Annotated in this window: 225 protein-coding genes, 4 tRNA genes and 1 pseudogene (2 of these 230 cut by a window edge); 72 read left to right on the forward strand and 158 right to left on the reverse strand. The window is 67.0% G+C overall.

Features of this window, described 5'->3' with window-relative positions; all coding sequences use genetic code 11:
* Window positions 1-708: the 5' portion of an o-succinylbenzoate synthase gene (locus GH2_RS06060; RefSeq protein WP_084247342.1), read on the reverse strand. It extends 354 nt beyond the left edge of the window; 708 of the gene's 1062 nt are visible here — the first part of the coding sequence; the start codon lies at window positions 706-708; its stop codon lies beyond the left edge, outside the window.
* A gap of 94 nt (window positions 709-802) precedes the next feature.
* On the opposite strand from GH2_RS06060, the gene GH2_RS06065 reads away from it, so the two are divergent.
* On the forward strand, window positions 803-1732 hold the full coding sequence (locus tag GH2_RS06065; RefSeq protein WP_066164504.1) for an oxygenase MpaB family protein: 930 nt from the start codon (window positions 803-805) through the stop codon (window positions 1730-1732).
* Complete coding sequence (locus GH2_RS06070; protein ID WP_066164510.1) at window positions 1729-2256, forward strand: DUF4334 domain-containing protein; 528 nt, start codon at window positions 1729-1731, stop codon at window positions 2254-2256. The genes GH2_RS06065 and GH2_RS06070 overlap by 4 nt, the downstream gene beginning before the upstream one ends.
* Window positions 2257-2344: 88 nt before the next feature.
* Here GH2_RS06070 and GH2_RS06075 read toward each other — a convergent pair whose 3' ends face one another.
* On the reverse strand, window positions 2345-3121 hold the full coding sequence (locus GH2_RS06075; RefSeq protein WP_066164518.1) for an alpha/beta fold hydrolase: 777 nt from the start codon (window positions 3119-3121) through the stop codon (window positions 2345-2347).
* Between the two features lie 249 nt (window positions 3122-3370).
* Here GH2_RS06075 and GH2_RS22120 point away from each other — a divergent pair, with 249 nt between their 5' ends.
* From GH2_RS22120 to GH2_RS06085, 3 genes are all read left to right on the forward strand, one after another.
* A complete protein-coding gene (locus GH2_RS22120; RefSeq protein WP_275583788.1) occupies window positions 3371-3493 on the forward strand; it encodes a hypothetical protein in 123 nt (40 codons plus the stop codon).
* 107 nt (window positions 3494-3600) lie between these two features.
* On the forward strand, window positions 3601-4551 hold the full coding sequence (locus tag GH2_RS06080; protein ID WP_066164520.1) for an EamA family transporter: 951 nt from the start codon (window positions 3601-3603) through the stop codon (window positions 4549-4551).
* 117 nt (window positions 4552-4668) lie between these two features.
* Complete coding sequence (locus GH2_RS06085) at window positions 4669-5151, forward strand: heme-binding beta-barrel domain-containing protein (RefSeq protein WP_066164521.1); 483 nt, start codon at window positions 4669-4671, stop codon at window positions 5149-5151.
* A 69-nt stretch (window positions 5152-5220) separates the two neighbouring features.
* Here GH2_RS06085 and GH2_RS06090 read toward each other — a convergent pair whose 3' ends face one another.
* From GH2_RS06090 to GH2_RS06115, 6 genes are all read right to left on the reverse strand, one after another.
* The gene (locus GH2_RS06090) at window positions 5221-6156 is read right to left on the reverse strand and encodes a type IV toxin-antitoxin system AbiEi family antitoxin (RefSeq protein WP_066164523.1); all 936 of its coding nucleotides are present in this window, start codon (window positions 6154-6156) and stop codon (window positions 5221-5223) included.
* Between the two features lie 232 nt (window positions 6157-6388).
* On the reverse strand, window positions 6389-7579 hold the full coding sequence (gene tuf / locus GH2_RS06095; protein WP_066164529.1) for an elongation factor Tu: 1191 nt from the start codon (window positions 7577-7579) through the stop codon (window positions 6389-6391).
* A gap of 248 nt (window positions 7580-7827) precedes the next feature.
* Window positions 7828-9933 carry an elongation factor G gene (gene fusA / locus GH2_RS06100; protein ID WP_066164530.1) on the reverse strand — a complete coding sequence of 702 codons (2106 nt, stop codon included), beginning with the start codon at window positions 9931-9933 and terminating at the stop codon, window positions 7828-7830.
* Between the two features lie 172 nt (window positions 9934-10105).
* On the reverse strand, window positions 10106-10576 hold the full coding sequence (gene rpsG, locus GH2_RS06105) for a 30S ribosomal protein S7 (protein WP_062393823.1): 471 nt from the start codon (window positions 10574-10576) through the stop codon (window positions 10106-10108).
* A gap of 5 nt (window positions 10577-10581) precedes the next feature.
* Window positions 10582-10953 (reverse strand): 30S ribosomal protein S12, encoded by a 372-nt coding sequence (rpsL, locus tag GH2_RS06110; protein WP_066164533.1) that lies wholly within the window; start codon window positions 10951-10953, stop codon window positions 10582-10584.
* Between the two features lie 356 nt (window positions 10954-11309).
* Window positions 11310-11978 carry a FadR/GntR family transcriptional regulator gene (locus tag GH2_RS06115; RefSeq protein ID WP_066164537.1) on the reverse strand — a complete coding sequence of 223 codons (669 nt, stop codon included), beginning with the start codon at window positions 11976-11978 and terminating at the stop codon, window positions 11310-11312.
* A gap of 64 nt (window positions 11979-12042) precedes the next feature.
* Between GH2_RS06115 and GH2_RS06120 the strand changes: the two genes are divergently transcribed.
* Entirely contained in the window at window positions 12043-13344 is a 1302-nt protein-coding gene (locus GH2_RS06120; RefSeq protein ID WP_066164540.1) for a CynX/NimT family MFS transporter, read from the forward strand.
* On the opposite strand, the gene GH2_RS06125 is transcribed toward GH2_RS06120, so the two are convergent.
* The 14 genes from GH2_RS06125 to GH2_RS06190 form a co-directional block, all read right to left on the reverse strand.
* On the reverse strand, window positions 13314-13829 hold the full coding sequence (locus tag GH2_RS06125; RefSeq protein WP_066164543.1) for a hypothetical protein: 516 nt from the start codon (window positions 13827-13829) through the stop codon (window positions 13314-13316). The two genes, GH2_RS06120 and GH2_RS06125, sit on opposite strands and share 31 nt — an antisense overlap.
* Window positions 13830-13891: 62 nt before the next feature.
* Window positions 13892-14776, reverse strand: a complete 885-nt coding sequence (locus GH2_RS06130; RefSeq protein ID WP_066164548.1) for an exodeoxyribonuclease III — start codon at window positions 14774-14776, stop codon at window positions 13892-13894.
* 66 nt (window positions 14777-14842) lie between these two features.
* The gene (locus GH2_RS06135; RefSeq protein ID WP_239588410.1) at window positions 14843-15646 is read right to left on the reverse strand and encodes an enoyl-CoA hydratase/isomerase family protein; all 804 of its coding nucleotides are present in this window, start codon (window positions 15644-15646) and stop codon (window positions 14843-14845) included.
* On the reverse strand, window positions 15643-16890 hold the full coding sequence (locus GH2_RS06140; RefSeq protein ID WP_244885319.1) for an acyl-CoA dehydrogenase family protein: 1248 nt from the start codon (window positions 16888-16890) through the stop codon (window positions 15643-15645). Before GH2_RS06140 ends, GH2_RS06135 begins: the two co-directional genes overlap by 4 nt.
* Window positions 16887-17852, reverse strand: a complete 966-nt coding sequence (locus tag GH2_RS06145; protein ID WP_066164553.1) for a crotonase/enoyl-CoA hydratase family protein — start codon at window positions 17850-17852, stop codon at window positions 16887-16889. The genes GH2_RS06140 and GH2_RS06145 overlap by 4 nt, the downstream gene beginning before the upstream one ends.
* On the reverse strand, window positions 17842-19371 hold the full coding sequence (locus GH2_RS06150) for an AMP-binding protein (protein ID WP_244885320.1): 1530 nt from the start codon (window positions 19369-19371) through the stop codon (window positions 17842-17844). The genes GH2_RS06145 and GH2_RS06150 overlap by 11 nt, the downstream gene beginning before the upstream one ends.
* Window positions 19368-20195 carry an SDR family oxidoreductase gene (locus GH2_RS06155; RefSeq protein WP_066164559.1) on the reverse strand — a complete coding sequence of 276 codons (828 nt, stop codon included), beginning with the start codon at window positions 20193-20195 and terminating at the stop codon, window positions 19368-19370. The genes GH2_RS06150 and GH2_RS06155 overlap by 4 nt, the downstream gene beginning before the upstream one ends.
* A gap of 50 nt (window positions 20196-20245) precedes the next feature.
* Window positions 20246-21475 carry an ABC transporter substrate-binding protein gene (locus GH2_RS06160; RefSeq protein ID WP_084247343.1) on the reverse strand — a complete coding sequence of 410 codons (1230 nt, stop codon included), beginning with the start codon at window positions 21473-21475 and terminating at the stop codon, window positions 20246-20248.
* A 53-nt stretch (window positions 21476-21528) separates the two neighbouring features.
* On the reverse strand, window positions 21529-23451 hold the full coding sequence (locus GH2_RS06165; RefSeq protein WP_066164565.1) for an ABC transporter permease: 1923 nt from the start codon (window positions 23449-23451) through the stop codon (window positions 21529-21531).
* On the reverse strand, window positions 23448-24170 hold the full coding sequence (locus GH2_RS06170) for an ABC transporter ATP-binding protein (RefSeq protein ID WP_066164567.1): 723 nt from the start codon (window positions 24168-24170) through the stop codon (window positions 23448-23450). The genes GH2_RS06165 and GH2_RS06170 overlap by 4 nt, the downstream gene beginning before the upstream one ends.
* Window positions 24167-24943 carry an ABC transporter ATP-binding protein gene (locus GH2_RS06175; RefSeq protein ID WP_066164570.1) on the reverse strand — a complete coding sequence of 259 codons (777 nt, stop codon included), beginning with the start codon at window positions 24941-24943 and terminating at the stop codon, window positions 24167-24169. The genes GH2_RS06170 and GH2_RS06175 overlap by 4 nt, the downstream gene beginning before the upstream one ends.
* 133 nt (window positions 24944-25076) lie before the next feature.
* Window positions 25077-25793, reverse strand: coding sequence for an SDR family NAD(P)-dependent oxidoreductase (locus GH2_RS06180; protein WP_066164572.1), 717 nt, complete (start codon window positions 25791-25793; stop codon window positions 25077-25079).
* A gap of 24 nt (window positions 25794-25817) precedes the next feature.
* Window positions 25818-26351 (reverse strand): 2,4'-dihydroxyacetophenone dioxygenase family protein, encoded by a 534-nt coding sequence (locus tag GH2_RS06185; protein WP_066164577.1) that lies wholly within the window; start codon window positions 26349-26351, stop codon window positions 25818-25820.
* 41 nt (window positions 26352-26392) lie between these two features.
* A complete protein-coding gene (locus tag GH2_RS06190) occupies window positions 26393-27442 on the reverse strand; it encodes an alcohol dehydrogenase catalytic domain-containing protein (RefSeq protein ID WP_066164580.1) in 1050 nt (349 codons plus the stop codon).
* 223 nt (window positions 27443-27665) lie between these two features.
* On the opposite strand from GH2_RS06190, the gene GH2_RS06195 reads away from it, so the two are divergent.
* The 4 genes from GH2_RS06195 (at window position 27666) to GH2_RS06210 (ending at window position 32790) form a co-directional block, all read left to right on the forward strand.
* Entirely contained in the window at window positions 27666-28277 is a 612-nt protein-coding gene (locus GH2_RS06195; protein WP_066164583.1) for a TetR/AcrR family transcriptional regulator, read from the forward strand.
* A gap of 89 nt (window positions 28278-28366) precedes the next feature.
* The gene (locus tag GH2_RS06200; RefSeq protein WP_066164586.1) at window positions 28367-29974 is read left to right on the forward strand and encodes a helix-turn-helix domain-containing protein; all 1608 of its coding nucleotides are present in this window, start codon (window positions 28367-28369) and stop codon (window positions 29972-29974) included.
* 178 nt (window positions 29975-30152) lie between these two features.
* Window positions 30153-31652: an aldehyde dehydrogenase family protein gene (locus GH2_RS06205; RefSeq protein ID WP_066164589.1), complete on the forward strand. Its 1500-nt coding sequence runs from the start codon at window positions 30153-30155 to the stop codon at window positions 31650-31652.
* A 28-nt stretch (window positions 31653-31680) separates the two neighbouring features.
* A complete protein-coding gene (locus tag GH2_RS06210) occupies window positions 31681-32790 on the forward strand; it encodes an NDMA-dependent alcohol dehydrogenase (protein WP_066164591.1) in 1110 nt (369 codons plus the stop codon).
* A gap of 139 nt (window positions 32791-32929) precedes the next feature.
* On the opposite strand, the gene GH2_RS06215 is transcribed toward GH2_RS06210, so the two are convergent.
* From GH2_RS06215 to GH2_RS06240, 6 genes are all read right to left on the reverse strand, one after another.
* Window positions 32930-33433: a flavin reductase family protein gene (locus tag GH2_RS06215; protein ID WP_244885321.1), complete on the reverse strand. Its 504-nt coding sequence runs from the start codon at window positions 33431-33433 to the stop codon at window positions 32930-32932.
* A gap of 32 nt (window positions 33434-33465) precedes the next feature.
* Window positions 33466-34293 carry a mycofactocin-coupled SDR family oxidoreductase gene (locus GH2_RS06220; protein ID WP_066164594.1) on the reverse strand — a complete coding sequence of 276 codons (828 nt, stop codon included), beginning with the start codon at window positions 34291-34293 and terminating at the stop codon, window positions 33466-33468.
* A gap of 136 nt (window positions 34294-34429) precedes the next feature.
* The gene (locus tag GH2_RS06225; RefSeq protein WP_066164596.1) at window positions 34430-36088 is read right to left on the reverse strand and encodes an FAD-dependent oxidoreductase; all 1659 of its coding nucleotides are present in this window, start codon (window positions 36086-36088) and stop codon (window positions 34430-34432) included.
* 4 nt (window positions 36089-36092) lie between these two features.
* Entirely contained in the window at window positions 36093-36851 is a 759-nt protein-coding gene (locus GH2_RS06230) for a crotonase/enoyl-CoA hydratase family protein (protein WP_066164599.1), read from the reverse strand.
* Window positions 36848-37612: an SDR family NAD(P)-dependent oxidoreductase gene (locus GH2_RS06235; RefSeq protein WP_066164602.1), complete on the reverse strand. Its 765-nt coding sequence runs from the start codon at window positions 37610-37612 to the stop codon at window positions 36848-36850. The genes GH2_RS06230 and GH2_RS06235 overlap by 4 nt, the downstream gene beginning before the upstream one ends.
* A 46-nt stretch (window positions 37613-37658) precedes the next feature.
* Window positions 37659-38837 carry a thiolase family protein gene (locus GH2_RS06240; protein WP_066164604.1) on the reverse strand — a complete coding sequence of 393 codons (1179 nt, stop codon included), beginning with the start codon at window positions 38835-38837 and terminating at the stop codon, window positions 37659-37661.
* A 194-nt stretch (window positions 38838-39031) separates the two neighbouring features.
* On the opposite strand from GH2_RS06240, the gene GH2_RS06245 reads away from it, so the two are divergent.
* The 12 genes from GH2_RS06245 to GH2_RS06300 all read left to right on the forward strand — a co-directional run bounded on the left by GH2_RS06245 (window position 39032) and on the right by GH2_RS06300 (window position 50035).
* A complete protein-coding gene (locus tag GH2_RS06245; protein WP_066164607.1) occupies window positions 39032-39529 on the forward strand; it encodes an SDR family oxidoreductase in 498 nt (165 codons plus the stop codon).
* A 104-nt stretch (window positions 39530-39633) separates the two neighbouring features.
* On the forward strand, window positions 39634-39840 hold the full coding sequence (locus GH2_RS06250; protein ID WP_066164609.1) for a hypothetical protein: 207 nt from the start codon (window positions 39634-39636) through the stop codon (window positions 39838-39840).
* A gap of 14 nt (window positions 39841-39854) precedes the next feature.
* Window positions 39855-41504 carry an AMP-binding protein gene (locus GH2_RS06255; protein ID WP_066165452.1) on the forward strand — a complete coding sequence of 550 codons (1650 nt, stop codon included), beginning with the start codon at window positions 39855-39857 and terminating at the stop codon, window positions 41502-41504.
* A 29-nt stretch (window positions 41505-41533) separates the two neighbouring features.
* Window positions 41534-42700: an acyl-CoA dehydrogenase family protein gene (locus tag GH2_RS06260; RefSeq protein WP_066164613.1), complete on the forward strand. Its 1167-nt coding sequence runs from the start codon at window positions 41534-41536 to the stop codon at window positions 42698-42700.
* A gap of 37 nt (window positions 42701-42737) precedes the next feature.
* Window positions 42738-43625, forward strand: coding sequence for an HpcH/HpaI aldolase/citrate lyase family protein (locus tag GH2_RS06265; RefSeq protein ID WP_066164614.1), 888 nt, complete (start codon window positions 42738-42740; stop codon window positions 43623-43625).
* 1 nt (window position 43626) lies between these two features.
* Window positions 43627-45102 carry an aldehyde dehydrogenase family protein gene (locus GH2_RS06270; protein ID WP_066164617.1) on the forward strand — a complete coding sequence of 492 codons (1476 nt, stop codon included), beginning with the start codon at window positions 43627-43629 and terminating at the stop codon, window positions 45100-45102.
* Window positions 45102-46337: a CaiB/BaiF CoA transferase family protein gene (locus GH2_RS06275; RefSeq protein WP_066165455.1), complete on the forward strand. Its 1236-nt coding sequence runs from the start codon at window positions 45102-45104 to the stop codon at window positions 46335-46337. Before GH2_RS06270 ends, GH2_RS06275 begins: the two co-directional genes overlap by 1 nt.
* Entirely contained in the window at window positions 46334-47482 is a 1149-nt protein-coding gene (locus GH2_RS06280; protein WP_084247346.1) for an acyl-CoA dehydrogenase family protein, read from the forward strand. Before GH2_RS06275 ends, GH2_RS06280 begins: the two co-directional genes overlap by 4 nt.
* 24 nt (window positions 47483-47506) lie before the next feature.
* The gene (locus GH2_RS06285; protein ID WP_066164620.1) at window positions 47507-48367 is read left to right on the forward strand and encodes a mycofactocin-coupled SDR family oxidoreductase; all 861 of its coding nucleotides are present in this window, start codon (window positions 47507-47509) and stop codon (window positions 48365-48367) included.
* Window positions 48368-48497: 130 nt separating this feature from the next.
* Window positions 48498-49268 carry a hypothetical protein gene (locus GH2_RS06290; protein WP_066164624.1) on the forward strand — a complete coding sequence of 257 codons (771 nt, stop codon included), beginning with the start codon at window positions 48498-48500 and terminating at the stop codon, window positions 49266-49268.
* Window positions 49269-49346: 78 nt separating this feature from the next.
* Window positions 49347-49628 carry a type II toxin-antitoxin system Phd/YefM family antitoxin gene (locus GH2_RS06295; RefSeq protein WP_066164627.1) on the forward strand — a complete coding sequence of 94 codons (282 nt, stop codon included), beginning with the start codon at window positions 49347-49349 and terminating at the stop codon, window positions 49626-49628.
* Window positions 49625-50035 (forward strand): type II toxin-antitoxin system VapC family toxin, encoded by a 411-nt coding sequence (locus GH2_RS06300; RefSeq protein ID WP_066164630.1) that lies wholly within the window; start codon window positions 49625-49627, stop codon window positions 50033-50035. The genes GH2_RS06295 and GH2_RS06300 overlap by 4 nt, the downstream gene beginning before the upstream one ends.
* A gap of 47 nt (window positions 50036-50082) precedes the next feature.
* Here the strand turns inward: GH2_RS06300 and GH2_RS06305 are convergent, their stop codons facing one another.
* The 9 genes from GH2_RS06305 to GH2_RS06345 form a co-directional block, all read right to left on the reverse strand.
* A complete protein-coding gene (locus GH2_RS06305; protein ID WP_066164633.1) occupies window positions 50083-50922 on the reverse strand; it encodes a mycofactocin-coupled SDR family oxidoreductase in 840 nt (279 codons plus the stop codon).
* Window positions 50923-50979: 57 nt separating this feature from the next.
* Entirely contained in the window at window positions 50980-51507 is a 528-nt protein-coding gene (locus GH2_RS06310) for a nuclear transport factor 2 family protein (protein WP_066164636.1), read from the reverse strand.
* Window positions 51504-51962, reverse strand: coding sequence for an acyl-CoA thioesterase (locus tag GH2_RS06315; RefSeq protein ID WP_244885322.1), 459 nt, complete (start codon window positions 51960-51962; stop codon window positions 51504-51506). Before GH2_RS06315 ends, GH2_RS06310 begins: the two co-directional genes overlap by 4 nt.
* Window positions 51963-51973: 11 nt before the next feature.
* Complete coding sequence (locus tag GH2_RS06320; protein WP_066164639.1) at window positions 51974-52390, reverse strand: MaoC family dehydratase; 417 nt, start codon at window positions 52388-52390, stop codon at window positions 51974-51976.
* A complete protein-coding gene (locus GH2_RS06325; protein WP_066164643.1) occupies window positions 52387-52824 on the reverse strand; it encodes a hypothetical protein in 438 nt (145 codons plus the stop codon). Before GH2_RS06325 ends, GH2_RS06320 begins: the two co-directional genes overlap by 4 nt.
* Window positions 52817-54367 carry a class I adenylate-forming enzyme family protein gene (locus GH2_RS06330; RefSeq protein ID WP_066164646.1) on the reverse strand — a complete coding sequence of 517 codons (1551 nt, stop codon included), beginning with the start codon at window positions 54365-54367 and terminating at the stop codon, window positions 52817-52819. The genes GH2_RS06325 and GH2_RS06330 overlap by 8 nt, the downstream gene beginning before the upstream one ends.
* A gap of 14 nt (window positions 54368-54381) precedes the next feature.
* Window positions 54382-54786 (reverse strand): nuclear transport factor 2 family protein, encoded by a 405-nt coding sequence (locus GH2_RS06335; protein WP_066164649.1) that lies wholly within the window; start codon window positions 54784-54786, stop codon window positions 54382-54384.
* A gap of 85 nt (window positions 54787-54871) precedes the next feature.
* Window positions 54872-55444 carry a nuclear transport factor 2 family protein gene (locus tag GH2_RS06340; RefSeq protein WP_066164651.1) on the reverse strand — a complete coding sequence of 191 codons (573 nt, stop codon included), beginning with the start codon at window positions 55442-55444 and terminating at the stop codon, window positions 54872-54874.
* The gene (locus tag GH2_RS06345) at window positions 55441-55920 is read right to left on the reverse strand and encodes a nuclear transport factor 2 family protein (protein ID WP_066164654.1); all 480 of its coding nucleotides are present in this window, start codon (window positions 55918-55920) and stop codon (window positions 55441-55443) included. Before GH2_RS06345 ends, GH2_RS06340 begins: the two co-directional genes overlap by 4 nt.
* Window positions 55921-56150: 230 nt before the next feature.
* On the opposite strand from GH2_RS06345, the gene GH2_RS06350 reads away from it, so the two are divergent.
* Together GH2_RS06350 and GH2_RS06355 are read left to right on the forward strand one after the other, a co-directional pair.
* The gene (locus tag GH2_RS06350) at window positions 56151-57767 is read left to right on the forward strand and encodes a flavin-containing monooxygenase (RefSeq protein WP_066164656.1); all 1617 of its coding nucleotides are present in this window, start codon (window positions 56151-56153) and stop codon (window positions 57765-57767) included.
* 52 nt (window positions 57768-57819) lie between these two features.
* Window positions 57820-59256: an aldehyde dehydrogenase gene (locus GH2_RS06355; protein WP_066164659.1), complete on the forward strand. Its 1437-nt coding sequence runs from the start codon at window positions 57820-57822 to the stop codon at window positions 59254-59256.
* A gap of 182 nt (window positions 59257-59438) precedes the next feature.
* Here GH2_RS06355 and GH2_RS06360 read toward each other — a convergent pair whose 3' ends face one another.
* Window positions 59439-59636 (reverse strand): ferredoxin, encoded by a 198-nt coding sequence (locus GH2_RS06360; protein WP_066164661.1) that lies wholly within the window; start codon window positions 59634-59636, stop codon window positions 59439-59441.
* Between the two features lie 139 nt (window positions 59637-59775).
* Between GH2_RS06360 and GH2_RS06365 the strand changes: the two genes are divergently transcribed.
* The 5 genes from GH2_RS06365 to GH2_RS06385 are packed head-to-tail and all read left to right on the forward strand — an operon-like array spanning window position 59776 to window position 64307.
* Window positions 59776-61047: a cytochrome P450 gene (locus GH2_RS06365; protein WP_066164663.1), complete on the forward strand. Its 1272-nt coding sequence runs from the start codon at window positions 59776-59778 to the stop codon at window positions 61045-61047.
* Entirely contained in the window at window positions 61044-62207 is a 1164-nt protein-coding gene (locus tag GH2_RS06370) for an FAD-dependent oxidoreductase (protein ID WP_066164666.1), read from the forward strand. Before GH2_RS06365 ends, GH2_RS06370 begins: the two co-directional genes overlap by 4 nt.
* Before the next feature lie 23 nt (window positions 62208-62230).
* The gene (locus tag GH2_RS06375; RefSeq protein WP_066164669.1) at window positions 62231-63013 is read left to right on the forward strand and encodes an enoyl-CoA hydratase/isomerase family protein; all 783 of its coding nucleotides are present in this window, start codon (window positions 62231-62233) and stop codon (window positions 63011-63013) included.
* A 38-nt stretch (window positions 63014-63051) separates the two neighbouring features.
* Window positions 63052-63807, forward strand: a complete 756-nt coding sequence (locus GH2_RS06380; protein WP_066164672.1) for an SDR family NAD(P)-dependent oxidoreductase — start codon at window positions 63052-63054, stop codon at window positions 63805-63807.
* A gap of 29 nt (window positions 63808-63836) precedes the next feature.
* Complete coding sequence (locus GH2_RS06385; RefSeq protein ID WP_066164677.1) at window positions 63837-64307, forward strand: MaoC family dehydratase; 471 nt, start codon at window positions 63837-63839, stop codon at window positions 64305-64307.
* A gap of 97 nt (window positions 64308-64404) precedes the next feature.
* Here the strand turns inward: GH2_RS06385 and GH2_RS06390 are convergent, their stop codons facing one another.
* The gene (locus tag GH2_RS06390) at window positions 64405-65436 is read right to left on the reverse strand and encodes an LLM class flavin-dependent oxidoreductase (protein WP_066164680.1); all 1032 of its coding nucleotides are present in this window, start codon (window positions 65434-65436) and stop codon (window positions 64405-64407) included.
* Between the two features lie 270 nt (window positions 65437-65706).
* Between GH2_RS06390 and GH2_RS06395 the strand changes: the two genes are divergently transcribed.
* The gene (locus tag GH2_RS06395; RefSeq protein ID WP_066164683.1) at window positions 65707-67344 is read left to right on the forward strand and encodes a flavin-containing monooxygenase; all 1638 of its coding nucleotides are present in this window, start codon (window positions 65707-65709) and stop codon (window positions 67342-67344) included.
* A 145-nt stretch (window positions 67345-67489) separates the two neighbouring features.
* On the opposite strand, the gene GH2_RS06400 is transcribed toward GH2_RS06395, so the two are convergent.
* The 12 genes from GH2_RS06400 to GH2_RS06455 form a co-directional block, all read right to left on the reverse strand.
* The gene (locus GH2_RS06400; RefSeq protein ID WP_066164686.1) at window positions 67490-68257 is read right to left on the reverse strand and encodes a FadR/GntR family transcriptional regulator; all 768 of its coding nucleotides are present in this window, start codon (window positions 68255-68257) and stop codon (window positions 67490-67492) included.
* A 124-nt stretch (window positions 68258-68381) separates the two neighbouring features.
* Window positions 68382-69137 (reverse strand): enoyl-CoA hydratase/isomerase family protein, encoded by a 756-nt coding sequence (locus GH2_RS06405; protein ID WP_066164689.1) that lies wholly within the window; start codon window positions 69135-69137, stop codon window positions 68382-68384.
* Window positions 69134-70708 (reverse strand): AMP-binding protein, encoded by a 1575-nt coding sequence (locus GH2_RS06410; protein ID WP_066164691.1) that lies wholly within the window; start codon window positions 70706-70708, stop codon window positions 69134-69136. Before GH2_RS06410 ends, GH2_RS06405 begins: the two co-directional genes overlap by 4 nt.
* Window positions 70705-71262, reverse strand: coding sequence for a pyridoxamine 5'-phosphate oxidase family protein (locus GH2_RS06415; protein ID WP_084247347.1), 558 nt, complete (start codon window positions 71260-71262; stop codon window positions 70705-70707). Before GH2_RS06415 ends, GH2_RS06410 begins: the two co-directional genes overlap by 4 nt.
* Complete coding sequence (locus GH2_RS06420; RefSeq protein WP_084247348.1) at window positions 71259-72074, reverse strand: ABC transporter ATP-binding protein; 816 nt, start codon at window positions 72072-72074, stop codon at window positions 71259-71261. The genes GH2_RS06415 and GH2_RS06420 overlap by 4 nt, the downstream gene beginning before the upstream one ends.
* On the reverse strand, window positions 72067-72816 hold the full coding sequence (locus tag GH2_RS06425; protein ID WP_066164694.1) for an ABC transporter ATP-binding protein: 750 nt from the start codon (window positions 72814-72816) through the stop codon (window positions 72067-72069). The genes GH2_RS06420 and GH2_RS06425 overlap by 8 nt, the downstream gene beginning before the upstream one ends.
* The gene (locus GH2_RS06430; RefSeq protein WP_066164696.1) at window positions 72813-73712 is read right to left on the reverse strand and encodes a branched-chain amino acid ABC transporter permease; all 900 of its coding nucleotides are present in this window, start codon (window positions 73710-73712) and stop codon (window positions 72813-72815) included. The genes GH2_RS06425 and GH2_RS06430 overlap by 4 nt, the downstream gene beginning before the upstream one ends.
* Window positions 73709-74593 carry a branched-chain amino acid ABC transporter permease gene (locus GH2_RS06435; RefSeq protein WP_066164698.1) on the reverse strand — a complete coding sequence of 295 codons (885 nt, stop codon included), beginning with the start codon at window positions 74591-74593 and terminating at the stop codon, window positions 73709-73711. The genes GH2_RS06430 and GH2_RS06435 overlap by 4 nt, the downstream gene beginning before the upstream one ends.
* 40 nt (window positions 74594-74633) lie before the next feature.
* Window positions 74634-75788 carry an ABC transporter substrate-binding protein gene (locus tag GH2_RS06440; RefSeq protein ID WP_066164700.1) on the reverse strand — a complete coding sequence of 385 codons (1155 nt, stop codon included), beginning with the start codon at window positions 75786-75788 and terminating at the stop codon, window positions 74634-74636.
* Between the two features lie 32 nt (window positions 75789-75820).
* Complete coding sequence (locus tag GH2_RS06445; protein WP_239588411.1) at window positions 75821-76975, reverse strand: ABC transporter substrate-binding protein; 1155 nt, start codon at window positions 76973-76975, stop codon at window positions 75821-75823.
* Window positions 76976-77293: 318 nt separating this feature from the next.
* Window positions 77294-77716 carry a nuclear transport factor 2 family protein gene (locus GH2_RS06450; RefSeq protein ID WP_066164706.1) on the reverse strand — a complete coding sequence of 141 codons (423 nt, stop codon included), beginning with the start codon at window positions 77714-77716 and terminating at the stop codon, window positions 77294-77296.
* A gap of 31 nt (window positions 77717-77747) precedes the next feature.
* Entirely contained in the window at window positions 77748-78869 is a 1122-nt protein-coding gene (locus GH2_RS06455; protein WP_066164709.1) for an NDMA-dependent alcohol dehydrogenase, read from the reverse strand.
* Window positions 78870-79079: 210 nt separating this feature from the next.
* Between GH2_RS06455 and GH2_RS06460 the strand changes: the two genes are divergently transcribed.
* A complete protein-coding gene (locus tag GH2_RS06460; RefSeq protein ID WP_066164712.1) occupies window positions 79080-80279 on the forward strand; it encodes an MFS transporter in 1200 nt (399 codons plus the stop codon).
* A gap of 22 nt (window positions 80280-80301) precedes the next feature.
* Here GH2_RS06460 and GH2_RS06465 read toward each other — a convergent pair whose 3' ends face one another.
* On the reverse strand, window positions 80302-81198 hold the full coding sequence (locus GH2_RS06465) for an SMP-30/gluconolactonase/LRE family protein (protein WP_066164715.1): 897 nt from the start codon (window positions 81196-81198) through the stop codon (window positions 80302-80304).
* A 167-nt stretch (window positions 81199-81365) separates the two neighbouring features.
* Here GH2_RS06465 and GH2_RS06470 point away from each other — a divergent pair, with 167 nt between their 5' ends.
* The 3 genes from GH2_RS06470 (at window position 81366) to GH2_RS06480 (ending at window position 83661) form a co-directional block, all read left to right on the forward strand.
* Complete coding sequence (locus tag GH2_RS06470) at window positions 81366-82283, forward strand: alpha/beta hydrolase (protein ID WP_066164718.1); 918 nt, start codon at window positions 81366-81368, stop codon at window positions 82281-82283.
* Between the two features lie 9 nt (window positions 82284-82292).
* A complete protein-coding gene (locus GH2_RS06475; RefSeq protein ID WP_066164722.1) occupies window positions 82293-82598 on the forward strand; it encodes an EthD family reductase in 306 nt (101 codons plus the stop codon).
* A gap of 322 nt (window positions 82599-82920) precedes the next feature.
* Window positions 82921-83661 (forward strand): FadR/GntR family transcriptional regulator, encoded by a 741-nt coding sequence (locus GH2_RS06480; RefSeq protein ID WP_066164725.1) that lies wholly within the window; start codon window positions 82921-82923, stop codon window positions 83659-83661.
* 92 nt (window positions 83662-83753) lie between these two features.
* On the opposite strand, the gene GH2_RS21580 is transcribed toward GH2_RS06480, so the two are convergent.
* The 9 genes from GH2_RS21580 to GH2_RS06525 all read right to left on the reverse strand — a co-directional run bounded on the left by GH2_RS21580 (window position 83754) and on the right by GH2_RS06525 (window position 95433).
* Window positions 83754-84704, reverse strand: a complete 951-nt coding sequence (locus GH2_RS21580) for a hypothetical protein (RefSeq protein ID WP_066164728.1) — start codon at window positions 84702-84704, stop codon at window positions 83754-83756.
* Window positions 84705-85064: 360 nt separating this feature from the next.
* Window positions 85065-85664 carry a TetR/AcrR family transcriptional regulator gene (locus tag GH2_RS06490; protein ID WP_066164731.1) on the reverse strand — a complete coding sequence of 200 codons (600 nt, stop codon included), beginning with the start codon at window positions 85662-85664 and terminating at the stop codon, window positions 85065-85067.
* A complete protein-coding gene (locus GH2_RS06495; RefSeq protein ID WP_066164734.1) occupies window positions 85661-86455 on the reverse strand; it encodes an enoyl-CoA hydratase family protein in 795 nt (264 codons plus the stop codon). Before GH2_RS06495 ends, GH2_RS06490 begins: the two co-directional genes overlap by 4 nt.
* A 280-nt stretch (window positions 86456-86735) precedes the next feature.
* Window positions 86736-87893 carry an acyl-CoA dehydrogenase family protein gene (locus tag GH2_RS06500; RefSeq protein ID WP_066164737.1) on the reverse strand — a complete coding sequence of 386 codons (1158 nt, stop codon included), beginning with the start codon at window positions 87891-87893 and terminating at the stop codon, window positions 86736-86738.
* 49 nt (window positions 87894-87942) lie between these two features.
* The gene (locus tag GH2_RS06505; RefSeq protein WP_066164740.1) at window positions 87943-90006 is read right to left on the reverse strand and encodes an ATP-binding protein; all 2064 of its coding nucleotides are present in this window, start codon (window positions 90004-90006) and stop codon (window positions 87943-87945) included.
* A gap of 11 nt (window positions 90007-90017) precedes the next feature.
* Window positions 90018-91634: an acyl-CoA carboxylase subunit beta gene (locus tag GH2_RS06510; RefSeq protein ID WP_066164743.1), complete on the reverse strand. Its 1617-nt coding sequence runs from the start codon at window positions 91632-91634 to the stop codon at window positions 90018-90020.
* Window positions 91631-92797: an acyl-CoA dehydrogenase family protein gene (locus GH2_RS06515; RefSeq protein ID WP_066164746.1), complete on the reverse strand. Its 1167-nt coding sequence runs from the start codon at window positions 92795-92797 to the stop codon at window positions 91631-91633. The genes GH2_RS06510 and GH2_RS06515 overlap by 4 nt, the downstream gene beginning before the upstream one ends.
* A 3-nt stretch (window positions 92798-92800) precedes the next feature.
* Complete coding sequence (locus tag GH2_RS06520) at window positions 92801-94516, reverse strand: acyclic terpene utilization AtuA family protein (RefSeq protein WP_066164749.1); 1716 nt, start codon at window positions 94514-94516, stop codon at window positions 92801-92803.
* Window positions 94517-94641: 125 nt separating this feature from the next.
* A complete protein-coding gene (locus tag GH2_RS06525; protein WP_066164753.1) occupies window positions 94642-95433 on the reverse strand; it encodes a TIGR03084 family metal-binding protein in 792 nt (263 codons plus the stop codon).
* Window positions 95434-95648: 215 nt separating this feature from the next.
* Between GH2_RS06525 and GH2_RS06530 the strand changes: the two genes are divergently transcribed.
* On the forward strand, window positions 95649-96536 hold the full coding sequence (locus GH2_RS06530; RefSeq protein ID WP_066164756.1) for a PaaI family thioesterase: 888 nt from the start codon (window positions 95649-95651) through the stop codon (window positions 96534-96536).
* A gap of 28 nt (window positions 96537-96564) precedes the next feature.
* On the opposite strand, the gene GH2_RS06535 is transcribed toward GH2_RS06530, so the two are convergent.
* Genes GH2_RS06535 through GH2_RS06565 form a run of 7 tightly spaced genes read right to left on the reverse strand, consistent with a single transcriptional unit; the run spans window position 96565 to window position 102625 of the window.
* On the reverse strand, window positions 96565-97809 hold the full coding sequence (locus tag GH2_RS06535; RefSeq protein WP_244885324.1) for a hypothetical protein: 1245 nt from the start codon (window positions 97807-97809) through the stop codon (window positions 96565-96567).
* Complete coding sequence (locus tag GH2_RS06540; protein WP_066164763.1) at window positions 97806-98360, reverse strand: nuclear transport factor 2 family protein; 555 nt, start codon at window positions 98358-98360, stop codon at window positions 97806-97808. The genes GH2_RS06535 and GH2_RS06540 overlap by 4 nt, the downstream gene beginning before the upstream one ends.
* Before the next feature lie 3 nt (window positions 98361-98363).
* Window positions 98364-98555: a ferredoxin gene (locus GH2_RS06545; protein WP_066165466.1), complete on the reverse strand. Its 192-nt coding sequence runs from the start codon at window positions 98553-98555 to the stop codon at window positions 98364-98366.
* On the reverse strand, window positions 98555-99973 hold the full coding sequence (locus GH2_RS06550) for a cytochrome P450 (RefSeq protein WP_066164766.1): 1419 nt from the start codon (window positions 99971-99973) through the stop codon (window positions 98555-98557). The genes GH2_RS06545 and GH2_RS06550 overlap by 1 nt, the downstream gene beginning before the upstream one ends.
* Window positions 99970-100779, reverse strand: coding sequence for an SDR family oxidoreductase (locus GH2_RS06555; protein WP_066165469.1), 810 nt, complete (start codon window positions 100777-100779; stop codon window positions 99970-99972). Before GH2_RS06555 ends, GH2_RS06550 begins: the two co-directional genes overlap by 4 nt.
* Window positions 100779-102032, reverse strand: coding sequence for a cytochrome P450 (locus GH2_RS06560; RefSeq protein ID WP_066164769.1), 1254 nt, complete (start codon window positions 102030-102032; stop codon window positions 100779-100781). The genes GH2_RS06555 and GH2_RS06560 overlap by 1 nt, the downstream gene beginning before the upstream one ends.
* Window positions 102029-102625 carry a TetR/AcrR family transcriptional regulator gene (locus tag GH2_RS06565; RefSeq protein ID WP_066164772.1) on the reverse strand — a complete coding sequence of 199 codons (597 nt, stop codon included), beginning with the start codon at window positions 102623-102625 and terminating at the stop codon, window positions 102029-102031. Before GH2_RS06565 ends, GH2_RS06560 begins: the two co-directional genes overlap by 4 nt.
* A 63-nt stretch (window positions 102626-102688) precedes the next feature.
* Here GH2_RS06565 and GH2_RS06570 point away from each other — a divergent pair, with 63 nt between their 5' ends.
* From GH2_RS06570 to GH2_RS06595, 6 genes are all read left to right on the forward strand, one after another.
* Window positions 102689-104170, forward strand: a complete 1482-nt coding sequence (locus tag GH2_RS06570) for an aldehyde dehydrogenase (RefSeq protein ID WP_066164775.1) — start codon at window positions 102689-102691, stop codon at window positions 104168-104170.
* 217 nt (window positions 104171-104387) lie between these two features.
* Entirely contained in the window at window positions 104388-105119 is a 732-nt protein-coding gene (locus tag GH2_RS06575) for an SDR family oxidoreductase (RefSeq protein WP_066164778.1), read from the forward strand.
* Window positions 105116-105967 carry an NAD(P)-dependent oxidoreductase gene (locus tag GH2_RS06580; RefSeq protein WP_066164780.1) on the forward strand — a complete coding sequence of 284 codons (852 nt, stop codon included), beginning with the start codon at window positions 105116-105118 and terminating at the stop codon, window positions 105965-105967. The genes GH2_RS06575 and GH2_RS06580 overlap by 4 nt, the downstream gene beginning before the upstream one ends.
* A complete protein-coding gene (locus GH2_RS06585; RefSeq protein ID WP_066164782.1) occupies window positions 105964-106353 on the forward strand; it encodes a carboxymuconolactone decarboxylase family protein in 390 nt (129 codons plus the stop codon). The genes GH2_RS06580 and GH2_RS06585 overlap by 4 nt, the downstream gene beginning before the upstream one ends.
* Before the next feature lie 38 nt (window positions 106354-106391).
* Window positions 106392-107063 carry a PaaI family thioesterase gene (locus GH2_RS06590; RefSeq protein ID WP_066164785.1) on the forward strand — a complete coding sequence of 224 codons (672 nt, stop codon included), beginning with the start codon at window positions 106392-106394 and terminating at the stop codon, window positions 107061-107063.
* Between the two features lie 87 nt (window positions 107064-107150).
* Window positions 107151-108059 carry an amidohydrolase family protein gene (locus GH2_RS06595; protein ID WP_066164788.1) on the forward strand — a complete coding sequence of 303 codons (909 nt, stop codon included), beginning with the start codon at window positions 107151-107153 and terminating at the stop codon, window positions 108057-108059.
* 17 nt (window positions 108060-108076) lie between these two features.
* Here the strand turns inward: GH2_RS06595 and GH2_RS06600 are convergent, their stop codons facing one another.
* A complete protein-coding gene (locus tag GH2_RS06600) occupies window positions 108077-109051 on the reverse strand; it encodes an NADPH:quinone oxidoreductase family protein (protein WP_066164791.1) in 975 nt (324 codons plus the stop codon).
* Window positions 109052-109089: 38 nt separating this feature from the next.
* Here GH2_RS06600 and GH2_RS06605 point away from each other — a divergent pair, with 38 nt between their 5' ends.
* Entirely contained in the window at window positions 109090-109749 is a 660-nt protein-coding gene (locus GH2_RS06605; RefSeq protein WP_066164795.1) for a class I SAM-dependent methyltransferase, read from the forward strand.
* 382 nt (window positions 109750-110131) lie between these two features.
* Here GH2_RS06605 and GH2_RS06610 read toward each other — a convergent pair whose 3' ends face one another.
* From GH2_RS06610 to GH2_RS06630, 5 genes and pseudogenes are all read right to left on the reverse strand, one after another.
* The gene (locus GH2_RS06610) at window positions 110132-110977 is read right to left on the reverse strand and encodes an LLM class F420-dependent oxidoreductase (protein ID WP_066164798.1); all 846 of its coding nucleotides are present in this window, start codon (window positions 110975-110977) and stop codon (window positions 110132-110134) included.
* Window positions 110978-111031: 54 nt separating this feature from the next.
* Entirely contained in the window at window positions 111032-112072 is a 1041-nt protein-coding gene (locus GH2_RS06615; RefSeq protein WP_066164801.1) for a glucosidase family protein, read from the reverse strand.
* Window positions 112073-112148: 76 nt separating this feature from the next.
* Window positions 112149-112874, reverse strand: a pseudogene (locus GH2_RS06620) (class I SAM-dependent methyltransferase); the annotation flags it as partial.
* Window positions 112868-114112, reverse strand: a complete 1245-nt coding sequence (locus tag GH2_RS06625; protein ID WP_066164803.1) for a glycosyltransferase family 4 protein — start codon at window positions 114110-114112, stop codon at window positions 112868-112870. The gene GH2_RS06625 and the pseudogene GH2_RS06620, both read right to left, overlap by 7 nt.
* A complete protein-coding gene (locus GH2_RS06630; protein WP_066164806.1) occupies window positions 114112-115791 on the reverse strand; it encodes an FAD-dependent oxidoreductase in 1680 nt (559 codons plus the stop codon). The genes GH2_RS06625 and GH2_RS06630 overlap by 1 nt, the downstream gene beginning before the upstream one ends.
* 124 nt (window positions 115792-115915) lie before the next feature.
* Between GH2_RS06630 and GH2_RS06635 the strand changes: the two genes are divergently transcribed.
* The gene (locus tag GH2_RS06635) at window positions 115916-116746 is read left to right on the forward strand and encodes an acyl-[acyl-carrier-protein] thioesterase (protein ID WP_066164809.1); all 831 of its coding nucleotides are present in this window, start codon (window positions 115916-115918) and stop codon (window positions 116744-116746) included.
* Window positions 116747-116761: 15 nt separating this feature from the next.
* Here the strand turns inward: GH2_RS06635 and GH2_RS06640 are convergent, their stop codons facing one another.
* Together GH2_RS06640 and GH2_RS06645 are read right to left on the reverse strand one after the other, a co-directional pair.
* Window positions 116762-117298, reverse strand: a complete 537-nt coding sequence (locus GH2_RS06640; protein WP_066164812.1) for a DUF3558 domain-containing protein — start codon at window positions 117296-117298, stop codon at window positions 116762-116764.
* A 5-nt stretch (window positions 117299-117303) separates the two neighbouring features.
* Window positions 117304-118185 carry a DUF3558 family protein gene (locus tag GH2_RS06645; protein ID WP_174545328.1) on the reverse strand — a complete coding sequence of 294 codons (882 nt, stop codon included), beginning with the start codon at window positions 118183-118185 and terminating at the stop codon, window positions 117304-117306.
* Between the two features lie 148 nt (window positions 118186-118333).
* Here GH2_RS06645 and GH2_RS06650 point away from each other — a divergent pair, with 148 nt between their 5' ends.
* A complete protein-coding gene (locus GH2_RS06650) occupies window positions 118334-118849 on the forward strand; it encodes a DUF4333 domain-containing protein (protein WP_157086026.1) in 516 nt (171 codons plus the stop codon).
* 98 nt (window positions 118850-118947) lie between these two features.
* Window positions 118948-119400: a flavodoxin domain-containing protein gene (locus GH2_RS06655; protein WP_066164822.1), complete on the forward strand. Its 453-nt coding sequence runs from the start codon at window positions 118948-118950 to the stop codon at window positions 119398-119400.
* Window positions 119401-119475: 75 nt separating this feature from the next.
* Here GH2_RS06655 and GH2_RS06660 read toward each other — a convergent pair whose 3' ends face one another.
* A complete protein-coding gene (locus tag GH2_RS06660) occupies window positions 119476-120342 on the reverse strand; it encodes a DMT family transporter (protein ID WP_169802425.1) in 867 nt (288 codons plus the stop codon).
* 56 nt (window positions 120343-120398) lie between these two features.
* On the reverse strand, window positions 120399-120914 hold the full coding sequence (locus GH2_RS06665) for an OsmC family protein (RefSeq protein WP_169802428.1): 516 nt from the start codon (window positions 120912-120914) through the stop codon (window positions 120399-120401).
* Window positions 120915-121062: 148 nt separating this feature from the next.
* Between GH2_RS06665 and GH2_RS06670 the strand changes: the two genes are divergently transcribed.
* Genes GH2_RS06670 through GH2_RS06680 form a run of 3 tightly spaced genes read left to right on the forward strand, consistent with a single transcriptional unit; the run spans window position 121063 to window position 122372 of the window.
* Window positions 121063-121344, forward strand: a complete 282-nt coding sequence (locus GH2_RS06670) for a hypothetical protein (protein WP_239588412.1) — start codon at window positions 121063-121065, stop codon at window positions 121342-121344.
* Window positions 121341-121838 (forward strand): SixA phosphatase family protein, encoded by a 498-nt coding sequence (locus GH2_RS06675; protein WP_066164832.1) that lies wholly within the window; start codon window positions 121341-121343, stop codon window positions 121836-121838. Before GH2_RS06670 ends, GH2_RS06675 begins: the two co-directional genes overlap by 4 nt.
* Before the next feature lie 30 nt (window positions 121839-121868).
* Window positions 121869-122372, forward strand: a complete 504-nt coding sequence (locus tag GH2_RS06680; RefSeq protein WP_066164835.1) for a nucleoside deaminase — start codon at window positions 121869-121871, stop codon at window positions 122370-122372.
* Window positions 122373-122385: 13 nt separating this feature from the next.
* Here GH2_RS06680 and GH2_RS06685 read toward each other — a convergent pair whose 3' ends face one another.
* The gene (locus GH2_RS06685; protein ID WP_066165472.1) at window positions 122386-123486 is read right to left on the reverse strand and encodes a DNA polymerase IV; all 1101 of its coding nucleotides are present in this window, start codon (window positions 123484-123486) and stop codon (window positions 122386-122388) included.
* 77 nt (window positions 123487-123563) lie between these two features.
* Window positions 123564-125963 carry a hypothetical protein gene (locus GH2_RS06690; RefSeq protein WP_066164838.1) on the reverse strand — a complete coding sequence of 800 codons (2400 nt, stop codon included), beginning with the start codon at window positions 125961-125963 and terminating at the stop codon, window positions 123564-123566.
* Window positions 125964-126187: 224 nt separating this feature from the next.
* On the opposite strand from GH2_RS06690, the gene GH2_RS06695 reads away from it, so the two are divergent.
* The gene (locus tag GH2_RS06695) at window positions 126188-127177 is read left to right on the forward strand and encodes an alpha/beta hydrolase (protein WP_066164841.1); all 990 of its coding nucleotides are present in this window, start codon (window positions 126188-126190) and stop codon (window positions 127175-127177) included.
* 993 nt (window positions 127178-128170) lie between these two features.
* Here the strand turns inward: GH2_RS06695 and GH2_RS06705 are convergent.
* The 15 genes from GH2_RS06705 to rplJ all read right to left on the reverse strand — a co-directional run bounded on the left by GH2_RS06705 (window position 128171) and on the right by rplJ (window position 149576).
* Window positions 128171-132127, reverse strand: coding sequence for a DNA-directed RNA polymerase subunit beta' (locus GH2_RS06705; protein WP_066164847.1), 3957 nt, complete (start codon window positions 132125-132127; stop codon window positions 128171-128173).
* A 153-nt stretch (window positions 132128-132280) separates the two neighbouring features.
* Window positions 132281-135781, reverse strand: coding sequence for a DNA-directed RNA polymerase subunit beta (rpoB, locus tag GH2_RS06710; RefSeq protein ID WP_066165475.1), 3501 nt, complete (start codon window positions 135779-135781; stop codon window positions 132281-132283).
* Between the two features lie 318 nt (window positions 135782-136099).
* Complete coding sequence (locus GH2_RS06715) at window positions 136100-136891, reverse strand: hypothetical protein (RefSeq protein ID WP_066164849.1); 792 nt, start codon at window positions 136889-136891, stop codon at window positions 136100-136102.
* Entirely contained in the window at window positions 136891-137742 is an 852-nt protein-coding gene (locus GH2_RS06720; protein WP_066164852.1) for a hypothetical protein, read from the reverse strand. The genes GH2_RS06715 and GH2_RS06720 overlap by 1 nt, the downstream gene beginning before the upstream one ends.
* Window positions 137743-137822: 80 nt before the next feature.
* Entirely contained in the window at window positions 137823-139067 is a 1245-nt protein-coding gene (locus GH2_RS06725) for an MlaD family protein (RefSeq protein ID WP_066164856.1), read from the reverse strand.
* Window positions 139064-140443 carry an MCE family protein gene (locus GH2_RS06730; protein WP_066164859.1) on the reverse strand — a complete coding sequence of 460 codons (1380 nt, stop codon included), beginning with the start codon at window positions 140441-140443 and terminating at the stop codon, window positions 139064-139066. Before GH2_RS06730 ends, GH2_RS06725 begins: the two co-directional genes overlap by 4 nt.
* Entirely contained in the window at window positions 140440-141687 is a 1248-nt protein-coding gene (locus tag GH2_RS06735) for an MCE family protein (RefSeq protein WP_066164862.1), read from the reverse strand. The genes GH2_RS06730 and GH2_RS06735 overlap by 4 nt, the downstream gene beginning before the upstream one ends.
* Window positions 141687-142769 carry an MCE family protein gene (locus GH2_RS06740; RefSeq protein ID WP_066164865.1) on the reverse strand — a complete coding sequence of 361 codons (1083 nt, stop codon included), beginning with the start codon at window positions 142767-142769 and terminating at the stop codon, window positions 141687-141689. Before GH2_RS06740 ends, GH2_RS06735 begins: the two co-directional genes overlap by 1 nt.
* 5 nt (window positions 142770-142774) lie before the next feature.
* On the reverse strand, window positions 142775-143863 hold the full coding sequence (locus tag GH2_RS06745) for an MCE family protein (protein WP_066164867.1): 1089 nt from the start codon (window positions 143861-143863) through the stop codon (window positions 142775-142777).
* Window positions 143860-145176 (reverse strand): MCE family protein, encoded by a 1317-nt coding sequence (locus GH2_RS06750; RefSeq protein ID WP_066164870.1) that lies wholly within the window; start codon window positions 145174-145176, stop codon window positions 143860-143862. Before GH2_RS06750 ends, GH2_RS06745 begins: the two co-directional genes overlap by 4 nt.
* Window positions 145177-145182: 6 nt before the next feature.
* A complete protein-coding gene (locus tag GH2_RS06755; RefSeq protein WP_066164873.1) occupies window positions 145183-146055 on the reverse strand; it encodes an MlaE family ABC transporter permease in 873 nt (290 codons plus the stop codon).
* Window positions 146056-146057: 2 nt separating this feature from the next.
* A complete protein-coding gene (locus tag GH2_RS06760) occupies window positions 146058-146864 on the reverse strand; it encodes an MlaE family ABC transporter permease (protein ID WP_066164876.1) in 807 nt (268 codons plus the stop codon).
* A gap of 6 nt (window positions 146865-146870) precedes the next feature.
* A complete protein-coding gene (locus GH2_RS06765) occupies window positions 146871-148100 on the reverse strand; it encodes an ABC transporter ATP-binding protein (RefSeq protein ID WP_066164879.1) in 1230 nt (409 codons plus the stop codon).
* A 450-nt stretch (window positions 148101-148550) separates the two neighbouring features.
* Entirely contained in the window at window positions 148551-148940 is a 390-nt protein-coding gene (gene rplL, locus GH2_RS06770) for a 50S ribosomal protein L7/L12 (protein ID WP_066164881.1), read from the reverse strand.
* A gap of 105 nt (window positions 148941-149045) precedes the next feature.
* On the reverse strand, window positions 149046-149576 hold the full coding sequence (gene rplJ / locus GH2_RS06775) for a 50S ribosomal protein L10 (RefSeq protein WP_066164884.1): 531 nt from the start codon (window positions 149574-149576) through the stop codon (window positions 149046-149048).
* Between the two features lie 308 nt (window positions 149577-149884).
* Here rplJ and GH2_RS06780 point away from each other — a divergent pair, with 308 nt between their 5' ends.
* A complete protein-coding gene (locus tag GH2_RS06780; protein WP_066164887.1) occupies window positions 149885-151051 on the forward strand; it encodes a glycoside hydrolase family 76 protein in 1167 nt (388 codons plus the stop codon).
* Between the two features lie 114 nt (window positions 151052-151165).
* Window positions 151166-153214: a CocE/NonD family hydrolase gene (locus GH2_RS06785; protein WP_066164890.1), complete on the forward strand. Its 2049-nt coding sequence runs from the start codon at window positions 151166-151168 to the stop codon at window positions 153212-153214.
* Between the two features lie 11 nt (window positions 153215-153225).
* On the opposite strand, the gene GH2_RS06790 is transcribed toward GH2_RS06785, so the two are convergent.
* The 12 genes from GH2_RS06790 to GH2_RS06845 all read right to left on the reverse strand — a co-directional run bounded on the left by GH2_RS06790 (window position 153226) and on the right by GH2_RS06845 (window position 159458).
* The gene (locus tag GH2_RS06790; protein WP_084247350.1) at window positions 153226-153708 is read right to left on the reverse strand and encodes a TIGR04338 family metallohydrolase; all 483 of its coding nucleotides are present in this window, start codon (window positions 153706-153708) and stop codon (window positions 153226-153228) included.
* Window positions 153705-154544, reverse strand: coding sequence for a DUF2786 domain-containing protein (locus tag GH2_RS06795; protein ID WP_066164893.1), 840 nt, complete (start codon window positions 154542-154544; stop codon window positions 153705-153707). Before GH2_RS06795 ends, GH2_RS06790 begins: the two co-directional genes overlap by 4 nt.
* Window positions 154545-154739: 195 nt before the next feature.
* Window positions 154740-155450 carry a 50S ribosomal protein L1 gene (gene rplA, locus GH2_RS06800; protein ID WP_066164895.1) on the reverse strand — a complete coding sequence of 237 codons (711 nt, stop codon included), beginning with the start codon at window positions 155448-155450 and terminating at the stop codon, window positions 154740-154742.
* Window positions 155451-155554: 104 nt separating this feature from the next.
* Window positions 155555-155989 carry a 50S ribosomal protein L11 gene (rplK, locus tag GH2_RS06805; protein ID WP_066164897.1) on the reverse strand — a complete coding sequence of 145 codons (435 nt, stop codon included), beginning with the start codon at window positions 155987-155989 and terminating at the stop codon, window positions 155555-155557.
* Between the two features lie 92 nt (window positions 155990-156081).
* Window positions 156082-156834 (reverse strand): transcription termination/antitermination protein NusG, encoded by a 753-nt coding sequence (gene nusG, locus GH2_RS06810; RefSeq protein ID WP_066164900.1) that lies wholly within the window; start codon window positions 156832-156834, stop codon window positions 156082-156084.
* A gap of 55 nt (window positions 156835-156889) precedes the next feature.
* The gene (gene secE / locus GH2_RS06815; protein WP_066164903.1) at window positions 156890-157282 is read right to left on the reverse strand and encodes a preprotein translocase subunit SecE; all 393 of its coding nucleotides are present in this window, start codon (window positions 157280-157282) and stop codon (window positions 156890-156892) included.
* A 39-nt stretch (window positions 157283-157321) separates the two neighbouring features.
* A tRNA-Trp gene (locus GH2_RS06820) sits at window positions 157322-157394 on the reverse strand.
* Between the two features lie 144 nt (window positions 157395-157538).
* Window positions 157539-158597 (reverse strand): fused (3R)-hydroxyacyl-ACP dehydratase subunits HadA/HadB, encoded by a 1059-nt coding sequence (locus GH2_RS06825; protein WP_066165481.1) that lies wholly within the window; start codon window positions 158595-158597, stop codon window positions 157539-157541.
* Between the two features lie 228 nt (window positions 158598-158825).
* A complete protein-coding gene (gene rpmG, locus GH2_RS06830; RefSeq protein WP_066164906.1) occupies window positions 158826-158993 on the reverse strand; it encodes a 50S ribosomal protein L33 in 168 nt (55 codons plus the stop codon).
* An 81-nt stretch (window positions 158994-159074) separates the two neighbouring features.
* A tRNA-Met gene (locus GH2_RS06835) sits at window positions 159075-159148 on the reverse strand.
* A 35-nt stretch (window positions 159149-159183) separates the two neighbouring features.
* Window positions 159184-159256 (reverse strand) — tRNA-Thr (locus GH2_RS06840).
* Window positions 159257-159377: 121 nt separating this feature from the next.
* Window positions 159378-159458: transfer RNA gene (locus GH2_RS06845), tRNA-Tyr, on the reverse strand.
* A 124-nt stretch (window positions 159459-159582) separates the two neighbouring features.
* Between GH2_RS06845 and GH2_RS06850 the strand changes: the two genes are divergently transcribed.
* Window positions 159583-160074 (forward strand): YajQ family cyclic di-GMP-binding protein, encoded by a 492-nt coding sequence (locus GH2_RS06850; RefSeq protein ID WP_066164909.1) that lies wholly within the window; start codon window positions 159583-159585, stop codon window positions 160072-160074.
* 194 nt (window positions 160075-160268) lie between these two features.
* Here GH2_RS06850 and htpX read toward each other — a convergent pair whose 3' ends face one another.
* Together htpX and GH2_RS06860 are read right to left on the reverse strand one after the other, a co-directional pair.
* Window positions 160269-161138 (reverse strand): zinc metalloprotease HtpX, encoded by an 870-nt coding sequence (gene htpX, locus GH2_RS06855; protein ID WP_066164912.1) that lies wholly within the window; start codon window positions 161136-161138, stop codon window positions 160269-160271.
* Window positions 161139-161263: 125 nt separating this feature from the next.
* Window positions 161264-162283: a polyprenyl synthetase family protein gene (locus tag GH2_RS06860; RefSeq protein WP_066164915.1), complete on the reverse strand. Its 1020-nt coding sequence runs from the start codon at window positions 162281-162283 to the stop codon at window positions 161264-161266.
* A 98-nt stretch (window positions 162284-162381) separates the two neighbouring features.
* Between GH2_RS06860 and GH2_RS06865 the strand changes: the two genes are divergently transcribed.
* Complete coding sequence (locus GH2_RS06865) at window positions 162382-163641, forward strand: geranylgeranyl reductase family protein (protein ID WP_066164918.1); 1260 nt, start codon at window positions 162382-162384, stop codon at window positions 163639-163641.
* A 4-nt stretch (window positions 163642-163645) separates the two neighbouring features.
* Here the strand turns inward: GH2_RS06865 and GH2_RS06870 are convergent, their stop codons facing one another.
* Genes GH2_RS06870 through menD form a run of 3 tightly spaced genes read right to left on the reverse strand, consistent with a single transcriptional unit; the run spans window position 163646 to window position 166486 of the window.
* Complete coding sequence (locus GH2_RS06870; protein WP_066164920.1) at window positions 163646-164356, reverse strand: demethylmenaquinone methyltransferase; 711 nt, start codon at window positions 164354-164356, stop codon at window positions 163646-163648.
* 10 nt (window positions 164357-164366) lie between these two features.
* Window positions 164367-164801 carry a DUF3592 domain-containing protein gene (locus GH2_RS06875; RefSeq protein ID WP_066164923.1) on the reverse strand — a complete coding sequence of 145 codons (435 nt, stop codon included), beginning with the start codon at window positions 164799-164801 and terminating at the stop codon, window positions 164367-164369.
* Window positions 164798-166486 (reverse strand): 2-succinyl-5-enolpyruvyl-6-hydroxy-3-cyclohexene-1-carboxylic-acid synthase, encoded by a 1689-nt coding sequence (menD, locus tag GH2_RS06880; RefSeq protein WP_066164927.1) that lies wholly within the window; start codon window positions 166484-166486, stop codon window positions 164798-164800. The genes GH2_RS06875 and menD overlap by 4 nt, the downstream gene beginning before the upstream one ends.
* Window positions 166487-166551: 65 nt before the next feature.
* Between menD and GH2_RS06885 the strand changes: the two genes are divergently transcribed.
* Window positions 166552-167166, forward strand: coding sequence for a class I SAM-dependent methyltransferase (locus tag GH2_RS06885; RefSeq protein WP_066164931.1), 615 nt, complete (start codon window positions 166552-166554; stop codon window positions 167164-167166).
* Window positions 167167-167213: 47 nt separating this feature from the next.
* Entirely contained in the window at window positions 167214-168461 is a 1248-nt protein-coding gene (locus GH2_RS06890) for a saccharopine dehydrogenase family protein (protein ID WP_066164934.1), read from the forward strand.
* Window positions 168462-168522: 61 nt separating this feature from the next.
* Here GH2_RS06890 and GH2_RS06895 read toward each other — a convergent pair whose 3' ends face one another.
* The 5 genes from GH2_RS06895 to GH2_RS06915 form a co-directional block, all read right to left on the reverse strand.
* The gene (locus GH2_RS06895; protein ID WP_066164937.1) at window positions 168523-169392 is read right to left on the reverse strand and encodes a DUF559 domain-containing protein; all 870 of its coding nucleotides are present in this window, start codon (window positions 169390-169392) and stop codon (window positions 168523-168525) included.
* A gap of 550 nt (window positions 169393-169942) precedes the next feature.
* On the reverse strand, window positions 169943-170599 hold the full coding sequence (locus tag GH2_RS06900; protein WP_066164940.1) for a PaaI family thioesterase: 657 nt from the start codon (window positions 170597-170599) through the stop codon (window positions 169943-169945).
* The gene (locus GH2_RS06905) at window positions 170596-171318 is read right to left on the reverse strand and encodes a TetR/AcrR family transcriptional regulator (RefSeq protein WP_066164944.1); all 723 of its coding nucleotides are present in this window, start codon (window positions 171316-171318) and stop codon (window positions 170596-170598) included. The genes GH2_RS06900 and GH2_RS06905 overlap by 4 nt, the downstream gene beginning before the upstream one ends.
* A 4-nt stretch (window positions 171319-171322) precedes the next feature.
* Window positions 171323-172099, reverse strand: coding sequence for an enoyl-CoA hydratase (locus GH2_RS06910; RefSeq protein ID WP_066164948.1), 777 nt, complete (start codon window positions 172097-172099; stop codon window positions 171323-171325).
* A 16-nt stretch (window positions 172100-172115) separates the two neighbouring features.
* Window positions 172116-173204 carry an enoyl-CoA hydratase/isomerase family protein gene (locus GH2_RS06915; protein WP_066164951.1) on the reverse strand — a complete coding sequence of 363 codons (1089 nt, stop codon included), beginning with the start codon at window positions 173202-173204 and terminating at the stop codon, window positions 172116-172118.
* Between the two features lie 210 nt (window positions 173205-173414).
* On the opposite strand from GH2_RS06915, the gene GH2_RS06920 reads away from it, so the two are divergent.
* Window positions 173415-174368, forward strand: coding sequence for a 1,4-dihydroxy-2-naphthoyl-CoA synthase (locus tag GH2_RS06920; protein ID WP_066164954.1), 954 nt, complete (start codon window positions 173415-173417; stop codon window positions 174366-174368).
* A gap of 9 nt (window positions 174369-174377) precedes the next feature.
* Here GH2_RS06920 and GH2_RS06925 read toward each other — a convergent pair whose 3' ends face one another.
* A complete protein-coding gene (locus tag GH2_RS06925) occupies window positions 174378-175442 on the reverse strand; it encodes an LLM class F420-dependent oxidoreductase (RefSeq protein ID WP_066164957.1) in 1065 nt (354 codons plus the stop codon).
* A gap of 269 nt (window positions 175443-175711) precedes the next feature.
* Here GH2_RS06925 and GH2_RS06930 point away from each other — a divergent pair, with 269 nt between their 5' ends.
* The 5 genes from GH2_RS06930 to menE are packed head-to-tail and all read left to right on the forward strand — an operon-like array spanning window position 175712 to window position 179082.
* Entirely contained in the window at window positions 175712-176926 is a 1215-nt protein-coding gene (locus GH2_RS06930; protein WP_066164962.1) for an inorganic phosphate transporter, read from the forward strand.
* Between the two features lie 27 nt (window positions 176927-176953).
* The gene (locus tag GH2_RS06935) at window positions 176954-177223 is read left to right on the forward strand and encodes a hypothetical protein (RefSeq protein WP_066164965.1); all 270 of its coding nucleotides are present in this window, start codon (window positions 176954-176956) and stop codon (window positions 177221-177223) included.
* 45 nt (window positions 177224-177268) lie between these two features.
* On the forward strand, window positions 177269-177580 hold the full coding sequence (locus GH2_RS06940) for a DUF3349 domain-containing protein (RefSeq protein WP_066164968.1): 312 nt from the start codon (window positions 177269-177271) through the stop codon (window positions 177578-177580).
* Window positions 177581-177589: 9 nt separating this feature from the next.
* Window positions 177590-177919, forward strand: coding sequence for a DUF3349 domain-containing protein (locus GH2_RS06945; RefSeq protein WP_066164971.1), 330 nt, complete (start codon window positions 177590-177592; stop codon window positions 177917-177919).
* Between the two features lie 2 nt (window positions 177920-177921).
* Window positions 177922-179082 (forward strand): o-succinylbenzoate--CoA ligase, encoded by a 1161-nt coding sequence (gene menE, locus GH2_RS06950; RefSeq protein WP_066165484.1) that lies wholly within the window; start codon window positions 177922-177924, stop codon window positions 179080-179082.
* Window positions 179083-179086: 4 nt separating this feature from the next.
* On the opposite strand, the gene GH2_RS06955 is transcribed toward menE, so the two are convergent.
* Window positions 179087-180436, reverse strand: a complete 1350-nt coding sequence (locus GH2_RS06955; protein ID WP_157086027.1) for a PE-PPE domain-containing protein — start codon at window positions 180434-180436, stop codon at window positions 179087-179089.
* A gap of 273 nt (window positions 180437-180709) precedes the next feature.
* On the opposite strand from GH2_RS06955, the gene GH2_RS06960 reads away from it, so the two are divergent.
* A complete protein-coding gene (locus GH2_RS06960) occupies window positions 180710-181579 on the forward strand; it encodes a 1,4-dihydroxy-2-naphthoate polyprenyltransferase (protein ID WP_066164974.1) in 870 nt (289 codons plus the stop codon).
* A 60-nt stretch (window positions 181580-181639) separates the two neighbouring features.
* Here GH2_RS06960 and GH2_RS06965 read toward each other — a convergent pair whose 3' ends face one another.
* The 6 genes from GH2_RS06965 to GH2_RS06990 all read right to left on the reverse strand — a co-directional run bounded on the left by GH2_RS06965 (window position 181640) and on the right by GH2_RS06990 (window position 187399).
* On the reverse strand, window positions 181640-182350 hold the full coding sequence (locus tag GH2_RS06965; protein ID WP_066164976.1) for a Clp protease N-terminal domain-containing protein: 711 nt from the start codon (window positions 182348-182350) through the stop codon (window positions 181640-181642).
* Complete coding sequence (locus GH2_RS06970; RefSeq protein ID WP_066164979.1) at window positions 182343-182612, reverse strand: helix-turn-helix domain-containing protein; 270 nt, start codon at window positions 182610-182612, stop codon at window positions 182343-182345. The genes GH2_RS06965 and GH2_RS06970 overlap by 8 nt, the downstream gene beginning before the upstream one ends.
* Before the next feature lie 102 nt (window positions 182613-182714).
* Window positions 182715-185252, reverse strand: coding sequence for an FtsX-like permease family protein (locus GH2_RS06975; protein WP_066164981.1), 2538 nt, complete (start codon window positions 185250-185252; stop codon window positions 182715-182717).
* A gap of 1 nt (window position 185253) precedes the next feature.
* Complete coding sequence (locus GH2_RS06980) at window positions 185254-185937, reverse strand: ABC transporter ATP-binding protein (RefSeq protein WP_066164983.1); 684 nt, start codon at window positions 185935-185937, stop codon at window positions 185254-185256.
* A 26-nt stretch (window positions 185938-185963) separates the two neighbouring features.
* Window positions 185964-187067: an L-cysteine desulfhydrase Cds1 gene (gene cds1, locus GH2_RS06985; RefSeq protein ID WP_066164986.1), complete on the reverse strand. Its 1104-nt coding sequence runs from the start codon at window positions 187065-187067 to the stop codon at window positions 185964-185966.
* 2 nt (window positions 187068-187069) lie between these two features.
* A complete protein-coding gene (locus GH2_RS06990) occupies window positions 187070-187399 on the reverse strand; it encodes a DUF4229 domain-containing protein (RefSeq protein ID WP_066164987.1) in 330 nt (109 codons plus the stop codon).
* Window positions 187400-187616: 217 nt separating this feature from the next.
* Here GH2_RS06990 and GH2_RS06995 point away from each other — a divergent pair, with 217 nt between their 5' ends.
* Both GH2_RS06995 and GH2_RS21735 read left to right on the forward strand, forming a co-directional pair.
* A complete protein-coding gene (locus GH2_RS06995; protein ID WP_066164989.1) occupies window positions 187617-187838 on the forward strand; it encodes a BldC family transcriptional regulator in 222 nt (73 codons plus the stop codon).
* Between the two features lie 214 nt (window positions 187839-188052).
* Entirely contained in the window at window positions 188053-188223 is a 171-nt protein-coding gene (locus GH2_RS21735; RefSeq protein ID WP_169802426.1) for a hypothetical protein, read from the forward strand.
* Window positions 188224-188660: 437 nt separating this feature from the next.
* Here the strand turns inward: GH2_RS21735 and ccsB are convergent, their stop codons facing one another.
* The 15 genes from ccsB to GH2_RS07070 form a co-directional block, all read right to left on the reverse strand.
* Complete coding sequence (ccsB, locus tag GH2_RS07000; RefSeq protein ID WP_066164991.1) at window positions 188661-189680, reverse strand: c-type cytochrome biogenesis protein CcsB; 1020 nt, start codon at window positions 189678-189680, stop codon at window positions 188661-188663.
* A gap of 36 nt (window positions 189681-189716) precedes the next feature.
* Window positions 189717-191345: a cytochrome c biogenesis protein ResB gene (gene resB, locus GH2_RS07005; protein ID WP_066164994.1), complete on the reverse strand. Its 1629-nt coding sequence runs from the start codon at window positions 191343-191345 to the stop codon at window positions 189717-189719.
* Complete coding sequence (locus GH2_RS07010) at window positions 191342-192151, reverse strand: cytochrome c biogenesis CcdA family protein (RefSeq protein WP_066164997.1); 810 nt, start codon at window positions 192149-192151, stop codon at window positions 191342-191344. The genes resB and GH2_RS07010 overlap by 4 nt, the downstream gene beginning before the upstream one ends.
* Window positions 192144-192752 carry a TlpA disulfide reductase family protein gene (locus tag GH2_RS07015; protein WP_066165487.1) on the reverse strand — a complete coding sequence of 203 codons (609 nt, stop codon included), beginning with the start codon at window positions 192750-192752 and terminating at the stop codon, window positions 192144-192146. Before GH2_RS07015 ends, GH2_RS07010 begins: the two co-directional genes overlap by 8 nt.
* Window positions 192753-192757: 5 nt before the next feature.
* Window positions 192758-193384 (reverse strand): histidine phosphatase family protein, encoded by a 627-nt coding sequence (locus GH2_RS07020; protein WP_066165000.1) that lies wholly within the window; start codon window positions 193382-193384, stop codon window positions 192758-192760.
* Complete coding sequence (gene hemL, locus GH2_RS07025) at window positions 193384-194727, reverse strand: glutamate-1-semialdehyde 2,1-aminomutase (RefSeq protein ID WP_066165004.1); 1344 nt, start codon at window positions 194725-194727, stop codon at window positions 193384-193386. Before hemL ends, GH2_RS07020 begins: the two co-directional genes overlap by 1 nt.
* 130 nt (window positions 194728-194857) lie before the next feature.
* Window positions 194858-195748, reverse strand: coding sequence for an SGNH/GDSL hydrolase family protein (locus GH2_RS07030; RefSeq protein WP_244885326.1), 891 nt, complete (start codon window positions 195746-195748; stop codon window positions 194858-194860).
* Window positions 195749-195778: 30 nt separating this feature from the next.
* Entirely contained in the window at window positions 195779-196360 is a 582-nt protein-coding gene (gene mce1N / locus GH2_RS07035; RefSeq protein WP_372434390.1) for a transport-regulating membrane protein Mce1N, read from the reverse strand.
* The gene (locus GH2_RS07040; RefSeq protein WP_066165010.1) at window positions 196357-196827 is read right to left on the reverse strand and encodes a hypothetical protein; all 471 of its coding nucleotides are present in this window, start codon (window positions 196825-196827) and stop codon (window positions 196357-196359) included. Before GH2_RS07040 ends, mce1N begins: the two co-directional genes overlap by 4 nt.
* Window positions 196824-197381 carry a hypothetical protein gene (locus tag GH2_RS07045; protein ID WP_066165013.1) on the reverse strand — a complete coding sequence of 186 codons (558 nt, stop codon included), beginning with the start codon at window positions 197379-197381 and terminating at the stop codon, window positions 196824-196826. Before GH2_RS07045 ends, GH2_RS07040 begins: the two co-directional genes overlap by 4 nt.
* A gap of 13 nt (window positions 197382-197394) precedes the next feature.
* Window positions 197395-198381, reverse strand: a complete 987-nt coding sequence (hemB, locus tag GH2_RS07050) for a porphobilinogen synthase (protein WP_066165016.1) — start codon at window positions 198379-198381, stop codon at window positions 197395-197397.
* A gap of 10 nt (window positions 198382-198391) precedes the next feature.
* Complete coding sequence (locus GH2_RS07055; protein ID WP_066165019.1) at window positions 198392-199999, reverse strand: bifunctional uroporphyrinogen-III C-methyltransferase/uroporphyrinogen-III synthase; 1608 nt, start codon at window positions 199997-199999, stop codon at window positions 198392-198394.
* 102 nt (window positions 200000-200101) lie between these two features.
* Complete coding sequence (hemC, locus tag GH2_RS07060; RefSeq protein ID WP_239588414.1) at window positions 200102-201103, reverse strand: hydroxymethylbilane synthase; 1002 nt, start codon at window positions 201101-201103, stop codon at window positions 200102-200104.
* Window positions 201104-201145: 42 nt separating this feature from the next.
* On the reverse strand, window positions 201146-202483 hold the full coding sequence (locus tag GH2_RS07065; RefSeq protein WP_066165022.1) for a glutamyl-tRNA reductase: 1338 nt from the start codon (window positions 202481-202483) through the stop codon (window positions 201146-201148).
* 175 nt (window positions 202484-202658) lie between these two features.
* The gene (locus GH2_RS07070; RefSeq protein WP_066165025.1) at window positions 202659-202919 is read right to left on the reverse strand and encodes a glutaredoxin family protein; all 261 of its coding nucleotides are present in this window, start codon (window positions 202917-202919) and stop codon (window positions 202659-202661) included.
* Between the two features lie 113 nt (window positions 202920-203032).
* Here GH2_RS07070 and GH2_RS07075 point away from each other — a divergent pair, with 113 nt between their 5' ends.
* Window positions 203033-204181, forward strand: coding sequence for an HAD family hydrolase (locus GH2_RS07075; RefSeq protein ID WP_066165028.1), 1149 nt, complete (start codon window positions 203033-203035; stop codon window positions 204179-204181).
* A 146-nt stretch (window positions 204182-204327) separates the two neighbouring features.
* A complete protein-coding gene (locus GH2_RS07080) occupies window positions 204328-205269 on the forward strand; it encodes a type IV toxin-antitoxin system AbiEi family antitoxin (protein ID WP_066165031.1) in 942 nt (313 codons plus the stop codon).
* Window positions 205270-205343: 74 nt separating this feature from the next.
* On the opposite strand, the gene GH2_RS07085 is transcribed toward GH2_RS07080, so the two are convergent.
* The 9 genes from GH2_RS07085 to GH2_RS07120 all read right to left on the reverse strand — a co-directional run bounded on the left by GH2_RS07085 (window position 205344) and on the right by GH2_RS07120 (window position 213119).
* Window positions 205344-206420 carry a lysophospholipid acyltransferase family protein gene (locus GH2_RS07085; protein WP_066165033.1) on the reverse strand — a complete coding sequence of 359 codons (1077 nt, stop codon included), beginning with the start codon at window positions 206418-206420 and terminating at the stop codon, window positions 205344-205346.
* Window positions 206421-206544: 124 nt separating this feature from the next.
* Window positions 206545-207603: an NAD-dependent epimerase/dehydratase family protein gene (locus GH2_RS07090; RefSeq protein WP_066165036.1), complete on the reverse strand. Its 1059-nt coding sequence runs from the start codon at window positions 207601-207603 to the stop codon at window positions 206545-206547.
* Window positions 207604-207709: 106 nt separating this feature from the next.
* Window positions 207710-207811: a 30S ribosomal protein bS22 gene (locus GH2_RS21245; RefSeq protein ID WP_003402602.1), complete on the reverse strand. Its 102-nt coding sequence runs from the start codon at window positions 207809-207811 to the stop codon at window positions 207710-207712.
* 255 nt (window positions 207812-208066) lie between these two features.
* Window positions 208067-208309 (reverse strand): helix-turn-helix domain-containing protein, encoded by a 243-nt coding sequence (locus tag GH2_RS07095; RefSeq protein WP_066165038.1) that lies wholly within the window; start codon window positions 208307-208309, stop codon window positions 208067-208069.
* A gap of 183 nt (window positions 208310-208492) precedes the next feature.
* Complete coding sequence (gene proC / locus GH2_RS07100) at window positions 208493-209371, reverse strand: pyrroline-5-carboxylate reductase (protein WP_066165040.1); 879 nt, start codon at window positions 209369-209371, stop codon at window positions 208493-208495.
* Between the two features lie 86 nt (window positions 209372-209457).
* A complete protein-coding gene (locus tag GH2_RS07105; RefSeq protein ID WP_066165043.1) occupies window positions 209458-210309 on the reverse strand; it encodes a thioesterase family protein in 852 nt (283 codons plus the stop codon).
* Window positions 210306-211172 carry a sugar phosphate isomerase/epimerase family protein gene (locus tag GH2_RS07110; RefSeq protein ID WP_066165497.1) on the reverse strand — a complete coding sequence of 289 codons (867 nt, stop codon included), beginning with the start codon at window positions 211170-211172 and terminating at the stop codon, window positions 210306-210308. The genes GH2_RS07105 and GH2_RS07110 overlap by 4 nt, the downstream gene beginning before the upstream one ends.
* Before the next feature lie 19 nt (window positions 211173-211191).
* Entirely contained in the window at window positions 211192-212064 is an 873-nt protein-coding gene (locus GH2_RS07115) for an Rv0497 family membrane protein (RefSeq protein WP_066165501.1), read from the reverse strand.
* Between the two features lie 104 nt (window positions 212065-212168).
* Window positions 212169-213119, reverse strand: coding sequence for a Ppx/GppA family phosphatase (locus GH2_RS07120; RefSeq protein WP_066165045.1), 951 nt, complete (start codon window positions 213117-213119; stop codon window positions 212169-212171).
* Between the two features lie 81 nt (window positions 213120-213200).
* Between GH2_RS07120 and GH2_RS07125 the strand changes: the two genes are divergently transcribed.
* Window positions 213201-214094: a DUF3109 family protein gene (locus GH2_RS07125; protein WP_066165048.1), complete on the forward strand. Its 894-nt coding sequence runs from the start codon at window positions 213201-213203 to the stop codon at window positions 214092-214094.
* On the opposite strand, the gene GH2_RS07130 is transcribed toward GH2_RS07125, so the two are convergent.
* The 6 genes from GH2_RS07130 to mshA all read right to left on the reverse strand — a co-directional run bounded on the left by GH2_RS07130 (window position 214057) and on the right by mshA (window position 219247).
* Window positions 214057-214746 carry a winged helix-turn-helix domain-containing protein gene (locus GH2_RS07130; protein WP_066165050.1) on the reverse strand — a complete coding sequence of 230 codons (690 nt, stop codon included), beginning with the start codon at window positions 214744-214746 and terminating at the stop codon, window positions 214057-214059. The genes GH2_RS07125 and GH2_RS07130 overlap by 38 nt on opposite strands.
* Window positions 214743-215876, reverse strand: a complete 1134-nt coding sequence (locus GH2_RS07135; protein WP_066165053.1) for a sensor histidine kinase — start codon at window positions 215874-215876, stop codon at window positions 214743-214745. Before GH2_RS07135 ends, GH2_RS07130 begins: the two co-directional genes overlap by 4 nt.
* Before the next feature lie 238 nt (window positions 215877-216114).
* Window positions 216115-216420, reverse strand: a complete 306-nt coding sequence (locus GH2_RS07140; protein WP_066165055.1) for a GNAT family N-acetyltransferase — start codon at window positions 216418-216420, stop codon at window positions 216115-216117.
* Between the two features lie 92 nt (window positions 216421-216512).
* Window positions 216513-217256, reverse strand: a complete 744-nt coding sequence (locus tag GH2_RS07145; RefSeq protein ID WP_066165058.1) for a phosphoglyceromutase — start codon at window positions 217254-217256, stop codon at window positions 216513-216515.
* An 84-nt stretch (window positions 217257-217340) separates the two neighbouring features.
* The gene (locus GH2_RS07150) at window positions 217341-217931 is read right to left on the reverse strand and encodes a type III secretion system chaperone family protein (protein ID WP_066165061.1); all 591 of its coding nucleotides are present in this window, start codon (window positions 217929-217931) and stop codon (window positions 217341-217343) included.
* The gene (gene mshA, locus GH2_RS07155) at window positions 217928-219247 is read right to left on the reverse strand and encodes a D-inositol-3-phosphate glycosyltransferase (protein WP_066165063.1); all 1320 of its coding nucleotides are present in this window, start codon (window positions 219245-219247) and stop codon (window positions 217928-217930) included. Before mshA ends, GH2_RS07150 begins: the two co-directional genes overlap by 4 nt.
* 175 nt (window positions 219248-219422) lie before the next feature.
* Between mshA and GH2_RS07160 the strand changes: the two genes are divergently transcribed.
* The 3 genes from GH2_RS07160 to GH2_RS07170 are packed head-to-tail and all read left to right on the forward strand — an operon-like array spanning window position 219423 to window position 222009.
* Window positions 219423-220322 (forward strand): metal ABC transporter solute-binding protein, Zn/Mn family, encoded by a 900-nt coding sequence (locus tag GH2_RS07160; protein ID WP_066165066.1) that lies wholly within the window; start codon window positions 219423-219425, stop codon window positions 220320-220322.
* Complete coding sequence (locus tag GH2_RS07165) at window positions 220319-221149, forward strand: metal ABC transporter ATP-binding protein (RefSeq protein WP_066165069.1); 831 nt, start codon at window positions 220319-220321, stop codon at window positions 221147-221149. The genes GH2_RS07160 and GH2_RS07165 overlap by 4 nt, the downstream gene beginning before the upstream one ends.
* Window positions 221146-222009: a metal ABC transporter permease gene (locus tag GH2_RS07170; RefSeq protein ID WP_066165072.1), complete on the forward strand. Its 864-nt coding sequence runs from the start codon at window positions 221146-221148 to the stop codon at window positions 222007-222009. Before GH2_RS07165 ends, GH2_RS07170 begins: the two co-directional genes overlap by 4 nt.
* Before the next feature lie 101 nt (window positions 222010-222110).
* On the opposite strand, the gene GH2_RS07175 is transcribed toward GH2_RS07170, so the two are convergent.
* The gene (locus GH2_RS07175) at window positions 222111-222734 is read right to left on the reverse strand and encodes a TetR/AcrR family transcriptional regulator (protein WP_066165075.1); all 624 of its coding nucleotides are present in this window, start codon (window positions 222732-222734) and stop codon (window positions 222111-222113) included.
* Window positions 222735-222799: 65 nt separating this feature from the next.
* Between GH2_RS07175 and GH2_RS07180 the strand changes: the two genes are divergently transcribed.
* Window positions 222800-223786, forward strand: a complete 987-nt coding sequence (locus GH2_RS07180; RefSeq protein WP_066165078.1) for an NAD(P)H-dependent flavin oxidoreductase — start codon at window positions 222800-222802, stop codon at window positions 223784-223786.
* A gap of 52 nt (window positions 223787-223838) precedes the next feature.
* Here GH2_RS07180 and GH2_RS07185 read toward each other — a convergent pair whose 3' ends face one another.
* Window positions 223839-224336 carry a DUF2599 domain-containing protein gene (locus GH2_RS07185; protein WP_066165083.1) on the reverse strand — a complete coding sequence of 166 codons (498 nt, stop codon included), beginning with the start codon at window positions 224334-224336 and terminating at the stop codon, window positions 223839-223841.
* An 11-nt stretch (window positions 224337-224347) separates the two neighbouring features.
* Window positions 224348-225901: a carboxylesterase/lipase family protein gene (locus GH2_RS07190; protein WP_066165086.1), complete on the reverse strand. Its 1554-nt coding sequence runs from the start codon at window positions 225899-225901 to the stop codon at window positions 224348-224350.
* Between the two features lie 32 nt (window positions 225902-225933).
* Between GH2_RS07190 and GH2_RS07195 the strand changes: the two genes are divergently transcribed.
* A protein-coding gene (locus GH2_RS07195) for a 5-oxoprolinase subunit PxpA (RefSeq protein WP_066165089.1) crosses the window boundary here: on the forward strand, window positions 225934-226526 show its 5' portion. 163 nt of this gene lie beyond the right edge of the window; 593 of the gene's 756 nt are visible here — the first part of the coding sequence; the start codon lies at window positions 225934-225936; its stop codon lies off the right edge, out of view.

Raw genomic sequence — 226526 nt, forward strand, 5'->3', positions numbered from 1 at the left:
GCCCAACTGCGCCACCCGCATCGGATCGCCGGAGCGCCTGATCGACTCGTCGGCCGCGATCGGGACCGACACCGCCTTGCGAACCTCGGCCAACTCCTCGGCGGTGCGGCACGGTTGTTCGACGTACTCCACCTCGCCGATGGCAGCGATCGCCTCGATCGCCTCCGGCACCGTCCATCCGCCGTTCGCGTCGATGCGCACGTTCTCGACCAACTCGCGAGCCGCGGCGACACGAGCGACGTCGTCGTCCAGACTCTGCCCCGGCTCGGCGACCTTCACCTTCACCGTGTCGACGCCCGGGTAGCGAGCGATGAGCGCGGCGACGTCGGCGGCCGGGACGGCGGGCACGGTCGCGTTGACGCGAACCGAATCGCGGGTCGGCTCGGGCGCGCCGAGGTACGCAGCCTCGATGCCTGCGGCGAGCCAGAGCTTGGCCTCGGCGTCGTCGTACTCGACGAAGGGGGCGAACTCACCCCACCCGGCGGGCCCCTGAAACACCAGGGCTTCGCGGACCCGGACGCCGCGGAAGCGGGTGTGCATTCCGAGCGCGACCACTTTCGCAGTGTCGAGGAGCTCGTCGGCGGTCGGCATGGAGGGCGGCGGCGGACTCTTCGGCTGCAGACGGAAGGTCGGCATCGGCTTCTTCCGGTCATCGGAGGTGCCGAAGAGTGACTGCTTGTTCCGTCCGGAGGGCTGCGAGAAGACCATGCGGCCAGGGTATCCCGGCGGCCCTGTGCGCTCACCGAACCAGCCTTGGAACAGATCTTTACATTTGTGTCATATTCGGTTTACAGTCACTGTCATGACCACAGCGAACGACTTCGAAACCGGCATCCGTGAGGCCGAACCCTCGTACGTCGACATCGACTCCATCGACCTACGCCTCGGAGCGGACTCCCTGGTGTGGAAGTTCTACGGCGACGTCCGCGGCGTCCTCGGGTTCCAGCGACTCGCCGGAACGGAGAACTGCATCGAACAGCTCGCGCAGGGCGTCGAAGACCACTCGGTGATCTTCTCCGACTTCCTCGGTCGCGCGCGCCGCTCCGGGCCGCCGATCATGCGGACGGTGTACTCCGATCAGCCGCACGAGTGGGGCCGCCGGGTGCGCGACTTCCACCGCGACATCAAGGGCACCATCAGCGACGGCTCGCGCTACCACGCGCTGAACCCCGAGCTGTACTACTGGGCGCACGCGACCTTCGTCGATCAGGTCCTCTACATCACCGACACGTTCATCCGACGACTGTCGTACGAGGAGAAGGTGCAGATCTTCGAAGAGAGCAAGACCTGGTATCAGCTGTACGGCGTCTCGGCGCGCAGCCAGCCGCAGACCTACGAGGAGTTCTGCGCGTACTGGGAGTCGATGTGCGACAAGTTCGTCCCCACCCGGACGATCCTGTACGCCACCGGCTACCTGAGGAAGGGCATACCGGGACCGAAGTGGATGCCGAAGCCGGTCTGGCGCGTCGTCGGCGCGCCGCTCGACGGCTTCGTCCGGACGGTCGTCGTCGGTACGCTACCGCCCCAGATGCGCGCGGTGTGCGAGCTGGAGTGGGACGAGGGGAAGCAGCGTCGGTTCGACCGGTTCGCAGCATTCATGCGTCGGATCAACCCGCTGATCAATCGCCTGCCGGTCCGCATGCTGTATCTTCCGTGGGCGGTCGAGGGGTGGCAGCGCAGCGGCGTCGATCCCAGACCATTGCACAACACTCCGACCGGGAGCCGCGCATGACCGTTCCGACCACCGACGACCTCCGCAGCGGGCTGGCCCGTACCGACGCCGAAACCCTCTTCGACTCCCTGCCGACCGTCGCCGTCGACGAGGTCCTGGGCCGCTGGCGCGGCAGCGAGGTCCCGACCGGGCATCCGATGGACGGGCTGCTGGAGATCTCCGGCTGGTACGGAAAGCAGTTCGACGACGCCGACCACGTGCATCCCCTGCTGTTCGGCGAGCCGGGCGCGTTCTACGCCGTGAATCCGAAGCGGATCCCGATGTCGGTGCTGAATTCGGTGGGCCCCAGGCTGCCGAAGCGCCGACTCCCCGGTGTCGACGTCGCCTTACGTCGGCTCCGGACTCGGAAGCATCGTGCCCGGACGCGGGCCGTCGAGTATCGCGGCGCAGTGAGTGCGGCGATGGTCTACGACGACCTCCCGATCATCGACCACTTCCGGAAGCTTAATTCCGACGCTCTGCTCGGCGCGATGGATCTGCGCGACTCCCCCGCGCCGTACTTCTTCCTCCTGGAACGCGACTGACCGACCTCCGGTTGTAGAAAAGTGTCGTGGCATCGGTCCCCAGGACCGATGCCACGACACTTTTCTGGGATTGGTTCACCCCGCGCCGTCAGTCGGACACCGTAGCCGTCACCGATTCGTCGACCAGATGCTCGAGGAGAGCCGAGAGGAACGCCGGCCCGCCGTCGCGATGCACGCTGTGCCCGGCGTCGATCGTCAGGAAGTCGGCGTTCGGGAGCGCTTCGGCGACCGACCGAAGATGCCTCGACGGCAGGAAGCTGCGGTCGCCGCCCGACACCACGAGCGTCGGGGCATCGACCCGAGCCAGACCTGCCCACCACTGCGGATCCGGTGTCTGGAACTGGGCGGTCACCGCGCCGGCGAGAGCGCGGTCGAAACGGAGGAACGGCACCGGATTGGCGACCAGTGCACCCAGACCGCGGATCCGTTCGCCGAGCGACGCCGACGGCGCGATCTGTTCGGCGGCGTCCGCGTCGTCGCGCGGCATCGGCGGCACCTCTTCCAGAACCAGGCGCCGCACGCGCTTCGGACTGGCCATGGCGAACCGCAGGGCGGCGTGTGCGCCGAGCGAGTGGCCGACGAGGTCGAAGCGCTCCAGGCCCAGCTCGTCAGCGACGCGCGCGACGTCGGCAGCGAAGTCGTCGAGCCGGTAACTGTCGGCACGACCACTGCGGCCGTGCCCGCGGAGGTCGACGGCCACCGTCGGTCGGCACGTCGCTCGCAACGTACGGATCGCCGGCCCCCACGTCGTGTGGTCGCCGCCCATACCGTGGACCAGCATCACCGGCGTCTCGCGGGTGAGACACCCGGACACGTCGACGGCGAGGTCGGGACTGGCGGCATCGACGCTGTGCAGAACACGCATTCGGGTGAGGGTAGACCTGGATGGCCGTCGACGTAAACCGGGACGGAACAGCCGAGCGTCGTCGCGCCGGATCACGGTCGGCGGCACGGTGTTTCCCGAGACCCGATCGGCGATCCGTCCCGAATCCGTCCTCTGATCGAGTCAATTGAGGCTTCTCGGCGAGCTTTGCTGGATAACACCACTTACGCTGCTGGAGGTGCCGGTTCTCCGACCGGCATTCCTCCCAAAACAGTCCTGAAAGGACTTCCCATGGATCTTCTTGGCAAACTCCTCGGCGCGCTCGCCGGCGGCGACTCAGTTCTCGGCGAACTCCTCGGCGGACTGCTCGGTAGCGACTCCGGCAGCTCGGGCAGCTCGGATTCGGCTACCTAAACCGACTCAAACCACGTCAGGACCCGCAGCACGGCGGGTCCTGACGTATATCCGGCCCACTGAGGGCGGTATCCCCCACCCGACTACCTCCCGATAGGGTCGTCGGCATGCAGGTCACCCAGGTCCGGAGCCTGAGTTCCGGTCTGATCTTCGCCGTTCTCTCGGCGGTCTCGTTCGGCATGTCGGGCCCGTTCGCCCGAGCGCTTCAGGACACCGGATGGTCGTCTGGTGCAGCGGTGACCGTCCGCATCGCGCTCGGCGCCGCGGCTTTGCTCGGACCGGCCGTGTGGGCACTGCGCGGCCGTTGGCGAACCCTCATCTCCGGCCGCACGCAAGCTGCGCTGGTGGCGTACGGCTTCATCGCCGTCGCGGTTCCCCAACTCTGTTACTTCTATGCGGTGTCGACGCTCGACGTCGGCGTCGCCCTGCTCATCGAGTACACCTCGCCGGTCGCCGTCGTCGCCTGGATGTGGTTCCGCCACGGACAGGCGCCGACGCGCCTCACGTTCCTCGGCGCGCTGATCGCGGCAGCCGGACTGATGCTGGTCCTGCAACTGTTCGGCACCGTCTCCCTCGACGCCGCCGGCGTCGCCTGGGCCGTTGGCGCGATGATCGGCGCCGCAGGCTATTTCGTGATGTCCGGTCACGCGACCACCGAACTCCCCGCGATCGCGATGGCAGCGCTCGGTCTGACGTATGCGGCCGTGATCCTCGGCGCCGCGGGCCTGGTCGGGGTACTGCCGATGACCGCGTCGACGGCCGACGTGGCCCTCAGCGGACACCGACTGGGCTGGTGGGTGCCGGTGGTCGCTCTCGGACTGCTGACCGCTGCCGTGGCGTATGCCACCGGCATCGCGGCCATCCGTCGTCTCGGGCCGCGACTGGCGTCGTTCGTCGCCCTCACCGAGGTCCTCGCGGCGATCGTCGCCGCGTGGGTGATGCTCGACCAGGTACCGGAGCGCCTCCAGTTGGTGGGCGGCGCACTCGTGCTGGCGGGCGTCATTGTCGTGAAGCTCGGCGAACGACCCGCCGTCGAAGACACCGTCGCACTGGGTTGACGGCGGCGTGTCCGCAGGGCTACCTGCCGCGTCGAAACAGCCCGATGCTTTGCTTACGGAGCAACGCGCAGTGTAGTGACCCTGTCGCCGACAGACCGCGCGGACTAGCGTTAGGTCATGTCCGATTCTGCGCGCAATTCCCTCGGTCCCCTCGCTCCGTTCGCCGGACTGTGGCGCGGTGAGGGCGCCGGTCACTACGCCACCATCGACAGTTTCACCTACGTCGAGGAGATCGAGCTGACGCCGAGCGGCAGACCCTTCCTGTTCTATCGGTCCAAGACGCAGGCACCGGGTGGCGGTCGTGCGATGCACACCGAGACCGGCTATCTGCGCTTGGCGGGCCCGAACCACATCGAGTTGCTCGTCGCGCAGCCCACCGGGTTCGTCGAACTGCAGCGCGCCGAGGTGAACGGGGCGTCATTGCTGTTCACGCAGCACACCCTGGGCGTCTCCCCCGACGCGAAGCAGGTCCATTCGGTTCGACGGCGCTTCGAGCTCAGCGGCGACACCCTGGTCTACGACCTCTGGATGTCGTACGCCGATGTCCCCGTCTCCCACCACCTGCGGGCGGAGCTGCACCGGGTATCGCTTCCCGCGTGACGCGTCAATTCCCGCCTATTGTCGGACAATGCGCGAGAGTCGACGCCTCACGCGGGAAGCGAATCGGCGTCAGATGAGTCGCTCGTCCGACAGTGCTTCCCGCACCTTCATGACGACTGTTTTCGAGTACAGATCGTCGGTGATCCATCGGGTGACGCCGAGTTCGAGGCGGCGGAGCGCGTCCTCACGCTTCTTCTCCCGGTAGACGATGTCGCCTGGGTCGTCGCCTGGGCGCAGATCGCGCCAGTACTTCCGCTTGCCGTCGTACTCCGCGACCACCTTCCCCGCCCACGAATAGTCGCAGTACGCGTTCGAGCCGTCCGACAGGACGAAATGCGTCTGCAGATCGGGGACAGGCAGTCCCGCCTGGATGATCTGCGCCCGTCCCCACGACTCATACGGATTGGCCGAACGCCCATCCGCGTGCTTGATCGCGGAGAGGGCCGTCGATGCCCCACTGAGTCGACGCTTGCCCAACTCCGCGTACAGCTCGTCGACAGGCACGCCCATCCGCAGGGCGCTGTCGCAAGCGGCGAGACCCGCTGCGAAGCCGCGGGTCGCCGCGATGTCGACCGCGGTCCGCGCCGGATTCGTGACTTCGACGCCCTCGGCCTCCATCGTCGAGTTCGCGGGCAGCCCGGTGTGCAGATGCCGGGTGCGGAGCTTGCGCCCACCCGAGGAACTCGGTGTACTGAAGTGGACCACGCCCAGATCTGGGAGCAGCGTCGCGAGTCCGAGGACGGCCGCCGCCGACTCGTGACTGAGCGGGAAGCGAGACTCGTCCCGCGCCGCGCCAAGACACTTCAGTCGGTACAGTTCCGCGTCGAGCCGACCTCGACCGTGGACGTCGACGGCAGGCAGGACGTCGGTGATCGCGTAGCGACCGCGGTCGACGGCGGTCAGCTCACCGCGTCGCACAGCCTGTTTCACCTGGAGGTCGGTGATGCCGACGTCGAGTGCACGGTCACGATGGATGAGTCCGATGGAGTCCTGGGGCCACTGCATGACCCAAGTCAAGACCGAAATCGGACGTTTGTCTCCTGCGCTATCCACAGATCTGCGATTCGACGACGCGCCGCCGCTTCCCGCATCACGCGTCGACTCCCGCTCATTGTCCGCCAATGCGCGGGAGTCGACGCCTCAGGCGGGAAGCGTTACCCGGCGCGGGAACCGACGCCAGACAGCAGAACGCCCGCCCCGCCGAAGCGGGACGGGCGTTCTCAGCCGTCAGATCAGATCACTTGATGATCTTGGTGACGCGGCCGGCACCAACGGTGCGGCCACCCTCGCGGATAGCGAAGCGCAGGCCCTCGTCCATGGCGACCGGCTGGATGAGCACGACGCTCATCTCGGTGTTGTCGCCCGGCATGACCATCTCGGTGCCCTCGGGGAGGGTCACGACGCCGGTCACGTCCGTGGTGCGGAAGTAGAACTGCGGACGGTAGTTGTTGAAGAACGGGGTGTGGCGGCCGCCCTCGTCCTTCGACAGGATGTACGCCTGGCCCTCGAACTCGGTGTGCGGGGTCGTGGTGCCCGGGGCAACGATGACCTGGCCGCGCTCGACGTCCTCGCGCTTCAGACCACGGAGCAGCAGACCGGCGTTGTCGCCTGCCTGTGCCGAGTCGAGAAGCTTGTGGAACATCTCGATGCCGGTGACCGTGGTCTTGGTGCTCTTCTCGCGGATGCCGACGATCTCGACCTCAGCGTTGACGTTGATCTCGCCACGCTCCACGCGACCGGTGACGACGGTGCCACGACCGGTGATCGTGAAGACGTCCTCAACGGGCATCAGGAACGGCTTGTCGGTCTCGCGGACCGGGTCCGGGATCGACTCGTCGACGGCAGCCATCAGGTCCTGAACCGACTTGACCCACTTCTCGTCGCCCTCGAGCGCCTTCAGCGCCGAGATCGGAACGACCGGTGCGTCCTCGTCGAACTCCTGGGCGGCCAGCAGTTCGCGGACCTCCATCTCGACGAGCTCCATGATCTCTTCGTCGTCGACCATGTCGGCCTTGTTCAGTGCGACGAGGATGTACGGAACGCCGACCTGGCGGGCCAGGAGGACGTGCTCGCGGGTCTGCGGCATCGGGCCGTCGGTGGCGGCCACGACCAGGATCGCACCGTCCATCTGAGCGGCGCCGGTGATCATGTTCTTGATGTAGTCGGCGTGACCCGGAGCGTCGACGTGAGCGTAGTGACGCTTCTCCGTCTGGTACTCGACGTGGGAGATGTTGATCGTGATACCACGAGCCTTCTCCTCAGGCGCCTTGTCGATCTGATCGAAAGCGAAGCTCTCGTTCAGCTCCGGGTACTGGTCGGCCAGCACCTTGGTGATGGCAGCCGTCGTGGTGGTCTTGCCGTGGTCGACGTGACCGATGGTGCCGATGTTCACGTGCGGCTTGGTCCGCTCGAACTTCGCCTTCGCCACTGTGTGTCCTCCTGGACTGTCGTCGCTGCCGGGTGGTTCCCGACAGTGGGTTTCATACTTCCTGCCGTCGGCAGGAGCAGCTTTTCTGTCCCTCCGGTTCCCGGAGCGCCGGGCGCTCAAGGAACCTTTGGTTCGGTGTCAGGCCGAAGCCGACGTTGTCGTCAGGCCTAGCCGTCCACCTTATTCGTTTGTGCGCGCGGGTTCGATACCCGGCCCCGGCGCGAGGTCCGCCAACGCGGCGAGCGAGACTACTCGCCCGTCGCCTTCGCGATGATCTCCTTCGAGACGTTCGCCGGAACTTCGGCGTACGAGTCGAAAACCATGGAGTAGTTTGCTCGGCCCTGAGTCTTCGACCGCAGGTCTCCGATGTAGCCGAACATCTCCGACAGCGGCACCTGAGCCTTGACGACTCGTGCACCACTGCGCTCCTCCATGGCCTGGATCTGGCCACGGCGGGAGTTCAGGTCGCCGATCACATCGCCCATGTAGTCCTCCGGAGTCGTGACCTCAACGGCCATGATCGGCTCCAGGATGACCGGCGACGCCATCTTCGCAGCTTCCTTGAGAGCCTGCGAACCAGCGATCTTGAAGGCCATTTCCGAGGAGTCGACGTCGTGGTACTGACCGTCGAGCAGGGTGACCTTCAGATTGACCAGCGGGTAGCCGGCCATGACGCCGTACTGCATCGCGTCCTGCGCACCGGCATCCACCGACGGGATGTACTCGCGCGGCACGCGACCACCGGTGACGGCGTTCGCGAACTCGTAGGTCGCGCCGTCCTCGGCGTCGACCAACGGCTCCAGCTTGATGATGACCTTCGCGAACTGGCCCGAGCCACCCGTCTGCTTCTTGTGGGTGAACTCGTGCTTCTCGACGGTCTTGCGGATGGTCTCGCGGTAGGCGACCTGCGGCTTGCCGACGTTGGCCTCGACCTTGAACTCGCGCTTCATGCGGTCGACGAGGATGTCGAGGTGGAGCTCGCCCATGCCGCCGATGACGGTCTGGCCGGTCTCGTCGTCGAGCTTGACCGAGAACGTCGGGTCCTCTTCAGCGAGCTTCTGGATCGCGGTGCCCAGCTTCTCCTGGTCGGACTTGGTCTTCGGCTCGATCGAGACCTCGATGACCGGGTCCGGGAAGCTCATCGACTCGAGAACGATCGGAGCGTCCTGCGCACACAGGGTGTCGCCGGTCGTCGTGTCCTTGAGGCCGATCATCGCGTAGATGTGGCCGGCCACGGCGTTGTCGACCGGGTTCTCCTTGTTGGCGTGCATCTGGAAGAGCTTGCCGACGCGCTCCTTCTTGCCCTTGGTGGCATTCAGGACCTGCGTGCCCGGATCGACCTTGCCCGAGTACACGCGAACGAAGGTCAGCTTGCCGAAGAACGGGTGAGCGGCGATCTTGAACGCCAGCGCCGAGAACGGCTCATCCTTACTCGGGTGACGAGTGATGATCTCGTCCTCCTTGCCGACGACGTGGCCCTCGATCTCGCCGATGTCCATCGGGTTCGGCAGGTAGTCGACGACGGCGTCGAGAACCGGCTGGATGCCCTTGTTCTTGAAGGCCGTGCCGCACAGCACCGGGTAGACCTCGGAGCTGATCGTCAGCTTGCGGATCGCAGCCTTGATCTCCTCCGTGCTCAGCTCCTCGCCGGCGAAGTACTTCTCCATCAGCGCCTCGTCGGACTCGGCGACGGTCTCGAGCAGCTTCTCGCGGTACTCGGCGGCCTTGTCGGCGAGGTCCGCGGGGATCTCCTCGATGGTGGCTTCGGTGCCGATCTCGGTGGTGCCACGCCAGGTGAGCGCCTTCATCTCGATCAGGTCGACGACGCCGTCGAAGGCATCCTCGGCACCGATCGGGATCTGCATGACGAGCGGCTTCGCGCCCAGGCGATCGATGATCGTCTGCACGGTGAAGAAGAAGTCCGCCCCCATCTTGTCCATCTTGTTGACGAAGCAGATGCGGGGGACGTCGTACTTGGTCGCCTGGCGCCAGACCTGCTCGGACTGGGGCTCGACGCCCTCCTTGCCGTCGAAGACGGCAACGGCGCCGTCGAGCACGCGGAGTGCGCGCTCCACCTCGACGGTGAAGTCGACGTGGCCGGGCGTGTCGATCACGTTGATCTGGTTGTTCTCCCAGAAGCAGGTGACAGCAGCGGAAGTGATCGTGATGCCACGCTCCTTCTCCTGCTCCATCCAGTCCGTGGTCGACGCACCGTCGTGGGTCTCACCGATCTTGTAGTTCACACCGGTGTAGTAGAGGATGCGCTCGGTCGTGGTGGTCTTACCGGCGTCGATGTGCGCCATGATGCCGATGTTGCGGACCTTGGTGAGGTCGGTGAGCACTTCCTGTGCCATCTAATCCCTCCGGGATTCTGTTCGCGCTTAAGTCTTGTTCTTGTGGGGCTACCGCCGAAACAGTAGTCCGAGTCGGCCGACCGGGCTGGGTTCGCTGTCCGCTCCCCCAGCCCGACGTGACGACCAGGCGCTCAGCCGCCCCATACGGAACAGCCCTGCGCAGCTGTGGTGGTTACCAGCGGTAGTGAGCGAAGGCGCGGTTGGCTTCTGCCATCTTGTGCGTGTCTTCGCGACGCTTCACCGAGGCGCCGAGACCGTTCGACGCATCGAGGAGCTCGTTGGCCAGGCGCTCGACCATGGTCTTCTCACGACGCTGCCGGCTGAAGGTGACCAGCCAGCGGAGGGCCAGGGTGTTCGCACGACCGGGCTTGACCTCGATCGGCACCTGGTAGGTGGCACCGCCGACGCGGCGGCTCTTGACCTCGAGGGTGGGCTTGACGTTGTCCAGCGCACGCTTGAGGGTGACGACCGGGTCGGTGCCGGTCTTCTCGCGAGCCTGCTCGAGGGCTTCGTACACGATGCGCTCGGCGGTCGACTTCTTGCCGTCCAGCAGGATCTTGTTGACGAGCTGGGTGACCAGCGGCGAACCGTAGACGGGGTCGCTGATCAGCGGGCGCTTGGGAGCGGGTCCTTTACGTGGCATTGAGATCAGTTCCCCTTCTTGGCGCCGTAACGGCTGCGAGCCTGCTTGCGGTCCTTGACACCCTGGGTGTCGAGCGAGCCGCGGATGATGCGGTAGCGGACACCCGGGAGGTCCTTCACACGACCACCGCGGACGAGCACCATCGAGTGCTCCTGGAGGTTGTGGCCCTCACCCGGGATGTAGGCGGTGACCTCGACGCCACTGGTCAGGCGCACGCGGGCGACCTTACGCAGAGCGGAGTTCGGCTTCTTGGGGGTGGTGGTGTACACGCGGGTGCACACGCCACGACGCTGCGGGCTGCCCTTCAGGGCTGCCGTCTTCTTGGCGGACGACTTGTCCTTGCGGCCCTTGCGGACCAGCTGGTTAATAGTTGGCACTGAGTTCTTTCTCGTTACGGACCGGCTCTCGCCGGGCCTTGTTTTCAGTCGTTGCGGTTTGTGCTCCGGGCAAGTCGACTCACGTGCAGGTGCACGAAATTCGACTTCCGCAACTCGCCCCACCCGCACCTCAGTGCAGGTCAGGATTGAATCGTGCACCCGCTGTCGGGCGTGTCACCCGAGGTATGCTTGCGCACGGTCCCACCACCGCTCGTCTCCCTGCGGGATCCGTGCCGGTGAGCGGCGCCAAGCATGGCAAGGCGCCGACGAAATACTTTACCGCCCCGATTTATCTCGGTCAAAATCATTGACAGAGGTGAACAGCAGGTGACGAAACACCGTCCCACCGGCGCCGATCACGCCAGCTCGCCGACACTGACGAGCAGGGCGCGCGCGGCCCGTCGCGCAGCCTCCGGATCACCGTCGACGACGGCCTCCACCACCGCCGAATGCAGCCGCTCGTACGACCGCTCGGGGCCCACGTCCAGCTGTCCGATCGAGGTCCGCAGCGCAGGCAGCAGCGAGTCGTAGAACTCCAGGTAAACGGCATTGTGACTGGCGGCGACGACCGCCCGATGCAAGTCGGCGTCGGCCTCGATCGCCGCGATCCGCTCGTCGTCGTCGACATCGCTCGACGCCCAGAACCGATTCCGCTGGTCGAGCAACTCGGTCAGCGCGGCGATGTCGTCGTGGTCGCGGCGCTGCGCAGCGAGCCCCGCTGCTGTCACTTCCAGCGCTTCGCGCAGTTCCAGCAGATCCTGGCGTCGGGCCGCGGCGAAGAAGTCGCCGAAGGCCACCTCCTGCTCGTCCGTGGCGATGACGTACGTGCCCGACCCCTGCCGACGTTCCAGCAAGCCGGCGTGCACCAGCGAATGCACGGCCTCGCGCACCGTGTTCCTCGCCGTCCCGGTCATCTCGCAGAGCTCGGGCTCGGTCGGGATCCGCTGCCCGAGCACCCAGCGACCCGCCGCGATCTCGTCGCGCAGCTGCTGAGTCACCTGCATGATCAGGCTCTGTCGTTTCACCGCTCGCACGACTGCAGTCTAAATCACTTTGCAGAGATACAACCATTCATCCTACGATTTGACGATGACGGCTGACACTGCGCGCCACGACCTCACTCCCCCGCGATCGGCACGCGGCGGCGGGTGGCGCGGGCGGCTCGTCGTCCTGATCGCGATCGTCGTCTTCGCACTCAGCCTGCGGACCGCGGTCACGTCGATCGCACCGCTGTTGACTCGCATCTCCGAGGAGGTCGGGTTCGGCAGTTCGATCATCGGCGTCATCGGCATGCTGCCGACGCTGATGTTCGGCGCCGCGGGCGTCCTCGCTCCCGCGCTCGGTCGCCGTTTCGGAATCGAGCAGGTGACTCTCGTGGCGGTGATCTTGACCGGCGTCGGAATCGCGTCCCGGTCGCTGGTGCACGACGTCTGGCCGTTCCTGGCGCTCTCCTGCCTCGCACTGTTCGGCATGGGTATCGGCAACATCCTGATCCCACCCCTGGTCAAACGCTATTTCAGCGACCGGATCGCACTCCTCAGCACCGTGTACATCACGTTCGTGCAACTCGGAACCGCGATCCCCGCGGCGGTCGCAGTCCCGGTCGCCGACGCCGCAGGCTGGCGTGCGTCCTTGGCGATGTGGGCCCTGGTCCCGCTGGCCGCCCTCCTGCCGTGGGTGTGGGTGGTCCGCGAACGCCTGCGTACCGTCCGCACCGAGGCCACGCTGCCCGACGACGCTCGGCCGGCGTCGGAGACTGCGGTCCGACTGCCCCTGTGGCGGGTGCCGATGGCGTGGGGACTGACGCTCATGTTCGGCATGACGTCACTGATGACGTACTCGATCTTCACCTGGCTGCCGTCGATCCTCAGCGACGCGGGCGGTTCGGAATCGCTCGGCGGCGCAATGGTCGCGCTGTTCTCCGCCGTCGGCTTCGCAGGCACGCTCGTCGCCCCGGTGCTCTGCACCAAGTTCGCCAACCCGTTCCCGTTCGCCCTGCTGTTCGCGGCGTCGTGGTTGATCGGGTTCGCCGGCCTGCTCTGGGTCCCGCTGTCGGTGACCTGGTTGTGGGTGATCTTGATCGGCGTCGGACCCACCACCTTCCCGATGGCGTTGACTCTGATCAACCTGCGGACCCGGACCAGCGCGGGTTCGGCAGCGCTCTCCGGTTTCGGGCAGGGCATCGGCTACCTGCTGGCGTGCGCCGGACCGATTCTGTTCGGCGTCCTGCACGACACCACCGACTCGTGGGCACTGCCGTTCGCCTTCCTCACCGCAACCGTCGGCGTGATGCTCGCCGGGGCATGGGTCATCTGCCGCCCGCGGTTCCTCGAGGACCAGTTGTCCTCACCGGCCGTGCGTCAGAGTTTGCCGAACGCGACGCCCCGATAGGTCCAGCCGGCACCGGTCACGGCATCCTGGATCGGATGTTTGATCTCCGACGTCCGGAACTTGTAGTCGTACACCTCGCCGTACTGCCCGCGCTCGGTGAAGGCGATCGCCGAGCCGAACGAGACCTCCGCCTTCTGCCCGCGGAACGCCTCGGCGCTCATCGACAGGGACGGCACACCCGCCCGCCATTCGACCGTCCACTCGCGGTCGACGGCACGGACCTCGGCCGCTCCCGGGTCGAGCTTCAACAGGATCTGGAACACCGAGGTCAGTGAGGCCTTGGCGAAGATCTCGTACCACCGGGCGTCGACGATGCGCCATTCGGCGACGAAGTCGCAGCCCTCGTCGGGGCGGGCCGGGCGGACCTGAAAGGGCGCCGTCGGACGGTTCACCGCCAGCAGCGCGTTCGCCACGTCCTGTGGGCCGAGAGCAGGTGTTCCGGATGCCGGTTTCTTCCGGCCGGTCAGCTTGTCGAAGAGTCCCATGCACCGACGGTAGCCAGGCCGACGGCCGCCGACCAGGCCTGTCGGCCGTTCGAGCGACTCAGTCAGTCGGCGACCGTGTGCGGCAGCTTCACCGAACCGGCGGCCACCTTCGCCGGGCGCGACGGCGGCGGAACCACCGGGCCCACATCGCCGTCGGGAGCGGTGTCCAGATCGAGGAAGACCGGGGCGTGATCGCTCGGCTTGGTACCCTTGCGTGCTTGGCGATCCACCCACGACGCCGTCGCCCGGTCTGCCACCGAACCGCCGGCGAGCAGGAAGTCGATGCGCATGCCGAGGTCCTTGTGGAACATGCCCGCCCGGTAGTCCCAGTAGGTGTAGATCCGCTCGTCCGGCCAGCGCTCGCGCATCACGTCGCGCAGGCCCAGCGCCGTGAGTCCCTCGAAGGCGGCCCGCTCGCGCTCGGTGACGTGGGTGTGCCCGACGAACGCCGACGGATCGAAGCAGTCGGCGTCGGTCGGGATGATGTTGTAGTCGCCGCAGATGATCGTCGAATCCGCCTCGGGTTCGACGGCCACGCGCAGCTTCTCGAGCCACGCCAACTTGTACGCGTAGTGGTCGGAGTCCACCTCCCGACCGTTGGGGACGTAGACCGAGTAGACGCGAACGCCGTCGCACACGGCCGAGATCGCGCGACCCTCGGGCTCGCTCGCCGGATCGGGGAATCCCGGCGCCTCGGGAAAGGCGACGCGCACGTCGTCCAGGCCCACCCTGCTGACCAGCGCGACGCCGTTCCACTGGCCCTGCCCGGCGTGCGCGAACGCGTAGCCGCGTGCCGCCAGTTCGTCCCCGAGTTCCGCGGCGAACGCCTCATCGGACACCTTGGTCTCCTGCAGGCACACGACGTCGGGCTGCCGATCGTCGAGCCACGGCAACAGCCGGGGTACCCGCTGTTTGACAGAGTTCACGTTCCACGTCGCCACTCGCATACCGGTCACCGTAGCCGTCAGCGCGATCGCGACCGCCGCCCGGCCCAGGCCCGCGCCGCGCCGGACTCATCGACGCCGATACCGAGGCGGCCTCTTCTGGAGAAACGCTGCGGTCGCCTCGTGCCGGTCCTCGGTCATCGCTGTCACCATCTGCTGGCGATTCTCGAACTCGACGGTCGCGGTGAACGACGGCGATTCCAACCCCGCCCACATCCCGACCTTGGTCAACTCCACGGACACCGGCGGGCTCGCGAGTATTTCGGTCGCGATCGTCATCGCCGCGGGCAGCAACTCCGCTGGTTCGACGACGTCGACGAGCAGTCCGTAGTCGAGTGCCTGCGCGGCACTGACCTTGCGACCGGTGAGCATCAGTTCATGTGCTCGCCCAGGACCCAGTAGACGGGGCAGGAACCACGACAGCCCGATGTCGCAGGCAGAGAAGCCCGCGCGGAGAAAGCCGACGGCGAACACGCTCGACGACGATCCGATCCGGATGTCACTCGCGCACACCAGCGCCAGTCCACCGCCGGCTGCCGCGCCGTTCACTGCGGCGATCACCGGCTGCCGGAGCCCGTGCAGTCGCTGCGCTAGCGCGGCGATGTCTTGCTGTCGATCAAAGGTCGACACCATCAACCCTTTGCGATCCACGACGTCGTCGTCTCCGTAGCCACGGAGGTCGAGCCCGGCGCAGAATGCGCGTCCGGCTCCGGTCAGAATCACCACCCGACAGTCGCCATCCTCGGCGATCGAATCGAGCACCGCGTGCAAGTCTGCGACGAGATCGACGTTCAAGGTGTTCGATGCCTCCGGGCGGTCGAGCTCGACGACGGTGATCTCACCGTCTCGGCGGAGGTTGACCGTTCTCATCATCGGTCTCCGGATCGTCCGGGCAGGCTCAGCAGCGGAGTCCTCGCTCGTTCGGCGCGGGCGAGCGCACGCTGGTGAACCTCGTCGGGACCGTCGAAGATCCGCATGGCGCGGTGCCACCCCCACATGGCGGCGAGCGGGACGTCGTCGCTCACACCCGCCCCGCCGAACACTTGCACGGCACGGTCGATCACCTCACCCGCCACCCGTGGCACGGAGACTTTGGCGGCCGCGACCAAGGGTGCCGCGGCCTTGTTGCCGCACGCGTCGATCGTCGCCGCGGCATGCTTGCACAGCAATCGTGCCTGGTCAATCGCTATCCTCGACTCCGCGATGCCCTGCTGGACGGTCCCCTGATCGATCAGCGGACCGCCGAACGCAATTCGGGTCTCAGCGCGATCGATGGTCATCGCGAGGGCCCGTTCGGCCGCGCCCAGGGCGCGCATGCAGTGATGGATGCGGCCAGGACCGAGTCGAGCCTGCGCTGCGGCGAAACCACCGCCCTCCTCACCGAGGAGGTTCTCGACCGGCACGCGCACGTTGTCGAAGTCCACCTCGCAGTGCCCGTGTTGGTCGTAGTGCCCGAAAACGGGAACGTCCCGCACTACGCGCACACCGGGGGTGTCCATCGGGACAAGGACCATCGATTGCTGGCGATGGGTGGCCGCGGACGGATCCGTCTTACCCATCACCACCAATACGCGGCATCGGGGGTCTGCCGCTCCGCTCGTCCACCACTTGCGGCCGGTGATCACATACTCGTCGCCGTCACGGATGATCCGGGTCTCGACATTGGTCGCGTCGCTACTCGCCACCGCGGGCTCGGTCATCGCGAATGCCGACCGGATCGATCCGTCCAAGAGCGGCGACAACCAGCGATCCCGTTGATCGGCAGTCCCGAACAGATGCAGGAGCTCCATGTTGCCGGAGTCCGGAGCCTTGCCGTTGATCGCCTCGGGCGCCAATTCGATGCTCCATCCGGTGGTCTCAGCGAGTGTCGCGTAATCGAGCTGCGTGATCCCTGACTCGGCCGGAAGGAACAGGTTCCACAGGCCGCGGACGCGGGCCTGCTCTTTCAACCGGTCGACGACGGGTGGCACCGAGTGATCGGCAGGTCCCGCCGCGTGCCGATACGCTTCGTACTCGGTTTCAGCAGGAAGCACAGCCGTGTTCATGAAGTCGATGAGACTCGCCTGAAGCTCCGCGGCCTTCGGAGAGATCCGCAGATCAAGGGACTGGTCGGTCACGAGAGGTCCTTCGGTACAGGGAATGGTGGATCGGGCCAACGGCGAAACACATCGGGGGTGTCCGTCGACACCCGGTCGGTGAAGTGCGGCGAACGCTTGGCCAAGAACGCTTCGATGCCCTCGCGGGCATCGTCGCTCACACCGCGGAGATTGAGTGCGGTCGTCTCGAGAGCGTGCGCATCCATCGGATGAGCGGCGGTCATCATGTGCCAGAGCATGCGTCGACTCATGCTCGTCGACACCGGAGAGGTGTTATCGACGATCTCCCTGACCAGCGCGGTCGCTACGTCGAGGACGTCGGAGGCCGGATGAACGCTGCGGACCAGTCCGCCGGCCAGAGCTTCGGCGGCGTCGAAGGTACGTCCGGTCAGCATCCATTCGAGCGCCTGCTGCGGTCCGACGAGCCGCGGCAGGAACCACGACGAGCAGGACTCCGGAACGAACGCGCGCCGACTGAACGGGAACGCGAACTTGACGGAGTCTGCGGCGATCCGAATGTCCGTCGGCAACGTCATTGTCGCGCCGACTCCGACGGCATGCCCGTTGATGGCGGAGACGATCGGCTTGATCGACGCGAAGATCCGCAACACCACCCGACCTCCCCCGTCCCGGCGGAGTGGCAGATCCTCGTCGGCGAGGCGATACTGTGTCCCCGGCGGTGCGGTGTGACTCGAGCGCCACTCGGCGAACGCATTGCCCGGATCATCGCCCGCTGTGAGGTCCATCCCCGCGCAGAAGGCGCGGCCCGCGCCGGTCAACAGTACTGCCTGCACATCGTCGTCCGCGTCCGACCGGTCGAAGGCCTCGATGAGCTCGCGCTCCATGCGATCGGTGAACGCATTCAGACGATCGGCACGGTTCAGCAGGATCGTGGCGACGCCGTCCGCCACGGTGTAGCAGACGTGCGGCGCCTGCGGATCGTCGTCTGGGGGTAGGTAGGCGTGAGGTTCGTCAGTGTCCAACGGAGTACCGATCCTGAAGTAGTCGCTTGTAAAGCTTGCCGGTGGCGTGCCGCGGAAGTTCCGTAGCGAAGTCGATCCGGCGCGGGCACTTGTGCCGCGCCAGCTCAGCTCGGCAGTGTTCCAAGAGCAGTCCCTCGAGGGCGTCCTGGTCTGCGTCGGCATCCATCGGCTGCACCACAGCGTGCACCACTTGACCTAACTCGTCGTCGGGAATGCCGAAGACCGCCGCATCCGCCACCGCCGGGTGGACCGCCAAGACGTCTTCGGCTTCACGCGGATAGATGTTGACGCCGCCGGACAGGATCAGGTCGGTCCGGCGATCAGACAGAGTGAGGTACCCGTCGGCGTCGACCCGACCGATGTCGCCGACTGTGGTCCACCCGCGATCGTTGCGGGACGACGCCGTCTTCGCTGGATCGCCGAGGTACTCGAACCGATGACCGCCCTCCGCCCAGATCTGCCCGTCTTCGCCCGCGGGGACTTCGGCCCCGCTGTCGTCGAGCACGTGCACCATCCCGAGCAGTGGACGGCCGACGGATCCGGGGTGGGCCAACCATTCCTCGGAGTCGAGTGCGGTGAACAGGTAATTCTCCGTGCACGAGTAGAACTCGTGCACGATCGGTCCGAGCCAGTCGATCATCCGCCGTTTCACCTCGATCGGACAGGGTGCTGCCGCGTGGATCACCGCGCTCAAGGAAGAGACGTCGGAGCCGAGCCGTTGTTGCTCCGGCAGACCGAGCATGCGGATGAACATGGTCGGCACCATCTGGGTGTGCGTCACGCGGTGATGCTCGACGAGATGCAATGCGACCGCGGCGTCGAACCGCTCCATCACCACGACCGTTCCCCCGCACCGCTGCACGGTCATCACGAACCGCAGCGGCGCCGCGTGATACAGCGGTGCAGGAGACAGGTACACCGTGTCCCGGTCGAAACCCCACCGGCCTTTCAACAGATCAGCCACGCCCGGCGCGGTGCCGAGCGGTTCCAGCGAGATCTCGGAGACCACCCCCTTCGGCCGACCTGTGGTCCCGGACGAATACAAGAGGTCGACGCCTTCGCACTCGGGCACGTCGACCGGCGGCGTGGCCGCTGCCACGTCGAACAGACCGTCGAGTCCGCGCACACTTGAGTCGACAGTGAACAGATCCGGATTGGTCACCATCGCGTCGACGGCCCCGAGCACGAGGACCTCGTACATCCGGCTGGTGAGGACCACCCGTGCGGCGCAGTCGGCGAGGATATACGCGACCTCGCCGACGGTGAGCCGGGTGGACAGCGCAACGTATCGGAATCCCGAGCGCTGAGCCGCCCATGCGACCTTCAGGAACTCAGCATTGTTCTCCATCACGATCGCGACACAGTCGCCGTGACGACATCCGCGCGACCACAGGAGCGACGACACCGCACGCGAATCGGCAACGAGTTCTGCGTAGGTGACCTGCCTGCCCGAATCGGCCATCGTATAAGCGACTCGCTCGGGGTCACCGGCGTACGAGTCGGGGAACTCTGTTGTCACGCGCGAGTTCCGCCCGTAGCCGCCAGCCGCCCCGACGACGCCGTGATGTGCCCACCGCCCGACAGGTTGAGGCCGCCGTCGACGAGCAATTGTGTCCCGGTCATGTACGACGCGATGTCAGACAACAGGACGGCCGCCATCGCGCCGATCTCTGCGCCCTCGGCGAATCGCCCGAGCGGAACCGAGTCGACCCAGACCTGGCCCATCGCTCCCTCGGTGAGACGGCGCATGCCTTCGGTGCCCTCCACGGGACCTGGAATGATGGAGTTGACGCGGATCCCGTGGGGTGCCCATTCCAATGCCATGGACCGCATGAGCTGGTCCACTCCGGCTTTCGCGGCAGCGACGTGCGCCTGGTCCGCCAGTGGCGTCACCGATTGACCGCCGGACACGAACACGACCGAGCCCTTGGTCCGGCGGAGGTGGTCGAACGCCTCCCGAGCGACATGAAACGAACCGAGGAGATCGATGTCGACGACCGCTTTGAAGCCGTTGGTCGAGATCCGCTCGGCCGGTGCCACGAAGTTTCCAGCTGCGCCGCAGACGACGCCGTCGACCGGGCCGAGCTCGGCTTCGGTGCGGGCGAACGCCTCCGCGACAGCCTGGCCGTCGCGCACGTCCGCGACCGTGGTCACGACCCGGGCGCCGCGGGACCGAAGGTGCTCAGCGGCCTGCTCCAGGCGGCCGCCGGTCCGACCGCAGATGGACACGTCACCTCCTAAGTCAGCGACCGCGCGCGCGATGGCGAGATTGACGCCGCTGCCTCCACCGGAGACGAATACAGTGCGACCTTCCATCAGGTCGGGAGCAAACGAGTCGATCATGAGAATCCTTGTCTATTCGAGTGGTACTTCCGCGGTGGGTCTGCCGCCGGTCAGTCGCGACGCATCTCGTCGTACGGGTTGAACCACGGTTGGACCGTGGTGAGTTTCTGGTCGTCGAACTGCAGCACCTGGATCTGCGGCCGGATCATCGCCGGCGCAGCCGTCGTCGCATAGCGTCTGCTCATCGGCTGGCCGAGGAACATCGGAAAGTCGTCGACAGTGCTGAGGAAGTCTTTGAGCGACGCCGCATCGAAGCGGTCCACACCGATCCGCTTCGCGATGTCGGCGAGCGTCATCACATTGGCGAAGCCCCACTCGTAAAACTCCGACCGACCTTCCACCCCCGCGTACTTCTCCATCGCCGCCCGGTACGTCACCACCTGGGGGTCGGACATGTCATCGGGATTGGCGAAGGCGTAACTGAAGAGCGCTCCATTCGCGACCTTGGGGTCGACGCGGTCGAAGAAGCTCGAATAGTCCGCAGCACCACCTTGATTCAAGATGCGTGAGACGGGGAATCCCTGCTGGTAGAAGGCCGTGTACGCCTGCGCAGCCTGCGCTCCGGACTGGTTGGTCAAGATGACATCGGGGGCGGCTCGGACCGCCTTCGCGACGAACGGCGTGGGATCTGCGGTCCCGGCGGGAAGCAGCACCGGTGTCAACTCGATGTCGAATCCATAGTTCTCGATCGCCGCCTTCACGCGGGTGATGTGGTCCTGTCCGCTCGGGTTGTCATCGGTGAACACGACCATCGAGTGCGCCTTCAGGACAGAGCCCGCGTAGTACACCTGCGCCTCGTACTCCGTCGACCCGGCCGTGACGAAACTGCCTTCGCCGTCGCGAAGATCCTGTGGATTGACCGGCGGATTCAAGCTGGGGATACCCGCACGTTTGAGAACCGGGAATCCGTTCTCGCCCCAGGCGACGGACAGACCCAGCTTGGCGACGGCGCCCGCCGCGATCGCCCCATGGGCGCACGCCGTCGTCGCGGCCGGGTCGCCCTTACTGTCGCAGGTCTTCACCTGGATCGGACGTCCGTCGACCCCGCCCTGCGCGTTCAGGTAATCCTGCGCCGCGAGTTCGCCGGTGGTGAACTGCGAGATCGCGGCACTCGTCCCACCAAGGCCGGTGGCGTCGGTGATGTCGAAGAACACGATGGGTTTTCCCGTAGGCAGTGGTACTGAGCCGGGAGTCACCGCGCCGTCCGATCCGCCGCATGCGCTGAGGGCCACTGCCAGTGCCGCCATGGTCGCGGCCCAGCGCACTGTTCGTCGTCTCATGTCATTCCTTGTGCTGCTCGAGCGCGCCCGGACGCGCGCGGTGAATAGGGGCCTCACGCGTCGACCGCCGTCGGTGCGGGTGTAGCCGCGGGCGTGGAAGTGATTGCTGCGGGAGGCGGCGTTCGGAACCGTCTGACGGCCCAGCCGACTTGTTGCCTGACTGCCAGCGCGATGCCGTCTGGTTGGACGACCGCATTGATGATCAACATTGCGCCGGAGATGATGATCCACCACTCGGAGATGGCATCGACCGAGGTCAACGCCACATAGAGCACGCCGCCGTTAGCGATGACACCAGCGGTCAGCGCACCGTAGACCGTGGCGATGCCGCCGATGTAGGCCAGCGCCAGCAACATGATCGACGCGATCGGTGCGAAGCGGGTGAACGCCACTGCCCCGAGTTGATAAGCGAGCATGCCGCCGCCGACGCCCGCCACGAAGGTCGAGAGGCCGAACGCCTGCAGTTTGGTCATCTGGACATTGATGCCCGACGCTGCCGCCGCACGCTCGTTGCTTCGAACAGCGAGCATCCGTCTCCCCAGCGAACTCATCCGGATGTTGAGGACACCCGCCATCAACGCCAGGGTCACCACGAGCGTCACGATCCCGAATCTGACCGGATGCGCCACCGAATCGAGCGACCAGCCGAACAACGACGGGCTCGGTACGTGACTGCCATCGGCGCCACCGGTCCACGACGCATTCCCGAATAGGAAGCTCGAGACGGCGACAGCGGCGCCGAGCGTGACGACGGCGAGGCTGATGCCGCGGACCCGCAGGGAAGCGAATCCGATGGCGACGCCGATCGGCACGACGATGACCGCGGACAAGATGATCGGTACCGGGAACGGCAGCCCAAGATCCTGACCGAGCTTGGACACCGCGAAGGCTGCCAACCCGGCGAACGCCATCTGCATCAGTGAGATCTGCCCGGTGAACCCGGTGACGACCACCAGTGACAGCGCCAGCATCACCATGATCAAGCTGGTCACGATGCCGTCGCGATACGTGTTGCCGAGCAGTACCAAACCCAGCACCGTGATCGCTGCAACGGCGGCAAGTGGTGCCGCTCGGCGTCGTACCGCGGGCGCGAGCGGCAGTCGAGATGTCTCCCGTGCACCGCGTCCCGGAATCAGCTGTCCGGTCACGACCATCACCACGACGATCAGCACGAACGGCAGCGCGTCGTTGATCCCCGGTTGGGTCCAGAACCGAGTGAGCAGCGACTGGGCGGCACCGATGGCGAGGGCCACGGCCACGGTGATGCCGAAGGAGTCGAATCTGCCAACGAGCGCTGCGGCCAAGGCCGGCACCACCAGCAAAGTCAGGGTAGAGATGTTGAGCGCGGCGATCGGAGCGAACAGGACACCGGCGAGTGCTGCGAGCATGCATCCGAGAGCCCAGTTGGCGGCACCGATCGCGTCCGGAGAGTAACCGAGGAGCGCGACGCCTCGCTCGTTGCCGGACGCTGCTCGCGTGACGATGCCGAAACGGGTGTACCGGTACGCAGCCCACAGCACGACAGCCAGAACGATCGCAGTCCCAGTCAGGTACACGCGGTCGATGCCGAAGTTCATCCCGAGAATTCGGATGCTGTCGACAGGAAAGATCGGTCGCGCGACGACGGTCGGCACCTTCCACACCTGCGTCGCGACCCCCTGCAGAAGCAGCATCAGGCCGAGTGTGGCGACGATGCGGGCCAGAGCCGGCGCTTGCCTCAGCTGCCTCATGACCACCGCGTAGAACAGCGCCCCGCCGATACCCGCGGTGATGATGCAGGTCAGCGCCGCCGTCAGCAGGGGCGTTCCATTGCTCGTTGCGATGCCGAAGTAGATGGCCGAGCATCCGGCGATCGCGCCTTGCGCGAAGTTCACGGTGCCGGTGCCCTTATGGATCAACACGATGCCGAGCGACAGAAGCGCATACACGGCGCCGGCACCGAGACCGAGAATCGGGAAGAGAATGAGGTCGTTCATCGAACCGGCTCCTCGACTAGGTAGCTGGCTCGCAGCGTGGTCTTGTCTGCGAGGAGGTCTGCCGAGTCGCCGGACAGGGCGATTCGACCGTGATTGAGGACGTAGGCGCGGTCGGAGTGCTCGAGCACCAGGTCGACGTGTTGTTCGACGAGAAGGATCGCCGTGTCGAGTTCCGCCGCAATGGTGCGGATGGTCGGCAGCATCTCCTGCACCACGAGCGGGGCCAATCCGAGGCTCAGTTCGTCGATCATCAGGACCCGCGGGCGCGACGCCAACGCGCGGCCGACCGCGAGCATCTGTTGCTCGCCGCCGGACAGTTGCCCGGCCGGCACCGTCAACTTGGGTCGCAGCGCCGGAAAGTACTGCAGCACGAGGTCTTCGGTCTCCGAGCGCAGATTCCGCGACACCCGTGCGAGCTTCAAATTCTCACGACACGTCAGGTTCGCGAACACCGAGCGGTCATCAGGCACCAGGACCACGCCGTTGCGCGCCTGCCGATAGGGCCTGCCCGCCTTCACCGGCTCGCCGAGTGCACGCACGACGCCGTGGATCGACTTGAGAACCCCGGCGAGAGTGAGCAGCGCGGTCGTCTTGCCCGCGCCGTTGCCGCCGAGCAACGCGACCACCTCACCCGGATCGACGTGCAGGTCGACGCCTCGAAGAACGGGAACTCCGGCGTAGCCCGATGTCGCGGCGGACAGTTCTATTGCATGGGTCATCGGACCGCCTCCGCCGTGTCGATGTCTTCGCCGAGGTAGGCCGCCACCACGGCGGGATCGTTGCGCACCTCATCAGCGGTCCCCGAGGCGATCAATCGACCGAAGTCGAGAACGTTGATCCGTTCGCACACGTCGAGGATCAGGCTCAGATCGTGGTCGACCAACAGGATGGACACACCACGTTCAGCGATGCTCTGCAACTGTCGCCCGAGGACCAGGCTGGCGTCGGAATCGAGTCCGGCTGCAGGCTCGTCCAGCAGCAGGAGCGCAGGCTCGGTCGCGAGCGCCCGTGCGACGCTGACAAGCTTGCGCTCGCCGAGCGACAGATCCGGCGGGTAAGCGTCCAGGTGAGCAGTCAATCCGACCAGGTCAAGGACCTCTTCGACGGCGCTCGACAGCATCGTCGAGGTGCGTGGACGTACAAATTCCACGATCGGCGACCACCACCGTGCATTCTCGGTCGAGACGAGGACGTTCTCAGCGACGGTGAGATCCTCGAACAGTTCCAGACTTTGAAAGGTGCGGCTGACTCCAGCCGCGACCCGGGCATGGGCGGCCAGCGGAAGGACGTCGATGCCTCCGAGCTCGACCTTCCCGGAGGCTTTCGCGTATCCGGTCACCGAGTCGATGAACGTCGTCTTACCCGCTCCGTTGGGGCCGATCAGGCCGGCGAACTCGCCGGGTTCGACAGTGATCGATACCGAGTCGAGTGCGAGCACACCGCCGTATCGGACGGTGAGATCTTCGGTGCGAAAGGCACCAGGTCTTGTCATCGGGGCCCCTTTCAAGGGCAGCCGCCATCGCGACATGGGAGAGATACGTCGAGGCCGACGGCCGCGACACGAGAAGAAGCAACCTGGGCCCTGCACAGTCAGCTGACTGTGCAGGCCAGGTTTCAGCGACCGGTCAGACGGTCAGATAGCCACCGTCGACAGGGAGCACGGCTCCGGTGATGAACGCGGCGTCAGGACCGGCGAGAAAGGCGATCGCCCTGCCGATGTCATCGACCTGGCCGATCCGGTTGAGAGGAGTCCGATCGAGCAGGCCCGCGTACACCTCCGGTGCCACGTCGCGAGTCTTCTCCAGCAACGGGGTCTCGATCCACCCGGGCGCGACCGCATTGACTCGCACGCCGTGAGGTGCATAGGTCTGGCAGAGCGATTTGGTGAGTTGGACGATGCCGCCCTTGCTGGCGGCGTACGCCGGACTCACCGACGAACCGAATACGCTGTACATCGACGCGATCAGGACGATCGAGCCACCGTCTTGGAACAGCAGTTCACGGGCAGCATGGCAGCAGCGGTGCGCCGCCAGCAGGTTCACATCGATCACTGCGGCGAACCCGACCGGATCCTGCTCGTCCTCGCCGAGCGAGATCCCGGCCGCGGGCACCAGGATGTCCAGCGAGTCGAGGCCGGCAAAGAACGCGGTGACGGCGTCACCGTCGGTCACATCGAGTTCGCTGACGGTGACTCCCGGGATCGCCTCCACACTGGCTGCGCCTAAACCGACCGCGTGCACAGTGGCACCCCGCTCGGCGAGAAGCCTCGCCGTACCGAGCCCGATGCCGGAAGTGCCTCCGGTCACGACCGCGACGCGGCCGACGAGTGAGTTATCAGTCATCTGGATCTCCAGGGATCGTCGGCGTCAGCGACGGAACAGCTCATCGTTGATCTTGAGCCCGTGGTCGCGGCAGTACTCCTCATAACGGTGGATGTTGTAGAAGGTGTCCTCGGTGAGTACGACATTGTCGTCCTCGTCGTACCAGTCGATGGACCCGTTGAGGACGAAGAACGTCTCGAAGCCGTCGGGATTGACCGAGCGGAGGGTATGGATTACCCCGGGGCTCTCGACGACCACGTCGCCCGCCGAGGCTTCCCAGTCGTACTCCTCGTACCCCCAGCTCCCACGGACGGTATAACCGAGGACTCCCGACCGGTGCTTGTGGCGACCGAGCACACCCGGACCGTCCGAACGGACCATGGCGCCCCATTGCCCGAGGCGGACGTCGAACCACAGGTAGCGGGCCCACATGCCTTCGGAGCCTTCGACGAACATCCACGGTGAGTACGCTTCGTCGGCCGGGGCATAGATGTCGTTGAGCTGGTAGCGGAGCGCGACGTCGTTGAGGGCGTCCTTCTCGTTGAGGGTGATGGCGTCGGCGTCGATGTGAAGAGACATGTGCGGAGTTCCTTTCGGGATTCTTCTGGGGTGACTGGTGGTCAGAGTGGTTTCGGAGTGATCAGGATCTTGGTGGGTCCACCTGCGCGGAGTTCGTCGAAGGCCTCGCAGACGGAGTCGAGCGGGCGTGTCTGCACCCAGCCGTCGGGGTCGTACCCGCCGGCGGCCATCTCGGCGATCACCGCTCGGAAGTCGTCGTCGGTGTACGTCGACGAACCGTGAACACTCACCTCGCGGTAGAGCAGGCTCGTTGGATCGAAAGCTGTCGGACCTTCGTGAATTCCGAGCACCACCACCTGGCCTCGCGGCCCGAGCGCGGAGATCGCCTCCGTCAGGACAGCGCCGACGCCCGCCGCCTCAACGGCCACGTCGAGGTTTCGGCCATCGAGGACATCGACGACGGCCCGCTCTCGCGGATCGAACACCTCGGCGCCGTGGCGGGCGGCGACCTCCCTGCGATCCGACGAGAGGTCGCAGACGAGAATGTCGGAGACGCCCGCAGCGCGCAGAGCGAAGAGCGCGCCGAGTCCGATCGGTCCGGCTCCGCCGACGAAGGCGACCTTTGTTGAGGAATCCACTACGCGGCCGACACCGTGCCGGGCGACCGCCATCGGCTCGACCAAGGCGCCGCTGAGCAAGCTCACTTCGGCTGGCAGCCGAAAGGCCATCGACGCCTTCACGACGGTCGACGTCGACAATCCGCCGCCGGGGCCGCTCAAGCCATGGAACGCTAGGGACGCACAGACATTCGGCAATCCGTGCGTACAGCCGACGCAAACTCCGCAACTGTAGGTGGGTCGGACCGCGACGCGGTCACCGACAGCCAGGTCCGTGACTGCAGAGCCCATCGCCACGACCGTCCCGGAGAATTCGTGACCGAGGACGACGGGCAGGCTCTGCCCGGTCAGTGGATGCGCGCCCACGGGCGTCACCGTCTGGTGTGCGAAGTACTCGTGAAGATCCGATCCACAGACGCCGCAGTAGGCGACGTCGATTCTGATCTCGTCGACGCCCAGGTCCGGAAGCACGATCTCCTCGATCCGGAGGTCGCCGACTCCGTAGTACACCGCTCCGCGGTCCGCACTCGCCATCACTGTCCGTTCTTTCGTTAACCAAGTGATCGTTCGCTTTGTCGATCGGAACGCTACTGTGACGCACGCCTCGTGTCAACAGTCACATCTCAAGGGGAGACTCCAACTATTGCCAGCGCAGGACGACTAGAAAGCGCTCAACGACTGCAGAATCTCGGAACCGGCAGACAAGGAGAGTATGCTTAACCAAACAAACGTACGGATAAATTACGAGAGAAGAACCATGCAACGCACGCGGACACGAGACGGCAGCGGGCGGATAGTCGTCGTCGACGCAGCCATCTCCTGCTTCACGGAACGCGGATACCACGCCACGACGATGCGTGACATCGCGTCGGGCGCCGGGATCACTGTGGCGTCGATCTATCACTACTACGCGTCCAAGCAGGAGATTCTGCAGGACATCATGACGACGACGATGAAGGCCACGATCGAGTTGACGCGCGATGCAGTGCTCGATGCTGGGAGCTCCCCGGCCGACCAACTGTCCGCCGCGATGTACGCGTGGGTCATCTTCCACACCACCCGTCAGCCGGAAGCCCTGATCGGCGCATCCGAGCTCCGGAGCCTTGAGGACGACGGATTCCAGACGGTGACATCGCTGCGTCACGAGCAGGAGATCATCTTCAGGTCAGTGATCGAACGCGGCGTCCGCGTCGGCGACTTCCACACCGCCCATCCCGGCGAAGCCGCCCGCGCCGCGCTCGCCATGGGCGCGAACATTTCGTCGTGGTACCGAGCCGACACCAAACTCAGTCCCGAAGAACTCGCCGACCGCTACTGCGCACTCATCCTCGGAACAGTCCGGGCCTCCGACGCGATCGGTTCCGCCTGAACTCACTGCCCATCGGAGCGAGGGTCCAGGCACCGCCGCATCGCGCCCGACTCATCGACGCTCACCGTAATCCATGTCACAGTAGTGGCGTGACCACCCAGCTTCCGCACCGCGATGTCATCGCCGCATCGTGGCGGCGCGTGCGCTCCACCGGCCTCGCCCCCGACGCACGCCCGACCCCGATCCTCACCGACGTCGCCGCCGCAGATCCGCTTCTCGACGCCGCGCGACCGGTCCTGGCTCGGGCCGCAGAGGTTCTCGGTGGGACCAAGACCGCGCTGCTGCTGGTCGACGATCAGAGCCGGATGGTCGCGCGCGTCTCGGCCGATGCGACGCTCGAACGACGACTCGCCGACGCCGGTGCGGTGGACGGTGCAGCCTTCGACGAGGAGGCGATGGGCACCACCGCGCTCGGCACCACGGCCGAGGTGCGCGGCGACGTCACGATCAACAGCGAAGAGCACTATCTGGAGCAGTTCCGGTCGCTGAGCTGCTTCGGGCGGCCGATCGTGCATCCGGCGACTCGACGGGTCGCGGGCGTGATCTGCATGACCGAGGTCGCACCGCGCATCAATCCGCTCTCGGTGCCGTTGATCCGCGGACTGGTGGACGACATCGCCGAGCGCCTGCTGAATCGCTCGCACGCCGACCATCGCGCCGTGATCGCCGCGTTCGAACGCGCCGCCCGGCGACGCGACATCGGGGTCGCCGCAGTCGGCGACGACCTCCAGCTCACGAACGCCCTCGCGGCGGGCCTGCTCGGTCCGGGCGACTTCGGCACCCTGCGGATGATGGTGCACGCGCCGTCGAACCACGACCGCGTCATCACGCTCGTCTCCGGCATCAGCGCCGACGTCGCGATCGACCGAATCCCCGGCGTGCGCAGCGCCGCCGTGTTCCGCCTTCGACCGCGCATCGAGGACGACGACACCACTCCGCTGCCCGCGCCGACGGCTCCGGCCGCATCGATCGCGATCTGCGGCGAGCACGGGACCGGTCGCACCACGCGCGCAGCGTCGCTGGTGCCCGAGAAGCACCTGCGCCTCGACGTCGCCGCCACCCTGCTCGACGGCTGCGCACCGGATGTCGCGGGCGCGATCGCACAGTCCCGCGCCGACGGTTCCGGCCTCGTCGTCGACGGCGCCGATCTGCTCGACGACCGCTCGTTGCGGCTACTGCAGGCCGCGGTCAGCGCGCACGATCCCGCCCGGCCGCCGATCGTCGTGATCTCCGAACCTGCCACGGGCGCGTCGTCGTCCCTGGCTGCGCTCCTCGCCTGCTGCCGCCATCGGGTCACGCTGCCGCCGCTGCGGCAGCGCACCGGCGAGCTCGCCGCCCTCGGCCAGCAGATCGTCGAACGGATCGATCCGCAGTTGGAGCTGGGCTCGGCCGCCGCCGATGCCCTGGTCTGCCAGGAATGGCCCGGTAACCTCACCGAGCTGTCGATCGTGCTCGAGGAGGCCGCCGCCACCACGCTCGCGCGAGGCTCACGTCAGATCACCGCCGCCGATCTCCCCGCCGAGTATCGAGGGTCGAGCCGTGCCGCCCGACTGATGGGGATGGAGCAGGCCGAACGTCAGGCGATCATCGACGCCCTCGATGCCGCCGCGGGCAACAAGTCGAGCGCCGCCAAAGCGTTGGGCGTCTCTCGCACCACGCTGTACGCCCGGATTCGGGCCCTCGGCATCGGCGGTTGAGCGGCACTCTGCCCGACCGTCCAGCACAACTGTCCACATTCTGCACACGCACACCCTCTGGAAACCAGGGATAAATGATGCACGCCGCCAGTGGCGCGCATCACACCCACCGGCGCGTACCGCATAGGCCGTTTGCCGCGGGTGCCATTCCCGCAGGTTTCCGACACAGGAGGGTCACATGACCGCCACACTCAACTCGGCACTACTTCCCGAAGTCGCTGACTTCGTCTCTCGCGACCGTCAGATGCTGATCGGCGGCCAGTGGGTCGACGCCGCGTCCGGCCGCACATTCGCCACGCACGATCCCGCGACCGGACAGATCATCACCAACGTTCCGCACGGCGACGCCACCGACATCGACCGCGCCGTCGCCGCCGCTCGCGCCGCCTACGAGGGCCCGTGGAGCCGGATGAAGCCGAACGAGCGCGAGCGTCTCATCTGGCGCGTCGGCGACATCATGTCCGAACGCGCCGAGATCTTCGGTCAGCTCGAAGCGCTCGACAACGGTAAATCCGTCGCCATCGCGACCGCCGTCGACGTGAGCTGGTCCGCCGACGTGTGGCGCTACAACGCAGGCTTGGCGACCAAGATCAAGGGCTCGGCCATCACACCGTCGATGCCGTTCGCCGGCCCCGACGCCGAGTTCCACGCGTACACCCGAAAAGAGTCCCTCGGTGTGTGCGGACAGATCATTCCGTGGAACTTCCCGATCCTGATGGCGACGTGGAAGCTGGCGCCCGCCCTCGCCGCGGGCAACACCGTCGTCCTCAAGCCCGCCGAGCAGACGCCGCTGAGCGCGCTGCTGCTGGCGCAGGTCTTCGAAGAAGCGGGCTTCCCGCCCGGCGTGGTCAACGTCGTCACCGGTTTCGGCGACGCAGGCGCCGCACTGTCGGCGCACATGGATGTCGACAAGGTCGCGTTCACCGGCTCCACCGAGGTCGGCAAGAAGATCGTCCAGGCCGCGACCGGCAACCTCAAGAAGGTCTCCCTCGAACTCGGCGGCAAGAGCCCGAACATCGTCTTCGCCGACGCCGACATCGAGTCGGCCGTCGCCGGATCGGTCGCCGCATGGATGTTCAACCACGGCCAGTGCTGTGTGGCAGGCACCCGCTTGTTCGTCCAGCGGAGCATCTTCGATGAGTTCACCCAGGCCGTCGCCGACGCTGCCGCGCAGGCCAAGATCGGTCCCGGACTCGATCCGACCACCGAGCTGGGCCCGCTGGTCTCGCAGGAGCAGTTCGACCGCGTCAGCCGCTACATCAACGAGGGCCTCGCCGACGGCGCTCGCGCCCTCACCGGCGGCAAGCGCTGGGGCGACCAGGGCTACTTCATCGAGCCGACCGTCTTCGTCGATGTGAAGCCCGAGTACTCGATCGTTGAGGAGGAGATCTTCGGACCCGTCGTCGCTGCACTGCCGTTCGACGACGAAGAGGATGTCGCACGCGCCGCGAACAACTCGATCTACGGTCTCGCCGCAGGGATCTGGACCAAGGACCTCTCGAAGGCTCACCGCACGGCCGCGAAGGTGCAGGCCGGCTCGGTCTGGGTGAATCAGTACAACGGCTTCGACACCGCGCTCCCCTTCGGCGGGTTCAAGCAGTCCGGCTGGGGACGCGAGCTCGGCGACTCCGCCATCGATCTCTACACGCAGAACAAGTCCGTCAACATCGCTCTCTGACCCGCCACTCACCACGTAAGGACCCCACATGAAGACCAAAGCAGCAGTCCTCCTCGAGGCTGGCAAACCCTTCGAGATCATGGAGCTCGACCTCGACGGCCCCGGTCCGGGCGAGGTGCTGATCAAGTACACCGCTGCCGGCCTGTGCCACTCCGACCTGCACCTCACCGACGGCGACCTGCCCCCGCGCTACCCCATCGTCGGCGGTCACGAGGGCTCCGGAATCATCGAGGAGGTGGGCCCCGGCGTCACCAAGGTGAAGCCCGGCGACCACGTGGTGTGCAGCTTCATCCCGAACTGCGGCACCTGCCGTTACTGCTCCACCGGCCGTCAGAACCTGTGCGATATGGGCGCCACCATCCTGGAGGGCTCCATGCCCGACGGCTCGTTCCGCTTCCACGGCAACGGCCAGGACTTCGGCGCCATGTGCATGCTCGGCACCTTCGCCGAACGCGCCACCATCTCCCAGCACTCGGTGGTCAAGGTCGACGACTGGCTGCCGCTGGAGACCGCCGTCCTCGTCGGCTGCGGCGTCCCGTCCGGGTGGGGCACCGCCGTCAACGCGGGCAACCTGCGCGCCGGCGACACCGCCGTCATCTACGGCATCGGCGGCCTCGGCATCAACGCCGTCCAGGGCGCCGTGTCTGCCGGATGCAAGTACGTGGTGGTCGTGGATCCGGTGGAGATGAAGCGGGATCAGGCACTCAAGTTCGGGGCGACGCACGCCTTCGCAACGGCGGAAGAGGCACAGGAGAAAGTCACCGAGCTGACCTGGGGACAGGGTGCCGACGCGGCGCTGATCCTCGTCGGCACCGTGGACGAGGCAGTGGTGTCCGCGGCGACCGCGGTGATCGGCAAGGGCGGAAAGGTCGTCATCACCGGGCTCGCCGATCCCACCAAGTTGACCGTGCACGTCTCCGGAACCGACCTGACGCTGAATCAGAAGACGATCATGGGGACCCTCTTCGGCTCCATGAACCCGCAGTACGACATCGTCAAACTGCTCCGCCTTTACGACGCCGGCGAACTCAAGCTCGATGAGCTCGTCACCCAGCGCTATTCGCTCGAAGACGTCAACAAGGGCTACCAGGATCTCCGCGACGGCAAGAACGTCCGCGGCGTGATCATGCACGCCTGACCCACCAGACCCCGCGGGTCCGTCGACGCACATGAGGTCGGCGGGCCCGCGGTTCCCATTTGAGCAGTGCCGAAACCTCGGCGCCCGAACCGACGTGAGGGGCCGATTCAGGCGCCGAGATTCGCAGACTGTCAATCAGTCACGACGGATGCCCCGGTTCCACGTCACCGGCATCGGCCGCGCGAGCCCAGTTTCCACGCGGGACGTGCGCATCGAGTACCCGACCGGCGACGGGTTCGAGCACGTAGCACGTGTGGTCGCCGCCGACGTCGACGCGGTCGAGGATCCGACCGGCGAACCAGATGCCTGCGCCGGAGAGAATCGGGAGTCCGTACGGCCCGTCGGTCCAGTCGCAGTGCTCGAATTTGTCGATCTCATCACCGGTCTCACCGGCGAACAACCGGATTAGATCCCGGTGCGCGCGGTCGACGACGTGCACGGCGAGGCAGTCGGCGTCAGCAGCCACCCGGTGTGTGTGATTGACCTGCGAGATGCCGACGAGGAAGCGCAGCGGGTCGATGCTCATCTGCGTCGCGAATCCCACGAGACACCCCGAGCGTTCCCCGCGTGCCGCTGTCGTGACCACGTACACCGCCGGGTCGACGGCCTCCATCATCGCGTCGAACGCGTCGTGCTCGGTCACGGTGGATCCCTTCGGTGGATGGTCATCACCGATTACAGCAGCATCGTCCCCATGTCGACGGCGAGCGACTGCCCGGTGACGAATCGAGACTCGTCGGAGCAGAGCCAGGTCACTGCGTTGGTGATCTCCTCGGGTTCCACCGGGCCATGTCCCATCACATTGGCCATCCAGCCGCCTGGCGCATCTCCAGCGAGGTCCGCCTCGAAGAATTCGTTCTTGATCATCGTCGTCGCCACGCCGGCCGGAATCACGGTGTTCACCCGCACCCCGTGCTGTCCGAGCACCATGGCGAAGTTGCGCATCAGCGAGAGCACGCCGCTCTTGGCCGCGCCGTAGCCCATCTGGCCTGGGTTGAGCATCTCTTCCTTGTACGCGACGCCGATGAAGCTCGACGTGGACCCGGTGATGACGATGGCGCCACCGCGATTGCGCTCGATCAATCCGGGAGTGACGGCCCGCAGCGTGTAATAGACACCGTTGAGCATGATCGCCACCGAGTCGTCCCAGGCCGCCATCTCGTGCTTCTTGGCGCCGTAACTCGCCATGACGCCTGCGTTGGCGAGGACGATGTCGATGCCGCCGAACTCCTGCTCCACGCCGGCGACGGCCGACTCCACCGCGGCCTGGTCGCGCACGTCGCATTGGATCGCCTGCACTCTGCCACCGAACTCCCGGAGTTCACGTTCGGTGGACTTCAGATCGTCGAGGGTGGAGGTCGGGTAGGCGACGGAGTCCACCTGCGCCGCGATGTCGAGGATGGCGACATCGGCACCCTCGCGCGCGAGGCGCAGTGCATGGGATCGTCCCTGGCCTCGGGCACCGCCAGTGATGAGTGCTGTCTTGCCGTCGAACCGTTTCATGATGACCTCCGCTGTCGGATGGGTGTGAGTTGAGGTGAGCTGGATGAGTCGAGGCGGCCCCGCCTCCGAGCATCATCGCTGCGACGATGCCCCTGACGATATCCGCGGGTGACGCCGTGGGGAGGCGCACTCGCCGTCACTGCTGCGCCGCTTCGAGCAGCCCTGCGAGAGTGACGATCTTTCGGCGAGGAGTGGACGTCGCCCTGCCCTTGGCGCGTTCGGCGCGGTCGATGGCCGCCCACCCGTCGGCGTCGACGACCTGCACACCCCGGGACGTCAGCAGTTCCTCGACGTCGTCCGGCGTACCGGTCGGCGTCGGTAGAACTCCGGCGCCGACGTCCTCGAGCACCGCCCGGGCAGTCTCCTGCCCGCAGAACCGATTGATTCCGATGCCGCCGGTGGCCCCCCGCTTCAGCCAGCCGGCCACGTAGTGACCCGGGATCGGAGTTCCGTCCTCGCCGAGGACCCGCCCCGTCTCGTTCGGCACCGTTCCGGTGTCGGGGTCGAAGGGCAGGCCGTCGACCTCGGTGCCGCGGTACCCGATCGACCGGATCACCAGTCCGGCGGCGATGTCGGATTCCGCGCCGGTCGATCTCACGCGGTCGGAGTCGGCCTCGAACTCGTTGCGGACCACCCGCACGCCGGTCACCGCGTCGTCACCGACCATCCGGATCGGGCTGGTCAGGTACCGGAGCACTACGCGCCTGGCACGACCGCCGGTGTCGCGCTCGCCGTACTCGCGGGCGAGACGGACCTTGGATCCGACGGTGCTGTCGACAGTCCCGTTCGCGATCTGATCCGCGACCGGCGTCGACACGGTCAGATCATCTGCGTCGATGACGACGTCCACGCCATCGACCAGACTCATCGCCAGGAACTCGGAATTGGTGTAGGCGCCGTCGGCGATGCTGCGTCGTCCAAGGACGACGACCTCGCGAATCGCCGAGGACCGGAGGGCGTCGAGCGCATGCTGTGCGATGTCGGTCGATGCCAGCTCGTCGGGATCGGTGAGGAGAATGCGCGCGACGTCCAGCGCCACATTGCCGTTGCCGATGACGACGGCTCGCTCGGAAGAAAGATCGTAGACGTCGTCGGCGTGATCGGGGTGTCCGTTGTACCAGGCGACGAAGTCGGTGGCGGCCACCGAGCCCGGCAGGGACTCACCGGCGATGCCCAGGCGCTTGTCGGTCGACGCGCCGCTGGCGTAGAGCACCGCGTGATACCGCTCGACGAGCTCGTCGTGCGAGATGTCGGTGCCGACCTCCACACCGAGGCGATAGCGGAAATTCTTCTTCCGCGCCGTCGACGCGAAGGTGCGTTCGACACCTTTGGTCGCCGCGTGATCCGGTGCCACCCCGCCTCGAACCAGACCATGCGGAGTCGGAAGCCGGTCGAAGACGTCCACCTGGATCTGCGTGTGTCGAGCCAGTTCCTCAGCGGCGTAGAGTGCTGCGGGCCCCGCTCCCACCACGGCGACGCGCACCTGCCCGTCGGGCAGTCGTGGAGTCCGCTCCGGCTTCGGAGCACCCGCGGCCACATCGTGGTCGAGATAGTAGTCGGCGTTCAATCGCAGGTACGGCTCGTCCTCCTCGGCGAGTTCGTCGTCGGGGAAGATGGCGCCGACCGGGCAGGCGTCCACGCAGGCCCCGCAGTCGATGCACGTCTGGGGATCGATGTAGAGCATCTCAGCCGTCCGGAACTCCGGCTCCTCGGGTGTCGGGTGGATGCAGTTGACCGGGCAGACGCTGACGCAGCTCGCGTCGTTGCAGCACGGCCGGGTGATCACGAAGGCCATCTGCTCAGCGTCCCTTCCACACCGGAGCTCGCTTCTCGCGGAAGGCCGTCGCACCTTCCCGTGCGTCATCGGACGACCGGATCGGCTCGTAGATCTCCCACATCTTGGCGAAGCGCTCGTCATTGCCCCAGTCACGGGCGGCGGTCCAGATCGACTTGGTGCCGCGGACCGCCAACGGCCCGTTCGCCGCTATGCGTTCAGCGAGCTCGATCGCTGCGTCGAGAGCGCCGCCCTTCGGGGTCAGTCGGTTGATCAGCCCGGCGTCGCCGGCCTGCTCGGCACTGACGAAGTCTCCGGTCAACGCCCATTCGAGGCCGAGTGCGTAGGGCACCCGTTCGGGAAGGCGAAGCAGACCGCCACCGCCGGCGAGGAGACCCCGCTTGACCTCGGGCAGACCGAACACGGCGGTCTCGGACGCGACGACCAGGTCGCAGGCGAGCACGATTTCAAACCCGCCGGCGATCGCGTGCCCCTCCACGGCGGCGATGACCGGTTTGGCGGGCGGAGTCTGCGCGATTCCGGCGAATCCTCGGCCCTCGATGGACGGTCGCTCTCCGGCAAGGAAGGCCTTGAGGTCCATCCCGGTGCAGAAGGTCTCACCGGCGCCGGTGAGGACACCCGCGGTGAGGTCGTCGGTGGTGTCGAGAAGATCCATCGCGTCGGCGATCGCCTGGGCGGTCGCGGTGTCGATCGCGTTCTTGACTTCGGGGCGGTCGATCGTGACGACCAGGACACCGCCGCGGATCTGGGTGTGAACTGTCATTTCGGGGCCATTCTGATCGCGCCGTCGAGTCGGATGACTTCACCGTTGAGCATGCCGTTGTCGATGATCGCCATCGCCAGTCGCGCATACTCGTCGGGATCTCCCAGCCGCGCCGGGTTCGGGATCTGTGCGGCCAAGCCGTCGCGGATCTCTTGCGAGAAGCGCGACAGGATCGGGGTGTCGAACACGCCGGGCGCGATCGAGTTGACACGGATCAGCTTGCGCGCCAAGTCACGTGCCGCGACCAGCGTCATGCCGACGACGCCTGCCTTCGCGGAAGCGTAGGGGATCTGACCGATCTGCCCTTCCCACGCGGCAACCGACGCCGTCATGATGACGACGCCGCGCTCACCGTCGACGGGTTCGTTGTCGACCATCCGTGCCGCCGCCAGGCGCAGCACGTTGAAACTGCCGATCAGGTTCGTGGTGATCAACGACGTGTACGTCTCCAGCGAGCCCGGTGTGCCGTCGCGTTCGACGACCCGCACGGTGCCGCCGCGACCCGCGCAGTGGACCACGGTCCGCAGCGGGGCCCGCTGCACCGCGAGGTCGAGCGCAGCGTCGACGGCCGTCGGGTCGGCGACGTCGGCGGGTCCGAACTGGACCAGTTCACCCAGGTCGGCAGCGACGTCGGCGCCCGCCGACGTCGGCAGGTCCACGATCACCACGTGGACCCCCTGTTCGACGAGTCGTTTGACGGTGGCCAGCCCGAGGCCGGAGGCGCCGCCGGTGACGATGGCCGACGAGTTCGTCAGTTGCATGTCTGTATTTCCCTTTCTTCTTCAGGCATCGGGGGCTCGGTCGCGGTCACACCAGCGACTCGATGACAGTGGCGTTGGCCATCCCGCCCGCCTCGCACATGGTCTGCAATCCGTAGCGGCCGCCGGTGGCCGCGAGGTGATTGATCAGTGTCGTCATGATGCGGGCACCAGACGCTCCGAGCGGATGCCCGAGCGCGATGGCGCCGCCGACCGGGTTCAGTCGGGCGTCGGGCACCTCGAGTTCTTGCTGGAAGGCCAGTGGCACCGATGCGAACGCCTCGTTGACCTCGAACGCCGCGATATCGCCGACGCTCAGACCCGCACGCGCCAACGCCTTGCGCGACGCCGGTATCGGTGCCGTGAGCATGAGCATCGGATCGTCACCGGTCACCGCTGAGGCGACGACCCGAGCTCGTGGGGTCAGCGACAGTGATGCCGCCTTCTCCTCGCTCATCACCAGCAGCGCAGACGCGCCGTCGGTGATCTGCGAGGCGTTCCCCGCCGTCACCTTCCAGTCGATCTCGGGAAACCGGTCGCGGTTCGCGTCGGTGCCGAACACCGCCCGCAGACCGCCCAGTGCGTCGGCAGCGGTTCCGCGCCTGATCGTCTCGTCGGTGTCCACGACGCCGCGTGGAGTCGCAACGCTGACGATCTCGTCGTCGAACGCCCCGCAGTCCGCGGCGGACGCGGCCCGTTGGTGCGAACGGGCGGAGTAGTCGTCCAACGCCTGTCGCGAGATATTCCACTTGTCGGCGACCAACTCTGCGGCGACGCCCTGACTCACCAGCGCGCCGTGTCGGTCGAGCACTCCGGCGCCGAACGGATCGGCATCTCCGCGGGCGCTGCCCATCGGGACGCGACTCATGGATTCGACACCGCCCGCAATGACCATGTCGTACACACCCGCCATGACGCCTTGAACCGCGAAGTCGACCGCCTGCTGACCGGATCCACACTTGCGTTCCACGGTCACCGAGGGAACGTGGACCGGAAAACCCGCGGCCAAGACCGCCATCCGGCCGGGCGTCGCCGACTGTTCGAGATTCTGTCCGACGCATCCGATGATCACGTCCTCGACCTCGCCCGGGTCGATGCCGGTGCGTCGGACCAACGACTTCAGCACCGTGGCGAGCAGATCGACCGGATGGACGTCGGCCAGAGCCCCGCCCGTTCGCCCCTTCCCCATCGGGGAACGGACCGCGTCGACGATGACGGCGTGCGGCATCAGGAGACCTCCTTGTCGTCGTGGCGATTCAGACCACACTCAATTCATGATTATCTTTACCAGATATAATTCGCAGCCGGGAGTGTTGGTTGCGAATTCGAATCAGCGAGCACCCGATGAGACCTAGATCATATCTATGATAATCCTTGTACTGGATGCATCAACGTTGCTCACCCGACACCACACCGCGGACCATGACGCTCGCGACAGGCACGCCGACCGACACCACAGACGGGACCGATCATGACCTTCAACAGAAGCCGCCGACCCACCCCGACCGGCACAATCCGATGAGCGCCGCCCCGACAGTCGTGATCACCGGAGCGGCGCGTGGCATTGGAGCCGCTATCGGAGGTCGATTCGCCTCCGCCGAACATCGAGTCATCGGCGTCGATCTCGACATCGACCGATTGACCCAGACCGTCGCCTGCTGGACCGGCGACGGTCACCGGTGCGTCGAGGGCGATGCGGCCTCTCACCGCGATGTCGCCGCAGCCTGCGACCTGGCCGATGGCCGACTGTCGACGTTCGTCGCGAACGCGGGATTCGCCAAGGCGGGCGACTCCGTCGATTACGCGCCCGAGGACTGGGACGCGATGCTCCGCGTCCATCTGACCGCAGCGATGGTCGGCGCACAGGAGTCTGCGGCCCGGAGTTTTTCGATGAAAGCTTGCGCATTCAGACTTAATTGATGATTATAGTTATTACAGTTGATTCGTTGGTTAGCGCCGACGGGACACAGCCGCTGACCGCTAGGCGCCCAGCGCCTTTGACACGACATGAGGAAGGGGTCGCCATGCCGCCGACCACAACCGCCTACGACGTTGACGACCTCGGTGCCATCACCGACCTCGCCGCAGCGGTCGGACGCGAGCGCTTCGCTCCCCGAGCCGCCCAGTGGGACGCCGACCGCACCCCCACTCCGTTGCAGGACCGTCAGTTCCGCGGCTCGCCCGGATTCCTGGGCATAGCGTTGCCCGGCAGCTTCGACAAGCGCAAGTGACGGAAGGATCCGACATGGACTTCTACACGGAACTGACCGCGACGTTCGCCGATCCGGACGACTGGACCCTCGCGACGGTGCTTCGCACCCACGCAGCGAACACTCCGGACGCCCCCTGCCTGCTGGTCCCCGACGAGGACCTTGAGCTCACGTATGCGGAAGCGCTCGCTCGGGCCGACGCCGTCGCCGGATCGTTCGCCGCGGCCGGCGTGTCCCGCGGCGACCGAATCGCCATCATGGCGCAGAACTCGTCCCGCTTCGTGCTCAGCTGGTGGGCGACCGCGCTCGGTGGCACTGTCGAGGTCCCCATCAACACCAATTATGAAGGCGACTTCCTCACCCACCAGTTCACCGTCGCCCAGGCACAGTGGGCGGTCATCGATGACGAGTACGCCGAGCGCTTCGCGGCCGTCGCGAACGGTGATCCGGCCAACGGGGTGACCGCGGTCCAGAAGTTCTGGGTCATCGACACCGGCCGTCTCGACGAAGCGATCGCAACCCTCACCCGAGCCGGGCTGGACGCCGCCCCCTGGGACGAACTGCCCACCGGTGACGCCTTGAACGCACCCGCACCCGCACCATCGGATCTGGGCGCGATCTTCTTCACCTCGGGCACCACCGGCCCATCGAAGGGCGTCGCCATGCCCAACGCCCAGCTGTACTTCTTTGCGCAGGAGGTGGTCTGCCTCACCCGACTCACCGCCGCCGACCGGTATCTGACGACCACCCCCCTGTTCCACGGCAACGCGACGTTCATGGCCGTGTATCCGGCCCTGGTCGCCGGCGCCAGCGCGGTGATCCGCCGCAAGTTCAGCGCGAGTCGCTGGATCGACCACGTCCGCGATTCCGGTGTCACCGTCACCAACTTCGTCGGTGTCATGATGGACTTCGCGTGGAAGCAGCCACCCCGCGAGGACGACCGCGACAACCGACTCCGCTGCATCTACGCGGCGCCGATCGCCACCACGATCGAAGCGGACTTCAAACAGCGCTACGGGATCGAGACCTTCGTCAACGCCTTCGGCCTCACCGAGACGTCCGCACCGATCCTGTCCCCGTACAACGTCGAGATCCCACCCGGCGCCGCAGGCCTGCAGGCACGCGACTGGTTCGACATCCGGCTCGTCGACCCGGACACCGATCGAGAGGTCCCGGTCGGCGAAGTCGGCGAACTCGTCGTGCGCCCCAAGGTCCCGTTCATCTGCAGCATGGGCTACTACGGCATGCCCGACAAGACCGTGGAGGCATGGCGAAACCTGTGGTTCCACACCGGCGATGCTCTGCGTCGAGACGAAAACGGCTGGTACTACTTCGTCGACCGGTACAAAGACGCGCTGCGGCGACGTGGCGAGAACATCTCTTCGTACGAGGTCGAGCAAGTCGTGCTCGGACACCCTGCGGTGCACGAGTGCGCCGTCGTGGGCGTCCCTGCCGACGTGGAGGCGGGTGAGGACGAAGTACTGGCAGCGATCGTGCTGACCGAACACGTCGACCCGGCCGCCCTCCTCGAATTCTGCGACGGCAGGATCCCTGCCTTCGCCCGTCCCCGGTTCATCCGCACCGTCGACGCGCTGCCGAAGACTCCGTCGGAGAAGGTCCGCAAGTCCGTCCTGCGCGAGCAGGGCGTCACCCCGGACACTTTCGACGCTGCAGCCCCCGTCTGACACCCGAGCACATCGAACAGGAGAGTCCGGTGGACTACACCCCCGACCCCACGCATGAAGACATCCGCAAGGCCGTCGAGCAGCTCTGTCGCCGGTTCCCGGACGAGTACTGGATGAAACACGATGACTCGCATGAGTTTCCGTGGGAGTTCTACAACGCCGTCGCCGAAGGTGGGTGGCTCGGTCTGACCGTCCCGGAGGAGTACGGCGGTGGCGGGCTCGGCGTCACCGAGGCTGCGGTCGTCGAACGCGCCATATCCGCGTCCGGGGCAGGCATGGGCGGCTGCAGCGCCGTGCACATCGGCATCTTCGGCTTCGAACCGATCATCGGTCACGGCAGCGAGGAGATGAAGCGCAAGTACCTGCCGCGCGTGGTCACCGGCGATCTGCACACCTCGTTCGCGGTCACCGAGCCGGACGCCGGCACGGACACCACCAACATCTCCACCTTCGCGACCAAGGTCGACGGCGGGTGGCGCGTGAGCGGTAAAAAGGTGTGGATCACCAAGGCGCAGGAGGCGGAGAAGATGCTGTTGCTGTGCCGTACCTCGCCGCGTGAGGAGGGCGCCAAGCGGACCGCGGGCATGACGCTGCTGTTCGCCGACGTCGATCGAGACCACGTCCAGATCCGCGAGATCCCGAAGATGGGCCGCAACGCCGTCGACACCAATGAACTGTTCATCGACGACCTGTTCGTCGCCGACGACGACGTCGTCGGCGAGGTCGGCCACGGGTTCCGCACCATCCTCGGCGGACTGAACGCCGAACGAGTGATCTCGGCGAACGCGGCTCTCGGCATCGGCGAGGCGGCACTGCGTCGTGGCGTGCGCTATGCGAACGAACGCGAGGTCTTCGGACGTCCGATCGGCCAGAACCAGGGCATCGCCTTCCAACTCGCCGAGGCCAGGATCAAGCTCGACGCCGCCCAGGCCGTCCTGGACAAGGCCGCGTGGATGGTCGATCAGGGACTGCCGTGCGGTCGCGAGGCGAATGCTGCCAAGTACCTGTGCGCTGAGGCCGGCTTCTTCGCCGCCGATGCCGCACTCCAGGTCCACGGCGGCTTCGGATTCGGTAAGGAGTTCCATGTGGAGCGCTACTTCCGGGAGGCCCGACTGATGCGCATCGCGCCGATCAGCCAGGAGATGGTGCTCAACTACACCGCCGAGCACGTACTCGGCCTGCCCCGCAACTACTGACGTCTTCGGCAGCGAGACGACGCACGAGAGGCCAAGCATGCACCCCTACCGTTCCATCCTCTTCGTCCCCGGGCACCGCCCCGCGTGGGCGGAGAAGGCCGTAGCCGCAGGCGCCGACTGCATCGTCCTCGACCTCGAGGACTCGGTCCCTGCCGCAGAGAAGGCCGCCGCCCGCGAGACGGTTGCCGATCTCATCGGGACCGTTCGCGCCGCGCACCCGGACATCGGCGTGTTCGTGCGGGTCAATCCCCTTGCTACCAGACTCACCGGCAGCGACTTGGAAGCCGTCGTCGTGCCCGGGCTCACCGGTGTCTTCGCCCCGAAGATCGAGACGGCGACCGACGTGATCCGCTATGACGCCCTCCTCGACCACTTCGAGATGCGTAACGGCGTCGAAGATCTGGAGTACATCGTTCCGGTCGAGACTGTGAAAGCCATCTGGAACTGTCGTGAGATCGCCGCAGCCTCACCCCGCGTCGGCGCCATGATCGGGCCCACGGCCGAACACGCCGACATCGCCCGGGAGGTCGGCTTCGAATGGACCCCCGAGGGCCACGAGTCGCTGTATCTACGCAGCCGGATTCTGCTCGCCTGCCGCGAGTCCGGACTGCACGCGCTCACCGCGCTGTGGGAGGACTTGGACAACATCGACGGTCTGCGCGACTTCGCGACCAACGGCCGCGGGCTGGGCTTCCGCGGCATGATCGCGATCCACCCCTCGCATGTGGCCACGATCAACGAGGTGTTCAGCCCATCAGCCAAGGACATCGAGTTCTACCGGGGCATGGTCGACGCCTACGAGAACGCAGCGACGGATGGCATCGGCGCGCTGCGCTATCGGGGCCTGCACATCGACAAGGCCCACTACGACAAGGCGGTCGGCTGGTTGCAGCGTGCCGCGATCATCACCAACAAAGGAGTCTGACGTGCCTGACGCAGACCAGAACGTCGATCAGTCCTGGGTTCCGCCGAACCGGACACTGCTGATCGGCGGAGCCGATGTCGAGCCCGAGGGACAGACCTGGGACGTCGTGAACCCGGCCACCGAAGAGGTCATCGCCACCGTCGGCGGCGCGTCCGCGCCGCAGGTCGACGCGGCAGTCGCCGCGGCCCGCACGGCGTTCCCGACGTGGGCGGCGCTCTCCGGAGAGGAGCGCAGCGTCCACATCCACCGCTTCGCCGACGCCCTCGAACGCGCTTCCGACAAGCTACTGCCGTCAATCGTCAACGAGGTCGGCACACCGGTCGCCCTCGCCGAATACCTGCAGGTCAAGATGGCCGTCGACGAGCACTTGCGATGGGCCGCCGAGGCCGCGAAGACCGACCGCACCCTTCATCTCGGCGAGTACGACAAGCCGGTTCCGACAATGAGCGACGTGGTCCACGACCCGGTCGGCGTGGTCGCCGCGATCACCGGCTACAACTACCCGCTCAACCTGGCGGTCTTCAAGTTCGGCGCCGCGTTGGCCGCCGGCTGCACGGTGGTGCTGTTCCCCTCCCCACGAACCCCGCTCACCACACTGTTCCTCGCCGAACTCGTCAAGGAGTCGGGTCTTCCCGACGGCGTGATGAACATCGTCGTCGGCGGCGTGGACGTCGGTAAGCGACTGTCCTCGCATCCCGGCGTCGACCGGGTGTCGTTCACGGGCTCGGACGGCGTCGGCGCGCAGATCATGGCGCAGGCCGCCGCGAATCTGACCGGCGTGACCTTGGAGTTGGGCGGCAAATCGCCGAACATCGTGCTGCCCGGCGTCGACGTGCAGAAGATCGCCGTCGAGATGCATCTGCGCTGGTCGCGCAATGGCGGACAGGGCTGCGCCGCGCTCGCCCGGCTGCTCGTCCACGACAGCGTCTACGACGAGTTCCTCGAAGCCGGTGCCAGTGCCTTCGATCAAATGATCGTCGGCGACCCGTGGGACCGCGCGACCAACATCGGTCCCATGATCCGTCCCGACCACCTGGCGAGTGTGCAGAGTTTCATCGACGACTCCCTCGCGGTCGGCGGCTCCAAGCTGCTCGAAGTGACGAAACCGCTGCCGGAGAAGGGCTACTTCATCAACCCGGTCCTACTCGGCGGACTGGATCCGGACGCTCGGGCCGTGCAGGAGGAGATCTTCGGTCCGGTCGCGGTCATCCTTCCGTTCAAGGACACCGAGGAAGCCATCGCGCTGGCGAACGACACCCCGTTCGGTCTGGCCGCGAACGTCTGGTGCGACGACCCGGTCGAGGCACGCAGGGTCGCCGAGCGGATCCGCGCGGGAACGGTGTGGATCAACGGCGGCGGCGCAATGCGGCCCGACGCTCCGTTCGGCGGCTTCGGCCGCTCCGGAGTCGGCCGCGAGCTCGGCGAATGGGGCATGCGCGAATACCTCGAACCCAAGCACATCCAGTGGAGGATCTGATGTCAGACAGTGCAGGCGCTGCCGCAAGCGGCGCACCCCTCGCCGGCCTCAAAGTCGTCGAACTCGGCACCATGTACGCCGCGCCGACCGCGGGCCGCATGCTGCGCGACTTCGGTGCCGACGTCGTCAAGGTCGAGGATCCGGTCGTCGGCGATTACGCCCGCCAGTGGATTCCTCAGAAGGAGGGTCTGTCCCTCGGCTTCGCCAGGTTGAACGCGGGCAAGCGGTCGGTCGGCGTCGATCTGCGCACCGACGACGGCCGGGACCTGGTCCGCCGCCTGGTGGCCGATGCGGACGTCGTGGTCGAATCGTTTCGCCCCGGTCGCCTGGAGGCCTGGGGGCTGGGGCCCGACGCGCTGCACGAGATCAACCCTGGGCTGGTGATCGCCCGTGTCTCGGGCTTCGGACAGACGGGGCCGAATCGGCTGCTGCCCGGATTCGGCACCGTGGCCGAGACCGCCAGCGGATTCGCGAACGTCAACGGTCAGCCGGACAGTCCGCCGACCTCCCCGCCGTTCGGCTTCGCCGATTCGATCGCGGGGCTGTCGGCGGCGATGGGCGTGTCGATGGCGCTGTTCAACCGGTCCCGCACCGGACGCGGCGAGGTCGTCGACGTCGCGCTCTACGAGCCGCTGATGTTCATCATCGGCGACATGTTCCTCAAATACACCGCCCTCGGCGAGATCCAGCAGCGCATCGGCAACAGCACCGGCGCCGCGTCGCCGCGCGGAATCTACGAGGCGGGCGACGGGAAGTACCTGTCGATTGCCGCGTCCAATCAGGCGATCGCCACCCGACTGTTCGCCGCGATGGGCGTGCCCGAGGTGATCGACGATCCGCGCTACGCGACCAACGCGGCCCGACTCGAGAACAACGACGAGGTTCAGGCGATGGTGATCGAGTGGTGCAAACGCGCGCCGCGCGACCAGGTGCTCGAGATCTTGGAGAAGTTCGAGGTGGTGTCGGCGCCGGTCAACGACGCCTCGGATGTCGTCGCAGATCCCCACTTCCAGGAGCGGACTCTCGTCGAGATCACCGGCAGTGAGATCCTGCGGAACACGCTGATGCCCGGACCGGTGCTGCATCTGGCCGGGTACGACGGCCCCGAGTACGACGGCGTCCCGAGGGTGGGGGAACAGACCCGACAGATCCTGACCGAACGGCTCGGCCTCGATGCCGCCGAGCTGGACCGACTCGCCGCCGCCGGCGTCATCAACGATGGAGAAGGACAGTGAACAGTGCTGCCACGGGACTCTTCGAGCTTCCCGAGAAGTACACCGACCTGCAGAACGAGGCCCGTGAGTTGGCGGTCTCGATGCGCGACATCGCCGCTCGAGCGGACGAGTCGAGCAGTACCGATCCGGATGTCCGCGCGCGCCTGGCCGCCTCCGGGCTGACCCGACTGGCGGTCCCCGCCCGCTGGGGCGGCCGATTCGAGGCGGTCGACTCGTTAGCCATGACCGTCGTGCGCGAGCAGCTCGCCGCCGAAAGCGGCCATTTGGACTCCATGTTCGCGATGCAGGGCATCGGCAGCTATGGTCTCGCCGTCGCGGGATCGGATCGAGTTCGCGACACGTGGCTTCCGCGCGTGGCCTCGCTCGACGCGATCGCGGCCCTGGGTCTCACCGAACCGCAGGTCGGCTCAGATCTGAAGGCACTGTCGACGACCGCCGTCGTGGAGGGCGACGAAATCATCGTCAACGGGCACAAGTCGTTCATCACCAACGGTGGCGACGCCGCGATCTACAGTGTTCTGGCCCGCGAGGGCGACGGCTACTCCCTGATCTTGATCCCCGCGGACACACCCGGCGTCCGCACCGAGCGACCGCACCAGATCATCGCACCGCATGTCCTGTCCGATGTGATTCTCGACGACGTCCGAGTGCCGCTCGACCACCGGATCGGCGAGCCGGGCAAGGGCTTCTCGCTGGTGTTGGCGACACTGGCCACCTTCCGTGTCTCGGTCGCCGGCGCCGCCGTCGGGATGGCCCAGGCGGCCCTGCGACTGGCGCTCGATCATGCGAACGGCCGCGAGCAGTTCGGCGGCCCACTCGCTCGTTTGGGTTCGGTTCCTGAACATCTCGCGTCGTGCTGGACCGATATCGAGGCGGCGCGGTCGCTCACCTATCGCGCGGCCGCCGCCGCGGCCCGCGATCCGCTCGCTGGACTGCACCTGTCCTCGATGGCCAAGGTCACCGCGACCGAGACCTGCGGCCGCGTCGTGGACCGCGCGGTCCAGATCATGGGTCGTTTCGGCATCACCCGCGGCACCGACATCGAGCGCCTGTACCGGGAGGCCCGCCCCACCCGGATCTATGAGGGCTCCACGGAGGTCATCTTCGACTCCCTCGCCAAGCAGTTGATCAAGCGCGGGCTCTGAAGACACCGAGGGAAAAAGGTCACGATGGGACTCCTTGACGGCAAAGTCGCGTTCATCACCGGTGCCGGCCACGGCCAGGGTCGGGCGCACGCGGTCACGATGGCGCGTGAGGGCGCAGACGTGATCGCGATCGACATCGACCAGCCGATCGCGAACGTGCTGTATCAACACGCGTCGGCCGACGATCTGGCCGAGACGGCGCGGCAGGTGAGCGAGACCGGACGCCGAGTCCTCTCGCGCATCGCCGACGTGCGATCCTCGGAGGCACTCGACGCGGTCGTGGCCGAGGGCATCGAGACCTTCGGCAAGATCGACGTGGTGGTCGCCAACGCAGGCATCTTCACCCAGGCACCGTTCTGGGAGATGGACGAGAAGACCTGGGACGACGTTCAGGACGTGAACCTGAAGGGGGTGTGGCGCACGATGAAAGCGGTCACCCCGCACTTGATCGAACGTCGAGCGGGATCGATGATCCTGACGTCGTCGGTGAACTCGGTCGAGGGAAATCCGGCGGCGGCCCACTACACCGCGGCCAAACACGGTGTCGTCGGACTGATGCGAAGCGCGGCCCAGACGCTGGGCGCCTACGGCATCCGGGTCAACTCGGTCGCGCCCGGACTCATCGACACACCGATGACGAACTACCAGGCCATGTACGATCAGATGGCAGGCCGAGAGAACGCCGATCGCGCCGATTACGACCGCGCTGCGTTGAACTTCGGAGCGATCGCCGGCCAGGGCGCGCTGCCGCCGGAGTCCATCGCCAACGCCGCGGCCTGGCTCGCCTCCGACGGTGCGTTCGCGATGACCGGGCAGAACATCGTCGTCGACGCAGGCCACACCATCCTCGCCGGATTCAACCCGAATCCGGTCCTGCCGGGCTGACGCGTCGGTCGACGACGTCGACATCGGCGCTGTGAACAGGCGATCCGCCGTATCGCAGACCTGTGGACAACACAATTGCTCAATTCTCCCGGACATCCGAATCTGGTTCGACACCGATCGGGAGGAAACCATGAGCAGCTTCGACAAGTTCAACGTCGCACGCGCCGAGACCGTCGTCGTCGGGATGATGATCGGCGACCGCATCCGGATCTGGCGCGACGCGGAGCCATCGACATGGGCGGTGAAATCCCACAAGGAGCAGCGGGAACTGCGCGACGCGTTGAATCACGGCCAAATCAGCAGCGAAGCGTTCCGCGACGGCTACTACCGGACCACCGCAGATCTCGACCCCGAGTCCATGGTGGCGTGCTTCCGGACGCACGAGTCATTCGGACGATACGGCGGTAGGAGTTCGCGCGGTCAGTTCGTCCAACTGTCGGCGCCATCGAGCCGACGACGCACCACATCCGGATCGGACGACCCTCGCCATCCGTTCGAGCGAGCGGTCACTGCGGCATCGGAGTTCTCCTCCCGTCGCGGTGACCTCCTCATCGTCAGCGGCTTCAACGTCGACGGGCCCGCCGTCACTGCGGGCACCGCGTTCCGAGACGGCCGGACACTGTCACTACTGTCCGCGGCACCGAGCCCCGGTACACCCCGCTGGCTGGACGAGAACGGCGAGCGCACCATGCTCATCGCCACCCTCGATCCCTATGTTCGCGAGGAGGTCGGCGAGCTCGTTTTCGACGCCATCACTGCATGGGAGATCGACCCGTGGGACGTCGTGTTCACGTTCGTCTCCCCTATTGAGCAGGTGTCCGGCTCACTGATCCCCATGGGCTGGAATGAGAGCAGCGACTCGTCCGGCGCCGAGACCGACGACGCCGTCGCCGCCTCGTGACGCGGCTTTCGCCGATGCTGCGACGAAGCGCATTTCGGGACCACACCCATGCGTAGCACGGGTGCTACGCTGAACCCCATGAGCGCCGACCACTCCGACAGCGAGACCTTGTCGCAGCGCGAGTTGCGCAATGAGTCCAGCCGCGTCTTCCGCGCCGTGAGCGAGGGACATTCGTTCCTCCTCACCAACAGCGGGGTTCCGGTCGGTCAGATCGTGCCAGTCGACGCCCCTCCCACTGCGCTCACCATCGTTCGGTCGGCGCACCGCACCGGCGGGTGGACCACTCTGAACATCGTCCGGAAACGGTCCTCTCGGAGCATCGAAGAATCTGTCGACGAGCTTCGTGAGGACCGCGTGTGACAGAACCCGCGGTCGTCTACGTCGACACCTCTGCGCTCGGCGCAGTGCTCATCGACCAGCCGGAAAGCACCCCGCTCCTCGCCTGGCTCGACGAATGCCAGGCAGCACTCGTCTCCAGCGATCTGCTCGAGACCGAACTGCGACGTCTCGCCATCCGCGAAGGCCTCGACCACGCCGACGTCAGCCGCGTGCTCGACGGCGTTGCGATCGCCGCACTCGACCGCGCCGCCTACCGCAATGCAGGACTCCTGCCGATGCCCTACCTGCGCACACTCGACGCACTGCACCTCGAGGCCGCGATCAGACTGAATGCGGACGGCATCCTGTCCTACGACCATCGGCTGGGCGACGCCGCACGGGCGGTCGGCATCGGCGTCATCACTCCAGGACGTCCGCGGACCGCCTGATCGAGGTCATCGGCCCGCGCCCACATCTCGCCTCGCCGGCGGCGATGTCATTTGACGCAGTACCCCGCGTCGACCTTGAGTTCGTTTCCGGTGATGAAACGGGCCTCGTCGGAGGCGAGGAACAGCAGGGCGTTGCTGATGTCGATGGACTCGACCCACGGGACCGGGAGCGCGTTCGTGGTGGCGAAGACCGGTGCGGCCTGCTCCTTGGTCGGGTGCTCCTCGTCCGGCAGGAAGAGCCTGAACGTCGCCTCGTTGAGGATCATGTCGGTCGCCACCCCGGTCGGGTGAATCGAGTTGACCCGAATCGAGTGCGGCGCGAGTTCGAGCGCCAGCGTCTTCATCAGACCAACGACAGCGTGCTTGCTCGCCGTGTAGGGCGCCACGTTGGGCGTCCCCTTGATCCCGGCGGTCGAGCTGGTCAGCACGATCGACCCGCCCCTGCCCGCGTCGATCATCGCCGGTGTCACCGCCTTGCATGTGTGCCACACCCCGGTGATGTTGATGTCGAGGACGTCGCGCCAGTCGTCCTCGCTGACCTCGTGCGCCGGGTCCCCGAAGAGGAAGATCCCGGCGTTGGCGCTGACGATGTCGATACCGCCGAAGTCGGTGACCCCGTCGGCGACCACCTTCGCGACGGCGTCGAAGTCCCGGACGTCGGCAGTCGCCGAGACGATCCGGCCGCCGAACTGCTTGACCCGATCGATGGTCTCGGCCATGTCGTCCGCGGAGGCACCCGGGTAGAGGCGTTCCGCGCTCGGCACCGGAGCGCACAGATCCAGCGCAATGATGTCGGCGCCCTCCTGCGCCAGCCGCACCGCGTGGCTGCGCCCCTGACCGCGCGCAGCCCCCGTGATGAAGGCGACCTTGCCGTCCAACCTGCCCATCGTGTCTCCTCTCGTCGTGGCGCGGCGACGCCGCGCCCCCCGTCATGTGAACTTCCGTCATGTGAACCAACCGCCGGCCATCGCACGGGGCGCCTCGCCGGGCAGCCGGATCGGCTCGTCGGTGCACAGCACCTGGCCGTATCGATCGGCGCGACTGGCGTAGACGAAGCGGATACGCCGACGAGTGAAGACCCATCGACCGTCGTGCACCACGTACTCGTCCTCGTACTCGTGTGCGGCGACCACCACTCCACGACCGGTGACGAGTTCGGCGTGCCCGGTGGCGATCCCCGACCCGCGGTCTCCGGACACGTGCACCACGTGCGTCTCCGGTGTGTGCAGCATCCGTCGGAAGCCGCGCATCGACGCGGCCAGCAGGTCGAGCACCGCAGTCCGACCGATCGCCGCCTCACCGTCGCGATCGAGCACCGCGTCGGGGTGGAACATCAGCGTCAGCGCCGCCAGGTCGTGCGCATCGACGGCGATCGCGTACAGCTGGCCGAGGTCGCGCAGCGATTCGCGAGCCTGCGCATCCGTCTCGGAGATCGTGGTTCGTGCGCGGACCCAGGCCGCCAGATCAGTCACGGAGTCTCGAAGCTCGGCGGCGGAAGAGTGCCGAGGACGTCGCGCAGCCGCTGCGGGATCGGTGCCTTGCCGAAGTCCGCGTCCCGGACCGCAAACGTCATCTGCCCCCTCGTGACCAGTTCGTCGCCACGGGTGAACTCGAATCCGACGGTGTACGACGAGGCGCCGATCCGGTCGGCCACCGCCTGGCAGCGCAGACGGTCGAACACCGTGACGGTCTGGGTGTACTGCGCGGACGAACTCAGACCCACGGTGATCACCCCGAGATCAGCCAGCAGCTCACCGCTGCGCAGTCCGTTCGCGAACAACCAACTGGTGTAGCAGCGTTCCATCCATCGGTAGTAGATGCCGAAGTACGCGATGCCGAGGACGTCGCAGTCACCGTAGGCGAGTTGAAAGTCGAGGGTGCCGCCCGCGATCGGGTCCGACTGGTGTTGTTCTCCGGGGTCGCTCACGGACACGCCTTTCACTCGTTGTTGTCCAGGTAGACGGTCGCTGTTCCGGTGACCGCGCGCTCGGCGTCGAGCACGTCCAACCACACGTCGCAGCCGACCAGGAGGCCCCCGTCGACGGCCTGGTCGATCGCCGTCACCCGCGCGCCCGCACGCACGGTCTGGCCGCCGAAGACGTTGCCCAGGAATCGACTTCGGAAATCGCGGATTCGATCCCGGCCGCCGGCCCAGTCCGCCAGCATCGACTGGATGTAGCCCATGTTCAGCGGCCCCTGATTCACCGGAGCGTCGCCGAGGCCGAGCTGGGCGACCACCCGGGTGTCCCAGTGGATCGGATTGGGATCTTCCAGCAGCGCCGCCATGATCTTCATCTTCTCTGCGTCGACGACGATCGCGTCGCCGGTCACGGTGTCTCCGATCGCGACTCTCACAGCGTCCCCTTCCGCGGCAGCACCAGAGAGTTCCAGCAGGTCGCCACGGCTTCGTCGGCGCGCCACAGGTCGAACTCGTATCCCACGATGTCGAAGGTCCCGGTCCGCCTGCCGACCTTGCGCTCGAAGGAGGTGATCTGCCCGGTCACCCGGTAGGCGCCGCAGACCAGCGGACGATGAAGGGTGGTCCGGTGCTCACCGAACATGGGGCCGTCCGCCGCGGTCGCATCGAACCATCCGAACAGTTCGTCCCACGTCATCCCCTTGCCGCCGACCGAGGCCATCCACGCCAGGATCGGGTGCGGTGTGGGATCGGCCGGATCGGCGCCGAGCGCGTCAGCGACCAACCAGGCCCGCCACGGCGCGATCGTGTACTCGCCGCCGGGAAACGGCCTGCCGATCAGTGCACGGTACCGGTCGAGGTCCTCAGACATTCGTCGTGTGGCCTTCCCAGTAGGGGCGACGCAGTTCGCGTTTGAGGATCTTGCCGGTCGGGGCCTTCGGCAGTTCGGCGACGAACTCGATCGAGCGCGGCTTCTGGTACCCGGCGAGGTTCGCGCGCGCTTGGTCGATCAAGTCCTGCTCGCTGGCCTCGTGACCGGGTTTGAGGACCACGAAGCCCTTGACCGACTCGCCCCACTCCTCATCGGGCACGCCGATCACGGCGCATTCCAGCACCGCCGGATGCGTCGCGATGGCCTCTTCAACCTGGACCGAGTAGATGTTCTCGCCGCCGGAGATGATCATGTCCTTGGCCCGGTCGACGATGAACACGTAACGCTCATCGTCCCAGGTGGCGATGTCGCCGGTCCACATCCAGCCATCGCGCAGAGTGCGCTCGGTCTGCTCGGGTCTGTTCAGATAGCCGATCATGTTGGCCGGGCTCTTCACGATGATCTCCCCGGGCGTCGCATTGTCAGTGGGCACGGGATCACCGGTCAGCGGATCGACCACCTGGACCCGCGTGACGAAGCCCTCGCGACCGCAGGACCGGAGCCGTTCGGTGTGGACACCCCGCACCGCGTCGAGGTGGTCTTCCTGAGACAGGAAGGTCATCGTCGTGCCTTCGGTCTGTCCGTAGCCCTGGATAAGGGTGCAGGGGAACGAGTCGAGCGCCTGCCGCACGATGTTCGACGGCATCGGACCGCCGCCGTACTGGATGTTGCGAAGGCTCGACAGGTCGTACGACGCGAAGTTCTTCTGCGCCATCATCCAGTTGAGCATCGTGGTGACGCCGAGGAAGGCTGACACCTTCTCGGCCTCGATGAGATTGAGTGCCAACTCGGGTTCGAAGTTCATCAGCACCAGCGGGCATCCGTGCTTCAGGTAATTCATCGCCAGCACGATCGGGATGTGGTACATCTGCCCGGTCAGCATGTACACGTCGGTTGCGACGATCCGCTCGGCGACGGTCTGGTTGAGCATGCCCGCGGCCGCGCTGGCGTGGGTGTGCAGCGCGCCCTTCGACGGTCCGGTGGTCCCACCGGTGTAGAGCAGAAAGAACGGGTCCTCATCGGCGACCGGGATCCGGATCTCGTCGGCGGATGCGGCGTCGACCATCTCGTGGAGGGTGCCGTCGCCGTCGGCGCCGAACGAGAGCCAGTGCGGAATGTCGACCATCCCCTGCAGTTCGTGCATCACTTCCACGAACTCGCCTTCGGCGATCAGTACCTTCGGTCGAGCGTCGCCGAGCAGTTCCGCCAGTGCCGGGGTGGCCAGTCGCCAGTTCAGCGGCTGGGTGACCAGTCCGGCGCGGCCCGCCGCGAAGTAGAGCGCTTGAAACTCCACGCAGTTGCGGGAGATCATCGCGACGACGTCGCCTTTGACGAGCCCGAGCGACAGCAGACCGTTCGCCATCGTACGGACGAGGTCGTCCAGTTCACGCCATGTCACGCGGCGGTCGTTCTGAGCGTCGTAGACGGCGTGCCGGTCCGGTGTGAGGGCCGCCCACTTGGCGGGGATCAGGCCTTGGTTCATGATCCGGTCCTCGCTCAGTAGGGACGGTCGAGTTCGAGGTCGAGGGCGCGGAACCTCAGGTCCTCGTCGTCACCGACGATCTCGAGGCGGTAGACGCCCGCGGTGAGCACGCGGATCTCGCCGTTCTCGGTCGCGAGGAGCGTCAAGTAGTGCGTGGTCTTGGTGACGCCGTCGACGTCGGGGTGAACGATGAGGTTGCTGTTGACGTGCCGACGCTGGTCGGTCTGCGTGCGCGCAGACTGCTCCATGAGGGCCATGATGGCGTCCCGACCGTCGAAGGTGACCGGGTCGCTGCCGGGCAGGGTCATCCGGAAGACCGCGTCGTCGGTGAAACACGCGGCGATCGCCTCCATATCGGCGGTGTCGTAGCTGAGGGAGTAGCGGCTGATCAGGTTCTCAATGGATCCACGGTTGCGCATGAGGCGCCTTTCTCGGTCGGGTGGGTGCAGATGACGGGCGGGAGCAGGGGTGTGGACGGAGAGGCGATGGCGAACAAGACGCGAGTCATCGCGTGGCCAGGGACCGCAGCCAGGACAGGTCGCCGCCGGCCAGCACCGACGGCCAGTCTGCGGGCCTCGGGTCGCCGTAGGCGAGGTTGCGCTCGTCGGACGACATCACAGCCACGTACTGATCAGCGGGCGTGTAGTAGCAGTACGACATCACCCGGTCGGCGATCCGCCAGCCGACGCCGGTGCGTCGGTACCGGTCTCGGTACCGCAGGCCGACGATCATCGGCGTCCCGTTGCGGACCACCTCGGCGTGTCCGGTCGTGGTGCCCGTCGCGGCGGACGGGTTTCCGTCGGGCTCGACGGCATCGAACTCCACCAGCGTTCCGTGGGAATAGTGAAACGTCGGACCGAGTGCGTCGAACCGTCCTTGATATGTCTCCGTGATCGCCGTGAGCCCGGTGGCGTCGAAGACCCCGTCGCCGGAGCCGAGATGTGCGTCGTCGGTGAAGAGACGCGGCAGTGCGCCGAGCTCCCGTTCGTCCATCACATGGAAGTACAGCAGGACCAGATCTGTGATGGCCTGACGGTCTTCGAGCCGTCTGATTCTCGCGTCGAGGTCGGCGGTCATCGGTCTACTGATCCGAAGGAGTCGATCGCGACCGGCGCGAGCATTGCCTCGCCGAAGAGTGCAGTACGCACCACCGCGATGCGTTTCGCGGTGAGGATCCAGCGCTCACCCGAGTGAACCATGGTGTCGTGGTAGCGACCCCAGATCTGTCGGGCGCCGCCCGCGGTGTGAGTGGTGATGGCCACGAACGCCGATCTGACGTCCACCGTGCCGTCGTCGTTGGCCTTCGCGACGATATTCGTCGCCATGTGCTGCGCGTTCTCCACATCGGACGCCGCGAACCGCCGGTACAGGTCGAGGAACGCCTCACTCCCCCACTGGGTGCCGTCATGCCTGGTCAGTTCGATGTCGGGGTGGATGATCTGCGCCAGGCCGGCGAGATCTTTGGCGTCGACGAGCGACTGGTACTCGTACAGCAGTTCCGCGGCAGCGAAGTGGATCGTCATCGGATCGGTGTGGTCGGACAACACGGGCATCCCTTCAAGTGAGACATCGTCCCTTGCAATGATGCATATCAATCGGAGGGACGGGTGACGAATGGCGACAACCCTTCAAATGAACTCTCGATTCACCCAAAGGCCTTCCTAATGATTATTACCATGCGTATAGTTTGTGTCACACCGTTTCGGCCGTACCCGTTGCACGAAGCCGAAGCGCAACACATCCCCGACGTCACGCCGCCTCGAAACAAGGAGCACCGATCCGCATGTCAGCAACTCCGTCGCACACCGATTACGACGTCCTCGTCGTCGGTGCAGGCTTCTCCGGCCTGTACCTGCTCCACCGGCTCCGATCGGAAGGCCATAGGGTTCGCGTCGTCGAGCGCGCACCGGAGGTCGGCGGCACCTGGTATTGGAACCGGTATCCGGGCGCCCGATGCGACGTCGAAAGCGTCGACTACTCCTACAGTTGGGACGAGGATCTCCAGCAGGAGTGGGACTGGACCGAGAAGTACCCCGCACAGCACGACATCCTCGCCTATCTCACCCATGTCGCCGACCGGTTCGACCTACGGAAGGACATCGACTTCGAGACCACCCTGACCGGTGCGGAATGGGACGAGTCGACATCCGTCTGGACGGCTACCGCGTCCGATGGACGCCGGTACCGCGCTCGCTTCCTGCTCATGGCCGTCGGCTGTCTCTCGGTCCCCAAGGACATCGACCTCCCCGGCTTCGATGCCTTCACCGGCCGCGTTCTGCGGACCTACGACTGGCCCGAGGGCGAGGACCTCGCGGGCCACCGAGTCGGCGTCGTCGGAACCGGTTCGACGGGCGCTCAGGTGATCCCCGCACTCGCCAAGACCGTCGCCGACCTCACCGTGGTGCAGCGCACCCCCAACTTCGTCATCCCGACGCGGAACCGTCCGTTGAACGACGGCGAGCTCGACGAGATCAAGGCCGACTACCCGGATCGTCGCGTCCGGAACCGGACACACCCGGCCGGCGTCTTCCGTGACGACAACCCCAAGACCACGTTCGAGGTCGACGACGCAGAGCGAGAGGCGACCTTCCAAGAGCGCTGGGACGGCGGCGGAATCAACTTCCTCGGGTCCTTCGCGGACCTGATGTTCGATCAGGCCGCCAACGATGCCGTGGCCGAGTTCGTCCATGCGAAGATCGACGAGACCGTGGACGATCCGACGACCGCCGACGCACTCAAGCCGATGAGCTATCCGCTGGGGGCCAAGCGTCCGGTCGTCGCGACCGACTACTACGAAACCTACAACCGCGACAACGTCCGACTCGTCGACGTGAAGACGACACCGCTGGACACCTTCACCCCGACCGGATTCCGTCTCGCGGACGGCACCGAGTACCAGGTCGACACGATGGTGCTCGCCACCGGCTTCGACGCCTTCACCGGAGCCTTCACCACGGTGGACATCCGCGGTACCGGAGGGCGCCGACTGTCGGACATCTGGAATCAGGACGGCGCCAAGACCCATCTCGGCCTCGGCGCTGCCGGATTCCCGAACATGATCATCGTCGCCGGCGTCGGCAGTCCGTCGGTGCTGGCGAACATGATCACCGCCATCGAACAGCACGTCGAGTGGATCTCCCGACTGCTCGACACGATGCGTTCCGAGGGATACACGACGATCGAGGCGCAGGAGGACGCCCAGGAGGCCTGGGTGCAGACCGTCGAAGAGGTGGCCGGAATGACGCTGTGGCCCAACGGCGACTCCGGTTCCTGGTATCGCGGTGCGAACATCGACGGCAAGGTTCAGATCTTCATGCCGTACGCCGCGGGGGTCGTCGAGTACGGTGCCGCCATCGACAAGTCGGCCGCGAACGGATACGAAGGCTTCATCCTGTCCTGACCCATATCCTCCCCCACCCGAACCCGCACACTCCCACACAGAAGAGGACTTCATGACCATTCCCAGCTACGACAAACTGTTCATCGGCGGCGAGTGGGTCACGCCCGCCACCGATCGCAAGATCGAGGTCGTCTCCCCCATCGACGGCACGATCATCGCCACCGTCCCCGAGGCCACCGAGGCGGACATAGACCGCGCCGTCGCAGCTGCCCGCACCGCATTCGACGAGGGACCGTGGCCACGGATGACACCCGCCGAGCGCGCGGTCTACTTGAAGCGCATCGGCGACGAGGTCGTCAAGCGCATCCCGGCGATGGCCGAGGCCTTCACCAACGAGATCGGCGCCCCGGCAGCGGTGTCGAACGCTTTCCACGACAACGCCCGCAAGATGTGGGGCGACTCGTCGACCCTGCATGAGCGCTTCGAGTTCGAGGAAGAACGCACCTGGGAGAACGGCGGACAGGGCAAACTCGTCCGCGAACCGGTCGGCGTCGCGGCCACGATCATCCCGTGGAACGGGCCGGTCGCGACAGCCTCACTCAAGATCGGGCCGGCGCTCGCAGCAGGCTGCACCGTCGTCTTCAAGCCCGCCCCGGAGGGACCCGTCAGCGTGATGATGCTGGCCGAGGCATTCGAGGCCGCGGGCCTGCCCGCCGGCGTGGTGAATGTCGTGCCCGCAGGTCGAGATGCAGGCCAGTACCTCGTCGAACACCCCGGTGTCGACAAGGTCTCGTTCACGGGAAGCACCGCCGCGGGCCGGAAGATCATGGCCGCGGTGGCCGATCGCATCGGCCGCGTCAGCCTCGAACTCGGCGGGAAGTCGGCGGCGATCATCACCGAGGACGCACCTCTGGAGAACGTGATGTCCACGCTCGTGTTCGGCGGCCTGGCCAACTCGGGGCAGGTGTGCGCCGCGCTGACCCGCGTCCTCGTGCCCCGCGACCGCCAGGACGAGATCGTATCCGCGATGGTCGAGGCCTATCGAGGCATCAAGGTCGGCGATCCACGCGACGAGGACGTCGCACTCGGACCGTTGGCCGCCGAGCGTCAACAGCAGCGAGTGCTCGAGTACATCGACATCGGCAAGAACGAGGGCGCGCGCGTCGCGATCGGCGGCGGCGTCCCCGAGGGGCTGAGCGAGGGCTTCTACGTGGAGCCGACGATCTTCGCCGACGTCACCCGCGACATGCGCATCGCAAAGGAGGAGATCTTCGGCCCGGTGATCTGCGTGATGCCCTACGACACGATCGATGAGGCGGTCGACATCGCGAACGGCACCGAGTACGGGCTCTCCGGCGCCGTCTACGCCAAGGACGACGCGACCGCCGAGTCGATCGCCCGGCGGATCCGCACCGGCCAGATCGGCGTGAACAACTGGGACATGTGCGTCACCCAGCCGTTCGGCGGCTACAAGCAGTCCGGCCTCGGCCGCGAGGGCAACGTCGAAGGCCTCGGGGCGTTCCTGGAGACCAAGTTGATGATGTACTGATCGGCCCGTCCGACGCCGCGTGCCCCGCCGAACTCGAAGTTCGGCGGGGCACGTCGCGTGGTGGCTCCGACCAGACACGCCTTAGTGTTCGGCCGAATCAGAGACGACGCGGCCGGAACGATCACCACTGGACTGTTCGTGATGCTCGTCCCGGCCGTGGCGTCACCCGGCTGAGTCCGGGGTCAGTCGTCGATGACCGTCAGTGCGACTTCCGGGCACGATTCGACTCCGAGAACAGCGCTGTCCTCGAGTTCGGCCGGGATGTCGCCCTCGAAGCGAACGACCACCTGACCCTCGTCGTCGGTGTCGTATACGTCCGGCGCCGACATCCGGCACAGGCCGTGCCCCTGACACTTCGACTGATCTGCCTGAATCCTCATCTACTTCGACCTCCATTTCGACTCTTCACCAGCAGCCGGACTGTGGATGATGCTCGTGATCGCACCCGACCGCTTGACGTCCAACTGGTAATAACTATTATCATAGTATTAGAGACACGGCACACATAAAGGAGACGACGTGACCAACGAGCGCCGCTGCCCGGTTACCCAGTTCGATCACCATTCAACCGAGCACACCGAGAACCATGTGGCCATTTACCGAAAACTGCGTGAAGAGTCTCCGGTCGCCTGGACGGAGGCGCACGGCGGATTCTGGGTGCTGTCCGATTACGCCTCGGTGTACGAGGCCTCGCGCAACGACGACATGTTCTCGTCGGCGCGTCACGACGAGTACGGCGGCCCCGGCCTCGCGGTGACGATCCCGAAGGCGCCGACCGAGTTCCACATCCCGATCGAGATCGATCCGCCGAACTCGGCGCCGTACCGAAAGCTGATCAACAAGGTCACCGCGCCGCGGACGGTCGAGAATCTCGAACCGATGATCAAGCACTACGTCACGGGCATCATCGACTCGGTGATCGAGACCGGCGAAGCCGACCTCGCCATCGTGGCCGGCGTCCCAGCGATGGTCGTCATCGACTGGTTGGGACTGGACCCGTCCGAGTATCAGACCTACGTCGACGCGATGCACACCCTCGTCTCGGCCGCACCCGATTCAGCCGAGTACCGGCATGCCGCCGATGTCTCTGTGCCACGGGTGGAGGAGACCGTTCGCGCGCACATCCGCTACCGCCGCGAGCACCCCGGCGACGACATCACCACCTACTTCATCCAGTCCGAGATCAACGGCGAGACGATGACCGACGACGAGATCTACTCGATCCTCGAACTCATCATCTCCGGCGGCGTCGGCACCACCGCATCGTTGGTGACCCAGTCCCTCGTGTGGCTGTACCAGAACCCCGACGAACGGACGCAGCTGATCGAGGATCCGTCGATGCTCGACATCGCGCTAGAGGAGTTCCTCCGGGTCTTCTCGCCGACCCAGGCACTGGGACGCACGGTCATGGAGGACGCAGAGTTCCACGGGTGCCCCGTCCGCAAGGGTGACCGGGCCCTGCTCTCGTGGGCCTCGGCCAACCGAGATCCCGAGCAATTCAGCGACCCCGACGATGTCGACATCACCCGCTGGCCCAACAGGCACATCGCGTTCGGCGTCGGCGTGCACCGTTGCGCGGGTCTGTACATCGCGAAGGCTCTCGCACGGGAGATCTTCACGCAGGTGTTCGAGCGGATGAGCGATTACGTGGTCGACATGGAGAACGTGGTCACCTACCCCGACCAGGGGACCAACGCCGGTTATCACTCGATCCCGGTCACCTTCACTCCGGGAGAGCGCCTGCTGGGCCAGACTCCACTGTTCGGCGAGCACTACACGAAGGCCTCATGAACGCCGTGCCCGAACCGATCCCGGCAGACGGCCGCGTGGTCGTGGTCGGCGGCGGACTGGCCGCGACTCGGGTGATCTCGGCCCTGCGACGGAAGAAGCTGACCGGTCCGATCGATCTCATCGCCGCCGAACGGCATCTCCCGTACGACCGCCCACCACTGTCGAAGGGCGTCCTGGTCGGGGACAAGGACGCCACCTCGCTGCCGTTCGATCCGACCAAGCTCGAGGTCTCGACCCATCTCGGCCGCACAGCGACGGGCATCGACGTCACTGACCGCATCGTGCGAACCGATCAGGGCGACGTGCGCTACGACGGCCTGGTCATCGCGACGGGCGCGGAACCGATCACGGTACCCGGGAACGGACGACAGCTGACGCTCCGAACCATCGACGACGCACTGACGTTGCGCAAGCGGCTCACTCCCGGTGCCCGCGTGGTGATCATCGGGGCCGGCTGGATCGGCGCGGAGGTGGCGACCGCCGCCACGGCTCGCGGGTGCAGCGTCACCTGCATCGAGTTCGGGCAGGCACCGTTGGCGAACGCGCTGGGCATCGAGGTCGCCGACCGTCTCGCGACCTGGTGGTCGGGTGTCGATCTGCGCTGCGATACCGCCGTGCGCGAAGTCCTCGACGACGGCGTCGTACTCACCGACGGATCCCTGCTTCCCGCGGACGTCGTGGTCACCGGCATCGGTGTCCGTCCGGCCATCGGCTGGCTCTCCGGCACTGGACCGAGTACCGATCGCGGAGTCCTGACCGATGAGTTCTGCCGCACCGATGCCCCCGGCATCGTCGCGGTCGGCGACGTCGCCCAGCGATGGTCGCCGCGCGCGGGGCGCCATGTGGTGACCGAGCACTGGGACGATGCGGGAGGAGCCGCGGCAACCGCCGCCGCAGCACTCCTCGGCGACGCGTCACCGTACGACCCGGTCCCCTACTTCTGGTCGGACCAGTTCGGCCACAAGATTCAGTACGTAGGCTCCCACGGACCCGACGACACCGTTGCGGTGACGCTCTCGGACCACGGCGTCCTCGACACCGTCACCTGGACATCGCCTGACGGCGCACTGTCGGCTTGGCTGGGCGTCGATCGTCCCCGCGACCTCGTTCCGGCGCGGATGGCGGTCGGCCGGTCCGCCGCCGAGTACGCATCCGTCTAGCCCCGAAACGAAGGAGGACGCCGATGAGCGGCGTGAACGTGACCCGACGCGACAATGTCGTGTGGGTCGAACTCGACAGACCCGACCGTCTCAACGCCTACGACATCGACATGGCGCGCGCCATGATCGATGCGTTCGAATCCGCCTCGGACGCCTACGCCGTGGTGTTGACCGGCGCCGGCCGCGGCTTCTGCGCGGGCGGAGCACTCGATCAGCTCGACGATCCGGACCCCGCTCTGCTGCGCGAGCTGTTCACCGCCTCGCTGAAGGTCTGCGATGCGATCCGCAGTTGCCCCCGCCCGGTGATCGCCGCCGTGAACGGTCCCGCGGCGGGCGGCGGCAACGAGTTGGTGATCGCGTGTGACTTCGCGATCGCCGCTGAGAAGGCGTCCTTCGGACAGACCGGGCCGCGGGTGGGCTCCTCACCAGTACTCGGAGCCACCAACGTTCTGCCGGTTCAAATCGGTGAGAAACGTGCCAAGGAGATGGCCATGCTGTGCCGCCGGTACAGCGCACAACAGGCGCTCGACCTCGGGCTGATCAACGAGGTGGTGCCCGGCGACCGACTGACTGCCCGTGTCGAGGAGTGGATCGACGAGATCAAGGCGCTCAGCCCGCGGTACCTCGAGATCACCAAGCTGAACAGCAATCTGTACTGGAACACCGCGCAGGACTCGATGCGCAATGGTCTCGGCATGCTGTTGCAGGCGATCGGAAGTCCGGACATGGTCGAGGGCTCAGGCGCCTTCCTCGCCGGCCGCGCCCCCCAGTTCCCACCACCGCCGCGCCCTCGCGACGCCCGGTAAAGCCCCAGACACCCTACTCTCAGGAGTGAGATACGAACATGTCCATGACCAGTCATGATCTGACCGGCAAGGTCGCGCTGGTGACCGGAGGCAGTCGCGGTCTCGGCCGCGCGATGGTCCAGGCCCTCGCCGAGGCGGGGGCGGACGTCGTCATCGCCAGCCGCAAACTCGAGTCCTGCGAGGACGCGGCCCGCGAGGTCCGCGAATCCACCGGCCGTCGCGCCCTGCCCCTCGCCTACCACGTCGGCGACTGGGACGCGGCGCAGCCGACCGTCGACCGGATCGTGGCTGAGTTGGGCAGGCTCGACGTCCTCATCAACAACGCAGGGATGTCGCCGCTCTACGACGGCGTCGACACCATCACCGAGGCCCTCTGGGACAAGGTCTTCGACGTGAATCTCAAAGGGCCGTTCCGCCTCTCGGTGACCGCCGGAACGCAGATGGCGACGCAGGGCGGCGGCTCCATCATCAGCATCAGCAGCCGAGCCTCGCAGCGGCCGCGGCCGCACACCGTCCCCTACGCCGCGGCGAAGGCCGGGCTCAACGCGATGACGGTGGGCCTGGCGCACGCACTCGGTCCGACAGTCCGGGTCAACGCGATCATCGCAGGCACCTTTCTCACCGACGTCAGCAAGTCGTGGGATTCGGACGCCTTCGCGCGCAGAGCCGAGACCTTCGCACTGGGCCGCGGCGGCGATCCGTCAGAGATCACCGGCGCGGCACTCTATCTCGCGAGTGACGCCGCCTCGTACACCACAGGTTCAATGCTGACCGTCGACGGCGGACAGCCCTGATCCCCACCCCACCACGATAAGGAGAACCCATGCCCGGCCTCTGGTACGAGGAATTCGAGATCGGCAAGGAGTACCGCCACGCCTGGTCGCGGACAGTCACCGAATACGACAATGTCTTGTTCACCTCGATCACGATGAATCCGGCACCCATTCACCTGGATGCCGAGTACATGAAGACGCAGCCGCACGGTCAGCGGCTGATGAACAGCCTCTACACGGCAGGCCTCGTCGGCGGCATGATCGTCTACGACCTGACGATGGGCACCACCCTCGGCAATCTCGGTTACACCAAGTTCGACTTCCCGAACCCGGTCTTCCACGGGGACACCATCCGCGCCGAGAGCACGATTCTCGACAAGCGAGAGTCCAAGAGCCGCACCGACTCCGGGATCGTCTACTTCGAGCACCGGGGCCTGAACCAGCGTGACGAGATCGTCCACATCTGCCATCGCGCGGGCCTGATGCTCAAGCGTCCGAACGACGCCGTCGCGACGGCCTGACCACTGACTTCAGCAGCGCCTCGTCCTCGCCTGGGGATGCCAGCAACGAACAGCAGGGAGCGTCCGACGTCACGGTCGGACGCTCCTTGCTGTTCGATCAGGAGGCGGGCTCGACGAAGTCGACGCTCTCCAGGTCCGCGAGCGGCTCGACGATCTCCCGACCGACGCGTTCGAGGTAGGCCTCGGTCTGCGCGGCGTCCATTCCCGGCCAATGCGGTCGGACGAGCAACGGGCCGACAGGCAGCCTTCCGGCGATCTCGGTGATCTGTGCGCGCACCTGCTCCCCCGATCCGAGCAGCACGTGATCCTTGACGTTCTCCAAGAACTCCCGCTCCACTCGCTCCTGGTCGAGCAGACCCATCCCCTGCTGCGAATAGGAGACGTACTTGCCTCGGGCGACCCTCGCGAAATCGCTCAACGCCTCGTCGAAGCTGTCGGCGACCTGCAGCTCTCGCCGCAGGGGGAACTTGGTCAGCGGCAGCCCCAGCGCGCGACGCTCGTCGACGTAGAGGTCGATGAGCGCCTCGACCTGCTCGAGTGTCTGCTGCGGTGTGATGGTCCAGACATCGCCGTGCCGTGCGGCTCGTCGCACGCCCTGCTCTTTCATGGCCCCGAGCCAGATCGGCGGCCGCGGCTTCTGAATCGGGTGGAGGTGAGTCGGCCGGTCCTCGACGTTCCAGAACTTGCCGTGGAAGGTGACTCGGTCCTGGGTCCACAACCGAGTCATCAATTCGATCTGCTCTTCCAACAGCCCGTACCGCTTCTTGTACGGACGGTCGAACACGTCGTATTCGTGCTCCAGGTACCCGGTGCCGATGCCGACGACCAGCTTGCCCTTGGTGATCACGTCGAGGGTCGCGAGGTCCTCGGCGAGCTGCACCGGATGATGCAGCGGTCCGATGAGCACAGTCGTTCCGATCCGGACGTCGTCATCGAGTTCGGCCGCCAGCCGCGCCAACAGCGGAATCGGCTGGAACCAGCGGAAGTCCTGGTACAGAAAGTGCTGCCCCATCGTCAGGTAGGTGAATCCGGCGCGCTGCGCAGCCTCCACCTTGCGCAGCATCAGATCCAAATGCTCTTCCGGGGGCGTAGAGACGGGCTGGTCTCCCATCAGAATGCCGAATTCCACGTCGTTCCTTTCATCGCGTTCCCGTCTCGTCGGGAATCATCGTCACGACGGGTCTGCGCAGACCGCACGGTCTGTGGTCGCCGTCCCCGTCGTCAAACCTACCGGATCATGATCATCAATATCAGCTAATGTTCAAAACACCTTCACCCTCGACGGCATCCATGATAATCGTTATCGTGAACTCAGTCACGTCGTCGGCGTCGTCCGCACGATCTCCCCACTCGTCGTCACAGTGGGACGCCGACGCCCTCAGAAAGGATTCACTGGCGAATGAACAACAATTTCTCGCAGGCAGCCGACGATCGCGGAGTCGACGTACCGACCGTCGACGGCGTCGTGATCGGAGCAGGTTTCTCCGGCATCTACATGGTCCACAAGTTCCGCGAACTGGGGTTGACCGTCCAAGGATTCGAAGCCGGCGACGGCGTCGGCGGAACCTGGTTCTGGAACCGCTACCCCGGCGCTCGCTGCGATGTGATCAGCATGGAGTACGCGTACACCTTCGCTCCCGAACTCATCGACGAGTGGACGTGGACCGAACGCTATCCGTCACAGCCGGAGATCCTGCGCTACCTGAACTTCGCCGCCGACCGACTGGGGGTCACCCCGGATTTCCAGTTCAACACGCGGGTGGTCTCGGCATGGTTCGACGATTCCGCGGCCCAGTGGGTCACGACCACGGACTCCGGCGCCGTCACCCGGTCGAAGTACCTGATCACGGCCGTCGGCTGCCTGTCGACGTCGCTGACACCTGATTTCCCGGGACTTGCCGACTTCGCCGGAGACGTCGTCCACACCGCCGACTGGCCCGCTGCCGGGGTCGACTTCACCGGCAAGCGCGTCGGCGTCATCGGCACCGGCTCGTCCGGCGTTCAGGTGATCCCGTTGCTCGCCCAGCAGGCTGAACATCTGACGGTCTTCCAGCGCACGCCGGCGTTCAGTCTCGCCTGCGGCAACCGCGCGCTGACCGACGAAGAGGTCCGGAACTTCAAGGACACCATCGACGAGCACAAGGCCAAGTCGATGGCCAGCGGCACCGGGCAGTACACCGACACCCTGGAGGTGAGCGCTCTGGAGCATTCGCCCCAGCAGCGGGAGTCGGTCTATCAGGAACGCTGGGACCGTCACCGCGCCATCGATCTCATCGCGAGCTACCCGGACCTGTTCAGCAACCGCGAGGCCAATGAGACGATCGCCGAGTTCTTCCGCAGCAAGATTCGGGAGGCGGTCGCCGACCCCGAGCTCGCCGAGAAGCTCAGCCCGCGGACGTATCCCCTCGGCGCCAAGCGGATCACCCTGGACACCGACTACTTCCAGACGTACAACCGTGACAACGTCGACCTCATCAGCCTGCGGGAGCAGCCCTTGGAGACGTTCACCGACAAGGGGTTGCGCGTCGGCGGAACGGAGGTGGAACTCGACGCCGTCGTTCTCGCGACGGGCTTCGACGCGATCACCGGACCACTGCTGAACATGGATATCCGCGGTGTCGGCGGCACAAAGCTCAAGGACAAGTGGGCCGACGGACCCACCACCTATCTCGGCATCGCCGTCGACGAGTTCCCCAACATGTTCATGATCACCGGCCCCGGCAGCCCCAACGTGCTGACGAACGTCATCTGCGCGATCGAACAGCACGTCGAGTGGACCGCCGACTTCATCGCTGCACTGGAGCGTCGAGGCGCCACGCGCGTCGAGCCGTCGGCCGCGGACGCGGCGAAGTGGACCAGCGACGCCGTCGCGCTGGCCGACGACACCCTCTACCCCGAGGGAGAGTCGTGGTACACGGGCGTCAACGTGCCCGGCAAGCCGCGGGTGATCATGTCGTACGTCGGCGGACTGGACGTCTACCGCCAGGCCTGCGACGAGGTCGCGGCGGACGACTACCGCGGATTCGTCGTCGCCTGAGGTCAGGACAGCACACCGGACGTCCGCACCACCGACAGTGTCGGTGGTGCGGACGTCCTGAGTTTCGATTCCCGAAGGCGACCGCCGCCCAGGACGGTCGAGTGGCTCGTACGAGCGCGCATCACGCCGAGACCCTCAAGCCCGATCAGCCGAGGAGTTGGCCGTTTCGCCATCCGATGTCCCAGGTGATCGGGCGCGCGAGCGCTTCGGGGTACTTCCGCGCCATGTACCTGGCGTACTCCTCGATGTGCTCGGCCATCGCTGCCTCCGAGGCGTCCGAATCCCGCAGCAGCAGCGCGTCCAGGATCCGCCGGTGCGCCTTGAGCACCGCCTGCCTGCGTCGCTCGTTGTAGTCGACGCCCACCACAGTGCCGTCGAAGATGTCCAGCATCGCGTTGATCAGGAACCCGAAGAGCGCGTTCTCCGTCGCCCAGGCCACTCCGTTGTGGAACTCTTTGTTCGTCTCCAGGAAGACGGCCCGATCATCGAGATGGACGGCCATCCGGTCGACTGATTCCGCCAGGGCAGACAGCGACTCGTCCGACATCCGGGATGCCGCCAGCCGCGCGAGCAGCGGTTCGATGCCGCCTCGGGTCTCGGCGACGGTGGCGAACGGTGCGTTCTCGAACTGCAACAGCAGCAGCATCGCGTTCGCGAGAGCTGACGAGTCGGGCTTTTCGATGGTCGGACCACCTCCGGGCCCCGGCTTGAGCGACAACACGTTCTGCAATTCAAGGAAGCGGAGCGCCTCGCGCAGCGTGCCGCGGCCGACGCCGTACGCTTCCAGCATCGCCCGTTCGGCAGGCAATCGATCGCCGACCGTGAGACCACGGCGGTCGATGTCCTGGACGATTCCCCTCGCCACGATCAGCGCGACCTTCTCCGACCTCGCGCCTCCCCGATGCGATGTCATCCGCGTTCCTTTCCACATGACACCCCCGACCGTCCGAAGCCGCCGAACACACAGCGGATCGGAGCCGGCCAGATACGAACAAATTCATGATATAGATAATCATAATATGACGCTTATCGCGTCGTCACTCTCGGCGCAGCCTGAACGCCGTCACCGCCTCGCGGTGCTCCGGTGTGCCGAACAGCAGCGCGGTCGCCTCGACCGACTCCGCATAACCGGACTCGGTGTCTCTGTTGATGTACGCCTTCGCCACTCGCACCCCCAGCGACGAGTGTGCTGCGATCTCGCGAGCGGTCGCCAGCGCGCGTTCGAGGAGGTCCTCGTCCGGAACCGTCTCCACCACCAGTCCCGCGCGCTCGAGCACCTCCGGACCCACGGTGCGGCCGGTCAGGGCGAGACACCGCGTCCAGTGCCTGCCGATCACCTCCGGTGCGCGGATCACCCCGTACCCGGGCATCAGCCCGACGGTCACCTCCTTGAAGGAGAATCTCGCCGAGCTTCCCGCGACGACGACGTCGCACGCCAGAGCCAATTCCAGGCCACCTCCGTACGCGATGCCGTTGACCGCGGCGATCACCGGAATCGCGCATCGCTCCACACTGTGGAACGCCTCGTAGACGCGCCGCAGATGCGGTCGTACTCGGCCGACGTCACCGTCGAGGTCGGCGAACATGTCGATGTCGCCTCCGGCGGAGAAGGCTCGGCCCTCACCCGTGAGCACGACAGCGCGGAGCGTCGTCGACCGGCCCAATTCCTCGGTGAGCGTCACCAACTCGTCGAACCACACCGTGTCCATCGCGTTGAGTTTGTCCGGACGGCACATGGTGATCAGACCGACCCCGTCACCGAGGTCCTCGACCCGGAACCGTTCAAAACTCATGTCCGAACCGCCTCGCGGTCCCAGGTCTGGGCGGTGATGCCGTCCGCGCGCAATCGGTACTTCTCGACACGTTGACTGTGCGTCAGCGGCAGTCGATCCATCACGCGGACGTATCGCGGGCGGGCGAACGACGTCAGCCGTCCATCGACCCGAGCCATGAGCGTCGCGGGATCGAGTCGGGCGCCGGGCGCCGGCACCACAGCGATCGCCACGTCCTCCTCTGACAGTTCCGACGGCACCCCGTACGCGGCCACCTGGGCCACGTCGGGGTCGTCGGAGACCACTCGCTCGATCTCCCACGACGAGATGTTCTCCCCTCGTCGACGGATCGTGTCCTTGACGCGGTCAACGAAGGTGAGGAAGCCGTCCGCATCCAGCACGCCGCGGTCGCCGGTGTGGAACCACAGATCTCGCCATGCCTGGACTGATGACTCCGGGCGGGCGTCGTAGCCGTCGAACATCATTCCGGGCCGCTTCGGCCGTACGACGATCTCACCGACCACTCCGCACGCGACCGGTTCGTCGTGGTCGTCGACGACGCGGACGTGATAGTTCACCGACTCGGTGCCCGCCGTTCCGATCCGACGCCGTGACGGCGGCATGTCGCAGACGATCGACGTCTCCGTGCTGCCGTAGATCTCGGTGAGTTCGATGCCGAAGCGGTCCTCGACGGCAGTGAAGATCTCCGCTGGACACGGCGCACCGAAGGCCGCGCGCACGGGATGTCCGCGATCGTCGCCGCGCGGCGGCTGTTTGAACAGAATGCTCATCATCGCGCCCTGATAATTGAACGCGGTGATCCGCTCGGCTCGACAGATGTCCCAGAACTGTGAGGCCGAGAAGGCACGGTGCAGGATTACGTCGGCACCGGCCTCGATACCTGCCATCACCGAGCAGTATCGAGCATTGGAGTGATAGAGCGGGAACACGCTGTAGAGGCGGTCCGCACTGGTGTATCGCATCAGGCCGACGGTGTGGCGGGCCAGATTGACGTTGGCGCGGTGACTGAGCACCACACCTTTCGGCGGACCCGTCGTGCCCGAGGTGTACAGGACGACCGCCGCCGAGCGTGGGTCGACGGAGGGCGGTGCGATCTCGGGCGGGGCATCCGTGGACGAGGCCAGGAGTGCAGCGAAGTCGAGAGCGTCCGGATCGGTGCCGCTGCTTCGATCCGCGATGATCACCCGTTCGATCGACGCAATCCGCCCGGCGATCCCCGCAACGCGGTCGGACGATGCGGCGTCGCAGATCACCACGCGGACCTCGGCCCGATCGAGGCAGTACTCGAGGAGGTCGGTGCCGGAGTCGGGATTCAACGGCACTTCCACCAGCCCCGCGCGAGCGATCGAGAACCAGGCTTGCAACGCGACCACCGACGCCCCCATCACCACACCGACGCGATCGCCGGGTCGCAGTCCGAGTGCAGACAGCCCGGCGGCCGCCACGGTGGCGACCGCGTCCAGTTCCGCGGCGGTGGTGGACCGTCCGTCGACGGTGATGTGCGTGCCTCGATCGGCACACTCGGACAACCAGTCTCCGATGCTCGGGGCGTAGCCGCCGTCTCGGATCATGTCGCGGCCCGCCCGTCCACCTCGCGTGTCGGTGCCGGTCCGCCTCGGCCGTCGCCTGCGAGCCGCCGGGAGTCGTGGCTGGCCACCGTCTCGGACGGCGTCACTTCGATGAGCAACCGTCGTGGGCTGGTCAGCAGGTCGATGAACTTCTCCGGATGAGTCGGCGCCAGCCGCATCGCGAGCAGATCCAGCTTGTCACCGAGTCCGGCGATGTCGCGATGCACGGTGGCGTGGCCTTTGACGGCGAGCATCTGACGACCTCGGGCCCCGGTGCCGGTGCCCGAGACGACGATCGACACGCGGGGATCGCGCTGCACGCCGCGAACCTGGACGCGCCCGTCCACGCTGGTGAACCAGAACCGGCCATCGTCGACGGCGAAGCTCAGCACCACTGCCGCAGGCGCTCCGTCCCGGTCAAGGAAACAGAAGGTGCATTCGGTCTGCTCGGCGAGGAGGGCCGACGCGGCCTCCGCGGTGAGCCGAGCATGAGCGAGCCTCTCGATGTCAGTGCTGCCGGGACGCGACTGCCCGCCGGGTGCGGTCGGCTCCGTCATCGGTCTTCACCCGTCTCGTCGAGCCCCGTCCTCTCCAGCCCGGTCCCCTCCAGGCCCGTCCTCTCCAGCCCTGTCTTCTCCAGCCTCACCGGGTCGGATTCGGTCTCATCGAGAACGGCGTCACCGAGGACCGCGTGCACAGCCGCCTTGTCTGCGTCTGCCGCGGCGCCAGCCCAGACGGTCTTCCCGCGAGTGATGACCGATACGCGATCGGCGATGCGCAGACCGGCGTCGGCGTTCTGCTCGACGATGAGCACCGCGATCCCCCGGTCGGCAATCGCTCGGACACTCGTCATCACCGAGTCGACCATCGTCGGCGCGAGCCCCATCGACGGCTCGTCCATCAGGATCACCGTGGGCTGAGCCATCACCGCGCGCCCGAAGGCGAGCATCTGCTGCTCGCCACCGCTGAGCAGACCCGCTTGCGAGCGCCGCCGGTCGTAGAGGATCGGGAACTGCTCATAGACCTCGGCGATCGTCTTCTCGACCGCACCGCGCGGGGCTCGGTAGCCGCCGATCTTCAGGTTCTCCTCGACGGTGAGCGTGGCGAACACCCGCCGACCCTCGGGCACGAGGACCAGGCGGTTGCGCACCATGGTGTGGGCTCGACTGCCCGCCAGATCGACACCGTTGACCACGACCGATCCGGACTTCGGTCTGTGGTAGCCGGCCACCGCCCGCAGACTGGTCGTCTTCCCGGCGCCGTTGGCGCCGAGGAGCAGCGTCACCTCGCCGACGGCGGCGCGCAGACTGACTCCCTGTACCGCGTTGACGGCGCCGTAACTCACCTTCAAATCGGTGACTTCAAGCATTGCCGGCCGCCTTCCCGAGATACGACTCCCGAACCGCCTCGTCGGCGACCACAGCTTCGGGGTCGCCCTGCGCGATCAGTTCTCCCTGGTTCATGCCGAACAGGTAGTCACAGACGTCGACCATCATCGGCACGTCGTGTTCGACGAGCAGTTGGGTGAAACCCTCGACCTGCAGTGCTCGCATCAATTCGCTGACCTCGTCACGCTCGGCGGTGTTCATACCTGCGGTCGGTTCGTCGAGCAGCAGTAGCCGCGGGCACGCGACGATCGCCCGAGCGATCTCGACGCGCCGCTGCATGCCGTACGACAGTTCGCTCGGTCGCATGCGCGCGACCGCGGCGACACCGACACGTTCCATCACCTCGTCGACCGTCGACGTGAGTTGGTCACGTCGATCACGAGACACTGTGTCGACGCCCAATTGCACGTTGTCGCGCACCGTGCGGTCATCGATCAGGCGCACGGTCTGAAAGGTTCGTGCCACGCCGAGATGTGCCACTGCGTGGGGTCGGACGGTCGTGAACTCGCGTCCGTCGAACCGCATGATTCCCCGTGTGAGGGGGTTGAGTCGGGTGATGGCGCCCAGCAACGTGGATTTGCCTGAACCGTTGGCCCCCATGATCCCGTAGATGCGTCCCTGATGGAGGTCCAGCGAAACGCCGTCGACCGCCTTGACACCGCCGAAGTGCACGGCGATGTCGGTCAATTCCAGAAGGGGAACCTGTCGATCGTCTCCGGTCATGGCATTGCCTCCACTGTCTCGCTGTGCGGCGGTGCGTCATCGACGCGCACGTCTCTGGTACGGACTCGATGCCAGAGGTCGCGCACGACGCCGAGCACGCCGTTCGGCAGAAAGAGCGCCGCCAGCACCACGATGACGCCGTAGATGAACTCTTCCCACTGGCTGACGAACGACACGAGTGTCGGTAGCCAGACGAACACGATGGATCCGATCAGGACCCCGATCCACGAGCGCGTTCCACCGACCACGATCACCGTCAGTGCGAGAACCACCAGGTGGAAGTTCACCTCCGCCGGGGTGATTGTGCTGCGCAACAGCGTCGTGATGGCGCCGGCGAGTCCGCCCACCAGTCCGGACGCGAGGAAGCTCAGTTTGCGGTATCGCGCCACGTTGATGCCCATCGCGTTCGCGAGTTCGGGGTCTTCGCGAACCGCGTCGATCCGCCGTGACAGCCCACGCGACTCGGTGAGTTGTGTGAGCGCGATGACGATGATCGTGACGACCAGAATCGACTCGAAGGTCAGGTCGCCGAGCGCGCCGAACAGCCCTGCTGCCCCGCCGGTGAGTTCGCCGCCGTTCACGGCCACGACAGCCACGATCAGGGTGAACGCGATGGTGGCCATACCGAGGTACAGACCGTTGAGCTTGTGAATGATCAACCCGAGGAGATACACCACGATGCCCGGTATGAGCATGCCGAGGACGATCGACGGGAGAGTCGCCCAGCCCAGGTGCAGCATGGCTGCCGCGGCGGTGTAGCCGCCGATGCCGAAAGCGCCGATGCCTGCGAAGGAGAACACGCCCATCCGCATGGGGATCTGGATGCTCAATGCCATCAACACGGTGGTGAGCGTCTGCTGCAGCAGAACGGTGTTGGAGTAGTACCAGTCGCTCATGTGCGTCTCACTTCCTTCGTGCCGAACATGCCCTGCGGTCGGAACAGCAGCACCAGGAAGATCAACCCGAACGACACCGCGTCGACCCACGTGCCGAAACCGAGATGGATCATCACCGTCTCCGCGGCCGCCAGGATGTAGGCGCCGAGCACCGCGCCCCCCATCGAACCGAGACCACCGAGGACGATGATCGCGAAGGCCTTGATCAGCAACGGATCACCCGATTCCGGAGCGATCGCCCCCAATTGCAGGGTCAGGAGAGCTCCTGCCAGTCCGGCCAGCGCGCCTGCGACGGCCATCGTGCTCAGCGCGAGTGCGCTGCGGTTGACGCCCATGCCTTCGCTCGTCTCCGGATCGACGCCGATCGCGCGCAGCGCCAGCCCCTGCCGAGACTTCTTGAGCCACATGGTCAGTCCGACACCGATTCCGATGGCGGCGACAAGAATGATGAGGGTGGTCGTGGACAGTCGGATGCCCGCGAACTCATAGACCGAGGGCGTGTAGCCGGCGTCGAAGCCGAACGGACTCGCACCGCTGACCCGCTGCGCCACGGCGATCGGGATGGCCGAGACTCCGATTCCCGCGATGATGATCCGCAGTTCCGTGGCCCGGTGGTCGGCGCCTGCGTTGACGATCCGCTGGAAGACGAGCAACTGGGTCAGCAGTGACACCACCGCTCCGACGGCCACCGCGATCAGGAGCACCACCGGAAGCGGAAGTGCAGCCTCCTTGGTCACCAAGTGCGCGACCAGAACGGAGAAGACGAAGGTGGCTCCGTGTGCGAAGTTCAGGATGCCGATCGTTCCCCAGGCCAACGCCATGCCGAGTGTGAAGAGGAGGTACACCGAGCCCAATGTCGCCGCATTCAGGATCTCCTGCATGGCGGGCTCCCTCCACCGATCGCGGTCCCGTTCTGTGTGTTCATTCGAGCAAGTTCTCCTTACCGTCCCGCCACCGGACGACGACGCCGGGAACGCGCATATCGTTGCCGTCGAAGGTGAGTGCACCCATCGCGCCGGTGAATCCCTGCGCGGCGACCTTCGCCAGTCCGTCCCTGATGCCCTCACGCGAGGAGTCGTTCGAGGTCTTGATCCCGCGAGCTATCCACCACATCGCGTCGAAGCCCTCGGCCGCGTACGGGTCGGGCGCCTGTCCATACTTCGCCGTGAACGCGTCGACGAATGCCTTCGACTCGGGCGTGTCCATCGCAGCGGAGAAGTCCACCGGGTAGACCAGCCCCTCGGCGGCCGCACCCGCGGGCGCGATCATCCCAGCGCTCTGGTTGGTGGATCCGAGAACCTGTCCGGCGTATCCGGTCTGCCGGAGCTGCTTCATGAAGGTGACGGACTGCGGTGCGGTGAGCAGCATGGTCACCGCTTTCGGCGCCGCCGCGGCGATCCGCTGTGCCTGACTGGTGAAGTCCTGGGTGGTCGACTGCACCTCGACGGTCTGATCGATGCTGAACCCGTACTTGCGCTGATCCGGTTCGATGACGTCCTTCACCAACGCCGCGTAGGTCGGCAGCGTGCCGTTGTAGATCAATGACACCCTGTCGAACCCGTTGTCCGCGAGCCACTTGTCGCCTGCGGTGTAGTAGGTCTCCATCGGCGCCGTGGCCCGGAAGGTGTAGTCGCCGGTCACCACACCGGGCGATCCCGACTGGGTGAACACCGTCGGCACCGTGCGTTGGTTGACGATCGACGCGACGGCCGCCGCCTGCTGTCCAAGGGTCGGACCGAGGATCGCCGAGACGCTGTTGTCTGCGATCGCCTTGGTGACATCACTGACCGCGCGTTCGATCTCACCTGCCGGATCGGACTGCTGGAGTTCGATACGAACGTCGTCGCCGAGGTAGTTCTGCTCCGTGATCTGCTCGATCGCCAGGCGTGCTCCCTTGCTGGCGCTGACACCGGCATATCCGTAGGGGCCGCTCTGATCGTTGACCGCGGCGATGGTGATTTGCTTCGCGATACCCTGGCCTGCCTGGAGCGCGCCGCCGCCGTTCGCACCGCAGGCGCTCAAGACCAGGCTCGCCACCAGCGCTGCGGCGAGGACCGCCTTCTTCATCGTCGTCATCTCGTGTGACGCCTCTCTTCTGGAGTGCAGGATCACTCGACCAGCGATTCGCGGCCGTCGCGCCAGGTGACCATTGCGCCGTTGACGCGCATGTCGTTGCCATCGAAGGTCAGCTGTCCCATGGCGCCGTCGAAGCCGCTGTCGGCGACCTCGGCGAGGCCTTGTCGGATTCCGTCGCGCGAGGAGTCGTTCGCGGCCTTGATTCCGCGAGCGATCCACCAGAGCGCGTCGAAGCCCTCTGCGGCGTACGCGTCAGGCGCCGTGCCGTACTTCTCGGTGAACGCCTTGGTGAACGCCTTGGCGGCGTCAGAGTCCATCGCCGACGAGAAGTCGACCGGATAGACCAGACCGTCGGCGGCCGCACCCGCCGGCGCCGCATTGCCCGACCCCTGCACCGAGGTGCCGACGATCTGCCCGCGGTAGCCCGCCTGACGCAGTTGCTTCATGAAGGTCACCGCTTGCGAAGCGATCAACATCATCGCCACTGCAGGCGGATTCGCCTGCGCGATCTGCTGTGCCTGCCCCGTGAAGTCCTGCGTCGTGGACTGCACCTCGATCGATTGTCCGACCGTGATTCCGTTGGCCTCGGCCTCCTTCGGGAACACCGTCTTGCCGAGATTCGCGAACGTCGGATAGGTCGCGTTGTAGATCACCGAGACCTTCTTGAGGTCCTTCCCTGCAAGCCACTTCGCGGCGATGTCGTAGTAGCTCTCCATCGGAGCGGTCGCCCGGAAGGTGTAGTCGTTGACGACCACGCCGTCGGCGCCGGACTGGGTGAACACGGTCGGCACCTTGCGTTGCCCGACCATCGGAGCCACCGCTGCCGCCTGCTGCGCCATCGTCGGTCCAAGGATCGCCGAGACCTTCTGGTCACCCATCGCCTTGGTCATCTCACTGACCGCACGATCGATCTCGCCTGCCGTGTCGACCTGGTCCAGCGACAGTGTCACACCATCGCCCAGGAAACCCTGCTCGTTGATCTGATCGATCGCCAACGCGGCGCCCTTGCTCGCCCCGACGCCTGCGTACGCGACTGGACCGGTCTGGTCATTGACCGCGGCGATCGTGATGTCCGAGGCGATTCCCTGCCCGCTCTGCTGCCCGCCTCCGGTGCCACCGCCGCATGCGCTCACCGCGAGCACTGCGGCCGTGACCACTGCGGTCAACGCGGTCTTCGTTCTTGTCATGTTCATGGTCGAGTCCTTTTCGTGAACGCCGGTCCGGTGGACCGGGCGTGAAGACCGCCACCGATGCGGCAGCCGAGGGGCAGCGGAACGAATGTCGAACGCTGTGACCTATATTTCATGATCATAGTAGATATGATTATCAGCACAGTGTCAACGATTCGGACGGTGACTGCGTCCCTGACCCGTCAGTCGTGCACTGAGGACGAGTTCGTGCTGCTGTCTCAGTCGTACGGCCCGGACAGTCGGACTCCGACAAAGCACGACGGCGAGCGTCTCCTCGGTGTCGAGCAGAGGAGACACTCGCCGCGTGCGAGGAGGTCAGACTTCGAAGCCGTCCATCTGCGGCGTCGTCATCGGCGTGATGATGCGTTCGGCGATCTTCCAGCCGTCCGCGGTGCGCACGTACCGGTCCCGGTTCAAGGCGATCGCCTTGATCTCGGCACCGCTCTTCATCTCCGCCTCCGCGTAGACGTAGTTGGTGCCGTGAGCGTGGTCTTCGTCGTCGAAGTCGACGATGTGATTGGTCAGGATGTGCGCGCCGCGAGCGACCGCGGCCGCATCGGCGACGAAGAAGCCGTGGATGGCGTCGTACCCCTCGAAGCGCTCGAGGCCGACGGCCGTCGCGTCCCAGACCGCGTCCGGAGCGAAGGCCGATGCCGCCTCATCGGGGTCGGCGAGGTCCAGCCCCCGCGCGTACAGATTCGTTGCGCGGACGATGTCGTTGATGTCATCTGCTCGCATGGATTCTCCTTGTTGATGACGGGTCGACGGCTCAGAGGTCGTACATGATGACGCCGCGGATGTTCTTGCCCTCCCGCATGTCGGTGATGGCCTCGTTGACCTGTTCCAGCTCGTAGGTCTTCGTGACGAGCTCGTCGAGCTTGAACTCGCCACGCCGGTACATGTCGGCGATCAGCGGGATGTCGCGACGCGCATTGGTGGAGCCGTACAGGGTCCCCTGCAGTCGCTTGCCGCTCATCGCGAAGGTGAAGAGATCGAACGGGACGTCGCGCTGCGTCACCGGCGCCGCCGACGTCACTACCAGCGTTCCGCCGCGGCAGACCATCTCCTGGGCGGGGTTGAGCAGTTCACCGTGCGCGACATCGACCGTGATCAACACCTTGTCGGCGCCCTGGCCGCCGGTCATGTCCGAGACCAGTTCGGCCGCCTGCGTGAGGTCGTTCACCGTGTGCGTGGCACCGAACTTCTTCGCCTGATCCCGCTTGAATTCGACCGGGTCGACGGCGATGACGTTCTTGGCGCCCTTGTGCACCGCACCCTGGACCGCGTTCATGCCGACCCCGCCGGTGCCGATGACCACGACGGTCTCACCGAGTTGCACATCGGCCGCGTACACCGAGGAACCCCACCCGGTCGGGACACCGCAGCCGATGAGCGCCGCCTTGTCGAGGGGAATGTCCTTGCCGATCTTCACGCAGGAGTCGATGTTCACCACGACGTACGGCGAGAAGGTCCCGAGGTACGAGAACGGGCCGACGCCCTGACCGCGCGCATGGATTCGATGCGTACCGTCGGGCGCGAAGCCGCCGAGGACACCCGCCCCCATGGTGCACAGGTTGGTCAACCCGACGTTGCACTTCTCGCAGTGTCCGCACGCGGGCATGAACGAGAGAACGACGTGATCGCCGACCTCGAAGCCGGTGACGTGCGGCCCGACCTCCTCGATGATGCCCGCGCCCTCGTGACCGCCGATGATCGGGGCCCAGTCGAGCGGGATGTCGCCGGTGTCCACGTGGTCGTCACTGTGACAGATGCCGGAGGCAGCGAGCTTGATCTTCACCTCCCGACTCTTCGGCGGGTCGATCTCGATCTCCTCAACGCTCCAGCCCGATCGAGTTCCGGGTTCCCAGATCAGCGCACCCATTGTCTTCATGAAGTCCTCCTTGGAATCGGTCGCCGCACAGGGTGTCGAACCTGGTCGCACCCGCAGCCATCACATGACGGTGAGTCGTGACGTTAATCACGCTAACTATTATCATCATAGATGTAAAGGAATCCGCGGAAACGAAAGTGTGGGCGAGTGACTGACGAACTGCGAACTGCCGAGGTGAGAGCATCGGGACCGCCTCACAGCGACCGGAGCATGCGGAGGGCGACCACAGTCGGAGTTCTCGCGACGACGGGACTCTGCCTGCTGACGGTCGGATCGAACATCCCTGGACCGCTGCTGCCGCTCTACCGCGATCGCCTCGATCTGAGCACCTTCACGGTCACCGCACTGTTCACCGCATACCTGGTCGGACTCGTCGCAACGTTCACCACCATTGCCCGGACTCGGCTGTCGTCGCACGCCGTGGTGGTACTTCCCATCGCGATCACGCTCGCCGCCCTGGGAGATCTGGCGTTGCTGGCCGGAGACGGTTCTGTCGTCTGGCTGTTCATGGGCCGGATCCTCGTCGGAATCTCGGTCGGTCTGGGCACGGGAGCCACCGCCACCATCGTCCTCGCCACCCGCGGCGAGCGCGGTCGGGCGATCGCGGCCACCGCGACTCTGCTCGGGTCGTTCCTCGGACTTGCCGCATCGGCGGCCGCCGCCGATCTGTTGCCCGCGCCAACCATCACGATCTACTACCTCCACATCGCAGCATTGATCGTGACGGCGACGGCGTTCATCGCCTTGCACCGGTCATCACGCGTCCTGGTGAATCGGATGATCGCCGGCCCCGGCGACGTCGTCGATCCGTCCGCGAGCTCTGCGGCCACGGTCGGCACCGAGTCCGACCGTCGCAGTCCCCGTCGGGTCCGATTGGCGGGAATCACGCTCGGCACCGCGGGTTGGGCGATCGGTGGTGTCGCCGTCGGTCTACTGCCCACCGTCGTCACCGACATGACGAAATCGCCGTCGATCACGGTGACGGCATTGGCGCCTATCGTGCTCATCGGCGTCGCATGTGTCGCGCCGCGCGTGATCGGTCGACTGCCTGCCCCGGCCACGGCTGCGACGATCGCCCTCGGCGCGGCAGTGTGCGTCGTCGGAGTCTGGCGCGGCGATCTGTCGATGATCCTTGCCGCATGCGTTGTGTGGGGGATCGGCCAGGGCTTCGCCTACGCGACGGGATTACGAATCGCCACGGCCGGAATGGGTCCCGTCCAGCAGGGACGGGCAGCATCCCAGTACGCATCGATCGCCTATGCCCTCACCGGGACCGTCGCGGTCGCCAGCGGGTGGATCGCCACTTCTGCAGGCATGACCGCAGGCGTCGGCTTCGGCGGCGCAGTCTTCGCGACGCTGTGCGCGATCACGGTGGTTCTCGGCCACCGCCGGTGGCCGAGAACGCCGTAGGAACGCCGAACAGCAGAACCGATCAGATCGGGACGGCGAGCAGGCTTGCCTCACGCGTGTCACGCCGCTGGTGCTCGGACGACGAGGGCGCCGCACAGGCGTACAAGACATCGTGCTGCGAGCCACCCACAGCGCAGGCGAAGACGCCGGTGCCGAATCGGCGCTCATCAAGGATCTCGCCACCCTCGGCGACCCGGATCACACGCTGATTCAGCGCGTCGGCCACCCAGACGGTGTCGTCGGTGCCGAGGCAGATACCGTCCGGAGCCACCTGGGAGGCGGCCATGGCGTCGCGCACCGAGGTCCTCGGCACCTCCGGACCGAACGCCGCCCACACCCGACGGTTCGTCAGTGCGCCGTTCCGGTCGAGGTCGAACGCCGTCAGTCGGTTCCCCATGCTCTCCGCAACGACGAAGACGCGCACTGGATCGTCAGCCGCGCCGAGGATCACCGACCCGTTGGGGAACAGCAGGTCGTCGGCCGCGACGCGTGCGGCGCCGTCGGGCGCCACATGGATCAGCACCGCAGATTCGACGTACGAACGGGAGCGGAATTCGAACCCGAACGTCGAGACGAATGCATGACCGGACGGATCGACAGTCATGTCGTTGAGTTTGCCCGTCGCCAGGTGTGCGACGTCAGCGTGCACGGACAAGGACCGTGGATCGCGATCGTCGCCGCGCACCAGAATCCGCCCGTCGACCATCGAGACCACCAGCAGCCGTCCGTCGGGCAACCACCCCAGACCCGAGGGCTGGTCGTCCAGCGTGGCCTCCACCCGAACGCCCTTGTCCTCGTCGATCGACAAGACCTCTCGGGTGTACAGATCTGACACCCACAGTCGCCCGTCCCTCCAGCGCGGGCACTCAAGGAAGGCTCGGTCGGCCACCACAGTCGTGATCGCACCCTGTTCTGCCATGACTTCTCCTCATTCTCTCCGCGGTTGTCGATCGCCCGAACCCCGCATCATCACGCTCACCGATCTCGACTCGACGACCCCGCCGATGTGATCGTTGACACTCTTCTTTTTCTATCATTATGATAGTCATGATTACCTCAGAACGCACCCAAGAAGGCAGGACCGTAATGAGTTTGGACGAAGCGACCGCAGGCTTCCTGGCGCAGGCCGCGGAGGGCGGCGGCAAGCCCCTCTACGAGATGACACCGGACGAAGTCCGCGCGATGAACGACGACTTCATCGGCCTCTACGGCCCCGGGCCCGAGATGACCGACGTCGAGAACGTCACCGTCGAGGCAGCCGACGGGCACTCGATCCCGGTGCGCATCCTGACCCCGTCGAGCACTCCACGGGGAGTGTTCGTCTACTACCACGGCGGTGGATGGGTGGTCGGCAATCCCGATCAGTTCGACACCCTGGCCCGGCAGTTGGCGGCCGGAACGGGTTGCACCGTCGTCCTTCCCGACTACCGACTGGCACCGGAGAACGTCTATCCCGCCGCCGCGAACGACGCATGGGACGTCCTGACATGGACCGCCGCCCGCCATCCCGATCTACCGCTGATCGTCGGAGGCGACAGTTCCGGAGGCAATCTCGCCGCGGTCGTCGCTCAGCAGGCGGCTCGACAGAACGGCCCCCGACTCGACCTGCAGGTGCTGGTGTACCCGGTCACCGACAGCGACACCGAGAACGCCACATATCTCGACCCCGCCAACCAACTCATGCTCGACAAGAAGGCGATGGACTGGTTCTGGGATCTGTACACTCCCGATCCGAGCACGCGTGCCAACGCGAACGTCTCACCATTGCAGGGCGACGTCGCGAACACCGCGCCCGCCATCGTGCTGATCGCCGAGTACGACGTCCTGCGCGGCGAAGGAGAAGCGTATGCGGCGAAGCTCGAGGCCGCCGGGGTACCCGTTCAGCTACGAGTCTTCGACGGCCAGATGCACGGGTTCTTCCAGTTCGTCAACATCCTCCCCGGGTCGGCAGCAGGCGTCGAATACGTCAGCAGCACCGTGACCCGCCACCTCGATTCACTCTAGGAGCGACTCATGTTTCGTATCACCGTCAACTACAACCACCCCGCCGATCCGGAGCAGTTCCTCGACCACTATCGGACCGTCCACGCACCACTGACCAGGACGATGCCCGGAGTCACGTCGTTTGAATGGGGCGTGTGCGAGACGCTCGACGGCACCGAGCCCACCCATTTCGTCGTCGGTGTCCTGACCTTTCCCTCGAAAGAGGTCGCGATCAGCGCACTCAGCTCTCCCGAAGGGCAGGCGGGCAGCGCCGACATGGCCAACTTCGCAGCGGCCGGAGCGACCGTCGACATGCACGAGGTCACCGTCGCCTGATCACTGAGACGGCACATTCCGCGCGGGTCTTCGCATCCGGTCCGGAGACCCGCGCATCGTCTCGCCTCCTGCCCTCGCCGACCTCCACCGGTTGGCGTCGGCGGCACGACGGAAGGGGATCATCCTCCCAATCATGCGGGTGGATCACCAGGTGTGCGCATCCGTCGATGAAGGCTCATCTAGGCTGAGATCCAGACCCCGGTAGTACGGTGATGTCGGTCATGTTCCACCCGCTTCGCAGACTGTGCGGTGCGGAAATGCAAGCCAGAGGGGGCAGTCGAGTGCGCAGCGGCAGTTTTTTGCAGAGGTCTGGAGGTCGGCGTTGACCGGCCCGGCGCGGTCGCCGAAAGCCGCCGTCGTGGTCAGCCAGCAGATCGTCCAAGAGGCGCTCGACGCCGGTCTCGGCCCCGGCGATCTCCTGCCCTCCGAGAAGATCATGGTCGAGAAGTATCAGATCGGCCGTGGCACGCTCCGCGAGGCACTGCGTCTTCTCGAGTTCCAGGGCGTCGTCGTGATGAAGCCCGGACCGCGCGGTGGACCCGTGCTGCAGGAGCCGACCGGGGCGTTTCTGTCCGGGGCGTTCGTATTGCTGATGCAGTTGCGGAATGCGCCACTGCGGTCGATCTTCGAAGCCCGGCTCAGCATCGAACCGGTGATCACCCAACTCGCTGCTGCCAACATCTCCGATGAGCGTCTCGCGGAGGTCGGCGCCACCGTGGAGCGGATGAAGGTCGCGTTGCAGAGCGACCGCAGAGCATTCCTCGAGGCCAACAAGGAGTTTCACGACATCATCGCGTGGTCGACCGACAACCCCCTGCTCGGTTATCTGGCCGATTCGCTGTTGGAGGTCACCAACGGCACGATCGTCGGGATGGACTTTCCGCAGCCCCGTCGGAAAGCGACACTTCTCGCCCACGAGTCGATTTTCAAGGCGATGAGTGAACGTGATGCCGCAACCTCGATGGAAGCGATGAACGAGCACATCAGTGACTACTTGAAGTACGCGGAGAAGAAGTTCCCCGACATCCTCGGGTCCGTTGTCCGCTGGGACCAGGATCTCTGACCCCACTCTCGGGTCTTAGCCCAGGGCTGCCGTCAACTGGTCCACACAGGCGACCGCACACTGCGATCTACACTTCAGAAATCCTTCTTGCTTCAAGAACCGAAGTTCACCAACCCCGAATCCGACGACCCGAAACCAACCGATCCGTTGCCCGCACTGCCGCACGTCGACCCGTTCGACGATTGATCGGCAAACGTCAACGTCACCCTTGGCTGCCCCTTCGACGCCGTCGCGGTGAATCCGGATGGGAACTGCGACGAGCCCGCGCCGCCACCCCCGTCCACACTTCCTCCGAGGTCCTCGACCGATGCGCCGCCACCACCACCGTGGGCACCGCCTCCGCCGCCGCCACCGCCAAAATCGCCGGCGGCGCCGTCGCCGCCGGCAGCACCCACCGAACCATGACCGTCGGCCGCCCCCGGCGAGTCATGCTGTGCCTGACCGCCGGCCCCGCCATGACCTCCGCTTTTACCACCGCCCAGGCCTCCTCCATCCCCGCCGTTCGATCCGCCGGAAGCATGACTCAACACACCCGAACCACCGCCGCCACCGGCAATGACGACCGTCGACCCCACCGTCACCGTCGACGCGCCGCCCCCGCCGCCACCGTTCCGGTCATATCCGCTGCCTTCGCCGCCGTCACCACCGGGGCCGAGCCCGCCCTTGCCTCCCTCACCGCGCATCTCGTAGGACGCATCAGCGCCGTTCGTCCCCGCGACGATGGTCATCTCGCACGATCCGGTCAACGACAGCGTCCCCGACACCACAGTCCCCATGCCTGCACCTTCACCGGAAAAGTTGTTGCCCCCGTTCCCACCCACCACAGTCAGCGTCACCGCACTCACGCCACCCGGCAAGGTGTACGTCCCGCTGTAACCGGGAGCGAACGTGCAGGCCCGGTTACCGCCGTCGACTTCGCAGCTCGGCGCCGCACCTGCCTCACCGACACCCGACACCGCCGCCGACGCCGCCAACACCGCGCTGAACCCGATCACCGACGACCGCCTCACCGACAACCGCAGCAACGAACCCCAACCATCCATACCGGTCTCTCCTCAACGCCACCAGGACACCGTCCAGTGCCTATTCCACCAGCCGAACACATCCACAACCCGGATACATACGTCAAATGACGTAGATCCACCCACGAGTATCACCAGACGATTCATTCCCGGTGACCGGCGATAGCCGCGGTCACTGCAGTCAGTGTCACGAGAACTGGTGATGCTAGACCGCGAGCCTGGAGTCGGCTGCGGCGTGAAATCCACCGGAGAAGCTCCGAGATCACCGCACGATGGAGGCGCAACGCCCTGATGCCAGCGGCGCTCACGACGGTCTCGATCACTGCATGCAGCACTCGACCAACGTGGGCAGCCGGTCTGAACGAGCACGACAACAGCGCCTCAGCCCAACGCCGCCGTCAACTGCTCCACCCACGCCGCTGCGACGCCCGCCCGGCGCTTCGAGTCGTCGGTCAGTGTGTCGGCGAGACCGAAGCCGCGCGCGAGGTCGAGGGTGATCTGCGCGAGCCGGTGCGCATTCGGCCGCGTGCCGTCGGGGTCGAGTCCGGCGACGACGAGCTTGTGCGCCGCCCGACCGAGCTTCGCCTCGAGGGGGCGGATGACGTCGCCGAGCGTCTCGTCGGAGGCCGCCGCCGACCACACCTGCAAGGCCGCTTTGAACCGTGTTCCGGTGTAGATCTCGATCGCCTGATCGACGACGGCGGCGATGCGATCCGGGCCGGAGGGCAGGTCGGCGAGAGCCGCCCCGACGTCGGCGGTCATGGTGTCGTACATCTGCTCGATGACGGCGGTGAACAGGGCCTCGCGCGTCGGGAAGTGGTGCTGTGCGGCACCGCGGGAGGCTCCGGCCTCCTCGGCCACTCTCGCGACGGTCGTCGCCGCCCACCCGCGCGTGGCGAGCAGTTCGACGGTCGCGGCGAGGAGCCGCTCCCGCGTCGCGCGGGACCGGTCCTGCTGTGGTTCTCGGAGCGGGGCATTCACGGTCGACTAGTGTCCCACGACGGGCGACGCTTCCCGAGGAAGGCCGTCATGCCTTCGCGCGCCTCATCGGACGCGAACAGCGCCATCGACTCCTGCGCGCGCGCCGACGCAGCCTCCTCGAACCCGTCGAGCAAGGCCGCGGTGGTGAGCTTCTTGCTGACCGACAGCCCCTGTGGAGAGGCTTTGCGGATGCCTTCGAGAACGCTGTCGAGTTCCGCGGCGAGGTCGTCCGCGGTGTCGGACGCCGCGGTCACCAGACCGATCTGCTGCGCGACGGCGCCGTCGAACTTCTCGCCGGTCAGGAAGTAGCGGCCCGCGGAACGCGCCGTCATCTTCGCCAGCAGCGGGATGGAGATGATCGACGCCGCCAGGCCGAGCCGCGATTCGGTCAGCGCGAACGTCGCCTTCGGTCCGACCAGCGCGATGTCCGCCGCGCCGACCAGACCGGTGCCACCCGCCCGGACGTGGCCGTCGGCGACGACGATCACCGGCTTGTCGAGCTCGAGGATGGTACGGATGAGTCCGACCATCGCCTTCCCGCCTTCGGCCGTCGCCTCCTCCGGACTGAGGCCGCGCTTGAGCGCCTCCCCCAGATCTGCACCCGCACAGAACGTTCCGCCGGTGTGCGTGAGGACGACGGCGCGGATCGCCGCATCGGCGGCGGCGTCGAACGCCTCCTGCAATTGCGCGACGAGCACCGAGCTGAGCGCATTGCGGTTCGACGGCGAGTCGAGCGTGACGGTGAGAACGGCGGCGTCGACGCCGGTCTTGACGAGAATGTCGTTCGTCATGGGAACTCCTAAACGATGGTGAATGCCGACCCTGCCCGCGGCGGTCTCGATACGCCGGTGACTCCGTCCCCGCCTACTCGACCAGCAAGAAAAGCGAAGAAACGCTGGAAGCAAAGTGCCGCCAAGCGCTGCGGAAGCCGAACGAACTGACCGCTGGTACGAGGGCTCGGCGGGCAAGACTCCGACGAGCTCTCCGCAGCGACGAGGCGCTAGCCGAGGAGCGAGGACTGCCGAGGAGGAGTCTTGCCCGCCGAGCCCGGCCGCACCGAGCGAACGAAGATCAGTACGACTTCGGCAGACCCAGCGACGTCTGCGCCACGAAGTTCAAGATCATCTCGCGGCTGACGGGCGCGATGCGCGTGAGGCGGGAGAGCGGGAGCATCGCGGCCAGTCCGTATTCGACGGTCAACCCGTTGCCGCCGAGCGTCTGAACCGCCTGGTCGACGATCTTCGCCGCGGCCTCGCCTGCCGCGTACTTCGCCATGTTCGCGGGGACCGCGGCGCCCCAGTCGTCGCCGGCGTCGTAGAGGGTGGCGGCCTTCTGCATCATCAGTTTGGCCATCTCGAGTTCGATCTTGCCCTGCGCCAGCGGATGCGCGACGGCCTGATGGGCACCGATCGGCGTCTTCCACACGGTGCGGTCGTTGGCGTATTCGACGGCGCGGTCGAGCGCGAACCGACCCATGCCGACCGCCGACGCCGATGCCATGATGCGCTCCGGGTTGAGCCCGGCGAACAGTTGGCTGAGTGCGGCGTCTTCAGAGCCGACGAGGGCGTCGGACGGGAGCCGGACGTTGTCGAGGAACAGGGTGAACTGCTTCTCAGGGTTCACCATCTCCATCTCGATCACCTGGGCTTCGAAACCGTCCGCATCGGTCGGCACGATGAACAGCGCGGGCTTGAGGCGACCGGTCTTCGCGTCTTCCATGCGCGCCACGATGAGCACGGCCTGCGCTTGATCGACGCCGGAGATGAAGACCTTGCGCCCGTTCAGGACCCACTCGTCGCCATCGCGGGCGGCGGTGGTGGTGATCTGGTGCGAGTTGGAGCCGGCATCGGGTTCGGTGATGCCGAACGCCATCGTGATGGAGCCGTCGGCGAGGCCGGGGATCCAGCGCTGCTTCTGCTCGTCGGTGCCGAAGCGGGCGATGATGTTGCCGCAGATCGCGGGTGAGACCACCATCATGAGCAGCCCGCTGCCACCGGCGGCGAGCTCTTCCATGACGATCGAGAGCTCGTACATGCCTGCTCCGCCGCCGCCGTACTCCTCGGGCAGGTTGACGCCGATGAACCCGAGCTCACCGGCCTCGTTCCAGAGCTCGTCGGTCTTGCGTCCCTGGCGGGCGCAGTCGGTGAAGTACTGGTGTCCGTACTTCTTGACGAGCGCCGCGACGGCTTCGCGGAGTGCGGTCTGCTCTTCGGTTTCGATGAAGCTCATGGGTACGTCCTTCGGAATGGGGTTCTACGGTGGGTGAGCGTGGTCGGCCTTACTCGACCGGCGCGGTCGCGTCTTCGTCGTCGGTGATGACGGCCAGGACGTCGCCCACGGCGAGCTGGCGGCCCTCGTCGACGGCGAGCACGGAGACCACGCCGTCGGCCGGAGCCGAGATGGTGTGCTCCATCTTCATCGCCTCCAGCCACAACAGCGGCTGACCCGCGGTGACGCGATCGCCCTCGGCCACGGCGACGCGGATGACCGAACCGGGCATCGGTGCGAGCAGCGAGCCGGGGCGCTGCACGGCGGCCGGGTCGACGAAGCGCGGCGCGCGGGTCAGCGTGACCGAGGCGCCGTGCCAGTCGACGAACACCTGATCGCCGACCACACTGACCGAGTAACGACGGGCGACGCCTCCTCGCACCAGCACCACGACGTCCGACGTCACCGACGCCACGTCCACGTCGTCGAGATCGGGCAGTTCGACGGCGCCCTCCCGACCGATCCGGTACCGCGCGTCGATCTCGGTGCCGTCGGCCGCGACGTACCGCTTGTTCTGATAGTCGGAGAACAGGTTGCGCCACCCCGACGGCGCGCCCGGCACCGCACGAGCGTCGGCACGATTGCGTGCCGACTGAGCGAGTGCCGCCGCCATCGCGGCGACCAGGTCGGCGCCGTCGCCCGCGAGCGGCTTCGACAGTCGCCCCACCCGCTCCTCGTCGAGGTACCCGGTGTCGGTCTCGCCGGTGAGGAAGTCCTTCTCGCGCAGTGTGTTGACCAGCAGGTCGCGGTTGGTGACGAGCCCGTGGATCCGCGCGTCGGCGAGCGCCCGCGCCAGGATGGCCGCCGCCTGCGTCCGATCGGGCGCCCACGAGATCACCTTGGCGAGCATCGGATCGTAGAAGGTGGAGATCTCGCTGCCGTCGACGATTCCGGAGTCCACGCGGATGCCGGTCCGCTCCAGTAGCCCGAACCGGGTGGTCGCGGGCAGGTCGATGCGGGCGATCGTGCCGGACTGCGGCTGCCAGTCGTGCGCCGGGTCCTCCGCGTACAGCCGGACCTCGATCGCGTGCCCCACACCGCCCGTCTCCGCAGCAGCCGGCGCCTCGCCGAGGGGGTGGCCCATCGCGACCAGAAGCTGCTGTTCGACGAGGTCGACGCCGGTGGTCAGTTCGGTGACCGGGTGCTCCACCTGCAGCCGCGTGTTGGTCTCGAGGAAGAAGATGCGAACGTCGTCGCTGCTGTTCTCGGACCCGCTCGCTCCGCTCCCGGCGTCCACCAAGAACTCGACGGTGCCCGCTCCGCGGTAGCCGATCGACTCGACCGCCTTGCGTGCGGCGTCGAACAGCCGCTCGCGCAGGTCGCCACCGATCCGCTCGACCAGCGGTGCCGGAGCCTCTTCGATCACCTTCTGGTGGCGCCGTTGGATGGAGCACTCCCGCTCCCCGACGGTCCAGATCCGACCGTGCTCGTCGGCCATCACCTGCACCTCGATGTGGTGTCCGCGCTCGATGTACGGTTCGCAGAACACCGTTGGATCGCCGAACGCCGACTCGGCTTCGCGACGCGCCGCCGCGACGGCGTCGGCCAAATCGTCGAGACTGCGGACGATGCGCATGCCGCGGCCGCCGCCACCCGCGGAAGCCTTGATGAGCAGCGGCAGATCGTCGGCGGTGACGGCCTCGGGATCGATGTCTTTGAGGACCGGGACGCCCGCGCCCTCCATGAGTGCCTTGGCGTTGACCTTCGAGCCCATCGCGCGGATCGCTGCGGGCGGCGGACCGATCCACACCAGTCCCGCCTCCGTGACGGCCTGCGCGAACTCGGCGTTCTCCGACAGGAATCCGTAGCCGGGGTGGATCGCGTCCGCGCCGGCCGCCTGCGCGGCGGCGATGATGAGGTCGCCGCGCAGATAGGTCTCGGCGGAGGTGGCGCCCGGCAGTCGGACCGCGGCGTCGGCAGCCCGCACGTGGGGCGCATCGGCGTCGGGATCGGAGTAGACGGCGACGGTGCTCAACCCCATCGCGCGACAAGTGGCGAAGACTCGGCCGGCGATCTCGCCGCGGTTCGCGACGAGCACGCTGGTGACGGTCCTCGGGGTGATGGCATTACTCATGTGCAGGTTCCTCACATCCGGAAGACGCCGAAGTTGCTGGTGCCCTCGACCGGGGCGGAAGCAATGGCGGAAAGGCACTGGCCGAGCACCGCGCGAGTGTCGCGCGGATCGATGACGCCGTCGTCGTACAGCATCCCGGACAGGAACATCGGGACCGACTCCGCTTCGATCTGTGCTTCGATCATGGCGCGCATGCCCGCGTCGGCTTCCTCGTCGACGGTGCCGCCGCGGGCCTCCGTGGCGGCGCGGGACACGATCGAGATCACGCCTGCCAACTGTTGGGCACCCATCACGGCGCTCTTGGCGCTGGGCCACGCGAACAGGAAGCGCGGGTCGTACGCCCGACCGCACATGCCGTAGTGACCTGCGCCGTAACTGGCGCCGATCAGCACGGAGATGTGCGGGACCGTCGAGTTCGAGACGGCATTGATCATCATCGCGCCGTGCTTGATGATGCCGCCCTGCTCGTATTCCTTCCCGACCATGTAGCCGGTGGTGTTGTGCAGGAACAGCAGCGGCGTGTTGCTGCGGTTCGCCAACTGGATGAACTGCGTCGCCTTCTGTGATTCCGCGGAGAACAACACCCCCTGCGCGTTGGCGAGAATGCCGACCGGGTAGCCGTGGATGCGCGCCCACCCCGTGCACAACGACGGCCCGTACTCCGGCTTGAACTCGTCGAAGTCGGAGTCGTCGACCACGCGCGCGATCACCTCGCGCGGATCGAACGGGATCTTCAGATCGGGCGGGACGATCCCGAGCAACTCGTCCGGGCTGTACCGCGGTTCGACGATCTCCACGCGTCCATTCGCTGCCCCGATCGGCGCCGGTCCCTGCTTCTGCCAGTTCAGCCGGGCGACGATCCGTCGACCGATCCGAACCGCGTCCTGCTCGTCCGCGGCGAGATAGTCGCCGAGACCGGAGACACGGGCGTGCATCTTGGCGCCGCCGAGCTCCTCGTCGTCGCTCTCCTCACCGGTCGCCATCTTGACCAGCGGCGGACCGCCCAGGAACACCTTGGAACGACCGTCGATCATGACGACGTGGTCGCTCATGCCGGGAACGTACGCACCGCCCGCCGTGGAGTTGCCGAACACCAGCGCGATCGTGGGAATGCCGTCGGCGGACAGGCGCGTGAGATCGCGGAACATCCGCCCGCCCGGGACGAAGACCTCCTTCTGCGTCGGCAGGTCGGCGCCGCCCGACTCCACGAGGGAGATCACCGGGAGCCGGTTCTGACTCGCGATGTCGTTGGTGCGCAGGATCTTGCGGAGCGTCCACGGATTGGAGGTGCCGCCCTTGACGGTCGGATCGTTGGCGACGATCAAGCACTCGGTGCCTTCCACCACGCCGATCCCGACGACGACCGACGCGCCGACGGTGAACTGCGAACCGTATCCGGCCAGCGGGCACAGCTCGAGGAACGGTGAGTCCTCGTCGATCAGCAGCTCGATGCGTTCGCGGGCGGTCATCTTGCCGCGCTTGCGGTGTCGCTCCACGTACTTCTCACCGCCGCCCGCGAGGACCTTGCGGAACTCGAGGTCGAGCTCGGCGAGTTTGCTGTTCATCGCCTCGACGTTCGCGGCGAACTCCGCCGCGGAGGTGTCGACCTTACTCCGGATGATGGTCATCCCTGGTACCCCAATCGTTTGGCCGCAAGGCCGGTCAGAATCTCGGTGGTGCCGCCGCCGATGCCGATGATCCGCATGTCGCGGTACTGGCGCTCGACTTCGGACTCCCGCATGTACCCCATGCCGCCGTGCAGTTGGACGGCCTTGTTCGCGACCCATTCGCCCGCCTCGACCGCAGTGTTCTTCGCAAAGCAGATCTCGGCGATCAGATCGTCATTGGGTGCCGCCTGGGCCCGGCGCTCGATCACCGCGCGGGTGTACGTCCGCGCCACGTCGATCTTGCGGGCCATCTCGGTGACGGTGTCCTGCACCGACTGGCGGGCGATGAGCGGTTTGCCGAACGTCTCACGCTGACGAACCCAGTCGAGTGTGAGGTCCAGGCAGCGCTGCGCACTCGCGTACGCCTGCACCGCGAGCGCGGCGCGTTCGCTGACGAAAGCCTGTGCGATCTGCGCGAACCCGGAGTTCTCCACGCCGACGAGATTGGCGGCCGGGACACGGACGTCGGTGAACGAGAGTTCGGCGGTGTCGGAGCTGAGCCAGCCCATCTTGTCCAGCTTGCGCGTCACCTCGAAGCCGGGCGTGCCCTTCTCGATCACCAGCAGCGAGACGCCGGCGGCGCCGTCGCCCCCGGTGCGCACCGCGGTCACCACGAAGTCGGCGCGCACGGCGGAAGTGATGAAGGTCTTGGCGCCGTTGACGAGGTAGTGGTCGCCGTCGCGCCGAGCGGTGGTTCGCAGATGGCCGACGTCGCTGCCGCCGCCCGGCTCGGTGATCGCCAGACTGCCGATCTTCCGGCCTTCGAGCGTCGGGGTGACCCACGCGGCGATCTGATCCGGATCACCGGCGGCGATCAGGTGCGGCAGCGCGATCCCACTGGTGAACACCGAGGCGAACACGCCGCCCGCCACGCCGCAGTAGTGCAGTTCTTCGGCGAGGATCGACGCGTCGATGAGGTCGCCGCCGCTTCCGCCGATCTCTTCCGGGACGCCGAGCCCGAACAGCCCGAGTTCGGCGGCGGCCAGATGGGTCTCACGCGGGATCAGGCCGTCGCGCTCCCACTCGTTCTGGAACGGCAGGACGTGACGCCGCGCGAATCCGGCGATCGTGGCGCGGAGTTCACGGCGTTCCGGGGAGTCCCAGATGTCGCTGGCGATGGGCACGGATCACTTCCCTTCGGTCGGGAGCAACGAGGTGGGGACGGCGACCACCCGGGACCGCAGCCACTCGCCGAGCCCCTTGGCCTGTGGGTCGAAACGCACGTTCTCCGCCACGCCGCGGCCCAGCACCTCCTCGATCACGAAGTTGACGGCCCGCAAGTTCGGCAGCGGGTAGCGGTGCACTGTCAGGTCCGCGACCTCGGGGAGCAGTTCCTTGAGCTTGTCGATGCTCATCGTCTCGTCGAGCCAGGCGTACTCGTCGTCGGTGCGCACCCACAGGCCGACGTTGGCGCTGCCGCCCTTGTCGCCCGATCGGGCGCCGGCGACCGTCCCGAGCGGGACGTCGGCCGTCGCGCCCCAGTCGGTCGTCGTCTCCGTCGACGGCACGCTCTCGTCGGCGATCGGGGTGGTGCGGAGCGGCGACGGCTCGATCGACTCGGTGACGCCTGTCGGTTGATTGACTCGGTGCGGCACCAGCGCGGCGTCGACGTAGGCGGGTTCGAACACTCCGTATGGTGCCCCGTTCCCGGGCGGCGCCGTCAGGGTGAATCCGGGATAGCTGGCGAGCGCGAGCTCGACGGCGGTCGCACTGAACTGGCGGCCGGCCTTCTTCGCATCCGCGTCGCGGGCCACACAGCGGAGCAACGCGCTGGCCTGTTCCTCGGTGTCGGCGTCGGCGCGGTCGAGGCGGGCGAGCTCCCACGTCAGTTCGGCGGGCTGCTCGGGCAACGCGGCCTCGAACTGCTCCTGGAACAGGGCCGCCTTGGCCTCGATGTCCAGGCCGGTGAGGACCACTTCGAACTCGTTGCGGATCCCGCCGAGGTGGTTCAGCGAGACCTTGAGGTTCGTCGGCGGCGCCTCGCCCTTGACGCCGCTGATCCGGACCCGGTCGACACCCTCCTGGGTCAGCTCGACGGAGTCGATGCGCGCGGTGGCGTCGGGGTTGTAGTAGCGCGGTCCGCCGACCTCGTAGAGGAGCTGCGCGGTGACCGTGCCGACGAGGACGGCGCCGCCGGTGCCGTCGTGCTTGGTGATGACCGACGAGCCGTCGGCGGACACTTCGGCGATCGGGAAGCCGGGCTTGCGCATGTCGGCGATCTCGGTGAAGAACGAGTAGTTGCCGCCGGTGGCCTGCGCACTGCACTCGATCACGTGGCCGGCGACCACCGCACCCGCCAGCTGGTCGAGGTCGTCGTAGCCCCAGCTGAACGACGACGCCGCCGCCCCGACCACGAGCGAGGCGTCGGTGACGCGGCCGGTCACGACGATGTCGGCCCCGGCGTCGAGGCCGGCTTTGATGCCGAAGCCGCCGAGGTAGGCATTCGCCGCGATGGGGGTGCCGAGGCCGAGTTCATCGGCGCGGCCCACGATGTCGTCGCCGTTCACGAACGCCACGCTGCGGTCCACGCCGACCGTCTCGATCACCTCGCGCAGCGCGACGGCGAGCCCGTGCGGATTGAGTCCGCCCGCGTTGACGACCACCTTGACGTCCTTCTCGGCGATGAGGCCGAGGTTCTGCTCCATCTGTCGCAGGAACGTCTTGGCGTATCCCAGGTCCGGATTCTTCATCCGGTCGCGCCCCAGAATGAGCATCGTGAGCTCCGCCAGGTAGTCGCCGACGATGACGTCGAGTTCTCCGCCCTCGAGCATCTCGCGGACGGCGCTGAACCGGTCGCCGTAGAAGCCGGAGACGTTGCCGATTCGGATGGGTACGTCAGACATGTTCTCCTCCAAGGTTGTTCGTCACGCAGGTGCCATCCCCACGCTGGTCGAGTAAGCCGGCCCCCGCACCCCCACGCTGGTCGAGTAAGCCCGCGAACGCAGTGAGCGAGCGCATCGAGACCGCCTCACAGCGCAGCCCCCGACTCCCGACCACCTCCGGGCGGCCCCGCGAACGCCTGGGCGATCCCCGCCCACTGATTCGCGTCGTCGCCGATCACGTCCAGCGCCAGGTCATCGAGGTGGCGGCGCTGGGTCACGAGCTCGCAGAAGTCGACGGCGGGTCCGCGGACGATGTTCGTCGCATCGTCGGGACCCCAGGTCCAGAGCTCGCCGGACGGAGCGGTGATCTCGAAGCGGAACTCCGCCGCGGGCGCCTCCATGCCGTTGACCGCGTAGGCGAAGTTGCGCGTCCGGATACCGAGGTGGACGACGTTCTTGATGCGGTCACCCTCGGGGTGCGGGACGCCGAGGGCGTCGGCGACGTCGAGTCCGTGCGCCCACGATTCCATGAGGCGGGCCGTCGCCATCGACGCTGCGGACATCGGCGGCCCGAACCACAGGAGTTTGCGGCCGTCCGGCACCGCGAGCAGGGCGCCGGCGAGCTTGCCTCGGGTCTTGCGCCAGTCGGCGAGGAGTTCGGCGGGCGGTCGTGCGGCTTCGGTCTCCGCTCCGGCGTCGACGAAGCCCATCGGATCGTCCATCGCCGACGCGACGAGATCGGCGAACGCCGCCTCGTCCGTGATGGACAGCAACGACACCCGGTCGGTCCAGTGCAGGTGACCGATCTGATGCGCGATGGTCCACCCCTCCGACGGCGTCGCCGTCGCCCACGCATCGTCGGGAAGGGTCGCGACGAGATCGTCAAGAACCTCGGATTCGTCCTGCAGCGCCTGTACGAGTCGGTCGATGATCGCCATGCGACCAGAGTCACACGGATCCGCGAACAAATCAAGCGCGCATGATTGTTTTTCTGTCGGGTTCACGCCACCGCGCTCAACGTTGGCGACATCGACTACCCCACAGGTCGTCCATGTCGCCGAAGTTCGCCGCGCATGATCGCGAAACGTGGTTCCGGTCTCACCGCGCGTTCGGAGCTACCCCTGCCACCGTAGTTGCTGATAGCAAGGAACGTATGACGACGTATGCCGAGGCCGCCACCGATCCCTTCGCCGCGTTCGCGGTCGGCCGCGAACCAGGCGCACCGGTCGGAACGCTGGTCCAGATCCTCGGCACCGACCTCACCGATCATCGCGGGCTCATCGAACTGCCCGCACTGACCGTCCTCTTCGACGACCTCGGCGGCCTGCCGTTCTACCACGCCGCCCCGGAGACGACGTCCATGCAGGCGCGGCTGTCGATGTCGATGCTGCATCGACTCACCGTCGCCGACCGACTCGATGCGTCGGCACAGCTCGCCATGTCTGGTGCAGGCTACGGATCCACCACGGTGCAGATCACCCGCGGCGAGGACATGGTCTGCGTGGGCACCGCCCGCAACGTCCGGGTGGGGCGGCCGGTGACCGCAGACGTCACTGGCCTGACTCTCCCCGCGCCGACGGCCTCGAACACCCGCCCGGCGGTGCCGCCGCTCGACCCGTCACTGCCGGGCACCGAGGTCGCCGCACGATTGATCGACGCCACCCTGCCGCACGGCCCGTTGACCGAGCTCCTCGGCGGCCGCCTGGTCGAGAGCCGGGACGACGGGGCGGTGGTCGCCGAGTTCACGACCGCGCCGTGGATGGCGAACCTGATGGGCAGCATGCACGGCGGCGTGATCGCCGCCATGCTCGCGCAGTCGTGCTCGTTCGGCGCTCAACGCAACGTCCGCGCCGACTGCGGCTACCAGTTGATCGACTTCACCTGCGAGTTCCACCGCTCCCCCGTCGTCGACGGCCGGCACGTGCGCGTCGAGGTGACCCCGGTCAAGCTCGGCCGCCGCCTGTCGATCTTCGACGCCTGCATGTACGACGGCGACCGACTCCTCGGTCGCGCGACGGCCGACGCGCGCTTCGACGTCTGAGCGGCCACTCCCTCACACCACCGCCGACTCACACCACCGTCAGCGGCAGGGCCTTCGACGGTCCCCGGTCGGCGAAGGTGAAGGACGACCCTCCCGAGAAGCGGACGATCGCCACCTCGCCCGATTCGGGCTGCGGTTCACCGCGCGCGATCGTGACCACCAACGCATCGTTCTCCCGGGTGCTGGACTCGATCACCCACGTGTCGTCGACGGCGCGCACCGCCGCGCGGAGCGCGTCCAGGCGCCCCTGGGCCAGAAGGCGCAACCACGCACCGTCCTCGACCGCCGACGAATCGCGTGGGATCCGCACACGCACACCGTCATCGACCACTTCGGCAACCAGGCCGGTGTACTGGACGGGACCGAACACCGGGTGCACGTTCAGCACGTCGGCCAGCGCCGCGGCGTCGGACCGACCGTCAAACAGCGCGGCGGCGAGCCGCTCGGAGGTGATGCCCGCGATGCCGATCAACTGCTTCTCCAGGATGTCGTCCGCGGCGTCGGGGTCGGTTCGACGCAGCACCGACAGCAGGAAACCGATCGCCAGGAGTTGATGCTGCAGCGCCGTCTCCTCCGCGAGCCGAATCAGCGTGGACGTCGAGAACTCGGCGAACGCCAGATCTTCGACGAGCGGCCCGCGGTAGTCCGTACGACCGTCAGCCTCGTCGGGGTCGATGACGCTCAACTCCACCGCCGCCGCCCTCGTCTCCAGGACTGGCTCGGTGACCTTCGGCAGCGGCAGCTCGTCCCGGTCGGGTTCGATCGTCACGGTCCACTCGCAGTGCGGCGTCCGATCGGCGGGCATGCGCGGCGGCCGGTGCACGGGCCGGATCCGCGCACGCCGGTTGGTCGCGATGGCCGTCGCATCGAACGTCGGGTCCTCGATGTCGTGGCACATCGCGGTCACGTAGTCGTCGCCCATCGGCTCCACGTCCAGCAGCGCGCCGCAGTGGTCGAGCACGAAGGCGCCGTGGTATTTGTCGGTGATCCGGTAGCGGAAGTCCATGAACTGCGGCGGCGCCCCGATGTCGAGTTGCAGACATTTGAACATGTCTTCGACGCCGTCGCCGTCGATCCCGAGCGCGGCCCGCATCCGTGCGGTGTACACCGGGCTCGCCGCCATCCACTCCTCGATCGCCACCTGCGTCATGCCTTCGCGACCGAACGCGCCGATCAGATGGGCCATCCCCGACCGGTCGATCAACTGTCCCGACAGCAGCGACTCGGGCAGCAGTGTCGCCAGCTCGTCGTGGCTCAACCGCGACAGTGTCACGGCATCTCCCACAGACCCACCGGCGCCTGGCCCAGCGGATACCAGCCGGGAAGATCGCCGGGCGCTGACTTCTCGATCCGCTTCAGCATCCCGTCGCTGCACGCCTTGTCGGTCAGCATCTCCAGGAACAGCGCGGACACGTTTCCGAAATCGAAGAAGTCGCGCTGCCAGCTGAACTGGAAGTTCCCGCCGTACCGAAACCAGCTGCCGCCGATCCCGTGAACGCCGTACTGCGACCCGTCCGCCCGCTTACCCTCATTGACCTGCCGCCACAGGCCGATCATGTCGCCGGTCTGCTCGTCGATCACCCAGGCCTGATAGGGGTACTCCCAGCCCTGCAGGCCCTCCATCTCCTGGCCGAGCGCCAAATCGCGGATCTCGTCGCGACCGACGGCCATGAAGTCCTTCTCCGGGCCGTAGTTCCAGCCGTAGGTGGCGTCCTCGGTGTAGAAGTCGGCGAGCGGTTTCCAGTCCCCCGCCTCCTCTGCTGCGACGTTGGCGTCGAGCCAACGCTGTTTCATCTCGTCCAGTTCGGAACGGTCGAATGCCATCGGTCAGTCCTCCACGATCTTCAATGCTTGGGTCGGGCAATAACGCACCGCGGCCTCCACTTCAGCGCGCTGCGATTCATCAGGGGTGGAATTCAGAATGGTGACGGCGTCGCGGCCGGCTTCGAAGACGTCGGGCGCCTCCACCTCGCACATGCCGTGCCCCTGGCACAGGTCCAGATCAACGACGACGCGCATCACGCGTCTCCCGAGGACTGCCGACGCCGGTAGGCGACGCGGCACGGCTGTTGCAGTTGGACGACCATCTTGGAGTGGTCGTTGCGGTAGCTGTCGGGATCTTGGAGCAGCGAGAACTCGTAATTGCGCAGCAGCACCGAGAAGATGGCCTTGAGTTGCATCATCGCGAACTGCGCGCCAACGCACCGGTGGCGGCCCGCGCCGAACGGGATCCACGTCCATCGGTTGACGAGGTCCTCTTGGCGGGGCTCGGCGTACCGTGCGGGATCGAACGCGTCGGGATCCGGGAAGTCCTCCGGCAATCGGTTCGAGACGGCGGGCGAGACCGCGATCGACTGGCCCTTGCGGACCGTGACGCCGCTGACCTCGAAGTCCTCCTGGACCAAGCGCATGAGGATGATCAAGGGCGGATGCAGCCGCAGCGCCTCCTTGATCGCCCCTTCGAGCTTCGGGATCTGCCGCATCGCCGCGAAGCTGTACGACGGCGGCGTCTCCGTCGACCCGTCCTCCCCGATGCCGGGCGCGTAGATGCCGTCCAGTTCGTCCACCACCTCCGCCAGGTACTCCGGGTGCTTCAGCAGTTCGATCAACGTCCACGCCGCGGTGCCCGACGTGGTGTGGTGTCCGGCGAACATCATCGAGATGAAGATCCCGGTGACGGTGTCCGGACTGAACATCCGGGTGCCGTCGTCGTTCTTCAGCATCGCCAGCACGTCGAGGAGGTCGCGGTCGTCCTTCTCCGCGGGCGGGTTCGCGATGCGACGGTCCAGCACGCCGCCGATGAACTCGACGAGCTCCTCGCGCGCGGCGTCGCGCCGTCGGAAGCTCTCGATATCGGCGTGCATGTCGACGTACGCGATGGGGTCGGTGCCCTTCTCGAGTTCGTGGTACAGGTGCGCGATGTGCCCGGACAGCTCCTCGCGGAACTTGCGTCCGATCAGGCACGACGACGACGTGTACAGCGTCAGCTCGGCGAAGAAGTCGAGCAGATCGATCTCCCCGTCGTCGCCCCAGTCGGCGATCATCCGCTCCACCTCGTCGGGGATGGTGACCGCGTGCTGTTTCATGTGCGCGCCTTTGAGCGCCTGGTTGTGCAGCATTTCGCTGCGCCGCTCGGGGCTGGTGTCGAAGACGACGCCTTCGCCGAAGATCGGCGTCATGAACGGGTACGCCGCCCCCTGGTCGAGCACCTCGTCGGGGGCACGGAAGAACTCTTCGTTGGCGGCCGCACCGCTGACCAGGACGACTTCCCGGTCGGCGAGCTGAAACATCCCGACCTCGCCGTGCTCGTCGCGTACGCGACGGAACAGCCCGATCGGATCGGTGGCGAGTTCGTCGAGATGGCCGTGTTCGGTTTCGCCGCCGGACACGCGGATCGACGACGTCGGGTCGGCACCGGTGGTGACTGTCTTGGTCATGCGGACGCTCCTTCGGTCTGGGGAGTCGGGGTGGGCGCGGTCAGTTTGCCTTCGGCTTCGACGTCGACGGACCGCATGTGGGCGCCCGGCGGCATCGAGATCATGGCCAGGACGGCGGCCGCGAGATGGTCGGGGGTGAGGAAGTTGCCGTGGCGCGCGAGGCCGAACTTGATCCAGTCGTTCAGCATCGCCTCGGTCTTCTGCTGATCGAGATTCATGCCCATGCCGGTGAGGGTCTGCCCGGGTCGGACCAGGCCGGTCCGCACCCCGGTGCCCTCCAGCTCCAGGCCGATCGTCGTGGCCATGCCCTCGATGCCGTACTTCGCGGCGACGTACGCCGACGACCACGGCCGGGGATGGGCGACGACGTCGGAGCTGATGAAGACGATGTCGCCGCGACGCCGCTCGATCATGGCGGGCGCAACGGTCCGGTACACCCGGTGGGCGCCGACCAGGTGCACGTCGATCTGCGCGCCCCAGTCGTCGACGGACATCTCGTGGGCGAGGCCGATCTGCAGATCGCCCGCTCCCGTCACCACGACCTCCAGCGGCCCGAGCGACTCCTCCGCGGCGGCGACGGCCGCACGGACGGAGGTCTCGTCGGTGACGTCGAGCGCGACGGCGACGGCCTCACCGCCGTCGGCCGCGATCTGCGCGGCCGTCTCGGCGCACTTCTCGACGCGGCGAGCGCCGAGCGCAACGGCATACCCGGCGGCCGCCAATGCGCGGGCGGTGGCCTCGCCGATGCCCGACGACGCGCCGACGACGAGCGCGGGACGACGGTCCGGGTGTGGTTGGAAACGCATCATCGGGCCTGCACTTTCATCGGGAGGGACGCGAACCCGCGGACGTTCACCGAGTGGACGCGTTCGGCGGCGGCGAGGTCGACTTCGAAGTCGCGGACTGTGCGCGCGATCTCGGCGAGCCCCAGTTCGGTCTCGAGACGAGCGAGGTGCGCGCCGAGGCAGAAGTGGGTGCCGCGGCCGAACGAGAGGATGGTGCGGCTGCTCTCGCGACCGATCCGGTACTCGTCGGCGTCGGCCCCGAACACCTCCGGGTCTCGGTTCGCCGAACCGATCAGCAGCAGAACGCGGTCTCCCGCGGGGATGGTATGGCCGCCGTACTCGACGTCGTCGAGCACGCGCCGAAGCAGCATCTGCGTGGAGGTGTCGTACCGGAGCGTCTCCTGCACCCAGTCCGCCACGCTCTCCTGAGGATCGGCGCCGCCACCGACGGCGGCGACGATCTGCTCGATCTGGTCGTGACTGCGATGCCCCCAGTAGAGGGAGTTGGCCAGCAGCTTGGTGGTGGTCTCGTTCCCGGCGACCACCATGAGCATCATGAAGCCGATGATCTCCGGGTCGGTGAGCGTGGCCCGTTCGCCGTCGTCGCCCGTGATCTCGGCGCGGATCAGCGCGGAGACCAGGTCGTCGCCGAGGTTCCGTCGTCGGTCCGCGAGCAGGTCGGTGTAGTAGCGGTGCAGTTCCAGGTAGGCGGCGATCGCGGCCTGTGGAACGTCGGTGACACCCTCTTCGCGATGGATCAGCAGGTCGGACTGTGTCCGCAGGTACGCGCGGTCGTCGGGACCGACACCGAGGAGTTCGGACACGACGTCCATCGGGAGCAGCCCGGCGAAGTCGTGGACGAAGTCGAACTCCCCCATCTCCAGGCAGCGCTCCCAGTGTTTCCGAGTCAACTCGGTGATGCGCGGCGCGAGTTCGCTGACGCGACGCGGCGTGAAACCGGTCGACACCAGCTTGCGGAGACGCAGGTGACGGGGGTCGTCCATCGCCAGGAAGCTCATCGCGTACTCGGCGTTCTCGTTGTACGACGTCGCGTCCATCGACACGCCCCAGCTGTTGGACAGTCGAACGTTGTCACGGAAGGCCTGGTCCACGTCGGCGTGCCGAGACAGGGCCCAGAAGTCGCCGTCGGCGCTGCGGTACACGGGTTCGTGCTGCCGCAACCGTGCGTAGGTGGGGTACGGATCCTCGTGGAAGTCGTAGTCGTAGGGATCGAACGGGATGCTGCTGTGCACCCCGGGGTCGGTGACGGTCATGGCTGTCCCATCAGTAGGGCTGCGGCTGCGACCAGCCGCTCGGACGTGTCCTCGTAGGTCAGGTGGCCCATGCCGGCGGTGACGAGACCGCCGGCGTAGAGCATTTGGAGCGCGTCGATCAGGCGATCGGCGTCGGGGTGATCGCGGCCGACGGCCGCGGCCAGGCGGTCGTGGATCAGGCCGCCGATCCGCCACCGCAGGTGTTCGGAGTCGGGATCGTTCCCGAGCAGCGCGACGGTGACGGCGCCACCCAGTTGTCCCTCCCCCGCGACGACCATCGACACCCCGCGCAGCACCTGCGCGACGCGCTCGAACGGCTCCAGCGTCGGGTCGGGCTCGGGCACGCCCGCGTTGAGTCGCCGCCAGAACACCTCGGCGACGAGGTGACTCTTGGAACTGAAGTAGGTGTACGCGGTGGCGGGCGCGATACCCGATCGCTTCGCGACGTCGCGCACGGTGAGCGCGTCGTAACCGCCGGTCGCCAGGATCTCGACGGCGACGTCGACCATCGTGGCGATCTTCTCGGCCTGCTGCGGACTCAAGCGCCGACGGGTGGATTCCTGTGCGACGCCGGACGAAACGGGAGTGGACATGTAACGCAGGTTACTCTACGGTTGAAACGAAGTCCAGACACCTGTCCAGATGGAGTTCCGAACATGAGCCCAACCCCGCCACTGCTCCGCCCAGCCATCACCTCCGACCTCTTGATCGACGGAAAGCTGATCGGAGGATCCGGCGGCACGTTCGACGTCGTCAACCCGGCCACCGAAGAGGTGATCGGTCAGGCGTCGGAGGGCACCGCCGACGACATGGCGGCCGCGATCGACGCCGCGCGCCGCGCCTTCGACGACACCGACTGGTCCCACGACCACGCCTTTCGCGCACACTGCCTGCGTCAACTCCGCGACGCACTCCTCGCCCACACCGACGAACTCCGCGACCTCACGGTCGCCGAGGTCGGGTGCCCGACCTTCCTCACTCACGGACCGCAGCTGGTGGGGCCGATCACCGATCTCGGCTACTTCGCCGACCTCGCCGAGAACCACCAGTGGACCGTCGACCTCGGCGAAGCCAGCCCGATGGGCATCAAGAACCGGCGCGAACTCCGGTCCGAGGCGATCGGCGTCGTCGGCGCCATCACCCCGTGGAACTTCCCGCACCAGATCAACTTCGCGAAGATCGGCCCGGCGCTGGCGGCCGGCTGCACCGTGGTCCTCAAACCCGCGCCCGACACCCCGTGGTGCGCGGCCCTCGTCGGCAAGGTGATCGCCGACGAGACCGACTTCCCACCCGGTGTCATCAACATCGTGACCTCCACCGACCACGCGCTCGGCGAGCAACTGTGCACCGACCCGCGCGTCGACCTGGTCTCGTTCACCGGATCCACCGCGACCGGCCGGAAGGTGATGGCCGCGGCGGCACCGACCCTCACCAAGGTGTTCCTGGAACTCGGCGGCAAGTCGGCGTTCATCGTGCTCGACGACGCCGACCTCGACGCCGCCTGCAGCATGGCCGCCTTCTCCGTCGTCACGCACGCGGGCCAGGGCTGTGCCATCACCACCCGCCTCGTCGTCCCCCGCGAACAACTCGACGACGCCGTCGCCGCTACTCGGAACGCGATGGCGGGGTTGGCCGCCGACGATCCCACCAAGCCCGGCACCGTGTGCGGCCCGCTGATCTCGGCCCGCCAGCGCGAGCGCGTCGAAGGCTATCTGCAACTGGCGCGCGACGAGGGCGGCACCATCGAGATCGGCGGCGGTCGACCGGCCGATAAGGACGCGGGCTACTTCGTCGAACCGACGCTCATCTCCGGGCTCGACAACTCCGCGCGCGTCGCTCAGGAGGAGATCTTCGGTCCGGTGCTCGTGATCCTCCCGCACGACGGCGACGACGACGCGATCCGCATCGCCAACGACTCCCCCTACGGCCTCTCCGGCGCTGTCTGGGGCACCGACCCCGAGCGCATCAACGCCGTCGTCGACGGCGTCCGCACCGGAACCATGGGAGTGAACGGCGGCATCTGGTACTCCGCCGACGTCCCCTTCGGCGGCTACAAGCAGAGCGGGATCGGCCGCGAATCCGGTGTGGCTGGGTTCTGCGAATACCTCGAAACCAAGGCTGTCGCCACTCCGGTGTGAGCAGCTGAAACCGCACGATACGTCAGGACCCGCACCCCACCCGACCTCCGCAACCCCAGGGATTGCGCGTCATAGCGAGCCGCCGTTTGCGCGGCGCTCGGAATGTGATTGCCGAGCTCTCCGCAGGGACGAGGCGCTAGCCGAGGAGTGAGGACTGCCGAGGCAACACATTCCGAGCGCCGCGCAAACGGCACCACCCACACGAAGAAAGAAGAAGATGAACAGATTTGAAGACAAGACCGCCATCGTGACGGGCGCCGCAGGCGGCATCGGAGAGGCGTATGCGCGTGCTCTGGCCGCCGAGGGCGCGTACGTCGTCATCGCCGACGTCAACGACGACGCCGGGCGGGCCGTCGCCGAGTCGATCGGCGGCCTGTACGTCCACACCGACGTCGCCGATCCGGACTCCGCCGCGGCGCTGGCGAAGGCGGTCGTCGACGAACGCGGCAAGATCGACGCGCTGGTCAACAACGCCGCCATCTACGGCGGCATGAAGCTCGATTTCCTCACCACCGTCCCGTGGGACTACTACAAGAAGTTCATGAGCGTGAACCTCGACGGTGCGCTCAACGTGACGCGCGCCTGCTTCCCGCACATGCGGCACGGCGGCGCGATCGTCAACCAGTCGTCGACGGCGGCGTGGGTGTACAGCGGCTTCTACGGGCTGGCGAAGGTCGGCGTCAACGGCCTCACCCAGCAACTCGCCGTGGAACTCGGCGGCCAACGCATCCGCATCAACGCGATCGCACCCGGCCCCATCGACACCGAGGCCACCCGCTCCACCACGCCGGAGGAGATGGTGAAGGACATGGTCGCCAAACTGCCGCTCGGCCGGATGGGCACGCCCGACGACCTCGTCGGCATGTGCTTGTTCCTGCTGTCCGACGAAGCCTCGTGGATCACCGGCCAGATCTTCAACGTCGACGGCGGACAGGTCATCCGCTCATGAGACTCGGCTACGTCGGTCTCGGGAACATCGGCGGCCCGATGGCGGCCCGCCTCGCGGCCGCCGGACCGACGACGGTCTTCGACATCTCCGCCGACGCCGTGGCCGCCGCGGTCGAGGCCGGGGCGAGCCGCGCCGACAGCCTCGCCGACCTCGCGGCGGCGAGCGATCTCGTCAGCATCTGCGTCCGCGACGACGCCCAGGTCCGCGACGTCGTCGCCGACCTGCTGCCGCACCTGTCGTCGGGGGCGTTGATCGCCGTCCATTCGACGATCGCGCCGGAGACCGCCGTCGAGCAGGCCGCGTTGACCGCGACCAGCGGCGTCACGCTGCTCGACGCCCCGATCTCCGGTGGAGCGCCCGGCGCACAGCAGGGTCGACTGGCGATCATGATCGGTGGCGACCGCGAGGCCTATCAGCGTGCCAAGGCCGCCCTTGCTCCGGCGGGCGACATGATCGTGCACGCGGGTGATCGGCCCGGCGATGGCACGCGAATGAAGTTGGCGCGCAACCTGCTCCACTTCGTCTCGTTCACGGCGACGGCCGAGGCGGCACGGCTGGCCGAGGCCGCGGGCATCGACGTCGCGAAGCTGGGCAAGGTGGTGCGGCACACCGATGCGATCACCGGCGGCGCGGGCGCCATCATGTTGCGCGACACCACCGCAGCCATCGATCCCGACGACTTCTGGTACGGCGTCTTCACACACGTGCGGAGCCTCGGCGAGAAGGACCTGACGCTCGCACTCGACCTCGCCGATCACCTCGGCGTCGACCTACCGCTGGGCCGACGCGCACTCACCGACCTGGCCGCCGGACTCGGCGTGCCGCACTCTTCCGAAGGAGCACGATGACCACCGACAACGATGAACCCCAGATGTCCGACCAGCGCCGCAAGGGCTTGCGCGTGATGTCGGAGGTGTACGGCTGGGAGATGGCCGACGGCCCCGGCGACTTCTTCGCGCACACCGCCGACCAGGTGTTCGGCGAGGTGTGGAGCCGCGAAGGACTCACCCATCGCGACCGTCGTCTGCTGCTGCTCGGCGCGCTCGCCGCGAACGGCCACGTCGACATCGCTGAGATCCAGGCCGGCGCCGCCCTCGGCAACGGCGAACTGACGCCGGAGGAACTGAATGAGATCGGCCTGTTCCTCTGCTATTACGTGGGCTGGCCGCTCGGTTCCAAGATCACGATGATGTTCGGCGAGCAGATCAAGAAGCACCGCACATCTGCGCGGTGACATCCGCCCGCGGCCCGCACCGTACCTAAGGTGACTTCATGGACTTCCGATTGACCGACATGACCGACGAGGAGATCGCGCAGGATCTCAGCGTGGTCGAACCGCTCACTGATTCGGTGCGCGACCTGATCGACGCGGTCATCCGCACCGAGGTCGACGCCGAGCACCTCATCGCGGCGCGCGAGCAGATCGAGGCGGTCGTCGCGTCGTTGCGTGCCGAGCAGAAGCCCGGCAGCTACGGCGTGCCGTTCACCAAGAAGCTGCACGGCATGCCGTACGGCAACGCCGCGGTCGGCAAGCGCAACGCGATCGCGCCTCCCCTGGAGATCGAGCATCAGGCGGACGGCTCCGCGACGAGCAAGGTGGTGCTCGGCGCCGCCTACGAGGGGCCGGCGGGGCTGGTGCACGGCGGCATCTCGGCGATGCTGCTGGACCAGTTGCTCGGCGAAGCGGTGAGTCGGCAGCACGGCATCCCGTGCTTCACGGGCACCCTCACCATGACGTATCTGCGGCCGACGCCGCTCGGCGCCCTGCGCCTGCGCGCCGAGACCACCGGCAACAGCGGACGTAAGTACTTCGTCCGCGCCGAGATCTGCGACGCCGATGGACCGACCGTCACCGCCGAGGCCATCATGGTCGCGCCGGCGAACTTCCCTCGCCACGAGGAGTTGCAGCGACTGCGTGCCCAACTCGCGGAGGCGCCGGAGTAGTCGGACCGCGGCCCGCGTCGTCACCGAGCGATCACTCGTTCGCACCTTCGGCAGACGCGTCTCACCGCTGCCGGTAGCGTCGGACGCATGTGCAACGACCACCACCTGCCGCCCTTCTCCACCGACGAAGCCGAGGCAGTACGCACCATCTGGCAGGACCTGGGGCTGCCGGGTCTGATCGACGTCCACACCCATTTCATGCCGAAGCCGGTGATGGACAAGGTGTGGGCCTACTTCGATTCGGCGGGTCCGCTGCTGGGTCGCGAGTGGCCGATCGCGTACCGCGCGGACGAGGAGCAGCGCGTCGACGTGCTACGGAGTTTCGGCGTGCGCGGCTACTCGTCGATGATCTATCCGCACAAGCCTCAGATGGCACAGTGGCTGAACAGCTGGGGTACCGAGTTCGCAGCCGGTCATCCGGACTGCCTGCACACCGCCACGTTCTATCCGGAGGAGGGCGCGGACGACTATGTGGCTGCCGCCATCTCGGCAGGCGCGCAGATCTTCAAATCGCACATCCAGGTCGGCGCCTACTCTCCGATCGACCCGCTGCTCGACGGCGTGTGGGGACGGATCGACGACGCGCAGATCCCCGTGATCATCCACTGCGGCTCCGGGCCCGCCCCAGGCGAGTTCACCGGTCCCGATCCGATCACCATCCTGCTGCAACGCTTCCCCACGCTGCCGTTGGTCGTCGCGCATATGGGCGCCCCCGAGTACGAGGCGTTCCTCGATCTGGCCGAGCGGTATCCGAACGTCCGCCTCGACACCACGATGTCGTTCACCGACTTCTTCGAGACGGACGCGCCCTTCCCGAAAGACGCGATGGGACGGGTCCGCGATCTCGGCGGCAAGATCCTGTTCGGCAGCGACTTCCCGAACATTCCTTACGGCTATGCTCACGCCCTGCAGGCGTGCGTCCGGCTCGACCTCGGCGACGACTGGCTGCGCCGGGTGTTCCACGACAACGCTGCCGCACTGTTCGGCATCAGCTGAGCAGTGCGGCAGGCTGCTCAGCCCTCCGAGACCCGAACGACGGCCTTGCCGCGCACTCGTCCTTCAGCCAGGTCGGTCAAGGCCTCCGACAGCTGCCCGAGCTGGTAGACGTGGTTGACCGGCGGCCGCATGCCCTCGCCGACCAGCCGCACGATGTCTTGATGGATGTTGCCGGGCACCTCGGGGTGCTTGCGGATGTACTCACCCCATGCGGCGCCGACGATGGCCACGTTCCGGAACAGCACTCGGTTCAGCTTGACGGTCGGGATGCCGCCCGCCGCGAAGCCGATGACGACGAAGCGGCCGTCCGGTGCGACGGCGCGCAGCGCCTCGTCGAAGACGTCGCCGCCGACGGGGTCGACCATCACGTCGACGCCGGTGCCCGTGAGCTCGAGGACCTTGTCCTTCCACCCGTCGGTCAGCTGCACCACTTCGTCTGCGCCGAGTCCACGCAGCATCTCCTCATTGCCGGTGCGATGCACGACGGCGACGACGCGGGCGCCCAGGGCCTTGGCGACGATGATCGACGCGACACCGATGCCGCCCGCCGAGCCGAGGACGCCGACGGTCTCGCCGGGCTGGAGGTTGGCACGCATCTTGAGTGCGAAGATCGCGGTCTGGAAGTTGATGCCGAGGGCCGCGCCTTCGTCGAACGTCAGGGCGTCGGGGAGCGGAAACAGCTGCTGTTCGGTGACGGCGATCTGCTCACCGAAACCACCCAGCATCGATGCGACGACGACGCGGTCGCCGACCTGGAAGGCGCCGCCGCCTTCCGGCACCGCCGAGATCACGCCCGCGACCTCGGTGCCCGGGGTGAACGGCAGCGGCGGGCGGAGCTGGTACTTGCCCTGGGTCATCAGCAGATCGGGGAAGCAGATGCCGCACGAGCGCACGTCCACCAAGTAGGTCCCAGGATGCTGTTCGGGATTCGGAATGTCTTGCAGCTCCAGCCCTTCGGGCCCGGTTTCGCTGACGATCACCTGTGCTTTCATGGCTTCTACCGTAGCGGAGGTACCGGTAGAATTTAATCATGACATCGACTTCATTTTCGCCGGGCTTGTCCGAGAATCGTCTGCGCATTGCCGACTCGGCGCCCGGTTTCATGCCGCTCGACGAGGCTCACGCCCTCCATGACACCGCAGCCACGCTTCTGTCCAAGCCGGACTCGGTGGGCATCGGGGTGGAGATCGGCACGTACTGCGGCAAGTCGACGGTGTTCCTGGGCGCGGCGGCGGAGCCGGTCGACGCACTGATCGTCACGGTCGACCATCACCGCGGGTCCGAGGAGCATCAGCCGGGCTGGGAGTACCACGACACCGAGTTGGTGGATCCGCACAGCGGCCTGCTCGACACCGCCGCGCGCTTCCGGCAGACCATGTTCGACGCCGAGTTGGAGTCGACGGTCCTGGGCCTGCTGGCGCCGTCGACGGCCGCGGCCCGGGTGTGGGGCCGGGAGGTGGATTTCGTCTTCATCGACGGCGGGCACTCGATGGAGGCGGCGCAGAACGACTACGACGGCTGGGCTCGCTGGGTGCGTCCGGGCGGCGCCCTCCTGATCCACGACGTCTTCCCGGACCCGGCGGACGGCGGCCGTCCCCCGTACGAGATCTACTGCCAAGCGCGCGCTTCCGGCCGTTTCGTCGAGGCGTCCGCGCACGGCTCACTTCGGGTGCTGACCAGGATCGCTTGAGCCGCTTTGATTCCCGGTGACGGGCGTCCCCACGTTGGGCGAGTGCTGCCTCCGAGGGGAAGCCGTGGTCGGCGAGGCCTCGTCCGACCGATCCCCGCTAAGAACTGCGCTCCCAGGCGCTTCCGACGGAACATTGCCACCGGAGGATGCTGAGCAAGCAGTTCTTAGCACCATGTGACAAACGGCGGAACGCGGCACGGCGATATCAGATCGAACCGCAGACGTCGCGCGATGCTGCACGAGTTCGGTCTCGTTGCCTACGCTCTCGGGACACCGACTGCAGCGAACTCCGCTCACCCCGGCCACCGGAAATCAATCATCGAGCCGCGAAGCCTCACGTTTGATTAGCAGGCATCTGCTCTGAATACGCGAAACATCGAGGCTATCGCGCGAGCCCCAGCTTCCCGGCCAAGCGTTCCAGGTATGCGCGCGCCGTCTCCACGTCTTTGTCGGGGAGTCCGTACAACACGCGGGTCACGCCGATCTCCTGCCAGTGGGCGAGACGATCAGCGTCCGGCTTCATGTCGAGGGCCACGATCTGCGGGGCGCCGTCGCGGCCGGCGTCGGCCCAGATCCGGTTGAGGAGCGCGACGGAGTCGTCGATGTCGGTCTCACCGGGGGTGGTGATCCAGCCGTCGGCGCTCCGCGCGATCCATCTGAAGTTCTTCTCGGTGCCCGCGGCGCCGACGTTGACGTCGATGGTGCGGGACGGTTTGGGCCACGCCCAGCTGGGGCCGAAGTCGACGAACTCGCCGTGGTACTCGGCTTCTTCCTGGGTCCAGAGCGCACGCATCGCTTCGAGGTATTCGCGCAGCATGGTGCGACGCCGACCGGCCGGGACGTGATGGTCGGCGAGCTCGTCGAGGTTCCAGCCGAAGCCGACACCGAGGCTGATGCGCCCATCCGAGAGATGATCGAGGGTCGCGACCGTCTTGGCGAGGGTCAGCGGATCGGATTGGACGGGCAGCGCGACGGCCGTGGAGAGTTCGATCGTCGAGGTCACCGCCGCCGCGGCGGCGAGCGACGTCCACGGGTCGAGCGTGCGGGTGTAGCGCTCGTCGGGCAGCGACGCGTCGCCGGTCCGGGGGTGCGCCGCTTCGCGTTTGGTGGGAATGTGACTGTGCTCGGGAACGTAGTAGGCGGCGAATCCGGCCTCTTCGATGAGCGGCGCCAGATGGTGCGCGCGGAGACCGCGATCGCTGGTGAACTGCACGATTCCGAAATCCACACGTACCTCCGGGGTTTACAGCGCCCCGATCTGGACGCCAGACTGGACACCAGTCTACGAGTTCTGCGCCGGAATTGGAACCCGTTCTAGTTCGGCGAAGAGTCCACCCCCGGGCGTCGCCCGGCTGATCGCGTCGGCCGCGAGCACGACGGCCGCCGACGTCCAGCAACTCCGCTCCACCGGCCACCGTTTGCCGTCGTCGAAGACCAGGCCGGTCCAGTACGAGCCGTCCGGATCGCGCAGATGCTGAATCGACTCGACCAACCCGGCCGCCCGATCGGTGTCGCCGAGCGCCTCCAGCGCCAACGCGAGTTCGCTGGTCTCGGCGCCGGTGACCCACGGTCGGTGACCGACGCACCGGATGCCGAGTCCGGGGACCACGAAACGGTCCCACTCCGAATCGATCCGGGCGCGGCCGGCAGCCCCGCGGAGGACACCGCCGAGAACCGGGTAGTACCAGTCCATCGAATGCTCGCCCGGCGGGACGAAGACGTCGTCGTCGCGGGCGAAGGCCGCCGCCAACCGCTCACGCGCCCGCACCCACCGCGGCATCTCGGCGTCCACGGCATCGGCGAGCGCGAGCGCGCAGCACAGGGCCGAGTAGATGCTGGCGTTACCGGTGACGAGAGCGTCGTCGAACATCGCGCCCGTCGTGAAGTCGGCGGCCCAGCGGAAGGCGCCGTCGTCACGTTGGAACATCAGCACCCGGTCGATCGCGGCGCGCACGGTGGGCCACATGCTCCACAGAAACGCCTCATCACCGGTGATCAGATAATGATGCCGAACCCCGACCGCCAGGTACGCACAGAAGTTGCTGTCCACGCCGGGATCGACGACGGTGCCGGACCGCACCTCGATCGGCCACGAACCGTCGGCCCGCTGCGTGTGCGCCGACCACTCATACGCCGCGCGCGCCTGCGCCACGAATCCGCTCGCGGTGAGCGCCATCGCCGATTCGACGTGATCCCAGGGATCGGTCTTGCCGCCCGGAAACCACGGCAGCGCACCATCGGTCTCCTGCATGTCGGCGATCGCCGCACCCGTCGCCCGAACCTGCGCGCGGGTCAGCACCCCCGAGATGGACGGGACCGCCACGTCACGCCCGTTCGTGTTCGACGACAGCCCGCTCGCTCGCGCTCGTGTCTAACTGAGCCCGCTCGCTCGCGCTCCCGGCGCTCGTGTCCAGCTCCGGCTTGCGCAGATAGAGCGCCACCGACTTCCCGACGATCGGGTTCAGCACCTGCTCGCCCACCCGCGTCACCCACGGTTTGCTCATCATGTCCCACACCAGCATCCGGTGGTATCCGCGGACCAGCGGGTTGCGGTCGTTGTCCACGCCGACGGCACACTTGAGCCACCAGTACGGCGCGTGCAGCGCATGCGCGTGCCCGGATCCGGTGACCTGCAGACCGGCGGCGGTCAGCTTGCCCGCGAGCTCCGACGATCGGTAGATCCGGACGTGACCGCCCTCCACCTCGTGGTACTCGTCCGACAGGGCCCAACACACCTTCTCCGGCCAGTACCGCGGCACCGTCACGGCAGCGAGCCCGCCGGGTTTGAGGATTCGCACCATCTCGGCGATCGCAGCATCGTCGTCGGGAATGTGCTCGAGGATCTCCGACATCACCACGACGTCGAAACTGGCGTCGTCGTACGGCAGCGCGAGCGCATCGCCGACCGCCGTGCGCGCCACTCCCGACGAGGGGACCTCCCCCGCTGCGGCCAGCGCGCCGAACATCTCGGCGACGTCGGCCATGTCCTTCTCGTTCTGATCGAAGGCGATGACATCGGCGCCGCGGCGCAGCATCTCGTACGAGTGCCGCCCCTGCCCCGCACCGATGTCGATGGCCCGCACACCAGGTCCCACAGCGAGACGGTCGAAGTCCACGGTCAGCACTCGGATGTCCTCTCTGCGGCGGCGTCGATGGCCGCCTGATAACGGTCGGCGGTGGCCTGCGCGACCGCCGACCAGCTGTAACGTTCCGCGGCGCGGGCACGACCGCCCGCACCGATCCGCACCGCGAGCTCCGGATCGTCGAAGAGCCGCAGCAGCGCCTGGGCCAGCGCGCCCGCATCACCCGGCGGGACCAGCAGCGCCGCCTCCTCGTTCTCGCCGACCACCTCGGGGATCGCTCCGGCACGCGTCGCCACCAACGGGGTGCCGCAGCTCATCGCCTCCACCGCGGGTAACGAGAACCCCTCGTACAACGACGGCACGCACGCCACCTCGGCCGTCGCGAGCAGCTCAGCCAACTCGGCGTCGTCGAGTCCCGACACCACCGACACCCGATCGGCGATCGCGAGTTGATCGATCAGCGCCGCCGACGGTCCGTCCGGGTCGAGCTTGGAGACCAGCGTCAGATGCACATCGTGCTCGGCAGCGACCTTCGCGACCGCTTCCAGCAGGTACGAGACGCCCTTGAGCGGTGCGTCGGCGCTCGCGACGCAGACGATGCTGCCGGGAGTCCGCGGGCCGCGTGGGGCGTAGAGGTCGACGTCGACGCCGAGCGGAATGGTCGCCAGCGCGTCGGGCGCCACGTGGAAGGCCTCACGGATGTCGCGTTCGCTGCTGTTCGAGACGGTCAGCAGCGACGGAATCCGGCGTGCAACGCGGCCCTGCATCGCCAGGAACGAATGCCACCGCCAGGCGCTGATCTTCTTCAGCCCCTTCGCCGCCTTCACCGCGAGCGAACGGTCCCGGGTGATCGGGTGATGGATGGTCGCGACCAGCGGGAATCCCTGCTTCTTGATCGATAGCAGACCGTAGCCGAGACACTGATTGTCGTGCACCACGTCGAAGTCGGCGCGGCGCCCCTTCAATACGCGCGCCATGCGCAGGCTGAAGGTGAGCGGCTCGCCGAACGCCGCCGTCCACATCGCCACGACTTCGGCGACGTCGATCCAGTCGCGGTACTCGCGCAGTCGCGGCGTCCGGAACGGCTCGGGTTCGCCGTAGAGGTCCAGACTCGGGACTTTCGTCAGGCCGACGCCCTCGTCCAGTTCCGGATACGGCTGGCCGGAGAACACTTCGACGTCGTGCCCGAGGGCCGCGAGTTCCCGCGAGAGGTGACGGACGTAGACGCCCTGTCCTCCACAATGCGGTTTGCTGCGGTACGACAGGAGCGCAATCCGCACTATGCGCCGCCGACCACGTCGGACTGGCGAGCCATCATCTGCAGCCGCTCGATGCTGGTGAACTTGACGCGGCGACGACCGCTGTCCGCGCCCGCGTCACGTTCGGCCTTGTCGATCTGCTTCCATCCGGCGAGGTCGACGCGCTCGGCGCCGCGGTCCGCGACCAGCCCCGGCACATCGCTCCGGTCGGCCGATGGTGTCGCGAGGACTCCGTTCGTGAAGTCGGCGAGGATCGACGCCGCCGCCTGCTCCCCGCACAGCCGGTTGCGGCCGATGCCGCCGGTGGGTCCGCGCTTGATCCAGCCGGCCACGAACACTCCGGGCAGCGGATCGCCGCCGGGGCCGTCCAGCACCCGGCTGTCCTCGTTCGGGACCACCGAGCGCTCGTCGTCGAACGGCAGGTCTTTGATCGGCTGGCTGCGGTAGCCGATGGAGCGGACCACCAGTCCCGCCGCGATCTCGGAGGTCTCGTCGGTGGGGGCGATCTTGCCGCCGCCGATGTATTGGTTGCGCACCAGCCTGACGCCCGTCGCCGCATCGTCGCCGACGATCTCGGTCGGCGAGGTGAGGAAGCGGAAGACGATCCGCCGGTTGCCGTCGGTCGGGGCGGTGCCCGCGTATTCGCGAGCCAACCGCACCTTGGTCGCGATCACCGAGTCCAGGGTGTCGTCTGCCTCCGCGGCGGCCGCCTCGTCGGACAGCACCAGCTCGGACTCGTCGATGACGACGTCGACGCCGTTGACATCGGCCAGGGAGACGAACTCGGCGTTGGTGAACGCGCCGTGCTCGATGCCGCGGCGTCCGACGACGATCACCTCGCGGACCGCCGACGCGCGCAGCGCTTCCAGCGCATGATCGGCGATATCGGTGGTCGCGAGCTCCTCCGGGTCGGTGACCAGGATGCGGGCGACGTCGAGCGCCACGTTGCCGTTGCCGATCACCACGGCCGTCTCGCCGGAGAGATCGAACGGGCGGTCGGCGTAGTCGGGGTGACCGTTGTACCAGGCGACGAACTCGGTGGCCGCGATGGAACCGACCAGATCTTCGCCGGGGACGCCGAGCCTGCGGTCGTGGGCAGCGCCGACGGCGTAGAGCACCGCGCTGTAGCGTTCACGCAGTTCGTCGTGGCTGATGTGGGTGCCGACCTCCACACCGAGGTGGTAGGTGAAGTTCCGCTTCCGCTCGACGGAAGCGAAGTGCGTTTCGACGCCCTTGGTCTGCGCATGGTCGGGGGCCACGCCCGCGCGCACCAGACCGTACGGGGTGGGCAGGCGGTCGTACACGTCGACGTAGACCTGCGACTTCTTCACGAGTTCTTGCGCGGCGTACATCGCAGCGGGACCCGCGCCGACGATCGCGACGTGCAGGTCGCCCTCGGGCAGTTGCGGTGCTCGCGGATGCCGGACCAGTCCGCCTTCCACATCGTGATCCTTGTAGTAGTCTGCATTGATCTGCAGGAAGGGCTCCTCCTGCTCGGGCATCTGGTCGTCCGGGTAGATGGCGCTGACCGGACACTCGTCGATGCATGCTCCGCAGTCGATGCAGGTCTCCGGGTCGATGTAGAGCATCTCGGCGGTGAGGAAATCCGGCTCGTCCGGGGTCGGGTGAATGCAATTGACCGGACAGACGGCAACACACGAGGCGTCGTTGCAGCAAGCACGCGTGATTACATGCGTCATGGCGAATTCCCTTCCAGCAACAAGGGTGAACGTGTTCTAGTTGTACCAAGAGTACCGTATCGGACGTCACAGTCTCCGGACGCGGAGCCCACCCGTCACGACCGATCGAGGAGCTCACATCCCCATGACAGCACCCCAGGCGTACCAGCCGCTCGGCGACCGGAAGGTCGGTGCCAAGTTCTTCACGGCCGACTATCGAGTACGGACCGGCGACATCGACCAGGACATGCGCGTCCGGCTCGACGGCCTGGCCCGGTACCTGCAGGACGTCGCGAACGACAACATCACCGTGCTGCCCTTCGCGCGGACCGACCCCTTCTGGATCATCCGCCGCACGGTGATCGACGTACTCGAACCCATCACGTGGCCGTCGGACTTCAGCGTGGAGCGCTGGTGCGGTTCGCTCTCGACGCGCTGGACCAACATGCGGGTGCGCATCAATGCGACCAGCGAGACCAACGAGTTCAATCCGGAGCCCCGACCGAACGGCCTCGTCGAGACCGAGGCGTTCTGGATCAACATGAACGCGGGCGGCATGCCGTCCCGGATCAGCGATCTGGCCATGGAGACGTTGATGCCGATGACCGACGAACACCGGCTGCGGTGGAAGGCGATGAACCCCGGCACGGCGCCCGCACCGGAGGACCTCGACCTGCCCGACCGCGAGCACGTCCTGCGCATCACCGATTTCGATCCGTTCAAACACCTGAACAACGCCGCCTACTTCGCTGCCGTCGAAGACGAACTGGTCGACCACACCGATCTCCTCGACGGTCCCCACCGCGCGATCATCGAGTACCTGCGCCCCATCGAACCCGGGACCCACGTCACGGTGCGCCGTCAACGCCTCGACGACGTCCTGCTGGTCTGGATGATGACGCCCGACGAGGCGGGTGAACTGCAGGTGGCCGCGTCGGTGTCGGTGGGGCGGATTCCCGACGGCACTCCGAGCTGAATCCGAGCCTGCGGCTCAGTTCGCGCCGGAGAGGATGAGCTCCATCAGCTTGATCGGGGCGGCGCAGGCGTCGCCCTGGGGAGCCGACGTCGGCTCCACCCACCAGGTGAAGATGCCGCCCGACTGCGACTTCGCGGTGACACCGCACACGCCCGGCCGCTGCGGATCGCGCTGCGTGAAGCCCGACTGACTGCGGACCTGGATGTTCTCCGTGGTGAACCCGAGCCGCTTCGCGGTCTCCTTCTCGAGGTTGTAATCGCCCCACTCGAACCAGTTGAACGTCACCTCGATCGAACCGGGCGAGACGGTCCAGCGACAGTTCGCGCCGAAGAAGTTCGAGCGCGCGGCAGTGCCGCCGACGGCCTGGGCGATGGTCCGCGCGGGAAGCACCTCGCACTCGGCGAGCAGCTTGTCGAACTGGCTGGTGTCCACATGTCCGGTGTCCGATCCGACCGACCGCCCCTCCCGGACGGCATGACCGTCGATGGTGCAGGAGACCAACGACAACGCCGCCACCACTCCGACGACCGCGCCCGCAGCGCGCCTGCGCATCGGTGTCACGACGGCGCCCCCTTCACGACTTTGTCGGTGATCCGTTTCGCCGAATCGCAGAGCGCATCGGTCGAGATCGAAGGGCCCGTCACCGCGCTGTACGGCGACGCGAGGGAGATCTCGATGAAGTCGGCGTCCCACGCGACGCCGATCTCGCAGATACCCGTCGAATGCGCCATGAAACCCGGCTGTCCGTCGACCGAGTAGTCCTGGGCGCGATCCCGCTGCAGTTGTTCGGTGCCGCGCTCGCGGCCGATCGGCGATCCTCGATACCAGTTGAACGACACCGAGCCGTTCCGATCAGCGCCCGCCCGCCACTCGCACGTCGACGTGTTGTCGATGACCAACGCCAGCCCGGGCATGTTGGCCATCGAGACCACATCGTCGGTGGTGAGGCCGCCACATCGCTCGAACGCGGGCCCGGTGCCGGCCTTCGGCGTCTCGGTCGCCGTCGTATCGACACCGTCCGATGAGGACGAGCACCCGCTCAGCGTCGTCGCGACGATCGCCGCCACAGCGACCAGCATCGCGCCCGACCGAAACTGATCGAGCTGGCGACGTTCCCGTTTGGTGGGCCGCCCGGCGCCGCGGTCGCGTCGCGGAATACTCGCGAGGATCTCCCGTGAGGGCGGTGGCGGACTGTGATCGAGATAGCAGGCCGCCGCGGCGGGCGCCGACACCCGCTTGCTGATGAGGGTGACGACCTCGACGATGCGCTCGCGCCCGCCGACGCGGACCGTGACACGATCACCGACCGCGAGCGCCGCCGAGGGTTTCGCGGTGACGCCGTTGAGCTGCACGTGGCCTGCGCGGCAGGCAGCGCCGGCGGCCGACCGCGTCTTGAGCAGACGAATCGACCAGATCCAACTGTCGATGCGGGTCGCCATCACTCCCCTTCCTCGCGCGCCGAATTGCCTCCACCCTAATCACTGACGGCGACAGCGCACCGCCGCGACGACGATCCCCCGAAGGATCGTCGATCATTCATCCGACATCCGTGTCGAAGGGGACTTCTCGTCCGATACGATCGTGAACATGATCACACGTCGCCTTGGCGCACTCCTCGTCCTCGGCCTCGCGGCCCCCACCATTGCTTCGTGCTCCTTCTCGATCGGAGGCAGCAGCGTCGACCTCGACAAGGTCAAGACAGCCATCACCGACGAGTTCAACGAGAAGCTGCAACCGCTCGGTCACAGCGTCGACGACGTCGTCTGCGACGACCCCGGCAAGAACGCCGACGACGGCGACACCTTCAAGTGCATCGCAACGGCCAGCGGCGCGACGTTCAACGTCGTCGCCACCGTCGCGAAGCCCGATGTGAAGTTCGAGTCCACCGAGGTGGCCTACGACATGGCCCACGTCGCTCGCCTGCTGACCACCGAGGTGAACAAGCAGGTCACCGGCGTGACGGTGAACTGCGGCGAGGGCCTCAAGGCCTACGCGCCGGGCACCACGTTCAACTGCGACGCGACCGATACCCGCGGCCAGTCCGGCACCGTCGTCTATTCGGTCACCAAGAACGGCAAGAACGACACCTGGAAACTGAATTGACCACTGGCGAAAGTCCCTGGTCCGGGATTCGACTGACAGATTTGGTTACGCTACCGTAATCGTCGTCGCTGACCGCATACCCCAGGAGATTCACCACTATGGCCGCTGTCATCCTCTACGGCACGGAAACCGGCACCGGCGAGCTCGTCGCCGACGCGATCGCAGACGTGCTTGCGGCTGACCACGACCCGTCGATCTACGACATGGCCGAGTACGCCGCCGAGGACCTCGACACCGACGACTTCCTGGTGGTCGTGTGCTCCACCTACGGCGAGGGTGAACTCCCGTCGAGCGCACTGCCGTTCGCGGACGAGCTCGACGAGGTCAAGCCCGATCTCACCGGGCTGCGCTTCGCGGTGTTCGGCATGGGCGACACCGTCTACGACGACACCTACAACCGCGGCGGAGAGATCATGGCGGCCAAGCTCACTGAGCTCGGTGCCGTGCAGGTCGGCGAGCACTTCCGCCACGACGCGTCGTCAGCCGTCAAGCCGGCGAAGGCCGCGCAGGAGTGGGCGCAGGCACTGCCCGCCCTCATCGCCGAGGGCTGAGGCCACCCGAGATCGCCGATCCCGGTCGCCGACATCGTCGGTGACCGGGATCTGTCGTCTGCGGCAGCAGTGGGCTCAGGACGGCGGCACCATCGGCACATGCTCCTCACGCAGCCGTCCCGGCGTGTTGTCCGGGCTCGCCGCCTCCTGGGCCAACCGGACCACCGCGGTGCCCGCAATCAGACCCACGACGATGAGCGAGACGGCCGACGGCGCGCCGACGTACACGTTCTCCCCGAGCAGTGCGATGCCGAGGACCATGGCGACGGCGGGCTCCATCACGTTCATGGCCGGGAACGACGTCTGGAGGTCGCCCGCCCCGAATCCGCGCTGCTGCGCGACGATCGCCAACACGACGACGATCACCAGCAGGTACAACTCCGCGTGCCGAAACACCGACAGCGGATCGTCGACGACGCGAAGGGCCACGGCTTTGATCAACAGTGCCGAGACACCGAACAGCGCCCCGGCCGCGAGACCGTAGCTCAGCGCCCGGAAGTGCGCGCTGCGACAGCACTCCGCGTTCCAGACCACGGCGATCAGGCCGACGATCAAGACGCTGACGGTCACGATCATGACCAGCATGTGCGGTCGACGGTCGGTGGAGACCGGTCGCGCCAAGATGAGGAACCCGACGACGCAGGCGACCAGGATCAGCCCCCACATCCATTCGCTGCCCCGGAGCCTGCGGCGGTCGATCCAGGCCTCCATCGGCAGGGCGAACAGGACGGCCAGCACCACCAACGGCTGAACCACCAGAATCGAGCCGAGACCGAGCGCCGACGCCTGTAGCAAGAAGCCGGCCAGTGCGATCGCCGCCCCCAGACTCCAGCCCGCGGTGATGGCGCCACTGGCCGCCGACGCCCGTTGCCGCAGGACTGTTCCGACGGCAATCAGGACGGCGGCGCCAATCGCCAGCAGTATCGGAGCCCAGGTATGCATCAGAGACAGATTAGTGGTTCCTCGGCTCCCTCCGCGTCGCTACCACCGGGAGCCGATCAACGAGTGACGTGCAACTCGGTGCTGACCGGCGTCGGATTGACGGTGAGGTCCTGAATCGGGCAGTGCTGCTCGACCACGTCGCGCAGTCGCCGGTAGTCGTCGTCGGACGCCGGCCCGGTGATGTCGACGAAGACACGCACGGCGGTGAAGCCGGGCCGCACGTCGGTGTCCAGGCCGAAGAATCCGCGGACGTCGAGGTCGCCCTCGGCGCGCAGCGTGAGGTCGTCGAATGCGATTCCGAGGCGCTCGGCCCAGAATCGGTAGGTCACCACCTGGCAGGAGAGCAGCGCGGTCAGGTAGTACTCGACCGGGTTCGGCGCGGTGTCGCCGCCGCCGAGACTCGCCGGCTCGTCGACGGAGACGCTGAACGAGCGGATGGCGATGTCGCTCGACACCCCTTCTCCGGCGACCGCGGATGCACCGAAGACCACCTGCGCATTGCTCGGCTTCGCCGCGACGGCGTCGGCGGTGGCCGAGGCGATGGCGTTGAGCGCGGTGTCCGTGTCGGGAATGGTGATGATGTCGGTTGTCGTCATGTCGTCGACCGTAGGATCCGGCCGCGGCGATGGACATGGTTACGGGCGCGGAGAATCTAACCATTCCCACCGCCCCATCGCGCGCCTGTCCGCTTTTGTCGGACCCGGGACTTACCGTGTGGGCATGACATATCGCAGGGACCTGGAGCGGATGACCACCTTGTCGTCGCGGGACATCGGCGACGCCTGCCGCGGCGACCGGCTCCCCGGCCTGATCAATCGGTGCATCGACGAGTTGCTCGAGCTCACCGAACTGGCCGACGAAGCACTGTCCGACGATCGGATCGAGGAGTACCTGATGTACACGCAGGAGGTCTCGGCTTGGCGGGAGACCGCCCAGCTCCTCCGGCTGATGGCGGCGGACGAGTCACTGCGCGGCGCACGGAATCGGCGAGGTGCAGCATGACGTCCGAGAGACCCGCTCGACTGCTGGTGCTGATGCGGCACGGCAAGTCCGCATACCCAGACGGCGTCTACGACCACGACCGCCCGCTCAACAAGCGCGGCATGACCCAGGCCGCGCTGGCCGGTGAGTGGATGGCGTCCGACGGGCTGTCGATCGACGCCGTCCTCTGTTCCACGTCGACGCGCACGCGCATGACTCTGGAGCAGACCGGCATCGACGCGCCGGTCCAGTACGTCAGCGAGCTGTACGGTGGCACGCCGTCGGAGATCTTCGAGACCGTGCGCGTGTACGCGCCGGAGGATGCGTCGACGGTGCTGGTGGTCGGACATTTCCCGGGGATGCCCGAGGCCGTTCTGGCCCTCGACCCGTCGGGCGAGATCGACCGGTTTCCCACCTCCGCCTACGCGGTGGTCGGCATCGGTGTGCCGTGGGATCGGCTGGGGCTCGACGTCGACCGCGATGCCCGCCTCACGGCGTTTCGGGTCCCCCGATAAGCGGCGGAGCCGCCGGGTAACGTCACGCACATGGTTGCCCCTGTCTCTGCACCCACGGAACCGGACCTGACCTTCCTGCGCCGCTGCGTCACGCTGGCGCGGGAAGCGCTCGACGCCGGAGACGAACCGTTCGGCTCACTCATCGTCGACGCGGCGGGCGACGTCCGCTTCGCCGACCGCAACCGGGTCAGCGGCGGCGACCACACGCGCCACCCCGAATTCGCGGTCGCCCGGTGGGCGGCCAAGAACTTGACCGAGCAGCAGCGCGCATCCTCGGTGGTGTACACCTCGGGCGAGCACTGCCCGATGTGTTCGGCTGCGCACGCATGGGTCGGTCTCGGCCGAATCGTGTACGCGGCCAGCGCCGCCCAACTCGCACAGTGGCGTGCGGAATGGGGACTGGCTCAGGGCCCGGTCGCCACCCTGGCGATCAATCAGGTGGCGCCCGATGTACCCGTGTCCGGACCCGCGCCCGAACTCGCCGACGAACTCCGCGAACTGCACGCACGCTCGGCGGGCGTCTGGACCGAGTGACCCCGGGACCGGGTCACGGATCGAGCAGTTCCAGCCGTACCGCCATCAGTCGGATGGGCCGGTCGATCTCGAACGCCTCCAGCAGCGCCGTGGCCACCGCGACGATGGGCTCGTAGTCGGTCGTCGGCGCAGGCATCTTCCGCATCTTGGTCCGGGTGTAGAACGTCGATGTGCGCACGGTGAGTCCGACCCGGAACGGCATCCGCCCCTCGGCGATCACCTGGTCCAGCACCTCGCGCGTCAGTCCGCGCACGGCGGCCTGCAGGTCGTCGCGGGCGGTGAGGTCGACGTCGAAGGTGTGCGCCTTGGAGTGCGATTTCGCCACCGGTGGAGCACTGTCGATCGCATCATCGCCGCCGCCGCGGCTGAGGACGTAGAGCCAGTTGCCCTGGTGTGGACCGAAGAGCGCGATCAGCTCGTCACGATCAGCGGCGACCAACTGGGCGACGGTATCGATGCCCACCGAGGCGAGTTTCGCAGCCGTCCGCGAACCGACGCTCCACAGGTCCCGACACGGCCGATGATCCATCAGCGTCGACCAGTTGGTCTCGTCGAGGACGAAGACGCGGGCCTCGTCGAGTGCCTGGGCATCCCGGATCGCCTGTTTGGCGAACCCGGTCGCAGCCTTGGCACGCTGTTTGTTGTCGGAGACGCCGACGCAGCACCGCAGCCCGGTCTCAGCCAGGACGGTCCGTCGGATCGTCTCGGCCACGACGACGATGTCGTCCAGGTCGCGAGCCTCCGTGTCGGCGCGGTCGTCGAAGCCGAGGTACGCCTCATCCCATCCCCACACCTCGACGGCGTCGCCGATCTCCCGGAGCACGTCCATGACGCGCGCCGACGCGGCCTCGTACGCGGCCATGTCGAGCGGCAGGAAGACGGCGTCGGGCGCTTTCTTTCCCGCCGCCCGCATCGGCATGCCTGCGCGCACGCCCAGGTCACGCGCCTCGTACGACGCGCACGTCACCACTTGTCGAGCACGATTCGCGTCGCCGTCGCCGCCGACGATCACGGCGTGCCCGACCAGCTCCTCGCGCCGCAACCGCTCCACCGAGACTTGAAACTGGTCCAGATCGACGTGCAGCAGCCAGCGGTACCGTGTCGGGACACCCATGTGGCGATCGTAGTGACCCGACGCGCGTCCCACCGCCGGTCGGACAGTCTCGGCGGTGGAACGCACACTCGATCAGGTCACCCGACCGGTTCCAGAGCCGGTTCCGATGCACTGTCGACCGGCGTCTCGCCGAGCCCGGTCACGTCTGCGTCCGAGTCATCCCCATCGACGTCGACTCCCGGTTCCTCGACGATGGGAACGTCCGAAGTCGGCTGCTCCTCCACAGTGGGCACATCAGGTGTGACGACCTCGATCGGTGCCGGTTCGCCAGGCTCATTGACCACCATCGATGGCAAATCCGGCACCGAGGTGCCGACGATCATCGGCGGTACATCGGCGGACGACGCCCCAGCGTCGGACACCGTGTCGTCGCTCTCAGGACGATCCGCCCCCGCGTCCGAGGCAATCGTCGCTGGTCCGCTCGACAGTTGTCCGATGAGCTCGCCCGCCGTTGTGAGGTCGTCGATGATGGTGACCGTCTTCAGGTAGTCGCTGACGGTGCCGACCGGGTCGAACGGATTGTCCAGGCTCAGCGTCCCGAGTCCGAACGGGTTGTCCCACTGGACCAGGCTGATCTTCGGGAGCAAACCGGTCTGGGCGTCGCCGGTGATCTGCCTGATCTGCGGTAGGCCGATGAGATTAGGCCGCAGGGCTCCGTTGATCTCCACGGCTGGAAAGAAGACGATCTCATGTCCCAGCCACTGGATAACCAATGGTTCACGGAGCCCGTAGTCACTGGTCAGCCAGTGCGCGGTCGTCGTCTTCTCGATCACCGGGTCGAAGAGCAAGGTTCCGTCGTCGGCGGTGGCCTGCACTGTCCGCTGTACGTGTCGTGCATCTGCAGTGCCTTCGGGGACTTCGTTGCCGTCGGCATCGACCCAGACCATCAGCGGCACCACGGCCCCGTCGACGACTTCAGTCGCCCCGACCATCCGCGGCGTCTGCTTCACCGTCATGACGGGGTTGCCGTCGTCGTCGAGTACTGGGTTGCCGTCCTCGTCGAGGACTGGCTCCTTGGCGAAGACGGTGTGCACGTCCTTCGTGTAGCGCACGAAATCCTTGGCGAACTTGATGCGTTGTTCCTCTGACACGAGGGCATTGAGCATGTCCGCCATGAAGGGACTGTCCATCAAGCCCGACGTGTCACCGCCGAGGACCGGGCCGAGCTGTTTCAGCAATGCGTCGTTACCGAAGAACAGCGACGTGACATCCGCCAGGCCGTACTGTTCCTGTCGATGACCGCCATCGGTGACCGGACGCAGATCCTTGTAATAGTCGAACGTCCCGAGGTAGTTGGTGCAGGTGCCGAGGCCTTCTGCGGTGGCCGTGGTGTTGAGGCCGAAGCAAGACACCTCCTTGAGGCCCGGCAGTTTTAGCCCTTCCACCAGGTCGAGCATGGCACCCGCATCCGCGCCGGCGTCGCCTGCCAGATCAGAGTCGAGCACTCCGGTCGCGCGCAACTTCGCGAAGTCGATCTCCTGACCGAACCAGGTGAAGGTGACGTCGTCGGTGTCGATGTTGACGGCCGAAGCGATCCCGAGATCTGCGAACGCCGTCGAGGTGCGCCCCTTATCTGCGGCAGCAAGCGCCAGCGCCAGCGCATGCCCGGTCTGCGCGAGTGCGTTGCCGCCGCGCATCGACAGTGCGACGTTGACGCCGTCGCCCGCGATGACCGACGTACCGATCGGCTTGGCGGGGCTCGGCAACTGCTGTGGGACGGTGTGGTCGTAGGTGTGGCCGGTCAAGAACTCGGCCATCTTGAGGGCTTCCGAACGCTTATCGTAGTTCTTGTCGCGGTCGCGCCACTCCCCGATACACCGTCCGAACGCCATGAATCCGGTGCAGTACCGTTCCATGACGACCGGAAGCGCGGCATCTTGTTGGATCGCGGCGTACGTGTCGTATTTGTCGAACGCTCCGGGGTCCACGCGGACGCCGACGACGGCGTCCGCCAGAGACTTGACCGTGTCGCTGCCCAACACTGCTCCGCCGAGAACCTCGAGCAGATTGCGTTCCCCCATCCGGTACTTGACGAACAACAGATTGATGTCGTCGCCGAGGTCCATGGTGATTCCCTCGGCGGCCTGCCCCACCTCGAGACTCTCGGGAAGCACCAGCGCAATGCCTGTACCGTTCGACGTGGTGCAGTCTGCGATCGCCAGCGGCGGGTTGTCCGGGTCGTACTCGGTGCTGCGGTCTGCGTCCGGACCTGTCGCGAGTGCTCCAGTTCGGCACATCTCGACGAACTGCTTAACGATCGGCTCGTCCAACATGTCCACGACGGCGGCGAGGTCCATCGACCCCAGGTCGACGCTCGACGCTGTCTGAGCCAACACCTGTCCCGCCGGAGCGAGCACAGTGCCGCTGCCGAGCGCGACCACCGCACCGACTGAGACGAGCCCCCGCTTCAATCGTTGGCGACGACCACCCTGGGCACGCGCCTGCGCGCGACGCTGCGCCCGATTCATCTGTTCCATCACGTCCTCTTCCCGTAGGAGGCAAGTCATCCACTCGCTCGCGCGAATCCTATCGGTTTCCGACATTCACGGCACGACATGTCGATCGATCGCCCCATACACTGCGACTCCGGATATTTCCGACACAACACACCGCCGGTCCCGACGTCTCGCGTCGCTATCTATTCCGCAACAACCGCCGTTTCGATTTCACTTCCGTCCCACCGGCCTCGTACGGTGGCCGCATGGGCGAACGAACACAAACGCGACCACGGCACTCGATACGACTCACGGTCGCCGGTTTACTCGCCGCAGTCCTCGCCCTCACTCTGACACCCGCACCGGCGGCCGACGCAGCGCCGCGAGTGCCCGCAGCCCAGACGCTGAGTCCCACGGTGTCGATGATCTCCGTGTACTCGCCGTCGATGAACCGCGTGATTCGCAGCCACGTCCTGCATCCCGCGGGGAGCCCCGCGGGCCTCCCGGTCTTCTACATGCTCCCCGGCGCAGGCGGCGCCGAGGACGGCATCTCGTGGTTCAACAACACGCGCGTCCGTCAGTTCTTCGCGAACAAGCGCGTCAACGTCGTGCTGCCGATCGGCGGTCGGTTCTCGATGATGACCGACTGGCAGCACACCGATCCGGCCCTCGGCCGCAACAAATGGCAGACCTTCTTCACCCGCGAACTCCCCGCCGCGGTGAACAAGCAGTTCCGGACCAGCGGCGTCAACGCGATCTCCGGCGTCTCGATGTCCGCAGGTCCGGCCCTCGATCTCGCGACGCAGGCGCCCCGCCTCTACCGTGCCGTCGCGTCGTACAGCGGCTGCCCCGGCACCACCGATCCGCTCGGCACCCTCGCCGCGACCGCCGTCACCGCCCGCGGCGGCGGCAACGTCGTCAACATGTGGGGCCCGCCCGGCAGCCCCGCCTGGTATCGACACGATCCGGTCGTCAACGCGAACAAACTGCGCGGCAAGGCCATCTACCTGTCCGCGGGATCCGGGATCGCCGGGCCCGTCGACGGCCGCCTCCTCCAGAACGGCAGCGGACTCGTCGGCGGCAACGTCATCGAAGCGGTGGCGCTGCAGTGCACCACCAACATGTCGAATCGCCTGAACGGTCTGCGGATCCCGCACCGCTTTGTGCACCGGCCCGACGGCGTCCACACGTGGGGCCTGTTCTACGCCGACCTCCGCAACTCCTGGCCGATGATCGCCCGCGCCATCGGCGCCTGACGCACCACTTAGCCGCGATTCGCACCATTTCTGGTTCCCGCACTCGGTCGCGACCGAGTGCGGGAGACGGAAGTGGTGCGCAGCAACGCCCTCGACTCGGGATTCACCGACGCCGACATCAAGAACGCAGTCCGGGGAGGCGAGCTCATCATCGCCTGTCGCGGCGAGTACGTGCCGACCGCGGATCTGCCGGAACCAGGTTGGCGGCGTGACCAGGAGATCTACCGTCGACGATCCCTCTCCGCGGCGGACATCGACGACGCCGTCCTCACCCACCAGTCCGCCGCTGCCGTCCACCGGCTCGCCCTGTTGAAACCCGACATCCAACGGGTCCACGTCGGCGTCACCCGCAGTTCGAGCGGAAAGCGCCGACCGACCCGACATGTCCACTGCGGCCTCGACGCCGACGACATCCTGATCATCGACGGCGTCCGCGTCACCAGTCTCGCTCGGACCGCCGTGGACGTTGCGATCGCCGCCGACCTGACGGGCGCCACCGCCTTCGCCTGCGCGCTGGCGGTCTTCGACTCCGCGCTACGAGCCGGCGCCACTAGCGACGAACTCCAGGAGATGCTCGAGCGACGTCGACAACCCGGCGTCGTACGGGCACGACAGGCGCTCCGTTTCGCCGACGGCGACTCGGCGAATCCCGGCGAATCGTGGAGCCGCGCCCAGATGATCCAAGGAGCGCTGCCGATTCCGCTCCTACAGCGGCTCGTCGAAGTGTTCGGTCAGGCCTACTACAGCGACTACGAGTGGGACCGCCGGGTGATCGGCGAGTTCGACGGCGAGGGCAAGGGCCCTGCACCGCGCCGGGCTCCTCTGACACCCCGCCGCGCACCACTTGCCGACGAACCGCACCACTTCTGTTTCCCGCACTTGGTCGCGACCGAATGCGGGAAACAGAAGTGGTGCGACTCGATCAGAAGTGGTGCGCCAACGACGACGGTCCCGCTCCCCTGTGGGGAACGGGACCGTCGTCAGTGGTTCAGATCAGCGGAAGTCGCTGCCGAAGCCGTAGTCGTCCAGCGGAACGGCGGCACCGCTCGGGGCGCCGAAGGCGCCGTCCGGGCTGTAGTAGGTGTCGTCGTAGGTCGGCAGGGCGTACGCCGCTGCACGAGCCTCTTCGGTCGGCTGGACCTCGATGTTGCGGTAGCGGTTGATACCGGTACCGGCCGGGATCAACTTACCGATGATCACGTTCTCCTTGAGGCCCACGAGCTTGTCGCTACGGCTGTTGATGGCCGCATCGGTGAGCACGCGCGTGGTCTCCTGGAACGACGCCGCGGACAGCCACGAATCGGTGGCCAGCGAGGCCTTCGTGATGCCCATGAGGACCGGACGGCCGGCAGCCGGCTCCCCGCCCTCGGCGACGACGGACCGGTTGGCCGCCTCGAACTCGGCACGCTCGGTGAGCGAACCCGGCAGGAACTCGGTGGCGCCGGAGTCGATGATCGTCACGCGACGCAGCATCTGGCGGACGATGGTCTCGACGTGCTTGTCGTGGATCGACACACCCTGGCTCCGGTACACCTCCTGGACCTCGTTGACGAGGTGGATCTGCACCTGGCGCGGACCCATGACACGCAGCACCTCGTGCGGATCGGCAGCGCCCTCGAGGAGCTGCTGCCCCACCTCGACGTGGTCGCCGTCGGCCAGCAGACGCTCGCTGCCGTCCTCCTGCTTGAAGACGCGCAGACGCTGACGCTTCGAGAGCTTGTCGTACACGACCTCGTCGCTGCCGTCGTCCGGGATGATCGTGATCTTGTAGAACCGATCGTCGTCTTCCATGCGGATCCGACCCGAGACCTCGGCGATCGGGGCCTTGCCCTTGGGGACGCGGGCCTCGAACAGCTCGGTGACACGCGGCAGACCGCCGGTGATGTCGTCACCGACACCACCCTGGTGGAACGTACGCATCGTCAGCTGGGTACCGGGCTCACCGATCGACTGTGCGGCGATGATGCCCACGGCCTCGCCGATATCGACGAGCTTGCCGGTCGCCATCGAACGGCCGTAGCAGCAGGCGCAGACGCCGGTGCCGGTGGCACAGGTGAGGACCGAGCGGACCTTGACCTCGGTGACGCCCGCTGCGAGGAGAGCCTCGATGGCGGGATCGCCCAGGTCGTGCCCCTTCTCGACGACGACGTTGCCGTCGGCGTCGCGCGCATCGGTGGCCAGGGTGCGGGCGTACGCCGAGGTCTCGACGTGCGCATCACGGATGATGCTGCCGTCTGCCTGCTTCTCGCCCAGCGGAACCAGGATGCCGCGCTCGGTGCCACAGTCGGTCTCGCGGACGATGACGTCCTGCGACACGTCCACCAGACGACGGGTCAGGTAACCCGAGTCGGCGGTGCGCAGTGCGGTGTCCGCCAGACCCTTGCGGGCGCCGTGCGTGTTGATGAAGTACTCGGCGACGGTCAGGCCCTCGCGGAACGACGACTTGATCGGACGCGGGATGAACTCACCCTTCGGGTTCGTCACCAGGCCCTTCATACCCGACAGGTTGCGCACCTGAGTCATGTTGCCCGTGGCGCCCGACTTCGGGATCATCGTGATCGGGTTGTCGTCCGGGTAGTAGTCCTCGAGCGCCTTACCGACCTCTTCGGTGGCCTGCTTCCAGATCTCCACCAGTGCGTCGCGACGCTCGTCCGGGGTCAGACCGCCGCGCTGGAACTTGCGCTCCAGGCCGTCGGCCCGCTCCTCGTAACGCTCCAGGATCTCGGCCTTGGCCGGCGGAACCAGAACGTCCGACATCGAGACGGTGACACCCGAACGCGTGGCCCAGTAGAAGCCGACGTCCTTCAGCTTGTCGACGGTCTGTGCGACGACGATCATCGGGTAGCGCTCGGCGAGATCGTTGATGATCACGGCCTGACGCTTCTTCGGCATCTGCTCGTCGATGAACGGGTAGTCCTTCGGCAGCAGCTCGTTGAACATCACGCGACCCAGGGTGGTCATGGTCTCCCATGCCTGACCGCGGGTCCAGCCCTCCGGGAAGAGCTCCGCCTCGACGTCGGCGGGCGGACGCTGCTGCGTCAGCCGCACCTTGATCTTGGACTGGATGGTCAGCTCGCCCAAGTCGACGGCCATGATGGCCTCGGCCGGGCTCGAGTAGACGCCGCGCTCGATGTCGTCGTCGGTGGCCGGGGTGTACTCGCCTGCCAGACCGTCCTTCTGGGTGGTCAGGTAGAAGAGGCCGGTCACCATGTCCAGACGCGGCATGGCGAGCGGACGACCCGATGCGGGCGACAGGATGTTGTTCGACGACAGCATCAGGATGCGCGCCTCGGCCTGTGCTTCCGCACTCAGCGGCAGGTGCACGGCCATCTGGTCACCGTCGAAGTCGGCGTTGAACGCTTCACAGACCAGCGGGTGCAGCTGGATGGCCTTGCCCTCCACCAGCTGCGGCTCGAAGGCCTGGATGCCGAGGCGGTGCAGCGTGGGCGCACGGTTCAGCAGAACCGGGTGCTCGGCGATGACCTCTTCGAGGACGTCCCACACGGCGGGTCGCTGACGCTCCACCATGCGCTTGGCCGACTTGATGTTCTGAGCCTGGTTGAGATCCACCAGACGCTTCATCACAAACGGCTTGAACAGTTCCAGGGCCATCAGCTTCGGCAGACCGCACTGGTGCAGCTGCAGCTGCGGGCCGACGACGATCACCGAACGACCGGAGTAGTCGACGCGCTTGCCCAGCAGGTTCTGACGGAAACGTCCCTGCTTGCCCTTGAGCAGATCGCTCAGCGACTTCAGCGGACGGTTGCCCGGTCCGGTGACGGGACGACCACGACGGCCGTTGTCGAACAGGGCGTCGACCGACTCCTGCAGCATCCGCTTCTCGTTGTTGACGATGATCTCGGGGGCGCCGAGGTCGATCAGTCGCTTGAGGCGGTTGTTGCGGTTGATGACGCGACGGTAGAGGTCGTTCAGGTCGGAGGTCGCGAAGCGGCCGCCGTCGAGCTGAACCATCGGACGCAGCTCCGGCGGGATCACCGGCACGGCGTCGAGCACCATGGCCTGCGGCGAGTTGCCGGACTGCTGGAACGCCGCCACGACCTTCAGTCGCTTCAGTGCACGCAGCTTCTTCTGGCCCTTGCCGGTGCGGATGGTCTCGCGCAGCGACTCGGCCTCGGCCTCGATGTCGAAGCTCTCGAGGAGCTTCTTGATGGCCTCGGCGCCCATCGAGCCGGTGAAGTACTCGCCGAAGCGGTCCTCGAGCTCGCGGTACAGCCGCTCGTCGATGATGAGGTCGCCCAGGGTCAGCTTGGTGAACTTGTCCCAGATCTCGTCCAGGGACTCCACCTCGCGGTTGGCGTGGTCACGCATGCGCTTGAGCTCGCGCTCGGCGGCGTCGCGGACCTTGCGCTTGGCGTCGGCCTTGGCGCCTTCGGCCTCGAGCTCGGCGAGGTCGGCCTCGAGCTTCTGCTGACGCTCGGCGAGAGCGGCCTCGAGGTCGTCCAGGATGGCCTTGCGCTCCACACCGATCTCGGCCTCGCGGGTCGAGAGCTCGGCGTGACGCAGCTCGTCGTCGACGGCGGTGATCACGTAGGCGGCGAAGTAGATGATCTTCTCGAGATCCTTCGGCGCCAGGTCCAGCAGGTAGCCGAGGCGGCTCGGCACGCCCTTGAAGTACCAGATGTGCGTGACCGGAGCGGCCAGCTCGATGTGGCCCATGCGCTCACGTCGAACCTTGGCCTTGGTCACCTCGACGCCGCAGCGCTCACAGATGATGCCCTTGAAACGCACGCGCTTGTACTTGCCGCAGTAGCACTCCCAGTCGCGAGTCGGTCCGAAGATCTTCTCGCAGAACAGGCCGTCCTTCTCCGGCTTCAGCGTGCGGTAGTTGATGGTCTCCGGCTTCTTGACCTCGCCGTACGACCAGTTGTGGATGTCGTCGGCCGTCGCAAGACCGATCTTCAGTTCGTCGAAAAAGTTGACGTCGAGCAAGTTCTTTATCCCTACCTATGAACCGGTGCCGGCTCTGGAAATTCCGTGGTTATGGGTTTGTGGTCGGCGTCCCCGCCGGCCGGAGCCCGCTCCCGTGTGCCGATTCGCAACCACGCGGGTTGTTCGGGGTACACGGGGCGGAGCCCCCGTGGGTCAGTTGGCGAGGTCGTCGACGGTGGCGGACTCGTTGCGTGACAGGTTGATGCCGAGGTTGGCAGCAGCACGCTCGAGGTCCTCATCGTCGGTGTCACTCATCTCGATCGCGGTGCCCTCGCTGGAGAGGACCTCCACGTTCAGGCAGAGCGACTGGAGCTCCTTCAAGAGCACCTTGAACGACTCCGGGATGCCCGGCTCGGGGATGTTCTCGCCCTTGACGATGGCCTCGTAGACCTTCACCCGACCGACCACGTCGTCCGACTTGATCGTCAGCAGTTCCTGCAGGGTGTAGGCGGCGCCGTACGCCTGCATGGCCCAGCACTCCATCTCACCGAAGCGCTGACCACCGAACTGGGCCTTACCGCCGAGCGGCTGCTGGGTGATCATCGAGTACGGACCGGTGGAACGCGCGTGAATCTTGTCGTCCACCAGGTGGTGCAGCTTGATGATGTACATGTAGCCGACCGCGACCGGGTAGGGGAAGGGCTCGCCCGAACGACCGTCGAACAGGGTCGCCTTGCCGTCGGCGCCGACCATCACGTCGCCGTCGCGGTTCGGAAGCGTGGAGCCGAGCAGACCTGCAAGCTCGTCGTCCTTGGCGCCGTCGAACACCGGGGTGGCGGTGTTGGTGTTCGGCTCCGCGGAGTGCATGTGCTCGGGCAGGCGCTTGGCCCACTCCTCTTCCAGCTGCGCGGTGTCGATGTTCCAGCCGGCCTTCGACACCCAACCGAGGTGGGTCTCGAGAATCTGACCGATGTTCATACGACGCGGGACACCGTGCGTGTTCAGGATGATGTCGACCGGAGTGCCGTCCGGCAGGAAGGGCATGTCCTCCTGCGGCAGGATCTTGCCGATGACGCCCTTGTTGCCGTGGCGGCCTGCGAGCTTGTCACCGTCCTGGATCTTGCGCTTCTGCGCCACGTAGACGCGGACCAACTCGTTGACGCCGGGCGCCAGGTCGTCGTCCTCGTCACGGCTGAACGTGCGAACGCCGATGACCTTGCCGGTCTCGCCGTGCGGCACCTTCAGCGAGGTGTCGCGGACCTCGCGCGCCTTCTCGCCGAAGATCGCGCGGAGCAGGCGCTCTTCCGGAGTCAGCTCGGTCTCGCCCTTCGGGGTGACCTTACCGACCAGGATGTCGCCGTCGCGGACCTCGGCGCCGATGCGGACGATGCCGCGCTCGTCGAGATCGGCGAGGACCTCGTCGGAGACGTTCGGGATGTCGCGGGTGATCTCCTCGGCACCGAGCTTGGTGTCGCGAGCGTCGATCTCGTGCTCCTCGATGTGGATCGAGGTGAGGGTGTCCTCCTCCACGAGACGCTGGCTCAGGATGATCGCGTCCTCGTAGTTGTGGCCCTCCCACGGCATGATCGCCACGAGCAGGTTCTTGCCGAGCGCCATCTCACCCTGATCGGTGCAGGGGCCGTCGGCCAGAACCTGGCCGGCCTCGACACGTTGACCCTCGTCGACGATCGGGACCTGGTTGGCACAGGTGCCGTGGTTGGAGCGCTCGAACTTCCGCAGGCGGAAGCTGTCGCGGGTGCCGTCGTCGGCCATCACGGTGATGAAGTCGGCCGAGACCTCTTCCACCACACCGGTCTTGCCGGTGACGATGACATCGCCCGCGTCGACGGCCGCACGCAGCTCCATGCCGGTGCCGACCAGCGGCGACTCGCTGCGGACCAGCGGCACCGCCTGACGCTGCATGTTGGCGCCCATCAGGGCACGGTTCGCGTCGTCGTGTTCCAGGAACGGAATCATCGCGGTGGCGACCGAGACCATCTGGCGCGGCGAGACGTCCAGGTACTGGACGGCCTGGGCCGGGACAAACTCGACCTCGGCACCCTTGATGCGGACCAGGACGCGCTCGTCGGTGATGGTGCCGTCGGCGTCGTAGTTCGTGTTCGCCTGGCCGATGAGGTAACGGTCCTCCTCGTCGGCGGTCATGTACGCGATCTCGTCGGTGAGGACACCGTCGACGACCTTGCGGTACGGCGTCTCGATGAAGCCGAACGGGTTGACGCGGGCGTACACCGACAGCGAACCGATCAGGCCGATGTTCGGACCCTCAGGGGTCTCGATCGGGCACATGCGGCCGTAGTGCGACGGGTGCACGTCGCGGACCTCGAGGCCTGCGCGCTCACGCGACAGACCGCCCGGGCCCAGCGCCGAGAGACGACGCTTGTGCGTCAGCCCCGACAGCGGGTTGTTCTGGTCCATGAACTGCGACAGCTGGCTGGTTCCGAAGAACTCCTTGATCGCGGCCACGACGGGACGGATGTTGATCAGCGTCTGCGGCGTGATCGCCTCGGCGTCCTGGGTGGTCATGCGCTCACGCACGACGCGCTCCATGCGCGAGAGGCCCACGCGGATCTGGTTCTGGATCAGCTCGCCGACCGTGCGCAGGCGACGGTTGCCGAAGTGGTCGATGTCGTCGACCTCGACCGGGACCTCGACGCCGTCCGGGACGGTCATCATCGAGGTGTGGTGGGGGTCGGCCTCGTGCAGACGCACCAGGTACTCGACGGTCGCAATGATGTCTTCGGTGGTCAGGGTCGACGCGCCGAACATCGGGTTCGCGGTGAGGCCGAGCTTCTTGTTGATCTTGTAGCGGCCGACGCGGGCGAGGTCGTAGCGCTTCTCCTTGAAGAACAGGTTCTCCAGCAGGCTCTCCGCGGACTCCTTGGTCGGCGGCTCGCCCGGACGCAGCTTGCGGTAGACCTCGAGCAGGGCCTCGTCCTGGTTGCTGGTCGAGTCCTTCTCCAGGGTCGACATCATGATCTCGGAGAAGCCGAAGCGCTCCGCGATGTCCTCGCTGGTCATGCCGAGCGCCTTGAGCAAGATAGTGACCGGCTGACGACGCTTGCGGTCGATGCGGACGCCCACGGTGTCGCGCTTGTCGACGTCGAACTCGAGCCACGCACCACGGCCCGGAATCACCTTGACCGAGTGCAGCGTCTTCTCGGTGGTCTTGTCGATCGAGGAGTCGAAGTAGACGCCCGGGCTGCGGACCAGCTGGCTCACGACGACACGCTCGGTGCCGTTGATGATGAAGCTGCCCTTGTCGGTCATGATCGGGAAGTCGCCCATGAAGACGGTCTGCGACTTGATCTCACCGGTGTTGTTGTTGATGAACTCCGCGGTGACGAACAACGGCGCCGCGTAAGTCATGTCCTTGTCCTTGCACTCGTCGATCGAGGCCTTGACCTCGTCGAAGTGCGGATCGGAGAAAGACAGGGACATCGAGGACGAGAAGTCCTCGATAGGCGACAGTTCGCGGAGGACTTCCTCAAGTCCGCCGACCGGGTTCTCCTCACCCCGCGCAATCGCCTTTGCGCGCCATTCGGGCGTACCGACGAGCCATTCGAACGAATCCAACTGCAGATCGAGCAGGCCCGGAACCTCGAGCGGCTCGTCGATCTTGGCAAAGGAAGCGCGATGTGGAGCGCCCGGGATGATTCCCGATGTGGTTGAGGTGGACTGGCGGTCGAGTGCCAAGATGCGTCCTTCCAACACGAAGTTTCTCGGTGCGTGGCCATGTGGCCTGCGGTGGTCGTGCTACCTGCACAAACATCACACCCGAGGGCCACCCCGACACGGGACGGCTGGAAGGATGATCGATCAGCGGACAGGAGGCAGCCAGCGCAACGTCCAACTGTATCAGATCATGACGGGGATGGGTAACCCCCTCTGGGAAAAGATTCGCGGAAGGCTGCCTACCTCGCAGAATCGCTTGTCACAGCGTGCCGCGCCGACGCCCGAACGTCAAGCGAAACGCGCCGATTCCCTACGAATCGCTCCGTCGCTCGCCGCATCTCAGAAGCCACCGACCTCGTTGACACGCCACGTTCCGTCCATCCTCACCAGGGAGTATCGGACGTGCGGTACCGACGACTCGTTGACGATGCCGTCGCGCGAGGTGCTCACGATCAGCGTCGCGATCACCGAGGCGTTGTCGCCGTCGAGCGACTCGACTCCCATCGAGTCCACCTGGCACTCCGACGCCGACTTGGTCTGCTCGATGACCTGGCGCTGCACCTTGAGGTACGTCTCGAACTGATCGAGCGCTCCCCCGGTGAACTGGTCGTGTGTGGAGGCGATCCACCCGTCGAGGTTCTTGTAGTCGAACTGGAACGGCGCGCAGGCCGCGCTACGCGCGTTGCTCAGCACCTGCTCGGTCTCCGCGGAGTCGACGAAGGCGCGGTTGTCGTTCACCTCGGCGCCCGGATGAAAGGCGAGAATCGCGGCGACGATGCCGAGCACCAGCGCCGCTGCGCCGATGATCGCGGCTGTCCGGAACGTGGCGCCGGTGCTGCGCGGAGGCTTCCCCTCCAGCAGCACGGCGCGCTCAGCCTCCTCCTGCTCCACACGTTCGGCGGCGGCGCGGCGCTTCCGTTCCACGCCGGAGACGACGGTGCTCGTCCCGGACTCGCCGGCCGACTTCTCGGCAGCGGGCTTCTCAGCGGTGGTTTCGCTCGCGGTGATCGTCTCCGCTGCGGTCTCGTCGGCGTTCTTGGCGACGGTGACCCGGGACCCACCGCGACCGGCGACCTTCGGGGTTCGTTTCGACGGAGACGAGGTGCGCTTGATCGGACGTCCAGCAGCCATCAGTTGCCGCCCTCCTTCGGCGCCGTGCCGTTCCCGGTGGTGTTCGCGACGTCCGAGCCGGTCTGACTGTATTCGAGGGGGTTCAGTGCTACGACCTTGCCGGCCTTGCGGGTGCCGTCCACGTCGACGATCGTCAGCAGGAAGCCCATCTGACTCTGCTGCACCGGCTGATCTTTGTTGGTGGCAGTCACGTTCGCGAACACCAGCACGGTGGCCGTGTCCTCATCGGTGTTGAGCGCGGTCACCGCGCTGCGCGCGATCCGGGACTCGATCTTGCCCGCCGAACTGCCTGCCGCCTGGCCCTGCTCCACGAGCTTCTTCAAGTCGTCGGGCTTCACCTGGTCGAGGGCGTCGCCGGTCAACGACGACCGCAGGCGCTTCTCCCAGCCGGGAATGTCGGTGGGATCCACCGCAGTGATGTTCAGGACGGCCTGCTGCGCGACGTCGAGCGACTCGTCGCGCAACTGGGTGGCCGTCGAGTCGACCGTGTAGGCACGGACACCGGTGTAGCCGAAGTAGCCGATGCACACGACGACGGCGATCAGTGCCGCCACCGCGACCGCGAGCGCCAACGAGGCGATGGGTTTGCGGGCCGACGCCTCGTCGGTGTCGACCCGAGCCGGGAGGACGTCGACGCTCTCCGCGGAGTCCGCATCAGCATCGTCCTTGGTGAGACTCACTGTTGACGCGTCCGACTCGGTCGCGGAATCTGCGTCGACCGCTGCATCGTCGACCGCCACGTCCTCGACCGCGGAGTCGTCGACCGCCTCGCCGTCGATCGCCGCACCGTCCATCGCCTCTGCGGCGTCGGCCGGGTCGATCTCCGGCTCACTGCTGTCTTCGTGTGTCATCGAGCGCAACCTTAGTCATCGCCTGGCCCACCTCGCCAATCTGCCGCCGCTGATTCAGCGGCGGCAGACCGGTCCGGGGCTTACCGTGCGTGCACGCCCATCAGGGCGGCCAGCTGGGTGGCCAGCGGGTTCAAATTCAACTTGTCCGGATCCTTCTTCGGCGTGTTGTCCCACGGCTGCGGAAAGTCCGGGTTGGCCAGCTGGGCGCGACGCGCACCGCGGACCGAGGTCGGGTTGCCGACCGGGACATCACAGTTCGCCTCCGTGTTGAACGGGAAGTCGTCGTAGTTGATGTCGAAGTTCGGATTCCGCTTCTTCATGTCCTCGATCAGCTTCTGCGTGCTCTCGTAGCCGCGCGTACAGCTCGGCGGGTTACCGGTCTCGAGAACGATGCCGAAGTGGATCTGACCGTCACCGGGCGCCGCGCTGTGGCTGCCCGCGGACAGCGCCGACAGCATTGCGAAGGTGACGCCGGTCGCGAACGACGCGGGCTCCACATAGTCGACCGTCGCACCGAGCTGATGGACCAGCTTGGTGGTGTCCTGACCGTTGTCCTGCACGAACTGCGACAAGGTGCTCGCGGTCCTCGGCGCGGTCGCCAGGATGCGCCGGAGATCCGGGTCGGAGGCGGTCAGCTGTGCGGTGACCAGATCGAGGTTCTTGGACCAGCTGAGAATCGCATCCGACTGCTCGGCCTGGGTTCCCAGGACCACGTTGGAGTTCTTGATCAGATCAACGATCGGATCGATGTTGTCGAGCCCGTCCTTGGAGATCTTGTCCAGCGAAGCCACCAGTCGGGTGAGGTCGTCGCCCTTGCCGTTGAACGCCTTGCCGAGCTCCTCGACGACCGTGCTCAACTCCTTGACCGGCACCGTCTTGGTGAGGGTGATGGTGTCGGCGATGACGTCCTGCAGCTTCGGCGGCACCTCGGCGCCCTTGATCGTGCTGCCGTCTTCCAGGTACGGACCCTCGTTGCTCGTCGGCTGCAGATCGATGAACTGCTCGCCGATCGCCGAGCGGTTCGCGAGGACCGCGGTCGCCGACGCGGGCACCTTGGCCGAACCGGAGTTCATCTGCAGCGTCACGTCGACGCCGCCCGAGGGCACCATCTCCATGTCGCCGACCAGACCGACCGGAACACCGCGGTAGGTGACCTCGGCGTTCGGGAACACGCCGCTGGCGTCGTCCATGTGCAACGTCACGTTGTACGTCGAGATGCCGACCAGCTTGTCCAGGCGGGCGTACTTGGCGCCGACGTAGACGATCGCGAGGACGCCGACCACGACGAACACGATCAGTTGGATCTTGACCAGACGCGTCGTCACTGGTCATCACCTCCGAGCATGCTCAACGTTCCCTTCAAGAAGTTCTCGTCACGCGACGGCATCATCGTGTACTGACTCGTGCTCTTCTTCTTCGACGTCGTCGTATTTTTCTGCGTCGTGTTCTTCTGCGTCGTATTCTTCTGCGTCGTGTTCTTTTGCGCAGTCGCGGACGACTTGTTCATCGGGTAGGTCCCGCCCGAGGGCGGCGTGTTCGGTCCCGGACGCGAGTTCGCGGCAGGCGGGAGCAGCGAGATGGTCGGCCAACCGTAGCGCGGCCCGTTGCCGTTGACGTACGGGTTGCGCGGATCCACCTTCGGCGCGTTGACCGACGGCGGCGAGTACTTCGGGGTGCCCTGCCCCACGCCGAGCGCCTCCAACTGGTTCAGCAGTCGCAGGTCCAACGTCATGAACAGGTTGGTCGAATCACCGTGCACGGCAGGCAGCAGATCGTCCGGGAACGGATGCGTCAGCATCAGCGGGAGCGCGGTGGCCGCGTCCTGCGCCGACTTCGCCAGCTCGGACAGGATCGGACGCAACGCCTTCAGATCGGTGATGATCTCGTCGTGCGCCTTGCCGAGGATCGACGTGCCGACATCGCCGAGGTCGTCGAGCTTGGTCAGCAGGTCCACGAACTGCGGACGCTGCTCCTCGAGCACCTTGACGCCTTCCGGGAGCTCGTTGAGGATCCGTTCGATCTGATCGGTCTGCTCGTTGGCCCGCGACGAGAGCTTGCTGACTCCCTCGACGGCGCGGACGATGTCGTCGCGCTGACGGTTCAGGTTGTCGATCAGCTCTTCGGACTGCTTGAGCAGCGACCGCACGGCGTTCGGGCGATCGCCCAGTGCCTCGTTCAGCGAGGTGATGATCGGCTCGAGCTGGTTGATGCCGCCGCCGTTCAGCAGCATCGACAACGCACCGAGCAGTTGCTCGATGTCGGTGACGGTGCGCGTGCGATCGGACTGGATCACCTGCGACTCCGGCTGACGCGGCGTGCTCGCCTTCGCTTCCGGAGACTCCTGCAGCGCGACGAACTTCTCGCCCAGCAGGTTGGTCTGCTGCACCGAGGCCGAGGCCTGGTCCGAGAGGTTCACGGTGTTCTTGACCCGAACGGTCACGATCGCGTCCCAGGCGTCCTTGGGCACCTCGACCTTGGTCACCTGGCCGACGGGGATGCCGTCCTGCTTCACCACCGACTGCGGAACCAGGTCGAGGATGTCGTCGAACTGGATCTTGTACGTGCGGGGGTTGTCCCCCACGTCCACACCGCCCGGCAGCGGCACCGACTGGATCCCGGAACAACCGGTCAGTGCCAGCATCGACACCATCGCGGCCCCCAGGCCGGCGACGCGTGCCCGCGTCGACAACGTCACCTTCATCGCTGTCCTCCCGGCAGTCGCGGATCGGGGTTGCCCGAATTGGTTCCCGGCGCGGGGTTCTTCTGCTGCTTGTCACCGCTCAGGATGCCGAACGGAAGCGTCGGCAGCAGCGGAGTCAGCACACCGTCGGTGATCTGCTTGCCGACGGCCTTGCAGTTGTTCACCAGCGGGGCCAGCTTCCGACTGAAGTCGACCGCCATCGGATTGCCCGGCAGCAGCTTGCCCAGGTCGAGCATCTTGCACGTGGCGCCGAGCGGGTCCTGCAGATCCGGGATGTTCAGCCGCATCGCGACCGTGCCCGACTCCGCGTCGTACGCGTTGATCAGGTTGCTGATGGTGACCGGCAGGACGGTCAAGATCTCCAGCAGGTGATCCTTGTTGTCCAGCAGCGCCTGGCCGGTCGGCTGCAGATCCCGAATCGCATCGCCGATCTTCTGGTTGTTGTCCGCGATGAAGGTCGCGACGTCGCCCAGGGCGTACGAGAGGGTCTCCAGCGCCGTGCCGAGCTGTTCCCGCTCGCCAGCCATGAACTTGTTGAACGACGCCATCTGCGTGTTGAACTGACGCACTTGGTCGTCGTTCTCGCGCAGCGCCTCGACGAACACGTTCAGGTTCTTGATCGTGCCGACCAGGTCGTTGCTGCCGTTCGAGAGCGTGTTGGCCGCCTTCGACAGGTTGGTGATCGCGTCACCCAACTTGTCGCCGTTGCCCTCCATGTTCTTCGAGAAGACGTCGACGAAGTCGGTGACGGCGCCGTTCTTGTTGGCACCCTTCGGGCCGAGGGACTTCGACAGCTTCTGCAGGTTGCTGTAGATCGCGTCGATCTCGACCGGGACGTGCGTCTGCTTGGTCGTGAGATCGATGTCGCTGCCGGCCTTGGGCCCGCCGGAGTAGGCCGGGATCAACTGCACGTAGCGGTCGGCGACGATCGACGGGATGATCTGCACCGCCTCAACGTTCTTGGGCAGATCGACGCCGCGGTTCACGCGCATCTGCACGTTCACCGTGTCGCCCTGCGGCGACACCTTCGTCACCTTGCCGACGTCCACGCCGAGGACGCGCACGTTACTGCCCTCGTAGATGCCGACCGCACTGTTGAAGGTCGCATTGATCTTCGTGGTGCCGATCAGCGTCGACGCCCACCAGCCCCCTGCTCCGATGATGAGCAGCAGTACCGCGGCGAGCGCGCCATAGACGATATTGCGCTTGCTGAACAGCCGTGAGGCCTGATCAGACCCGCTCATCAGCCGGCCCCCGTTCCGCCGTTGTTGAGATTCTTCTTCATGTTCGGCAGTCGCGTGGTGTTCTGCTGCGGCAGCGCAGGCGGCAGCAGGTTGGTCACGGTGGACTCGAACCAGCGTCCGTTACCGAGCACGTTGGCGTAGAGCCGGTAGAACGGCGCCATGTAGGTGATACTGTCGCGCACGTTCTTGTTCTGGCGCGTCAGCATGTCGGTGACGCCCTTGAGTGAATCGAGGGCCGGACCGATCTGCTTCTCGTTGTCGCGGACGATGCCGGTGAGGGCCTTGCTCAGCGTGGTGGTGCTGGCCAGCAGCGCGGAGATGTCCTTCTGCCGGTTGTTCAGTTCCTTGAGCAGCACGCCGGTGCCTGCGATCAGCTTCGTGAACTCCTCATTGCGATCGGCGAGGATCTTCGAGGTGTCCTTGGTCGCGGCGAGCAGCTTCTGCACTTCGGCGTCACGACTGGCGATGGTGTTCGACAGGCGCGAGATGCCGCTCAACGACGCGTTGATGTCCTCGGAGTTGGTGCCCGAGAACGCGCTCGACAGCGTGCGGAGCGATTCCGCCAGGTTGTCGGTGTCGATGTCGTGCAACTGGTCGGCCGCGTCGCCGAAGGCCTCGATGACGTCGTACGGCGCCACCGTGTCGGTGAAGGTCACGTTCGGGTCGGCGAGTTCGGTCCCCCGCGGGTTCAACGCCAGGTACTTCTGGCCCAAGACCGTCTTGATCTGGATCGACGCCTGCGTCTGGTTGCCGATCCACGTGTTGTTGGCCGTGAAGGTCACGTCGACCTTGTCACCGTTCAGTTTGACGGCGGTGACCTGACCGACCTTGACGCCCGCGACGCGGACCTCGTTGCCCGCCTTCAGGCCGGCAGCCTCGCTGAATGCGGCCGTGTACCGGGCTCCGGCTCCCACCAGCGGGAGGTCCTTCAAGTAGAAGGACGAGACCGCTGCCATGATCAGGATCAGCAGACCCATGGCGCCGATACTCACCGGGCTGCGTCGTCCGGCGAACCGGCGGCTCTTCTTCGGCGTGGTCGGCACCGGTGCGGCGTCCGACGACGACTTCTGTTCGTCAGTCATTCTCTTCACCCCCCGGGCTTCATGTCGGCCCAGCAACGCGTGGCGGCGCTGGTGTACAGGACGTGGTTGATGTCGGGCAGCGGAATCACCGGCTGGGTCAGTTTGGTGGACTTGCCGTTGCCTGCGACGACGTCGATGCCGCACAGATAGAACTGGAACCACGAGCCGAAGGTCGCGGCGCGGCCGATCTTCTGCAGCTTCACCGGCAGGTTGGTCAGCGCCTGTTCGATGTCGTCGGTGCGGGTGTTCAACTGATCCGACAGCGACTTGATCCCGGCGATGTCGCCCTGGATCGACGGACGCGTCTTGCTCAGGATGGACCCGGTGACGGTGGTCAGGTTCGCGACCGAGGTCACGGCCGAGCCGACCGAGTCACGCTGTGCGGCGAGGCCGGTGATCAGCTTCTCGGTGTTCACCAGGAGACTGGTGAACTGGTCGTCGTTCCGGTTCACCGTGTCCAGGACCTTCGTCAGGTTGGTGATCATGTCGCCGATCACCTTGTCCTTGTCGGCCAGGGCGTTGGTGAGTCCCGCGGTGTCGCTGATCAGGTTCCCGATGGTGGTGTCCATGTCGCCTTGGAAGACCTTGATGATGGTCTCCGCCAGCTTGTTCATGTCCTCCGGCGTGATCTGCTTGAACAGCGGGCGGAATCCGTTGAACAGCTCGGTCAGGTTCACCGCGTCGTGGGTGCTGGCGGGCTTCCCGGCCACGTTGCGGAACGTGTAGCCCGTGTCGACGGTGTCGGCGGCCGATCCGGGGCCCTTCTCCAACGCCATGTAGCGCAGACCGGTCAGGTTGCGGTACCGGATCGTCAGCTGGGCGCTGCGCGGCAGGCGATCCCGGTCGACGCTGAACGAGACCAGCGCCTTGTTGCGATCGGTGATCTCGACCGAGTCGATCTGACCGACGCGGACGCCCGCGATACGCACGTCGTCGCCCGGATTCAGCATGGCGGCGTCGTTGAAGACGGCCTTGTAGTTCGCGGAGCCACCCGAGCCGGCGTTGGCGATCGTCAAGCCGAGCATCGCAGTCGCGAGGATCGTGATGACCGCGAAGACGACCAGCTTGACCAGGGGTGCGATGACGCCTCTCACTTAACGCTCACCTCCGCTCCCTGCAGCGAGCCGGCACCGATGTACGTGATCCACGTCGGAACCTCTTCTGGGTTGATGCCCGAGGCCGCGGCGTACATGACCTTCAGCCGCGTCTGGTAGTCGGTGTCGGAGATCTGCCCGCTCGGAGTCGCCGAGAACTGCGGCTGGGGCAGGTTCGGCCACGTGCTGGGGCCTGCGTTGCGCGACGGCGGCTGGTACGAGCCGTCCGGAACGCTGCCGCCCGGGTACTGCGGGAACGGGCGACCGTTGGTCGCAGGCTCATAGCAGCGGGCCGGCGGGTTCTTCCAGTCCATCCGAGGCTCGTCCTGATTCGGCAGGTAGCGCCCGCGCGGGTTCACGAACTGCAGATTCACGTGCACGCCCGGGTTGTCCGTTCCCTTGCCGACGATCTTCTCCGACTCCGGGATCAAGGTCGCGAAGTTGTGGAACATGCAGGTGAACGTCGGCGACTGCTGAGCGAGCCCCTTCAGGAACGGCTCGGAGTCGATGAACAGGTTCAGCAGATCCTTCTTGTTCGTCTTCAGGAACTTGGTCGTATCCGTCGCCGCGACACCGAGCGTCTGGATGGTGGACCGCAGATCGCCCTGGCGCTCGACGATCGTGTTGCCGGTCACGCGCAGGTTGTCGAAGGCGTTGATGATGTCCGGCACCGCCTCGGCGTACGTCTGCGAGAACGTGGCGAGCCCGCGGATGGTGCCCTGCAGGTCGCTCATGTTGGCGTTGACGCGCTTGAAGATGGTGTTCAGCCGCTCGATGATCTCCCCGATCTGGTGGCCCTTGCCGCCGATCGCCTGCGAGATGGCGCTCAGCGTGACGTTCAGATCCTGGGGCGGGATGGCTTCGATGACCGGGAGCAGCGCGTCGAACAGGTCCTCGACCTCAGCGGAGTTGCCGCGGGCGTCCGTGTGGATCTCGGCGCCGTTCGTCAGGTGCGGTCCGATCGACTTCGTCGGTACCTGCAGGGCGATGTAGCGCTCGCCGAACAACGTCTTCGGCAACACGCGCGCCGTGGTGCCCTCGGGCAGATTCTTCATCTGGTCCGGCGAGATCCCGAGTTCCACCTGGACCTTGCCGCCCGGCTCCACGTTGACCTCACGGACCGACCCGACGATCACGCCGTTCGCTTTGACGTCGGCGTTCTTCACCAGCGAGTTGCCCGCATCATCGGTCTTCAGCGTGACGGTGTCGTACGAGTCGAACCCGCCGTTGAACTTGACCAGCGAGAGGGCCAGCAGGCCGATCACGACGACGAAGAACACCACACCGAGGAGTCTGCGTTTGAGTGTCTCCACGTTTTCCTAACCTCCGACTCGGATCGACGTGGTGGTGCCCCAGATGGCCAGGCCCAGGAAGAAGTCCATGACCGCGATCAGCACCAGGGCTGTTCGCACCGCGTGACCCACGGCCACGCCGACGCCCGCCGGACCGCCACTGGCGAAGTAGCCGTAGTAGCAGTGGATCAGGATGATCACGAACGCGAAGACCAGGACCTTGCCGAACGACCAGAGAACGTCGACCGGTGGCAGGAAGAGATTGAAGTAGTGGTCGTACGAGCCGGTCGACTGGCCGTTGAACACGGTGTTGACCACTCTCGATGCGAGATAGGCCGCCATCAGACCGAGCACGTACAGCGGGATGACCGCGATGAAGCCCGCGATCACGCGCGAGGAGACGAGGAACGGGACCGACGGGACGGCCATGACCTCGAGCGCGTCGATCTCCTCGGAGATGCGCATGGCGCCGAGCTGGGCGGTGAAACCGCAGCCGACGGTCGCCGACAGCGCCAGGCCTGCGACGAGCGGCGCGACCTCACGCGTGTTGACGTAGGCGGACAGGAATCCGGTCAGCGCCTGGGAACCGATCTGGTCAAGGGCCGCGTAGCCCTGCAGGCCGACCACGACGCCGGTGAAGCCCGACATCAGGATCATGACACCCACGGTGCCGCCGATGACGGCGAGACCGCCGGAGCCGAAGGCGACCTCGGCCAGCAGGCGCAACACCTCGCGGGTGTAGTGCACCAGCGTCTTGGGGATCCACGCGAGCGCGCGGCCGTAGAACGACATCTGCTCGCCTGCGCCGTCGAGCAGCTTCAGCGGACGGCCGAGCTGCTTGCGCGCCTCGTACCGCAGGTACTCGGGCCTGCTCTTGGAGATCGTCACACCACGAGTCACGACTAACCTACCTTCGGCGGGACGATCTGCAGGAAGACCGCAGTGATGATCAGGTTCGCGAAGAACAGCAGCAGGAAGGTGATGACAACCGACTGGTTGACTGCGTCACCGACACCCTTCGGTCCGCCCTTCGGGTTCAGCCCCTTGTAGGCCGCCACCACGCCGGCGATGACACCGAAGATCGCGGCCTTCAAGGTCGAGATGTAGAGGTCGGGCAGCTGAGCCAACGCGCCGAACGAGGCGAGGTAAGCGCCCGGGGTGCCGCCCTGGACGACGACGTTGAAGAAGTAACCACCGCCGATGCCGACCACCGCGACAAGGCCGTTGAGGAGGATGGCCACCAGCACCATCGCCAGCACTCGGGGCACCACCAGACGCTGAATCGGGTTGATGCCCAGCACTTCCATGGCGTCGATCTCTTCACGAATCGTTCTCGATCCGAGGTCGGCCGCAACCGCCGAACCCGCAGCACCCGCGACCAGCAGCGATGTCACCAGGGGCGAACCCTGCTGAACCACCACCAGCACCGAGGCCGCACCGGTGTACGACTCGGCGCCGAGCTGCTTGATCAGCGAACCCGTCTGCAGCGACACGATGGCGCCGAACGGAATCGCGATGAGCGCCGTCGGCAGAATCGTGACGCTGGCGATGAACCAGGCCTGCTGGATGAATTCGCGCAACTGGAACGGTCGCACGAAGAGTTGGCGAGCGACGTCGACGAAGAGCTGAACGATATTGCCGGTCTGGGCTAAGGCGCCCTCACCAGCGTTCGCGATCTTCTCGACGCCACGCGAAGTGGCACGTGTCATGCCTGATTACTCCCCTTGTCCATCAGACTTCTTGACGGCGTTCTCGATCGCGGAGGTGTCGATCGGCTGGGTCTGCGCGTCGTCGGCGGTCGCATAGACCTCGGTGGGCCGGTCGACGACGTCGGTGGGACGGTCCATGACCTGCGTGTCGGCCTGCGCGAGGGCGTGGTCGATGCCCGCCGTGGTGCTGAAGTCGGTGTTGGCCAGCGCGACGAGGGTCGCGACCGACTCGGGCGACTCGGCGGCGCGCGCGTCCTCCTCAGCGATGGAGGCGCGGATCGCGGCCTGCGCGTTCGGTGGCAGCGAGGGCAGCATCTGCAGCACGTTGGCGCGGTGCCGAATCGCGGCCTTGCGCACCTGGACGCCGGGGTTCGGCTGGACCTGCGGGATGATCTCGGAGAAGTCGTCCTGCGTACCACCGCCGGAGATGCCCGCGGCCTGCATGGCGGCCTCCTGGGCGGCGATCGCCTCGTCCTTCTCCTCGGACATGCCGATGGGACCGAAGCGGTCGCCTGCGAGGAACTGCTTAACCACCGGCTGCTCCGACGTCAGCAACTGCTCACGCGGACCGAACATCACCAGCTCCTTGCGGAACAGCATGCCGATGTTGTCCGGAATGGTGCGGGCGATGTTGATGTTGTGCGTGACGATCAGAATCGTCGCGTCGATCTCGGCGTTGATGTCGATCAGCAACTGGGAGATGTAGGCGGTACGGACGGGGTCCAGGCCCGAGTCGGGCTCGTCACAGAGGATGATCTCGGGGTTCAGGACCAGGGCGCGCGCCAGCCCGGCACGCTTGCGCATACCGCCGGAGATCTCACCGGGCAGCTTGCCCTCGGCGCCGGCCAGACCCACCAGCTCCATCTTCTCCAGCACGATGCGCCGGATCTCGTCTTCCTTCTTCTTCGTGTGCTCACGCAGCGGGAAGGCGATGTTGTCGAACAACGTCATCGACCCGAACAGCGCACCGTCCTGGAACAGGACGCCGAACAGCTTCCGGATCTCGTACAGTTCCTTGGCCGAGCACTCGGTGATGTCGGTGCCGTCGATGACCACTGAGCCCTGCTCGGGGTGCAGCAGACCGATCAGCGTCTTCAAGAAGACGGATTTACCGGTACCCGACGGCCCCAGCAGGGCGTTGACCTCACCCGCAGGCAGCGTCAGGGATACGTCTCGCCAGATGTTCTGCGACCCGAACGACTTGGTAAGCCCCTCGACCTTGACCTCAACACCCACAGTGTCCTCCAGACCTTTCGTCAGTACCGCGTATGAGGTGCGAGGCGCGCCGCTCCCCCTACAGAGTTTCCGCCACCACTCGCCCAGACAGGCTGTGGCTGCGGTCACTCTAACGCACCGGGGGCTTTCGTCGTACTTCGGTCCAGCGGAGGCAAACCGCCGCAAAAGTACTTGTACCCGCCAGTAACGTTTTGGTGAGCTGAGAATACACAAAGAATCGTCGTGCTCCAAAGCGGGAGACGCCACTCGACGAGAGCTACCTCACTTCCGGGAATAATCGTCGACGCGCCCTTCTCGGCATGCGTCGTAGTGCGGTCTGAACGCCTCGCTGAGCCGCTCTCACCCGGCGGTCGTCGTCCGGGTGCACAAAACACGACAGAGGCCCACGGGTTTCCCCGTGGGCCTCTGTCGTGTCACTCAGTCGCGACGACGTGCCTCAGGCACGTGCGATCACTTGAGGGTGATCTTGGCGCCGGCCTCTTCGAGCTTGGCCTTGGCAGCCTCGGCGTCTTCCTTGCTGACCTTCTCCAGGAGAGCCTTCGGAGCGCTCTCGACGAGGTCCTTGGCCTCCTTCAGGCCCAGACCCGAGACGACCTCGCGGACGACCTTGATGACCTGGATCTTCTTGTCGCCGGCCGACTCGAGGACGACGTCGAACTCGTCCTGCTCGGCAGCAGCCTCGGCGCCACCGGCAGCCGGAGCGCCTGCAGCGGCGACGGCGACCGGCGCAGCAGCGGTGACCTCGAAGACCTCTTCGAACTTCTTCACGAAATCGCTGAGCTCCAGCAGGGTCAGTTCCTTGAACTGGTCAATGAGCTCGTCAGCGGTGAGCTTCGCCATGATGGCGTCCTTCCGTTAATCCCTATGCGGGGAACCTGCGTCGCAGGTTGGTTTATGGGTGGGGCTCCCTCGGCGGCAGCCGCGTGAGCCAGTGGAGTCAAACGACTACGCGGCGTCGCCGGCAGCTGCCTGCTTCTCCTGCAGAGCCGCGGCGAGACGCGCGACCTGCGATGCAGGCTGGTTGAACAGCCCTGCGGCCTTTGCCAAGTTGCCCTTCATCGCGCCTGCCAGCTTGGCCAGCAGCACCTCGCGGGTCTCCAGGTCGGCGATCTGCTCGATCTCAGCCACGGACAGCGCACGGCCGTCCATGTAACCGCCCTTGATGACCAGGTTCTTGTTGTCCTTGGCGAACGTCTTGATCGCCTTGGCGGCCACCACCGGCTCACCTTCAATGAAGGCGATGGCGGTAGGACCGGAGAACAGGTCATCGAGACCCTCGACGCCCGCCTCTGCGGCGGCACGCTTGGTGAGGGTGTTCTTGGCGACGGAGTAGACAGCGCCTTCGCCGAGCGAACGACGCAGCTCCTGGATCTGCGGAACCGTGAGTCCGCGGTATTCGGTGATCACCGCAGCGGTCGAGTCCTTGAACTGGTCCACGATCTCTGCAACGGCAGAAACCTTGTCAGCCTTAGCCATACTTCGCCTCCTCTCGTGTCACATTCGTTGCGTCCCGGCGGACCGGGGCGCGGATATCCAGACTGTGCGATGGGAGGCGGGGCGCTCGACGAGGCGCCGGCGAAAAGGAAAGCGCCCCGGGCAGGAAGCACGGGGCGCACAGGACGGCAACGGCACAGCCGTCACGAGTAAAGTCTCACCACGTTCATCCTGCGTGGGCCGCCGACTCTCATCGGGCCTTCGATCGGAACACGTCCGACAACCAACGGTCTCTGGTTGAACTGACGCAGCGAGCCGGGCTCACTGCACCGACGAATAGGCTAACCCCCATGGCCGTCGAATCCAAATCGCAGGCACAGGACCGCGCCGCTGCCGCGCAGTCGATGATCGCCGTCCACCACGTCCGACGCCTCCTCGGCGTGATTCCGGGCACGCGGATCGGTGCGGTCGCATGGCCTCCCGTTGCGCACGCTCGGTGCCGCGACCGACTGACGGCGTCCTGGAATTACTGGTGGCAGGCCCACCTGGTGGACCTGCTCGTCGACGGCGCGATCCACCGCGACGACGACCGGTGCGCGACCGACGCCGTCGCCCTGCTGCGCGGCATCCTGCTGCACAACGGCCTGCGCTGGACCAATCGGTACTACGACGACATGGCGTGGATGGGCCTGGCCGTCGAACGGGTGGATCGACACCTGGGCCGGTCGCATCGGCGGGCGCGGCGCGCGCTGACGTCGACGATCGCGAACGCATGGGCTCCCGCGCTCGGCGGCGGGATCCCGTGGCGGACCAGCGACACGTTCTTCAACGCACCCGCCAACGGGCCGGGCGCCGTCCTGCTCGCCCGCACCGGCCGTCCCGACCGCGCCGTGGAGATGGCCGACTGGATGCATCGCGAACTACTGCTGCCGTCGGGCCTGATCGCCGACGGACTGCGGGTCGATTCGAACCGATCGCGAGAGCTCGACTCGACCGCCTTCACGTACTGCCAGGGCGTCGCGCTCGGCGCCGAGGTGGAGGCGTACCGCATCACGGGCGACGACGTCCATCTCGATCGGATCGACGCCCTGGTCCGGGCGGTCACCGCGCAGCTGACGACCGACGGAGTCATCGTCGGAGCGGGCGGCGGCGACGGCGGACTGTTCGCGGGCATCCTCGCCCGGTACCTCGCCCTGGTCGCCACCGACCTGCCCGAGTCCGCGCGGGAGGTGCGCACGCGCGCCGCGCAGATCGTGCTCCACAGCGCGGACGCCGTCTGGGAGCACCGGGCCGTCGCCCGCGACGGGTTGCCGGTGTTCGGCCCCGACTGGCGAAGACCCGCTCGCGTGCCCGACGATTCCGGCCGCGCAGCGAGAAAGATCGGCGGAGCCGTCTCGTCCTCGCAAACTCCCGAACGAGATCTGTCAGTCCAGATCTCGGCCGGAATGACCCTCGAAGCTGCGGTTTCAGTCACAATCGGGTCAAGCGAACACACCGGTTCAGCAAACCCGGATTAACAATCTGGCTCTCAATCGTTTTAGATTAGTGAGACGTCCACGTGATGCACGACACAAGAGGCATCGGCGCGGACGGGCTGAACCGCTCCGTACATCGCAAAGGGGGGACCAGGAATGACGCTCGACTACGACGTGTCTGAAGGTCGCTTCGCCGTACCGAACCACCGGCCGACACTGATGCCGGCACCCACATACTCCGATGCTGCGGGTGGGGCCGCAGCACTCGAATGGCGACAGGCCGTCGACGGCGACAAGCGCTATCCACGCGTGCACATCGACCGCAGCGTTCGACTCACGATGAGCGACGGGGTCCGTCTCCGCGCCACGATCGTCCGCCCGGCCAATCGGTTCGGCCAGCCGATTCACACTCCGCTGCCCGCGATCTTGAACGTCAACCCGTACAACCGCGCCCTCCTCGACGGCGTCGACCACGCGCTGCACACGCCCGTCATCGGACGGACCGTCAAGACCGCCAGCGCCACGTTCACCACCGACGACGGCGCGCTCGCCGGGCTGTCTCGGATGACGCGCACGTTCGGCAAGGGCCTGTGGGACGTCTTCGGCGTCAATCGCGATCTCGTCCGGTCCGGCTACGTGCAGGTTCTCGTCGACGTGCGCGGCACCGGGACCTCGCACGGCAAGTGGCAGATCCTCGGGCCGCGTGAGCAGCAGGACAGCCTCGAGGTGATCGACTGGATCACGCGTCAGGACTGGTACGCCGACGGCGTCGGCATGACCGGGTGGTCGTACTCGGCGATCAACTCCCTGCAGACCGCCGCGCTGCGTCCCGACGCTCTCAAGGCCGTGTTCGCGGTGGAGGGCAGCGAGGACATCGTCCGCGACATCTACATCACCGGCGGCATGCCGTCCGCCTTCATCCCCTTCTGGCTGGCCCTCGTCAACGGACTCAAGTGGGTGCCGAACCCGGCGACCGCCGTCGCCGACGTCCTCCGCGGCGACGCGTACCGCTGGCTGTCGTCCCGGATGGCCTCACCCGCCACCGAGATGCCTGCGCTGGTGTGGGGATTCCTCACCGCCCGCGACGATCGGATCTTCGACGACCCGTACTTCGCCGATCGCGATCCGGTCATCGAGAACATCACCTGTCCCACCTTCACGGTCGGCGGTTGGCACGACCTCTTCGGTCGCAGCGCGACCCGCGTGTACTCCAAACTGCAGATGGAACCGGGTCGCAAGCAGGTGCTGATCGCCGACGGTTACCACCTGGATCCGGGATGCGACCACCAGCGTCCGTTCACCCCGCCGCGGCTCGACGTCCTGCAGCGCGCCTGGTTCGACCGCTGGCTCAAGGGCGTCGAGAACGGTGTGGAGTCGTACGGGCCGGTCACGTTGGAGCAGCAGGGCGGCGGATGGTCGTGCGGGCCGTCATTCCCGCGCCAGGAGGTGGCGCCGCGGCGCCTGTTCCTCACCGAGGAGCCCACCGGCACCGCGATGCACACGCAGCACGACGGCAGCCTGCGCAGCAATCCGGCGTCGCGCAGGCGGTCGTTGCGGGTGCGCCCGAGTCTGCGCGGTTTCGTCTCCCGTGATCTCTCGCAGGTCACGGCGGGTCTCTCGATCGCGCTCGGCGAGCGGTTCAGCACCGATTCGAGCTTCCAGGAGGAGTCGGCGCTCTCGTTCACCAGCGAGGCGGTCGCCCGGCGCACCCAGATCTCCGGTGCCATGAACCTGCGACTCAACGTGTCCACCACGGCGCATGAGGGCATCTGGACGGTGACCGTGAACGACGTCGCTCCCGACGGCCGGTCCACGGTGCTCACGAACGGCGCGCTGACGGCGTCGAACCGCGCCCTGGACCCCTCCCGGTCCACGTACAACGACGACGGCGTCCTCCTCGACGCCTACCACTACCTGTCCCGCGAGCGGCGCCTGCCGGTGCCTGCGGACGAGCCGGTCCGGATCGACGTCGATCTGGTGCCCACCGACGCGGTGCTCGAGCCCGGTCACCGCCTGCGCGTCGACGTCTACGCAGCCAGCCTGCCGCGCTACCTGACGATCGTGCCGGACCTCATCAAGGCCCGCGGTCGCCGTCAGCAGTTGGTCCTGGACCCGGCCAAGCCGAGCTATCTGACTTTCCAGACCGACGGCGATCTGGGCGCGGAGCCGATCCCGGTGGTGGCCGCGACGGTCGGCTCCCGCTGACCCGCGCTCCGCTATCCGACCCCGTCGAACACCACCCGGTAGATCAGCCCCACCTCCGGGCCCATCACCGACTCGACCAGGTCGATCAGCGTGGTGACGAACGACGGTCCGTGTGCCGGATCGCCGACGTCGTCGAGGTGATGAGCGATCTCGTGCAGGACGACGAGCTCGCGCAATGCCCATCGTCCCTCGGTGTCCTCGGGGACGGCGATGGTCGCGGCGCCTCGCTCGTAGTGCGCTGCGCGCTGGCCGCGTCGCACCCGGACGGCGACCGGCAGTCGTGCGCGCGGGAACCGCTCGCGCACCGGACCGAGTTCGAGCACTCGCCCGACGTACGCCGCGACGTCGTCTACGGACCCGAATCGCGCATCCGCGGGGACCGTGAGCTGTGCTCCCGCGATCTGGACGGTGTGCGTCCCACCCGCGCGGTCGAGCATCCGGTGCACCATCCGCTCGGCGTCGTAGACGCGTGATCTCGCGCTGTCCCGACTCACCGCTCCAGAACGCCTCGCGCGCCACCGAACTCTCGGTCCGCCCCGATCTTCGCGCGCCGCCCGGCGCGGTCGCCCGCCTGCCGTGCCGCCGTCGAATAGCCGGCGGTCGCCCGGTTCGGCCGCCACGTTCCCCGCGCCGTCGATGCAGTGCGGTAGAAGTCCTTGACCTCGAGCTCCTTGTTCCGCATCGCGACCGCGGTCGAGACCGACCGCGCACCGGGTCCGGCCCCAACGGGCTCGGTCCTGATCGCTTCGGCGTGCTGCTCGTCGCGCGCCTCACGCAGCCGGGTGCCGATCCGACTCGCGAACGCCGATTGGAAGTTCAACCGGGCGGTGATGGGCGAGAGCGCCTTCTCCTCCACCACGCGTCGCCACAGGTACCCGGTGCCCTTGGTCACCACCTGGCGGGCCGTCTCCCCCTTGTACGCGCCCGACTTCAGGTAGGCGTCGCTCGCAGCCACCATCTGGATCACCAGCGAGGTGTACAGCGCCTCGCAGGCGTCGATGTCGGCCTCGAAACCGTAGGCGATCACGAAGGTGGAGTTCGACGCGACGTCACACGTGATGTCGTTGGCCTGGGCGATCTGGACGAACAACTGCACGTACGTCCGCAGCCCCCGCTTGCCGGCCTTGCCGATCTGCACCTGTCGCGTGATCGGCGACGCCGTCCGCCGCGCCGCCGGGTCGTGAGCGCGCGCCAGCGCCAGGTCGATCGACGCCGCCGTCGCCAATCGCTGCGCCGCGGCCATGAACGCCTCGGCCTCGTGGTCGTTGTCGGTCCCCTCGGCCTGCCTCAGCAGCCCGCCGATCTTGGTGAGCAGTTTGTCGTCGCGCATGATGCCACGGTAGTGACTGCGACCGACACCGAGCGAACCCGTTGTCCACAGGCTCCGGCACGCTGTCCACAGCCTCACGATTCTGCCGCCTCCTCGACCCACCGTTTCCCCATACGGCAGCAGACACGACAAAGGCGCCTCCCGCAGAAGCGGGAGGCGCCTTTGTCAGGTGCGCTTGCTAGGGAAGCCCGAGAATCAGGCCTCGCCGGCGAAGTTGCGCGAGACCGACGGATCGACCTGGATGCCCGGGCCGGTGTTCGTCGACATCGTGATCTTCTTCAGGTAGCGGCCCTTGGCGGCCGACGGCTTTGCACGCATGATCTCGTCGTACGCCGCGCCGTAGTTCTCCACCAGCTTCTCGGCGTCGAATGACGCCTTGCCGATGACGAAGTGCAGGTTGGCTGCCTTGTCGACACGGAAGCTGATCTTGCCGCCCTTGATGTCGTTGACGGCCTTGGTCACGTCGGTGGTGACGGTGCCGGTCTTCGGGTTCGGCATCAGACCGCGCGGGCCCAGGACACGCGCGATACGGCCGACCTTGGCCATCTGATCGGGAGTGGCGATCGCGGCGTCGAAGTCGAGCCAGCCGCCCTGGATCTTCTCGATCAGGTCCTCGGCACCGACCTCGTCCGCACCGGCGGCAGCGGCCTCGGTGGCCTTGTCGCCTGCAGCGAAGACGATGACGCGGGCGGTCTTACCGGTGCCGTTGGGCAGGTTGACGGTGCCGCGGACCATCTGGTCGGCCTTGCGGGGATCGACGCCGAGGCGCACGGCGACCTCGACCGTCGAGTCGGTGTTCTTCGACGACGTGTCCTTCGCGAGAGCGACGGCCTCCAGCGGGCTGTACAGCTTCTCGCGGTCGATCTTCTCAGCGGCGGCCCGGTAGGCCTTGCTCTTCTTGCTCATGTGCTCTGTTCCTTCTCCTCGCTCGGCGAGCGAGAGTTAGTGGTTACTGGGCCGAGCGCGGCCCTCCCACGGTGGGTTCGACGGGACTCGCCCGTCGGGGTTGATCAGCCTTCGACCGTGATGCCCATCGAACGCGCAGTACCGGCGATGATCTTCGCGGCGGCGTCGATGTCGTTGGCGTTCAGGTCTTCGGTCTTGGTCTTCGCGATCTCACGGACCTGGTCCATGGTGACCTTGCCGACCTTGTTGACGTGCGGCTCGCCTGAGCCCTTCTGCAGACCAGCAGCCTTGAGGAGCAGCTTGGCGGCAGGCGGAGTCTTGAGCTTGAAGTCGAACGAACGGTCTTCGTACACGAAGATCTCGACCGGGATGACGTTGCCACGCTGCGACTCGGTCGCCGCGTTGTACGCCTTGCAGAACTCCATGATGTTCACGCCGTGCTGACCGAGCGCCGGACCCACGGGCGGTGCCGGGTTGGCCTGGCCCGCCTGGATCTGGAGCTTGATGATCCCGGCGATCTTCTTCTTCTTGGGAGGCATCTCTCTTGTCCTTTTTCCTTACAAATCCGCGCACGCTGGATACGCGGAAGTCTCTGTGATGTCGCGGCGCTGCCGCCGCGGCGCATCGGGTGTTAGAGCTTCTCGACCTGGTTGAAGCCGAGCTCGACCGGGGTCTCGCGACCGAAGATCGAGACGAGCACCTTCACCTTGCGCTGTTCAGTGTTGACCTCGCTGATCGACGCCGGGAGCGTGGCGAACGGACCGTCCATAACGGTGACCGACTCGCCGACCTCGAAGTCGACCTCGACCACGTTCGACGACGCGGCGATCGCGGCTTCCACGCTCTCGCCCGCAGCAGCAGCGGCCTTAGCGGCCTCCGCCTTGCGGACCTCGGCGCGCGGCATCAGGAACTGAACCACTTCCTTGATCGTCAGCGGCGACGGACGCGAGGTCATGCCTACGAAGCCGGTGACACCGGGGGTGTTACGCACAGCACTCCACGACTCGTCGTTGAGTTCCATGCGGACCAGAATGTAGCCGGGAAGAACCTTGCGGTTGACCTTCTTCGGCTGACCGTTCTTGATCTCGGTGACCTCTTCGATCGGCACCTCGACCTGGAAGATGTAGTCGCCGACGTCGAGGTTCTGAACACGCGTCTCGAGGTTGGTCTTCACCTTGTTCTCGTAGCCCGCGTACGAGTGGATGACGTACCACTCACCGGGCAGCCGACGGAGCTCAGCGCGAAGCTGGGCGACCGGGTCGACGTCGTCCGTCGGTGCTGCGGGAGCTGGGGCGGCCTCCGCTGCGGCCGTGTCCGGCTGCGTGGCCTCGGGGGTCTCGTCACCGAATTCCGGCGATTCGATCTCGTTCTCCGGGGTGCTCACTGCCCCACGCTCCTTCGTTGGTCACTCGGGCCTACGGCCCTGTGGTACTTGCCTGTCAGCCGAACACCAGCAGGGTCAGCTTGGCGAACCCGATGTCCAGGCCTGCGATGGCCGCCGTGATGATCACGACGAACACGAAGACGGCGATCGAGTAGTTGATCATCTCGTTGCGCGTCGGCCAGACGACCTTGCGCATCTCGGCGACGACCTGCTTCAAGAAGATCCAGATCCGCACGAACGGGTTCCGGCTGGTGCCGGTCCCCGTCGCTGGGGTCTCGGTCGTACGCTCGGCGACTGCGGTGGCAGCCCCCGAACCGGCACTCCGACGGCCACGCGCTGAGCGCTTGCCGCTGGGACGCAGTTCGGCGGAGTCGGACTCAGCGAGATCCGCGTCGACCTCGAGGTCGTCGTTGACGTCGCCGGAAGCCTTGCGATCTCGCTTGGCCACCTTCTCACCGATCCCTTCGTCTGCTAGTGCCCTGATGGGCAGGGGCGACAGGACTTGAACCTGCAACCTGCGGTTTTGGAGACCGCTGCTCTGCCAGTTGAGCTACGCCCCTTTGCGCGGACCCGTCAGCCCGCACTCGTCTAACCCTAACAAGACCAACGCGCCACCCTCGGGGCAGCGCGCAGCCTGATCGATCAGACTCAAACGAGTGTAGAGCAAACGTGCCGCTCACCCCAACTCGCCCCGTCTGCACGGCTCAGTTGAACTGAACCATCGCCTGCGCGCGGCCGAAGATCTTCCGATCGCCCTGCTTGGCGACCAGCGCGATCACGCCGCGGCGGGTCTCGGGATCCAGCGATTTGATCTTGCCGCTGAAATCGATGTGCGCGGCGCCGACGGCCGGCACGTACACCGGGCTGGTGAACCGCACGTTGTACTCGTAGATCGCCGCGGGATCGCCCACGAAGTCGCCGATGACAGTGGCGCCGAGGCCCATCGTCTGCATGCCGTGTGCGACGACGCTGTCCAGACCCACCGCGTCGGCCACCTCCGGCGAGAAGTGGATGGGGTTGGGGTCCGCTGCCACCCCCGCATAGTTCACGAGGTTGCCGAGCGTCAGGGACTTGGTCACCGCGGGCAGTTCCTGCCCCACCGCGAGGGTGTCGAAGTCGATGGCGCCGTACGCCTGCGGCTCGGCGGCCGACGACGCGTCGGACTCCGGAAGATCGGCAGCCGTCTTCCCCGCGACGCCCTCGTTGTCGACGTGCATCATGACGGCGTTGAGCTTGCCGATGAGCACCGGGTCGACGTCGATGGCCGCTCGCGCCACGATCGAAGTCAACGTCGTGATCACCGGCTCGCCGTGCTGATTCGAGATCTCGTTCTTACTGACGAGCAGATCTGCGCCCATCGACTGACGGAACGACTCCAGCGAGACCCGGCAGGCCAGCCGATCGCCCGGTTTCATCGGCTGATGCATGATCAGGCGCTGATCGGTCTGCATGATCTGCCACATGTCGTAGCCGGTGATGACCTCTTCGAACAGTCTCCGCTGCATGATCAGACCCAGCACGCTGACGAACGTCGGGTGGGCGATGACGGTGTCGTGCCCCAGCTCGGCAGCCTTCGCCTCATTCCAGAAGACGGGGTGGTCGGACTGGACCGCACGGGCGTGCGCGCGGATCATCTCGCGGCCCACCTCGTAGTAGTCGTCCGCGAGGTAGCTGAACCCGACGAGCGACTTGGTGCGCTCGGCCACCTGCTCCGCGCTGAGCTCATTCGTGACGGCCGCTTCCAACTGCTCGTCGACCAGCATGGACTCCAATTGGTCGGTCACGACCGCACCATCTCCTTCACATCACTCGGCCTCACCCGGCCGCACCTGCCCGGCCGGTGTCCAACAGTGGTCCGGCGGGAGAACTTCAACGAAACTGATTCGTTACATTGTCCGCTGCACCAAGGCCGCTCACAAATAAAGCGAGCCACCTCACAGTGGAGGTGGCTCGCTTCACGAGAGTCACAAAGCGCCCCGCAGGGCGGTCGCTCAGCGCGACTCCTTATGGTTCGTGTGCGCCCCGCAGTTCGGGCAGAACTTCTTCAGCTCGAGACGATCGGGGTCGTTGCGACGGTTCTTCTTGGTGATGTAGTTGCGATGCTTGCACGTCTCGCACGCCAAGGTGATCTTCGGCCGCACATCGGTTGAGGAAGCCACTTTGTTGCCTACTTTCAGCTCTTGCAGTTCTTGCGGTCCCACGCTGTCGGGCCGAAGTCCCACCGGCGTAGGCGGAATGTGTAGCGGTGGGGGGACTCGATCCCCCGACCTCACGATTATGAGTCGTGCGCTCTAACCAGCTGAGCTACACCGCCCTGTTCAGTTCTGATCGGGTGACCAAAACCGAGCGAGCCCCCTGACGGAATCGAACCGTCGACCTTTTCCTTACCATGGAAACGCTCTGCCGACTGAGCTAAGGGGGCGTTGCACCAGTCCCGGAGATGAATCTCTCCGTTCCCAGAAGCCTCAACGAGGTTACACATACGCGTCGGAATTAACCAAAACCGCTGGTCAGCTTCTTCCGCACAAGTGGAGTCCTCGCAGTGGCAGATGAAGGATTCGAACCTTCGTAGCTTGCGCGACGGATTTACAATCCGCTCCCTTTGGCCGCTCGGGCAATCTGCCGTGTCACCGCCGCCAAGCGCACAGGACAAGTCCCGTTCGCTCGTGAAAGCAACGGGAATCAGAATACAACGACCTCCCCCAGTACATGCAAACCCGCTGTTCAGGACACTGCTAGTGTAGGCGCATGGCTGATTCTTCGTTTGACGTCGTGAGCAAGGTCGACCGCCAGGAGGTCGACAACGCGCTCAACCAGGCGGGTAAGGAACTCTCGCAGCGCTACGACTTCCGCGGCACCAACACCGGCATCGACTGGTCGGGCGAGGAGAAGATCGTGATCTCCTCCGACTCCGAAGAACGCGCCCTCGCGGGCCTCGAAGTGTTCAAGGAGAAGTTGATCCGCCGCGACATCTCCCTCAAGGCGTTCGACGCTGGCGAGCCCGTCGGCTCCGGCAAGACCTTCAAGATCACCGGCGACCTCGTCCAGGGCATCGACTCCGACCACGCTAAGAAGATCTCCAAGAAGATCCGCGACGAAGGCCCCAAGGGGGTCAAGGCGCAGATCCAGGGCGACGAACTGCGCGTCTCGTCCAAGAAGCGCGACGACCTGCAAGCGGTGATCGCGTTGTTGAAGGGTGAAGATTTCGGGATTGCTCTGCAGTTCGTGAACTACCGGTAGTCGTTTCTGCCCTTCCGCTCGACTGCGTCCGCGGGGTGGTGAGGCGGACGGTGCACGTTTTTACTTCCAGCGCTCCCGTTCGTGCGCCGGGTAACTGTTCTCGCGTGAGGCGTTCGGTCCCGCTCATTGTCTGACAATGCGCGGGAATCCACGCCTCAGGCGGGAACCGTTCGGGCGTGGGCCGACTTCGGGACTCACATCCGCTGGCCGCCGTCGCGGGCCATCTGGCGCAGCCTTGCTATGCGGTCCTCGGTCGGGGGGTGCGTGGAGAAGAAGCGCGAGAGCTTCTCGCCCGCGCGGAACGGGCTCTCGATCATCAGGTGCGACTGGTTCGCCAGGTCGGGAGTCGGGGGCAGCGGGGCCGCTGCGATGCCGCCGGAGATCTTCTCCAGAGCCGACGCCAGCCCCAACGGGTCACCGGTGAGTTCGGCGCCGGACTGGTCGGCCTGATACTCCCGCGACCGCGACACCGACATCTGGATCACCATCGCCGCGACGGGGCCGAGAACCGCGATCAGGATCATCGCCAGCGGGTTAGGGCCGTTGTCACGGTTGCCGCCGAACATGCCCATCCACATCGCCATGTTGGCCAGACCGCTGATGACCGCGGCCATCGCGCCGGCGATCGAGCTGATCAGGATGTCGCGGTTGTACACGTGCGACAGTTCGTGACCGAGCACGGCGCGCAACTCTCGCTCACTGAGCAGGTCCATGATCCCGGAGGTGCAGCAGACCGCCGCGTTCTTCGGATTCCGACCGGTCGCGAAGGCGTTCGGCGACTCCGTCGGGCTGATGTACAGCGCAGGCATCGGCTGGTGGGCCTGATTCGCGAGGTCGCGCACGATCCGGTACAGCTCCGGCGCCTGGACCTCGGTGACCGGCTGCGCATGCATGGCGCGCAACGATAGCTTGGCGCTGTTGAAGTACGCGTAGGCGTTGGTACCGACGGCCAGCAGCACCGAGAGCCAGAGGATCGTCGGGTTGTTGAACAACGCGCCGATGCCGACGATGACCGCCGACATCAAACCCATCAGGGCGGCCGTCTTCAGGCCGTTGAAATGCATGACACCTCACTGTCAGAAAACGATTACTCACAGTGGTCAACGCACCTGACCGGCTCTAAAGTTCCGCCTCGGTGACCTCAGTCACTCATGCGTGTCCCAGCAACGACGGTACGCCGCGCCGCGGATCAGCCGACGCGGTCGACGGTGTAGCCGACCAAGGCGCTGAAGGCGTCGTTGGCCGGTCCGGCGGGCAGACCGGCGAGCAGCGTCCGCGCCTGGTCGGCCATCGCCTCCAGACGGGCCTGCGCCTCCTTCATCCCCGCAGAGTCCACGAGCAGGGTCAACGCCTCGGTCACCTCGTCGTCGTCGGTGAGCGCACGCGCGGCGCCGGTGGCCGGGTCGACGAGGAGTTCGCGGAGTCGCACGGCGTCGGGCCCGTCGCCCGCGAGAGCGAGCAGGACCGGCAGCGTGTGCACGCCCTCGCGGAGATCGGTGCCAGGGGTCTTGCCGGACTCCCCGGTCACCGACGCGATGTCGATGATGTCGTCGGACACCTGGAAGGCGGTGCCCACGATGTCACCCAAGCCGGCGAGGGTCGTGACCGTCTCCTCGTCGGCGCCCGCGGTGTACGCGCCGAAGCGGCCCGCGGTCGCGATGAGCGAGCCGGTCTTCTCCCAGACCACCTTCAAGTAGTGCTCGATGGGATCGCCGCCCTCGCGGACGCCGACGGTCTCCCGCATCTGCCCGGTGACGAGCTCGGCGAACGTGTCGGCGATGATCCGAACGGCTTCGGGCCCGAGCGTCGACACCAGATGCGACGCGCGGGCGAACAGGAAGTCGCCCGCCAGGATCGCGATCGAGTTGGACCAGCGGGCATTGGCGCTGGGGGCGCCGCGCCGCAGCGGGGCCTCGTCCATCACGTCGTCGTGGTACAGCGTCGCCAGGTGCGTCATCTCCAGGACCGTCGCCGAGGTGATGACCTCATCGCAGGCCGGCTTCGGCCCGAAGTGGGAGGCGAGGATCGCGAACATCGGACGGAACCGCTTGCCGCCGGCCTTGGCGAGATGCGTGGCGGCTTCGACCAGGATGTCGTCGCCCGACGACAGCTCGCTGATCAGCAGATCCTCGACGCGCTGCAGCGCCTGCTGCAACTGCTCGGCAAACTCTCCGGTCCCGAGATCCAGTCCGGCAAAAGTGGACTTCACGTGTCTGGCCCAATCCCATCGGTGTGTCCGAACGTCGCGGATCGTCGTTCGGCGACACCAGAAGAGTAACCGTTGTCGGCGACCGACATACTGGTCGGGTGACCAGCGCAACGCCCGGCGAGGCCATTGGAGAATCCGCCGACCTTCTCGTGGTGGGCGCCGGACCCGCAGGCGCAGCCGCCGCAGCCCACGCCGCCGACCGCGGATCCGACGTCATCCTGCTCGACGCCGCCGTCTTTCCCCGCGACAAGACCTGCGGCGACGGGCTCACTCCGCGCGCGGTCGCCGGCCTGCAGCGACTCGGCATGGCCTCCCTCCTCGACGACCGCCCGCGGATCCGCGGCCTCGAACTCAACGGCTGGGGCACGCGCCGTCGGGTGGACTGGCCGGGCGCGAACCGCTTCGGCGCCTACGGCAGCGCCATTGCGCGCACCGAGCTCGACGACGCCGTCCGCCGCTCCGCCGTCGACCGCGGCGCCCGCATGGTGTCCGGCGCCAAAGCGATCGGCGCCCAGATGGTCGGCGGCCGGATCGAGTCCGTCACCGTCACCCGAGAAGGCCGGCGGCACCAGATCCGGGTTCGCGATGTGATCGTCGCCGACGGCGTGCGGTCGGGCCTGGGCCGATCCCTCGGCAGGCAGTGGCATCGCGACACCGCCTTCGGGGTGGCCGCACGCTCGTACGCCGACTCCGACCGCGCCGACAGCGAATGGATGGGCTCACACCTGGAGCTCCGGGACCCGGCCGGCGATCTGCTGCCCGGCTACGGCTGGGTGTTCCCCCTCGGGAACGGAACGGTGAACGTCGGCGTCGGCGCGCTCGCGACCGACAAGCGGCCCGCCTCGATGGCGCTGCGGCCCATTCTCGAGCACTATGCCGCGATGGTCGGCGACGACTGGCGGCTCACCTCGCCGCCGCGCGCGATCGCATCGGCCCTGCTGCCGATGGGCGGCGCGGTGAGCGGGGTGGCCGGCGCCAACTGGATGCTGATCGGCGACGCCGCGGCCTGCGTCAACCCGCTCAACGGCGAGGGCATCGACTACGCGATCGAGACCGCGGCGCTGGCGGTCGCGATGCTCGACGACGAGAACGACTACTCGACGGCATGGCCTGCGCTGCTGCGTCGCGAATACGGGACCGCGTTCGCGGCCGCCCGTCGAGCGGCGGGGCTGCTGACCGTCCCGCAGACCGTGCCGCTGCTCGGCCGGCCGGGAATCCGGTCACCGCGACTGATGTCGACCGTGGTGCGGGTGATGGGCAATCTGCTGACGCCCGACGACGCTGACCTCATCGCGCGCGCCTGGCGCAGCGCGGGCCGGGTGACCGCGCGTCTGGAGGACCGGCCGCCCTTCAGCTGAGCGGTCAGCGCGCCTTGACGCCCCGGTGGATGGCGACGATCCCGCCGGTCTGGTTCTGCCAGGTGATCTCGCCGAAGCCGGCCTCGCCGATCAGCGCGGCGAGCCCGGCCTGGTCGGGCCAGGCCCGGATGGACTCCGCGAGGTAGACGTACGCGGCCGGATTGCTCGACACCTTGGTCGCCACCGCCGGCAGCGCCTTCATCAGGTACTCCATATACAGGGTGCGGAACGGGCGCGCGGTCGGCGTCGAGAACTCGCAGATCACGACGCGGCCGCCCGGCTTCAGCACACGGTGCAGCTCGGACAGCGCACGCGGGACGTCGGCGACGTTCCGGAGCCCGAAGGAGATGGTGGCGGCGTCGAACGACGCGTCCGCGAACGGCAGGTGCAGGGCGTCGGCAGCCACCTTCGGGACGTCCCGATCGGCGCCTGCGCGCAGCATGCCGAGCGAGAAGTCCGCAGCGATGCACACCGCGCCCGACGCCGACAGCTCGACGGTCGAGACCGCGGTGCCCGCGGCGAGGTCGAGGACGATGTCGCGCGGCTTCAGATCCAGCGCCCGCCGGGTGTTGCGACGCCACCGACGGTCCTGCGCAAACGACAGGACCGTGTTGGTGAGGTCGTAGCGGCGGGCGACGCCGTCGAACATCTCGGCGACTTCGGCCGGATCCTTCTCGAGGCTGGCTCGGGTTCCGGCGTCGCTGCTGTCAGTCATGAGAACCAGCCTAAGTCGTGGTGCGGCGGGAGCGTCGCCCGGCTTCGGCCACGCCGAGCATCAGGACCACCACCACGACCCAGCCTGCGCCGATCACCGACAGGGCCGGCCCGATCGAGAGGCTCGCATCGCGGCCGACCGGCCGCGCCAGGTTGTCCGGGTCGGTGGTGTCGTAGTCCACGAGGATGCGCTGTCCGGTCGAGAGATCGGTCGGATACAGCAGCCCCAGCTTGGGATTGCGGAGCACGCCGTCGGGGGTGACGAAGTTGACGGCTGCGTGCAGTCGGTCCGCGGAGATCACGTCGGCGACGGCCGTCGCCTTGTTGGCGTCGATCTTGGCGTCGTTGCGGTAGGCGCCCGCGATGATCACCACACCGATCAGTGCGACCAGCACGCCGAGCGCGGCCAGCCCGATCTGGATTCGCCGCTGCACAGTCCTGGTCATGACTGACCAGGATAGCCGGGTGCGTCGTCGAGTCGGGCCCCGATGCGCGCGTGCAGCGCCCGCAGTCCCTCGCGGTTGGTGCGCACTTCCAGCACCTCGATCCCGCCGACCGGCGCCGGTTCCGCGAGCGCCGAAGGCAGGTCGGACAGAGTCACCAGCCGGTGCCCGATGTTGAAGCCCGCGCACAGGGCGGCGAGGTCGGTACGGTGCGGGGTGCCGAAGATCCGGTCGTAGACGCCGAGGTAGGCGTCGCGCGCGAACCTCGGGTCGCCCTGTTCCAGCAGTCCGAAGATGCCGCCGCCGTCGTCGTTGGCGACCACGATCCGCAAGTCGGCCGGGCGCGGCTCGTCCGGACCGATGATCAGTCCGGTGGCGTCGTGGATGAAGGTGAGGTCGCCCATCAGTGCGACCGTTCGGCTCTCCCGCGCCAACGCGGCGCCGATCGCGGTCGCGTTGGTGCCGTCGATGCCTGCGACGCCGCGGTTCGACATCACGACGACGCCGTCGGCCACCCGACCGGCCAGCGCGATGTCCCGGATCGGGTTGGATGCGCCGACCATCAGCGTCTCGCCCGGCGCCATCGCCGCGGCCACGACCGCCGCGACGTGCAGCCCGGTCACCTCCTGTGTGTCGTGGAGCTCGCCGGTGACCGCGGCGACGACGTCGGTGTTCAGACGTGCGGTCTCCACGAGCCATGCCGCTCGGGGCCGCCGTGTCGCGACGGCGCGGGTGCCCGTCGCGCAGACGTTGCCGGAGACGTCGGGCCAGCGGGGACCGGTGGTGAGCGCGAAGACGTCGACCGCGGGATCGGCGAGCAGTCGCGAGACCGACCGATGCAGGGTCGGTCGTCCGCAGATGATCGCCTGCTGGGGAGCCAGCTTCCCGAGGGCCAGGGGATGCAGCGGATTCGCCACCGCCGGCGCGGTGGGCTCGGCGACGGTGGGGAGGGCGGCGAGTTCCGGATGCACCCCGGCGCCGTGCCCGGACACGACCACCGTGTCCCGGGAGAGGTCGATGTCCAGCGGGATGTCGAGCTTTCCCACCGGCGACGACGTCCACGGCGCGCCGCCGGGCCTGCCTGCGAAGCGTCCGCCGTCGATCACCGACAGGTCACCGTCCGGCGCGTCGTCGCTGTCGGGGACCAGCGGTTCGCGGAGGGGGATGTCGAACTGCACCGGGCCGGCGTTCCCGGTCCGGGCGCCGCGCGCGGCCGCGAGCACCCGGCCGACCGCCGAACGCCACTGCGAGTTGGTGTCCAGATCCTCCTCGGCCAGACCGAGGCTGATAGCCGCACGCACCTGCGTGCCGAACATCCCGAACTGCTCGATGGTCTGGTTGGCGCCCGAACCGAGGAGCTCGTACGGTCGGTTGGCGCTGATCACGACCAGCGGGATCCGCGCGTAGTTGGCTTCGAACACCGCCGGGCCCATGTTCGCGACCGCGGTACCCGACGTCATGACGATCGGCACGGGCCGCTTGCCCGCCACCGCCAGCCCGAGCGCCAGGTATCCAGCGGACCGCTCGTCGATCCGGACATGCAGTCGGAGCCTCCCCTGCGCGTCGGCGGCGTGCAGCGCGAACGCCAACGGCGCGTTGCGGGACCCCGGGCACAGAACGGCTTCGGTGACACCGCCGCGGATCAGTTCATCGACGATCACGCGCGCCTGCAGAGTGGACGGATTCATGACGTAGACCCTATGTGTCGCCGACGGTGAGACGACGGTCGCACCCCGGTGTTAGCGTCGGTCCCATGGGCTTCTACTCCGATCGTGTTCTGCCCCGAATCATCGCGAAGACCTGCGGAATGCCCGCGATGAACCCGGTCCGGCAACGCGCCTGCGCACCGCTGGACGGAGCGGTCGTCGAGATCGGCTTCGGGTCCGGATTCAACGTCGGGCAGTATCCCGCCGCGGTCACCCGCATCGCCGCCGTGGAACCGAGCGAGGTCGGGTGGCGCCTCGGCGCGCAGCGGGTGGCGTCGTCGGCCGTCCCGGTCGAGCGGTCCGGGCTCGACGGCCAGCGGCTGCCGTTCCCCGACGACTCGTTCGATTCCGCCCTCTCCACCTTCACCCTGTGCACCATTCCCGACCTGCCTGCGGCGCTCGCCGAACTCCGCCGCGTCGTGAAACCGGGCGGTGTGTTCGCGTTCCTGGAGCACGGCAGTGCTCCCGATGCGGCGGTCCGTCGCTGGCAAGGACGGCTGGAGCCGATGCAGAAGCGTCTCGGCGGCGGCTGCCACCTCACGCGAGACATCGCCGCCCTCGTCGCCGACGCGGGATGGGAGATCACCGAACTCGACGCCTTCTACGGGCAGGTGCCGAAAACGTTCACCGCACTCACCGTGGGCGCCGCCCGGAATCCGTAGCGATCCGCTCTCGCCACCGCTCAAGACTTGCCAGTAGGGTCGATGCCATGAGTCGCGAATTGGACGTCGTCGTCTACGGAGCAACAGGTTTCGTCGGTGAGCTCACCGCGCAGTACCTCGCCGATCACGCCCCCGCCGGAACCCGAATCGGCCTCGGCGGGCGGTCGGAGACCAAGCTCGCCGCGGTCCGGCGACGGCTCGGCGACAAGGCGCGAGACTGGACCCTGATCGTCGCCGACTCCGACTCCCCCGCATCGCTCGACGCGATGTGCGCGCGCACGCAGGTGGTGTGCACCACGGTCGGTCCGTACCTGCGGTACGGCGAGAACCTGGTGATCGCTGCGGCCACTTCGGGCACCGACTACGTCGACCTGACCGGTGAGGTCCCGTTCGTGCGGTACTCGGTCGACAAGGCCGACGAGCTCGCCACCGCCTCCGGTGCGCGGATCGTGCACTCGTGCGGGTTCGATTCGGTCCCGTCCGATCTCGGCGCCTACCTGCTGTACCGCGCGATCACCGAGCACGGCGCGGGCGAGATGACCGACACCACGATGGTCGTCACCTCGTTGCGCGGCGGCATCTCGGGCGGCACCCTCGACTCGATCCGCGTGATCTCCGAGCAGGCGAAGGACTCCGAGACGCGCCGCCTGCTGCTGAACCCGCAGGCCCTGTCCGGCGGCTCCGGCGACACGCCCCGGGTCGGCATCAACTCCGAGCCCAGCGACATGAGCCCGGTGGATGCGAAGAAGGTCGACCCGAGCCTGCGTGGCACGCTCGCGCCGTTCTTCATGTCGTCGTACAACACGCGCGTGGTGCGCCGATCCAACTTTCTGCTCGACGGCGCGTACGGCGACGGCTTCCGGTACCAGGAGACGATGTCGGTGGGAGGTGTTCGCGGCCTGTCCGCGGTGCTTGCGGGCGTCGTCACGGTCGGAACGGGCGCATTCCTGGGCGCCATGAGCTTCGCGCCCACCCGCAAGATCCTGGATCTGGTGCTGCCGAAGCCCGGGACCGGGCCGAGCGAGAAGACCCGCGAGACCGGCAACTTCGTCACCCAGACCTTCACCACCACAACCAGCGGTCGCCGCTACCGTTCGCAGATGCGCGCCCACGGCGATCCGGGTTACAAGGCAACAGCCGTCATGCTCGGCGAGAGCGCCCTGGCCCTGGCACTGGATCGTGACCGCCTCCCCGCCCGCGCGGGCGTCCTCACCCCCGCCGTTGCGATGGGCGACGTCCTCATCGACCGCCTGCAGACCGCCGGTTTCGTGGTGGAGGCGCACGAACTGAAGTGACGCGGCACCGATGGCAACTTTCCCGGGTCTGGGTCCCGGGAAAGTCGCCATTGTTCTCCGGTCAAACGGCTCGGCGGAGTTCAATCGCTTCGATCAACTCCCGCATGCAGGCGTCCGGCTCGGTCACGAGCCGCGCCCAACTGAAGCTGAGCGGAAGCCACCCCATCAGTGCCAGCTGGTTGGCCTTCTGCTGATCCCGGTCCCACCGATCGTGGTACTTGTGGAACTTCCAGCCGTGGATCTCTACGCCGATCTGTTCCTGCTTCCACGCGAAGTCCAACCGGTACCCGCAGAACGGGACCTGCTGTGTCCAACCGTCGATTCGATGCTCGCGCAGCAGCTTCACGAACGCCCGTTCCGCCGCCGACTCCGACCGATCCTCGGCGGCCTCCAACAGCATGCGCGCTCGCCTCATCCCGAAGGAGCCGGCATTGCGTTCGAGGCTCCGCCGCAGGTCGATCAGGTGAACGCGACGCTCCTGCAGGGCGCGATCCATGATCGCGATTCCATCCTCACGCTCGGCCGCCACCTGCAGGATCGTCAGGGGAAGGTCGGTTACCGGCAGATCGCGCACCACGGTCAGATCCTCGGCGGGGAAGGTCCGACGCTTCGCCTCCGCGTCGAAAGCCAGTTGGAGTCGTGTCCGAGTCGACCTCGGCACCGACACGGTCAACGGGCTCGGCAAGTCATCGAGCACGCCGTGCCACCACGCGGCTGTCGTGCGGTCCGCGACACCACCGTGCGCGGCGACCGCGATCCGGACCTGCGCGGCTTCGGTCAGGTTGTGCTCCGCGGACAGGTAGACCGCCCGCGCCTCCGCCGTCCAGAGCCCGGTGTCGACGCGATGCCGAACACGATGCTCTGTCAACCCCAGGTCGCGTGCCTCCGCGGCGGTGACGACTCCATCGTGGTCCGCGATGTGGCGGGCCACGGCCAATTCTGGGCGACCGGCGCCCGTCTCACTGTGTCTCACATGAACTTGGACGCACCGGCTCCGCGCTCGGTTCCACGACACGCCGCACGAAGGCGACATTCCCGGGACTCAGCCCCGTGTTATGTCGCAGGACATCGATGGCAGTTCTGTGACAGGGCATTGGTGACAGGTCCCGCAATCGAACCGCGATCGCGGCGGCGCAAGACCACTCCGACCAAGGTGTTCGACGAGATCGCCGATCAGGCTGTTGACGTCCGCTTGGCCCTGGAATTGTCAGGTTTGGACTGCGGTCCGATCAGCTCATTCGAGAAGATGACCGCGATGGGTCTGCGCCCGCCCTCGGAGGCCTCGTTGGCCGTGTCATGCTCGCCAAGCCTTGGCCGCCGGACGGCGTCACTTACGTCGGCAACGGAGTCAAGCCCGGACGCCCCGGAACCAAAACCGTACTGTCACCGATGTCCTGACACAGAACTGTCACCGATATCCTGCGACATTCCCGGGACTCAGACCCGGGAATGTCGCCATCGTTCGCTGCTGATGCCGGCTTCTACGCCTGCCCTGGCTTCAACGCGATGAACAGGGCTTCCATCTCGGCGCAGAGGCGGTCGCCGTCGTACAGCGTGCCCCGGACGAAGTACTTGCGGCCTTCGAACCGCTCGACCCACGTGCGGATCGCGAGCGGCGTCTCCAGCGGGGTGAGGGATCGGTAGTGCACGGTCAGATAGCCGGTGCGCGCGACGCCGCCGAGTTTCAGTGCCGCCGCCATGCCGCCGAGGTCGTCGAAGGCGATGGCCACGTGACCGCCGTGGGCCACGCCGTTGCCGCCGAGGTGGAACCGCCGGAACGTCACGGTCGCTTCGACGCCCTCGGGACCGCCGTCGAGGATCTCGTACGGGGGCAGCGTGATGTTGCCTCGCGAGGGCAGGTCGATGCGGGTGCCGGACGGCGAGGTCCACTCGTCGACGAGCATCGTGTCGAGTTTCGCGTTCAACTTCTTGAGGTCGTCGATCACCTCATCGGCGAGGTCCGGAGTCGGTGAGGCGTACCGGACCTTGTCCATGAACGTCCGCACCTGCTCGACCATCTCGCCGTACGACTGCCCGCCGCGCTCGGTGGTCACATCGAATGAAGCCCGGAAACCGCCTGTGTGCTGTGCTGCGTCGTCAGTCTGCACGCTCTGCGCCTGCTCGGATGCACCCGTCATCGTCTCACCGTATCCCCCGCGGTCTGCGAGCCCGTCGGTCGGGCCGCTTCCTCCTCCCGACCGGCCAGCAAGAGATCGAGCTTCGTCTCCAAGCGGGCCAGCCGCTTCTCCGCGACGGACGGCCCGCCGCCAACCAGCAGATCCACGATCTGCCGCCCCACGTCGGAGGTGTTCACCGGACGCCCGGCATAGCGCTGTCCTCGCGCACTGTGCTCCAGCGTCCCGAAGATCATGTCGCGGGCCAGCGACGGCGGGAACGCCGCATCCAGATCGCCCGCAGCCTTCATCTCTTCGATGACGCCCGTGTACAGGCGCGTGTAGCGCCGGTTCGATTCGATCACCACGTGAGCGAGCTCGGTACCCGGGAACGCCTGGGCCGCGTGAATGTACGCCTGCACCAGATCCCATTTCTGCGCCATCATCGCGCACCAATCGGCGACCAGGCGGCGGAGCCGGTCGGTCGGCGTGCCGTCGCCCGCGATCGCCTCCTCTCCCTGTTCTTGCAGGAGGCGATAGAACTCGCGGGTGACGGCGGTGAGCAGCCCGAGCTTGCTGCTGTAGTGCAGAAAGACCGTGCCCTCGGAGACACCGGCGCGGCGCGCGATCTCCGCGGTCGTCGTCGACTGGAATCCCGATGCGGCAAAGCATTCGGCGGCGGCGGCGCGGACCGTGGCCCGCGTCCGCTCGCTCTTGGTGCCTGCGACGGGTCGCTCGCTCATGCCATCAGCGATGCAGGAAGTTGGGCTCGCGCTTCTCGGCGAACGCGCTCATGCCCTCGGTCTGATCGGCGGTGGCGAACAGCGAGTAGAAGAGGCTGCGCTCGGCGCGCACGCCCTCGGTGAGGCTCGACTCGAAGGCCCGGTTCACCGCCTCCTTGCCGTACGACGACGCGATGAACGACTTGCTCGCGATGGTCGCCGCGACCTCGCGGGCGGTGCTGACGACCTCCTCGGTCGGCACCACCCGAGAGACCAGACCGAGCTTCTCCGCCTCGTCGACCTTCATCTGACGGCCGGTCAGGATCAGGTCCATGGCCTTGGCCTTGCCGACCGCGCGCGTGAGTCGCTGCGAGCCGCCGATGCCCGGGATGACGCCGAGGTTGATCTCGGGCTGGCCGAAGCGGGCGTTCTCACCGGCGATGATGATGTCGCAGAGCATCGCGAGTTCGCAGCCGCCGCCGAGCGCATAGCCGGACACGGCGGCGATGATCGGTGTGCGGGCACGGGTGAGCTCGTCCCAGGCGACGAAGAACTGTTCGGTGACGACGTCGGCGAAGTCCTTCTCCTGCATCTCCTTGATGTCGGCGCCGGCGGCGAACGCCTTCTCCGAACCGGTGATGACGATGGCACCGATGCCGGGGTCGGCGTCGAAGGCACGCACTGCGCCCACGACCTCGCCCATGAGTTCGGTGTTGAGGGCGTTGAGCGCCTTGGGCCGGTTGAGGGTGATGACGGCGACGCGACCGTCGGTCTCGGTGAGGATGGTCTGGAAGTCGGTCATGAGAATCTCCGTTCGATCAGGGTTCGACGATGGTCAGTTCGAGGTCTGCGGGCAACGGTGCGAAGAAGGCGTCGACGTCTGCGGTGGTGACGGCGTCGATCTCGGCGGGCTGCCATGTCGGGTTGCGGTCCTTGTCGATGACCTGGGCCCGAATGCCCTCGGCCATGTCGTGTCCGCGGACGCAGCGCAGTGAGACGCGGTACTCGCGGTGCAGCGCTTCGTCGAGGGTCGGCAGCGGTGCGCGGAGCGCGCGCAGCGTGACGGCGAGCGTCGTCGGGCTCTTGGCACGCAGCGTCGATGCGGCTTTGTCCGCTGCGGCCTTGTTCGGGGACGAGGCGTCGACGGCCTCGCAGCGCGCCACGATCTCGGCGACGCTGTCGGCGTCGAACGCCTCGCGAATCCAGTCGCGCTGGGCGAACAGGTCCGATTCCGGCGGAGTCTGCGCATACTGCGCGATCGCCTCGTCGACCGAGGTGGAGGCGATGGCGGCGACGAACGCGTCGAGGTCGGCCGACGGCACGTAGTGGTCGGCGACGCCCAGTGCGACGGCATCGGCACCGTTGATGGAGCCGGCGGTCAGCCCGAGGTAGACACCGAGGTTGTCGGGGATCTGCGAGAGCAGGTGGGTGCCGCCGACGTCGGGCACGAAGCCGATGCCGGTCTCCGGCATCGCCAGTCGCGTCTTGTCGGTGACGACGCGCGTGTTGGCGTGCGCGGAGACGCCGACCCCGCCGCCCATCACGATCCCGTCCATCAGGGCCACGTAGGGCTTGGGGTACTTGGCGATCTCGGAGTTCAACTGGTACTCCTCGCGCCAGAACACCGCAGACGGGCAGGCCGCCGCGGCGGCATCGTCCGCGCCCGCCTCCGACAACGCCTTGGCGTCGCGGTGGATCGAGACGATGTCGCCGCCGGCGCACAGCCCGCGTTCTCCCGCGCCCGACAGCACGACCGCGGTGATCGCGTCGTCGTTGCGCCACGCGCGCAGGGCTGCGGACATGAGGTCGACCATCTCGTCGTTCAGAGCGTTGATCGCCTTGGGGCGGTTGAGCACCAGTCGCCCCACCCCGCCGTCGACCGACACCACGACCGGCTGTTCTGTCACTGCACTTCCTTACGTTCGCCGACTAGTTCAAAGAATTGAGGACTACTCAGTTTTCGAAGTTAGCAGTTGAACACGAGCAATAGAAGGCCAGTTACACACCAGTGGGCGAAGATTGAGCGCCACTACACCATCCGTTGCACGACCCGGGGAGCGGTGACGGATCACCGTGCGGGAGCCGCCCGCGCCGGCGTGCCAACTACGCTCGAGGTCATGACCTCCGACAGCACGCCCTTCGACGCCTCGCAGTGGAAGCCGGTCCCCGGCTTCGACGGCCTCACCGACATCACCTACCACCGTCACGCCGGGGAGGGGCGGGCGAACGGCATCGTCCGCATCGCCTTCGACCGTCCCGAGGTCCGCAATGCCTTCCGCCCGCACACGGTCGACGAGTTGTACCGCACCTTCGACCACGCGCGTCGCTCCCCCGACGTCGGCACCGTGCTGCTGACCGGCAACGGCCCGTCACCGAAGGACGGCGGCTGGGCGTTCTGCAGCGGCGGCGATCAACGGATCCGCGGACGCAGCGGTTACCAGTACGCCACCAGCCACGACTCGAACGTCGAGGATGCGACGGTCGACGGAGTGGACGAGGCACGGGTGAAGGCCGAAGGCGGCCGCCTGCACATCCTCGAGGTGCAGCGCCTGATCCGCACCATGCCCAAGGTGGTGATCGCCGTCGTGAACGGCTGGGCGGCGGGCGGCGGACATTCGCTGCACGCGGTCTCCGATCTCACGCTGGCCTCACGCGAGCACGCCCGATTCAAGCAGACCGACGCCGACGTCGGCAGCTTCGATGCGGGCTACGGCAGCGCCTACTTGGCCAAGCAGGTGGGGCAGAAGTTCGCGCGCGAGATCTTCTTCCTCGGTGAGGCCTACGACGCCGAGACCATGTACCACATGGGCGCCGTGAACCGCGTCGTCGATCACGCCGAACTGGAGAACACGGCCGTGGAGTGGGCCCGCAAGATCAACTCCAAGTCGCCGACCGCGCAGCGCATGCTGAAGTTCGCCTTCAACCTGACCGACGACGGACTGATGGGCCAGCAGGTGTTCGCAGGCGAGGCGACCCGACTGGCCTACATGACCGACGAGGCCGTCGAAGGACGCGACGCCTTCCTGGAGAAGCGCGATCCCGACTGGGACCGCTTCCCGTATTACTACTAATAGTCCTGATCAGCCGATCAGCTCGGCGAGCGTCCGCATGTCCTCGACGCGCTCAGCGTGCGTCGAGGCGGCGGGCGCTGCCAGCAGGACGCCGACGCCGCTCTCCCGGAAGCGTTCCACCTGCTCGGCGACGGCGGCGCGGGGACCGATCAGGCTGATCGCGTCGATCAGTTCCTGCGGTACCGCCGCGGCCGCCTCCTGCTTCTTGCCGTCGAGGTACAGGTCCTGGATCAGCTTGGCCTCGTCGACGTAGCCGTAGCGCTGCACCAGCGAGTTGTAGAAGTTCTTTCCGCGCGCGCCCATGCCGCCGATGTACAGCGCAGTGACGTGCCGGACGGCGGCCTGCGCACCCGCGATCAGTTCGGGATCCTCGGTGATCAGCGTGCTGGCCTGGATGACGATGCGCAGGTCGGGCAGCGACGGATCGCGCTTGGCCCGGCCTTCGGCGAGCGCCTCGCCGAAGGCCGCCTCGACGTGATCGGGGTGGTACAGGAACGGCTGCAGCTCCTCGAACAGTTCGGCGGCGAGCGCAACGTTCTTGGGCCCGATCGCCGCGAGCAGCATCGGGATCCGGTCGCGGACCGGGTGGTTGATGATCTTGAGCGCCTTGCCGAGACCGCTGCCGCCGTCGTCCTTGGTGAGCGGGAGTTGGTAGTGCTTGCCGCGGTATTCGACCGGCTGCTCACGACGCCACACCTGTCGGCAGATCTCGGCGTTCTCGCGGGCGCGGCCGAGCGGGAAGTCGTACTTCACGCCGTGGAAGCCCTCGATCACCTGCGGGCCGGACGCCCCGATGCCGAGAACAGCGCGGCCGCCGCTCACGTAATCGAGTCCGGCCGCCGTCATCGCGAGGTTGGTGGGGGTGCGCGAGTACATCGGCAGGATCCCGGTCTGCAGCTCCATGGTGTCGGTGCGCGCTGCGATGTAACCGAGCTGACTGACCGCGTCGAAGCTGTACGCCTCGGCGACGGCGACCCGCCGAACACCCACGCCCTCGAAGTCCCGAAGGTGATCGATGGTCTCGCGGAAATCGCCCGCATAGTTGATCGGCATGCCCAGCGTCATCGGCGTCATGGGCCGATTCTGGCACATCACTCCGACCTCGTCTCAGCGGCCACCGTTTGATGTCCACGACACGTTTCCGCGAGCTGATTCACCTGAGGTTCACCTTCATGTCACATTTCCACTCAACCGAACGGGCAACACGTGGTGTCCGCCTCTCCACCAACTGGTGAACTTTCCGTTAACGCGCCTGAACTGCCCTAAAACCTGCAGGTCAGGGTAATAATGGAGAGGTTGCATCGAGTTGACGGCCCCCACGGATCCGGCGTCATAGTTATCGCATGACCGCAGAGATGCTCATCCTGATATTGCTGATCGTCACAGCATTAGGCTTCGACTTCACCAATGGCTTCCACGACACCGGCAATGCCATGGCGACGTCGATCGCGACCGGCGCGCTGAAGCCGAAGGTCGCCGTCGGCCTGTCCGCCATCCTCAACCTCGTCGGCGCCTTCCTCTCCGTCGAAGTGGCCGCGACGATCACCAAGGACGTCCTCAAGATTCAGCAGACGTCGGGTGAGGCGACCGGATCGCTCGTCGAAGGGCTCGACGCCAACAAGGCGTTGATCATCATCTTCGCGGGTCTGATCGGCGCGATCCTGTGGAATCTCTTCACCTGGCTCTTCGGCCTGCCGTCGAGCTCGTCGCACGCCCTGTTCGGCGGACTGATCGGCTCGGGTCTGGCCGCCATCGGCTCGTCGGGCATCAACTGGCACGGCATCCTCGGCAAGATCATCGTTCCCGCACTCTTCGCTCCGGTCATCGCCTGCGTCGTCGCCGCGTTCGGCACTCTGCTCATCTACTCGATCACCAACGGCATGTCCGATCGCAAGAAGGAGAAGGGCTTCCGAAACGGTCAGGTCGCCTCGGCTTCGCTGGTCTCGCTCGCACACGGCACCGGTGACGCACAGAAGACGATGGGTGTCATCGCCCTGGCACTGATCGCCACGGGTCACCTCGACTCGGCCAGCGTTGCGCACGGTCTGCCGTTCTGGGTGGTCCTCACCTGTGCCAGCGCCATCGCACTCGGCACCTGGCTCGGCGGGTGGCGCATCATCCGCACCCTCGGCAAGGGTCTGGTCGAGATCAAGGCGCCGCAGGGCATGGCCGCCGAGGCCTCGTCGGCCGCGATCATCCTGACCTCGTCGGTCGCCGGTATGGCACTGTCCACCACGCACGTCGCCACCGGTTCGATCCTCGGCACCGGCCTCGGCAAGAAGGGCGCAGAGGTCCGCTGGGGCGTCGCAGGCCGCATGGCCATCGCCTGGATCACCACGTTGCCCGCCGCTGCACTCGTCGGCGCCCTCTGCTTCTGGCTGGCGAACCTCATCGGAGGCGCCCCGGGCGCCATCGTGATCTTCCTGATCCTGGCCGCGCTCTCCGGTTACATGTACTACCGCGCGCAGCAGCAGAAGATCGACCACAGCAACGTCAACGCCGAATGGGAAGAGGGCAACAGCCCGATCCCGACCGCCGACCCCGCCGCTCAGGCCTGATTCGCACCAGCGAAGGGACACCACATCATGGACATCGCCGCTTCTATCACCAAAGTCCTCGCCGTCGGCCTCATCCTCGGCGCAGGCCTGCCCGCACTGTTCGCTATCGGCATGCGTCTGGAGGCCATCGGGCACGGCGATCTCGGGAGGCCGGCCAACCCCGTCTACCGCGTACTCGGGTACGCGATCTTCGGGCTGACCCTCCTGGTTATTCTGGTCGGCATCCTGTGGGTCACCCGGCAGACGCTCTCCTACTACTTCGATCTCCGGATCTTCCCCGACTTCGCTTACAAGTAGGGACCTGCGGATACCCCGTACCGGCTCTGAAAGGCACCGAGAAACATGGCACCATCGCTGTTCGACAACGTCGTCAACTGGATTCGCGACGGCTACCCGGAAGGCATCCCCGCCTCCGATTACCCGCCGCTGCTGGCCCTGCTGACTCCCCTTCTGTCCGAATCCGAGATCACCGACGTCGTGCTGGGCCTGGCCCTGGAGCACGGCGCCGAGTCCCCTGCCACTCCCGATCGCATCCGCGATGCGATCCATGCGGTCACCGAGCAGGCTCCGTCCGAGCAAGAGATCCGGCAGGTCGCCGCACGTCTGGCCGCTGCGGGCTGGCCGTTGAGCGACCACGTCGCGGCCTCCGAGTAGGTCGAGGCGGTGGATCGTTCCACGTTCTTGAGCGGGGTGGTTCGCTGGCTGCGTGCCGGCTACCCCGAAGGAGTTCCGCGTGGTGACTATCTTCCCCTCTTCGCCCTGCTGCGCAGGCAACTGACCGACGAGGAGATCGGTCGCGTGGCGACCGAACTGGTCGAGTCCTCGGACCGCGACCCGATCGACCGCATCGACGTCGGCGTCGAGATCTCGAAGGTCACCCAGGAACTGCCCCGTCAGGAGGACATCGACCGGGTGCGGACTACGTTGGAGGCGGCGAAGTGGCCGTTCGACGACGAGCCGCTGGCCCCGAAGCCCGAACCTCCCGAGGAGTGACTCTGCGAGTCCTACGACCGCTGGAACTGCCCGCGAATCCCGCCGTGCTGAATGCACGGCGGGATTTGTCGGCTCTACTCGACGGCACGGCCGCGTATCTCCCGCTCCCTGCGGGCGACGACGCCGAGGTGCGACGGCTGTCGACCGCGCTCTCCCTGGGCGAACCGATCGACGACGACGCCGCACTGGTGGTCTCCACCTCGGGCACCACGGGGACGCCGAAGGGCGCGATCCACACCGCGGCGTCGTTGCGCGCGTCCATCGATGCGACGGCGGCGGTGCTCGGCGGCCCCGGCAGTTGGCTGCTCGCGATGCCGCCCCATCACATCGCGGGTCTTCAGGTGATGCTGCGGTCGCTGGCCGCAGGCTACGATCCGGTTGTTCTCGACCTCGCCGCGGGCTTCGACCCCGCCGCGCTCCCCGCGCTCCTCGACTCGATGCCCGGGGACCGCCGGTACACCTCACTGGTGCCGGTCCAGCTCCGCAAGGCGCTCGACGATCCACGGGCCACGGCGGCGCTCGCCGAGGTGGACGCGATCCTGGTCGGCGGCGCTGCGACGGGTCCGGCGCTGGCTGCGCGCGCCCTCGGCGCCGGGCTCCCGATCGTCAGGACCTACGGAATGAGCGAGACGGCGGGCGGCTGCGTCTACGACGGCGTGCCCCTGCCCGCCGCGCAGATGCGGATCGCAGAACCGAACGCCGACGGCGTGGGGCGCGTTGTCTTGGGCGGTGCCACGCTGGCCAAGGGCTATCGCAATCTGCCCGACCATCCGGCGTTCGCCGAACCGGGCTGGTTCCTGACCGACGATCTCGGTGCCGTCGACGACGGCGTGCTGCAAATCGTCGGCCGCGCCGACGAGGCGATCTCGACCGGCGGACTCACCGTGGTGCCGCAGGTCGTCGAAGCGGTGATCGGCGACCTCCCGGGGGTCGCGGAGTGCGCCGTGCTGGGACTGCCGGACGACCGCCTCGGGGAGCGCGTCGTCGCCGCGATCGTCCCGCAAGCAGGCGAAACCGCGCCCGACGCCGCCACCGTCCGCGCAGCGGTCACCGATCGCCTCGACCGCTACGCCGCCCCGCGCGAGGTCTTCGTCCTCGGCGCACTGCCGCGACGAGGACCCGGCAAAGTGGATCGCCGGGCCCTCAGAGAATCGCTGCGCTGACTGATCAGGCGGCGTCGTCGACGACGGTGTCGTCAGCCTCCGGAACCTCGTTCACCTCGGGCTCGTCGTTCACCTGCGGCTCGTCGTTCGCGACGGGTTCCTGATTCACGTCAGGCCCATCGTCCGCTGCCGGCTCATCGTCCGCTGCCGGCTCATCGTTCACGACCGGCGTCAGCGAGACCGGAGTCTGGTCGACGTCGTCGACCTCCGGCTGCGCCGCATGCCTCGGACCGTTCGACGGCGTGCCGCCGACGAGCGGCTGGGCTTCCGCGGGCTGTCCGGTCGTCGGATCGATCAACTGATGCTTCGGCTGGTGCACCGTCTGCACGCCGGCATCGGTGCCGGTGGGCTCGCCGCCCGCGACCTTCGACGCGTCGGGCGTGAGGTCGACCTCCTTGACCTTCACCGACGGATCGGCGTTGTCGGCGGTGATCTCCTGCGTCGGGTAGAAGGCCTCCGCGGCGCGGTCCCACTCCTCGAGCTGCGCCTGCGACACGGGGACGCCGAGCGCCTCGAGGATCAGGGCGTTCAGCAGCGCGAGCGGGTGGTACGTGTCGTAGATCTCGTACGTGCTGTTGCCGTCCTCGCTCTGCAGCGTTCGGACGTGATCGAGATTGTCCAGCCGGGCATAGGTGTACTTTCCGCTGCCGGAATGAATGGTGATGAAACCTGCCGCATTGACGAGCAGCGATGACAGCGGACGCGTCGGATCCCACTGGGTGTGAGCGACCGGGTCGCCCTGCACGATCACGTGGACGACCTTCGCATCGCCGGTCTTGCCCGGGTCACGGGCGCCGTCGTTGCTCACGCCGATGAGCGACAGCAGCGGTCCGGCGAACGGTGTGCGGCTCAGCGCCGACTTCAGTCCCCACGGCCCGCGGGGATCGGAGACCAGGACGATCGTGGAATCGGGTCCGAGCAGCCCGTCCTGGACCGCTTGCTCGACGGCGTTGCCGAGCGCCTCGGATCCCTGAGAGAACCCGGTGTAGACGACCACCCGATCCGCGCCCTTCAGCGCCTCCATGACGGTCAGCGAGTTCGCGGTGGCGATGTCACGGGACTGGTTGTACGTCGGAGCGAGGAAGGGCAGCGCTCCGGACTTGCCGGAGACGAACGGCCAGAGCGATTCCGGATAGTTCACGATCACCGAGTCGCGACCGGCGATCAGACCGTCGATCCGCGGCGACCGATCGTCGTCGGTGCCCGGAACCACCACGACCAACGTGTCGTCGTCGACGCCGGGGGCAAAATTGCCGAGCACATCGTGCTCCGACGAAACTGCCGGGCCGGTCGACGCGACACCGTCGTCGAAGGTCACCGCGGCAGCCGGTCCGACCGCCAGCGGCGCAGCCATTCCGAGACAGATTCCGCACGCAGCAGCCGACGTCGCAAATTTGCGCTTCACGTTTCTTGCTCTCCCCTGAGATCGTCACACGCCCATACCCTGTGAACAGGCATGATGCTCCATACAGATATCAATACAATCAACAAGGGGAGTCCGCAACCAGTCCCGAATGCGGTGACACCCGATCGGATGACACCAGCGCAAGGACGCCAAATCGGCGGCGGCGGGCGCTGCACCACAGGCCGCGGAGAGCCCCGATCGCGGGATGAAACAATGTCAGGCGTGGCAACCGTGAGTCAATGGATCGAAGGCGCTCGCCCGCGCACCCTGCCCAACGCGATCGCCCCGGTGATCGCGGGAACCGGGGCCGGCCTGCACGCCGGCGACGTCTCGTGGTGGAAGGCCGCGCTGGCGCTCGTCGTCTCGTTGTCGTTGATCATCGGAGTGAACTTCGCCAACGACTACTCCGACGGTGTCCGCGGGACGGACGACGATCGCGTCGGACCGCTGCGACTGGTCGGATCCGGCGTCGCGAGCCCGCAGTCGGTGAAGTTCGCCGCGTTCGCCGCCCTGGGGATCGGTGCGGTATGCGGACTGGTGCTCGCCGCGGCGACGGCGTGGTGGCTGATCGCGATCGGCGCGATCTGCATCGCGGGCGCCTGGTTCTACACCGGCGGCAAACGTCCGTACGGCTACCAGGGCTTCGGCGAGATCGCGGTCTTCGTGTTCTTCGGACTGGTCGCGGTGCTCGGCACGCAGTTCGTCGCGACGGGCGCCGTGGATTGGATCGGACTCGGCTGTGCGGTCGCCGTCGGCAGCCTCTCGAGCGGCGTGCTGATCGCGAACAACCTGCGCGACATCCCGACCGACACGGAGTCCGGCAAGATCACCCTCGCGGTACGCCTCGGCGACCGCAGCACCCGCATCTTCTATGTCGTCATGTGCGCGATACCCGTCATCATGAGCATCGCGCTGACGGTTGCCGCTCCGGCCGCCGCGGCCGGTCTGCTCGCTGCGCTCCCCTTGATCAAACCGGTGCGCATCGTGCTCGGCGGCACGCAGGGCCGCGGACTGATTCCGGTCCTCGCGCTGACCGGCATCGCGATGCTGGTGTGGTCGGTGGCGACAGCGATCGGGCTCGCCCTGACGTAGGACGAGCCCGATCGACTCTCTCAGGCGGACACGACAGTCGACGTGCCCGCGCCACCGCGATCAGCTCGCCGCGGCCTCCGGCAGGAGTGCGGTGACGGCGGTGCGCAGCGCATCGACGGTGGTCGCCGATTCGACGACCGCCACCGCTGCCGGGTCGCCTCCGTCGAGGATCGCCAGCAGGAGCCGTTCGACGCGGAGGTCACGGTCTCCCTCGGCCCGTGCTACGGCGACGGTGGAACGGAGTGCCTCGCGCGCCGGTTCGGTCATGCGACCGCCGCGTCCGCGCGGTCCGCGCCGACCGCGTCCGCCGTCCATAGGGCCGAACCAGACGCCGTCGGGGCCGAACTGCATCGCCATGCCGGGACCGCCGAAACCGCCGGGACCACCGTGCGGGCGACCGCGGTGCGGACGTCCGCGTCCACGGTCGGGGCGCCGTCCCCATCCGTCGGCGAGATCCTCGCCGAAGCGGTCGCCGACGGCGTCGCGCACCTGGTCGAGGTCGATCCCGATGCTGCGCAGAGCTTCTCGGTCCTCTTCATAGCGGTCGCGGACGTCCTCGACGGCGTCGCCGTGGTTCTTCTCGACCACGGCGCGCGCCCCCGCCAAGGTGAGGCCCTGTGCGGCGAGCACCCCGAACAGCGGGCTGCGCGCATTGCACAGCATGCCGAGGATGAGGTGATCGGTCCCGACTTCGCGGTGACCGAGGTCTTTTGCTTCCTGCACCGCGAACATCATCGTGGTGCGTGAGTCTGAGGTGAAACGGTCAAACATCGTTGCCGTCCTTTCCAGCCGCTGACGCGGCCTCTCGATACGAGTGCTTCTGATGCACGGCTTGACGGCTGACCTGGAGGACATCGGCGATCGCCTGCCAGCTCCATCCCTGTGACCTCGCCGAAGCCACATGAACGTCCTCGAGCCGGTCGGCGAGAGTCCTCAACGCCCGAACGACGCCCAGTCCGGTTCCCGGGTCTTCGCTCACCGCGGCCTTCACCATCGGTTCGCCATCGCTCACTTGCTCATCGTCATCGTGCATGCTGTCAATTTATCTTGACATCGGAGTGGTGTCAAGATTTATTGACATCACATTGTCGCAGCACGCGTCCACCCGGATTCGCCGCCGGGAGAACGGTGGGGGTCAGTCCGCGGTCAGCTGCGCGCTGATGTTCATCCGCGACGCGCGAACAGCGGGGACGACGGCGCCGATCAGGCACAGTGCCACCGGCACGGCCACGTAACCGATCGCCGACACGACGGGCGCGTAGGCGATGTCGATCGACGTCGTCTGGCTGAGGATCCGATCGGCGAGGACGTGGAGTCCACTGCCGAGGATGAGGCCGATGGCGGCACCGACGAGTGCGATCGCAGCGGCCTCGCTGAGCACCATGCGCGAGATGAATCGTCGCGAGGCGCCCATCGCACGGAGCACAGACAGCTCTCGACCGCGTTCCAGGACCGACAGCAGCAGGGTGTTGAGGAGTGCGATGGCGGCAGCACCCGCGACGATCCACTGGATGGCGACGGTGAACGCACCTGCTTGTTCGGCACTCTTCTTCGTCGCATCGAGCGCTTCGGACCCCGTGTAGACGTGCACCGGGTGATTGCCGAGCCCGGGGTATCGGTCGGCGATGGCCGTCAGATCCGTCCGCGCCCGCTCCTGGTCGACGCCGGGCTTCAGCATCACCTGCAGGTAGGTGTCGCCGTCGCGGCGAAACCAGTCGCGCAGCAGCTGATTCGAGACGGCGCCGACCCCCGAGTCGATGGCGACGTAATCGACCGTGTCGCGGACCACGAGGTCGTGATAGCCGGTCGGCGTGGCGAGCCGGACGGTGTCGCCGACCCCCACGCCGAGCAGCCGCGCCAGCACCGTCGAGAGCAGGATCCCGTCGCCTGCGAGTGTCTGGCGAACCGCCGCGTCGGACGATTTCTTGATGAAGGGCGCGGACGATCCCGGCTCCAGCCCCTGCACCAGGATTCTCGCGTCGCCGAGGTTGACGGACGCCCACTGCCCGCCTACCACCGACGACACCTCGGGCAGCGCCCGGACCTGCTCGGCGATCCGGTCGTTCAGCGCGGGACCGAGCGGGATCGATTCGGCGCTGCGCGAGGAGACGTAGAAGTCGGGCGCGGCGAGACCGTCCAGCGAGCCGGAGATGGATCCGATGAGATTGTTCAGCGACCCCGAGATGCCGACGCCGACCGCGATCGCGACGGCGACGGTCATCACCGTCGCCCAGACGCGTCGCGGCGCGCGACCGGTGTTGACGGCGGCCAGCCTGCCCGGTCCTCGCCAGCGGCCGGCGAGCCCGGCGACCGCGCCGACGAACACCGGAATCAGCGCGAAGCACAGCAGCAGTCCGCCGACGGAGTACACGGCTCCGGCGAGGATGGCGGCACGACCTTCCACCGTCTCGGCGACGATCCACGCGACGGCGATGAGCACGACGCCGACAGCGCCGCTCACGGCCAGCAGTCGCGTCGCGGGCGGGCGCGCGTCGGCGGCCTCGCCGGGCACCATCGCCTCGACGGGTGCGACGGCGAACACCGAGCGGGCCGCGAGCACGGTGGCGCCCACGCAGGCGACCATGCACGCCGCGATCGCGACGACGGGTGCGTAGCCGGGCAGGTGGTAGTTCACCACCACGCCGATCGACTCGGACGCGTCGGGCAGCCGACCGATGATCCATCGTCCGGCGACGATGCCGAGCGGTACGCCGATCACTCCCCCGACCAGACCGAGGACCGCCGATTCCGCGAGGAGGTCGCCGACCAGGTGCCGTCGGCGCGCGCCCAGCGCACGCAGCATCGCGAGCGACTGGCGCCGTGAGGCGACAGCCATGTTCATCGTGTTGAAGACCAGGAAGGCCGCGATGATCAGTGACACCATCGCTACGAGCAGCGTGGAGTCGTGGGTCACGGAGTTCGCGACGTCCACCTGCTTGACGCGGAAATCGGGGTCCACGACACTGGCTCGGCCGCCGACCACGTCCGCCGCCTGCCGCTCCAGATCCGCCGTGGCGACACCCGACTTCGGAACGATCATCAGCGAGTCGACGGCGTGGTCGAGTCCGGTGAGACGTTGTGCGAGTCCGAGGTACGCGAACACGAAGCGGCCGCCATTGAGGACGCCCGCGGCATCGTCGGACACCACGCGGACCACGGAGACGTCGACGCCGGACAGGGACAGCCGCTGCCCCTCGTGCAGCCCGGTGGCAGCGCCGACGATGACGCCGTCGTCCAGGTGGTCGGCGTCGAGAACACCGCCCGACGCTCCGGACGAGCCCTCGACGGCTGTCCGCAGATCGCTGGACAGCGCGGTCACGGTGAAGTCCGAGCCGAGCAGGACGGCGGGGTGGCCGTCGACCATCACGGTGCTGCGCACCAGCGGCACCACGGCCTTCGCGCCCGGGACACCGCGACGCAGCTCGCCTGCGAGGTCGGTGTCGACGCCGGAGTCGGTGATGCCGACGACCTCGACCGTCGCGTCGCCGGAGAGCGCTGCGTTGAACTGCCGCACCGATTCCGACATCGAACCGTAGGTCCCCAAGACGGCGACCAGCAGTGCCGCCGACACCATGACGACGGCCACCGATGTGACGACGCGCAGTTTGTGACCGGCCAGCTCGCGCAGATTGAGAACGGCGACGCGCGTCAGCCCGGCGAGCACCGCGCGCATCTCAGGCGTCCCGCCCGTCGATCCTGCCGTCGCGGACCGTGACCACGCGATCGCAGATCGCGGCCGCGCCGGCGTCGTGCGTCACCATCAGGACCAGCCGGTCGCCGTCCTCGTGCGCCACCTCGGAGAGCAGCGCCAGCACCTCGGTGCCAGTCTTGGAGTCGAGGTTTCCGGTCGGCTCGTCGGCGAGCAGGATCTTCGGATCCATCATCAACGATCGCGCGATCGCCACGCGCTGCATCTGCCCGCCCGAGAGTTCGGAGGGGCGGTGATCCACGCGGCTGCGCAGGCCCACCCGATCGAGCAGATCCAGCGCGCGGGGCTTCGCCCTTCGCAGCGACTGCGAGTCCAGCAGCATCGGCATCGCGACGTTCTCCCACGCCGTCAGCGTGGGGACCAGGTTGAAGAATTGAAAGATGAACCCGACGCGGTGGCGCCGGAAGGTCGACGCCTCGTCATCGCTGAGAGCGGCCAGATCCGTTCCGTCGACCCGGATCGATCCGGACGTCGGGACGTCGAGCGCACCGATGATGTGCAGCAGGGTGGACTTCCCCGCACCGGACGGGCCGACGACGGACACGAATTGACCGCCGTCCAGACTCAGCGACGCCCCGTCGAGGGCGCGCACCGTCTCGGTGCCCATGCGGTACTCACGCACCAGGTTCGACGCCTCGACGACGGCCACGGAGCAGCTCTCCTCTCTTCCCGACGTCAGGGACGCCAGGCACCGGTCTCGAAGAACTGCTCCAGTGTCCGGGTCGGTGGCTCCAGATCGAGCTGCTGTTCGGCGACCCAGGCATCGTTGAAATAGGTGTGGTCGTATCGATCACCACTGTCGCACAGCAGCGACACCACGCTGCCGCCGCGCCCCGACTCGAGCAGCTGCGCGAGGAGTGTGCACACACCCCAGAAGTTGGTGCCGGTGGAACCGCCGACGCGTCGGCCCAATCGGTCCGACAGGAACCGCATCGCCGCCACGGAGGCGGCGTCCGGGACCGGGACCATCGCGTCGATCACCTGCGACACGAACGACGGCTCCACTCGCGGACGGCCGATGCCCTCGATGCGCGACGCCGCCTGCGAGGTGAGGGCGCCGTCACCGGTCCGGTAGGCCGGAAGGAAGACCGAGTTCTCGACGTCGACGACGCACAGCCGCGTCGGATGCTGCCGGTAGCGAACGTACCGACCGAAGGTGGCCGACGTGCCGCCGGTCCCCGCGCCGACGACGATCCAGGCGGGCACCGGGTGGCGTTCGGCCTCCATCTGCGCGAAGACCGATTCGGCGATGTTGTTGTTGCCGCGCCAGTCGGTGGCCCGCTCGGCCATCGTGAACTGATCGATGAAATGTCCGCCCAACTCGGCTTCGAGTCGTTGCGCGACGGTGTAGATCTCCGACGGAGCGTCGACGAAGTGGCACTCGCCGCCCTGCGCTTCGATCAACCGGGTCTTGGCGGGCGACGTCCCCTTCACCATCACCGCGATGAACCGGACTCCGATCAGCTTGGCGAAGTACGCCTCGGAGACCGCCGTCGAGCCCGACGACGCCTCGATGACGGTGGTGTCCTTGCCGATCCAGCCGTTGCACAGCGCGTAGAGGAACAGCGACCGTGCCAACCGATGCTTCAACGATCCGGTGGGATGCGTCGACTCGTCCTTCAGGTACAGGTCGATGCCGTCGCCGCGGTCGGCCCACCCCGGCAGGTCCACTTTCAACAGGTGGGTGTCGGCGCTGCGGTGGGCGTCCGCCTCGATGCGCTGCACCGCACGACTGGACCACTCCCGATCGGCGACGTGCTCCACCAGTCCGCCGGCCATGGTCAGTCCTCGCCGCGCAGGCGCGACTGCAGGTCTTCCCGCTGCGCCGACCGCCTGGCGTCGACCTGGGCGATCTGGTCGTTGACCCGCAGCCGCAACGACTTGAACAGCACCAGGCTCAACGGGAGCGCGATCAGCACGCCGAAGGCGGCGGCCGCCAGGGGAAAGACCGTCACCCCGAAGGCCTTGCCGATGAAGAAGATCGCGGCGGCCAGCACCACGACCAGCGCGAGGCGCGCGAGCGAATAGAGAACGACGGCCAGGATGAGGCTGCCCATGGTGGCGGGAGCTGACTCCGCAGGCTGCTGAGCGTTCGGCTCTTCAACTGTCATGCCGTCAAGGGTACTGTCGGACCCGTCGGACCTGCGAATACACCGTTCATAGGACATCTTCGGACACCTGGAGCAAGCAGCCGATTCAGACCGAATCCAACATTACGGACTCTTTACCAACTGCTGACTGTTCGAGCAACCGGCACATATGCGTGTACATCTGGTGTGTACCGGCGAAACCGCCCGTGACCGAATCAGCATCGAAGGGGAGAGAAACATGACGACTGTCGCTGACAACTCCGCAGAGTCGGGCCTCATCACGCCTGCACTCGCCACCCAGCACAACCTGACCCCGGGTCAGGTCGCTGCAATGTTCAACGTGAACCCGAAGACCGTGGCCCGCTGGGCCTCCTCCGGCGTTCTCAAGTCCATTCGCACGCCGGGCGGCCACCGTCGTTTCCGCGAAGCGGACGTGGTCGAGCTGCTCAACCGCTCCTAAGACTTTCCGCTCGACCCCCGCGTGAGCGCAGCGGGGTCGGACACCGCGTCCTCGACATCCTTGATGGAGAGTTCAGACAACGGTGACCGGCCCGGCTGCGCTCGCGCTGTTTTCGGTAGTATGGGCGGTTGAGGCTCTCGTCTGAGAACGGCAGTTGTTGTTGCGTTACGCGTCTTCGTCCGGTTGTGCGTTCCGCTCGAAGGAGGTTCACGCCGTGGTCTATCTGTTCCTGGTTCTCATCGTCTTCGCCGCCGCGTACCTGTCGTGGCGAATCGTTCAGACGCGGCCGGGCGCCGACGGCGGCGACGCGCCCACCCAGCGCCCGCCCGCCCCACGCGGCCCCGACGACGACCCCGACTTCCTGCGCTCCCTCGACAACCACTGAGCGCCGACACCGACCCGCGGGCGCACCTCCCCACATTGGCCGAGTGCCGTCGGCACGACTCCCCCACGCTGGTCGAGTACCGTCGGCGCGACTCCCCCACGCTGGTCGAGTAGCCGCCTGCGAGCGGAGCGAGCAAGCGGCGTATCGAGACCCGGCGGTCACGCACCATTTCCCGTCGAAGCGCACCACTTGTGGTTCCCGCACTTGGTCGCGACCAAGTGCGGGAGCCAGAAGTGGTGCCACTGGTCGCCAAGCGGTGCGGTCTCGGGGCGCCCGCTCTCCTGAAGTGCCGACGGCGCGCCTCCCCCACGCTGGTCGAGTAGCCGCCTGCGAGCGGAGCGAGCAAGCGGCGTATCGAGACACGGCGGTCAGCACCCGCCGGAACCCAGACAGCCCTCGCTCAACCCGGGATCGGCGCGCTCATACGCCCCCGAAACTTACAGACCCGCGTAGGAGTGGAGGCCGGAGACCACCAGGTTGATGGCGAAGAGGTTGAACAGCAGGGCGACGAAGCCCGCGACGTTGACCCACGCCGACGCGTTGCGCCACCCGGCCGTCGCGCGCGCATGCAGGTATGCCGCGTAGATCACCCACGCGATGAACGACACCGTCTCCTTCGGGTCCCAGCCCCAGAACCGTCCCCAGGAGGCCTCGGCCCAGATCGCACCGCAGATGATGCCCAGACCGAACAGCGGGAAACCGATCACCGTGCACTTGTAGGCGGTGCGGTCCAGCGCCTCCGCGCTCGGCAGGTGATCGAGCAGTCGGCGCACCGACGCACCGAACCCGCTCGACGTCTCGTCGACGGGTCCGACCGTCGGCCACTGGTTGCGCGTCAGGTAGAGCATGCTCGCGACGCCCGCCACCAGCAGGATGCCGGAGGCGATCGAGATGATCGACACGTGGATCGCCAGCCAGTACGACTTCAGCGCCGGAACCACCGGAGCGGCCTGCGTGTACAGGTAGCGTCCGGCGATGAACATCAGCAGAACGACGGGGACAAGCACAAAGCTCAGCAGCGGACGGGACTCCTTCTTGCGGAGCACCACCAGGCCTGCGCCGACGCAGGCGAGGCAGGTCAGCGAGATGAACTCGTACATGTTGCCCCACGGCGCGCGACCGGTCGCGACGCCACGGAAGACGATCGACGCGAGGTGCGCGACGACGCCGACCCAGACGACGGGGTACGCCATCGCGGCGAGCTTCTCCCCCAGGCTGCGGCGCGGAGCCGGGCCCGCGACACGACCGGGGACGCGGTCACCGGCAGCGGCGTCGATGCTCGCGCCCGCGCCGACGAGCGCCTTCGCAGGCGCCTCGAGCTTGGCGTAGCGGGCGGCGGCCAGAGCACCGAGGAACATCAGCATCGCGACCACGTACACGGTGATGGCGGTCGCGTACGACCAATCGGAGTACCGCGCAATAGTCTCGTTGACGTAGCCCACGGCGTCGTCGTTCATGAACGATTCCTCATCTTCTCGTCACTCCCCGAGCCGTCAGATCTTTGCCCGGGTCTTGGGTGCGTCCTCGGCGAACAGACCGCGTGCCTGCTCCTCGAAACCGTCGCCCCAGCCCGCCTGATCCGTCCTGGCCAGGCCGGCCACCTCTACTACAGTACGTCGTTCACCGCTGTCGGCAACAGGCACGAGCCGAGCCCAGATGCGGCGTCGTTTGATCATCAGCGACGTCACCAGGCCCAACACCATGACAATGGCGGAGATCAGCACGCCGGTCTGCATGGGATCGTGTGAGACCTGGATCGACACCCACCGCTGAAAGCCGTCGAATCGGACGCGCGTCCCGTCCGGGAGCGTGGTGTCCGCGCCGACGGCGAGGTTCACCGACGCCTTCTGCGTCAACCGGCCCTGATCGATCAGTCGCTGATCCAACGAGTACACGTTCTGCGGGCGACCGGTGTCGAGGCCGGTGTCGCCCTGGTAGATCCGGATCGCGACGCTCGGCTTGTGCGGCTCCGGCGACTGCGAATCGAGGATGTTCCCGTGTGCGAACACCGCGTCGGGCGCGAACAGGCCCTCGATGGCGACCTGGTGCTTCCGTCGCTCGTCTTCGGTCGGGTACAACCCGGCCGGAGTGTCGACGCGGACCGCGCCCTCCGACAGCATCGTCTGCGTGGACTGCGGAATGAACGGGGTGGTGCTGGTGCGCTCCTCGCCGTTCGGGAAGGTCACCGTGAAGGTCGGCGCGAAGCCGTTGCCGAGCACGTACACGCGGTCGCCCTCGATGCGCAGCGGGTTGTTGACCTGCACCTGCGTGGTCGGCCACTGGTTGCCCGGCTTGCTCAGATCGGTGGTGTAGGCGACCTTCGCGTCATACATGTCGGGCTGGCCGCTCGGGAGGAAGGTCGCCGAGAAGTCGTCGATCCGGATGCAGAAGGGTTCCAGACCGGTTCCGTCGATCATTGCGCCCGACCGGAACGAGTCGTAGACGGCGGTCGAGGTGTTGCACAGGACCTGCTCGCCGTCGGCGACCAGCGAGCGCGTCCCCTCGTAGCCCCACAGCTTGCCGACCGCGATCGTGATCAGCAACGACAGCAGTGCGAAGTGGAACACCAGGTTGCCGAACTCGCGCAGATAGCCCTTCTCGGCCGAGACCTCGACCGCGCCGTCCGGGTACCGCGACGACGGCTCCACCGTCCGGACCGTGGTGCGCCAGCCGCGCAGGTTCTTCTGGATCCGGTCGCCGAGCTCGGTTGGCGTGCCGTCGACGGTCTCGTCGATGTGCCGCGGCATGCGCGCCAGGTTGCGTGGCGCCGCCACCGGTTTGGTCCGCAGTGCCTGGAAGTGCTCCCAGATGCGCGGGGTCAGACAGCCGACCAGCGACACGAACAGGAGCACGTACACCGCGGTGAACCAGGTCGACGAGAACACGTCGAACAGCTGCAGTCGGTCCATGATCGTGCCGAGCGTGCCGTGGCTCTCGATGTACTCGAGCGTCTTGCTCTCGTTGAGTTCGCGCTGCGGAAGGATCGCACCCGGGATCGCGGCCAGTGCCAGCAGGAACAGGAGGGCCAGCGCGGTGCGCATGGACGTCAGCCCGCGCCACGCCTTCCGGAGCGGGGTCAGGAGGAACCGCTGCAACGGTGAGGCTTTGATCGACTGACTCATACGGGCAACTCCACGTCGGAGATAAGGGAAATACGGATCCAGTCGACGAGCTCGTTCCACATCCCGGTCACCAGCAGCACACCGACCGCGATCAGCGCGACGCCGCCGATCACCTGGATGGTGCGCGCGTGTCGTCGGACGAAGCCGAGACTGCGGACCGCCCAGGCCGACGAGAACGCCAGGATCAGGAACGGGATGCCGAGCCCGAGGCAGTAGGCGGCGACGAGGAGCGCACCCCGGATGGGGGTGTTGCCGTCGGTGCTCATCGCGACACCGATGACCGCACCGAGCGTCGCACTGCTGCACGGGATCCATCCGATGGCGAACACCGCGCCCAGCACGGGGGCGCCGATCACGCCGGTGTAGCGGCGCGGCGCCATCCGGCGGTCGCGCTGCAGGTACGGGATCATCCCGATGAAGACCAGGCCCATCACGATCGTGACCACGCCACCGATGCGCTGCATCAATTGCAGCCGATCGGTGTCGAGGAAGATCGAGGTGACGCCGAACAGGGTGGCGGTCGCCAAGACGTAGACGACGGTGAACCCGAGGACGAACAGACCGGCCGCGCCGACGACCCGCCATCGACCAGACTTCCGTCCCTCATCGGCGGAGACAGCGGGCGCCTCGGCGCCGACCAGCCCTGCCAGGTACGAGAGGTACCCGGGAACCAGCGGCACCACGCAGGGCGAGGCGAACGAGATCAGCCCGACGAGGATGCACACGCCCAATGCCAGCAGCAACGGTCCGCTGGTGACCGTCGAGGCGAACGTGGCGCCCATATCGGCCAAATACATCTCAGACATTCTCGGCCGCCACCTTCAGCACGGCGTCGCGCAGTTCCTCCTCTGTGATGGCCCGCAGGAACAGTTTGGCGGGACGGTGTTTACGGTCCAGGACGACGGTCGTCGGAACCACGCCGACCGGCACTCCGAGTGCCGCGAGGGTCGCGCCGCCGTAGTCGAAGATCGACGGATACGGGACCTTGCGATCAGCGACGAAGTCCTTGGCGGTGTTGCGGGAGTCCCGGAAGTCGATGCCGACGAATTGGACGCCCTTGTCCTTCGTCTCCGCGAACACGTTCTCCAGCGGAAGGAACTCGGTCCGGCACGGCGGGCACCACGACGCCCACACGTTCACCACGAGGACCGTGTCCGGGTAGTCGGAGAGCTTCACGGTGCCGTTCCCGAACAACTCCTCCCCCTGCACGTCGCCGATGGCACGTCGATCGGCAGGCGCGTACTCGATGACGGTCTTGCCGTCCGGGGAGACGAATTGATTACCACGATCGGCCGAGACCGCATCGGTGCCGACACCGCACGCGGTCAGCACGGTCACGGAGGCGATGACCGCGCAGAGCGCTGCGACGACCCGCCGCCCGCGCCCTGCGCGTCGCAGGCCCGCCATCCCGGTCACGCTCCGGTGATGCGCGGATCGGAGGCGCCCGCAGGCTCGGAGTAGACGATGTCGACGAGCGCGTCGTCGTCGTAGATGAGGGTCGTCAATGACGCGAGGGAGCACTGCCGCACCCGGGGGTCGTGCCAGAGACGCTGCCCCTCGAGAAAGCGCCGCAGCGTGTAGACCGGCAGCTGATGACTGACGCAGATCGCCTCGTGGCCGCGGGCGGCGTCGCGCGCGGTGTTGGCGGCGGCCAGCATGCGGTGGGCGATCTGGATGTACGGCTCACCCCACGACGGGGTGAACGGGTCGCGAAGTTTGAGCCAGTGGCGCGGCTTCCGAAGCGCACCGTCGCCGACGGCCACCTTCAGTCCCTCGAACTGGTTGTCGGCCTCGATGAGGTCGTCGTTCGTGGTGATCGTCAGATCGTGCGCGGCCGCGATCGGCGTCGCCGTCTCTTGCGCTCGCTGCAGCGGAGACGCGAAGACATGGCTGATGTCGTGGTCGGCCAGGGTGTCAGCGACCCGCTGCGCCTGTCCGGCGCCGGTGTCGGACAGGTGATATCCCGGCAGACGGCCGTACAGGATGCCCTCGGGGTTGTGCACCTCGCCGTGGCGCATCATGTGGACGATCGTCTTCATCAGGCTCCCTTTCCAGGGTCGGTGGCGGCAGCCGCCGCGGCAGCGGCTGCGGGCAACGCGTCGGCGATGATCGAGAAGGCCTCGTCATCGAGCGCGGCGGAGACGAACCACGCTTCGAACGCACTCGGCGGCGCGTAGACGCCGCGTGCGAGGAGGGCGTGGAAGAAGGGCGCGAAGCGCCACGTCTGGGTGCCCTTGACCCCGTCGTAGTCGGTGATCGGATCGGTGGAGTCGGTGAAGAAGACGCTGAACAGGTTGCCCGCCTTCTGCACCCGGTGCGGCACCCCCGCGTCAGTGAGCGCCGCGGCGATCATCGACTGGAGGCGCTCGGAGTTCGCGTCGAGGACGGCGTAGACGTCGGCCGTCGCGTTGCGGAGCGTCGCCAGGCCCGCCGACACGGCCACCGGGTTCCCGGACAGGGTTCCGGCCTGGTACACCGGGCCGGTGGGTGCGAGGTGCTCCATGATGTCGCGGCGACCGCCGAACGCCGCTGCCGGAAGGCCGCCGCTCATCACCTTGCCGAAGGTGTACAGGTCGCCTGCGACGCCGTCGAGCCCGTAGTGGCCCGCCGGACTGACCCGGAAACCGGTCATCACCTCGTCCATGATCAGGAGGGCGCCGTTCTCCGCGGTCACCCGCCGAAGTCCTTCGTTGAAGCCGGCGACGGGTGCGACCGCGCCCATGTTGCCCGCGGCCGCCTCGGTGATGACCGCGGCGATGTCGGCGCCGTGCTCGGCGAAGACCTGCTCGACGGCCGCGATGTCGTTGTAGGGAACCACGATGGTGTCGTGCGCTGCGGCACCGGTGACGCCCGGCGACGTTGGCAGACCCAGGGTCGCGACGCCCGAGCCCGCGTCGGCGAGCAGCGCGTCGACGTGTCCGTGGTAGCACCCCGCGAACTTGACGATCTTGCTGCGGCCGGTGAAGCCGCGCGCGAGGCGGACCGCCGACATCGTGGCCTCGGTGCCCGAGTTGACCAGACGCACCCGCGACACCGGGTCGACGCGGTCGATGATCTCCTCCGCGAGTTCGATCTCGCCCGCGGTCGGTGCACCGAACGACAGCCCGGTCGTCGCCGCACGTTGCACGGCCTCCACGACCGCGGGGTGGGCGTGACCGAGGATCATCGGACCCCAGGAGCACACCAGATCCACGTACTGGTTGCCGTCCGCATCGGTCAGCTTCCAGCCCTTGGCTTCGGTGATGAACCGCGGCGTCCCGCCCACGGCGGAAAACGCACGGACCGGCGAGTTCACGCCGCCCGGTGTCGCTCTCGCCGCCCGTTCGAAGAGTTCTGCACTGGCAGCAGTGTTCACCGCGGGATTCTCGAGAGGCTGGGACATGGCCTCCAGTGTTCCAAAACCTGGTCTCTCTTCCCAATCGCTGACTCGTACGTCACACCCGAGTGGCACGGGAGTGAGTCTGCTGACCGCGCACGTGCGCCGGAATCGGCGCGTCCGGAATCAGCGTCTCTCAGCCGAGGACCTCGCCGACGGCGTCGGCGATCGCGCGCTGTCCGAGGGCGTTCGGGTGCATGACGATCGCCGAGTCGGCGCCGATCTGCGGCTCGATCCAGCGCATCCCCTTCGGTGAACACGCCTCGTGCCCGATCGATCGGGCGGCCATGTCGACGAAGGTCACGCCGACCCGGTTCGCGGCAGCCGAGATCGCGTCGTTGAGCGCCTGCTGCACCCGGTGCACGTAGTCGACGTCGCCGTCGGCGATCCCGACCGCGGGCCGGCACGACGTCCGCGCGGGCATCAGCCACGGATACCCCGCGACGACGACGCGCGCGTTCGGGGCCTTGTCCCGAATGCTCCGGAGTCCGCGTTCCACATCGGCCCCGACACTGTCGTCGATCTCGCGGAACGGCTGCGTGCCGAACGCCTTCCGGCACGGCGAGCCGGTCGGATCGTCGGCAGCCCGCCGCGTGCATTCCCCCACCATCGTCATGTAGATCGCCGAATCGTTGCCGCCGATCATCAGGGTGACCAGCGCGGTCTTCGAGGTGACCGCGTCGAGCTGGGGCGCGACGCCGTCGTACTGCCCCTGAAACAGGTTCGCGGTGGTCGCGCCCGCACACGCGACGTCGACGACGTCCATGCCGCGGCGCAGTCCCACCAGTTCCCCGAAGTTCCGCTGCGACCGCTGGCAGGCGAACGGCGAGTCCTCGACCAGTGGCGTCGTCCCCGCACCGGAGGCGTAGCTGTCGCCGAGGTGCACCAGCTGCGGCCGTCCGTCGGCATCGGCCTGGACCCCTTGTTCAGCGGGGCGCGGGTCGCGCGGCGTCGCGTCGATCACCCAGATCGCACCACCAACCGCCACCAGGAGGATCGCGATCACTGACAATGTCGGTGTCAGCACCCCTCGAATCCTCCGGTCGACTGGCAAGCGCTACTTCTTCCCCTTCGGCGGCAACCCCATCGTGACGGCCAGGTGTGCCTCGGTCAGTTCGGTTCGCAATCGGCCGACGTCCCGTGCCCACGCCTGGGCCAGCCGCCCGTTCGCCAAGCGCACGCCGACGCCCTTGCGTCGCCGCGGCACCGCGTGCAGCTCTCCCAACGCGGGCGCGCTCTCCCAGTCCGCAGGCTCAGCGCCGGTGTTCTCCGGGAAGATCTTGACGATGTCCGCGATCTCGATCGTCTCCTGGCCCTGCCGCAGCGTCGTCTCGGTCAAGCACATGGACACGTGCTGCCGAGCGGCGAACACCTGGAGAACGGTGAATCCGACCAGGATCGAACCGAAGATCAGCAGCACACCCCAATGGATCCGGCCCTTGCCGAGAATCTCCAGGATCAGGATGGCGAGGATCATGATAGGTCCGATCGACACCACCCACCAACTGCCGCCGGACTCGTAGAGCAGCGTCTCACCGGGATCGATAGGAGGAGCGTGCTTGGCTTTCTTCCGCGGGTTCAGCGTCGGCGCAGCCGCACTGTCGACGTCGTCTGGGTTCTCGTCGGGAGAGTCGGTCACTGCGGGGCGTCTTTCGACGCATCCTCCGGAGGGCAGTCGCCCAATTGGCATTTGAACCAACGGTCGGCGAGCGGACGGTACGCCAGTACCGATCCGAACAGTCCGACGACCGCGGCCGCCAGCACGACCGCCAGGCCCGCACTCTGGAAGCCGATGGTCAACGGCAGCAGCATCGCGACGACGACACAGGTGAGCGCCGACAGCGACGACCGCCATTGGACGGCCCCGCGGTAGGTCTTGGCACCGAGGAGCAGGTAGGCGACGCCCAGGATCAAGATCAGGAAGTCGACGGCGAGGATGCCGAAGTCGAAGCCGAGGCTCACCGCGTCGGCCACGATGCCGAACGCGCCGAGGCCGATGAGCAGCACGCCGGAGGCCATCCAGAGGCGCAGCGCCCACACCACCTGAGTCGGCCGGTCCTTCGGATCCGGTCGCGGAGGTCGTTGTCGCGCGGGAACTTCAATCATCGGAACCCATTCTGCCGTTTACTGCGTCGGTATGCGGCCGCCTCGCGGCAATAGGCCGCACTGTCACGGTGCATGAGCGCCGTCAGCGCTCCCACCGCACACACTCCGCCGAGGATCGTGGGCACCATCGCCCAGGTCGGCGACTCCGGCAGCGTCGAGTCGGTGTTCGTGTCCATGAACAGCGCCGCGACCGCGAAGACCAGGTTGACCGTGACGAATGCGCTGGCCCAGCCGAGGATCAGGCGCGCCCACGTGTAGCCGATGAAGGTGAACCACATCAGCACCGCCGCGACGGCGACCAGAATCACAATCACCACCGCCATGCCGATGGCGAAGGTCACGTCGGTGTTCGCCATCAGTGCCGGATCGTCGAGCCTGCGCTCCACGTCGGCCATCTGCCGGTCGAAGTCGGCGCGCAGCACGGTCCAGTTCGCCGCCATCGCGACCACCTGCAGCACGATCACGCCGACCCACAGCTCCACCACGAAGCGGATGCTGTCGGGGCGCTTCGGCTTGGCGGCGGGGTCTGCGGTCGGCAGTCCGGGAGCGGTCATGCCTCCAGCCTAATCACCCGAGCGAAAGTCGCCGCGCGATGTCCGCTGCCGCATATGTCAGGATGACCGACGCCCCTGCGCGGGCGATCGACAGCACCGCCTCGTCGACGGCGGCGTCGAAGTCGATCCACCCGCGTTCGCCCGCGGCCGCCAACATCGCGTACTCACCGCTCACCTGGTACGCGGCGACCGGCGCGTCGGTGCGATCGGCGACGTCGCGGACGATGTCGAGGAAGCTCATCGCAGGCTTCACCATCACCATGTCTGCGCCCTCCTCGAGGTCGGCGAGCAGTTCTCGCGCCGACTCGAGGCGGTTGGCCGGGTCTTGCTGATAGGTACGGCGATCGCCCTGCAGCGACGAGCCGACGGCCTCGCGGAACGGACCGTAGAAGGCCGACGCGTACTTGGCCGTGTAGGCCAGGATCGTCGTGTCGGTGAAACCGTCGGCGTCGAGCGCGTCGCGAATCACGGCGACCTGGCCGTCCATCATCCCGCTCGGTCCGACGACGTGCGCACCCGCCCTGGCCTGCGACACCGCCAGTTCGGCGTATCGGCTCAGCGTCGCGTCGTTGTCGACGGCACCGGATTCGGTCAGCACTCCGCAGTGGCCGTGGTCGGTGAACTCGTCGAGGCAGGTGTCCGCCATGATCACCGCGTCATCGCCGAGATCGGCGCGCAGCGCGGCCAGACCGCGATTCAAGATCCCGTCCGGGCGGGCGCCGACCGAGCCGGTCGCATCCTTGTCCTCCGGTTTCGGCACACCGAACAGCATGAGTCCGCCGACGCCCGCAGCGACCGCGTCGGCCGCCGCAGCACGCAGCGAGTCGGTGGTGTGCTGCACCACGCCGGGCATCGACGTGATGGGTTTGGGCTCGTCGATGCCGTCGGCGACGAACATCGGCAGCACCAACTGCGACGGATGCAGTCGGGTCTCGGCGACCAGTCGCCGCATCGCTGCGGTCTGCCGGAGACGACGGGGACGGATGAACGGACCGGTCATCGGACCCTCCTCACGAACGCGAGCGACGCGACTTCTTACGCGGCGGGGGCAGTGCGCCCTCGGCCCGCAGCTGTGCGGCATGCGCGGCGAGCGCGTCCACCAGCTCGACGATCGACGCGTTCTCGGGGCGCACGTCCACACGCAGCCCGAACTCGATCGCCGTCTCGGCCGTCTTGGGACCGATGCACGCCACGATCGTGCGCGCATGCGGCTTGCCCGCGATGCCGACCAGGTTCCGGACCGTGGAGCTCGAGGTGAAGCAGACCGCGTCGAAGCCGCCGGTCTTGATCATCTCGCGGGTCTCGGCCGGCGGCGGTGCGGCACGCACGGTGCGGTAGGCGGTCACGTCGTCGATCTCCCAGCCGCGCTCACGCAGGCCCTCGGAGAGGGTCTCGGTGGCGATGTCGGCGCGAGGCAGCAGAATCCGGTCCACGGGATCGAAGACCTCGTCGTACGGCGGGAACACCTCGAGGAGTCCCAGCGACGACTGCTCGCCGGTCGGGAGCAGTTCCGGCTCCACTCCGAACGAACGGACCCGGGCCGCGGTGCCCTCGCCGACACAGGCGATCTTGACGCCGGAGAAGGCGCGGGCGTCGAGCCCGAACTCGGCGAACTTGTCCCACACGGCGCGCACGGCGTTGGTCGAGGTGAAGACGATCCACTGGTAGCGACCGTCGACGAGTCCCTTGACCGCGCGCTCCATCTGCGCCGGGCTGCGCGGCGGTTCAACGGCGATGGTCGGCACCTCCTTGGGGATGGCGCCGTGCGAGACGAGGCGCTCGCTCATGTCGACCGCCTGCTCCTTGGTGCGGGGCACCAGGACCGTCCAGCCGTACAGGGCGCGCGACTCCCACCAGGAGAACTTGCCGCGCTGGTTCACGATCTTGCCGATCGTCACGACCAGCGGACCGGTCAGGGCGTTGCCCTTCTCGTTCACGGTGGCGAGGGTCGCTTCGATGGTGCGCTGCGAACAGGTGGTGCCGTTGACGGTGATCGCGACCGGCGTCTGCGCGGCCAGACCGTGCTCGGTGAGCTCGCTCGCGAGCTCGGCCAGGTGTCCGGAGGTCGCGTGCAGGACCAGCGGGCCGGGAGCCGCGGCGAGGGCGGCCCAGTCGACGTCGCCCCGGACGTCGGCGACGGTGTGACCGGAGCCGAGCGGCATGCCTGCGAAGCTGGGGACCGCCGAGCCGGAGGGAATGCCCGGGAGGACCTCGAACGGGACGCTGGTGCGGGCGACGGCGGTCACTTCGGCGAGCACCGCATCCGAGCTCATCGGGTCACCCGCTACCACGCGGACCACGTTGACGCCGGTCTTGGCTTCGGCGACGAGGGTCTTCGCGACCTGAGTCGGGTCGCCGAGCGCGGGCCTGGTGACCTCCGGCGCGTCGGCGGCCTGCTCCGCGGCGGCCTTGCGGCCTGCGCGAGTCGGCGCGGGTTCGGCAGCGGCGTGCGCCGAACCGATCACCGCGAGAACACCGGCGGGAACGTCCGGATCGACGTACGCGGACGTCGCGTTCACCAATACGTGTTGCGCTCGCACGGTCAGCAGATCCGGATTTCCAGGACCCGACCCCACGAACAGGATCCGACCGGGATTAGCATTCTTCGTACGGCTCATGCGTTCGCACTCTCCTGCCCCGCCCCCGGGGCTGCAGTTCGTTCCTACCCCGTCACGTCGGGGTAAAGGTTCTCCTGCGCGAGTTCGGGTCCGTCGCAGGTCCTAGGCTCTTTTGGGAACCAGGGGTGCGGCGCCGAGCTCGAGCAGTTCGGCGGCGAGACTTCTTCCGAGTTGGTCGGCCCGTTCGACGGGGCCCACCGCCGAAGCGCGGATCACTTCCGATCCGTCCTCGGCCGCCACCACCGCGCGAAGCGACAGTTCGGCGAAGATGCGCCCGTCCTCGTCGATCGACTCGACCACCTCAGCGAGTGCCCCCACCGGTGCGGTGCACCCGGCCTCCAGGGCCGCGAGTACCGCACGCTCGGCGTCGACCTCCGCGCGGGTGGACGGATCGTCCAACTCGGCGAGAATTCTCACCAGTTCGGCATCGTCGGAGCGACATTCCACCGCGAGGGCGCCCTGCGCCGGCGCTGACAGCATGACCAACGGGTCAAGTGCCTCGGTGACGACATCAGCTCTGCCGATCCGCACCAGTCCGGCCCGGGCTACCACAATCGCGTCCAGCTCACCGCTCGCGACTTTGCCCAACCGAGAATCTAGGTTGCCTCTTAGGGGGCGAATTTCCAAACCGAGACCCAGTGCTCTAAGCTGTGCGGCGCGTCGTGGCGACGACGTGCCGATCACCGAGCCGGAAGGAAGCTCCCCGAGGACCATGTCACCCCGGCTGACCAGCGCGTCTCGCGGATCGACGCGCGTCGGCACGGCGCCCATCGCGAAGTCCGGCTCGGGGACGGTCGGCAGGTCCTTGTACGAGTGGATCGCGACGTCGCACTCGTTCGCACGCAGCGCCTGGCGGATGGCGGTCGTGAAGACGCCGACGCCGATCTGCGCCACCGGCGCGGTGGATGTGTCGCCCGCAGTGGTGATGATGACCAACTCGGCGGGGTATCCGTTGGCGGTCAGCCGATCGGCGATTCCCTGGGCCTGCGTGGTCGCCAGCTGCGACCCGCGCGTGCCGATGCGGATGGTCCCGCCCGAGTAGCCGACGGGTCGGTCCGCGGAGTCTTGCACGATCTGTTCCTGTCCGTTGGAGGGGTACTTCATGAGCACGGGCCCCGGAATACAGACACTCCGGCGGCGGGCGCCTCAGTGCAGTTTGTCGATGCCCGTCTCCGAGGCCGACACGGCTTCGGCGGCACCGGGCTTGAGTTCGAAGAGCTCGCGAAGAGCTTCAGCGTAGTGGTCGCCGCGCCCGGTCGACGCGAGTTGCTTCACGCGCACCGTCGGCGCATGCAGCAGCTTGTCCGCGACGCGTCGAACCGTCTTGGCGACCTCGTCGCGCTGATCGTCGGCGAGGTCGGGCAGCCGGCTCTGCAGGCGCAGGATCTCGGCTTCGACCACCTCCGCCGCCCGCCGCCGCAGCGCGGCGACCGTCGGCGTCACCTCGGCTTGGCGTTGCACGGACAGGTACTCGGAGAGCTCGCCGCTCACGATGGTGCGCGCGGCCAGGGTGTCGGCTTCGGCGGCCCGCGCCTTCTCGTCGCCGCGGAGCCCTTCGATGTCGATGATGTGGACGGCGGGCAGCCTCCCCGCGGCCGGATCGACGTCGCGCGGGAGCCCGAGGTCGCAGATCATCAACGGCGCAGTGTTGGTGCGTCTGGTGAGAGCGGAGTGCACGTCGCCCACCTGGACCACCGAGGCGATGGATCCGGTGCAGGTGACGACGATGTCGACATCGGCCATCACGGTGGAGAGGTCGTCGAAGGTGGCGCCGCGGGCGGTGATGCCGTACTTGTCGGCGACCGTCGCGGCCACTTCGTCGGCCCGCGCCGCAGTCCGGTTGACGACGGTGATGTCGGTGACGCCGTCGTGCGCCAACTGGCTGGTCGCGAGCGATCCCATGGCGCCCGCACCGATCACCGCGGCCGACCGCATCGGCGGATGCTCGCCGCCGCGGATGGTGACGGCACGGTCCACCGCGACGGACACCACCGACGCACCCGCACGGTCGATCCCGGTCTCGGTGTGCACGCGTTTGCCGACGCGCAGCGCCTTCTGCGCCAGTTCGTGCAGGGTACTGCCCGCGGTCTGGTTGGTGTCGGCCTCGGAGTACGCGCTACGGATCTGCCCCAGGATCTGCTGCTCGCCGACCACCAGCGAATCGAGGCCAGCGGCGACGGTGAACAGGTGCTCGACGGCCGATTCGGAGTACCGCACGTAGGCGTGGTCAGTGAGTTCTGCCACCGACATTCCGCTGTGGTCGCCGATCACCTGGCCCACGGCCTCAAGTGCCGGGTGGAAGGCGTCGACAACGGCGTAGATCTCGACGCGGTTGCACGTGGAGACGAGCATCGCTTCGGAGACGGTGTGCGAGGCGAGGAGCGCGTCGACCAGTTTGGGGCGGTCGTCGTCGGAGACGGCGAGTCGTTCGAGGATCGATACCGGAGCACTCCGATGGGACACACCGAACAACAAGACACTCACTGCGACAAGCCTCCCGCCCGCGAATCCGACGGCGTCACCGACACCGTCAGACCACCTACCGGCGCTCTCTTCTCTCTCCGTCTCGGCCGGGTCGCCGAACGGACATACCTTCTCAGGCTAGATCAACCGGATGGCCGAATGCACGCCACCTCGGCAGCGCCTCGACCGCGGCAGGTCAGCGCAGGGCGTCGAGGTCTCGGCGCAGGCGCGGCTCGTCGACCTCCCAGTAGCTGTGCTCGACGCCGTTCACCACCACTACCGGGACCCGGTCGCCGTACTCGGCGCGCAGCAGCGGATCGCCTGCGTCGGCACGCTGATCGACGTCGACGACGCTCGCCGCAAGACCGTAGTCGGCGAGGATCCGAGCCAGTTCGGTTTCCGCGCGGGCACACGTCGAGCAGCCGGCGCGCGACATCAGTTCGATCACAGCTTCCATGCCCGCGAGTGTACGAAAAGTCACGGGTGTGACCCAGGTCCGCGGTGACGACGCCTGTCTCGATCGCGCGATAGGCTGAGAGCCAATCGTTTCCACGGCGAAGGAGGTGGCCAGTGAGCCGCGATTCGATGGACCGCCCCGACGACGACGAGGCGTTCACCGATGCTGACGGAGATCTGACGCCCGACGAGGCGGACGAACTCGCCGAACACCTGGACGAGGGCGCAGAGCTCGAGGCCGAGCAGTTCGACGTCGACCATCCCGAAGAGGCGTTGGAGGATCGGGACGGCGGGATCATCGACGGTCCCGAACCCGAGGAGACGGCCGAGGCCGACGATCGTCGCGTCGGTGAGTGGCTCACCGAGCGCGCAGGCCGCTTCCGCCAGACCGCGGGCGAGCTCCGGCAGGTCCTCGCAGGCGAGGCGTCGGCGAAGGCCGCTGTCGAATCGCTGCGGGCACGCACCCCGGACTCGGTGGACGGTGAGATCACCGATCTCACCGGCGCCGCGTTCTTCGACGTCGACAACACACTGGTCCACGGCGCGTCGATCGTGTTGTTCGCCCGTGGCCTCGCATCGCGGAACTACTTCTCGTACTCGGACATCATGAACTTCGCCTGGCAGCAGGCCAAGTTCCGGATCACCGGCAAGGAGAACGCCAGCGACGTCGCCGAGGGCCGTGAGAAGGCGCTGTCGTTCATCGCCGGCCGCGAGACATCGGAGTTGATTCAGCTCGGCGAGGAGATCTACGACGAGTACATCGCCGACAAGATCTGGCCGGGCACGGCGGCGCTGGCGCAGCGGCACCTCGACGCGGGGCAGCAGGTGTGGCTGGTCACCGCGACGCCCGTCGAGCTAGCGCAGACCATCGCCAAGCGGCTCGGCTTGACCGGTGCCCTCGGCACGGTCGCCGAGAGCGTGGACGGCGTCTTCACCGGCCGACTGGTCGGCGACATCCTGCACGGTCCCGGCAAAGCGCATGCCGTCCGCACCATCGCGGTCCGCGAGGGACTGAACCTGAAGCGCTGCACCGCCTACTCCGACTCGCACAACGACGTCCCGATGCTGTCGCTGGTGGGCACCGCCGTCGCCATCAACCCGGATGCCGATCTCCGCGAGATCGCCCGCGTCCGCGGTTGGGAGCAGTACGACTTCCGGACCGCGCGCAAGGCCGCGAAGTACGGGGTGCAGACCGCGATGGTCGTCGGCGCTGCCGGCGGTGCCGCCGCGGTCGCGTCGAAGGTGCTGCGCCGCGGAGCCTGAGCGCGGCGCCTGCGGTCGCAGCCGGGGTCTTGCGTCTCCTGCCGACAGCTGCGTCGTCCGGGACGAAGCACCTGTCGGTGGCCGACGCGGACACGCCGAGACCGCCTGGTTTGGAACCGATCCGGCTCCGCGTGCGTCCAATCAGCATGTGGATCAAGGATGAGCACGGGCTGATCTGGCGGAGCCGGAATCTGGATGCGGGGATCACCGAACGACGGCTGCGCGCGGCACTGCGGGCCGGCGACCTCGTCGCCGTCGGTCGCGGAGTCGCCGCCGAGAGCGCGATGCTCGGCGACGCTCCGTGGAAGCGGACGGCCGAGCGCTATCGACTGGCGTGCCTCGCTGCGGCGATCGCGATCGGGCACGACGATCCCAAAGTCCTCAGTCACGAATCCGCGGCCGCGATCCTGGGGCTGGCGCTGCTCAAGCCCGATCGCAGCCGCATCCACCTCACCAACGGCCGCAGCAGCGGTGGCGTCATCCGCCCCAACCGGGTGATCCACCACGGAGTGCTCCCCGATGCGGACGTCGTCGAGGTCGACGGTGTCCGGATCACGAGTCCGGCTCGCACCGCGGCCGACCTCGCCCTCCGTCTGCCGGACTTCGCGCGAACCCTGACGGTCCTCGACAGCGCCTTGCGGATGGGAGTGGACCGGCGTGACCTCGAGGAGCGGCTGGCCTGCCAGAAGCGCAACGTCGTCGCGGCCCGCCACGCACTGCGCCTCGCGAACGGGCTCTCCGCCAATCCCGGCGAATCGTGGGGTCGTGCCCAGATGATCACCGAGAATCTGCCGGTTCCGACCCTGCAGTCCGAGTACCACCTGCGCGGTGGACGGCTCGCGATCGCCGACTACGACTGGGACGGGACCCTCATCGGCGAGTTCGACGGCTTCATCAAGTACCAGCGCGAGACCCGCAGATCGGGGCAGACCGTGGAGGAGGCCGTCATCGAGGAGAAGCGTCGCGAGGACGCCCTCCGAGACCTCGGCCTGGACGTCGTGCGGTGGATCTGGGCGGACCTCGAGGACAATCGGATGATCCCGCTGCTCGTCAGCAAGCTGAAGCGCAATCGAATCGTCGTCGCCTAGCATCCGCGTCTGCCGCCGACAGCGGCGTCGTCCGGGACGACGCAACGGTCGGCGCGAGACGCAGGCTTGCGCAGCTAACCGAAGTACACGCTGCCGCGGCGACTCAGCATGCGGAACAGCGTCTGCTGGATCTCCTCGCGAACGTGATCGGTGATGTCGAAGACGACCATCGGGTCGTCGGCGGCGGACTGGTCGTAACCCTCGGTGGAGATCGGCTTGCCGAAGTGGATGTGCCACTTCGACGGCAGCGGGATCACGCCGAGCGGCCCGAGCCACGGGAACAGCGGGGTGATCGGAAAGTACGGCAGCCCGAGCGTGCGGGCCAGCGGCTTCAGATCGGCCATCATCGGGTAGATCTCTTCGGAGCCGACGATCGAGACCGGGATGATCGGCGCCTGGGTGCGCAGGGCCGTCGTCACGAACCCTCCGCGACCGAACCGCTGCAGCTTGTAGCGATCCTTGTACAGCTTGCCGATGCCCTTGAAGCCCTCCGGCCACACCGCGGTCAACTCGCCACGACGCAGCAGCGCGTCAGCGTCGTCGGTGCAGGCCAACGTGGCGCCGATACGACGGGCCAGATCGCTGACGACCGGCGTCTCGAACGCCATGTCGGCGGCCAGCACCCGCAGGTATCGCTGGTTGGGGTGCTTGTCGCGGACGGCGAGCGAGGTGATCACGGCGTCGACCGGGATCGAGCCCGCATGGTTGGCGACCAGGAGTCCGGGGCCGGTCGCGGGCAGGTTCTCGACACCGGTCACCTCCACGCGGAACCACTTCTCGTACACCTGACGCACGGCCGGGAACCACACCGACTCGGCGAAGTGGGGGTCGAAGCCGAACTCGTCGACCGCGTACTCACCGGTCATCCGCTCGCGGATGAAACCACTCGTCGCCATCAGCGAATCGGCGATCGCGCCGCGCAGCCCGCCGAGGCTGAACAGCGGCGAGTTCCGCACCGGTGCGACGGGCGCGGTGGGCTCGTCGTGCAGGTCGATGCCCTCGTGAATGGGCGTCACATCCGCGTCGCGTCGGCCGAAGCCGTCCGTATTGGGATGCCCGGCGTTCGCCGAACGACGACGCACATTGGGATCCGTGTAGAGCGCAATGACCTTCGCCGTGCGCGATTCTCCGGGCTTCTCAGCTGCCGCCATGGGTCAAACACCTCCGCTCGGATCGATCACCGGGCCGGAGCGTCCGCACCCAGGAGTTTCTCGGTTCACCTACTGCTCGTTTCATCGACGGCTCGTCCCACATCCTACGACGGTCACGGCCAGATCACTGCAGTCGTGTGGCGGCGGCGACAGCACGCTGTTCCAGCCCTCGCCAGGTGTCTGCCGAGATCACCGGTTCGTTCTTTCCGCGGGCGATGAAGTCGTCGAGCGTCTGCAGCGAGGTGTAGCGCGGCTCGAAGCCCAACTCGCTGCGCATCCGGGTGGTGTCGAGCACACGACCGTACGTGAGATACGCCGCGTTCTCGGATCTGATCCCCGGCAGTCTGCCGCTCTGCAGCACCCCGACCAGGGGCGAGATCAGACTGGCAGGCACCGGCAGCTTCACATGTCCGGCCCGGTACACCGACTGGGACAGGGTGACGATCCCGTCGCCCGCCACGTTGAACGTTCCCGGAAGCGGATTCACGGTCGCATGCTCCAAGGCCGCCAGCGCATCCTCTTCGTGCAGGAACTGCAAGCGCGGTGCATACCCGAACGCCGTCGGGACCAGCGGCATCGACAGGTACGCGCTCATCCGAGTGTGGATGCGCGGCCCCAGGATCGACTGGAACCGCAGGATGGACACGCCGATGTCCTGCCTTCGACGCGAAAGACCGCGAGCGTACCCCTCCATATCGATCAGATCGCGACCGTAGCCGCGACGCGGCTCTCTGCGCGCCGGCGTCCCCTCGGAGAAGAAGCCCGGATCGCTGGGACCCGCCCCGTACACCATCGCGCTGGACCGGAGTACCAGCCGCTTTACCGACGGACTGCGCTGGCACGCCGCACACACCTGCATGGTGCCGACGACGTTGAGTTCTTTGATGGCCGCCGAATGCTCCACCGAGTCCATGATCGACGGCGCTGCGTGCACCACCGTGTCGACCTCATAGTTCGCGATGGCCTTGGCGATCGCCGGTCGACGGATGTCCAGACGCAGAAAATCGGCGCGCCCCATGCGGCGCAGCAGGTTCTTGGTCGGGACGCGGGAGTCGACGGCGACGACGTGCTCGATGCTCGGATCGGCCGCCAGACGAGCCACCAGATAACCGCCGAGAAAAGTGGATGCACCGGTCACGAGGACGGAACGCGGCAGCTGCTGGCTGCCCTGATCGTCGGTCATGCGCCCAGCCTATCGCCTCGCCGAGGGGCGTCGCAGGGCACGGGCACGCCGGAACACCGAGGCCGCGAATGCACAGAACCCGCCTCGTGAGGCGGGTTCTGGTCTATCACTTGCCGAGTTTACGACGCTGCACTCGCGTGCGACGCAGAAGCTTGCGGTGCTTCTTCTTCGACATGCGCTTGCGGCGCTTCTTGATAACGGAACCCATGGGGTCTCCCTCACGATCGGTACTGATGAACTCATGCGGCCTGGCCCGAAGACCTCTTGCCGGCCGTCGCCGACAGGAGTGACAACCAGGCGACAGCGACCTGACGAGCAATCTTACCGACCAGATGAACCTGAGGCGAATTCGGGCCTGCGAGGCGGAGTCCGATGGCCGCACACCGACACCCAGAAATGCCGAACGACCCCCTGACCGGTGCGGTCGAGGGGGTTCGTCGGGTCTGCTGTGAGCCGGGAGCTCCTAGCCTGCGTCGAAGTACGACGTCTCGAGGTACTCGTGAACCGCCTTGGCGTGAACCCGGAACGATCGCCCGACGCGCACGGCAGGCAGTTCACCGTTGTGCACGAGTCGGTAGACCGTCATCTTCGAGACCCGCATCAGCGCGGCGACTTCGGCGACGGTGAGGAACTGCGTGGCGGACGAATTGCTGACGCCGCGATCCGCGAAGTCGTTCCGTTCACCAGGCTTTTCTGCTGCAGCCATGAAAATACCAACCTTCGGTGCACGCATCGCGGCCACCGGCTTCCCCTCCGGCGGACATCAGACACGTACGTGCTAGCAGCAGCTTAGCGTGACCAATGTGAAAAGTGCGACGTGAGTGGCGGAATCTCGACACGCCGACGCGCCTCACACGCCGCAAATCCCGTATCTGTGCAGGCTGAGGCGCTACTGTTGCTCGCTTGCGGTCTCGGCACCGAGCTGGACGCCCTGGCTCGAACCCTCAACTTCCACTCGACGTGCAGTTTTAGCGCTGACCTCGGCACAGGCCACGGTCGCCTCGTTCACCGCGTGCCGCAAACCCGCCCGTTCGAACTCGCGCAATGCCGCCGCCGTGGTCCCGGCTGGCGAGGTGACCGCCGCGCGCAGATCCACCGGCGACAGCCCGGACTCGCTCAGCAGCAGCCCCGCGCCCTTGATGGTCTGCACCGCCAACTCCGTGGACTGCGGACGCGTGAGCCCGAGCGCGACGCCCGAGTCGATCAACGCCTCGACCATGAGGAAGAAGTACGCCGGCCCCGAGCCTGAGATCGCGGTGACGGCGTCCATCAGCTTCTCCGGCACCACCATCACCTTGCCGACCGACTCCAGCAGGCGGACGGTCAGCGCCACCTGCTCGTCTTCCGCGTAGCGGCCCGGACTGACCGCAGACATCGCCTCGTTGACGAGCATCGGCGTATTCGGCATCACGCGGATCACCGGGGAGCCGGCGGGCAGGGCCGCCTCGTACCGCGTCGTCGGGATCCCGGCGACCAGCGTGACGGTGATCCGTTCCAGTTCGCCGTTGTCGTCGGCGACCGAGAGGGCCTGCAGAACGGCCTCGACCGCGTCGGGCTTCACCGCGAGGAACGCCACCCGTGCGCCTTCGACGGCGTCGGCGATGTCTGCGGTGACGCGGACGCCGTAGTCGGCGGCCAGCTCGGCCGAGCGCTCTGCCGACCGCTCGGCGACGACCAGATCCTTGACCGGTTTCCCGGCGCCGATCAATCCGGCCAGCAGCGCCTCACCGATCTTGCCGCCGCCGATAATCGCGACCCGTTCGGACATGTCCGATCACTACCTTTCGATGTTCTTTCAGAAGTTTCTGGCCAGTATGTGCCGCATCAGTCTGTGCCGCACTGGGGGCGGCGAGTTCAGCGAGCCGCGGGCAGCAGTGCCAGCTGGCGCGACTGCGCGACGGTGGTGCCGAGGGAGTCGACGACGATGTGGTCCTCAGCGAACATGCCCTGCCCCACTTCCTGGCTGGTGGCGGCGAATCGCAGCCACCCGGGAGCGGGCACCCGGTTCACATACGTGGTGAGCTGCACCGTCGGCGACCACCCGAAGAAGCCGAGGTTCATCACCACCGGCGGGGAGATGTCGCCCACCAGGATCGGGAACAGTGCGTGGACGTCGACCGACACGTCGGACCGCGGTCGCACCCACCCGCGCACCAGCGGTTCGCCGGTCTCCCCGCGGATCGCCGGGAAGCGCTCCAGGTCCAGCACCACGTCGACGGCGGCGCTGACGTTGAAGACCTCGCTGAGCGGGGACGAGCTGATGTCCGGGTAGTCGTCTGGAGCCTCGACCGGCAGATCGGCGAGCGGCGCGATCTCACCGCGATACCGCGCGTCACCGTGATCGGGTCGGCCCAGCGTGACGGTCGAGGTCACCAGCAGTCGATCGTTCTGGCGGGCGTCGACGCGGACCACCGACACCGTGCGACCGGTCTTGATCAACCAGGCGTGCAGTTGCACCGCCGCCGGATCGGGTGCCGCCAGGTAGTCGCTGGAGATTGCGATCACCGCGATCTCCTCGTCGGGGTCGGCCAGCTTCGACAGCGCCTGCCGCGCGGCCGCAGCCACCATCAACTGCATGCTGCCGCCGTGCACCTTGGGACCGATGGTGAACACCGGGTCCAGCCGACCGGTGTAGACGACGCCGTCGGCCGCCGCCTCTCCCGCATCGAACTCGGCCAGTCGGTTGATCGACACCGGTGTCGTCATGTCGTCGGATCCTTCACGTCTCGGTACAGGTGGGTGCGGGCGAAGTCGAGTGATCGCGCCAGCATGGCGGCGCGCTCGTTCTTGGTGCGAGCGGAGCCGGTGTGCACTTCGAGCACCACCGCCCCGGAGAAGTCGCTGTCGGCCAGTCGACGGCACACCTCGATGCAGGGCTGCGAGCCGTCGCCCGGAATCAGATGTTCGTCGTGCGCCGCACCGGTGCCGTCCGTGAGATGCAGATGCTTGAGGCCGTCCGCCATCCGGGTCGCCAGCGCCAAGGCGTCGACGCCGGCCGTTGCCGAATGCGAGAGGTCGAGGGTGTAGTGCTCGTAGCCGTCGTCGGTGGGGTCGATGGACTTGCCGAACGCCGACGCCGAGACTCCGGGCTTCCCGCCGCGATCGCTCATCCGCCGCGCCGACCGCTCCCCCGCCCCGAAGAGGCGATCGGCGCGCATCGGGAACATGTTCTCCACGGCCACCGCGACGTCGGACGACGCCTCCAACTCGGTGACCAGGTCGTCGAAGGCTCGCACATAGTCGCGCTGCCAGCGGAACGGCGGGTGGACGACGACCGTCGAGGCGCCGAGGTCTTCCGCGGCCTGCACGGATCTGCGGAGCTTGACCTTCGGATCACGACCCCACACGCGCTGCGAGATGATCAGGCACGGCGCGTGAACCGAGAGGACCGGAACCTGATATCTCTGCGACAGGTGCGCCACCTGCGCGACGTTCTGGCTCACCGACTCGCCCCACACCATCAGTTCGACGCCATCGAATCCGAGGTCGGCCGCGTAAGCGAAAGCGGCCTCGGTGTTCTGTGGGTAGACCGACGCGGTCGAGAGCCCGATCGGGATCGGGAAACGCAAGTTCGGCACGTCGATCGGCTCAGGCCGCCAAGAGGACCAGCGGCCCGATCGTCACCAGCATGCCGACGCCGAGAGCCATCAGGGTGGTCGGCAGGTCGCGCTTGCGGAGCACGTGGGCGAACGTGACGATCGCGAAGATCACCACGACGGCGAGGATGAGCGCAAGGTACACGTACCGTTTCCACAGTTCGGTGAAGCCCCAGAACAGACCCGCGCCGACCGCGAGCCCGAGCACCACCTCGCCGATCAGGCCCAACCAGCCGAGCAACGCGGACTTCCCTCGCGGCTCCGACTCGTCGCGCTTCTGCTTCGCCGCCTTCTTGGCCGCCTTCTTCTCGGCGGCCTGTGCCTTCGCATCAGCCTCTGCGGCGTCTTCCGCCTCGTTCGCGGCTTCGAGTTCGGCAGCCGAGGCGACGTGCCGGTGCTCGGTGGTCGGCTCGTCCGGCGCGTCGTCGTCCTGCGAGTCGTCGTCGGCCGGTACGGCATCGACGGGCTCGTCGTCGATCACCGGCAACGCGTCGGTGGCCGTGACATCGGAGTCCACCACAGACGACGGCGCCGACCGGTATTCGAGCGGAGGCAGGTCCACGCCGACGAGGTCGTCTGCGGGGACCGGCTCCAACGTCTCGGTGGCATCGGTCGCGGCGGCATCGGTCGGCTCGCTCGAGACGACCGGGATGATCCCGGTGACGACGTTGGCGTCGGCCCCGTCGTCGTCCTCGTCGGTCGTCACCGGCGGGTGTGCCGGCATCCCGGACGCGCCGGCCCGACGCAGTGTGCGGCGGTCCTCCTCGGACGCCGACTTCGGAAATGCGGCGCCGCTGCCCTCGGACCGCGCGATCAGTTCTGAGACCGTGATCGGCCTCGCGCGCGGCTCGGAATCCTTCGCCATCTGTTCGGGCACCCCCGTCTTGCGTCGATCTGTCTTCGCCTGTGGTCCTGTCCGATGCGCTCGAAGGATGCTCCCCGGTGAACGCTCGCCCCGAGACTACTCGGCTAACCGACGCTGACGAGGACCCCCGCGGGTTCCGAGTCGAGTCTCCGAAGAATGACGCCTTCGCGCAATGCCCACGGACAGATGTCCAGTGTATCCACACCGGTCGCCCGCATGGCCGCCTCGGCGACCAGCGCGCCCGCCACGATCTGCGAGGCGCGATCGGAGCTGACCCCCTCCAGATCTGCGCGGTCGGCCGCGGTCATTCGCGAGATGAAGGCGATCAGCTGCCGCAGTCCGCTCACGGTCAGGGTGCGGCGGACGCGCGGCCCGGCACCCGACGGCGCCGCGCCGGTGAGGCGGGCGAGCGAGCGGAAGGTCTTCGACGACCCCACCGACAGGTCGGGCTTGCCTGCCGCCCGGAGGTCCTTGGCAGGCTGTTTGAGTTCGGCGTCGAGCCAATCACGCAGCACCGAGACGTGCCGTTTGCTCGGCGGGTCGCCGGGCAGCCATTCCCGCGTCAGGCGGCCTGCGCCCAGCGGCAGCGACAACGCCACCTCGGGCTCCTCGTCGACGCCGCTCGTCAGCTCCAGGCTGCCGCCGCCGATGTCGAACGTGAGGATGCGGCCCGCACTCCAGCCGTACCAACGACGCACGGCGAGCGAGGTCAGCCGCGCCTCGTCGACGCCTTCGAGGACGTCGACGGTGAGGCCGGAAGCCTTCTTGACCTGCGAGAGCACTTCGTCGGTGTTGGTCGCGTCGCGGACGGCCGACGTCGCGAACGCCATCACCTGCTCGCACCCGGACGCCTTCGCGATTCGCGTGAAGTCTTCGACGGTCGACGTGAGCGAGTCGGCGCCCTTCTTCGTCATCTTGCCGGTGTCGTCGATCTCCTCGGCCAGACGCAGCACCGCCTTGGTCGAACTCATCGGATTGGGGTGACCTCCACGATGGGCGTCGACCACCAACAGATGCACGGTATTGCTGCCCACGTCGAGCACTCCTAGTCGCACGCGATCAAAATTACTGCGCCGTGCGCGTCTGCGCTAACCGAAGGGCTACGGTGGTTCGTTGAGATCGTCTAAGGAGGCGCCGTGACCGGCTCGAAGAAGAAGGTCGGGGCCGCGCGGAGCGAAGCCCCGGTCCCCGAGGTCCCGCTCGATTTTCCGCGGGAATGGTACGAGTTCATCGACCCGGCGGACACCGAACATCTGATCAGCATTGACCTGACGTGGCTGTTGTCACGATGGAACTGCGTCTTCGGCACCCCGGCATGTCACGGAATCATCGCCGGCAGGCAACCGGACGGATGCTGCACGCACGGGGCCTACCTGACCGATGACGACGACCGCGAGATCCTCGCCGCCGGCGTTGCGATGCTGACGCCCGACGACTGGCAGTTCTTCGACAAGGGATCCGGCAAGGATCCGCTCGGCAAACACGGCTATCTTGAGGAGGCGGAAGACCTCGACGACGAGCCCGCACTCAAGACCCGCCTGCACAAGGGCGCCTGCATCTTCCTCAACCGCCCCGGCTTTCCCGCCGGACAGGGCTGTGCCCTGCATTCGATGGCCCTGCGCAAGGGGCTGGAGCCGCTCACGGTGAAACCCGAGGTGTGCTGGCAGCTGCCGATGCGGCGCACCCAGGAATGGGTGGAGCGACCCGACGGCACCGAGATCCTGAAGACCACGCTGACCGAGTTCGACCGCCGCGGCTGGGGCGAGGGCGGGCACGACCTGGACTGGTACTGCTCCGGCTCCCCCGAGGCGCACACCGGGGCGCGGCAGGTGTTCGAGTCGTACAAGCCGGAGTTGATCGCCCTCGTCGGCGAGCCCGCCTACGAGGTGCTCGCCGCCGCCTGCCGTCGCCGCAACGAGCTCGGCCTGATCGCCGTGCATCCCGCCACCGCTGCCTCCACGTCGCGACGGACCACGGACATCAAGTACGAGCTCACTGCTCGAACTTGTACCCCAGACCTCGAACAGTGATCAGGTGGCGGGGCTGCGACGGGTCGGGTTCGACCTTGGAGCGCAGCCGCTTCACGTGGACGTCGAGCGTCTTGGTGTCCCCGACGTAGTCGGCGCCCCATACCCGGTCGATCAACTGGCTGCGAGTGAGCACGCGACCGGAGTTGCGGAGCAGATACTCCAGCAAGTCGAACTCCTTGAGCGGAAGGGTCACGTCGCTGCCCGCGACGGTCACGGTGTGCCGCTGCACGTCCATCCGGACCGGCCCCACCTCGACGACGCCGATCACCGAGTCCTCGTCCTCTTCCACCGCACCGCCGCGGCGGAGCACCGCGCGAATCCGCGCGATGAGCTCGCGTGCCGAGTACGGCTTGGTGACGTAGTCATCGGCGCCGAGTTCCAGGCCGACGACCTTGTCGATCTCACTGTCGCGGGCGGTGACCATGATGACCGGGACCGTCGACTTGGCGCGGATCATCTTGCAGATCTCGGTGCCGGAAACGCCCGGAAGCATCAGGTCGAGCAAGACGATGTCCGGATTGATCCGCTCAAAGGCCGGAACGGCCTGTGCGCCGTCGTTGACGATGCTCGCTTCGAATCCTTCTTTGCGGAGCAGGAAGGCCAACGGATCGGCAAGCGATTCCTCGTCTTCGACAATCAGTACGTGCGTCAACTCGTCTGTTCCTCTGTGTTCTCCGACCCGGTGTCACTGTCCGACGGGTCGATGGGTATGTACAGGCTGAAGGTCGAGCCGGTGCCCGGTCGACTCCACAGGCCGATGTGGCCGCCATGGCTGGCCGCCACATGCTTCGCGATCGCCAGCCCTAGTCCGGTGCCGCCGGTCGCGCGGGACCGCGCCTTGTCGACGCGGAAGAATCGTTCGAACACGCGTCCCTGATCGGCGGGCGCGATGCCGATCCCGCGGTCGGTGACCGCGATGCAGACCATGTTCTCGTCGTTCATGACGACGGTCTTGCGGCTCATCGAGACCACGTCATCGGCCGAGGAGTGATTGATGGCGTTGATCAGCAGATTCGAGAGCGCGGTGAGCAGCAGGGTGCGGTCGCCACGCACCTGCACGCCGATCGGATCGTCGGCCACCAGACTGATCTCGGCCACCTCGGCGCTGACTCCCGCCGACGACAGCGCGTCGTCGACCAGCGAATCCACATCCACCGACGAGAAGTCGGGGATGCGCCCCTCCTGCAGGCGTGACAGGCCGATGAGCTCGTTGACCAGCGACCCCATGCGGGTCGCTTCCTTGAGGACGCGGCGGCCGAAGTGGTCGACCGCCTCCGGGTCGTCGCGAGACTCGAGCATGGCCTCGGCCATCAGGCTGATGGCGCCGAGCGGTGTCTTCAACTCGTGCGAGACGTTGGCCGCGAAATCGCGCCGGGTGGCCTCCACGCGCTGGTTGGTGGAGTCGTCGTCGCCGTAGATCAGCGCGTACCGAACCCCTGCGAAGATCGCCAGTCGCGCATTGCACCGCACGTTCTCGACGAGGCGCGGCGCGGCGCGGCCCGTGGAGAGGAAGCCGAGCGAGGAGTACGGCGGCACGAAGTCGAAGTACCGATCGACGCCGGTGACGAAGACCTCGGTGACGGCTTCGGCGATGCCGTCGGACAGGGTGTCGCGAAACATGCCCAATTCGGTCGCACGCTTGTTGTACAGAACGACGTTGTGGAACTCGTCGACGGCGATGATGCCGGTCGCGGTGTGCGCGACGATCAGTCCGAGCAGATCGGGGCGCGAGCGCTTCTCGTCGACGATCACCAGGTCTTCGAGCAGGGTGTCCGGGGTCATCGAATCGTCGGACCGACTACTGACCGTTTTCGGCTGTTCGCCCCGCACGACTCCCCTGCTTCGACTCAACGACGTGGAAACTCTAGGCACCCGAAGGGCACACAGAAAGCTTACGTCCCGTCTACCTGAGTTCGCAGCCCGGGCAGGCAGAGTTCGATGCTCGTTTACGTCCAGTTGGCCTGGGTGGAATGCACGTTAACGCGCGGGGTCCGCGCGTTGTCGTGGAGCCGAATCCGAGTCAGGCGGCGACGATGTCGTTGTACTCCGGATGCTTCTCGACGTACTTCTGCACGTACGAGCAGACCGGGACCACCGTCTGCCCGTTGGCGCGGACGTCGTCGAGGACGTACTTCACCAGCTGCGCCGCGAATCCGCGACCGGCGAAGCGCTCGTACACGACGGTGTGGGTCAGCGCGAGACGATCGCCGTCTTGGGTGTAGTCGACGTAGCCGACCTCGACCCGGTTGTCGTCGTCCTCGATCAGGTCGGCGCGGTAGCGCTCCTGAACCGACGAATGAGTTACCTCGAGAGTGCCGTCAGCCATGACAACCAATGTAGCGCAGGCCACAACGCCTCGCACCCGGCCCCGACGATGCGGGAACCGGGTGCGCGGTGAGACTTTCGGCCGTCGAGCGGCTACTTGCTTCCCTGCGCCGCCACGGCCGCCGCGCCTGCCGCAGCCGCCTCGGGATCGAGGTACACCCCGCCCGGGGTGACGGGACGGAGGTTCTCGTCGAGGTCGTAGCGGAGCGGGTTGCCGGTCGGAATGTTGAGCGCGGCGATGTCGGCGTCGGAGATCCCGTCGAGGTGTTTCACCAGCGCCCGCAGCGAGTTGCCGTGCGCGGCGACGAGCACCGTCTTGCCTGCGCGGAGGTCGGCTTCGATGGTCTCGGTGTAGTACGGGATGAACCGCTTGACCACGTCGAGCAGGCACTCGGTGAGCGGCACGTCGATGCCGTCGTAGCGCGGGTCGCCGACCTGGCTGTACTCGCCGTCAGCCTCGATGGCCGGCGGCGGCGTGTCGTAACTGCGGCGCCACAGCATGAACTGCTCGTCGCCGTACTTGTCCTTGGTCTCCGCCTTGTTCAGTCCCTGCAGTGCGCCGTAGTGCCGCTCGTTCAGGCGCCAGTCGCGGACGACGGGGATCCAGTGGCGGTCTGCGGTGTCGAGCGCGATCTGCGCGGTGGCGATCGCACGACGCAGCAGCGAGGTGTAGAGGACGTCGGGCAGCAGATCATGCTCCACGAGGAGTTCGCCCGCGCGGACGGCCTCGGCCCGTCCCTTGTCGGTCAATGCGACGTCGACCCAGCCGGTGAACTGGTTGGACGCATTCCATTCGCTCTCGCCGTGACGCATCAGAATCAGGGTGCCGTTGCTCATGACGGCTAGTTTCCCACACGGAGCGTCATCACACGCACTGTGCTCCGGGGCCGCGGCGCCGACCTCGAGTGCCCGAGACACGCCTTAGCTGTCGGGAGCGCTCGGAGCGTCGCCGACCGACCACACGGGCGCTGCGTCGGGATCGTCGAGCGGCGCGATCTCGGGAAGGTCGTCCTCATCGATGAGATGCTCGAACGCCGCCAGATTGCGCATCGATTCGCCACGGGCCTTGCGCCACGCCCATTCGCGTTTGATCGAGGTGAGGAAACCGATCTCGAGGATCTGGTTGAAGTCGCCGTCGGCGGCCTCCAGAACCTGCCCCAGAATGCGGTCGACCTCCGTGACGGTGAGGGCGTCGACGGAGATCCGGCCGACGAGATAGATGTCGCCGATGTTGTCGAGGGTGTAGGCGATCCCGTACAGGCGGCGATTCCGCTTCAGCAGCCAGCGGTAGACGGCCTCGAAGTTCTCGTCGGGTCGGCGGCAGACGAACGCCTCCACACGGACGCCGTGGCCACCAGCAGTCAGCAGCACCGTGGTCTTCAGCTTGCGCTCGCCCGGCAGTTCCAGCACGAAGTGTTCCGACTTCGCTCCCCCGGACGCCTTCCGCACGTACTCCATGTCGTTGTCGTCGAGGGCGGTCTGCAGCGCCGCGACCGTCTGTTCCAGATTCACGCCATCACCTTTGCTCTGTTCCGCCACCGTCGCAGCCCGAACCGGCCGCCGTCGGGCTGTGCATGCCGTCCGAACGCCGACATCGCCCGCGTATAGCCGGCCAGCAGTGAATCGGTGGTGTGCTCCCACGAGAACTGCAGCGCATGCTGCCCTGCGGCACGGCCCATGTCCGCACGACGCGCCGGGTCGGCCAGCAGTTCCGAGAGCCGCCGGGTCCATTCGTCGACGTCGTGACCGTCGACGAGAACTCCGGTACGCCCGTCATTCACCGCGACGCCGAGTCCGCCGACGCGCGCGGCGATAACCGGAACGCCGCACGCCTGCGCTTCGATCGCCACGAGCCCGAAGCTCTCCGAATAACTGGGGACGGCGACGACGTCGGACGCGCGGTAGACGTGCACCAGTCGCTCGGGCGGTTGCGGCGGCAGAAAGTCGACGCGGTCGGCGATGCCGAGGCGCTCGGCGAGGTCGATGAGTGCCGTCGGCTGCGCCAGTCCGCTGCCCGACGGACCGCCGACCACCATCACCCGCAACCGGCTGGTGGAGTCGGCCTTGATGAGCGGAGCCATCGCGGCCACCAGGACATCGGGCGCTTTGAGCGGCTGGATGCGGCCAACGAATGTGACGAACACGTCGTCCGGCCGGAGACCGAGCACCGCGCGGGAAGCACTGCGATCGCCCGGCGAATACCGATCCAGGTCGGCGCCGGGCACCACCACGTCGATGCGCGACGGGTCGGCGCCATACATGTCGACGAGTTCGGCTACCTCGGTAGCGGTGTTTGCGATCAGCCGGTCGGCCTCGTCGACCACCTGCTGCTCGCCCACCACGCGGAGCATCGGCTCGGCGGCGTCGCCCGCGGCGAGCGCCGCGTTCTTGACCGCCGCGAGCGTGTGGGCGGTGTGGATCAGCGGAACGCCCCATCGATCGCGTGCCAGCCAACCGACCTGTCCGGACAGCCAGTAGTGCGAGTGGATGAGGTCGTAGTAGCCGGGCTCCTGCGCGGCCTCGGCACGAAGCACATTGGCCGAGAAGGCGCAGAGCTGACTCGGCAGATCACGCTTGTCGAGGCCGTCGAACGGCCCCGCGACCACGTTCCGAACCGTGACGCCGGGAGCGGCATCGACCACCGGTTGGTCGGTGGACGACGTTGCGCGCGTGAAGATCTCGACGTCAATGCCGCGCCGGGCCAACCGGGTGGCCGTCTGCCAGACGTAGACGTTCATTCCGCCGGCGTCCCCCGTGCCGGGCTGTGCCAATGGAGAGGTGTGCACCGAGATCAAGGCGATACGCCTCGGTGTGGGGCCAGCGGTCATGGTTCCAGAGTAGTTAATCACCGACACCGGTGATGCCCGCATCCGACGGCCCCCGGCGACGGGCTCACATATGCGCAGGTGGGCATCGCTTCGACAAGGCGGATCGACGGTAATACACTTGCCGGGAACGGTTTTCATTATCCCTATTTCGCATCCCTTGAAGGGGGCTCACCGCATGACCACAACCAGGGCCGCGCGCCGCGCACTCCTTGCGCTTCTGGCGCTCCTCACCGCCGTTGCCGCGACCGCGTGCAGCGGCAGTGACGGCCCAGCCGCGACCGACAAGCCGGTCGTCGTCGCGTCGACGGATGTGTGGGCTGCGGTCGCCTCGGCCATCGGCGGCGAGCACGCCGAGGTCAGTGCGCTGTACCAGTCCCCCGACGGCGATCCGCACGAGTTCGAGGCGTCGAGCGCCGACACCGCGCGGGTACAGGACGCCAATCTCATCGTCATGAACGGCGGCCACTACGACGAGTACATGGCCCAGGCTGCCGAGGGCGCCAAGGGCGCGCAGGTCGCTGCCACCGACGTCCGCTCCGACCCCTCCCGCGGCAACGAGCACGTCTTCTACGACCTCGTCGCCGTCTCGGAGACCGCGCAGGCGATCGCCGACAAACTCGCTGAGATCGCACCGGTGAACGAGAGCTACTACCGCGCCAACGCCGAGAAGTTCACCGCACAGATCGACGAACTTCGCGCGTCGCTGACCGAGATCAAGTCCAAGCACGACGGCACCAAGGTCGCCTCCACCGAACCGCTCGCGGTCGCACTGCTGACCGACGCAGGTCTGGTCGACTCCGCACCGACCGGGTTCGTCAACGCAGTCGAAGAGGGGCAGTCGCCGTCCGCGGCCGACCGCGCGACGTTCGACGACCTGCTCACCGCGCACAAGGTCGAGGCGCTCATCTACAATGTTCAGGCTGTCGACGCCAGCACCGAGGCGGTCCTGAAGATCGCCGGTCAGAGCAAGATCCCGGTGGTGCAGTTGACCGAGACTCTGCCCGCAGGCGTCACCGATTACATCACCTGGCAACGCGCCCAGATCGACGCGCTCGCGAAGGCCCTGGACTCGTGAGCCGTCCATCCCTGGCGTTCCGCGACGCCGGGCTCCGATTCGGCGACCGCGTCCTGTGGCAGGGACTGGACCTCGACATCGAGCCCGGCGAGTTCGTCGCCGTGCTCGGCCCGAACGGTTCCGGCAAGACCTCACTGCTGCGCGCGATCCTCGGACAGACCGAGCTGAGCGCCGGTGCCATCACCGCGGGCGGCACCGTCGGATACGTTCCGCAGCAGCACGCGGAGGACTCGGACACCATGATGCTGCGCGGCCGCGACTTGGTCGGGTTCGGCGTCGACGGCGGCCGGTGGGGCTTCGGTCTCCGGGGGATGGCACGGCGCCGTGCCGCGGTCGACAAGGCCATCGAGCAGGTGGGAGCCGAGGCGTTCGCGAACCGTCCCGTCGGACTGCTCTCGGGCGGTGAGCAGCAGCGACTGCGCATCGCGCAGGCCCTGACCCGCGACCCTGCGGTGCTCTTGTGCGACGAACCGCTCGCCAGCCTCGACCTCGCGAGCCAGCAGGTGGTGGTCGACCTCCTCGACACCCGGCGTCGCCGCGACGACACGTCGATCCTGTTCGTGACGCATGAGTTGAATCCGGTCCTACCGTTCGTCGATCGTGTGCTCTACCTCGCGGGCGGGTCGTTCCGTATCGGCACCGTCGACGAGGTGATGAACTCGCGCACCCTCAGCACGCTGTACGGCAGTCCCGTCGAGGTTTTGCGGATCGGCGGTCGGCTCGTCGTCGTCGGCGGCGAAGACGATCACCACTGCAGTACACACGCCTATCCGGGCGACGTGCTGGGCACCGATGTCGGCTTCGCCGTCGCGGGAGAGGATCTGTGAGCGCGGCGTCGACGACGATTCTCGCCGCCGACCTCGGGCAGTTCTGGAATTTCTCGCAGACCGGTGAACTCCTGTCGCGCGGGTTCGTGCAGCAGTCGTTGATCGCGATCGCGTTGCTCGGGCTGATCGGCGGGCTGCTGGGTCCGATGATCGTCGCTCGCCAGATGAGCTTCGCCGTTCACGGTGCGGCAGAGCTTTCGTTCACCGGCGCCTCGGCGGCGTTGCTCGCCGGATTCAGCGTGAACCTCGGTGGTGTGATCGGTGCCGTGATCGCCGCCGCCGTGTTCGGCGTGCTGGGACGACGCGCCCGCGAGCGCGACTCGGTGATCGGCGTCGTGATGGCCTTCGGCCTCGGTCTCGGCGTCCTGTTCCTCAGCCTCAACGGGCGGGTCGGGACCGGCTTCGCCCTGCTGACGGGGCAGGCCAGCAGCGTCGACAATGAGGACTTGGTCGCCGTCGCGGTCACGGCCGTGGTGATCGTGGCGGTCCTCGCACTGATCTATCGGCCACTGATGTTCTCCAGCCTGGACCCGCGCGTCGCCGCGGCGTCGGGCGTCTCGGTGCGAACGCTGTCGATCGTCTTCGCGATTCTGGTGGGCCTCGCAGCCGCACAGGGCGTGCAGATCATCGGCGCACTGCTGGTGATGAGCCTGCTGATCACCCCTGCCGCGTCGGCCGTGCGCCTGTCGGCGAATCCGACGACGGTGCTGATCCTCTCGGTCGTGTTCGCCGAGGTCGCCGCCGTCGGCGGCCTGATCCTCTCGTTGGCCCCCGAACTCCCGATCTCGGTGCTGGTCACGACGATCTCGTTCGCGATCTACGTCGTCTGCCGGCTCATCGGAATGCGCGCGCGGGACTGACCGCCCTCCCCCACGGCGTCGTCACCTCCTCGATCGCTCGTCACCCCCTCAGCTGAGGAGGTGACGAGCAACTGAGTGGGTGACGACGCTGGAGTCGCAGGCTACGCGTCGACCCGACCGGAGACTTCGAGAAGCGCGGAGAACATCGCCTCCCAGTGAGCCAGCGCCGGATCGGTGTGCGGGTCGCGCGGATGGAACGTGTAGGCGAGCCGAGCGCCGCGCATCGACGTGATCATCACTTCGCGGGTCCGCACATAGTCGGGTCGCGCCACGATCCGCTCGCCGAAGAGTTCGTCGGCCCGATCGCGAAGAATCCCGAGCATCGCCGGCTCCACGCGCGACAGCGCCTCGCGCAGTTCCGGATTCGCGGTCCGCGCCCCCATCCACAGTTCCATCGACGCCCAGAAGCACGACTGCCCGGTGATCTCCCACATGGCGGCGACCGCGAATCGGATCCGCTCGTCGACGTCGTCGGGGATGGTGACGCCGGCCGTCAACTCGGCGATTCGGACCTCGGCGAGGTGGTGAACCGCCGCCGTCAGCAGCACCTCACGCGAGGGAAAGTGGTGCAGCAACCGGCCTCGCGAGACGCCCGCGACCTGCTGGATGTGCAGCGTCGTCGCCGCCGAATAGCCCTCTTCAAACAACACCTTCGACGCGGCCTCGAGGATCATGTCGCGCGTCTGCGCTGCGCGGTCCTGCTGTTTCCGTTCCACGTGAATCATTCTCCACCATCGTCACATCACAAGACTCTTCCCAAACAGTCATATCTGACTGTATCGTTCGAAACATGTCGCTACCAGAGATTCTGCAGACCCCGCTCACCGTCCCCGTCGTCGCGTCGCCGATGTTCATCGCGTCGGGCCCCGCCCTGGTGAGCGCTCAGTGCCAGGCCGGTGTCATCGGTTCGTTCCCCGCGCTCAACGCCCGACCGGCCTCCCAGCTGTCGGATTGGCTCGACGAGATCACCGAGTCGAACGCCGCTTACGCCGCCGCCAACCCCGACGCGATCGTCGCCCCGTTCGCCGTCAACCAGATCGTCCATCGGTCCAATGCCCGTCTCGACGAGGACCTCGCGACGATCGTCGAGCATCGGGTGCCGATCGTCATCACCTCACTCGGCGCCCGCCCCGACGTGAACGAGGCCGTGCACTCGTACGGCGGCATCGTCCTCCACGACATCATCAACGACGAGTTCGCGCGCAAGGCCGTCGAGCGCGGCGCCGATGGCTTGATCGCCGTCGCCGCCGGTGCAGGCGGGCACGCGGGCACGCTCTCGCCGTTCGCCCTGGTTCAGGAGATCCGGGAGTGGTTCGACGGCCCGTTGCTCCTGTCGGGCGCGATCGCCCACGGTCGCTCGATTCTGGCGGCGCTGGCCGCAGGCGCCGACTTCGCCTACGTCGGTTCTGCGTTCCTCGCGACCGACGAGGCCAACGTCGTCGACGGTTACAAGGACATGGTGGTCGACTCGCGGGCCGACGACATCATCTACAGCAGCACCTTCACCGGCGTGCACGGCAACTATCTGCGCAAGAGCATCGAGGTGCACGGCCTCGACCCGGCGAACCTCCCGAAGCCCACGTCCGGCCCCAACCCGCTGAGCGGCGGGCTCGGTGAGGTCAAGGCGTGGCGCGACGTCTGGGGTTCCGGTCAGGGCATCGGCTCGGTCGCCTCACGCGGCACGGTCGCCGAGACCGTCGACCGCCTCGCCGCCGAGTACCACGCAGCACGCGAGGGCCTGCTCGAGCGGGTCGGCGCCTTAGTCCGTACTTCGTGACCAGTATGTGGTCACGAAGTACGGACTAAAGTCGTCGACCCCGAACCGGCCATCACTCCTCCGCGAAGCCCGGGTTGCAGCGGGTAGAGATCATCTCGTCGGGGCTCACCACGGGGCGGTCGGGTTCGAGGTTCCACGTCGGCTTGTCGGGCTGCACCAGGCGGGCGAAGGTCCAGTGGCACTGGAACTGTTCCTTCATCCCCGGGGCGTCAGCGGACGGGTCGAGTTTCAGGACCTCGGTCCAGGCCTCGTCGCCCGCGGTGGGCGACGAGACGTTGCGACCGTTGCGGGTCGGCGCGATCTGCAGGCTCGGCCCCACCTCCGTCTGAACCCACGTCGCCGACGCGATGTACGGCGGCGGGAGGACCGGGGTCGACGACGCCGCCGTCGTCTCCGTCGACGCTGCGGATGACGTGGTGGACGGCGCCGTCGTCGACGTCGCCGTCGTCGAACTCGGCGCCGGGACGTAGTCGGTGATGCCGGACGACTCGCCGTCGCCGGAACAGCCGACCAGGGTGAGTACGGCCGCACAGCAGGCGGCCGCAGCCATCACCCGTCGCGTCACCCGGTCACCTCGCGGTGGACGCGCTCCCAGGCCGCGCGGCGCTCACCGTCCGGATCGCGCTCCACGCGCGGCGGATCGTCGAGGATCATCACGCGACGGTCGTCGACCGTGTACTCGGGCCAGTCGGGCGACGGCGTGCCGGTGCGCGCGAACCAGCTCCAGCGCGACTGCATGGTCGCGGTGATGCGCTTGGTGGCGCCCCAACTGCCTGCGGCGGCCAGTCCGGCGCCGATCGGGTCGCGATAGATGCCGAACACCGCGAACAGCTCGGTCGCATGCGTGGCACCGATTCCACTGGCCTCCAACACCTTCGGCGCATAGTCGTACCGGTAGACGTAGGTCGGCGCGTGCGCGCCGTGGTACGCCGCGAACAGGGTCGTCGGCGCCTGGAAGGTCGCGTCGGCGGCGAGTCGCACATGATCGCGCTTCCCCGGATACAGCCGCTCCAGCTGTTCGAACACCTCCGGGTCGTCGACGCCGATCAGCGCCTGCGTGGAATCCGGCAGGATGTCCCAGAACCGCGCGAAGAGCTCGCCCTCGTCCTTGTTGTTGCCGATGATCAGCGGCACCGGCAGCGTCTGTCCCGCACGCGCGGCGTCGACGGGGCGCAGCGGTAGAAAATCCCCGTCGACGACCGGCGCGAACGGGATGGGATCGCTCAGCTTCGCAGCGCGCGTGAAACCCAGCAGCTTGTTGCCGGTCGCGAGCAGTTCCGCCGCCGTCGCATCGCCGACCACGCGCGCCACCTCGGCCGGATCGAGCGGCGGCTCGTCGCGCTCAGCGCCTTTACGCCGCGTCGGATCTTTGAGCAGCCGCACGAACTCGTCGGCGAAGATCTGCGCATTCTCCTTGGTCACGACCAGATCCGGGGCGGGGCTCTGCGAGATGGCGCGCGCGAACAGTCCTTCCGCCGCAGGCGTCGACAGGAGCGTCAGGATCGCCGCGCCGCCGGCACTCTCGCCGAAGATCGTCACGCGATCGCGGTCGCCGCCGAACTCGGCGATGTTGCGCTGCACCCACTCCAGACCCGCGATCATGTCGCGCAGGGCGAGGTTGCTGTCGAACTGCCGCTCGGGCGTCGAATAGTCGCTGAAGTCCAGGAAGCCGAGCGGCCCGACGCGGTAGTTGACCGTCACCACGATCACGTCGCGCGAGCGCGCGAGGTACGAGCCGTCGTAGATCGGCGTCGACGTGCCGCCGAGAATGTAGGCGCCGCCGTAGAAGTACACCATCACCGGTCGCGGGGTCACCGACGTGGTCGAGGGCGCGAAGACGTTCAACGTCAGGCAGTCCTCGCTGCGCGGCTGAAACGTGCCGGCGCCGCGCGCGGTGAACAGCTTCTCCTGGATGGGCGCGTTGCCGTAGTCGAAGCACTCCCGGACGCCCGGCCACGGGATCACCGGCCGCGGTGCGCGCCACCGGTACTGCCGCACCGGTGGCTCCGCGAACGGGATGCCGAGCCAGGCGACGGTGCCGCGGCGACCGAGCCGCCCGCGTTTGCCTTCGACGGCGCCGTCGTGCGTCTGGATCACAGTTTCCATTCCTGCCATGGACTCGAGCGTATCGGGAAACGGTCATTACCATGAACGACGTGGCCCCCACTTCCCGTTCCATCGATCTCAACGCCGATCTCGGTGAAGGCGTCGGCGACGACGCCGCCATGCTCACCCTGGTGACGAGCGCCAACATCGCGTGCGGATTCCACGCGGGCACCCCGAGCGTCCTCCTCCGGACTTGCCGGGACGCTGTCGCCGCGGGCGTGCGGATCGGCGCGCAGGTCTCGTACCCGGATCTGGAGGGCTTCGGTCGACGCTTCATGGACATCGCGCACGACGACCTCGTCGCCGATGTGCTGTACCAGATCGGCGCGCTGCGATCGCTCGCCGAATCCGTCGGCGGCACCGTCGACTTCGTGAAGCCGCACGGGGCGCTGTACAACACGGTGGTCCATCACCGGGAGCAGGCGCGCGCGGTGGTCGACGCCGCCCGGACTGCGGCGCTGCCGCTCATGTGCCTTCCCGGATCGGAGGCGCAGCGGCAGGCCGGCGCCGCGGGAATATCGGTCATCACCGAGGCCTTCGCCGACCGCGGCTACACCCCCGAGGGGACGCTGGTGCCGCGCACCGAACCGGGTGCGGTGCTGATCGACCCCGAGCACGTGGCTCAGCGGGTGGT

Origin of the sequence: Gordonia hydrophobica NBRC 16057 (assembly GCF_001592365.1) — a bacterium.
GTDB lineage: Bacteria > Actinomycetota > Actinomycetes > Mycobacteriales > Mycobacteriaceae > Gordonia > Gordonia hydrophobica.

Excerpts from the sequence above, each read along its gene's own strand:
- GH2_RS06065 (WP_066164504.1), top strand. The coding sequence starts at position 803 with ATGACCACAGCGAACGACTTCGAAACCGGCATCCGTGAGGCCGAACCC.
- GH2_RS06070 (WP_066164510.1), top strand. The coding sequence starts at position 1,729 with ATGACCGTTCCGACCACCGACGACCTCCGCAGCGGGCTGGCCCGTACC.
- GH2_RS06075 (WP_066164518.1), bottom strand. The coding sequence starts at position 3,121 with ATGCGTGTTCTGCACAGCGTCGATGCCGCCAGTCCCGACCTCGCCGTC.
- GH2_RS22120 (WP_275583788.1), top strand. The coding sequence starts at position 3,371 with ATGGATCTTCTTGGCAAACTCCTCGGCGCGCTCGCCGGCGGCGACTCA.
- GH2_RS06080 (WP_066164520.1), top strand. The coding sequence starts at position 3,601 with ATGCAGGTCACCCAGGTCCGGAGCCTGAGTTCCGGTCTGATCTTCGCC.
- GH2_RS06085 (WP_066164521.1), top strand. The coding sequence starts at position 4,669 with ATGTCCGATTCTGCGCGCAATTCCCTCGGTCCCCTCGCTCCGTTCGCC.
- GH2_RS06090 (WP_066164523.1), bottom strand. The coding sequence starts at position 6,156 with ATGCAGTGGCCCCAGGACTCCATCGGACTCATCCATCGTGACCGTGCA.
- fusA (WP_066164530.1), bottom strand. The coding sequence starts at position 9,933 with ATGGCACAGGAAGTGCTCACCGACCTCACCAAGGTCCGCAACATCGGC.
- rpsG (WP_062393823.1), bottom strand. The coding sequence starts at position 10,576 with ATGCCACGTAAAGGACCCGCTCCCAAGCGCCCGCTGATCAGCGACCCC.
- GH2_RS06120 (WP_066164540.1), top strand. The coding sequence starts at position 12,043 with ATGACGGCTGACACTGCGCGCCACGACCTCACTCCCCCGCGATCGGCA.
- GH2_RS06125 (WP_066164543.1), bottom strand. The coding sequence starts at position 13,829 with ATGGGACTCTTCGACAAGCTGACCGGCCGGAAGAAACCGGCATCCGGA.
- GH2_RS06130 (WP_066164548.1), bottom strand. The coding sequence starts at position 14,776 with ATGCGAGTGGCGACGTGGAACGTGAACTCTGTCAAACAGCGGGTACCC.
- GH2_RS06135 (WP_239588410.1), bottom strand. The coding sequence starts at position 15,646 with ATGATGAGAACGGTCAACCTCCGCCGAGACGGTGAGATCACCGTCGTC.
- GH2_RS06155 (WP_066164559.1), bottom strand. The coding sequence starts at position 20,195 with ATGATCGACTCGTTTGCTCCCGACCTGATGGAAGGTCGCACTGTATTC.
- GH2_RS06160 (WP_084247343.1), bottom strand. The coding sequence starts at position 21,475 with ATGAGACGACGAACAGTGCGCTGGGCCGCGACCATGGCGGCACTGGCA.
- GH2_RS06165 (WP_066164565.1), bottom strand. The coding sequence starts at position 23,451 with ATGAACGACCTCATTCTCTTCCCGATTCTCGGTCTCGGTGCCGGCGCC.
- GH2_RS06170 (WP_066164567.1), bottom strand. The coding sequence starts at position 24,170 with ATGACCCATGCAATAGAACTGTCCGCCGCGACATCGGGCTACGCCGGA.
- GH2_RS06175 (WP_066164570.1), bottom strand. The coding sequence starts at position 24,943 with ATGACAAGACCTGGTGCCTTTCGCACCGAAGATCTCACCGTCCGATAC.
- GH2_RS06180 (WP_066164572.1), bottom strand. The coding sequence starts at position 25,793 with ATGACTGATAACTCACTCGTCGGCCGCGTCGCGGTCGTGACCGGAGGC.
- GH2_RS06185 (WP_066164577.1), bottom strand. The coding sequence starts at position 26,351 with ATGTCTCTTCACATCGACGCCGACGCCATCACCCTCAACGAGAAGGAC.
- GH2_RS06190 (WP_066164580.1), bottom strand. The coding sequence starts at position 27,442 with ATGGCGAGTGCGGACCGCGGAGCGGTGTACTACGGAGTCGGCGACCTC.
- GH2_RS06195 (WP_066164583.1), top strand. The coding sequence starts at position 27,666 with ATGCAACGCACGCGGACACGAGACGGCAGCGGGCGGATAGTCGTCGTC.
- GH2_RS06205 (WP_066164589.1), top strand. The coding sequence starts at position 30,153 with ATGACCGCCACACTCAACTCGGCACTACTTCCCGAAGTCGCTGACTTC.
- GH2_RS06210 (WP_066164591.1), top strand. The coding sequence starts at position 31,681 with ATGAAGACCAAAGCAGCAGTCCTCCTCGAGGCTGGCAAACCCTTCGAG.
- GH2_RS06220 (WP_066164594.1), bottom strand. The coding sequence starts at position 34,293 with ATGAAACGGTTCGACGGCAAGACAGCACTCATCACTGGCGGTGCCCGA.
- GH2_RS06225 (WP_066164596.1), bottom strand. The coding sequence starts at position 36,088 with ATGGCCTTCGTGATCACCCGGCCGTGCTGCAACGACGCGAGCTGCGTC.
- GH2_RS06230 (WP_066164599.1), bottom strand. The coding sequence starts at position 36,851 with ATGACAGTTCACACCCAGATCCGCGGCGGTGTCCTGGTCGTCACGATC.
- GH2_RS06235 (WP_066164602.1), bottom strand. The coding sequence starts at position 37,612 with ATGCAACTGACGAACTCGTCGGCCATCGTCACCGGCGGCGCCTCCGGC.
- GH2_RS06240 (WP_066164604.1), bottom strand. The coding sequence starts at position 38,837 with ATGCCGCACGCCGTCATCGTCGACGCGGTCCGTTCCCCGATGGGGAAG.
- GH2_RS06245 (WP_066164607.1), top strand. The coding sequence starts at position 39,032 with ATGACGCTCGCGACAGGCACGCCGACCGACACCACAGACGGGACCGAT.
- GH2_RS06250 (WP_066164609.1), top strand. The coding sequence starts at position 39,634 with ATGCCGCCGACCACAACCGCCTACGACGTTGACGACCTCGGTGCCATC.
- GH2_RS06255 (WP_066165452.1), top strand. The coding sequence starts at position 39,855 with ATGGACTTCTACACGGAACTGACCGCGACGTTCGCCGATCCGGACGAC.
- GH2_RS06265 (WP_066164614.1), top strand. The coding sequence starts at position 42,738 with ATGCACCCCTACCGTTCCATCCTCTTCGTCCCCGGGCACCGCCCCGCG.
- GH2_RS06275 (WP_066165455.1), top strand. The coding sequence starts at position 45,102 with ATGTCAGACAGTGCAGGCGCTGCCGCAAGCGGCGCACCCCTCGCCGGC.
- GH2_RS06285 (WP_066164620.1), top strand. The coding sequence starts at position 47,507 with ATGGGACTCCTTGACGGCAAAGTCGCGTTCATCACCGGTGCCGGCCAC.
- GH2_RS06290 (WP_066164624.1), top strand. The coding sequence starts at position 48,498 with ATGAGCAGCTTCGACAAGTTCAACGTCGCACGCGCCGAGACCGTCGTC.
- GH2_RS06295 (WP_066164627.1), top strand. The coding sequence starts at position 49,347 with ATGAGCGCCGACCACTCCGACAGCGAGACCTTGTCGCAGCGCGAGTTG.
- GH2_RS06305 (WP_066164633.1), bottom strand. The coding sequence starts at position 50,922 with ATGGGCAGGTTGGACGGCAAGGTCGCCTTCATCACGGGGGCTGCGCGC.
- GH2_RS06325 (WP_066164643.1), bottom strand. The coding sequence starts at position 52,824 with ATGTCTGAGGACCTCGACCGGTACCGTGCACTGATCGGCAGGCCGTTT.
- GH2_RS06330 (WP_066164646.1), bottom strand. The coding sequence starts at position 54,367 with ATGAACCAAGGCCTGATCCCCGCCAAGTGGGCGGCCCTCACACCGGAC.
- GH2_RS06335 (WP_066164649.1), bottom strand. The coding sequence starts at position 54,786 with ATGCGCAACCGTGGATCCATTGAGAACCTGATCAGCCGCTACTCCCTC.
- GH2_RS06340 (WP_066164651.1), bottom strand. The coding sequence starts at position 55,444 with ATGACCGCCGACCTCGACGCGAGAATCAGACGGCTCGAAGACCGTCAG.
- GH2_RS06345 (WP_066164654.1), bottom strand. The coding sequence starts at position 55,920 with ATGCCCGTGTTGTCCGACCACACCGATCCGATGACGATCCACTTCGCT.
- GH2_RS06350 (WP_066164656.1), top strand. The coding sequence starts at position 56,151 with ATGTCAGCAACTCCGTCGCACACCGATTACGACGTCCTCGTCGTCGGT.
- GH2_RS06355 (WP_066164659.1), top strand. The coding sequence starts at position 57,820 with ATGACCATTCCCAGCTACGACAAACTGTTCATCGGCGGCGAGTGGGTC.
- GH2_RS06360 (WP_066164661.1), bottom strand. The coding sequence starts at position 59,636 with ATGAGGATTCAGGCAGATCAGTCGAAGTGTCAGGGGCACGGCCTGTGC.
- GH2_RS06370 (WP_066164666.1), top strand. The coding sequence starts at position 61,044 with ATGAACGCCGTGCCCGAACCGATCCCGGCAGACGGCCGCGTGGTCGTG.
- GH2_RS06375 (WP_066164669.1), top strand. The coding sequence starts at position 62,231 with ATGAGCGGCGTGAACGTGACCCGACGCGACAATGTCGTGTGGGTCGAA.
- GH2_RS06380 (WP_066164672.1), top strand. The coding sequence starts at position 63,052 with ATGTCCATGACCAGTCATGATCTGACCGGCAAGGTCGCGCTGGTGACC.
- GH2_RS06385 (WP_066164677.1), top strand. The coding sequence starts at position 63,837 with ATGCCCGGCCTCTGGTACGAGGAATTCGAGATCGGCAAGGAGTACCGC.
- GH2_RS06395 (WP_066164683.1), top strand. The coding sequence starts at position 65,707 with ATGAACAACAATTTCTCGCAGGCAGCCGACGATCGCGGAGTCGACGTA.
- GH2_RS06400 (WP_066164686.1), bottom strand. The coding sequence starts at position 68,257 with ATGACATCGCATCGGGGAGGCGCGAGGTCGGAGAAGGTCGCGCTGATC.
- GH2_RS06405 (WP_066164689.1), bottom strand. The coding sequence starts at position 69,137 with ATGAGTTTTGAACGGTTCCGGGTCGAGGACCTCGGTGACGGGGTCGGT.
- GH2_RS06410 (WP_066164691.1), bottom strand. The coding sequence starts at position 70,708 with ATGATCCGAGACGGCGGCTACGCCCCGAGCATCGGAGACTGGTTGTCC.
- GH2_RS06415 (WP_084247347.1), bottom strand. The coding sequence starts at position 71,262 with ATGACGGAGCCGACCGCACCCGGCGGGCAGTCGCGTCCCGGCAGCACT.
- GH2_RS06420 (WP_084247348.1), bottom strand. The coding sequence starts at position 72,074 with ATGCTTGAAGTCACCGATTTGAAGGTGAGTTACGGCGCCGTCAACGCG.
- GH2_RS06425 (WP_066164694.1), bottom strand. The coding sequence starts at position 72,816 with ATGACCGGAGACGATCGACAGGTTCCCCTTCTGGAATTGACCGACATC.
- GH2_RS06430 (WP_066164696.1), bottom strand. The coding sequence starts at position 73,712 with ATGAGCGACTGGTACTACTCCAACACCGTTCTGCTGCAGCAGACGCTC.
- GH2_RS06435 (WP_066164698.1), bottom strand. The coding sequence starts at position 74,593 with ATGCAGGAGATCCTGAATGCGGCGACATTGGGCTCGGTGTACCTCCTC.
- GH2_RS06440 (WP_066164700.1), bottom strand. The coding sequence starts at position 75,788 with ATGACGACGATGAAGAAGGCGGTCCTCGCCGCAGCGCTGGTGGCGAGC.
- GH2_RS06445 (WP_239588411.1), bottom strand. The coding sequence starts at position 76,975 with ATGACAAGAACGAAGACCGCGTTGACCGCAGTGGTCACGGCCGCAGTG.
- GH2_RS06450 (WP_066164706.1), bottom strand. The coding sequence starts at position 77,716 with ATGCGAGCAGATGACATCAACGACATCGTCCGCGCAACGAATCTGTAC.
- GH2_RS06455 (WP_066164709.1), bottom strand. The coding sequence starts at position 78,869 with ATGAAGACAATGGGTGCGCTGATCTGGGAACCCGGAACTCGATCGGGC.
- GH2_RS06460 (WP_066164712.1), top strand. The coding sequence starts at position 79,080 with ATGCGGAGGGCGACCACAGTCGGAGTTCTCGCGACGACGGGACTCTGC.
- GH2_RS06465 (WP_066164715.1), bottom strand. The coding sequence starts at position 81,198 with ATGGCAGAACAGGGTGCGATCACGACTGTGGTGGCCGACCGAGCCTTC.
- GH2_RS06470 (WP_066164718.1), top strand. The coding sequence starts at position 81,366 with ATGAGTTTGGACGAAGCGACCGCAGGCTTCCTGGCGCAGGCCGCGGAG.
- GH2_RS06475 (WP_066164722.1), top strand. The coding sequence starts at position 82,293 with ATGTTTCGTATCACCGTCAACTACAACCACCCCGCCGATCCGGAGCAG.
- GH2_RS21580 (WP_066164728.1), bottom strand. The coding sequence starts at position 84,704 with ATGGATGGTTGGGGTTCGTTGCTGCGGTTGTCGGTGAGGCGGTCGTCG.
- GH2_RS06495 (WP_066164734.1), bottom strand. The coding sequence starts at position 86,455 with ATGACGAACGACATTCTCGTCAAGACCGGCGTCGACGCCGCCGTTCTC.
- GH2_RS06500 (WP_066164737.1), bottom strand. The coding sequence starts at position 87,893 with ATGAGCTTCATCGAAACCGAAGAGCAGACCGCACTCCGCGAAGCCGTC.
- GH2_RS06505 (WP_066164740.1), bottom strand. The coding sequence starts at position 90,006 with ATGAGTAATGCCATCACCCCGAGGACCGTCACCAGCGTGCTCGTCGCG.
- GH2_RS06510 (WP_066164743.1), bottom strand. The coding sequence starts at position 91,634 with ATGACCATCATCCGGAGTAAGGTCGACACCTCCGCGGCGGAGTTCGCC.
- GH2_RS06520 (WP_066164749.1), bottom strand. The coding sequence starts at position 94,516 with ATGTCTGACGTACCCATCCGAATCGGCAACGTCTCCGGCTTCTACGGC.
- GH2_RS06525 (WP_066164753.1), bottom strand. The coding sequence starts at position 95,433 with ATGGCGATCATCGACCGACTCGTACAGGCGCTGCAGGACGAATCCGAG.
- GH2_RS06530 (WP_066164756.1), top strand. The coding sequence starts at position 95,649 with ATGACGACGTATGCCGAGGCCGCCACCGATCCCTTCGCCGCGTTCGCG.
- GH2_RS06540 (WP_066164763.1), bottom strand. The coding sequence starts at position 98,360 with ATGGCATTCGACCGTTCCGAACTGGACGAGATGAAACAGCGTTGGCTC.
- GH2_RS06545 (WP_066165466.1), bottom strand. The coding sequence starts at position 98,555 with ATGCGCGTCGTCGTTGATCTGGACCTGTGCCAGGGGCACGGCATGTGC.
- GH2_RS06550 (WP_066164766.1), bottom strand. The coding sequence starts at position 99,973 with ATGACCAAGACAGTCACCACCGGTGCCGACCCGACGTCGTCGATCCGC.
- GH2_RS06555 (WP_066165469.1), bottom strand. The coding sequence starts at position 100,779 with ATGCGTTTCCAACCACACCCGGACCGTCGTCCCGCGCTCGTCGTCGGC.
- GH2_RS06560 (WP_066164769.1), bottom strand. The coding sequence starts at position 102,032 with ATGACCGTCACCGACCCCGGGGTGCACAGCAGCATCCCGTTCGATCCC.
- GH2_RS06565 (WP_066164772.1), bottom strand. The coding sequence starts at position 102,625 with ATGTCCACTCCCGTTTCGTCCGGCGTCGCACAGGAATCCACCCGTCGG.
- GH2_RS06570 (WP_066164775.1), top strand. The coding sequence starts at position 102,689 with ATGAGCCCAACCCCGCCACTGCTCCGCCCAGCCATCACCTCCGACCTC.
- GH2_RS06575 (WP_066164778.1), top strand. The coding sequence starts at position 104,388 with ATGAACAGATTTGAAGACAAGACCGCCATCGTGACGGGCGCCGCAGGC.
- GH2_RS06580 (WP_066164780.1), top strand. The coding sequence starts at position 105,116 with ATGAGACTCGGCTACGTCGGTCTCGGGAACATCGGCGGCCCGATGGCG.
- GH2_RS06585 (WP_066164782.1), top strand. The coding sequence starts at position 105,964 with ATGACCACCGACAACGATGAACCCCAGATGTCCGACCAGCGCCGCAAG.
- GH2_RS06590 (WP_066164785.1), top strand. The coding sequence starts at position 106,392 with ATGGACTTCCGATTGACCGACATGACCGACGAGGAGATCGCGCAGGAT.
- GH2_RS06595 (WP_066164788.1), top strand. The coding sequence starts at position 107,151 with ATGTGCAACGACCACCACCTGCCGCCCTTCTCCACCGACGAAGCCGAG.
- GH2_RS06600 (WP_066164791.1), bottom strand. The coding sequence starts at position 109,051 with ATGAAAGCACAGGTGATCGTCAGCGAAACCGGGCCCGAAGGGCTGGAG.
- GH2_RS06605 (WP_066164795.1), top strand. The coding sequence starts at position 109,090 with ATGACATCGACTTCATTTTCGCCGGGCTTGTCCGAGAATCGTCTGCGC.
- GH2_RS06630 (WP_066164806.1), bottom strand. The coding sequence starts at position 115,791 with ATGACGCATGTAATCACGCGTGCTTGCTGCAACGACGCCTCGTGTGTT.
- GH2_RS06635 (WP_066164809.1), top strand. The coding sequence starts at position 115,916 with ATGACAGCACCCCAGGCGTACCAGCCGCTCGGCGACCGGAAGGTCGGT.
- GH2_RS06640 (WP_066164812.1), bottom strand. The coding sequence starts at position 117,298 with ATGCGCAGGCGCGCTGCGGGCGCGGTCGTCGGAGTGGTGGCGGCGTTG.
- GH2_RS06645 (WP_174545328.1), bottom strand. The coding sequence starts at position 118,185 with ATGGCGACCCGCATCGACAGTTGGATCTGGTCGATTCGTCTGCTCAAG.
- GH2_RS06650 (WP_157086026.1), top strand. The coding sequence starts at position 118,334 with ATGATCACACGTCGCCTTGGCGCACTCCTCGTCCTCGGCCTCGCGGCC.
- GH2_RS06655 (WP_066164822.1), top strand. The coding sequence starts at position 118,948 with ATGGCCGCTGTCATCCTCTACGGCACGGAAACCGGCACCGGCGAGCTC.
- GH2_RS06660 (WP_169802425.1), bottom strand. The coding sequence starts at position 120,342 with ATGCATACCTGGGCTCCGATACTGCTGGCGATTGGCGCCGCCGTCCTG.
- GH2_RS06670 (WP_239588412.1), top strand. The coding sequence starts at position 121,063 with ATGACATATCGCAGGGACCTGGAGCGGATGACCACCTTGTCGTCGCGG.
- GH2_RS06675 (WP_066164832.1), top strand. The coding sequence starts at position 121,341 with ATGACGTCCGAGAGACCCGCTCGACTGCTGGTGCTGATGCGGCACGGC.
- GH2_RS06680 (WP_066164835.1), top strand. The coding sequence starts at position 121,869 with ATGGTTGCCCCTGTCTCTGCACCCACGGAACCGGACCTGACCTTCCTG.
- GH2_RS06685 (WP_066165472.1), bottom strand. The coding sequence starts at position 123,486 with ATGGGTGTCCCGACACGGTACCGCTGGCTGCTGCACGTCGATCTGGAC.
- GH2_RS06690 (WP_066164838.1), bottom strand. The coding sequence starts at position 125,963 with ATGGAACAGATGAATCGGGCGCAGCGTCGCGCGCAGGCGCGTGCCCAG.
- GH2_RS06695 (WP_066164841.1), top strand. The coding sequence starts at position 126,188 with ATGGGCGAACGAACACAAACGCGACCACGGCACTCGATACGACTCACG.
- GH2_RS06715 (WP_066164849.1), bottom strand. The coding sequence starts at position 136,891 with ATGGCTGCTGGACGTCCGATCAAGCGCACCTCGTCTCCGTCGAAACGA.
- GH2_RS06720 (WP_066164852.1), bottom strand. The coding sequence starts at position 137,742 with ATGACACACGAAGACAGCAGTGAGCCGGAGATCGACCCGGCCGACGCC.
- GH2_RS06730 (WP_066164859.1), bottom strand. The coding sequence starts at position 140,443 with ATGAAGGTGACGTTGTCGACGCGGGCACGCGTCGCCGGCCTGGGGGCC.
- GH2_RS06735 (WP_066164862.1), bottom strand. The coding sequence starts at position 141,687 with ATGAGCGGGTCTGATCAGGCCTCACGGCTGTTCAGCAAGCGCAATATC.
- GH2_RS06740 (WP_066164865.1), bottom strand. The coding sequence starts at position 142,769 with ATGACTGACGAACAGAAGTCGTCGTCGGACGCCGCACCGGTGCCGACC.
- GH2_RS06760 (WP_066164876.1), bottom strand. The coding sequence starts at position 146,864 with ATGACACGTGCCACTTCGCGTGGCGTCGAGAAGATCGCGAACGCTGGT.
- rplL (WP_066164881.1), bottom strand. The coding sequence starts at position 148,940 with ATGGCGAAGCTCACCGCTGACGAGCTCATTGACCAGTTCAAGGAACTG.
- rplJ (WP_066164884.1), bottom strand. The coding sequence starts at position 149,576 with ATGGCTAAGGCTGACAAGGTTTCTGCCGTTGCAGAGATCGTGGACCAG.
- GH2_RS06780 (WP_066164887.1), top strand. The coding sequence starts at position 149,885 with ATGGCCGTCGAATCCAAATCGCAGGCACAGGACCGCGCCGCTGCCGCG.
- GH2_RS06785 (WP_066164890.1), top strand. The coding sequence starts at position 151,166 with ATGACGCTCGACTACGACGTGTCTGAAGGTCGCTTCGCCGTACCGAAC.
- GH2_RS06795 (WP_066164893.1), bottom strand. The coding sequence starts at position 154,544 with ATGCGCGACGACAAACTGCTCACCAAGATCGGCGGGCTGCTGAGGCAG.
- rplA (WP_066164895.1), bottom strand. The coding sequence starts at position 155,450 with ATGAGCAAGAAGAGCAAGGCCTACCGGGCCGCCGCTGAGAAGATCGAC.
- rplK (WP_066164897.1), bottom strand. The coding sequence starts at position 155,989 with ATGCCTCCCAAGAAGAAGAAGATCGCCGGGATCATCAAGCTCCAGATC.
- GH2_RS06825 (WP_066165481.1), bottom strand. The coding sequence starts at position 158,597 with ATGCTGGTCGACGAGCAGTTGGAAGCGGCCGTCACGAATGAGCTCAGC.
- GH2_RS06850 (WP_066164909.1), top strand. The coding sequence starts at position 159,583 with ATGGCTGATTCTTCGTTTGACGTCGTGAGCAAGGTCGACCGCCAGGAG.
- htpX (WP_066164912.1), bottom strand. The coding sequence starts at position 161,138 with ATGCATTTCAACGGCCTGAAGACGGCCGCCCTGATGGGTTTGATGTCG.
- GH2_RS06870 (WP_066164920.1), bottom strand. The coding sequence starts at position 164,356 with ATGACTGACAGCAGCGACGCCGGAACCCGAGCCAGCCTCGAGAAGGAT.
- GH2_RS06875 (WP_066164923.1), bottom strand. The coding sequence starts at position 164,801 with ATGACCAGGACTGTGCAGCGGCGAATCCAGATCGGGCTGGCCGCGCTC.
- menD (WP_066164927.1), bottom strand. The coding sequence starts at position 166,486 with ATGAATCCGTCCACTCTGCAGGCGCGCGTGATCGTCGATGAACTGATC.
- GH2_RS06885 (WP_066164931.1), top strand. The coding sequence starts at position 166,552 with ATGGGCTTCTACTCCGATCGTGTTCTGCCCCGAATCATCGCGAAGACC.
- GH2_RS06890 (WP_066164934.1), top strand. The coding sequence starts at position 167,214 with ATGAGTCGCGAATTGGACGTCGTCGTCTACGGAGCAACAGGTTTCGTC.
- GH2_RS06900 (WP_066164940.1), bottom strand. The coding sequence starts at position 170,599 with ATGACGGGTGCATCCGAGCAGGCGCAGAGCGTGCAGACTGACGACGCA.
- GH2_RS06905 (WP_066164944.1), bottom strand. The coding sequence starts at position 171,318 with ATGAGCGAGCGACCCGTCGCAGGCACCAAGAGCGAGCGGACGCGGGCC.
- GH2_RS06910 (WP_066164948.1), bottom strand. The coding sequence starts at position 172,099 with ATGACCGACTTCCAGACCATCCTCACCGAGACCGACGGTCGCGTCGCC.
- GH2_RS06920 (WP_066164954.1), top strand. The coding sequence starts at position 173,415 with ATGACCTCCGACAGCACGCCCTTCGACGCCTCGCAGTGGAAGCCGGTC.
- GH2_RS06925 (WP_066164957.1), bottom strand. The coding sequence starts at position 175,442 with ATGACGCCGATGACGCTGGGCATGCCGATCAACTATGCGGGCGATTTC.
- GH2_RS06930 (WP_066164962.1), top strand. The coding sequence starts at position 175,712 with ATGACCGCAGAGATGCTCATCCTGATATTGCTGATCGTCACAGCATTA.
- GH2_RS06935 (WP_066164965.1), top strand. The coding sequence starts at position 176,954 with ATGGACATCGCCGCTTCTATCACCAAAGTCCTCGCCGTCGGCCTCATC.
- GH2_RS06940 (WP_066164968.1), top strand. The coding sequence starts at position 177,269 with ATGGCACCATCGCTGTTCGACAACGTCGTCAACTGGATTCGCGACGGC.
- GH2_RS06955 (WP_157086027.1), bottom strand. The coding sequence starts at position 180,436 with ATGGCTGCGCCGCTGGCGGTCGGACCGGCTGCCGCGGTGACCTTCGAC.
- GH2_RS06965 (WP_066164976.1), bottom strand. The coding sequence starts at position 182,350 with ATGTTTGACCGTTTCACCTCAGACTCACGCACCACGATGATGTTCGCG.
- GH2_RS06970 (WP_066164979.1), bottom strand. The coding sequence starts at position 182,612 with ATGCACGATGACGATGAGCAAGTGAGCGATGGCGAACCGATGGTGAAG.
- GH2_RS06975 (WP_066164981.1), bottom strand. The coding sequence starts at position 185,252 with ATGCGCGCGGTGCTCGCCGGGCTGACGCGCGTCGCCGTTCTCAATCTG.
- cds1 (WP_066164986.1), bottom strand. The coding sequence starts at position 187,067 with ATGGCCGGCGGACTGGTGGAGCACGTCGCCGATCGGGAGTGGTCCAGT.
- GH2_RS06990 (WP_066164987.1), bottom strand. The coding sequence starts at position 187,399 with ATGACAGTTGAAGAGCCGAACGCTCAGCAGCCTGCGGAGTCAGCTCCC.
- GH2_RS06995 (WP_066164989.1), top strand. The coding sequence starts at position 187,617 with ATGACGACTGTCGCTGACAACTCCGCAGAGTCGGGCCTCATCACGCCT.
- ccsB (WP_066164991.1), bottom strand. The coding sequence starts at position 189,680 with ATGAACGACGACGCCGTGGGCTACGTCAACGAGACTATTGCGCGGTAC.
- resB (WP_066164994.1), bottom strand. The coding sequence starts at position 191,345 with ATGAGTCAGTCGATCAAAGCCTCACCGTTGCAGCGGTTCCTCCTGACC.
- GH2_RS07010 (WP_066164997.1), bottom strand. The coding sequence starts at position 192,151 with ATGTCTGAGATGTATTTGGCCGATATGGGCGCCACGTTCGCCTCGACG.
- GH2_RS07015 (WP_066165487.1), bottom strand. The coding sequence starts at position 192,752 with ATGGCGGGCCTGCGACGCGCAGGGCGCGGGCGGCGGGTCGTCGCAGCG.
- GH2_RS07020 (WP_066165000.1), bottom strand. The coding sequence starts at position 193,384 with ATGAAGACGATCGTCCACATGATGCGCCACGGCGAGGTGCACAACCCC.
- hemL (WP_066165004.1), bottom strand. The coding sequence starts at position 194,727 with ATGTCCCAGCCTCTCGAGAATCCCGCGGTGAACACTGCTGCCAGTGCA.
- GH2_RS07040 (WP_066165010.1), bottom strand. The coding sequence starts at position 196,827 with ATGATTGAAGTTCCCGCGCGACAACGACCTCCGCGACCGGATCCGAAG.
- GH2_RS07045 (WP_066165013.1), bottom strand. The coding sequence starts at position 197,381 with ATGACCGCTCCCGGACTGCCGACCGCAGACCCCGCCGCCAAGCCGAAG.
- hemB (WP_066165016.1), bottom strand. The coding sequence starts at position 198,381 with ATGACCGGTCCGTTCATCCGTCCCCGTCGTCTCCGGCAGACCGCAGCG.
- GH2_RS07055 (WP_066165019.1), bottom strand. The coding sequence starts at position 199,999 with ATGAGCCGTACGAAGAATGCTAATCCCGGTCGGATCCTGTTCGTGGGG.
- hemC (WP_239588414.1), bottom strand. The coding sequence starts at position 201,103 with ATGAAGTACCCCTCCAACGGACAGGAACAGATCGTGCAAGACTCCGCG.
- GH2_RS07070 (WP_066165025.1), bottom strand. The coding sequence starts at position 202,919 with ATGGAAGCTGTGATCGAACTGATGTCGCGCGCCGGCTGCTCGACGTGT.
- GH2_RS07080 (WP_066165031.1), top strand. The coding sequence starts at position 204,328 with ATGTGGATCAAGGATGAGCACGGGCTGATCTGGCGGAGCCGGAATCTG.
- GH2_RS07085 (WP_066165033.1), bottom strand. The coding sequence starts at position 206,420 with ATGGCGGCAGCTGAGAAGCCCGGAGAATCGCGCACGGCGAAGGTCATT.
- GH2_RS07090 (WP_066165036.1), bottom strand. The coding sequence starts at position 207,603 with ATGACCGACGATCAGGGCAGCCAGCAGCTGCCGCGTTCCGTCCTCGTG.
- GH2_RS21245 (WP_003402602.1), bottom strand. The coding sequence starts at position 207,811 with ATGGGTTCCGTTATCAAGAAGCGCCGCAAGCGCATGTCGAAGAAGAAG.
- GH2_RS07095 (WP_066165038.1), bottom strand. The coding sequence starts at position 208,309 with ATGGCTGCAGCAGAAAAGCCTGGTGAACGGAACGACTTCGCGGATCGC.
- proC (WP_066165040.1), bottom strand. The coding sequence starts at position 209,371 with ATGTCCGAACGGGTCGCGATTATCGGCGGCGGCAAGATCGGTGAGGCG.
- GH2_RS07105 (WP_066165043.1), bottom strand. The coding sequence starts at position 210,309 with ATGACGACACCGGTGTCGATCAACCGACTGGCCGAGTTCGATGCGGGA.
- GH2_RS07115 (WP_066165501.1), bottom strand. The coding sequence starts at position 212,064 with ATGGCGAAGGATTCCGAGCCGCGCGCGAGGCCGATCACGGTCTCAGAA.
- GH2_RS07135 (WP_066165053.1), bottom strand. The coding sequence starts at position 215,876 with ATGACCCCGGACACCCTGCTCGAAGACCTGGTGATCGTCGACGAGAAG.
- GH2_RS07140 (WP_066165055.1), bottom strand. The coding sequence starts at position 216,420 with ATGGCTGACGGCACTCTCGAGGTAACTCATTCGTCGGTTCAGGAGCGC.
- GH2_RS07145 (WP_066165058.1), bottom strand. The coding sequence starts at position 217,256 with ATGAGCAACGGCACCCTGATTCTGATGCGTCACGGCGAGAGCGAATGG.
- mshA (WP_066165063.1), bottom strand. The coding sequence starts at position 219,247 with ATGACCGCTGGCCCCACACCGAGGCGTATCGCCTTGATCTCGGTGCAC.
- GH2_RS07160 (WP_066165066.1), top strand. The coding sequence starts at position 219,423 with ATGACCACAACCAGGGCCGCGCGCCGCGCACTCCTTGCGCTTCTGGCG.
- GH2_RS07175 (WP_066165075.1), bottom strand. The coding sequence starts at position 222,734 with ATGATTCACGTGGAACGGAAACAGCAGGACCGCGCAGCGCAGACGCGC.
- GH2_RS07180 (WP_066165078.1), top strand. The coding sequence starts at position 222,800 with ATGTCGCTACCAGAGATTCTGCAGACCCCGCTCACCGTCCCCGTCGTC.
- GH2_RS07185 (WP_066165083.1), bottom strand. The coding sequence starts at position 224,336 with ATGGCTGCGGCCGCCTGCTGTGCGGCCGTACTCACCCTGGTCGGCTGT.
- GH2_RS07190 (WP_066165086.1), bottom strand. The coding sequence starts at position 225,901 with ATGGCAGGAATGGAAACTGTGATCCAGACGCACGACGGCGCCGTCGAA.